Source organism: Nonomuraea sp. CA-143628 (assembly GCF_050942315.1).
Taxonomy (GTDB): Bacteria; Actinomycetota; Actinomycetes; order Streptosporangiales; family Streptosporangiaceae; genus Nonomuraea.
On the sequence record NZ_CP192072.1, the window covers coordinates 3,272,408 to 3,498,219 of the forward strand.

At 69.1% G+C, this 225,812-nt stretch carries 212 protein-coding genes, 2 tRNA genes and 2 pseudogenes (1 of these 216 cut by a window edge); 135 read left to right on the forward strand and 81 right to left on the reverse strand.

The features are described from left to right. The 5 genes in view from ACQP2T_RS15290 to ACQP2T_RS15310 are tightly spaced (each overlapping or abutting the next) and all read left to right on the forward strand, a layout consistent with a single transcriptional unit that may run on beyond the window. Positions 1–1,060 carry the 3' portion of an ABC transporter substrate-binding protein gene (locus ACQP2T_RS15290; protein ID WP_433516796.1) on the forward strand. Its footprint begins 551 nt before the window's first position, so 1,060 of the gene's 1,611 nt are visible here — the last part of the coding sequence; its start codon lies beyond the left edge, outside the window; the stop codon is at positions 1,058–1,060. After that, positions 1,057–2,037 (forward strand): ABC transporter permease, encoded by a 981-nt coding sequence (locus tag ACQP2T_RS15295; protein WP_358557284.1) that lies wholly within the window; start codon positions 1,057–1,059, stop codon positions 2,035–2,037. The genes ACQP2T_RS15290 and ACQP2T_RS15295 overlap by 4 nt, the downstream gene beginning before the upstream one ends. Continuing rightward, positions 2,034–2,861: an ABC transporter permease gene (locus tag ACQP2T_RS15300; RefSeq protein WP_433516797.1), complete on the forward strand. Its 828-nt coding sequence runs from the start codon at positions 2,034–2,036 to the stop codon at positions 2,859–2,861. Before ACQP2T_RS15295 ends, ACQP2T_RS15300 begins: the two co-directional genes overlap by 4 nt. Next, positions 2,858–3,844 carry an ABC transporter ATP-binding protein gene (locus ACQP2T_RS15305; protein WP_433516798.1) on the forward strand — a complete coding sequence of 329 codons (987 nt, stop codon included), beginning with the start codon at positions 2,858–2,860 and terminating at the stop codon, positions 3,842–3,844. The genes ACQP2T_RS15300 and ACQP2T_RS15305 overlap by 4 nt, the downstream gene beginning before the upstream one ends. Beyond that, on the forward strand, positions 3,841–4,842 hold the full coding sequence (locus ACQP2T_RS15310) for an ABC transporter ATP-binding protein (protein ID WP_433516799.1): 1,002 nt from the start codon (positions 3,841–3,843) through the stop codon (positions 4,840–4,842). Before ACQP2T_RS15305 ends, ACQP2T_RS15310 begins: the two co-directional genes overlap by 4 nt. Before the next feature lie 30 nt (positions 4,843–4,872). Here the strand turns inward: ACQP2T_RS15310 and ACQP2T_RS15315 are convergent, their stop codons facing one another. Beyond that, positions 4,873–5,847: a helix-turn-helix transcriptional regulator gene (locus tag ACQP2T_RS15315; protein WP_433516800.1), complete on the reverse strand. Its 975-nt coding sequence runs from the start codon at positions 5,845–5,847 to the stop codon at positions 4,873–4,875. A 46-nt stretch (positions 5,848–5,893) separates the two neighbouring features. Between ACQP2T_RS15315 and ACQP2T_RS15320 the strand changes: the two genes are divergently transcribed. Beyond that, positions 5,894–6,346 carry a hypothetical protein gene (locus ACQP2T_RS15320; RefSeq protein WP_433516801.1) on the forward strand — a complete coding sequence of 151 codons (453 nt, stop codon included), beginning with the start codon at positions 5,894–5,896 and terminating at the stop codon, positions 6,344–6,346. Here ACQP2T_RS15320 and ACQP2T_RS15325 read toward each other — a convergent pair. From ACQP2T_RS15325 to ACQP2T_RS15340, 4 genes are all read right to left on the reverse strand, one after another. Further along, a complete protein-coding gene (locus ACQP2T_RS15325) occupies positions 6,333–7,109 on the reverse strand; it encodes a hypothetical protein (RefSeq protein ID WP_433516802.1) in 777 nt (258 codons plus the stop codon). The two genes, ACQP2T_RS15320 and ACQP2T_RS15325, sit on opposite strands and share 14 nt — an antisense overlap. A gap of 71 nt (positions 7,110–7,180) precedes the next feature. Then, a complete protein-coding gene (locus ACQP2T_RS15330) occupies positions 7,181–7,681 on the reverse strand; it encodes a hypothetical protein (RefSeq protein WP_433516803.1) in 501 nt (166 codons plus the stop codon). 57 nt (positions 7,682–7,738) lie between these two features. Beyond that, positions 7,739–9,535, reverse strand: coding sequence for a Na+/H+ antiporter NhaA (gene nhaA / locus ACQP2T_RS15335; RefSeq protein WP_433516804.1), 1,797 nt, complete (start codon positions 9,533–9,535; stop codon positions 7,739–7,741). Positions 9,536–9,711: 176 nt separating this feature from the next. Beyond that, the gene (locus tag ACQP2T_RS15340) at positions 9,712–10,653 is read right to left on the reverse strand and encodes a hypothetical protein (protein ID WP_433516805.1); all 942 of its coding nucleotides are present in this window, start codon (positions 10,651–10,653) and stop codon (positions 9,712–9,714) included. Between the two features lie 196 nt (positions 10,654–10,849). Here ACQP2T_RS15340 and ACQP2T_RS15345 point away from each other — a divergent pair, with 196 nt between their 5' ends. Next, a complete protein-coding gene (locus ACQP2T_RS15345; protein WP_433516806.1) occupies positions 10,850–11,482 on the forward strand; it encodes a TetR/AcrR family transcriptional regulator C-terminal domain-containing protein in 633 nt (210 codons plus the stop codon). Positions 11,483–11,522: 40 nt separating this feature from the next. Here the strand turns inward: ACQP2T_RS15345 and ACQP2T_RS15350 are convergent, their stop codons facing one another. The 4 genes from ACQP2T_RS15350 to ACQP2T_RS15365 form a co-directional block, all read right to left on the reverse strand. Next, on the reverse strand, positions 11,523–13,025 hold the full coding sequence (locus ACQP2T_RS15350) for a M28 family metallopeptidase (RefSeq protein ID WP_433516807.1): 1,503 nt from the start codon (positions 13,023–13,025) through the stop codon (positions 11,523–11,525). 168 nt (positions 13,026–13,193) lie between these two features. Further along, entirely contained in the window at positions 13,194–14,192 is a 999-nt protein-coding gene (locus ACQP2T_RS15355) for a lytic polysaccharide monooxygenase auxiliary activity family 9 protein (protein WP_433519777.1), read from the reverse strand. A 41-nt stretch (positions 14,193–14,233) separates the two neighbouring features. Then, entirely contained in the window at positions 14,234–15,535 is a 1,302-nt protein-coding gene (locus ACQP2T_RS15360) for a sensor histidine kinase (RefSeq protein WP_433516808.1), read from the reverse strand. Further along, the gene (locus tag ACQP2T_RS15365; RefSeq protein ID WP_357939849.1) at positions 15,532–16,209 is read right to left on the reverse strand and encodes a response regulator transcription factor; all 678 of its coding nucleotides are present in this window, start codon (positions 16,207–16,209) and stop codon (positions 15,532–15,534) included. Before ACQP2T_RS15365 ends, ACQP2T_RS15360 begins: the two co-directional genes overlap by 4 nt. A gap of 27 nt (positions 16,210–16,236) precedes the next feature. Here ACQP2T_RS15365 and ACQP2T_RS15370 point away from each other — a divergent pair, with 27 nt between their 5' ends. Both ACQP2T_RS15370 and ACQP2T_RS15375 read left to right on the forward strand, forming a co-directional pair. Then, entirely contained in the window at positions 16,237–16,812 is a 576-nt protein-coding gene (locus ACQP2T_RS15370; protein WP_433516809.1) for a hypothetical protein, read from the forward strand. A gap of 84 nt (positions 16,813–16,896) precedes the next feature. After that, positions 16,897–17,277: a hypothetical protein gene (locus ACQP2T_RS15375; RefSeq protein WP_433516810.1), complete on the forward strand. Its 381-nt coding sequence runs from the start codon at positions 16,897–16,899 to the stop codon at positions 17,275–17,277. Positions 17,278–17,284: 7 nt separating this feature from the next. Here the strand turns inward: ACQP2T_RS15375 and ACQP2T_RS15380 are convergent, their stop codons facing one another. Together ACQP2T_RS15380 and ACQP2T_RS15385 are read right to left on the reverse strand one after the other, a co-directional pair. After that, positions 17,285–17,779, reverse strand: a complete 495-nt coding sequence (locus ACQP2T_RS15380; RefSeq protein ID WP_358555047.1) for a DUF523 domain-containing protein — start codon at positions 17,777–17,779, stop codon at positions 17,285–17,287. After that, positions 17,749–19,104: a DHA2 family efflux MFS transporter permease subunit gene (locus ACQP2T_RS15385; RefSeq protein WP_433516811.1), complete on the reverse strand. Its 1,356-nt coding sequence runs from the start codon at positions 19,102–19,104 to the stop codon at positions 17,749–17,751. Before ACQP2T_RS15385 ends, ACQP2T_RS15380 begins: the two co-directional genes overlap by 31 nt. A 54-nt stretch (positions 19,105–19,158) precedes the next feature. Between ACQP2T_RS15385 and ACQP2T_RS15390 the strand changes: the two genes are divergently transcribed. The 6 genes from ACQP2T_RS15390 to ACQP2T_RS15415 all read left to right on the forward strand — a co-directional run bounded on the left by ACQP2T_RS15390 (position 19,159) and on the right by ACQP2T_RS15415 (position 23,552). Beyond that, entirely contained in the window at positions 19,159–19,848 is a 690-nt protein-coding gene (locus ACQP2T_RS15390) for a TetR/AcrR family transcriptional regulator (protein WP_433516812.1), read from the forward strand. 10 nt (positions 19,849–19,858) lie between these two features. Then, positions 19,859–20,239, forward strand: coding sequence for a hypothetical protein (locus ACQP2T_RS15395; protein WP_433516813.1), 381 nt, complete (start codon positions 19,859–19,861; stop codon positions 20,237–20,239). Beyond that, positions 20,236–20,616, forward strand: coding sequence for a hypothetical protein (locus ACQP2T_RS15400; protein WP_357939863.1), 381 nt, complete (start codon positions 20,236–20,238; stop codon positions 20,614–20,616). The genes ACQP2T_RS15395 and ACQP2T_RS15400 overlap by 4 nt, the downstream gene beginning before the upstream one ends. A gap of 52 nt (positions 20,617–20,668) precedes the next feature. Further along, positions 20,669–21,355 (forward strand): SRPBCC family protein, encoded by a 687-nt coding sequence (locus ACQP2T_RS15405; RefSeq protein ID WP_433516814.1) that lies wholly within the window; start codon positions 20,669–20,671, stop codon positions 21,353–21,355. Positions 21,356–21,480: 125 nt separating this feature from the next. Continuing rightward, positions 21,481–22,728 (forward strand): CynX/NimT family MFS transporter, encoded by a 1,248-nt coding sequence (locus tag ACQP2T_RS15410; protein ID WP_433516815.1) that lies wholly within the window; start codon positions 21,481–21,483, stop codon positions 22,726–22,728. After that, on the forward strand, positions 22,725–23,552 hold the full coding sequence (locus tag ACQP2T_RS15415) for a metal-dependent hydrolase (RefSeq protein ID WP_433516816.1): 828 nt from the start codon (positions 22,725–22,727) through the stop codon (positions 23,550–23,552). The genes ACQP2T_RS15410 and ACQP2T_RS15415 overlap by 4 nt, the downstream gene beginning before the upstream one ends. Here the strand turns inward: ACQP2T_RS15415 and ACQP2T_RS15420 are convergent. Beyond that, positions 23,533–24,510, reverse strand: a complete 978-nt coding sequence (locus tag ACQP2T_RS15420; RefSeq protein ID WP_433516817.1) for a GlxA family transcriptional regulator — start codon at positions 24,508–24,510, stop codon at positions 23,533–23,535. The two genes, ACQP2T_RS15415 and ACQP2T_RS15420, sit on opposite strands and share 20 nt — an antisense overlap. A 70-nt stretch (positions 24,511–24,580) precedes the next feature. Here ACQP2T_RS15420 and ACQP2T_RS15425 point away from each other — a divergent pair, with 70 nt between their 5' ends. Next, positions 24,581–26,023 carry a pyridoxal phosphate-dependent decarboxylase family protein gene (locus tag ACQP2T_RS15425; RefSeq protein WP_433516818.1) on the forward strand — a complete coding sequence of 481 codons (1,443 nt, stop codon included), beginning with the start codon at positions 24,581–24,583 and terminating at the stop codon, positions 26,021–26,023. 52 nt (positions 26,024–26,075) lie between these two features. On the opposite strand, the gene ACQP2T_RS15430 is transcribed toward ACQP2T_RS15425, so the two are convergent. Further along, the gene (locus tag ACQP2T_RS15430; protein ID WP_433516819.1) at positions 26,076–26,816 is read right to left on the reverse strand and encodes a dienelactone hydrolase family protein; all 741 of its coding nucleotides are present in this window, start codon (positions 26,814–26,816) and stop codon (positions 26,076–26,078) included. A gap of 6 nt (positions 26,817–26,822) precedes the next feature. Here ACQP2T_RS15430 and ACQP2T_RS15435 point away from each other — a divergent pair, with 6 nt between their 5' ends. Then, a complete protein-coding gene (locus ACQP2T_RS15435; protein ID WP_433516820.1) occupies positions 26,823–26,951 on the forward strand; it encodes a hypothetical protein in 129 nt (42 codons plus the stop codon). A 5-nt stretch (positions 26,952–26,956) separates the two neighbouring features. On the opposite strand, the gene sigJ is transcribed toward ACQP2T_RS15435, so the two are convergent. Then, a complete protein-coding gene (gene sigJ, locus ACQP2T_RS15440; RefSeq protein WP_433516821.1) occupies positions 26,957–27,850 on the reverse strand; it encodes an RNA polymerase sigma factor SigJ in 894 nt (297 codons plus the stop codon). 76 nt (positions 27,851–27,926) lie between these two features. Here sigJ and ACQP2T_RS15445 point away from each other — a divergent pair. Both ACQP2T_RS15445 and ACQP2T_RS15450 read left to right on the forward strand, forming a co-directional pair. After that, positions 27,927–27,999, forward strand: a tRNA-Ala gene (locus ACQP2T_RS15445). Between the two features lie 318 nt (positions 28,000–28,317). Then, on the forward strand, positions 28,318–28,494 hold the full coding sequence (locus tag ACQP2T_RS15450) for a hypothetical protein (RefSeq protein WP_433516822.1): 177 nt from the start codon (positions 28,318–28,320) through the stop codon (positions 28,492–28,494). 49 nt (positions 28,495–28,543) lie between these two features. On the opposite strand, the gene ACQP2T_RS15455 is transcribed toward ACQP2T_RS15450, so the two are convergent. The 4 genes from ACQP2T_RS15455 to ACQP2T_RS15470 form a co-directional block, all read right to left on the reverse strand. Next, entirely contained in the window at positions 28,544–29,320 is a 777-nt protein-coding gene (locus tag ACQP2T_RS15455) for a trypsin-like serine protease (protein WP_433516823.1), read from the reverse strand. Positions 29,321–29,588: 268 nt separating this feature from the next. Beyond that, positions 29,589–32,912, reverse strand: a complete 3,324-nt coding sequence (locus ACQP2T_RS15460) for a NucA/NucB deoxyribonuclease domain-containing protein (protein ID WP_433516824.1) — start codon at positions 32,910–32,912, stop codon at positions 29,589–29,591. 12 nt (positions 32,913–32,924) lie between these two features. Further along, positions 32,925–35,252 carry a hypothetical protein gene (locus ACQP2T_RS15465; protein WP_433516825.1) on the reverse strand — a complete coding sequence of 776 codons (2,328 nt, stop codon included), beginning with the start codon at positions 35,250–35,252 and terminating at the stop codon, positions 32,925–32,927. Between the two features lie 203 nt (positions 35,253–35,455). Continuing rightward, entirely contained in the window at positions 35,456–36,307 is an 852-nt protein-coding gene (locus ACQP2T_RS15470; RefSeq protein WP_433516826.1) for a helix-turn-helix domain-containing protein, read from the reverse strand. 247 nt (positions 36,308–36,554) lie between these two features. Between ACQP2T_RS15470 and ACQP2T_RS15475 the strand changes: the two genes are divergently transcribed. Both ACQP2T_RS15475 and ACQP2T_RS15480 read left to right on the forward strand, forming a co-directional pair. Continuing rightward, a complete protein-coding gene (locus tag ACQP2T_RS15475) occupies positions 36,555–37,418 on the forward strand; it encodes a hypothetical protein (protein ID WP_433516827.1) in 864 nt (287 codons plus the stop codon). Next, positions 37,415–38,029, forward strand: coding sequence for a hypothetical protein (locus tag ACQP2T_RS15480; RefSeq protein WP_433516828.1), 615 nt, complete (start codon positions 37,415–37,417; stop codon positions 38,027–38,029). The genes ACQP2T_RS15475 and ACQP2T_RS15480 overlap by 4 nt, the downstream gene beginning before the upstream one ends. A 4-nt stretch (positions 38,030–38,033) precedes the next feature. Here ACQP2T_RS15480 and ACQP2T_RS15485 read toward each other — a convergent pair whose 3' ends face one another. Beyond that, positions 38,034–38,840, reverse strand: a complete 807-nt coding sequence (locus ACQP2T_RS15485) for an SAM-dependent methyltransferase (protein WP_433516829.1) — start codon at positions 38,838–38,840, stop codon at positions 38,034–38,036. A gap of 186 nt (positions 38,841–39,026) precedes the next feature. On the opposite strand from ACQP2T_RS15485, the gene ACQP2T_RS15490 reads away from it, so the two are divergent. Continuing rightward, positions 39,027–39,887: an intradiol ring-cleavage dioxygenase gene (locus tag ACQP2T_RS15490; RefSeq protein ID WP_433516830.1), complete on the forward strand. Its 861-nt coding sequence runs from the start codon at positions 39,027–39,029 to the stop codon at positions 39,885–39,887. 34 nt (positions 39,888–39,921) lie between these two features. On the opposite strand, the gene ACQP2T_RS15495 is transcribed toward ACQP2T_RS15490, so the two are convergent. After that, positions 39,922–40,452 (reverse strand): hypothetical protein, encoded by a 531-nt coding sequence (locus ACQP2T_RS15495; RefSeq protein ID WP_433516831.1) that lies wholly within the window; start codon positions 40,450–40,452, stop codon positions 39,922–39,924. 94 nt (positions 40,453–40,546) lie between these two features. On the opposite strand from ACQP2T_RS15495, the gene ACQP2T_RS15500 reads away from it, so the two are divergent. Then, on the forward strand, positions 40,547–41,266 hold the full coding sequence (locus tag ACQP2T_RS15500; RefSeq protein ID WP_433516832.1) for a phytanoyl-CoA dioxygenase family protein: 720 nt from the start codon (positions 40,547–40,549) through the stop codon (positions 41,264–41,266). A gap of 44 nt (positions 41,267–41,310) precedes the next feature. On the opposite strand, the gene ACQP2T_RS15505 is transcribed toward ACQP2T_RS15500, so the two are convergent. From ACQP2T_RS15505 to ACQP2T_RS15535, 7 genes are all read right to left on the reverse strand, one after another. Continuing rightward, positions 41,311–42,693 (reverse strand): amidase, encoded by a 1,383-nt coding sequence (locus tag ACQP2T_RS15505; protein ID WP_433516833.1) that lies wholly within the window; start codon positions 42,691–42,693, stop codon positions 41,311–41,313. A 166-nt stretch (positions 42,694–42,859) separates the two neighbouring features. Then, complete coding sequence (locus ACQP2T_RS15510) at positions 42,860–43,060, reverse strand: DUF4236 domain-containing protein (RefSeq protein WP_357939902.1); 201 nt, start codon at positions 43,058–43,060, stop codon at positions 42,860–42,862. A gap of 60 nt (positions 43,061–43,120) precedes the next feature. Continuing rightward, a complete protein-coding gene (locus tag ACQP2T_RS15515) occupies positions 43,121–47,122 on the reverse strand; it encodes a galactose-binding domain-containing protein (RefSeq protein ID WP_433516834.1) in 4,002 nt (1,333 codons plus the stop codon). A 20-nt stretch (positions 47,123–47,142) separates the two neighbouring features. After that, the gene (locus ACQP2T_RS15520) at positions 47,143–49,260 is read right to left on the reverse strand and encodes a glycoside hydrolase family 127 protein (protein WP_433516835.1); all 2,118 of its coding nucleotides are present in this window, start codon (positions 49,258–49,260) and stop codon (positions 47,143–47,145) included. Then, positions 49,253–50,017 (reverse strand): carbohydrate ABC transporter permease, encoded by a 765-nt coding sequence (locus ACQP2T_RS15525; protein WP_357648178.1) that lies wholly within the window; start codon positions 50,015–50,017, stop codon positions 49,253–49,255. The genes ACQP2T_RS15520 and ACQP2T_RS15525 overlap by 8 nt, the downstream gene beginning before the upstream one ends. Continuing rightward, a complete protein-coding gene (locus ACQP2T_RS15530; RefSeq protein WP_433516836.1) occupies positions 50,014–50,883 on the reverse strand; it encodes a carbohydrate ABC transporter permease in 870 nt (289 codons plus the stop codon). Before ACQP2T_RS15530 ends, ACQP2T_RS15525 begins: the two co-directional genes overlap by 4 nt. Before the next feature lie 98 nt (positions 50,884–50,981). Next, positions 50,982–52,256, reverse strand: a complete 1,275-nt coding sequence (locus tag ACQP2T_RS15535) for an ABC transporter substrate-binding protein (protein WP_433516837.1) — start codon at positions 52,254–52,256, stop codon at positions 50,982–50,984. A 125-nt stretch (positions 52,257–52,381) separates the two neighbouring features. Here ACQP2T_RS15535 and ACQP2T_RS15540 point away from each other — a divergent pair, with 125 nt between their 5' ends. From ACQP2T_RS15540 to araA, 9 genes are all read left to right on the forward strand, one after another. After that, complete coding sequence (locus tag ACQP2T_RS15540) at positions 52,382–53,389, forward strand: LacI family DNA-binding transcriptional regulator (protein WP_433516838.1); 1,008 nt, start codon at positions 52,382–52,384, stop codon at positions 53,387–53,389. Between the two features lie 225 nt (positions 53,390–53,614). Further along, the gene (locus tag ACQP2T_RS15545; protein WP_363995467.1) at positions 53,615–54,598 is read left to right on the forward strand and encodes a LacI family DNA-binding transcriptional regulator; all 984 of its coding nucleotides are present in this window, start codon (positions 53,615–53,617) and stop codon (positions 54,596–54,598) included. 73 nt (positions 54,599–54,671) lie between these two features. Then, complete coding sequence (locus tag ACQP2T_RS15550) at positions 54,672–55,637, forward strand: ABC transporter substrate-binding protein (protein ID WP_433516839.1); 966 nt, start codon at positions 54,672–54,674, stop codon at positions 55,635–55,637. A 72-nt stretch (positions 55,638–55,709) separates the two neighbouring features. Further along, positions 55,710–57,221, forward strand: coding sequence for a sugar ABC transporter ATP-binding protein (locus ACQP2T_RS15555; protein ID WP_433516840.1), 1,512 nt, complete (start codon positions 55,710–55,712; stop codon positions 57,219–57,221). Beyond that, positions 57,218–58,231, forward strand: a complete 1,014-nt coding sequence (locus ACQP2T_RS15560; RefSeq protein ID WP_363994777.1) for an ABC transporter permease — start codon at positions 57,218–57,220, stop codon at positions 58,229–58,231. Before ACQP2T_RS15555 ends, ACQP2T_RS15560 begins: the two co-directional genes overlap by 4 nt. Continuing rightward, the gene (gene yjfF / locus ACQP2T_RS15565; protein ID WP_393476462.1) at positions 58,228–59,211 is read left to right on the forward strand and encodes a galactofuranose ABC transporter, permease protein YjfF; all 984 of its coding nucleotides are present in this window, start codon (positions 58,228–58,230) and stop codon (positions 59,209–59,211) included. Before ACQP2T_RS15560 ends, yjfF begins: the two co-directional genes overlap by 4 nt. A 69-nt stretch (positions 59,212–59,280) precedes the next feature. Beyond that, a complete protein-coding gene (araB, locus tag ACQP2T_RS15570) occupies positions 59,281–60,906 on the forward strand; it encodes a ribulokinase (protein ID WP_433519778.1) in 1,626 nt (541 codons plus the stop codon). Beyond that, positions 60,903–61,565: an L-ribulose-5-phosphate 4-epimerase gene (locus ACQP2T_RS15575; protein WP_433516841.1), complete on the forward strand. Its 663-nt coding sequence runs from the start codon at positions 60,903–60,905 to the stop codon at positions 61,563–61,565. Before araB ends, ACQP2T_RS15575 begins: the two co-directional genes overlap by 4 nt. After that, positions 61,562–63,016 carry an L-arabinose isomerase gene (gene araA / locus ACQP2T_RS15580; protein WP_433516842.1) on the forward strand — a complete coding sequence of 485 codons (1,455 nt, stop codon included), beginning with the start codon at positions 61,562–61,564 and terminating at the stop codon, positions 63,014–63,016. Before ACQP2T_RS15575 ends, araA begins: the two co-directional genes overlap by 4 nt. Here araA and ACQP2T_RS15585 read toward each other — a convergent pair. Beyond that, positions 63,013–63,366, reverse strand: coding sequence for a PLD nuclease N-terminal domain-containing protein (locus ACQP2T_RS15585; protein WP_433516843.1), 354 nt, complete (start codon positions 63,364–63,366; stop codon positions 63,013–63,015). The two genes, araA and ACQP2T_RS15585, sit on opposite strands and share 4 nt — an antisense overlap. Before the next feature lie 151 nt (positions 63,367–63,517). Between ACQP2T_RS15585 and ACQP2T_RS15590 the strand changes: the two genes are divergently transcribed. Then, positions 63,518–64,681: an FAD-binding protein gene (locus tag ACQP2T_RS15590; protein WP_433516844.1), complete on the forward strand. Its 1,164-nt coding sequence runs from the start codon at positions 63,518–63,520 to the stop codon at positions 64,679–64,681. 36 nt (positions 64,682–64,717) lie between these two features. After that, on the forward strand, positions 64,718–65,110 hold the full coding sequence (locus ACQP2T_RS15595; protein WP_433516845.1) for a DUF3224 domain-containing protein: 393 nt from the start codon (positions 64,718–64,720) through the stop codon (positions 65,108–65,110). Here ACQP2T_RS15595 and ACQP2T_RS15600 read toward each other — a convergent pair. Continuing rightward, positions 65,098–66,075 (reverse strand): hypothetical protein, encoded by a 978-nt coding sequence (locus ACQP2T_RS15600; RefSeq protein ID WP_433516846.1) that lies wholly within the window; start codon positions 66,073–66,075, stop codon positions 65,098–65,100. The two genes, ACQP2T_RS15595 and ACQP2T_RS15600, sit on opposite strands and share 13 nt — an antisense overlap. Before the next feature lie 122 nt (positions 66,076–66,197). Here ACQP2T_RS15600 and ACQP2T_RS15605 point away from each other — a divergent pair, with 122 nt between their 5' ends. Then, positions 66,198–67,736, forward strand: coding sequence for an acyl-CoA carboxylase subunit beta (locus ACQP2T_RS15605; RefSeq protein WP_433516847.1), 1,539 nt, complete (start codon positions 66,198–66,200; stop codon positions 67,734–67,736). A gap of 33 nt (positions 67,737–67,769) precedes the next feature. On the opposite strand, the gene ACQP2T_RS15610 is transcribed toward ACQP2T_RS15605, so the two are convergent. Then, the gene (locus ACQP2T_RS15610; RefSeq protein WP_433516848.1) at positions 67,770–68,459 is read right to left on the reverse strand and encodes an SDR family NAD(P)-dependent oxidoreductase; all 690 of its coding nucleotides are present in this window, start codon (positions 68,457–68,459) and stop codon (positions 67,770–67,772) included. 80 nt (positions 68,460–68,539) lie between these two features. Between ACQP2T_RS15610 and ACQP2T_RS15615 the strand changes: the two genes are divergently transcribed. Further along, the gene (locus ACQP2T_RS15615; protein ID WP_433516849.1) at positions 68,540–69,073 is read left to right on the forward strand and encodes a TetR/AcrR family transcriptional regulator; all 534 of its coding nucleotides are present in this window, start codon (positions 68,540–68,542) and stop codon (positions 69,071–69,073) included. Here the strand turns inward: ACQP2T_RS15615 and ACQP2T_RS15620 are convergent. Then, positions 69,070–69,468, reverse strand: coding sequence for a hemerythrin domain-containing protein (locus ACQP2T_RS15620; protein WP_433516850.1), 399 nt, complete (start codon positions 69,466–69,468; stop codon positions 69,070–69,072). The genes ACQP2T_RS15615 and ACQP2T_RS15620 overlap by 4 nt on opposite strands. 50 nt (positions 69,469–69,518) lie before the next feature. On the opposite strand from ACQP2T_RS15620, the gene ACQP2T_RS15625 reads away from it, so the two are divergent. The 6 genes from ACQP2T_RS15625 (at position 69,519) to ACQP2T_RS15650 (ending at position 74,725) form a co-directional block, all read left to right on the forward strand. After that, positions 69,519–70,217, forward strand: a complete 699-nt coding sequence (locus tag ACQP2T_RS15625; RefSeq protein WP_433516851.1) for a TetR/AcrR family transcriptional regulator — start codon at positions 69,519–69,521, stop codon at positions 70,215–70,217. Beyond that, positions 70,201–71,286 (forward strand): methyltransferase, encoded by a 1,086-nt coding sequence (locus ACQP2T_RS15630; protein WP_433516852.1) that lies wholly within the window; start codon positions 70,201–70,203, stop codon positions 71,284–71,286. Before ACQP2T_RS15625 ends, ACQP2T_RS15630 begins: the two co-directional genes overlap by 17 nt. A 71-nt stretch (positions 71,287–71,357) precedes the next feature. After that, the gene (locus tag ACQP2T_RS15635; protein WP_433516853.1) at positions 71,358–72,377 is read left to right on the forward strand and encodes a type III polyketide synthase; all 1,020 of its coding nucleotides are present in this window, start codon (positions 71,358–71,360) and stop codon (positions 72,375–72,377) included. Beyond that, positions 72,374–72,937: an isoprenylcysteine carboxyl methyltransferase family protein gene (locus ACQP2T_RS15640; protein WP_433516854.1), complete on the forward strand. Its 564-nt coding sequence runs from the start codon at positions 72,374–72,376 to the stop codon at positions 72,935–72,937. Before ACQP2T_RS15635 ends, ACQP2T_RS15640 begins: the two co-directional genes overlap by 4 nt. Positions 72,938–73,031: 94 nt before the next feature. Then, positions 73,032–74,546 carry a YfbK domain-containing protein gene (locus ACQP2T_RS15645; protein WP_433516855.1) on the forward strand — a complete coding sequence of 505 codons (1,515 nt, stop codon included), beginning with the start codon at positions 73,032–73,034 and terminating at the stop codon, positions 74,544–74,546. A gap of 106 nt (positions 74,547–74,652) precedes the next feature. Continuing rightward, positions 74,653–74,725: transfer RNA gene (locus tag ACQP2T_RS15650), tRNA-Ala, on the forward strand. 111 nt (positions 74,726–74,836) lie between these two features. Here ACQP2T_RS15650 and ACQP2T_RS15655 read toward each other — a convergent pair. Next, positions 74,837–76,078: an IS110 family transposase gene (locus ACQP2T_RS15655; RefSeq protein WP_433512360.1), complete on the reverse strand. Its 1,242-nt coding sequence runs from the start codon at positions 76,076–76,078 to the stop codon at positions 74,837–74,839. A 991-nt stretch (positions 76,079–77,069) separates the two neighbouring features. Between ACQP2T_RS15655 and ACQP2T_RS15660 the strand changes: the two genes are divergently transcribed. Continuing rightward, positions 77,070–77,294, forward strand: a complete 225-nt coding sequence (locus ACQP2T_RS15660; RefSeq protein WP_433516856.1) for a hypothetical protein — start codon at positions 77,070–77,072, stop codon at positions 77,292–77,294. Further along, complete coding sequence (locus tag ACQP2T_RS15665; RefSeq protein ID WP_433516857.1) at positions 77,295–77,717, forward strand: 2'-5' RNA ligase family protein; 423 nt, start codon at positions 77,295–77,297, stop codon at positions 77,715–77,717. Positions 77,718–78,361: 644 nt separating this feature from the next. On the opposite strand, the gene ACQP2T_RS15670 is transcribed toward ACQP2T_RS15665, so the two are convergent. Beyond that, positions 78,362–78,973 carry a hypothetical protein gene (locus ACQP2T_RS15670; protein ID WP_433516858.1) on the reverse strand — a complete coding sequence of 204 codons (612 nt, stop codon included), beginning with the start codon at positions 78,971–78,973 and terminating at the stop codon, positions 78,362–78,364. Positions 78,974–79,809: 836 nt separating this feature from the next. On the opposite strand from ACQP2T_RS15670, the gene ACQP2T_RS15675 reads away from it, so the two are divergent. Then, positions 79,810–80,478, forward strand: a complete 669-nt coding sequence (locus tag ACQP2T_RS15675) for a DUF6879 family protein (protein ID WP_433516859.1) — start codon at positions 79,810–79,812, stop codon at positions 80,476–80,478. Between the two features lie 700 nt (positions 80,479–81,178). Here the strand turns inward: ACQP2T_RS15675 and ACQP2T_RS15680 are convergent. Genes ACQP2T_RS15680 through ACQP2T_RS15695 form a run of 4 tightly spaced genes read right to left on the reverse strand, consistent with a single transcriptional unit; the run spans position 81,179 to position 85,290 of the window. After that, a complete protein-coding gene (locus tag ACQP2T_RS15680) occupies positions 81,179–82,663 on the reverse strand; it encodes an MFS transporter (RefSeq protein ID WP_433516860.1) in 1,485 nt (494 codons plus the stop codon). A gap of 4 nt (positions 82,664–82,667) precedes the next feature. Beyond that, complete coding sequence (locus ACQP2T_RS15685; RefSeq protein WP_433516861.1) at positions 82,668–83,864, reverse strand: cytochrome P450; 1,197 nt, start codon at positions 83,862–83,864, stop codon at positions 82,668–82,670. Positions 83,865–83,902: 38 nt separating this feature from the next. Beyond that, positions 83,903–85,096, reverse strand: a complete 1,194-nt coding sequence (locus tag ACQP2T_RS15690) for an NAD(P)/FAD-dependent oxidoreductase (RefSeq protein WP_433516862.1) — start codon at positions 85,094–85,096, stop codon at positions 83,903–83,905. Next, entirely contained in the window at positions 85,093–85,290 is a 198-nt protein-coding gene (locus tag ACQP2T_RS15695; protein WP_433516863.1) for a ferredoxin, read from the reverse strand. The genes ACQP2T_RS15690 and ACQP2T_RS15695 overlap by 4 nt, the downstream gene beginning before the upstream one ends. Positions 85,291–85,397: 107 nt before the next feature. Here ACQP2T_RS15695 and ACQP2T_RS15700 point away from each other — a divergent pair, with 107 nt between their 5' ends. Further along, a complete protein-coding gene (locus ACQP2T_RS15700) occupies positions 85,398–86,027 on the forward strand; it encodes a TetR/AcrR family transcriptional regulator (protein ID WP_433516864.1) in 630 nt (209 codons plus the stop codon). 147 nt (positions 86,028–86,174) lie between these two features. Beyond that, positions 86,175–86,846 (forward strand): DedA family protein, encoded by a 672-nt coding sequence (locus ACQP2T_RS15705; RefSeq protein ID WP_433516865.1) that lies wholly within the window; start codon positions 86,175–86,177, stop codon positions 86,844–86,846. A gap of 4 nt (positions 86,847–86,850) precedes the next feature. Here ACQP2T_RS15705 and ACQP2T_RS15710 read toward each other — a convergent pair whose 3' ends face one another. Continuing rightward, entirely contained in the window at positions 86,851–87,234 is a 384-nt protein-coding gene (locus ACQP2T_RS15710) for a hypothetical protein (protein WP_433516866.1), read from the reverse strand. Between the two features lie 175 nt (positions 87,235–87,409). Between ACQP2T_RS15710 and ACQP2T_RS15715 the strand changes: the two genes are divergently transcribed. The 3 genes from ACQP2T_RS15715 (at position 87,410) to ACQP2T_RS15725 (ending at position 91,079) form a co-directional block, all read left to right on the forward strand. Next, positions 87,410–88,048 (forward strand): response regulator transcription factor, encoded by a 639-nt coding sequence (locus ACQP2T_RS15715; protein ID WP_433516867.1) that lies wholly within the window; start codon positions 87,410–87,412, stop codon positions 88,046–88,048. A gap of 67 nt (positions 88,049–88,115) precedes the next feature. Further along, positions 88,116–89,612, forward strand: coding sequence for a PAS domain-containing protein (locus tag ACQP2T_RS15720; RefSeq protein ID WP_433516868.1), 1,497 nt, complete (start codon positions 88,116–88,118; stop codon positions 89,610–89,612). Positions 89,613–89,867: 255 nt separating this feature from the next. Then, positions 89,868–91,079, forward strand: coding sequence for a cytochrome P450 (locus ACQP2T_RS15725; RefSeq protein WP_433516869.1), 1,212 nt, complete (start codon positions 89,868–89,870; stop codon positions 91,077–91,079). 174 nt (positions 91,080–91,253) lie between these two features. Here ACQP2T_RS15725 and ACQP2T_RS15730 read toward each other — a convergent pair whose 3' ends face one another. Both ACQP2T_RS15730 and ACQP2T_RS15735 read right to left on the reverse strand, forming a co-directional pair. Further along, positions 91,254–92,207, reverse strand: coding sequence for a sigma-70 family RNA polymerase sigma factor (locus tag ACQP2T_RS15730; protein WP_433516870.1), 954 nt, complete (start codon positions 92,205–92,207; stop codon positions 91,254–91,256). A gap of 18 nt (positions 92,208–92,225) precedes the next feature. Further along, positions 92,226–93,425, reverse strand: a complete 1,200-nt coding sequence (locus tag ACQP2T_RS15735; protein WP_433516871.1) for an NAD(P)/FAD-dependent oxidoreductase — start codon at positions 93,423–93,425, stop codon at positions 92,226–92,228. 220 nt (positions 93,426–93,645) lie between these two features. Here ACQP2T_RS15735 and ACQP2T_RS15740 point away from each other — a divergent pair, with 220 nt between their 5' ends. The 5 genes from ACQP2T_RS15740 (at position 93,646) to ACQP2T_RS15760 (ending at position 97,120) form a co-directional block, all read left to right on the forward strand. Further along, the gene (locus ACQP2T_RS15740) at positions 93,646–94,806 is read left to right on the forward strand and encodes an acyl-CoA dehydrogenase family protein (protein ID WP_433516872.1); all 1,161 of its coding nucleotides are present in this window, start codon (positions 93,646–93,648) and stop codon (positions 94,804–94,806) included. A gap of 9 nt (positions 94,807–94,815) precedes the next feature. Next, the gene (locus ACQP2T_RS15745) at positions 94,816–95,202 is read left to right on the forward strand and encodes a hypothetical protein (RefSeq protein ID WP_433516873.1); all 387 of its coding nucleotides are present in this window, start codon (positions 94,816–94,818) and stop codon (positions 95,200–95,202) included. Positions 95,203–95,254: 52 nt separating this feature from the next. Then, positions 95,255–96,001 (forward strand): SDR family NAD(P)-dependent oxidoreductase, encoded by a 747-nt coding sequence (locus tag ACQP2T_RS15750; protein WP_433516874.1) that lies wholly within the window; start codon positions 95,255–95,257, stop codon positions 95,999–96,001. Between the two features lie 82 nt (positions 96,002–96,083). Then, on the forward strand, positions 96,084–96,608 hold the full coding sequence (locus tag ACQP2T_RS15755; RefSeq protein WP_433516875.1) for a flavin reductase: 525 nt from the start codon (positions 96,084–96,086) through the stop codon (positions 96,606–96,608). A gap of 65 nt (positions 96,609–96,673) precedes the next feature. Continuing rightward, complete coding sequence (locus ACQP2T_RS15760; protein WP_433516876.1) at positions 96,674–97,120, forward strand: group II truncated hemoglobin; 447 nt, start codon at positions 96,674–96,676, stop codon at positions 97,118–97,120. 108 nt (positions 97,121–97,228) lie between these two features. On the opposite strand, the gene ACQP2T_RS15765 is transcribed toward ACQP2T_RS15760, so the two are convergent. Beyond that, entirely contained in the window at positions 97,229–97,936 is a 708-nt protein-coding gene (locus ACQP2T_RS15765; protein ID WP_357939997.1) for a hypothetical protein, read from the reverse strand. 510 nt (positions 97,937–98,446) lie between these two features. Here ACQP2T_RS15765 and ACQP2T_RS15770 point away from each other — a divergent pair. The 3 genes from ACQP2T_RS15770 to ACQP2T_RS15780 are packed head-to-tail and all read left to right on the forward strand — an operon-like array spanning position 98,447 to position 101,343. Beyond that, positions 98,447–99,070 (forward strand): TetR family transcriptional regulator, encoded by a 624-nt coding sequence (locus ACQP2T_RS15770; RefSeq protein ID WP_433516877.1) that lies wholly within the window; start codon positions 98,447–98,449, stop codon positions 99,068–99,070. Then, entirely contained in the window at positions 99,067–100,551 is a 1,485-nt protein-coding gene (locus ACQP2T_RS15775) for an FAD-dependent monooxygenase (protein ID WP_433516878.1), read from the forward strand. Before ACQP2T_RS15770 ends, ACQP2T_RS15775 begins: the two co-directional genes overlap by 4 nt. Positions 100,552–100,578: 27 nt before the next feature. Continuing rightward, positions 100,579–101,343, forward strand: a complete 765-nt coding sequence (locus tag ACQP2T_RS15780) for a class II aldolase/adducin family protein (protein WP_433516879.1) — start codon at positions 100,579–100,581, stop codon at positions 101,341–101,343. 469 nt (positions 101,344–101,812) lie between these two features. Here ACQP2T_RS15780 and ACQP2T_RS15785 read toward each other — a convergent pair whose 3' ends face one another. Then, the gene (locus tag ACQP2T_RS15785) at positions 101,813–102,760 is read right to left on the reverse strand and encodes a GlxA family transcriptional regulator (protein ID WP_433516880.1); all 948 of its coding nucleotides are present in this window, start codon (positions 102,758–102,760) and stop codon (positions 101,813–101,815) included. 71 nt (positions 102,761–102,831) lie between these two features. Between ACQP2T_RS15785 and ACQP2T_RS15790 the strand changes: the two genes are divergently transcribed. After that, positions 102,832–104,094, forward strand: coding sequence for an MFS transporter (locus ACQP2T_RS15790; RefSeq protein ID WP_433516881.1), 1,263 nt, complete (start codon positions 102,832–102,834; stop codon positions 104,092–104,094). Further along, positions 104,091–104,765, forward strand: a complete 675-nt coding sequence (locus tag ACQP2T_RS15795) for a peptidyl-tRNA hydrolase (protein ID WP_433516882.1) — start codon at positions 104,091–104,093, stop codon at positions 104,763–104,765. Before ACQP2T_RS15790 ends, ACQP2T_RS15795 begins: the two co-directional genes overlap by 4 nt. Before the next feature lie 38 nt (positions 104,766–104,803). Here the strand turns inward: ACQP2T_RS15795 and ACQP2T_RS15800 are convergent, their stop codons facing one another. Next, complete coding sequence (locus ACQP2T_RS15800; RefSeq protein ID WP_433516883.1) at positions 104,804–105,772, reverse strand: DUF3616 domain-containing protein; 969 nt, start codon at positions 105,770–105,772, stop codon at positions 104,804–104,806. Positions 105,773–105,943: 171 nt separating this feature from the next. Between ACQP2T_RS15800 and ACQP2T_RS15805 the strand changes: the two genes are divergently transcribed. The 8 genes from ACQP2T_RS15805 (at position 105,944) to ACQP2T_RS15840 (ending at position 112,545) form a co-directional block, all read left to right on the forward strand. After that, complete coding sequence (locus ACQP2T_RS15805) at positions 105,944–106,747, forward strand: hypothetical protein (RefSeq protein WP_433516884.1); 804 nt, start codon at positions 105,944–105,946, stop codon at positions 106,745–106,747. A gap of 34 nt (positions 106,748–106,781) precedes the next feature. Then, positions 106,782–108,743: an ATP-dependent zinc metalloprotease FtsH gene (gene ftsH, locus ACQP2T_RS15810; RefSeq protein ID WP_433516885.1), complete on the forward strand. Its 1,962-nt coding sequence runs from the start codon at positions 106,782–106,784 to the stop codon at positions 108,741–108,743. Between the two features lie 29 nt (positions 108,744–108,772). Next, complete coding sequence (locus ACQP2T_RS15815) at positions 108,773–109,315, forward strand: DUF937 domain-containing protein (RefSeq protein WP_433516886.1); 543 nt, start codon at positions 108,773–108,775, stop codon at positions 109,313–109,315. 16 nt (positions 109,316–109,331) lie between these two features. Beyond that, entirely contained in the window at positions 109,332–109,913 is a 582-nt protein-coding gene (locus tag ACQP2T_RS15820) for a Maf family protein (protein ID WP_433516887.1), read from the forward strand. A gap of 10 nt (positions 109,914–109,923) precedes the next feature. Continuing rightward, the gene (locus ACQP2T_RS15825; protein WP_433516888.1) at positions 109,924–110,664 is read left to right on the forward strand and encodes an EI24 domain-containing protein; all 741 of its coding nucleotides are present in this window, start codon (positions 109,924–109,926) and stop codon (positions 110,662–110,664) included. A gap of 70 nt (positions 110,665–110,734) precedes the next feature. Then, positions 110,735–111,805 (forward strand): DUF4192 domain-containing protein, encoded by a 1,071-nt coding sequence (locus tag ACQP2T_RS15830; RefSeq protein ID WP_433516889.1) that lies wholly within the window; start codon positions 110,735–110,737, stop codon positions 111,803–111,805. An 87-nt stretch (positions 111,806–111,892) separates the two neighbouring features. Continuing rightward, the gene (locus tag ACQP2T_RS15835) at positions 111,893–112,153 is read left to right on the forward strand and encodes a type II toxin-antitoxin system Phd/YefM family antitoxin (protein WP_433516890.1); all 261 of its coding nucleotides are present in this window, start codon (positions 111,893–111,895) and stop codon (positions 112,151–112,153) included. Then, the gene (locus tag ACQP2T_RS15840; RefSeq protein WP_433516891.1) at positions 112,138–112,545 is read left to right on the forward strand and encodes a PIN domain-containing protein; all 408 of its coding nucleotides are present in this window, start codon (positions 112,138–112,140) and stop codon (positions 112,543–112,545) included. Before ACQP2T_RS15835 ends, ACQP2T_RS15840 begins: the two co-directional genes overlap by 16 nt. Positions 112,546–112,725: 180 nt before the next feature. Here the strand turns inward: ACQP2T_RS15840 and ACQP2T_RS15845 are convergent, their stop codons facing one another. The 5 genes from ACQP2T_RS15845 to ACQP2T_RS15865 all read right to left on the reverse strand — a co-directional run bounded on the left by ACQP2T_RS15845 (position 112,726) and on the right by ACQP2T_RS15865 (position 115,945). Beyond that, on the reverse strand, positions 112,726–113,115 hold the full coding sequence (locus ACQP2T_RS15845; protein ID WP_433516892.1) for a hypothetical protein: 390 nt from the start codon (positions 113,113–113,115) through the stop codon (positions 112,726–112,728). Positions 113,116–113,288: 173 nt separating this feature from the next. After that, positions 113,289–114,194: a hypothetical protein gene (locus ACQP2T_RS15850; protein ID WP_433516893.1), complete on the reverse strand. Its 906-nt coding sequence runs from the start codon at positions 114,192–114,194 to the stop codon at positions 113,289–113,291. A 455-nt stretch (positions 114,195–114,649) separates the two neighbouring features. Next, positions 114,650–115,054, reverse strand: coding sequence for a hypothetical protein (locus ACQP2T_RS15855; RefSeq protein ID WP_433516894.1), 405 nt, complete (start codon positions 115,052–115,054; stop codon positions 114,650–114,652). Positions 115,055–115,070: 16 nt separating this feature from the next. Next, positions 115,071–115,724, reverse strand: a complete 654-nt coding sequence (locus tag ACQP2T_RS15860; RefSeq protein WP_433516895.1) for a trypsin-like serine protease — start codon at positions 115,722–115,724, stop codon at positions 115,071–115,073. 44 nt (positions 115,725–115,768) lie between these two features. Further along, complete coding sequence (locus tag ACQP2T_RS15865) at positions 115,769–115,945, reverse strand: hypothetical protein (protein WP_433516896.1); 177 nt, start codon at positions 115,943–115,945, stop codon at positions 115,769–115,771. Between the two features lie 311 nt (positions 115,946–116,256). On the opposite strand from ACQP2T_RS15865, the gene ACQP2T_RS15870 reads away from it, so the two are divergent. The 3 genes from ACQP2T_RS15870 (at position 116,257) to ACQP2T_RS15880 (ending at position 117,770) form a co-directional block, all read left to right on the forward strand. Further along, positions 116,257–116,559 carry a hypothetical protein gene (locus tag ACQP2T_RS15870; RefSeq protein WP_433516897.1) on the forward strand — a complete coding sequence of 101 codons (303 nt, stop codon included), beginning with the start codon at positions 116,257–116,259 and terminating at the stop codon, positions 116,557–116,559. A gap of 93 nt (positions 116,560–116,652) precedes the next feature. Next, positions 116,653–117,003 (forward strand): hypothetical protein, encoded by a 351-nt coding sequence (locus ACQP2T_RS15875; RefSeq protein WP_433516898.1) that lies wholly within the window; start codon positions 116,653–116,655, stop codon positions 117,001–117,003. A gap of 212 nt (positions 117,004–117,215) precedes the next feature. Beyond that, positions 117,216–117,770: a hypothetical protein gene (locus tag ACQP2T_RS15880; RefSeq protein WP_433516899.1), complete on the forward strand. Its 555-nt coding sequence runs from the start codon at positions 117,216–117,218 to the stop codon at positions 117,768–117,770. A gap of 63 nt (positions 117,771–117,833) precedes the next feature. Here the strand turns inward: ACQP2T_RS15880 and ACQP2T_RS15885 are convergent, their stop codons facing one another. Further along, positions 117,834–118,259 carry a DUF1801 domain-containing protein gene (locus ACQP2T_RS15885; RefSeq protein WP_433516900.1) on the reverse strand — a complete coding sequence of 142 codons (426 nt, stop codon included), beginning with the start codon at positions 118,257–118,259 and terminating at the stop codon, positions 117,834–117,836. Then, positions 118,250–118,633, reverse strand: a complete 384-nt coding sequence (locus ACQP2T_RS15890; protein ID WP_433519779.1) for a DUF1761 domain-containing protein — start codon at positions 118,631–118,633, stop codon at positions 118,250–118,252. The genes ACQP2T_RS15885 and ACQP2T_RS15890 overlap by 10 nt, the downstream gene beginning before the upstream one ends. Before the next feature lie 95 nt (positions 118,634–118,728). Here ACQP2T_RS15890 and ACQP2T_RS15895 point away from each other — a divergent pair, with 95 nt between their 5' ends. The 7 genes from ACQP2T_RS15895 (at position 118,729) to ACQP2T_RS15925 (ending at position 126,185) form a co-directional block, all read left to right on the forward strand. Next, a complete protein-coding gene (locus tag ACQP2T_RS15895) occupies positions 118,729–119,364 on the forward strand; it encodes a TetR/AcrR family transcriptional regulator (protein WP_433516901.1) in 636 nt (211 codons plus the stop codon). 656 nt (positions 119,365–120,020) lie between these two features. Continuing rightward, positions 120,021–121,046, forward strand: coding sequence for a LacI family DNA-binding transcriptional regulator (locus tag ACQP2T_RS15900; protein WP_433516902.1), 1,026 nt, complete (start codon positions 120,021–120,023; stop codon positions 121,044–121,046). A 131-nt stretch (positions 121,047–121,177) separates the two neighbouring features. Continuing rightward, entirely contained in the window at positions 121,178–122,437 is a 1,260-nt protein-coding gene (locus ACQP2T_RS15905; protein WP_433516903.1) for a sugar ABC transporter substrate-binding protein, read from the forward strand. 19 nt (positions 122,438–122,456) lie between these two features. Next, on the forward strand, positions 122,457–123,422 hold the full coding sequence (locus ACQP2T_RS15910; RefSeq protein WP_433516904.1) for a carbohydrate ABC transporter permease: 966 nt from the start codon (positions 122,457–122,459) through the stop codon (positions 123,420–123,422). A gap of 7 nt (positions 123,423–123,429) precedes the next feature. Next, on the forward strand, positions 123,430–124,254 hold the full coding sequence (locus ACQP2T_RS15915) for a carbohydrate ABC transporter permease (RefSeq protein WP_433516905.1): 825 nt from the start codon (positions 123,430–123,432) through the stop codon (positions 124,252–124,254). 24 nt (positions 124,255–124,278) lie between these two features. Further along, positions 124,279–125,058 (forward strand): ThuA domain-containing protein, encoded by a 780-nt coding sequence (locus tag ACQP2T_RS15920; protein ID WP_433516906.1) that lies wholly within the window; start codon positions 124,279–124,281, stop codon positions 125,056–125,058. After that, a complete protein-coding gene (locus tag ACQP2T_RS15925; RefSeq protein ID WP_433516907.1) occupies positions 125,055–126,185 on the forward strand; it encodes a Gfo/Idh/MocA family protein in 1,131 nt (376 codons plus the stop codon). The genes ACQP2T_RS15920 and ACQP2T_RS15925 overlap by 4 nt, the downstream gene beginning before the upstream one ends. 18 nt (positions 126,186–126,203) lie before the next feature. Here ACQP2T_RS15925 and ACQP2T_RS15930 read toward each other — a convergent pair whose 3' ends face one another. Next, positions 126,204–126,545 carry a hypothetical protein gene (locus ACQP2T_RS15930; protein WP_357940043.1) on the reverse strand — a complete coding sequence of 114 codons (342 nt, stop codon included), beginning with the start codon at positions 126,543–126,545 and terminating at the stop codon, positions 126,204–126,206. Positions 126,546–126,767: 222 nt separating this feature from the next. Between ACQP2T_RS15930 and ACQP2T_RS15935 the strand changes: the two genes are divergently transcribed. From ACQP2T_RS15935 to ACQP2T_RS15975, 9 genes are all read left to right on the forward strand, one after another. Further along, on the forward strand, positions 126,768–127,271 hold the full coding sequence (locus ACQP2T_RS15935; RefSeq protein ID WP_433516908.1) for a DUF1707 and DUF4870 domain-containing protein: 504 nt from the start codon (positions 126,768–126,770) through the stop codon (positions 127,269–127,271). A gap of 189 nt (positions 127,272–127,460) precedes the next feature. Then, a complete protein-coding gene (locus ACQP2T_RS15940; protein WP_433516909.1) occupies positions 127,461–127,793 on the forward strand; it encodes a putative quinol monooxygenase in 333 nt (110 codons plus the stop codon). Positions 127,794–127,870: 77 nt separating this feature from the next. Next, positions 127,871–128,356, forward strand: a complete 486-nt coding sequence (locus tag ACQP2T_RS15945) for a MarR family winged helix-turn-helix transcriptional regulator (RefSeq protein ID WP_433516910.1) — start codon at positions 127,871–127,873, stop codon at positions 128,354–128,356. 221 nt (positions 128,357–128,577) lie between these two features. Next, entirely contained in the window at positions 128,578–129,243 is a 666-nt protein-coding gene (locus ACQP2T_RS15950; RefSeq protein WP_433516911.1) for a nitroreductase, read from the forward strand. Between the two features lie 227 nt (positions 129,244–129,470). Continuing rightward, complete coding sequence (locus tag ACQP2T_RS15955) at positions 129,471–130,037, forward strand: NADPH-dependent FMN reductase (protein WP_433516912.1); 567 nt, start codon at positions 129,471–129,473, stop codon at positions 130,035–130,037. A 4-nt stretch (positions 130,038–130,041) separates the two neighbouring features. After that, positions 130,042–130,302: a hypothetical protein gene (locus tag ACQP2T_RS15960; RefSeq protein ID WP_433516913.1), complete on the forward strand. Its 261-nt coding sequence runs from the start codon at positions 130,042–130,044 to the stop codon at positions 130,300–130,302. Positions 130,303–130,367: 65 nt separating this feature from the next. Next, on the forward strand, positions 130,368–131,423 hold the full coding sequence (locus ACQP2T_RS15965; protein ID WP_433516914.1) for a sensor histidine kinase: 1,056 nt from the start codon (positions 130,368–130,370) through the stop codon (positions 131,421–131,423). A gap of 82 nt (positions 131,424–131,505) precedes the next feature. After that, a complete protein-coding gene (locus ACQP2T_RS15970) occupies positions 131,506–132,171 on the forward strand; it encodes a nitroreductase (RefSeq protein WP_433516915.1) in 666 nt (221 codons plus the stop codon). Between the two features lie 141 nt (positions 132,172–132,312). Next, entirely contained in the window at positions 132,313–133,527 is a 1,215-nt protein-coding gene (locus tag ACQP2T_RS15975) for a low temperature requirement protein A (protein ID WP_433516916.1), read from the forward strand. Positions 133,528–133,728: 201 nt separating this feature from the next. Here the strand turns inward: ACQP2T_RS15975 and ACQP2T_RS15980 are convergent. After that, positions 133,729–134,160: pseudogene (locus ACQP2T_RS15980) on the reverse strand (sigma factor); the annotation flags it as partial. 177 nt (positions 134,161–134,337) lie between these two features. Here ACQP2T_RS15980 and ACQP2T_RS15985 point away from each other — a divergent pair. From ACQP2T_RS15985 to ACQP2T_RS16010, 6 genes are all read left to right on the forward strand, one after another. After that, entirely contained in the window at positions 134,338–136,068 is a 1,731-nt protein-coding gene (locus ACQP2T_RS15985) for an L-aspartate oxidase (RefSeq protein WP_433516917.1), read from the forward strand. 124 nt (positions 136,069–136,192) lie between these two features. Next, entirely contained in the window at positions 136,193–136,945 is a 753-nt protein-coding gene (locus ACQP2T_RS15990) for an SDR family oxidoreductase (RefSeq protein ID WP_433516918.1), read from the forward strand. Positions 136,946–137,004: 59 nt separating this feature from the next. After that, positions 137,005–137,235, forward strand: coding sequence for a hypothetical protein (locus ACQP2T_RS15995; protein WP_433516919.1), 231 nt, complete (start codon positions 137,005–137,007; stop codon positions 137,233–137,235). Between the two features lie 30 nt (positions 137,236–137,265). After that, positions 137,266–138,171, forward strand: a complete 906-nt coding sequence (locus tag ACQP2T_RS16000) for an RNA polymerase sigma-70 factor (protein ID WP_433516920.1) — start codon at positions 137,266–137,268, stop codon at positions 138,169–138,171. 103 nt (positions 138,172–138,274) lie between these two features. Beyond that, complete coding sequence (locus ACQP2T_RS16005) at positions 138,275–139,021, forward strand: hypothetical protein (RefSeq protein WP_433516921.1); 747 nt, start codon at positions 138,275–138,277, stop codon at positions 139,019–139,021. Further along, entirely contained in the window at positions 139,018–139,536 is a 519-nt protein-coding gene (locus ACQP2T_RS16010; protein ID WP_433516922.1) for an Ohr family peroxiredoxin, read from the forward strand. Before ACQP2T_RS16005 ends, ACQP2T_RS16010 begins: the two co-directional genes overlap by 4 nt. A gap of 21 nt (positions 139,537–139,557) precedes the next feature. Here ACQP2T_RS16010 and ACQP2T_RS16015 read toward each other — a convergent pair whose 3' ends face one another. The 5 genes from ACQP2T_RS16015 to ACQP2T_RS16035 form a co-directional block, all read right to left on the reverse strand. Next, entirely contained in the window at positions 139,558–139,977 is a 420-nt protein-coding gene (locus ACQP2T_RS16015; RefSeq protein WP_433516923.1) for a cupin domain-containing protein, read from the reverse strand. A 210-nt stretch (positions 139,978–140,187) separates the two neighbouring features. Beyond that, the gene (locus ACQP2T_RS16020) at positions 140,188–141,468 is read right to left on the reverse strand and encodes an MFS transporter (protein ID WP_433516924.1); all 1,281 of its coding nucleotides are present in this window, start codon (positions 141,466–141,468) and stop codon (positions 140,188–140,190) included. A gap of 159 nt (positions 141,469–141,627) precedes the next feature. Then, complete coding sequence (locus tag ACQP2T_RS16025) at positions 141,628–142,329, reverse strand: septal ring lytic transglycosylase RlpA family protein (RefSeq protein ID WP_433516925.1); 702 nt, start codon at positions 142,327–142,329, stop codon at positions 141,628–141,630. 304 nt (positions 142,330–142,633) lie between these two features. Beyond that, a complete protein-coding gene (locus ACQP2T_RS16030) occupies positions 142,634–144,160 on the reverse strand; it encodes an ATP-dependent DNA ligase (RefSeq protein ID WP_433516926.1) in 1,527 nt (508 codons plus the stop codon). A gap of 111 nt (positions 144,161–144,271) precedes the next feature. Continuing rightward, the gene (locus ACQP2T_RS16035) at positions 144,272–144,646 is read right to left on the reverse strand and encodes an FKBP-type peptidyl-prolyl cis-trans isomerase (protein WP_357940076.1); all 375 of its coding nucleotides are present in this window, start codon (positions 144,644–144,646) and stop codon (positions 144,272–144,274) included. A 77-nt stretch (positions 144,647–144,723) separates the two neighbouring features. Between ACQP2T_RS16035 and ACQP2T_RS16040 the strand changes: the two genes are divergently transcribed. Beyond that, on the forward strand, positions 144,724–145,479 hold the full coding sequence (locus tag ACQP2T_RS16040; protein ID WP_433516927.1) for an SDR family NAD(P)-dependent oxidoreductase: 756 nt from the start codon (positions 144,724–144,726) through the stop codon (positions 145,477–145,479). 6 nt (positions 145,480–145,485) lie between these two features. On the opposite strand, the gene ACQP2T_RS16045 is transcribed toward ACQP2T_RS16040, so the two are convergent. Further along, on the reverse strand, positions 145,486–146,925 hold the full coding sequence (locus tag ACQP2T_RS16045) for a GuaB1 family IMP dehydrogenase-related protein (protein ID WP_433516928.1): 1,440 nt from the start codon (positions 146,923–146,925) through the stop codon (positions 145,486–145,488). A gap of 96 nt (positions 146,926–147,021) precedes the next feature. On the opposite strand from ACQP2T_RS16045, the gene ACQP2T_RS16050 reads away from it, so the two are divergent. The 7 genes from ACQP2T_RS16050 (at position 147,022) to ACQP2T_RS16080 (ending at position 152,939) form a co-directional block, all read left to right on the forward strand. Next, positions 147,022–147,477, forward strand: coding sequence for a GyrI-like domain-containing protein (locus tag ACQP2T_RS16050; protein ID WP_433516929.1), 456 nt, complete (start codon positions 147,022–147,024; stop codon positions 147,475–147,477). Positions 147,478–147,606: 129 nt separating this feature from the next. Continuing rightward, a complete protein-coding gene (locus ACQP2T_RS16055; protein WP_433516930.1) occupies positions 147,607–148,824 on the forward strand; it encodes an FAD-dependent monooxygenase in 1,218 nt (405 codons plus the stop codon). A 42-nt stretch (positions 148,825–148,866) separates the two neighbouring features. After that, positions 148,867–149,988, forward strand: a complete 1,122-nt coding sequence (locus ACQP2T_RS16060) for a glycosyltransferase (RefSeq protein ID WP_433516931.1) — start codon at positions 148,867–148,869, stop codon at positions 149,986–149,988. Positions 149,989–149,999: 11 nt separating this feature from the next. Continuing rightward, positions 150,000–150,710 carry a hypothetical protein gene (locus ACQP2T_RS16065; protein WP_363995004.1) on the forward strand — a complete coding sequence of 237 codons (711 nt, stop codon included), beginning with the start codon at positions 150,000–150,002 and terminating at the stop codon, positions 150,708–150,710. Further along, positions 150,707–151,051, forward strand: coding sequence for a hypothetical protein (locus ACQP2T_RS16070; protein WP_433516932.1), 345 nt, complete (start codon positions 150,707–150,709; stop codon positions 151,049–151,051). Before ACQP2T_RS16065 ends, ACQP2T_RS16070 begins: the two co-directional genes overlap by 4 nt. Continuing rightward, the gene (locus tag ACQP2T_RS16075; protein ID WP_433516933.1) at positions 151,051–152,184 is read left to right on the forward strand and encodes a glycosyltransferase family 4 protein; all 1,134 of its coding nucleotides are present in this window, start codon (positions 151,051–151,053) and stop codon (positions 152,182–152,184) included. Before ACQP2T_RS16070 ends, ACQP2T_RS16075 begins: the two co-directional genes overlap by 1 nt. Further along, positions 152,181–152,939: a hypothetical protein gene (locus ACQP2T_RS16080; protein ID WP_433516934.1), complete on the forward strand. Its 759-nt coding sequence runs from the start codon at positions 152,181–152,183 to the stop codon at positions 152,937–152,939. Before ACQP2T_RS16075 ends, ACQP2T_RS16080 begins: the two co-directional genes overlap by 4 nt. Here the strand turns inward: ACQP2T_RS16080 and ACQP2T_RS16085 are convergent. Together ACQP2T_RS16085 and ACQP2T_RS16090 are read right to left on the reverse strand one after the other, a co-directional pair. After that, positions 152,902–154,059 carry a cytochrome P450 gene (locus tag ACQP2T_RS16085; protein WP_433516935.1) on the reverse strand — a complete coding sequence of 386 codons (1,158 nt, stop codon included), beginning with the start codon at positions 154,057–154,059 and terminating at the stop codon, positions 152,902–152,904. The two genes, ACQP2T_RS16080 and ACQP2T_RS16085, sit on opposite strands and share 38 nt — an antisense overlap. Before the next feature lies 1 nt (position 154,060). After that, positions 154,061–155,182, reverse strand: coding sequence for a CaiB/BaiF CoA transferase family protein (locus ACQP2T_RS16090; protein WP_433516936.1), 1,122 nt, complete (start codon positions 155,180–155,182; stop codon positions 154,061–154,063). A gap of 140 nt (positions 155,183–155,322) precedes the next feature. Between ACQP2T_RS16090 and ACQP2T_RS16095 the strand changes: the two genes are divergently transcribed. The 4 genes from ACQP2T_RS16095 (at position 155,323) to ACQP2T_RS16110 (ending at position 160,652) form a co-directional block, all read left to right on the forward strand. Further along, a complete protein-coding gene (locus ACQP2T_RS16095) occupies positions 155,323–156,858 on the forward strand; it encodes a serine/threonine-protein kinase (protein WP_433516937.1) in 1,536 nt (511 codons plus the stop codon). Positions 156,859–156,924: 66 nt separating this feature from the next. Further along, a complete protein-coding gene (locus ACQP2T_RS16100; protein WP_433516938.1) occupies positions 156,925–157,908 on the forward strand; it encodes an NAD(P)-dependent oxidoreductase in 984 nt (327 codons plus the stop codon). 130 nt (positions 157,909–158,038) lie between these two features. Further along, the gene (locus ACQP2T_RS16105; RefSeq protein WP_433519780.1) at positions 158,039–159,388 is read left to right on the forward strand and encodes an FAD-binding oxidoreductase; all 1,350 of its coding nucleotides are present in this window, start codon (positions 158,039–158,041) and stop codon (positions 159,386–159,388) included. 4 nt (positions 159,389–159,392) lie between these two features. Further along, positions 159,393–160,652 carry a class I SAM-dependent methyltransferase gene (locus ACQP2T_RS16110; protein ID WP_433516939.1) on the forward strand — a complete coding sequence of 420 codons (1,260 nt, stop codon included), beginning with the start codon at positions 159,393–159,395 and terminating at the stop codon, positions 160,650–160,652. Between the two features lie 50 nt (positions 160,653–160,702). Here ACQP2T_RS16110 and ACQP2T_RS16115 read toward each other — a convergent pair whose 3' ends face one another. The 3 genes from ACQP2T_RS16115 to ACQP2T_RS16125 all read right to left on the reverse strand — a co-directional run bounded on the left by ACQP2T_RS16115 (position 160,703) and on the right by ACQP2T_RS16125 (position 165,488). Then, the gene (locus ACQP2T_RS16115) at positions 160,703–162,703 is read right to left on the reverse strand and encodes a S8 family serine peptidase (protein WP_433516940.1); all 2,001 of its coding nucleotides are present in this window, start codon (positions 162,701–162,703) and stop codon (positions 160,703–160,705) included. Positions 162,704–163,111: 408 nt separating this feature from the next. Further along, complete coding sequence (locus ACQP2T_RS16120) at positions 163,112–164,095, reverse strand: hydroxyacid dehydrogenase (RefSeq protein WP_433516941.1); 984 nt, start codon at positions 164,093–164,095, stop codon at positions 163,112–163,114. Between the two features lie 193 nt (positions 164,096–164,288). Next, positions 164,289–165,488, reverse strand: coding sequence for a LacI family DNA-binding transcriptional regulator (locus tag ACQP2T_RS16125; RefSeq protein WP_433516942.1), 1,200 nt, complete (start codon positions 165,486–165,488; stop codon positions 164,289–164,291). 23 nt (positions 165,489–165,511) lie between these two features. Here ACQP2T_RS16125 and ACQP2T_RS16130 point away from each other — a divergent pair, with 23 nt between their 5' ends. The 5 genes from ACQP2T_RS16130 (at position 165,512) to ACQP2T_RS16150 (ending at position 173,997) form a co-directional block, all read left to right on the forward strand. Then, positions 165,512–166,486: an ABC transporter permease gene (locus ACQP2T_RS16130; RefSeq protein WP_433516943.1), complete on the forward strand. Its 975-nt coding sequence runs from the start codon at positions 165,512–165,514 to the stop codon at positions 166,484–166,486. Continuing rightward, positions 166,483–167,367 (forward strand): carbohydrate ABC transporter permease, encoded by an 885-nt coding sequence (locus tag ACQP2T_RS16135; RefSeq protein ID WP_433516944.1) that lies wholly within the window; start codon positions 166,483–166,485, stop codon positions 167,365–167,367. Before ACQP2T_RS16130 ends, ACQP2T_RS16135 begins: the two co-directional genes overlap by 4 nt. Before the next feature lie 80 nt (positions 167,368–167,447). Continuing rightward, positions 167,448–169,091: an extracellular solute-binding protein gene (locus ACQP2T_RS16140; protein WP_433516945.1), complete on the forward strand. Its 1,644-nt coding sequence runs from the start codon at positions 167,448–167,450 to the stop codon at positions 169,089–169,091. Positions 169,092–169,154: 63 nt separating this feature from the next. Next, positions 169,155–172,598 (forward strand): CBM96 family carbohydrate-binding protein, encoded by a 3,444-nt coding sequence (locus ACQP2T_RS16145; RefSeq protein WP_433516946.1) that lies wholly within the window; start codon positions 169,155–169,157, stop codon positions 172,596–172,598. Positions 172,599–172,626: 28 nt separating this feature from the next. Next, positions 172,627–173,997 carry a GH1 family beta-glucosidase gene (locus ACQP2T_RS16150; protein ID WP_433516947.1) on the forward strand — a complete coding sequence of 457 codons (1,371 nt, stop codon included), beginning with the start codon at positions 172,627–172,629 and terminating at the stop codon, positions 173,995–173,997. Here ACQP2T_RS16150 and ACQP2T_RS16155 read toward each other — a convergent pair. Then, a complete protein-coding gene (locus ACQP2T_RS16155) occupies positions 173,986–175,707 on the reverse strand; it encodes a hypothetical protein (protein ID WP_433516948.1) in 1,722 nt (573 codons plus the stop codon). The two genes, ACQP2T_RS16150 and ACQP2T_RS16155, sit on opposite strands and share 12 nt — an antisense overlap. A gap of 42 nt (positions 175,708–175,749) precedes the next feature. Beyond that, positions 175,750–176,394: an HAD family hydrolase gene (locus ACQP2T_RS16160; protein ID WP_433516949.1), complete on the reverse strand. Its 645-nt coding sequence runs from the start codon at positions 176,392–176,394 to the stop codon at positions 175,750–175,752. Positions 176,395–176,511: 117 nt separating this feature from the next. On the opposite strand from ACQP2T_RS16160, the gene ACQP2T_RS16165 reads away from it, so the two are divergent. Both ACQP2T_RS16165 and ACQP2T_RS16170 read left to right on the forward strand, forming a co-directional pair. Then, the gene (locus tag ACQP2T_RS16165; RefSeq protein ID WP_433516950.1) at positions 176,512–177,603 is read left to right on the forward strand and encodes a glycerophosphodiester phosphodiesterase; all 1,092 of its coding nucleotides are present in this window, start codon (positions 176,512–176,514) and stop codon (positions 177,601–177,603) included. 97 nt (positions 177,604–177,700) lie between these two features. Beyond that, on the forward strand, positions 177,701–179,407 hold the full coding sequence (locus tag ACQP2T_RS16170; RefSeq protein WP_433516951.1) for a sensor histidine kinase: 1,707 nt from the start codon (positions 177,701–177,703) through the stop codon (positions 179,405–179,407). Positions 179,408–179,490: 83 nt separating this feature from the next. On the opposite strand, the gene ACQP2T_RS16175 is transcribed toward ACQP2T_RS16170, so the two are convergent. Next, complete coding sequence (locus ACQP2T_RS16175) at positions 179,491–180,135, reverse strand: response regulator transcription factor (RefSeq protein WP_433516952.1); 645 nt, start codon at positions 180,133–180,135, stop codon at positions 179,491–179,493. A 93-nt stretch (positions 180,136–180,228) separates the two neighbouring features. On the opposite strand from ACQP2T_RS16175, the gene ACQP2T_RS16180 reads away from it, so the two are divergent. After that, positions 180,229–180,969 carry an ABC transporter ATP-binding protein gene (locus ACQP2T_RS16180; RefSeq protein ID WP_433516953.1) on the forward strand — a complete coding sequence of 247 codons (741 nt, stop codon included), beginning with the start codon at positions 180,229–180,231 and terminating at the stop codon, positions 180,967–180,969. Positions 180,970–180,973: 4 nt separating this feature from the next. Beyond that, positions 180,974–183,679 carry an FtsX-like permease family protein gene (locus ACQP2T_RS16185; protein ID WP_433516954.1) on the forward strand — a complete coding sequence of 902 codons (2,706 nt, stop codon included), beginning with the start codon at positions 180,974–180,976 and terminating at the stop codon, positions 183,677–183,679. Positions 183,680–183,751: 72 nt separating this feature from the next. On the opposite strand, the gene ACQP2T_RS16190 is transcribed toward ACQP2T_RS16185, so the two are convergent. Beyond that, entirely contained in the window at positions 183,752–185,287 is a 1,536-nt protein-coding gene (locus ACQP2T_RS16190) for a long-chain-fatty-acid--CoA ligase (protein WP_433516955.1), read from the reverse strand. 178 nt (positions 185,288–185,465) lie between these two features. On the opposite strand from ACQP2T_RS16190, the gene ACQP2T_RS16195 reads away from it, so the two are divergent. Both ACQP2T_RS16195 and ACQP2T_RS16200 read left to right on the forward strand, forming a co-directional pair. After that, positions 185,466–187,016 carry a GMC family oxidoreductase gene (locus tag ACQP2T_RS16195; protein WP_433516956.1) on the forward strand — a complete coding sequence of 517 codons (1,551 nt, stop codon included), beginning with the start codon at positions 185,466–185,468 and terminating at the stop codon, positions 187,014–187,016. A 28-nt stretch (positions 187,017–187,044) separates the two neighbouring features. Beyond that, the gene (locus ACQP2T_RS16200; protein ID WP_433516957.1) at positions 187,045–188,298 is read left to right on the forward strand and encodes a cytochrome P450; all 1,254 of its coding nucleotides are present in this window, start codon (positions 187,045–187,047) and stop codon (positions 188,296–188,298) included. A gap of 104 nt (positions 188,299–188,402) precedes the next feature. Here ACQP2T_RS16200 and ACQP2T_RS16205 read toward each other — a convergent pair whose 3' ends face one another. Then, positions 188,403–189,419 (reverse strand): hypothetical protein, encoded by a 1,017-nt coding sequence (locus tag ACQP2T_RS16205; RefSeq protein WP_433520028.1) that lies wholly within the window; start codon positions 189,417–189,419, stop codon positions 188,403–188,405. Positions 189,420–189,566: 147 nt separating this feature from the next. Continuing rightward, a pseudogene (locus ACQP2T_RS16210) lies at positions 189,567–189,740 on the reverse strand (XRE family transcriptional regulator); the annotation flags it as partial. A gap of 158 nt (positions 189,741–189,898) precedes the next feature. Here ACQP2T_RS16210 and ACQP2T_RS16215 point away from each other — a divergent pair. The 3 genes from ACQP2T_RS16215 to ACQP2T_RS16225 all read left to right on the forward strand — a co-directional run bounded on the left by ACQP2T_RS16215 (position 189,899) and on the right by ACQP2T_RS16225 (position 191,666). Then, positions 189,899–190,270: a hypothetical protein gene (locus ACQP2T_RS16215; RefSeq protein ID WP_433516958.1), complete on the forward strand. Its 372-nt coding sequence runs from the start codon at positions 189,899–189,901 to the stop codon at positions 190,268–190,270. Between the two features lie 101 nt (positions 190,271–190,371). Then, positions 190,372–190,506, forward strand: a complete 135-nt coding sequence (locus tag ACQP2T_RS16220; protein ID WP_433516959.1) for a hypothetical protein — start codon at positions 190,372–190,374, stop codon at positions 190,504–190,506. Continuing rightward, positions 190,506–191,666, forward strand: a complete 1,161-nt coding sequence (locus tag ACQP2T_RS16225) for a protein-L-isoaspartate O-methyltransferase family protein (protein ID WP_433516960.1) — start codon at positions 190,506–190,508, stop codon at positions 191,664–191,666. The genes ACQP2T_RS16220 and ACQP2T_RS16225 overlap by 1 nt, the downstream gene beginning before the upstream one ends. A 143-nt stretch (positions 191,667–191,809) precedes the next feature. Here ACQP2T_RS16225 and ACQP2T_RS16230 read toward each other — a convergent pair whose 3' ends face one another. Next, positions 191,810–193,180: an FAD-dependent monooxygenase gene (locus ACQP2T_RS16230; protein ID WP_433516961.1), complete on the reverse strand. Its 1,371-nt coding sequence runs from the start codon at positions 193,178–193,180 to the stop codon at positions 191,810–191,812. A 35-nt stretch (positions 193,181–193,215) separates the two neighbouring features. Here ACQP2T_RS16230 and ACQP2T_RS16235 point away from each other — a divergent pair, with 35 nt between their 5' ends. Continuing rightward, positions 193,216–193,902 (forward strand): TetR/AcrR family transcriptional regulator, encoded by a 687-nt coding sequence (locus ACQP2T_RS16235; protein WP_433516962.1) that lies wholly within the window; start codon positions 193,216–193,218, stop codon positions 193,900–193,902. A gap of 113 nt (positions 193,903–194,015) precedes the next feature. Continuing rightward, the gene (locus ACQP2T_RS16240) at positions 194,016–194,849 is read left to right on the forward strand and encodes an alpha/beta fold hydrolase (RefSeq protein ID WP_433516963.1); all 834 of its coding nucleotides are present in this window, start codon (positions 194,016–194,018) and stop codon (positions 194,847–194,849) included. 38 nt (positions 194,850–194,887) lie between these two features. Here ACQP2T_RS16240 and ACQP2T_RS16245 read toward each other — a convergent pair whose 3' ends face one another. After that, on the reverse strand, positions 194,888–196,012 hold the full coding sequence (locus ACQP2T_RS16245; protein WP_433516964.1) for a methyltransferase domain-containing protein: 1,125 nt from the start codon (positions 196,010–196,012) through the stop codon (positions 194,888–194,890). A 242-nt stretch (positions 196,013–196,254) separates the two neighbouring features. On the opposite strand from ACQP2T_RS16245, the gene ACQP2T_RS16250 reads away from it, so the two are divergent. Further along, positions 196,255–197,496 carry a cytochrome P450 gene (locus ACQP2T_RS16250; protein ID WP_433516965.1) on the forward strand — a complete coding sequence of 414 codons (1,242 nt, stop codon included), beginning with the start codon at positions 196,255–196,257 and terminating at the stop codon, positions 197,494–197,496. Positions 197,497–197,541: 45 nt separating this feature from the next. Here the strand turns inward: ACQP2T_RS16250 and ACQP2T_RS16255 are convergent, their stop codons facing one another. Then, a complete protein-coding gene (locus tag ACQP2T_RS16255; RefSeq protein ID WP_433516966.1) occupies positions 197,542–198,654 on the reverse strand; it encodes a hypothetical protein in 1,113 nt (370 codons plus the stop codon). Between the two features lie 1,166 nt (positions 198,655–199,820). Between ACQP2T_RS16255 and leuS the strand changes: the two genes are divergently transcribed. Beyond that, positions 199,821–202,301 carry a leucine--tRNA ligase gene (gene leuS / locus ACQP2T_RS16260; protein WP_433516967.1) on the forward strand — a complete coding sequence of 827 codons (2,481 nt, stop codon included), beginning with the start codon at positions 199,821–199,823 and terminating at the stop codon, positions 202,299–202,301. 59 nt (positions 202,302–202,360) lie between these two features. Here the strand turns inward: leuS and ACQP2T_RS16265 are convergent, their stop codons facing one another. Beyond that, positions 202,361–203,326 (reverse strand): TIGR03557 family F420-dependent LLM class oxidoreductase, encoded by a 966-nt coding sequence (locus ACQP2T_RS16265; protein ID WP_433516968.1) that lies wholly within the window; start codon positions 203,324–203,326, stop codon positions 202,361–202,363. 50 nt (positions 203,327–203,376) lie between these two features. Continuing rightward, the gene (locus ACQP2T_RS16270) at positions 203,377–203,796 is read right to left on the reverse strand and encodes a hypothetical protein (RefSeq protein WP_433516969.1); all 420 of its coding nucleotides are present in this window, start codon (positions 203,794–203,796) and stop codon (positions 203,377–203,379) included. A 128-nt stretch (positions 203,797–203,924) separates the two neighbouring features. Here ACQP2T_RS16270 and ACQP2T_RS16275 point away from each other — a divergent pair, with 128 nt between their 5' ends. Then, complete coding sequence (locus ACQP2T_RS16275) at positions 203,925–207,101, forward strand: S41 family peptidase (protein WP_433516970.1); 3,177 nt, start codon at positions 203,925–203,927, stop codon at positions 207,099–207,101. A 134-nt stretch (positions 207,102–207,235) separates the two neighbouring features. Beyond that, positions 207,236–208,309 (forward strand): hypothetical protein, encoded by a 1,074-nt coding sequence (locus ACQP2T_RS16280; protein WP_433516971.1) that lies wholly within the window; start codon positions 207,236–207,238, stop codon positions 208,307–208,309. Here ACQP2T_RS16280 and ACQP2T_RS16285 read toward each other — a convergent pair. Then, positions 208,306–209,415 (reverse strand): MalY/PatB family protein, encoded by a 1,110-nt coding sequence (locus ACQP2T_RS16285; protein ID WP_433516972.1) that lies wholly within the window; start codon positions 209,413–209,415, stop codon positions 208,306–208,308. The two genes, ACQP2T_RS16280 and ACQP2T_RS16285, sit on opposite strands and share 4 nt — an antisense overlap. Before the next feature lie 105 nt (positions 209,416–209,520). Here ACQP2T_RS16285 and ACQP2T_RS16290 point away from each other — a divergent pair, with 105 nt between their 5' ends. Continuing rightward, positions 209,521–210,348, forward strand: a complete 828-nt coding sequence (locus tag ACQP2T_RS16290) for an alpha/beta hydrolase (protein ID WP_433516973.1) — start codon at positions 209,521–209,523, stop codon at positions 210,346–210,348. Here ACQP2T_RS16290 and ACQP2T_RS16295 read toward each other — a convergent pair. Next, positions 210,345–211,469, reverse strand: coding sequence for a helix-turn-helix domain-containing protein (locus ACQP2T_RS16295; RefSeq protein WP_433516974.1), 1,125 nt, complete (start codon positions 211,467–211,469; stop codon positions 210,345–210,347). The genes ACQP2T_RS16290 and ACQP2T_RS16295 overlap by 4 nt on opposite strands. Positions 211,470–211,777: 308 nt before the next feature. Here ACQP2T_RS16295 and ACQP2T_RS16300 point away from each other — a divergent pair, with 308 nt between their 5' ends. Together ACQP2T_RS16300 and ACQP2T_RS16305 are read left to right on the forward strand one after the other, a co-directional pair. After that, positions 211,778–212,734, forward strand: a complete 957-nt coding sequence (locus ACQP2T_RS16300) for a radical SAM protein (RefSeq protein ID WP_433516975.1) — start codon at positions 211,778–211,780, stop codon at positions 212,732–212,734. Beyond that, positions 212,731–213,906 (forward strand): methyltransferase domain-containing protein, encoded by a 1,176-nt coding sequence (locus ACQP2T_RS16305; RefSeq protein ID WP_433516976.1) that lies wholly within the window; start codon positions 212,731–212,733, stop codon positions 213,904–213,906. Before ACQP2T_RS16300 ends, ACQP2T_RS16305 begins: the two co-directional genes overlap by 4 nt. 92 nt (positions 213,907–213,998) lie before the next feature. Here the strand turns inward: ACQP2T_RS16305 and ACQP2T_RS16310 are convergent, their stop codons facing one another. Continuing rightward, positions 213,999–214,286: a DUF4287 domain-containing protein gene (locus tag ACQP2T_RS16310; RefSeq protein ID WP_433516977.1), complete on the reverse strand. Its 288-nt coding sequence runs from the start codon at positions 214,284–214,286 to the stop codon at positions 213,999–214,001. A gap of 96 nt (positions 214,287–214,382) precedes the next feature. Between ACQP2T_RS16310 and ACQP2T_RS16315 the strand changes: the two genes are divergently transcribed. Beyond that, positions 214,383–215,030 (forward strand): winged helix-turn-helix transcriptional regulator, encoded by a 648-nt coding sequence (locus ACQP2T_RS16315; RefSeq protein ID WP_433516978.1) that lies wholly within the window; start codon positions 214,383–214,385, stop codon positions 215,028–215,030. A gap of 552 nt (positions 215,031–215,582) precedes the next feature. On the opposite strand, the gene lexA is transcribed toward ACQP2T_RS16315, so the two are convergent. Beyond that, positions 215,583–216,293: a transcriptional repressor LexA gene (gene lexA, locus ACQP2T_RS16320; protein WP_433516979.1), complete on the reverse strand. Its 711-nt coding sequence runs from the start codon at positions 216,291–216,293 to the stop codon at positions 215,583–215,585. 28 nt (positions 216,294–216,321) lie between these two features. Beyond that, entirely contained in the window at positions 216,322–216,576 is a 255-nt protein-coding gene (locus ACQP2T_RS16325; protein WP_358544902.1) for a hypothetical protein, read from the reverse strand. Between the two features lie 1,348 nt (positions 216,577–217,924). On the opposite strand from ACQP2T_RS16325, the gene ACQP2T_RS16330 reads away from it, so the two are divergent. The 5 genes from ACQP2T_RS16330 to ACQP2T_RS16350 all read left to right on the forward strand — a co-directional run bounded on the left by ACQP2T_RS16330 (position 217,925) and on the right by ACQP2T_RS16350 (position 223,043). Beyond that, positions 217,925–218,194, forward strand: coding sequence for a LysM peptidoglycan-binding domain-containing protein (locus tag ACQP2T_RS16330; protein ID WP_433516980.1), 270 nt, complete (start codon positions 217,925–217,927; stop codon positions 218,192–218,194). Between the two features lie 521 nt (positions 218,195–218,715). After that, entirely contained in the window at positions 218,716–219,171 is a 456-nt protein-coding gene (nrdR, locus tag ACQP2T_RS16335; RefSeq protein WP_214636146.1) for a transcriptional regulator NrdR, read from the forward strand. After that, complete coding sequence (locus tag ACQP2T_RS16340; RefSeq protein WP_433516981.1) at positions 219,168–222,014, forward strand: vitamin B12-dependent ribonucleotide reductase; 2,847 nt, start codon at positions 219,168–219,170, stop codon at positions 222,012–222,014. Before nrdR ends, ACQP2T_RS16340 begins: the two co-directional genes overlap by 4 nt. Before the next feature lie 190 nt (positions 222,015–222,204). After that, complete coding sequence (locus ACQP2T_RS16345) at positions 222,205–222,621, forward strand: prevent-host-death protein (protein ID WP_433516982.1); 417 nt, start codon at positions 222,205–222,207, stop codon at positions 222,619–222,621. Then, positions 222,618–223,043, forward strand: a complete 426-nt coding sequence (locus ACQP2T_RS16350) for a cytotoxic translational repressor of toxin-antitoxin stability system (protein WP_433516983.1) — start codon at positions 222,618–222,620, stop codon at positions 223,041–223,043. Before ACQP2T_RS16345 ends, ACQP2T_RS16350 begins: the two co-directional genes overlap by 4 nt. A gap of 97 nt (positions 223,044–223,140) precedes the next feature. Here the strand turns inward: ACQP2T_RS16350 and ACQP2T_RS16355 are convergent, their stop codons facing one another. Further along, positions 223,141–223,629 (reverse strand): nuclear transport factor 2 family protein, encoded by a 489-nt coding sequence (locus tag ACQP2T_RS16355; RefSeq protein WP_433516984.1) that lies wholly within the window; start codon positions 223,627–223,629, stop codon positions 223,141–223,143. 96 nt (positions 223,630–223,725) lie between these two features. Here ACQP2T_RS16355 and ACQP2T_RS16360 point away from each other — a divergent pair, with 96 nt between their 5' ends. Beyond that, positions 223,726–224,322, forward strand: a complete 597-nt coding sequence (locus ACQP2T_RS16360; RefSeq protein WP_433516985.1) for a TetR/AcrR family transcriptional regulator — start codon at positions 223,726–223,728, stop codon at positions 224,320–224,322. A 65-nt stretch (positions 224,323–224,387) separates the two neighbouring features. On the opposite strand, the gene ACQP2T_RS16365 is transcribed toward ACQP2T_RS16360, so the two are convergent. Further along, positions 224,388–224,912, reverse strand: coding sequence for a helix-turn-helix transcriptional regulator (locus ACQP2T_RS16365; RefSeq protein WP_433516986.1), 525 nt, complete (start codon positions 224,910–224,912; stop codon positions 224,388–224,390). Positions 224,913–225,812: the final 900 nt, after the last annotated feature.

Here is a 225,812-nt window from a genome sequence, read left to right on the forward strand (position 1 = left end):
CACCAACCCCAAGCCGGTGGGGACCGGGCCGTACAAGCTGTCGAAGTTCAGCTCGCAGCTCTACGAGATGGAGAAGAACCCGGGCTACTGGCAGCCGGGCAAGCCGGAGGTGCCGACGGTGAAGTTCCCCGCCTACACCGCCAACGCGGTGCAGACGGCGCTGCAGCAGGGGGAGCTCGACTGGGCGGGCGCGTTCGTGCCCGACATCGACAAGATCTACGTCCAGGGCAAGCCGGAGATCAACAAGTTCTACTTCCCGCCCGAGGGCGTGGTGAACCTGCTGCCCAACCAGGCCAACCCGATCCTGGCCAAGCCCGAGGTCCGGCAGGCCATCAGCCTGGCCGTCGACCGGGACAAGATCGTCCGGGTGGCCGAGCGCGGCTACACCAAGCCGGCGCACCCGACCAGCGTGCCGATGCCGGGCGGCGAGGCGTACCTGCCCGCCGAGTACAAGGACGCGGCCTTCAAGGTGGACGTCGAGAAGGCCAAGGAACTGCTCAAGGGCGTCGACCCGGCCAAGCTGAGCTTCACCCTGCTGGTGCCCTCGCCGTTCACCGACTGGGTGAACGCCGCCCAGCTCATCAGGGAGGACCTGGCCAAGGTCGGCATCAAGGTGGACACGCGGGGCGTGGCGTTCGCGGACTGGGTGTCCAAGGTCGGCAAGGGTGACTACGACCTGTCGATGAGGGCCACACCCTCCGGGCCCACGCCGTACTTCCAGATGCGTTCGATGCTCTACGGCGGCCTGGCACAGCCGGTCGGCAAGCCGGGGACCGGCAACTACCAGCGGTGGAAGGACGCCGAGACCGACAAGCTGATCGACGAGTACGCGGCCACCGAGGACCAGGCCGCGCAGCAGAAGGCCGTCCAAGGGCTGGGCAAGATCATGGTGGAGAAGCTGCCGACGGTGCCGCTGTTCTACAGCCCGGCCTGGTCGCAGTACCGGACGAACAAGTATGTCGGCTGGCCTTCCGAGCAGGATCCGTACGCGATGCCCTCGCCGTACACCTCGCCGGACGCCGCCGTGGTCCTGCTGCACCTGAAGCCGGCGGCCAAGTGAGGTTTCTGGCCAGGCGGCTCGGGTTCTACCTGCTCACGGCCTGGGCCGCCGTCACGCTCAACTTCCTCATCCCCCGGCTCATGCCGGGGGACCCGGTCGAGCTGCTGGTCGCCCGGATGAGGGACAACGTGGACCCCGCCGCCATCGACGCGATGCGGCGGGCCTTCGGCATCAGCGACGCGAGCCTGTGGCAGCAGTATCTGGATTATCTGGGCAATCTCGCTCATGGGGAACTCGGCCGCTCGATCACCTTCTTTCCCACCGAAGTGTCCACCGTCATCGCCGACAGCCTGCCGTGGACGGTCGGGCTGGTCGGCGTGGCCACGCTGATCAGCTACTTCGTCGGCACCTCGCTGGGCGTGCTGATGGCGTGGAAGCGCGGCACCTGGCTCGACGGGGTGCTGCCCGCCGCCACGTTCATGCACGCGGTGCCGTACTTCTGGGTGGCGCTGGCGCTGGTGTTCGTCTTCGGGGTGACGCTCCAGTGGTTTCCGGTCTCCCGGGCGTACGGGCTGGAGGTCGCGCCCGGCTTCACCGGGGAGTTCGCCGCGAGCGTGCTCTACCACGCGACGCTGCCGGCCGTCACGATCGTGGTCGCCTCGATGGCCGACCGGATCCTCGGTATGCGCAACGTGATGGTGACCACGCTCGGCGAGGACTACGTGGTGATGGCCGAGGCCAAGGGGCTGACCAGCCGCCGGGTCATGTGGGCTTACGCGGCCCGCAACGCGATCCTGCCGAACATCACCAGCTTCGCGCTGTCGCTCGGCTTCGTGGTGGGCGGCTCGGTGCTGACCGAGATCGTCTTCTCCTATCCGGGAATCGGGTCGATGCTCCTCAAAGGCGTCGAGAACGAGGACTTTCCGCTCATGCAGGGCATCTTCCTCGTCATCTCGCTGGCCGTGCTCGTCGCCAACTTCCTGGCCGACCTCGCGTACGTGGTCCTCGACCCCCGCACCCGGCAGGAAGCTCAATGAAGATCAAGATCGGTGTCGGCATCCTCGTCTTCTTCGCGCTGATGGCGCTCGTCGGCCCGCTGCTCATCGGCGCCGACCCGGCCGCCACCAGCAACGACGGCCTGCAGGGCCCCTCGGCCGCGCACTGGCTCGGCACCACGCAGACCGGACAGGACATCCTCACCCAGATCGTGTACGGCGCCCGGATCTCGATGGGCGTCGGCCTGCTGTCGGCGGTGATCGCCACCGTACTGGCCGTGGCGGTGGGCCTGGTCGGCGGCTACTTCGGCGGCGCGATCGACGAGACCTTCTCGGTGCTGACCAATATCTTCCTGGTGCTGCCCTCGCTGCCGCTGATCATCGTGCTGGCGGGCTACCTGCCGCAGCGCGGCGTCGCCTCGGTCGCGGTGGTGATCGCCGTCACGGGCTGGGCCTGGGGTGCCCGCGTGCTGCGCGCCCAGACCCTGTCGGTACGGCGGCGCGACTTCGTGGCGGCGGCCCGGGCCAGCGGTGAAGGGCCCTTGCGGATCATCTTCTTCGAGATCCTGCCCGTGCTGCTGCCCGTCATCGCCACCAGCTTCCTGGCCACGGTCGTCGGCGCGATCCTGGCCGAGGCCGGGCTGTCCTTCCTCGGCCTGGCCGACCTGTCGACCGTGAGCTGGGGGAGCATGCTGTATTTCGCACAGAACGGGCAGGCGCTGCTCATCGGGGCATGGTGGTGGTTCATCCCGCCGGGGCTGTGCATCGCGCTGATCGGCACCGGGCTGGCGCTGGTCAACTTCGGCATCGACGAGATCGCCAACCCCCGTCTGCGGACGATCAAGGTCCGGAAGGCCCGCGCATGAACGTCCTGGAGATCCGCGACCTCAGCGTGGACTACCAGTCGAGCGGCGGCGCCGTGCACGCCGTCTCCGACGTCTCGCTCGACCTGCGCCGGGGCGAGATCCTCGGCCTGGCGGGCGAGAGCGGCAGCGGCAAGTCGACGCTGGCCAACGCCGTCGCCCGGCTGCTGCGCCCACCGGCGGCGATCACCTCGGGCTCGGTGGTCTACCACCGCAGGGACGGCGAGCCGGTCGACGTGCTCGGGCTCGGCCGCGGCGAGCTGCGCGCCTTCCGCTGGAAGGAGCTGGCGGTCGTCTTCCAAAGCGCCATGAACGCCCTCAACCCGGTCAGCACGATCGGCGACCAGATCGACGACGTACTCCGTGTCCACGCCCCGCGCATGCCGCGCAAGGAACGCGTCGAGCGGACGGTCGAGCTGCTGGGGCGCGTCGGCATCAGCGCCGACCGGCGGCGCGGCTACCCGCACGAGCTGTCGGGCGGCATGCGCCAGCGCGCCGCGATCGCCATCGCGCTGGCGCTCAACCCCGAGATCATCATCATGGACGAGCCGACCACCGCGCTCGACGTGGTCGTCCAGCGGGAGATCCTCCACGAGATCAGGACGCTGCGGGAGGAGTACGGCTTCGCGGTCGTGTTCATCACGCACGACCTGTCCCTGCTCATGGAGATCTCCGACCGGATCGCCATCATGTACGCGGGCCGGGTGGTGGAGACGGGCGCGGCCAAGGCGCTGCACAAGGCGCCCAGCCATCCGTACACGCTGGGTCTGCTGCGCTCGTTCCCCCGGCTGCACGGGCCGCGCGAGGAACTGCTCGGCATCCCGGGCACCCCACCGGACCTGCGCTCGCTGCCACCCGGCTGCGCCTTCCATCCGCGCTGCCGGTTCGCCATGGACACGTGCTCGGAACGGCGGCCCGAGCTGGTCACGGGCGCGGAAGGGCAGGTCGCGTGCCTGCTGAACGACGACAAGGGGGTGCGCCGGTGAGCGGCGAGATCGTCCTGGAAGGCCGGAACCTCACCAAGCACTTCACCGCGGCCCGCGGCCCGCGCGGCCGGTTCGGGAAGCGGCCCCCGGTGCGCGCGGTCGAGGACGTCTCCCTGGCGCTGCGCGCCGGAACGGTGACCGCGCTGGTCGGCGAGAGCGGCTGCGGCAAGAGCACGGTGGCGCGGCTGCTCGCCCAGGTGTACCCGGCGACCTCGGGTGAGGTGCTGCTGCGCGGCGAGCGGGTGAAGGCGCATCGCGGGGCGGCGTTCCGCGACTACCGGCGGCAGGTGCAGCTGATCTTCCAGGACCCGTTCGCGTCGCTGAACCCGTTCCACCGGGTCCGCTACCACCTGGCGCGACCGCTGCGCATCCACGGACATGTCCGTTCGGCCGCGCACGAACAGGAGCAGGTCGCCGAGCTGCTCGAACGGGTCAGCCTCACACCGGTCGATCAGTTCATGGACAAGATGCCGCACGAGCTGTCGGGCGGGCAACGGCAGCGGGTGGCGATCGCCCGCGCGCTGGCCGTGCGGCCCATCGCGCTCATCGCCGACGAGCCGGTGTCGATGCTCGACGTGTCGATCCGGCTCGGTGTGCTGCGGCTGCTGGAGAAACTGGCCGACGAGAGCGGGCTGGCGCTGCTGTACATCACGCACGACATCGCCAGCGCGCGTTACTTCGCCGAGGACATCACGGTGATGTACGCCGGGCGGCTCATCGAGAGCGGTGACGGCGAGACGCTCACCCAGTCGCCCGCCCATCCCTACACGAAGCTGCTGCTGGAGTCGGCGCCCGACCCCGACCGGGTGACGGCGCCGGAGACGACGCGTCACGGCGAGCCACCCAGCCTGATCGAGCCGCCGAGCGGGTGCCGCTTCCATCCGCGCTGCCCGGTGGCGCTGCCGGTCTGCTCGGCGCGGGTGCCCGGCCGTACCGAGGTGGGCGAGGGGCATTGGACGCACTGCTGGCAGGCCGAGGAGACGGCGCTCACGCGGTGAGCTCACGCGGGTCGGCTCACGCGGGGCGGCTCACCCGTGGTAGCGGCGGGTCAGCTCGGCGGCCGTGGTGGCGACGCGGTCGCGGAGCTCGGCGGGAGCGAGGACCTCGACGTCCGTGCCGAGCCGCAGGAACTCACCCGCCGCGTGCTCGATCGACTCGATCGGGACCGTCACCTGGGTCCAGCCCTCGCCGTCCGGCGGTCGCGCGCTCTCCTTCGCCGCCGCCGCGACTCCGGGCGTCATGAGGTTGGCCAGCAGCCGCATTCCCTGCGGCGACAGCCGGGCCACCGCCTCGCCCCACCGCAGCCGGGCCTCGAACTCGGCCAGGTACGCCTGCCAGTAGGCGCCCAGGTCGAAGTCGTCGGGCCGGGTGAACCGCTCGGGCAGCGCGTGCAGGCGGAGGATCTGTGACACCCGGTAGGTGCGTACCTGCTCACCGGACCGGGCCACCAGATACCAGCGCCCGGCCTTGACCACCAGCCCGTACGGCTCCAGCCGCCGCTCGACCTCCTGCGGCGCCTTCCAGCGGCGGTATCTGACCTCCAGGACGCGCTCGTTCCACACGGCGTCGGCCACGGCCGGCAGATGCGTCACCGGCTGCGCGTCGCGGTACCAGGTCGGGGCGTCCAGATGAAAGCGCTCCTGGATCCGCCCGGCCCGATCGCGCAGCTCGACGGGCAGCGCGGCCATCAGCTTGAGCTGCGCGGCCGTCACCACGGCGGCCAATCCCAGCTCCGCCGCCGGACCCGGCAGCCCGGCGAGGAACAGCGACTCCGCCTCGTCCGTGGTCAGCCCGGTGAGCCGGGTGCGGTAGCCGTCGAGAAGCTGGTAGCCGCCTCTTGGCCCGGCGTCGCCGTACAGCGGGATGCCCGCGGTGTGCAGCGACTCGACGTCGCGGTAGATCGTCCGCACGGAGACCTCGAGCCGCTCGGCCAGCTCCTGGGCCGTCATGCGTCCGCGCGTCTGCAGCAGCAGGAGGAGGGAGACCAGCCGGGAGGCGCGCATATTCACTGACACTACCTGTCAGTGACCCTGCTCTACGTTCGTCCGCATGAACGACTTCGACTTCTTCGCAGGCTCCTGGAACGTCATCCACCGCAGGCTCCTCAAGCCCCTGACGGGCAGTGACGAATGGGACGAGTTCCCCGGCACCAGTGTGGCCACCCGCCACTTCGACGGAGCGGCCAGCTTCGACGAGGTCAAGTGCCCGGCCAGGGGATTCACCGGGCTGACCATCCGGCTCTTCAACCCCGCGACAGAGCAGTGGTCCATCTACTGGGCCAGCACCTCCCGGGGAACGCTCGACCCGACGCCCATGGTCGGCGCCTTCGACGGTGACCGGGGCGTGTTCTACGGCGAGGAACAGCACGATGGCGCGCCGGTGCGCTGCCGGTTCATCTGGACCGTGCGCGGCCCGGACTCCTGCCGGTGGGAGCAGGCCTTCTCGGTGGACGGCGAGCAGACCTGGGAGACCAACTGGACCATGGACTTCACGAGGGCGTGACGCTGTCGAGCACCCCGTCAAGGGCCCGGCGGGCGGCGTCGCCGTCGGGCACCGTGCTGCCGTACACGTAGGACAGGCCGCCATCGGCGGTGTGCACCGCCACGATGCGGACATAAGCCGGATCCTTGGTGGCACTCTTGAACACCACCCGGAACGACGCCGTGGCCGCCGGCTGGCCGCCGACCTCCAGCGCCCGGGTGCGCAGGCCGTCCCGGCTGCCCAGGTCGGGCAGGAACCGCCGGGCCGTGTCCAGCGCCACGGCGTCGGCCGTGGCCTGCAACTGCTCGGACGTGGCGGCGCCGCTGATGCCGCCCTGCTGCTGTGGGAAGGCGACCACGACCGCGCCGCCCGCGGCGATGCCCGAGGTGTAGGACGGCCGGTCGGCCTTCTTCCAGCCCTCCGGGATCAGGTACGACACCTGGGCCTTGGTGTCGGTGACCCGCGCGGGGCCCGATTTGATGGACGACCGCGAGCCCGGTTTGACGGGTGGCTCGACGGTGCTCCGGGCCCACAGGAGGGCGACCACGGCCACCACGACCACCAAGACCGCGATCCCGCCGACCACGATCACCCACCACCAGCCCGACCTCGGCGGCTTGGCCTCGTACTGGGGGACGTCAGGGAGCATGTCGGGGGTGTACGGCAGGCGCTGCGTGTAAGGGCTCTGGCCGGGGTCCTGACGGGGTGGCTCGGGTTGCGGCCAGCGGTGCCGGATGGTCCGGTTGGGGTCGGGGCCGGGATGGTCCGGCTGCTCTGGAGTCATGATCCCCTCGGACGCGGCGCAGAGAGCTTTTATCCAGACACTGCCACATTCCTTGGCGTTCGGGCGGCTGGTTAGCCCTGCGGGTTCTGCCAGCCGGGCCGCTCGGGGTCCTGCCAGCCCGGCTGCGGGCTCGGGGACGGCTGCGGCGGGGACTGCGGCTGCCACTCGGGCGGCGCCTGGGACTGCCGCTGCCACTCGGGCTGCTGGGGCTGCTGCCAGCCGTGCTGCGGCTGACCTTGCTGCCAGCCCTGCGACTGGGCCGGGGTGCGGCGGGCGACCACGGCCCAGATCAGCAACCCCACACCGACGGCGGTGATGAGCATGCCGATCGCGTCTATCACGAACAGCACTATATTGACCGCGTCGACGCCGACCGCGCTGATCAGGCTGCTCAGCGTCCAGATGCGCACGATGCCGTAGAGCTGGTCGAACAGGAGCACGAAGCAGCCGAACATCCCCAAGGTGGCCGCCCGGCCGTGCTCCGCCTTCGCCTTGGCCGTCAGCACGACGCCCACGACCAGCAGGCCGCTCATCAGCAGCGCGAGGATGGTGTACAGGACTTGGGAAAGCATATGTCCCAATCTTTCGGCTCAGACGCGCAGTACGCGTTCTCTTGTCGAGAGGCGACCTTACGGGGATTGACGCGCGCTTTCCACCGCCCGGGTGATCGAACGGAGATCCAGATCGCCCTGGTAGCGGACACCGTTCAGGAACAGTGTGGGTGTTCCGCGCACGCCGCTCGCCCGGCCCGACTCCTCGTCCCGGTCGACCCGCGCGGCCTGCGTGGGCACGTCGGGCCACGGCTCGACGTCCAGCTCGGCGGCGTAGCGGGCCAGGTCGGTGTCGGTCAGGAAGCGCTGGTTGTCGAAGAGGGTGTCGTGCATCTCCCAGAACCGGCCCTCCATCGCCGCGGCCTCGGCGACCACCGCGGCGGGAAAGGCCCGAGGATGTATCGTCCGCAGCGGGAAATGCCGGAACACGAGGCGCACGTCGGCGGACTTCCGCAGCAGCTCGCTCAGGACCGGATGGAGGGCTCCGCAGTAGGGGCACTCGAAGTCGCCGTACTCCACGATCGTCACCCGCGCGTCCGCCGGCCCCCGTACGTGGTCGTCGGGTCCCACGGGCTCGGTCAGCAGCACGGGTAGTTCCTCCTCCGGCTCGGCGTCGGGAGGCGCGCACACCCCGCCCCGGTCCCAGGCCATCCGGAAGATCACCCCGCCCATCGAGGCCGCCAGCAGCGACCCGGCCAGGATGCCGATCTTCGCCTGGCTCTGCACCACCGGGTCGTCGAAGGCCAGGTCCACGATGAACAGCGCCACCGTGAACCCGATGCCGGACACCGCCGCGCCGCCCAGCAACTGCCCCCAGACCAGGTTGCCGGGCAGGATCCCCCAGCCGGACTTCAGCGGCAGCCAGGTGCCCAGCGAGATGCCGACGAACTTCCCCAGCAGCAGCCCGGCCGCCACCCCGATCGTGATGGGCGAGGTCAAGGCCGTGCGCAGCGTCTCGGCGTCGAGCCGGACACCCGCGTTGGCCAGCGCGAAGATCGGCACGATCACATAGCTGCTCCAGGGGTGGAGCAGGAGTTGCAGCCGTTCGTTCACGGACACGGCCCGCCGCAGCGTGCGCGCCGCCACCCTGGCCGCCTGCGGGCTCGGGGCGCTGGTGAACTCGTGCACGGCCTCGTCGGCGCGGAGCAACTTGCGGTCGCTCGGCGCGTACACGAACACCAGGATGCCCAGCGCGATGCCGATCAGCGTCGGATGCACGCCGCTCTCCAGCGTGGCCACCCACAGTGCGAACCCGAGCACGATGTACGCGGGCGCCCGCCAGATCCGCAGCCACCGCAGCGTCATGATCGCCGCCAGCAGCGCCGCCGCGACCACCAGCGCGATGACGTCCAGGCTCTCGGTGTAGAAGAGCGCGATGATGATGATCGCCAGCACGTCGTCGACGATCGCCAGCGTCAGCAGGAACACCCGCAACGGCTCCGGGCACCGCGCGCCCACGATGGCGAGCATGCCGAGCACGAACGCGGTGTCGGTGGCGATCGGCACCCCCCACCCACCGGCCGCGGGCCCGCCCGCGTTCAGCGCCAGGTAGACACCGGCGGGCACCATCATCCCGCCCAGCGCCGCGAGCGCCGGCACGGCGATCAGCCGCCGATCCCGCAACTGGCCGAGCCGCGCCTCGTAGGAGATCTCCAGGCCGATGACGAAGAAGAAGATGGTCATGAGGCCGTCGTTGACCCAGTGGCGCAGGTCGAGCTCGAACGTGGCGCTGCCGAACGACAGGCCCATGTTGGTGTGCCAGAAGGATTCGTACGTGCCGCCCCAGGGGGAGTTGGCCCACAGCAGGGCAAGCAGGGTGGCCGCCAGCAGCACGCTGGTGCTGCCGGTCTCGGTCTTGAAGAACGCCCGCAACATGTCAGACCCCCGGCGTCCGATGATAGGCGGCTCGCGGGTGAGACCGAAGATGGGCGGCGACGTTCGTCTCGCATCGGCCGCCCCACCGCGCTTCAGGGGTGGAGCGGCTGGTCGGAGCACTTCCGGGGGTTGGTGAGGGGGCTGCTCGGGACAGGAGCCGCGCCGCTACCGGATGCTCACGAGTTCGGGGTGGGCGTGGGGGTCGGGGTCGGGGTCTCGGAGATCGTCGGGGTCGGGTCGATGGTCGGGGTGTCTGTGGGGGTCTCGGGTGGGGTCACGGTCTCGGTGGGGGTGGGGCAGGCGGTCGGGGTCCGCCAGGTCGGCGGGTTCATCCACGACTGCTTCGACTGCCACCAGCCGTGGCCGCGCCAGAAGTTCTTGATGGGCCTGGACAGGTCGAAGACGTAAGCGGCTGTCGCCGTCGCCGTCGTTGTGGGGGCAGTCGTCTCGGTGGGCGCCAATGTCGCCGTGACTGTGGGCGTCGCGGTCGGCGTCTCGGCGGGCGTTTCAGTGGGCGTTTGGGTCGGTGTCTCTGTTGGTGTTTCGGTCGGGGTTTGGGTCGGTGTCTCTGTGGGTGTTTCTGGGGGCGGCGTTGTGCCCGTGTCGTCGTTGGCGGTGGCGGTCACCGATACCCAGTCGCCCTCCTTGACCTTGCTGATCCCACGGCGGCCCGCGATCGTGCGGGTGGACTCGCTGATCGCGTACACCTTCTCGAAGCCGTCCTGACTCTTCACGGTGATGGAGTCCTCGGCGACAGCGGTCGCCTGCCCGGTCTGGGCGAGCAGCGTGACGACGCCGCAACCGTCCTTGGTCGCAACCGCGAACTCGCCGTGCATCGCGCCGACGAAGCCCCAAGGGCTGATCGGCGGCAACTCGGTCGCGGTTGGGGTGTCTGTGGGTGTCTCGGTCGTGGTCTCGGTGGGTGTCTCGCTGATTGTCGGCGTGGGAGTCGGCGTCTCCGTCGGCGTTCCCGACGCCGCGGCGGCCACTCCGATCCCGCTCGTCGCCACCATGGCGATGGTCGCGGCAACGATCAGCGGCCGTGGGACGCGCCTGCGCGGCTCGTCCGGTCCGATCGACAGGTCCTCGTTTGGGTGGTCAGAACGCGTTGGCGTCACTATGTCCTCCAGCTGAGTTGCTCCGATTCAATCCCGGCGGGTCTAAACCGGGAGTAAGCCGGACGGGAGTCACATGTGCCCCGTAGGGCCATCGCGTACCACCGGAAACGGAGAACCGCAGGTGACGGCCCGTTTGGCGCAACTAAGCTAATAATTGATGAACAGGGCCACGCGGCCCCGATTGAGTCGCGAAACGATGATCGAGACGGCGCTACGGCTGCTCGACGAGGTCGGGCTGGAAGGGTTGACGGTGCGCCGGCTCGCCGCCGAGTTCGGTGTCCAGTCGCCCGCGCTTTACTGGCACATCCGCACCAAACAGCAGTTGCTCGACGGGATGGCCGACGCGATCATCCTGGCCTCCGGGATGGGACCGCTCCGCGACGAAGAGTCCTGGCAGGAGTGGCTCGCCCGCCGCGCCCGCGCCTATCGCGACTCGCTGCTCGCGCACCGCGACGGCGCCCGCATCGTTTGTGCCGCGGCTCAGCTCCGCCCGGCGACGGTCCGGATGTTCGACGAGGAGTTGAGCGCCATGGTCGACCACGGGTTCACGCCCGCGTTGGCGCTGCGGACGATCACCGGCATCACCCACTATGTCAACGGCTTCGTCCTGCAGAGGCAGGTGCGGGCGGAGCGCCAGGAGCCCGCCGCTCCGCCGGGCGAACGGCTCGCCGACCTGGCGGTCCGGCTCGATGGCGGTACCTCGGCCCCGCTGGTCGCGGCCCTGCTGGAGGGCGGTGATCCGCTCGGGGAGGAGGCCTTCGAACACGGGCTGCGCGCGTTCATCGACGGTACGGCCGCCGCGCTCCTCCGCGTTTCCGGACAGCAATGAGCCCAGGCCCCGCGCGGCCCGGGCTCATTGGGTCATTCGACTACCGGGTGATCTTGACGTCGTCCACGCCCGCCTCGACCAGGCTGGCTCCTGACGCGTCGGCGGCCTCGATCACGACGCGGACGCTCTGCCCGGCGAAGGCGGAGATGTCGGCGGTGGCCGTACTCCAGGCCGCGTCGCGGTTGCTCGCGGCTCCCAGCTGCTGGAACACCGTGCTGGACGTGGTCCCCACCACCCTGACGCGGAAGAAGTCGGCGCTGGAGGCGTTGCTGCCGTGCGCGAGATACCACGAGAGCGACAGTTTGAGCGTCCCGCCGGTCGGCAGGGTGATCGCCGGCGACTGGATCGAGGTGGTGCCGCCGTCCAGATCGTTCTCGCCCGCGCTGGCCCCGGCCAGTCTGCCGGTGACCAGGTCGTTCGTGCCGCTCACCGTGGTGCCGAGCTGCTTGGTGCCGCTGGAGGTCGTCGCCTCCGGGTCGCCGCGCTCCCACTGGCCGGTGGTCGCGGTGTCGGTGCCGCCGGCGTTGGTGACCCAGCCGTTGGCGGTCTCGAACGTGTCCGACCAGACGGTCACGGGCGGTGTGGCGGTGGCGATCGTCCAGACCGAGTAGGCGATGGCGTCGGCGTTGCGGTCGAGCGCGGTGTCGTTGATGTTGGCGGTCGTGTCGCAGGACCGGTGGTAGCAGGAGTCGAACGCCTGGCCCGCCGTACCGCCCCAGAGCTGCGCCTGCGCGCTCGACTTGATCCCCTCGGCGCCGGTGAACGTGCCGCCCGCCGCGATGCCGACGGCGATGAACGGGCCGTAGTCGGAGCGGCCGTCGAAGTCGGTGCCGCGGGTCGGGACGCCGATGGAGGAGAAGTACGTCGCCAGCGTCTGCTCCAGCTGCGCCGATCCGGCCGGGCCTGGCCCGGAGCCGGTGCCGTCGGAGTTGTCGCCGTCGTAGAGGAAGTAGCCGGGGTTGGGGGAGCCGACCATGTCGAAGTTCAGGTACGCCTTGACCTTGGTACGTTCGGCGGCCGGCAGGTTGTTCACGTAGAACTGCGAGCCGCGCAGTCCCAGCTCCTCGGCGCCCCACCAGGCGAAGCGCAGGTGCTTCGTGGGCTGCAGCGCCTGGCGCGAGACCTCCAGCGCGACCTCCAGGATCGACGCCGAGCCCGAGCCGTTGTCGTTGATACCCGGTCCGGCGGTGACGCTGTCGAGATGGCCGCCGACCATGAGGATGTCGTTGGGGTCGCCGCCCGGCCAGTCGGCGATCACGTTGTAGCCGGTGGCGCCGCTGGTGGTGAACGACTGCAGCGTCGTGGTGTATCCGGCGGCGTCGAGAAGGCCCTTCACGTAGTTGGCCGAGGCCAGGTATCCGGGCCGGCCGTGCGCTCGGGTGCCGCCGTTGTTGGTGGCGATCGTCTGCAGCTGTGTCAGGTGGGCTTTGACGTTGGTGAGGGAGATGTTCGGCGGTGCCGCCGCGACGGCCGCTGGTGTGGGCGCGCTGAGCGCCAGGGGTAAGGCCAGCGCGAGAGTGCCTAATGCCGCGAGGAGCTTCATCGGGGGTCCTCCGTGGGGGGTGGACAGAGGTCAGGTCGCTAGATCCCGTTCTGGGATGTTTGGCAGGCGCGGACAGCCCCGTAAACAGCCGCGCTGCCTGAACGTAACTAGCGGACTTGATCCTGAGAAGACCCATTTGCCACAGCAGTCCATATAAGAAAGGAGGGGTCAGCCCCGTATGGAAACGACGGTGCGGGCCTGGCCGCCGTTCCGGCAGTAGACGATCACCGGGTACGTACCTGCTCGGGCGGCCCTGAACGACGGCGTCCAGGCGGCGGTCGACGCCGGAGCGAGCGCCTGGCGCGGGCTGAAGGCGCCGGAGGCCACGCCGCGGACCGTGGACCCACCGCACACCGCCGTGACCGTCACCTGGCCGCCCACCCTGACCGAGGCGGGGCTGACCCCGGCACCCGCGTTGATCGCCGACAGGGCGATGCCGCCTGGCTGCTGCGCCGGCGGAGCGCTGGTCGGCTGCGTGGTGGGCTTGCTGGTCGGGGCAGAGGTGGGGGCGGTGGTCGGGGTGGTCGTGCCGCCGCCGAAGGTCACGTCCGAGCAGGAGTAGAACGCCTCGGGGCTGTCGCTGCGCTGCCAGATGGAGTAGATCAGGTGGCGGCCCTGCTTGGCGGGCAGCTTGCCCTGGAGGTTGTAGGCGCCGTCCGTCAGCGTGGGGTCCCGCTGGGTGAGGAACGGCTTCGACTCCAGGTCCGACCACTTCAGCGGCTTCGACGGGTCATAGCCGTCCTTGGTGACGTACAGCTCGAAGGAGCCCTTGTGCGGAGCGGTCGACCGGTAGCGGAAGGTGAACGAGGCGCCGCTCGACATGCTGGTGGCGGGCCAGTCGGCGCGTGCCTGGTCGAAGCCGCGGTACTTGTCGCGGCCCGCGCTGCACAGCTTGCCGTCCGGGATGAGCTCGCGGTGCCTGCCCGCGGCGTTCGCCAGGTTGACCTCGTTCCAGTCGTAGAGCGGCTGGGTGCCGCCGAGTTCCACGGCCTTCTTGCAGGCGGCGGACTTGGGGCTCTCCGGGTTCTCGTTGTAGCAGACCAGGGTCCGGCTGGGCGGGTTGTTCATGGTGCCGTGGGCGTTGGCGACACCGGGCGCGACGGTCAGGACGAGCAGCGTGGGAACGGTGAGGGTGGCGGCGGCGAGCGCCTTGCGCTTGATCTGCATGTAGATCACGTTGAAGCATGAAAAGGGGCGAAAAATGCTCTTTAAACCGCTCTTAAGGTTGACTTAGGTGCCTTTTCAGTGCGGCGGATCCAGACCTGGACCTGCGCCCCGCCCAGCGACGAGCGGTCCAGCCGGAGTGACCCGCCGGACGACTCCGCCAGGCGGCGGGCGATGTCCAGGCCGAGCCCGGTCGAGCCGGCGCCGCTGGTGCCCCGCTCCAGCGCCGCCTCCGGATCCGCGATGCCGGGACCGGCGTCGGAGATCAGGATGCCGACCGTGTCCTTGCCCTCGTGCAAGGACACACTGAACGCGGTGCCCTCGGCCGTGTGCCGGAACACGTTGCCCAGCAGCGCGTCGACCGCCGCCGTCAGCTCGGTCGCGGGCACCGGCACGCGTACCGGCAGTGTCGCGCCGATGAGCTGCCACGGCCGCTGCTGGTCCTCCGCCAGCGCCGACCAGAACGTCAGCCGGTCGCGCAGCACCTCCGCCGCGTCGCAGACCCGGTCGGCGCGTGACGGCCGTCTGGCCGCGGAGATGATCGTGTCCACCTCGCCCTCCAGCCGGGCCAGCGCCTGCCTGCTCGGCTCGGCCTGCGTGCCGAGCTGGTCGAGGCTGAGCCGGAGCGCGGTGAGCGGCGTACGCAGGCGGTGTGACAGGTCGGCGGCCAGTTCGCGTTCGGCGGCGAGCAGGTGGGTGACCCGGTTGGCCATCGCGTTGAACGCCGTGGCCGCCGCGACCAGTTCCGGCGGCCCCTCGGGATAGATGCGCTCGCTCAGATCGCCCGCGCCCAGCGCGGTGGCCGCGGAACCGAGCCGGCGGGCCGAGCGGACCACGCGCGCGCCCAGCCGGTCGCCGACGAGCACCGAGCCGAGCACGAGCACCACGGCCACACCCGTCAGCACCGCCCACGACGTGCTGACTCCCCGGTTCAGGTCGTCGGCGGGCACGAAGACCTCGATCACCGCGCCCCGGTCACCGTCCAGCGCGACCGGCCGGAGCAGCACCTGGCCGGCCGGCAGTTCGACGGTGTCGGCCCTGGTCTGCGCCGCCGCCCGCGCCACGTCGGCGGCCGGGGCGCGGGACGTGCCCGTGGTCGGGCCGCCGTTGACGTGAATGGCCAGCAGGCCGCGCCGGCCCGCCTCGGTACGCGCCATCGCGTGGGCGAGGTCGTCTGTCTTGGTGGTCAGGGCCAGCACCGGGACCAGCGCCGACGCCTGGCGTTCGGCGCCGGAGACCGCCCGGCTCTGCGCCGTCTCCTTGACGATCAGGGCGAGCGGCACCAGGAAGGCCAGCGCCACCATCGAGGTGACGGCGACCATCAGCACGGCCAGCGCGCGTCTCATCGGGGCGCTGACAGCATGAAGCCGACACCTCGGACGGTATGCAGGTAGCGGGGGTTCGAGGCGCTTTCGCCGAGCTTGCGGCGTAACCAGGACAGGTGCACGTCGATGGTCTGGTCGTCCCCGTACGCCTGGTGCCAGACCTCGGTCAGCAACTCCTTGCGAGTGACGACCCGGTCGGCCCGCGTGGCGAGGTAAGCGAGCAGGTCGAACTCGCGCCTGGTCAGCGTGAGCGGCCCGCCGTCCAGCGCCGCCGTCCGCCGGTTGACGTCGACCACCAGCCCGCCGACGCGCAGCACCTGTGGGGGAGGCGCGGACCTGGCCCGGCGCAGTACGGCGTCCAGCCGGGCCCCCAGGTGGTCACCGGAGAACGGCTTGACCAGGTAGTCGTCGGCTCCCGCTTCCAGCAGCCTGACGATCTCGGCCTCGTCGTCGCGGGCCGTGGCCACGATGACCGGTACGTCGGAGATGCCGCGCACCATCTTCAGCGCCTCCGAGCCGTCGAGGTCGGGCAGGCCGAGGTCGAGGATGACGGCGTCCGGCGGGTTCTGCGAGATCTCCCGGAGCGCGTCCAGGGCGCAGCCCGCGCTGCGCACCGCGTGCTGCCGGCCGGCCAGCTCACGGATGATCGCCGATCGGACGAATTCATCGTCTTCGACTACAAGAACCGTCGCCATGCGCACCAACCGTCCATAATTCGTCCCATGCGTCGAGCCCTCGGATACATCGTGGTCTGGTGTGGAGCCACCGTGATCGCGGTCTCAGTGTCGTGGTTCGGCGTGCGCGGTGTCTTGCGTACCGAGTTCGTGGACGATGTCCAGGTTGAGCCGTTCCTGGCACAGGCGGTCGCGGACGGCGACCGTACGCCCAGCCAGGCGCCCGCTCCCGCCAAGACGGTCACCCCCACGAAGACGGCCACTCCCGCCAAGACGGCCACTCCCACGAAGGCGGCTACCCCCACGAAGACGGCCACCCCCACCAGGACGGCGGCTCCCACCAGGACGGCGGCTCCCACCAAGCCCGCAGCGCGGAAGACGCAGGCGTCCACACCCACCAGCACCCCGAAGAACCTGCGGGTGGTGTCGGTGAAGGGCGGCGAGGTGGCGTTCACGCTGGGCCCCGACGGCTGCCGCCTGGTGTCGGCCACTCCCAGGAGCGGCTACTCCACCAAGGTCGCCAGGAACACCGGCTGGATCAGGGTGGACCTGGTCAAGGGCGAGCACGGCTCGGGGGTGTGGTGCATCAGCGGCGAGCAGCGCACCGACACCTGGGAGTACTGATGACGCTCACTACTACGGACGGAGTAGCCCGGCCATAGCCGTACAGCCGATGCCCAGCGCCGCCCCAGGTGCGAGCGTGACGGCATGGACGCACTGCGGAAAGCGCTGGGAGCCCTCTCGGCGGCCTACGCGCTGATCTTCTTCTGCGCGGCGCTGCTGCACACCGGGCTCCCGCTCGGCCCGCTGCGCGAGCCCGTGATCGTGCCGGCGACGATCGTGGAGACGCTCTGCGGTCTGACCATGCTCGCCGGCGCCTACGGTGCGCTGAGCCGCCGGCCGTGGGCGTGGGACGGTTTGTTCCACACCCACGCGGGCGCGCTGGCCGGGGTGCTGATGGGGATACTCGCGATGGCGTTCGGCGCGGGCGAGACGACCACGCTGAACACCTGGTATCACCGCGTGATGGCGACCCTGCTGATCGCGGGCCTGGCCGGCGCCGGTTACGTGTCGAGGGTGCGCAGGTAGGTGCCGGTTACGTGTCGAGGGTGCGCAGGTAGGCGTCGGCTTCGGCGATGTGGTCCTCGGTGAAGACGCGGATCCCGTTGAGCTCCAGCAGCGCCGTGGTGACGCCCTGGCCGGGTGTCCGGCGGCCCCGGAACGTGCCGTCGTAGACGGTCAGCGAGCCGCACGAGGGGCTGCCCTCTTTCAGCACCGCCACCCGGACGCCGAAGGAGCGGGCGACGGCGAGCGCCGACTGCGCGCCCGCCAGGAACTCGGCCGTGACGTCGGACCCGTCGGCGGTGAGCACGCGGGCGGCTCCCGAGAGCACGGCCGCGCCGCTCACCCCGCCCTCGATCTCGGCGGCCGGGCGGGGGGTCGGCAGTCCGCCCTCCACCTCGGGGCAGAACGGCACCAGACGGCCCTCCTCGCGCCAGGCGGCGAGCCGGGCGTCGGCGCTGGTCTTGGCGCCGCCGTCGTAGCGCACCCGGCGGCCCATCAGGCAGGCGCTGACGAGGACTCTCTCCATACCGACGATTTTAGGAGCGCGATCGGCACCAGCGAGACGGCGGCCAGCGCGATCGCGCAACCGAACGCGTAGGTGAACGGCTCGGCGACGCCTGCCCTGGTGAAGACCTGCAGGAGTACGGCCAGCAGGGCCACGCCGAACGACGACGCCAGCCGTACCGAGATGTTGCTCAGCGTGGAGGCGGCGGGCATGGCGGCCCGGTCGAGCGTCTTGAACGCGGCGGCGGCCACGGACGGCGCGACCAGCCCGTGCCCGAGGCCCAGCACGAGCATCGGGACGAGCCCGCCGAACAGCACGAACCCCAGCATGCCGAGCGTCGCCAGCACCACGCCCGCCGCGCCGACCCCGCGCGGCCCGCTCCGGTCGGTGAGCTTGCCGGCGATCGGCATGGTCAGCGCCGCGCCGAGGCCCATCGGCGCCAGCAGCAGCCCCGCGTCCAGCGCGTCGCCGCCCTTGGCGAGCTGGCTGTAGAGGGGGACGAGCACGGTCACGCCGAACAGCGCCGCCGAGTAGCAGATCAGCGCGATTACGGCGGCCGCGAACGTACGGTCGCCGAACAACCGCAGGTCGAGCAGCCCGCCCGGCCTCCGCACCGCCCGCACCGCGAACACCGCCACCAGCGCGAGCCCGCCCCACAGCGCCGGATGGGCGAGCGACGCGCCGTTGCCCACCTCCGACAGGCCGAACACCAGAGCGGCCAGGCCGGGGGAGAGCAGCGCCAGGCCGAGCACGTCGAGGCGGCTCCCGCCGGTCGGCCGCCCGCCGGGCAGCAGCGTGATCGCGGCCACCAGGGCGATGACGCAGATGGGCAGGTTGATCAGGAAGAGCCAGCGCCAGTCGAGGTCGCGCACGATCACGCCGCCGAGCACGGGCCCGAGCACCGGGGCCAGCATCGCGGGCACCGAGATCATGGCCATCGCCCGGCCCATCCGGTCCTGGCCCGCGACCTGGGCGATCATCGCCTGGCCTACCGGCATGAGCAGGCCGCCGCCCAGCCCCTGGACCGCGCGGAAGGCGATCAGGGCGCCCACCGACCAGGCCGTGGCGCTCAGGGCGGAGCCGCCGGCGAACAGCACCAGCGAGGTCAGCCAGACCGCCTTCGCGCCGAACCGGCCGACGGCCCAGCCGGTGATCGGGATGGTCATGGACAGGGCCAGCAGGTAGCCGGTGATCACCCACTGCATGGTGGCGAGCGTCGTGTGGAAGTCGCGGGCCAGGACGTTGACGGCCACATTCATGATCGTCGTGTCGAGAATCGTCATGATCACGCCCAGCAGGACCACCAGGCCGGTCATCTTGAGGGGATCTCGTACGCTGTATCGCATGCCGTACACCGTAACACTTCTCGTACGCTGTATCGCCCCGCTTAGACTGGGCTCGTGAGTTCCGTCTGGTCGCGGCCCGCGCCGCAGCGACGCCCCGCGCTGACCCGGGAGGCGATCGTGGCCGCCGCGATCACGATCGCCGACGCCGAAGGGCTGGGCGCCGTCTCGATCCGGCGCGTGGCCACCGAGCTGGGCGCCCGCGCGATGACCCTTTACTCCTACATCGAGCGCAAGGAAGACCTGCTCGACCTGATGGCCGACGAGATCGCCGCGGAGGTGCTGGTCGACGAGCCACTGCCGGAGGACTGGCGCGAGGCGATCCTGACCATCGCCCGGCGCGAGCGGGAGATGGTGCTCCGGCACCCGTGGCGGGTCGACCTGATCTCCCAGCGTGTCTCCGTCGGCCCCAACGGCCTGCGTCACGTCGAGCAGTCGCTGGCCGCGCTCGACGGGCTGGCGGTCGACCAGCCGGCCAAGTGGCGGATCCTGGCCGCGATCGACGACTACTCACTGGGCTTCATCGTCCGCGAGTCGCTGGAACGTGCCGCACCCCGCCGGATGGGGGTCAGCGACGCCGAGCGGACCGCCCTCGCCGAGCCCTACATGCGGGAGCTGGTCGCCAGCGGCGCGTTCCCCCGGCTCGCGCCGCTGATCGAGGGCGGAGTGGCGGGCGCCGACGACACCTACGAGCGAGGTCTCAACTGGCTGCTGGACGGAATCGAGGGCGACCTACCCGGGCGATAGCCTTTTCTCGATGAACACCACCACCGCCGCCTTCCCGATGAACCCCACGATCGTGATCGTCGGCTCGCTGCTGCTCGCCCTGGCGAGCCTGATCACCGCGATCCGCAACCGGTCCATGGGCATGATCCTGCTGGTCGGGTTCGCCGTGCTGGAGGTGGCGGTGCTGGTCCAGGCGGGCATCGTGATCGCCGCGGTGGTCGGCGGCCAGGGCCCCGCCGAGAAGGGCACGCTCTACGGTTACCTCGCCGGGCTGGCGGTCATCCCGCCGGCGGGGGTCTTCCTCGCGCTGGCCGAGCGGAGCCGGTGGGGGCCGGCGATCCTGGTCGTGGCCGGGTTCGCGGTCGCGGTGATGACGGGCCGGCTGCTGCAGATCTGGCAGGGCATGCCGTGAGCGGGCCGGCGATCGGCAGCGGGCCGGGCCGGGCGCTCGTGGCCGTCTATGGGCTCTTCGCACTCGCCGCGGGCGCGCGGGCCACGGTGCAGATCCTCACCAAGTTCGGCGAGGCGCCGCTGGCCTACACACTGTCGGCGCTCGCCGCGCTGGTCTACATCCTGCTCACCGTCGCGCTGGCCCGTGGCGCGCGCACCCTCGCGCTGGCGGCGCTCGGCGTGGAGCTGGCGGGGGTGCTGCTCATCGGCACGGCCAGCGTCCTCGATCCGGCCGCTTTCCCGGAGGCCACCGTCTGGTCGGTCTATGGGAAGGGTTACCTGTTCATCCCGCTGGTACTGCCGTTCGTCGGCCTCTACTGGCTGCTGCGCAGGCGCTGACGAGCCGGTGCGCAGGCGTTAACGGGCCGGGGGCTCGGGCAGGGGGCCCTCCATGAGCACGATCGAGCACTCCGTAGATGTCCAGGTCCCCGTCAGGGTGGCATACAACCAATGGACGCAGTTCGAGAGCTTCCCCGAGTTCATGGAGGGTGTCGAATCAGTCAAACAGCTCAGCGACACACGTACGGCCTGGGTCACCGAGATCGCGGGAGTCAAGCGCGAGTTCGAGGCCGAGATCACCGAGCAGCACCCGGACGAGCGGATCGCCTGGCGGTCGGTCGACCGGCCGCACCAGGCGGGCGTGGTGACCTTCCACCACCTCGACCCGAACACGACCAAGGTCACGCTCCAGATGGAGTACGACCCTGAGGGCTTCGTCGAGACGGTCGGCGACTGGCTGCAGATCGTCCGCCTGCGCATCAGGAACGACATGGAACGCTTCAAGTCGTTCATCGAGTCGCGCGGCGGCGAGACCGGCGGCTGGCGCGGCGACGTGCCCGGGCCGCACCAGAGCGGCTCCGGCTACGACCAGGGCGACCAGCCGGTGCCGCCCGTGACCGGGGACCGGCCGACGACGCCCGGCGGTGGTGATCGCCCGATGCCGCCCGGCACCATCGGCGGGGGCGGCGAGTTCCCCGGCGGCGCCACGCTTCCGCCGCCCGGCCCCGTGCCCAGCCCCCCGCCCGGCCCGGTGCCTCCGCGTGACGAGCCGCCGCAGGATCCCCGCCCCATCCTGTGATGGCTTTACCGCAAACCCCCCGGGTGTTCTCGGGGGGTTTGCCATGTTTAGGAATAAATGCGGGTTTCGGGCCTGTTAACATGACGATTCATCCCATGACTTGATGAGTGGAGGACCGTCCCCGCATGAGCGTGCTCGTCCAAGAGACCGACCAAGAGTCCAAAGGCAGATCCCTTGTCTGGCTCCTCGTGCTGGGAATCGTCCTCGCGGCGCTCAACCTGCGTACCGCCGTCACCAGCGTGGGCCCGCTGCTCGACCAGCTCGCCGGCGCGCTCGGCATGTCGAGTGTCGGCACCGGCCTGCTCACCACGCTACCCGTGCTGGCCTTCGCGACGGTCGGCGCCGTCACGCCCACACTGGCCCGGCGCGTCGGCGAGCACCGGCTGCTGCTGCTCGCGCTCGTCACGCTCGGGGTGGGCCTGCTCGTGCGCTCGTTGGTCGGCTCCGCGCCGGTGTTCCTGCTGAGCAGCGCGGTCGCGCTGTCGGGCGGGGCCGTCGGCAACGTGCTCATCCCGACGCTGATCAAGCGTCACTTCCCGGGTCGTACCGGGATCATGACCACCGTCTACACCGTGGCGCTGGCCGTCGGCACCATGCTCGCCGCCGCGGCCACCGTGCCGATCGAGCGCGCGTCAGGTGACTGGCACATCGCGCTCGGCGTGTGGGCGGCCCTGGCCGCCGTCGCCGTCATTCCGTGGCTTGCGCTCCTGCGCAGTGAGCCGGAGCGGCGTATCGGCCAGGAGGACGCGGGCATCCGCCGGCTCGTCAGGAGCAAGCTGGCCTGGATGGTCGCGATCTACTTCGGCACCCAGTCCATGATCGCCTACATCATGTTCGGCTGGCTCGCCACCATCCTCACCGACGGCGGCTTCACCACCGGCCAGGCCGGGCTCCTGCTCGGCGTGTTCACCGCGTTGAGCATCCCGGTCTCGATCCTGGTGCCCGTCCTCGCCTCCCGCTTCCGCGACCAGCGGCCGGTGGTGGTCGGGCTCGTCGCCTGCTACGCCATCGGGTTCGCCGGGCTGTGGCTCGCGCCGATCTCGACGGCGCCGGTCTGGGTGACGTTCGTGGCGATCGGCATGGGGTCGTTCCCGCTGGCGCTGATGATGCTCGCCCTGCGTACGCGTACGCCGGAGACCACCGCCGCGCTGTCGGCGTTCGGGCAGAGCGCCGGCTACCTGATCGCGGGTGCGGGGCCGCTGCTCGTGGGGGTGCTGCACCAGATGACCGGCGGGTGGACGCTGCCGTACGCGCTGATGTTCGCGGTGCTGGTCGTGCAACTGCTCACCGGCCTGTACGCGGGACGTAACCGGTATCTCGAGGACGAGTCCCTGCCGGTGAACAAGCCTGTCCCTGCCAGAATGGGCGGATGAACTCGACAGTTGTCACCTTCCCCGACGGTCATGTCAGTGGCCGCTCGGAAATCGTCGGGGCCGTGCCGGCGGGGGGCCGGCACGGTCTCGTCGTCGCCGAAACACCGTTCCACCCGCTCGATCACACCTGGCCGGACCAGCCCGCCGACCGGGGCACGATCGGCGGGCTGCCGGTGGCCGACTGCGTCACGGGGGCCCAGTCGGGCACCGGCGAGATCTTCCTCGGACCCGACATCCCGGTACGCCGGGGCACCGAGGGCTGGGCCTGGCTGGTCGTCCACGTGACCGACACCCCGCTGCCCGTGGGGACCGAGGTCGCGCTGGAGGTGGACCCCGGCCATCGGGCGGCCCTGTCTGCCGGTCACACCGCCTGCCACCTGGCCGCGCTCGCCCTGAACGCCGCCCTCGCCGGGCACTGGCGCAAGCCCGCGGCGCTGGACGGGCTCGGCCACCCGGACTTCGACCAGAGCGCGATCACCTCGTCGCTGATCTCCCCCTTCGGCAGCGAGGACGTCTACCGGCTCGGCAAGTCCCTGAGGAAGAAGGGCTTCTCCGCCGAGGGGCTGGATCTCTCGCAGGTCGCCTCGGAGGTGAACGACCGGCTCAAGGCGTGGGTCGCGGCCGACGCGGCGGTCTGGCTCGACGTGCCGGGGCCCGGGCTGACGGCTCGCCGTACGTGGCACTGCGCGCTGCCTGAAGGGGAGACCTCGATCCCGTGCGGGGGCACGCATGTCCGGGGTACGGCGGAGCTCGGGGTCGTCACGGTCGAGCTGGCTCTGGAGGATGCCGCGCTGACCATGCGTACTACCTGTTCTTGTCGCTGAGCCTGGCTCCCTGATAGGCGCGCCGGTAGGCCGAGGGGGTGGTGCCGAGCGCGTGGGTGAAGTGCTGGCGCAGGCCGTTGCCGGTGCTGAAGCCCGAACGCTCGGCCACAGTGTCCACAGGCCAGCACGTGGTCTCCAGCAGTTCCCGCGCCCTGGCCAGCCGCTGCTGCTTGAGCCAGCGCCCAGGAGACAGCCCGATCTCGTGACGGAAGCGGCGGGCGAAGGTCCTGGTGCTCATTGAGGCCCGCCCGGCGAGGCCGGGAATGGTGAGAGGCTCATCCAGCCGCTCCAGCGCCCACTCCAGCACGGGCGCGAGACTGTGGTTCGGGGCGGCCATGGGGGCGGCGGGAGAGGCGTACTGCGCCTGGCCGCCCTCCCGCTGGGGCGCGATCACCATCCGGCGGCCGACTTCGGCGGCGACGGCGGCGCCGAAGTCGTTGCGGACGATGTGCAGGCACAGGTCGATGCCGGCCGCGGTGCCCGCGCTGGTCAGGATGTCGCCGTCGTCGACGTACAGGGCTCGCTCATCGACGGTGACCTGGGGGTGGAGCCGCCGTAGTTCGTCCGCGTGCATCCAGTGGGTGGCGGCCACCCGGCCGTCGAGCAGGCCCGCCGCGGCCAGGACGAAGGCGCCCGAGCACAGGGCGGCGATCCGGGCTCCCCTCTCGTGCGCCTCGACCAGTCCGCGTATCAGCGCCCGCGGTGGCCGGTAGGAACCGTCCCCGCATGCGGGCACCACGACCAGATCGGCGGTGCGCAGCGCTTCCAGCCCGTTCGGGGCGCGCAGCCACAGGCCGTTCAGTGACTCCTGCGCACCGTCCGCGCTCTGGCAGACGCTCAGTTCGTACCAGTCGGGGGTCAGGTCGCGCCGGTCCCGGCCGAAGACCTCGCAGGGCACCGCCAGCTCGAACAGCGGGCTCGCGTCCAGCACCGGCACGACCACCTTGATCCGTCCCATGGCAGAAATCTAGTGGAACTCGTCATTTCTGCCACTAGTGCGGAACCGGTGCCGCCGCGAGAGTGAAGCCATGGAGGAGACGGGACCGCTGGACGCGGGAGAGAAAGAGGGCGCGCGGCTGCTGGCGGCTGTCGCGGAGCTGGTCGTGCGGCACGCCGGGAGCGTGGCGGACGGCCCTGTCGCCCCCGCCGAGCCGGGCACCGCGCAGATACGCGACTGGCTGTCCGGTTACGACTTCGAGCGGGCGGCGCCGGCTGAGGACACCGTCGCGGACGTGACGGGGATGCTGCGCCGATGGGGCGTGCACACCACGCACCCACGCTATTTCGGCCTGTTCAACCCCACACCCACGTGGTGGGGAGTGGCCGGCGAACTGCTGGCCGCCGGGGTCAATCCGCAGCTCGCCGCCTACAGTCACGCCCCGGCCGCGGTGGAGATGGAGCGCCACGTGCTGCGGTTCATGGCGGGCCGGCTCGGCCTGCCCGACGCCACGGAGGGCAGTTTCACCGTCGGCGGCGCCGAGGCGAACCTGACCGCCGTCGTCATCGCCCTGACCCGGGCGTTCGACGGTTATCCGCGCTCGGGACTGCTCGGGCTGCCGGGGCAGCCGGTGATGTACGCCTCGGCCGAGAGCCATCTGGCCTGGCTCAAGATCGCCCACATGACAGGGCTCGGACGCGACGCCGTCCGGCTCGTACCCGTTGACGCGGGGCACCGGCTGGACCTCATAAGTCTGCGCGAGATGTACGCGGCCGACATCGCGGCGGGATTCGCCCCCTTCCTCGTGGTCGGCACCGCCGGCACCACGGCCGGTGGCGCGATCGACCCGCTGCCCGAGCTGGCCTTACTCGCCTCGATCTGGGGCGTGCACTTCCACGTCGATGCCGCCTGGGCGGGCGCGATCGCGCTGTCGGACCGGCTGCGCCCGCTGCTGGCCGGTGTGGAGCTCGCCGACAGTGTCACAGTGGACGCGCACAAGTGGCTGTCTGCGCCCATGGGGGCGGGCATGTTCCTGACCCGGCATCCGGACGCGCTCGCGAGCAGCTTCCGGGCGAGCACGTCGTACATGCCCGACGAGAGCGAGGGCGCGTCCGACCCCTATGCCACCAGCGTGCAGTGGTCACGCCGGTTCGCCGGGTTGAAGGTGTTCCTCGGGCTGGCCGCCGCCGGGCGTCCCGCCCACGCCGCACAGCTGGAGCGCGACGTCCGGCTCGGAGAGCTGCTCGGGCGCCGGCTGCGGGAGGAGGGATGGCGGCGGATCAACGACACCCCGCTGCCGGTGATCTGCGTCGCCGACCCCGATGCCGAACGGGACGGACGCGAGCACAGCGCCGCCTGGCACGCGGCCGTGGCCGATCGCGTGGTCGCCGGCGGCGAGGCCTGGGTCAGCACCGTCCAGCTGGCCGGGCGCCCGGGCATCCGCCTGTGCCTGACCAGTTACCGCACCACCGCCGCGGACATCGAGGCCGTCGTGGCCGCGCTCGGCCGGGCACGCGAGGCGCAGCCGGTGTAAGGCCGCTCGGCTTGAAGCTGGTGTCGCGGGGAAGCTCGGACGCCTGGCCGCGCTACCCCTTGTCTTTGAGGAAGGTGAGCACCCGCTGCCAGGCGTCGGCGCAGGCATCCTCGTGCCCGGCGGCGGTGGCGTCGAAGAAGCCGTGCGGGGCGCCCGGGTAGGTGATCAGCTCGTGCGCCACCCCCGCCTCCGTCAGCGCCGCGCCGAACTCGCTCACCTGCTCACCGGTGATCTTTTCGTCGGCGCCCCCGAACAGGCCCAGGATCGGCGCGCCCAGCTCGGCCGCGTGCTGCGTCGGCCCCGGACCGTACGGCCCCACGATGCCCGGCGCGCCGTAGAAGCCGATCACGCCCGCCAGCCCGAAGCGCGGCGCCGACGCCAAGAACGCGTTGCGCCCGCCCGCGCAGAACCCGAGCGCCACCGCCGGCCTGCCCAGCCGGTCGGCCGCGGCCATGATGTCGTCCTGGATGGTCTCCCTGCTGATCTTGGAGACGTGCTCCATGAAGGGGAAGTCCTCGCCCCGCTCGTCGTCGGTGGCGGTCGTGCCGTAGTAGTCGATGGCGATGGCCGGATGACCCTGCTCCGCCAGTCGTACGGCCAGCTGCTTGTAGAAGTCGTGCAGCCCGCGTAGGTCGGGCAGGATGACCACGCCCGGCCCGCGGACGTCGTCGGGACGGGCCTCACAGGCGGCGAACACGGTGCCGTCGGCCGAGGTCAGCCTGATGTCGGAGGTGCTTGTTCCGGTGATGGGGGCCGCGTGGACGGGCGGTTTCGCATCGTTGTCGTAGCACATGATGGGGTGAAACTACCTCACACCTCGGCCCAGCCGGCGAACCTGGAGAAGGTGACCGCGCAGGCGTTCGGCACGGTGCTGGGCGGGTCTGGCGCCGCTCTGCCCGTGCTGGTCGTTCTGGCGGAGCGCCTTTGAGGGCGTCAGGACGGGACGTCGATGTGGGTGATCTTGTCCGGGTTGGCGATGAGGTAGATGGTGTCGATCTTGCCGTTCGTGACCAGCAGGGAGATGACGGTGACGACGCGGTCCCCGGCTGAGACGACCACGGCGGGTGCGTCGTTCACGTTCGCCAGGCCGTACGACAAGGTGACCAAGTCGCTTGTGCCGATCGAGGCCATGAACTTGGCGATGCCTTCGGGGGTGGCGATGGACGTCAGGAAGCGCGTCACGTTCGCGGCGCCGGTCAGGGCGCGCAGCGGGGACCGGGCCTTGCCGCCGCCGTCGCTCACCAACATCACGTCGGTGGACAGCAACTCGATCAACCCGTCCAGGTCACCGCTGGTGGAGGCGCGGATGAAGCGTTCGGTGATGCGCCGCCGCTCGCCGCGGTCCACGTCGAAACGGGGCCGCTTCTCCTGTACGTGATCGCGGGCGCGCCTGGCCAGCTGCCGCGTGGCGGGCTCGGCCCGGCCGATCACCTCGGCGATCTCGGAGAACGGCAGATCGAACGCCTCCCGCAGCACGAACACCGCCCGCTCCAGCGGCGAGAGCGTTTCGAGCACCACGAGCAGCGCGAACTCGACGGAATCGGCCAGCTCCGCGTGCTCCGCCACGTCGGGCGCGGTGCTGATGGGCTCGGGCAGCCACGGGCCGACGTACGACTCGCGTCGCGACTTCGCCCACCGCAGCCGGTCGATGGCCAGCCGCGACGCGATCCTCACCAGGTACGCCTTGGGATCGGCGACGGTCGTCTCATCCACGCCGGACCAGCGCAGCCACGCCTCCTGCACCACGTCCTCGGCATCGGCCACGCTGCCCAGGATCCGGTAGGCGACGCCGGTCAGCAGGCCGCGGTGGTCTTCGAAGGTCGACATGAGACTTAAGACGTATCACGGGGGATCGTGTGTGACACAGCCACGCCCGGATTCCTATACACTGAGATCGCATCAAGGGGCTATAGCGCAGCTGGTAGCGCACCTCCATGGCATGGAGGGGGTCTGGGGTTCGAATCCCCATAGCTCCACTCGTTGGCGGGGTTGGTATGGTCGCTCGCCCCCTACGGGGGCTCGCTCCCCGCGGCCTCCTCGTTGTTTACCCCGGGGGATAACCCCCGGACCCCCAGCGTCGGGCCAATCGGCTTCGCCTCTTTTGGCGCTTCGCGCTTGGGGGCTTCAGGCGGTTTCTTCCAGTCGGGCCTGGTCCCGACCCCTGTAGGGCCTTCGCTTCGCTCGGGCGTTCTTATTTGGGGCTTCGCCTGCGTGTTCTTGTTGCAGCTTTCATCCCGCTGGGGCGTCGATCATTGTCGGGACATGACGCCGTGGCACGGCCGATATCATCAGCCATGGATGCTCCGGAGCCTCGTCCGACCGAGGTGAGTGTGCGCCAGTTCGTCCCCACAGCTGAGGCACAGGCTGTCTTCGCCAGCGCCCCGGCCGTTGACTGGGGCGAGGTGCGGGCTGATCTGGACATGATGATCGATGACGACCTACGCGATCCGTTCGACGGGACCGGCCTGTGACCCGGCATGATCGTGCCGGGAAGGCCTGCCCCGGACACGTCCAGCGGAACTACCGGAGGTCGGCGGCTTCGGGAAGGGTGACGTACTTGCCGAGGAACTGCCGGGCCGTCGGCTTGTCCAGGCGATAGTCGTAGTTGGTTCCCTTGCAGGCGTCGTCGGCCCCGCTGATCGACGTGGCCACGAGGAGATGCGAGTCGGGGCCGCCCAGGAAGTTCGGGCCGCCCGAGTCGCCGAAGCAGGTGCTGCCGTCCCCATTGGAGGCCAGGGACAGGTCCAGCCATTTGCCGGACAGGTTCTCGAAGGAGATGGACGCTTGGCGGCGCGTGTCGGTGTAATGCCACTGCTCGCCCTGACCTCCCTTGGCCTGGGAGCCGTGACCTTCCTTGGTCGGGGACAGGGCGCCGTACCCGACGGGGGTGAAATGTGCGGACTTCAGCTTGCCGTCGGCCTTCAGGCGGTCGAGCATGCCCGCCTCCGGCAACTGGGCCGGGCGGATGCCCGTGACGGGCTTGTCGAAGACGACGACCGCCATGTCGTGCAGATCCGAGTTCATCGTGAACCGCGGGTCGGGGATGTACCGGCCGGAGTAGAGCTGGTCGCCGCGTGTGTAGTGATGGGAGAAGGAGACCTGGGCCGTCTTCTGATTCCGCTCCCCGCAGTGCGCGGCGGTGAGGAAGACCGTCGGCGAGACGAGGGTGCCGGTGCAGTACGCCCAGGTACCGTCGGAGTGTGGCTTCTCAGCGACGAGGGCCCCTACTTCCGGGTGGGCGTCACCGTCGTCCGAGCCGTTGGTGATGGCTGCCGCGGGCGTGGCTGAATACGCCATCGTGGCAGCAAAAACTAGGACAAAAGGGACGTAACGCATCTGAGGAGTGTAGGCGGAACATAGCCGCAGCGTGACATACCGCACAAAAAATTTACCTTGGCCAGGGCTGATGTGACGCTTGTGAGTGCGGGGACGCGGGATTCGGCGATGCCGCGCACAGACGACTCCATCTATGCGTCGTGACTCTCCTCCGCTCGGGGCGCCATCACGTGACCTCCAGATGATCACGTGATGGCCGTTCACCTGCGATTCCAGGTCCGAGCGCCGATCAGCCGGTGTTGTCCGGCCACGACGACGGCACGTTGTTCAGGAACAGGGACTTGCCGCTCATGGGCTCGCACCACACGCCACGATTGCCCGTGCAGAAGTCGTCCCGCTCGTACCCGGCCCAGTTCGCGATCGGGCCGGCGCCGTCCGGCCCCGTGAGGTGCTTCCAGGTAGGCAGGGTGCCGTCGATGAGCGTGCTGCCGAAGGAGTACATCTTTGTGCGGTCGGGGTAGTAGGTGATCGATGCGTTATTGCTGGAATCGAGCTGCTTTTTCATGATGTTGTTGAAGAAGATGTTGTTGTAGCCGGATGATCCGGACCACTTCACCGCCTTCTTTCCCGCGGCCCACCAGATCGGGAACCACTGTGAGTCGTCCGGTGGGCTGCCGCCCTCGTCACCGCAGTTGCTGTAGCAGCTCCCCGGCCGGTGCCCGTACGGCGTGTTGACGCGGTTGAGCTCGAAGATGTTGTCCCGCTCCCAGCCGCCGTGCAGGTTGAGGTCGGAGTCGAAGTCGTTGCCGATGGCCACGTTGCCGGAGGCCGACCACTGGAAGGTGAAGTGCCGCAGATTGCGGGTGGCGTTGCCGGCGTACACCGAGTCCCAGACACGGGAGCCGCGGAAGTAGCCGTTGCCGCCCTTGCCCTTGTTCCATGAGCCTTCCAGGTAGTTGTTGATCACCGAAAGGTTCTTGGCCTCCTCGGTCACGATGGCGTGGGAACCGGTCATGTACGACCGGACCCCCTTGACCCAGCCGTTGATCGCCCACTTCAGCACGATGCCGTGCATCTCCCCGGCCGGATCCATGTTGCCGTAGTTGTGGCTGGCCGAGGCGGCCTCTTCGGAGGGCATGTCCTGGGTGAAGTACAGGTTCTCGATCCCCACCCCCAAGACCGGATCGACGATCGGCGACGCCTTGGAGTCGAAGGGCTTGTCGAGCCCGGGAATGGGGTCCGAACCGTCGGAGGTGGAGTTGACCGGTACGTCGTACTCCAGCGGCTTGTCCAGCGTGATGGTCTTGCCGTTGACCGCCGTGATCTTGAAGATCTGCTGCCGCATGTGCAGGTTCTGGAGTTCGTGCTCGGTCGGCACGGCCTCCATCTGCTGGTAGAACTTCATCGTGTTGGCGGCGCGGATGTTCACGTACGCGCCGGCCTTGAAGTTCGCCATGATCTTGCTGTTGGTGCTGTCGGCCAGGGTGATCGTCATGTCGCCCGTCCGCGCGGCGAGTCCCTCACCCCACTTCGCGCTCTCCTTGAGCTTCGCGCCGACCTTCCAGTGCACGTTCACCGTGCCCTCGAAGATGTCCTTGCGGTTCTGCGGCGCCGCCTTCCAGCCGTTCTCGTAGTCGGGATGGCGCTCTCTGGCCTGCACCCGGAACAGGCCGCGCCCCGGCCAGATCCATCCGCCGGGAGCGGGTTCGGCATTGCCGTCCCCGCGGTCGACGGTCATCGCGTCCTCGTCCCAGTCCGCTCCGTCGGCGGTGAGTTTGTCGTATCGGGTGTTGGCATCGGGGGTGTAGACGATTCGGGTGCCGGTGCCGGGATCGGAGCCCTCGCCGCGGAGCACCGTGTAGTCGGCGTCCACGTAGATCTGGTGGGTCACGTTGAGCGTCCCCGCCGGAAGGGTGATCTGGCTGAGAAAGTGATACCCGGCGCTCGGTGAGCACGCTGTCTTGATGTGGTCGATGGCGTTCTGGATGCCGCCGGTGTCGTCCTGCCCGTCGTTGGGCCGCACTCCGTACTGGCTCTGCATGGCGGCGGAGGTGATGGCGCACGCGCCGTTCGGGTTGAAGTCCCCGGCGCCGGGGAGGTCGCCGCCATCCAGATATCCGGCCTTGGACCAGTCACGCAGGCCGATCTGGAGCCCACGGCGGTTGCCCGCGGAGAGGTCCAGGTCCGTCAGCGGGGCGGGCGGGGGAATGTACAGGTCGGGGTAGCCGCACGTGTGATCGGCGTTGGGTGCCCAGGCGCGTGGGGATACCGCGTTGTACTTGCCGGTGATCTGAACGTAGAACGCGTCGCCCTTCTCCGTGGGATCGGCGGGATTGTCGATCTTCAGGACGTGGTGGTTCTGATAGAAGAGATTGAGGTTGGTACCGCCCTTGCTGTTCTGTGCTTTGTCGATCATCCGGCATGAGACTCCCTTCTTCGCGCCCGCGCCCTCTCCCGTGGAGTTGAAGGGATATTCGTCGCAACTGTCGAGACCACCCGGTGGACGCGGCAGGCTGTCCGGGCAGGCGAGCTTCCGATTGGCGTCGTCTTTGTCGCCCCGCGTGAGCGGGACGCCGCCCGGCTCGCCGGGGGCAGGGCCGCCGTCATTCATGCCGGGCACGCCGCGCCGTCGCTGAGCGTCGCGGATGTGCAGCGCGTGCTCCTGTACCTCTCTGTTATCAAGGGCGAAGGTCATCACGTCAGGTTGCTGCGGGAACACGCAACCGGCGTCCTTGATGGTGGAGTCGATCCCGTCGCAGCGGATGTCCGGCTCGGTGGCCAGCACCGACATCGCGGGCTGATCCGGGTGGTCCGGGAAGACGATCTCCACCCGGCCGAGCACCGTCGCCCAGGACACCTCACCGCTCCGGGCCGACACGACGGTGTCGGTGGTCCAGGTGCCGCGCACCGGAGTGTCGTACACCAGCGGGTGCGTGGGCAGGCCATCACCGCGCGGGAACTCCTTGTAGTCGCTCCCGTCGTCGAGCACCCTCGGGCAGGACGGCTTGACGCCGAGCTTCTCGCAGTAGAACGCCTTGGCCGCGACGCCGGCGCCGTCCACCTCGCCCCAGCTGCCCAGGGGGATCGCGACGACCTCGGCCTCGTAGCTCCAGGTGTTCATGGCCCGGCCATCGGCGTTGACCTCGGCGTGCCAGTACTGCGTCACGAAGTAGTTGAGCTGGCCCACCTGCTCGGTGCGGTCCCGGTTGTAGACCTTGGCCGCCTGCAGCGGGGTTCGCGCGCACACCTCCACCCGGCTGATGAAATGCCAGGCCCCCTCCGGAGAGGCCGCGCACCCGGCGGGCAGCGACGTGGCGGCCGCGCGGGTGGCCGTGCGTGCCTTTCGTGTGGTGAGGCCGACGGCCTTCGGCTTCGTGCAGCCGTCTTTCCGTCCCCCGAAGAGCTTCACGGCCCCGGCGGAGCAGCCGTCATGCACCTTGAGCCGGGAACCGGTCAGTGGAGTGTCCCAGTCCGCGTCGGCGGCGGGGACGCTGCCGGCGGGGGTGGTGGGCGGCGGGGCAGGCTCGGCCGCCGCCGAGATTCCGGTCAGAAGGGAGAGGATGACGATGAGTCCAGAGAGAACCGCTAATAGCCGCGATAAGCGTTGTAACACCGTGAGAGCTCCTTAAGGGATGACGGTGAGGAAGAGGGACGACTGTGTGTCGGTTCCGGTGGCGTCCACGCCGTGGCCGCCGGTGTAGTCGCGGCGTTCGTTGCCGGCCCAGTCGGTGATCGGGACGCCGCCGACGTCGAGGTGCTGCCAGCCGGTCCCGTTCCAGCCGAAGCGGTAGATCGTCGTGGGGCTCGGGTAGTAGTCCTCGTACGGTGCGGCCGGCCCGTCGGCCTGCTTCTTCAGCACGTTGTTGAACAGCACGTTGTTCGGCCCCGACGCGCCGGACCACTTGACGGCCTTGGGACCGGCCGACCAGTAGACGGGGAACCACGTGCCGTCGTCCGTGCCGCCGCCCTCGCCCCCGCAGCGCGCGGTGCAACTGCCGGACCTGTGGTCGTACGGCACCGTGCTCCGGTTGAGCTCGAAGAGGTTGTTGCGTTCCCAGCCGCCGTGCAGGTTGATGTCGGAGTCGAACTTGTTGCCGATCGCCACGTTGCCGGAGGCCGACCACTGGAAGGTGAAGTGCCGCAGGCCGGTGGTGGTGTTCCCGGCGTAGACCGAGTCCCACACGCGCGAGCCGCGCAGGTAGCCGTTGCCGCCCTTGCCCTTGTTCCAGGCGCCGTCGAGCGTGTTGTCGACCACCGACAGGTTCTTGGCCTCCTCGGTGACGATGGGGTGCGACCCGGTCATGTGCGTGCGGATGCCCTTGATCCAGGTGTCGGCCGCGTGCTTGACGACGATGCCGTGCATCTCGGCGGCCGGCGCCATGTTGCCGTAGTTGTGCACGGCGGCCTGTTCGTCCAGGCCGGGCATGTCCTGGGTGAGGAAGAAATTCTCGAACCCGACGCCCACCACCGGGTCGATCAGCGGCGCGACCTTGGAGGCGTACACGGTGTCGTCGATGGCCGCGGAGCCGTCCGAGGTCGAGTCGACCGGCACGTCGAATTCGAGGGGCTTGTCGAGCTGTACGGTCTTCGCGGTGGTGTCGACTGCCTTGACCTTGAAGAGCTGCTGCCGCATGTGCAGGTTCTCCATCTCGCCGCTGCCGGCGGGCACGGTCATCTGCGCGTAGAAGTTGCGCGTGTTGGCCGCGCGTACGTTGACGTAGCCGCCCACCTTGATGCCCGCCATCAGCGCCGCCGAGGTGCTCGTGCTCAGGTAGACCGTGTCCTGGCCGGTCTTGCCGGCGAATCCCGGCGTGCCGGGCATGGCGCGCAGCTTGACGCCCGACACCCAGTGCGCGTTGACCGTGCCCTCGAACATGTCCTTGCGGTTGGCCGGGGCGTCGTCGTAGGTCTCGTCGTCCTCGTCGGCGGTTCCGGCGCCGGGGCAGCCGGCCTGCGCGCCGACCCGGTACTGGGCCGCCACGCACCGTGACTCGACCCGGAACAGCCCGCGGCCGGGCCACAGCCAGCCGCCGTTGGCTTTGCCCCACTCCATCGCGGACTGGTCCCAGTCGGAGCCGTCGGAGGTCAGGGTGTCGTACATGGTGGCGGAGCCCGGCCGGTACACGATCTTGGTTCCGGTGGCCGGGTCGGCGCCGGCGCCGGTGATCACCAGGTAGTCGGCGTCCACCTTGATCTCGCCGGTCACCAGCAGTTCGCCCTGGGGAAGCTGGATGGAGCTGAGCTTGTTCGGGGACGCGGTGGGCGAGCACTGTGTCCGTACGAAGTCGATCGCCGCCTGCAGGCCCGCGGTGTCGTCGCCGCCGTCGCCGGGGAGCACGTTGTACGTGGCGGCCAGCGTCGCGGGGGTCAGGCGGCAGGCGGTGTCGGTGGTGTAGTCGGATGCGCCGGGGAGGGGCGCGCCCTCCCGGTAGCCCGCCTTGGACCAGTCGTAGAGCCCTGCCACGGGGGTACGGCGGTTGCCGGCCGTCAGATCGAGGCCGGTGCGCGCCTCACCGTCGGCGGGCGGCGTGGGCGTGACGGTGGGTGTCGGTGTGGGCGTGACAGTCGGCGTGGGGGTTGTGGTGGGAGTCGGGGTCGGGGTCGGAGTGGGTGGCTGTGTGGTCACGGTGAACGTGGCCTCGGCGGAGACCGTGGTCCCGGCCGCGCTCCATCTCGCCTTCAGCTCGTGGCCACCGGTCGAAGCGTTGACCGTCCACTGGTACGGCGCGGTCGTGTCCTTGCCGAGGTAGGCGTTGTCCAGCAGGAACTTCACGCCGTCGGTCACCACGCCCGGATCGACGAGGTCCGCGGTGAAGGGCGCGGTCACGCTGCCCCCGGCCAGCGGGACCCCGTTCACCGCGAGGTACGGGCCATCGGCCCAGGCGACCGGAACCATGCCTAAGCCGAAGACGGCCACCAAGGCGGCCACCGGCCGCCGGCGAAACCTGAACACGTGGGAGTCCTTCCTGTCGGGAAGCGCCGCCGATTCACGGGCGGGTGAATCGTCGCCGCCCTGGCGAGGGAAGTACATGGATCACCCAGTACGCGGGAAACCGTGGGACGGCCCGCCTCCGACCTGCGGGGACGCCCGGAAGACCGGGAAATCCCGGGACACCCGACCCCGGCTCAGCGCACTTCCGGGCGCCGCTGGTGAGCTCAGCGCCGCGCGGCCACACACTTCCGGGCGCCGCTGGTGAGTTCGGCGCAGGCGTAGCCCACCTCCGGCCCGGCCGCGGCGACCATGGGCGTGGCGGCGGCGGAGCCGGCGCGGTCCTTGCCCTTGGCTTCCGCGCCGGCGTCACCGGTGACGTTGACCCGGTCGTAGCGGCGCGCGCCGGTCAGCACGGCCCACGCGGCCCGGCACACCGCGCTGTAGCGCAGTTCGAGCCGTGCGTAGTCCACCTGGACGTACGCGGTGACGACGGCGTCGCGGGCGCAGCCCAAGGGCTCCGCCGTCCGACCGGTGCAGTCGCTCGCCTGGCAGCTGCCCGCCGGGGTGGGCGTACGCGGCCCGGTCGGCGAGGCCACCGGGCGGGAGATCGCACCGGTCAGCACCGCGACCACCAGCCCGATGGCCACCACCACGACCCCGATGGCGAGGATCGCGAGCCACCGCCGAGTCGGTGAGGAGTCCCTGACCACCCTGAAGGGCATGGTCGACTCCGCGTCATCCTCCCCCTCGTCATCCTCCTCGTCCACTCCGGGGCCGTCGCCGGTCGCCGTGTACGCCCCTTCGCCGGCGCGGCCGCCCGACTCGGCGGCCAGCTCCCACAGCGCGTGCAGCCGGGCCTGGTCGGCATCGGCCAACTCGCCCAGCGCGGCCACCACCGCGTACGGGGCGAGCGCCTGGCCGTTGAGGTAGCGGCTCCAGGCCGACTTGCTGCACGCGGTCTTCTTCGCCAGCTGCCCCAGGCTCAGCGAGGTGCGGTCCTTCATGACGCGCAGTTCGCGGGTGAGGTGCCGCATCTCCGGGCTCAGCGAATCGGCCAACGGTCGCCAGGCGCTCACGCATCCCCCGTCCCCCGCGCGCACGCGGCCGAACTCATGGGCGTCATGGACTGATCTCGAGCCGATGATATTCGGAGAAATCACTCGGTATCTGGAGCGACCAGGCATTCGACCACGAGGAGCAGGTAGCCGGCCGGCTCGGCGGTCGAAACTCAGCGAGCCGATCTGCCCTCCGTAACCCAATGGTTGCTTTACGTGTGCTTAGGTAGTCCTTTGACAAGTTTGTGGGCCGGAGTGGGGTTGAAGGGTGTCAAAGTACGGCTGGCGTCACTCGGCGTTCGCGCCTGTGGTGGGCCTGATGGTCTCCGCGCTGCTGTTCGTGGCCGGAGCGGTGGAAACGCTGCTGGTGTCCGTGGGTGCGACCACGGCTCCGCCGGCCGCGGAGGTCGTGGTCACGCTGATCATCGCGGTGTTCCTGACCACCGTTCTCCGGCTCGTCAGGGCCGTACCGGATATCCAGCGGGAGAGTGCCGCGACGGCGCGGGCCGTGGCGAACGTGCAGGCGGTGAAGCCGAACGAGGACACGCTGGTGGGGCGGCGGCTCAAGCTGTTCAAGGAGGCGGCCGAGGCCGGGAACGACTGTGAGGCGGTGCTCGGCGCCCGGTCCGCGCTGGACGACAGTGAGATGGCCAACAAGCACCACCTCGACCACGCGCTCATCTGGGCGCTGCCGGTGTTCGGGTTCATCGGCACCGCGCTGACGATGGCCGCGATGGTCAGCTCCTTCTCGAACGCCCTGGACAACCAGGGGGACCCCAGCGTGCTGATCACCGCGCTCAAGCAGCACGTGCTGCCCGAGCTGGCGTCGGCGTTCGGTGTCACCCTGGTCGCGCTGTTCCTGAGCGTGCTCGCCTTCGGTGGGATGGCGCTGATCGAGCGGGCGGAGCGGGCCAGCGTGGTGGCCGCCGACGAGGTGTTCCTCATCTACATCGCGCGCCTGCCGGTCAAGCAGGTGGCGCCCGCCATGACGGGGCTCACCCAGGAGCTGTCCCAGTCCAGGGGCAGGACCGAGGAGCTGGTCAAGGGCCTGGACGCGCTGCGTACCGCGGTGGAGCGGTTGAGCGCCGCCGAGAGCCGGCCGCAGAAGTACACGCTGGTGAGGGAGCAGTGAGGAAGCGGGCCGTCAGATCGTTCGCGCCGCCGCTCGACCTGCGCTTCATCGACCTGTTCATGTCCATCGTCCTGGCGCTGTCCTTCGTGGCGATCATGCTGACCGTCGTGGCGCGGATGCTGCCGACTGACGTCCCCACGCCGCCGCGTCAGGAGACGCGCCAGAGCGTGGCCCAGCTGCAGAAGCAGCTCGACGCCGCCATGGTGGCCAAGCGGAAGGCCGAGACCGAGCTGCGCACCACGCAGGCGCAGATCGCCGAGCAGACCGCCTTCGCGCTGCCGTGGTGGCTGATCGGGTTCTGCGCGCTGCTCGGCGTGCTCACCGTGTTCATGAGCTGGCGGATCCGGCTGTGGAACAAGGGGAATCTACCCCGACTGCGGAGCTGGCTGATGGTCACCGTGGTAGTGGCGGCGGTGACGGTGGTGATCAGGTCGCTGAGCGACAGTGACGGCTATCTGCTGCTCGCCGAGATTCCCTGGTGGGGGGCCGACGCTCTCTGTCTCGGGCTGTTGCTGGTCGCGTACGTGCTGATCTCCGACATCCGGGCCAGCCACGCCGCGCTCGGCCAGATCAGGGTGCGGGCGGCGAGCGGCTCGGTCCCGGAGCGGTAGCGGACTACGGTTTGCGGGCGACTCCGGCCAGGACCCAGGCTCGCTTCGTCTCCTGGTCGGAGACCGGGGTGCTGGAGCGCCACTTGCGGACGTAGATGAAGCCGGGTTCGACGAGCTCCAGCCCGTCGAAGAAGCGCACCGCCTGGTCGCGGTTGCGCGGGCCGCCCTTAGGCCGGTTGAGCGCCTCCCGGAAGACGTCGGCGATCTGCTCGGCTATCTCGGGGCGGCCGTCGAAGACGGCGTGGGTGAGGCAGAGGAAGCTCCCGGGCGCCAGCCGCTCGCACAGCCGGGCCACGTGCTCGAACGGGCCGTCCTCGTCGGGGATGTACTGGAGCGCGCCAAAGATCAGGACGCCGACAGGCCGGTCGAAGTCGATCAGTCGGCTCAGGGTGGGATGGTCCAGCATGGCGTCGGGGTGGAGGATGTCCCCTTCGATCACTCCCGTGCGCTCGTTGGTGGCCAGCAGCGCCCGCGCGTGGTTGAGCGCGACCGGGTCGTCGGCGACGTAGACGACGTTGGCGTCCGGGTCGAGCGACTGGGCCACATCGTGGACGTTCCGCTTGGTCGGCAGCCCGGAGCTGACATGGACGAACTGTGTGACACCCTGCTCGACCAGGTAGCGCACGACCCGTTCGCGGAACTCCTGGACGTACTCGCCCATCAGCTTGGCGTCGGGGATCAGCGCCAGGACCCGCGCGGCGGCTTCGCGGTCGGCGGCGAAGTTGTCCTTGCCGCCGAGGAAGTAGTCGTTCATGCGGGCGACGCTGGGAGCGTTGGCCGACACCCCTGGCCGTCGGGGCGTGTCATTCATGTGTCATCTCCCTCGCTCCCACCCGGCTAAGAGGACAGTAGCAAGCCAAGGCCCGTCCGGGAGGTCTTGTCCTGGTTTGTCCTGGCAGAGACTCATGAAAAGTTCATCCGCCGCAAATGGCGTCCCAAGGGGTGTTTCTTAACTTTGCTGGCGTAAGGGAAGTTCGACTCTTCGGAAGGCGACCACGTGGGACACGATCATGAGGGCCAGCGCGTCAGCCGGCGGCGGCTGATCACCGGGGTCAGCTCGCTCGGACTGGGCAGCCTGCTCGCCGCCTGCGGCCAGGACGCGCCGGCGGTGACCACCTCGACAGGGGCGAGCGTGTCTCCTACGGCGACCACGTCCAAGGATCTCACCGCCCTGTTCGCCGACGCCAACACCTGCACGCTGACCGCCACCACCACGCAGGGCCCCTACTACTTCGACGCGGACAAGATCCGCAGCGACATCCGGGAAGACCGGAAGGGGACGCGGCTGCGCCTGGCGGTCAAGGTCCAGGACAGCGAGACCTGCAAGCCGCTGGGGAACGCCGTGGTGGAGATCTGGCACTGCGACGCGGCCGGGCTCTACTCGGGAGCGGAGTCGCAGTCGACCGGTGGCGGCGGCCGGCCCGGCGGTACCCCGCCGACCGGTGCCCCGCCGAACGGCGGCCCGCCCACGGGTGCCCCGACCGGTGAGACCAGCGCGAACGACCTGACCCCGACGGACGACAAGCGCTACCTGCGCGGGGCCCAGGTCACCAACAGCAAGGGGGTCGTGGAGTTCACCACCATCTGGCCGGGTTGGTACCGGGGACGGACGGTGCACATCCACGCGATGGTGCATTTCAGCAACGCGCGGGTGCTCACCACCCAGGTGATGTTCGACGAGGCGCTCAACACCAAGGTCTTCACGCGGTCGCCGTACGCGGCGCACACCGGCCGGGACACCTTCAACGACGGCGACACCATCTACAAGGACAGCATGCTGCTGAAGGTCACCGAGGAGGACGACGGCTATCTGGGGGCGATCGTCTTCTCCGCCGACTCCGACAAGGACGGCAAGTGATCAGGCCCCGGCCTCGGGCGGGCGCGGGCAGCGATCAGGCTCCTTCCTCGGGCGGGCGCAGGCGCCGCAGGGCCTCGTTGACGCTCTCGCCCAGGCCGGTGGCGATCGGGTTGCCGTCGGAGTCGCGGGCGACGGCGGAGTAGGCCGGTCCCGGCAGCTCGGTCAACAGGATGGTGTTGCCGTCGCGCAGCAGGTCCTCCGGTGCGAGGCGGTGTTCGCGCTGGTCGGCCAGGTCGCGGGCGGCGACCAGGGCGGCCACGGGGGCGCGGTGGCGGGTCAGGAGTATGGGGCCGCTGTCGTGCGGCTGGGCGGCCTGTCGTACGAGGTCGCCGAGCTTGCGGCGGACCGCTGACAGCGGCAGGGTGGGCAGGCCGGTCAGCGGCCCGGACACCCCGGAGAGCGGGACCAGCGCGGCCCATTCCCAGCGTTCGCGGGTGATCAGCGTCGTCTCGCCGTCCTGGGCGGCGCGCACCAACCGGCCCCAGTGGACGCGCGCCTCCTCTACGCCGAGCGGGGGGCCGAGCCGGGCGACGAGCTCTTCATAGACGGTCGGGGTGTCGTACATTCGAAAAATGTAAGCCGCCTTACCGATAAAATGCAAGTCGCCTTACAAAAGTCAGGCTCGAAAAGCGGTTGCGGCCATGAATAGCGTGGGCGGCATGGAGGCACTGGTGGAATCGTTCGTGCGGGACGGCTTTGTGAAGCTGACGATCGGAACGCGCGAGCAGGGTGAGGCCACGCAGGCGCTGCTGTGGCAGCAGATCGGCCTGTCGCCGGACGAGCCCGAGGGATGGCGCGAGCCGGTGGTGTGGGCCGCGGACATGACCGGGTATGGGCCGTTCGGCGAGTTGGTCAGGTCGCCCGAGCTGGCGGCGGGCTTGGACGCGGTGTGCGGGAAGGGCGGCTGGCAGCCGCGTGGCGCGGTGGGCAACATCCCGATCCGTTTCCCGCGGCGACCGCCGGCCGACGACCGAGGCTGGCACCTGGACGCCAACGTGTCGCGGCCTGACGGCAGCTGGGGGGTGACCGTCCGCTCGAATACCCTCCTGGTGCTGATGCTGTTCTCGGAGGTGGGCGAGTCGGACGCGCCGACCCGGGTCAGGGCGGGGTCGCAGCGGGACAGCTTCGGGGCGCTGGACGAGCAGCAGGTGTACGACCACATCACCGCGGGCGGGCTGGTGGACGCGGCCAGCAAGGACCGGCCGGTGGCGCTGGCGACCGGCTCGCCGGGCGACGCCTACCTGGTGCATCCGCTGACCGTGCACGCCGCCCAGGAGCATCTGGGGGAGAGGCCCAGGTTCATGGCGCAGATGCCGTTCATGCTGACCGAGCCGTTGGACCCGGCGGCGGACACGCCTCTGGCCAGAGCGCTCCGCTGAGACCTGTCACCGACCGCGCGGCCGCCACTGGCTCGACTTGACGGTCATCGGGGGTCGATCGGTGTCAGGGGCGGGGTTCCGGCCTCGATGGCGGCGGCCGCGTCCAGGCACAGGTCCTCGCGGAAGCGCGGTCCGATGATCTGTACGGCCTGCGGCAGCCCGTCCGCCAGACCGGTCGGGACGGCGACCGACGGCAGCCCCAGCAGGTTGGCCACCACGCTCATGCGGAGCGCAGCCGGCCACCCGGCCAGCCACTCGGGATCGAGGTCGGCACCCACCGGGAACGCCGGGATCGTGCAGATCGGCGCGAGGACCAGCGGGGTCGAGGCCGTCCAGTCGGCCCAGGCCCGCGCGATGGCGGCGCGTTCCATCATCGGGTCGAAGGCGGCCCGCCCGCCCGCTCGCGTCCAGACCTCCTCGTAGGCGGCCCAGAACTGGACGAACCCCTTGGAAGCGACCGTCTCGACGGGTGGCTGCTCCTCGTGGACGCGGCTGTAGGAGGACATGATCTGGGCGTAGATCTCGGAGGCCCGGTCCAGGGCGGGCGGCAGGCTCTCCGTCACCCGGTACCCGGCGTCGGTGAGCAGCTTGGCCGCCTGCCGTACGGCGGCGGTGACCTGGGGGTCCGCGTCGAGGCCGGTGACCGCCGCCACGCCGATCGGCGCCGCCGGGGCGGGGCCCCGCAGGGGCACCGGGGCGTACCAAGGATCGCCGGGCGCGTGGCCGCACATGTGGTCGAAGGCCAGCCGCAGGTCGGCCACCCGCCGTGCGATCGGACCGTGCACGGCCAGCAGTTGGAAGGCGAACGGCGACGCCTGCCCGCGCTGGGCGATCCGGCCCAGCGACGGCTTCAGCGCGGCGACGCCGCAGCACTGGGCGGGCCAGCGCAGCGAGCCCGCGCCGTCGTTGCCGATGCCGAGCGGGGTCAGGCCGGTCGCCACCGCGGCCGCGTCGCCGCCGCTGGAGCCGCCCGGCGTGTGGCCGGCCGACCAGGGGTTGCGGGTCGCGCCGCGCAGGTCGTTGTCGGTGTGCCAGCGGATGCCGAACTCCGGCATGTTCGTCCGGCCGATCGGGATCGCGCCGGCCGCGCGCAACTGGGCGATGTGCTGGGCGTCGCGCGAGGCGACGGCGTCACGCAGGGGGACGATGCCGAGTGTCGTCGCCGAGCCGGCCACGTCGACGTTCTCCTTGACCGTCATGGGGACACCGCAGAGCGGGCCGGGCGCCGTGCCGTCGCGCAGGGCCCGGTCGGCCGCGTCCGCCGCGTCGAGGGCCTGCTCCTCCAGCACCACCGTGATGGCGTTGACCTGCGGATTCACCTCGGCGATCCGCGCCAGATGGGCCTGGACCACCTCACGGCCGGACACCTCGCGGGCGCCGATCAGCCGCGCCAGATCTCCGGCGGCCAGTTCCCATAGCTCAGCCACAACATCCTCCTCAGGGGGTTGGCGGTGCCGAGGAATCTAGGGCGAGAATTCGGGAAGAGGCAGTCTTGTCTTTCCCGGCCGCTTCAGCCGGTCGGAGAACGCGCAGGTGGGAGCGGCAGGAAAAAAGGGCCGGAGGCGATCGCCTCCGGCCCTTCGGAATATCCGGCTAGTTATGCCGGGTGGTCTTGCGCCAGGTGAAACCACCCGGCAGGTTGACGGATATCGTGCGGCGGCCGTCCGCCGTGCGGGTGACGCGGAACAACCGGTTGCCCCAGCTGTGCCCGACGCCGCCGCGTGACAGATTGAGCCTGAACGGCCCGAGCTTGATCGACTTTCGGTAGCTCCAGCCCATCGAGGTTCCCTCCATGAGATCGCGAGGGCTCCCAGCTACCCGAAAATTTGCGAAATATCGGGTTTAGTGTGGTGGTCACTCCACTGTCACCGTCGCGCTCGCCGGGACCGTGGTGCCCGCCACCTGGCCGGTCACCGAGAAGGTGCCGGGGGAGGCGTACGAACCGGGATCGATCGCCGCCCACGTGACAGCGACCGAGCTGTCCTTGGACCCGTCGTTGTACGTGGCCACCACGGTCGCCGGCAGCGACGGCGCGGTGCCCGCCCGGGTCCGCACCGCCTCCTCGGCGATCGAGGTGATGGTCACCGCCGGACTCGTCCTGACGTACACCGTGGCCTCCACGGGCGAGCGCAGACCCTCGGCGAGCCCGGCGACCTTGAAGCTGGTGCCACCGGTCTTGACCTGGTCGGCGGTCACCTGCTGCCACGTCACCGCGGCCTGACCCCGGCCGCCGTCCGCGTACAGCGTCTCCACCTTGGCCGGGAGCCGGGGCAGCGTGCCGGCCACCGTCGGGACGTACACGGGCCGCACCGAGTCCGGCGGCACCGCGTACGCCTTCCACTCCAGCACGCCGACGGACGCCGGCCCGGAGACCAGTTCGGCGCGCAGCTTCGTCGTCGTCACCGTGTCGAACGAGACCGTGTTGTAGGCGTCGGCCGCGGTCGGGTAGGAGGCGGCGCCGGTCACGTCCTCGAAGGAGTCGCCGTCCCATGCCTGGATCTTCCACGACGCCGGGACGCGGACGCCGCCGCCGTCGTCGAAGAAGTACAGGTCCGCCTTGTTCACCCGTACCGGCGAGGGCCAGTCGAGCTGCACCCACTGCGTGCCCTCCTGCGGCCAGGTGCCCCAGCGCGGGTTGGCGCCGTCGTTGGAGCGCGGCGGCTCGATGCCGTCATTGATCGCCGTCACCTTCTCCCACGGCGAGGTGTAGGAGGCGGTCGGCGTCGCGTACGGCGCCACGTTCACCTGCGTGCCCAGCGCGCCCACCGTGACGGCGACCGTGCCGGACGCCGACTTGGCGCCGTCGGAGGCGGTCAGCTTCAGGTGGTACGTGCCCGCCTCGGTGAACGACGCGACCGTGGCCGGGCTCGCCGGATCGGTGAAGAACGCCTGGCCCGGCCCGTCGACGACGCTCCACGTCATGCTGAGCGTCCCCGACGGCAGCCCGTCGTCCTTGACGACCGCGTCCAGCCTGGCCTGCCCGGGGCGGTTGAAGGTCGCGTCCTGTACGGCCAGCACGTACGGAGCCCGGTTGCTTGTGGACGGCGGGGCCGAGCCGGTCGCGTACGCCTGCACCTCCTTCAACCCCGTCGAGTAGCCCGGCCGATGGCTGACCAGCACGCGCAGCTTCTGGGCGGTGAGGGACCTGAAGCGGACCTCGTTGAGGTTGGCCCGGGGATAGACCGGGTCCTTGGCCTGGCCGGGCACGTCCTTCCAGGTGGAGCCGTCGAGGTACTGCACCGAGTACAGGGCGGGCTCGCTGTAGGTCTTGCGGTCGTTGTAGAAGTACAGCCGCAGCCGGTCGACGGGCCGGGCCGAGCCCAGGTCCACCTCCAGCCAGTCCTGCGCCTTGCCGGAGCCCTTGCTGCCCCAGTACGGCTCGTTGATCGTGAACCCGTCCACCGCGCCCGCCGGGTCCCCGTAGGAGGCCGTGGCGGACTTGACCAGGTTCGGCCGGGTGGAGCCGAGATCGACCCCGGCCTTCTGGAACAGGTCCTCGACCCGGTCACCTGACAGTTTCACCTCGGCCGGGGCCTTCATCGACCGCGCCGCCTCGGCGTGCACGACCGTCCCGCCCTCGACCTTGCCCGTCGCCGGGTCCCAGACCGCGTGCGCGAGCCCGGACAGCGTGACCTTGCGCTTGCCGTCGATGAGGATCGAGTAACCCTCGGGCACGCCCGCATAGTGCGTTTTGCCGTCGCCGGGCTTGTCCCAGACGATGCTCAGGTCGCTGCCGCGATAGTTGATGCCGTTGACGGTGAAATGGTCCCAGCCGATGTCGACCGGCCAGAGCTCGACCTTGCCGTCGGAGCGCGGGCGCAGGCCCATCACGTCCTCGATGACCGTCCAGTTGCTACTACCGAGGATCGTATGGTGAATCCACGACCGGTAGTCGATGGTCTTGGTGGCGGGATTCCAGTTCGACCAGAACTCGTTGGCGTCCGGGTAACGGGTGTCGCCGCCGACGAACTGCGACCAGGCGTTCCAGTACAGCAACTGCTTGTATTTGTCGGCCGTGATGTACGGCGAGGTGTATTCGCGCAGCGCCCTGGAGAACAGCGAGAAGTTCCGGGTCGAGTTGATCTGCGAGAAGTTGTTCGACCCCGGATGCCCCTGCGCGGCCGCCTCCGCCTTGTCCTTTTGATTAGCGGTATAGGCCGGGAAAATCGGATATTCAGCTGGGTCGGCCCATAGGCGGAGCGCCTCCCGATATTTCGGGTCGTCCGTCGGGACGAGGCCGGTGGCGAACGGGATGTAGTTGTTCGATTCCTTCCACGGGATCAGGTTGCCCGTCTGCAGGTCGCGGTGCTTGAACAGCTTGTTCTGGTCGTCCCAGAGCAGGGTGAGGATGCCGTTCTTCACCTTGTCGGCCACGCCCCGCAGCTCGGCGGCCTTGGCGGTGTCGCCGATCAGCGTGTACGCCTGTGCCGCCGCCATCGCGTTGGCGTAGACATAGGCGCCCTCAAGCCGCTCGTTCGCCCGGTTGTAGTAGTGGAAGGACACCGCGTCGGCGTCGTTGCCGGTCATCGCCTCCCAGTCGTACTCGATGACCCCGTTCTTGTTGGAGTCGTAGGCGTTGAGCTGCCCGTAGACGTCCTTCTCCGCGTAGCGGGCGAGGTTGCGCAGGATCGCGGGCTGGCCGCCGTGGAGTTGGTAGCTCTCCAGCGCGGAGGCCGAGATGTACTGGGTGTAGCTGTTCGACCAGTTCTCCGGATCACCCGGGTTATCCGTATATTTCGAGTTACGCGATACTTCGCCGGCCGACACCCACGGGCCGTACGAGTAGATCGGGTCCCGCAGATACTTCAGATCCTGCAGGAACATCGGCACGGTCAGCACGATCGCGTTGTTGTAACCGAGCGCCCCCTCCACCGACGTCGGGAACTGGAAGTCGTTGCCCGGGATGTCGGCGTCGAGGAAGTTGAACCGCATCAACCACCAGCGGTAGTAGACGAACTTCTTGATGTTGGGGTCCGGCACGTCGATGTAGGGCAGGTTCTCCGCCCACCAGGCGTTGTAGTCCTGCAGCTGCCGTCGCAGCGCCTTCTCCGGCGAGCGGCCCTTGTAGCCGTCATACTCGCCGCGCGACCCGGCCAGCTCCTCGGTGACGAACCCCATCTGTACCTTGGTCCACACGGTCTTGCCCGGCTTGACCGAGAGCGTCCCCTTCAACGCGCCGTCCGCGACCTTCATGCCGTCGCCGCTGAGCCGGGGGAAGATCGTGGTCAGCCGGTTCTTCGCGGCCACCACGCCGGTCAGCTCACGGTCGCCGTCCGCGGTCTTCGTGTACGGAGAGGTCACCGTGACCGGCACCTCCAGTTTCGCGGTGCCCCTGTTCGTGACCGCGAGCGTGGTGACCGCCACGTTCTCGTGCGTGATGAACTTCTTGACGGTCACGGCCAGATCGCCGCCCGCGTACTGGCCGATCCAGTGGCTGGGCATCTGCAACCGCTTGCTTACGTCCTCCTTGAGGTCCGTGCCGAGCGAGACGCTGTAGGCGTCGCGGTTGTCGATGCTCTCCCAGTACGCCACGCTGCCGCCGAAGCCGATGACCGACGGGTCGTGCTCCTTCATGAACAGCGCCCGGCCCCGCGACATCAGCCACGTGCCCGCCGGGTCGTCGCCGGGGCGGGCCAGCATGCGGTCGATCCAGTACGAGTCGCCGCCCTTCTCCTTCTTGTAGATCTCCTCCATCATCTTGCGCGGCTGGTAGCGGACGGGCTCGGCCGGGACGGGGTCGGCGCCGGTGAACACCGGCATGCCGAGATCATCCTGGACGGCCGTGGCCGGGTTCGCGGCGGCCAGCAGGCTGCCCGCGACGGCTAAGGCGGCCAGGCCGGAGAGGGTCTTGCGCACAGGGTTCTCCATGGGGGATGTCAGTCGGCGACGGGCAGCCAGACGCGCATGGTGGCGGGGCCGCGATTGCCCCAACGGTGGTACGGCACCAGCCGCAGCACCGTGTCCGCGCCCTCCGGCGCGTCGGGCACCGGCCCGTACGGCCAGTCGTCGGTGGCCGGAGCCCCGAGCACGACGGCGACCTCGATCTCCACAACGGGATCGACAGTGGGACCGGTGGGGGGATCGGCGGATGCGCCCGCGCCGGGACCGGTAGCGGGGTCGGCGGCGGGCGCGCCCGCGACGGGATCGGGCGCGCCCGCCTCGGAACCGGCCGCCCTCGGTACGGGGGCGGCTGCGGACGCCCCTTCCGGAGAGTCGGCCTGGTGGTCGGCCGGGTGGTCAGCTGATTGATCGGCCTGGTGATCAGCTAGTTGATCGGCTGGGCGGTCGGCCTGGTGGTCGGCTGGGCGGTCGATGGGTGCGGACGAGATGCGGGCGGCCACGTCGGCGAGTGGCGGCTCGTCGGCGACGGACTCCGCGCAGTAGACGAGCGGCCCGCGCTCCACCGCGACACTCCCGCGCAGCGCGTCCACCCGCCGGTCGGGGAAGGTCCATCGGGGAGCCATGGGCAGGTCGAGCCGGATCTCGTCACCGGGCCGCCAGTCGCCCGCGACGACCGCGTACCCGGGCTCGACCTCCCGACTACCCGACATATGCGAAATGTCAGACCCGCCAGCATCCGACCCACCGGCGTCCGATCCAGCGCCACCGTCCGGCCCGGCCGGACCGTACGCGAGCGTGGCGCCCTTCGCCCAGGCAGGCACGCGCAGCGAGATCTGCCCGCTGCCACCCGACAGAACCCGCACCCGCACCCCGCCCGACCACGGATACCCGGTCTCCACCCGCAACGCGAGCGGCCCATGGGTGATCTCGCCGGGCGTGAAGTGGTGGATCTGCACCCCGCCCGCGTCACTGGTCGCCACGTAGGCAGGCAGCGAGGCGAGCGTGCGGGCGATGTTGTTCGGGCAGCACGACACGTCGAACCACGGCGAGCGCAGCCCGCCCTCGGCGGCGTGGTTGACCCCGTTCAGCGGCACCGCCGGCACCCGCACGCGCAGCGGGTTGGCGTAGAAGAACGACCGGCCGTCCAGGGCCACCGCGGTGGCCAGCACGTTGTACAGCGTCCGCTCGGCCACGTCGGCGTACCGGGCGTCACCGGTGGCCAGCAGCAGCCGGTGCGCCAGCATGATCGAGGCGATGCCCGCGCAGGTCTCGGAGTAGGCACGGTCCGGCGGCAACTCGTAGTCCTCACCGAAGGACTCGTCGGTGTGCCGCGAGCCCATGCCGCCCGTCAGGTGGGTGCGCCTGGCGACCGCGCGCTCCCACTGCGCTTCGACGGCCTTCAGCAGCTCCTCGTCGCCCGTCTCCACGGCGACGTCGACGACGCCGCTGGCCAGGTAGAGCGCTCGTACGGCATGCCCGCGCAGCGACTGCGCGCGCCGTACAGGGAGATCATCCTGGAAGTAGGCGCGGCCGAACGGGATGTCGGCCAGCGCGGGCAGGCCGCGGCGTTCGACGAAGCGGCGGGCCATCTCCAGGTAGCGCTCGGTGCCGGTGGCCCGGTACAGCTCGACCAGCGCCATCTCCACCACCGGGTGGCCGCAGGTCTCCGAGGTGTCCATGAAGCGGCGGCAGATGTGGTCCGCCGCCCGCCTGACCACCTCGGTCAGCCGGTCCTCGCCGTGCATGCGCAGCCGGGCGACCCCGGCCTGGATGAGGTGGCCGTAGCAGTAGAGCTCATGGCCCCACTCGAAGTCGGTGTAGCGGTTGCCGGACCATCGGGTGTTGAGGTAGCCGTCGCCCTCCTGGGCCCTGGCCACGGTCTCGGCCAGTTCGGGCAGCGCGGGGTGATCGGCCCACGCCATCGCCTCCAGCAGCTTGTAGATCTCCGAGTCGCTGAACTCCCTGCCTTTACGGGGGAGGCGCCCGCGGAAGTTGCCGATCCAGCCTTCGCGTTCCTCCCATTCCTGGCAGTGGGCGATGGTGACGTCCCGGTTGAGGGCGATGCGGTCGCCCCAGAAGCCGGGCGCCGGACGTACCGCGTCCAGGCCGAGGGGGGACAACACGCCCGATGAGGGCAGGACAGGATTAGCCACGCAGAGCTCCCGACATGAATCCGCGCACGTAGTGGCGCTGCAGAATGACGAACAGGATGAGACAGGGGAGTGCCATGACCATGACGCCGGCCTGGAGCATGCCGTAGTCGATGGCGCCGAACGTGCCCTGCGTCATGCTGACCACGGCCACCGGCAGGGTGAACGACGCGCCGTCGTTGAGCAGGATGAGCGGTGCGAAGAAGTCGTTCCACGAGGCGAGGAAGGCGAACAGGCCGACGGTGACGAGCGCGGGCCGTACGGCGTGCAGCAGGATCCGGGAGAAGGCCCGGAAGGTGCCGCAGCCGTCGACCAGCGCCGCCTCCTCCAGCTCGCGCGGGATCGCCTCGAAGGCGTTGCGCATCATGAACAGCGCGAACGGCAGCTGGAACATCACGAACACCAGCGACAGCCCCAGCAGCGAGTTCTGCAGGCCGAGGTAGCCGAGCAGCACGTAGAGCGGGATGAGGATCGTCGCGTACGGCACCATGAGGATCGCCAGCGTGGCCAGGAACAGCAGGTTCTTGCCGGGGAAGTCGAACCGGGCGAAGGCGTAGCCGCCGAGCGCGGAGACGATCAGCGTGCCGGCGACGGTCATCGACGACACCAGCACGCTGTTGGTGGCGTAGGTGCCGACGCCCTCGCCGAACTGCGCCATCTTCAGGTAGTTGGACGGCTCCTCAAGCGATGCCCAGCCGCTCCACAGCAGCGGGAACAGGAACAGGATGGCCAGCGCCGTGACAGTGGGGTAGTACCTCACTTGAGCCTCCGCATCAGCAGAGTGTTGAACCCGACCAGGGCGACCAGCAGCACGACGGACAATGCCGCCGCCCCGCCGAGGTCGAAGCGGAAGAACGCGTCGCGGTAGACGACCATGACCATGGAGACCGTGCTGTTGTCCGGGCCGCCGTTGGTGAAGATGAAGAACTGGTCGAAGGCCAGCAGCGAGCCCGTGATGCTGAGGATCAGCATCAGCGCCAGCGTCGGGCGCAGCAGCGGCATCGTGATCTTGGTGAAGATCTGCCAGCGGTTCGCGCCGTCGCTCTTGGCCGCCTCGTACACCTCGACGGGGATCGACTGCAGGCCGGTCAGCAGGATGAGCATGTTGAACCCGGCGAAGCGCCACAGCACGAGCGCGATCGTGGAGAACAACGCCATGTTGGGGGTGCCGATCCACTTCACCGGCTCGTGCGTGATCCCCAGCGTCTGGAGCAGCGGGTCGATCGGGCCGAAGTCGTTGTTCAGCAGGCCGTAGAACAGCAGCGCGGCGGCGGCGAAGCCGACGGCTCCGGGCAGGAAGAACGCGGTACGGAAGAACGCCACCCCCGGCCGGCGCTCCTGCACGAGCAGGGCCAGGCCGAGCGCGACGGCCGACAGCAGGACGGTGGTGATGGCGGTGTACTTCAGCGTGAAGAGCACCGCGTCGAAGAACAGCGGGTTCTTCGGGATCTTCGTGTAGTTGTCGGGGGCGTTGAAGACGGCCTGGCCCAGCAACGGCCAGCGGTTCAGCGACATCCAGACGACCAGCACCAGCGGTGCTAGGAACAGGACGCCCACGATGACAGCGGTCGGCGCGGCGTACAGCCAGCCCTGGACCTGTCTCCTCCGCCATCGGGCGGACGGCACCGTGTGGGCCGCCCGCCTGGAGGGAGGTCGCGCTCCCGACGAAGTCGGGAGCTTTTTAAGCGACCGACTCGCCGAACGGAGTGAGGCCATAAGCAGAGTCATTGCTGTAGAGACTTAGTAATTTCGGCGTTCAACTGGGGCACCTTCGCGGCGTCGCCGAACACCGCCTCGCGGGCCAGTCGCAGCCACGGTCCCTGCGGGTCGTTGAACGTCTGGCCGAAGCGCAACGCGTAAGGCGTCTGCCCCTTGGCCACCAGCGAGTTGATCAGCACCACACGCGGGTCCTCGGCCGAGTACTTGTTGTTGGCCAGGTCCGTACGCGCGAGCACGTCCTTGTTCTTGGCCATGACCTCGACCTGCGCGTCATCGGAGACGGTCCAGGACAGGAAGTCCCAGGCCGCGTCGGCGTTCTTGGAGGTCGAGGAGATGCCGATCGAGTCGCCGCCCACGAACGTCGACTCGCCGCCGTCGGGACCGGCGATGGGGGTGACGCCGATCTTCATGTCGGCGGGCATGGTGCCGAGCGTGGTCGACGGCATGGGCATGACGCCGATCTCGCCCTTGGGGAAGAAGCCGGTCCAGGTCGGGCCCTGCTCCTCCTTGGCCGTCGGGCCGGTGACCTTCTTCTCGTACAGGTCGCGGTAGGTCTTGAACACCTCGGTCATCGCGGGCTGGTCGTTGAGCGAGGTGGTGCCTTCGGCGTTCATGACCTGGGCGCCGGCCGCCCAGACCGAGGGCCAGAAGGTGAAGACGTAACAGCCGCCGCAGTTGCCGCCGAAGAACGTACCGTGCACCTTGCCGTCCTTGCCCAGCTTCTGCTGGATCGTGGTGGCCTGCTGGGCGAACTCCTTCAGCGTCTTGGGCCCCTTCTCCGGGTCGAGCCCGGCCTTGGCGTAGAGGTCCTTGTTCCAGAACCAGACCGACAGGTCCAGCGTGTGCGGCAGGGTGTAAAGCTTGCCGTCCAGCGTGCCCAGCTTCATGTGGGAGGGCGCGAGACCGGCCTTGAACGGCAGGGCGTTGACCCGGTCGGTGATGTCCATGAACAGGCCCTGCGAGGTGTAGTTCGGGACGAAGATCACGTCGGCCGCGAACACGTCCGGCAGCTGCTTCGCCCCGGCCGCCGCCGCGATGCGCGGCTGGTAGTTGTCCGTCGGGATGACGGTCAGTTTCACCTGGTTCTTGTGACTGCTGTTGTAGGCCTTCACCAGCCGTTCGCTCTGGGCCTGCGTCGCCGCGCGGGTCCACATGGTGATCGTGACCGGGCCTGCCGCTTGGGGTTGCTTCTCGCTCCCACTGCTGCCACCGCTGCCGCAAGCGGCGGCTGTGAGCGCTAACAAACCGAGGAAGGCGATCCCAGCCAGCCGTCGTCTCATGGTTGTCTCCTTCGGGACCCCCGTGAACTGAAAGGTTTTCGGAAACGTAGAAGAAACATTGGGGCCTGTCAATGGGTATTATGGTTTGTCCTAGATACCGGGTTACTGAAAAGGGTTTCGAAAATATGGCGGGTAGGCGCGCGACCATCAACGACGTGGCCTCCCTGGCCGGGGTGTCGATCGCCACGGCCTCCAAGGCGCTCAACGGGCGGCAGGACGTGCGGGCCTCGACCCGTCAGCGCGTGCTCGCCGCGGCGGAGGAGCTCTCCTTCCAGCCGAACGCGCTGGCCAGGGGGCTGCTGTCCGGGCAGACGCGGACGGTCGGGCTGCTCACCTCCGACAGCGCGGGCCGGTTCGGCATCCCGGTGCTGCTCGGGGCGGAGGACGCGTTCGGCGCCGGGGAGATGGCGGTGCTGCTCTGCGACGCCCGCGGCGACGCCATCAGGGAGCAGCACCACCTGCGCGCGCTGCTGTCGCGCCGCGTCGACGGGCTGATCGTGGTGGGCGAGAGCACCAACCCGCGGCCGTCCGTCAGTCGCGACCTCGGAGTGCCGGTGGTCTACGCTTACGGGCCGTCGGACGACCCGGAGGACGTGTCGTTCGTGCCGGATGACGTGGGCGGCGCGGTGATGGCCGTCAACCATCTGATCGCGCTGGGCCGGCGCCGGATCGCGCACGTCACCGGGCCCGAGCACTACAAGGCGGCCCGTGATCGCGTGGCGGGCGTGGAGCTCGCGCTGTCGGAGGCGGGGCTGGAGCAGGCGGGCGAGACGCTCTGGGGCGCGTGGTCGCAGCGGTGGGGGCGGCACGCGGCGGAGATGCTGCTGATGGCCCAGCCGGAGATCGACGCGGTGTTCTGCGGCAGCGACCAGGTCGCGGCCGGGTTCGTGGAGGCGGTCCGCGAGCGGGGGCGGCGGGTGCCCGACGACATCGCGGTGATCGGCTACGACAACTGGGAGGTGCTGTCGACCGAGACGCGCCCGGCCCTGACGACCGTGGACATGAACCTCGAACTCCTCGGCAGGACGGCCGCCCAGCACCTGTTCGCGGCCATCGACGGACGGGCCACGCCGGGCGTCCATCGCATGCCCTGCCAGCTGGTGATCCGCGACTCCACGGCGTCGTCGGCGTAACCGCGCGCGGAGGGCCTGGCCCTCCTGGTATGTTAGCGTTAACATTCTGAGTGGACTTCCTCTCCAGGCTGGGCGCCAAAGATGAGGAGCGCTCAAGGCAGAGCTCGTGTGACGCGACCGTAATCGGACGACCTCTTGACGAGACCTGTTGTTAACGTTCACAGTCATGCCAAGCCAGGAAGGGAGCACGGAGTGGGAGCGACCCAGGGGCGTCGACCGCCGGTCATGGCCGATGTGGCCAAAGAGGCCGGGGTATCGCACCAGACGGTCTCACGCGTGCTCAACGAGCATCCCAACGTGCGCAGCGAGACCCGCGCGCGGGTGATGGAGGCGATCGACAAGCTCGGCTACCGCCGCAACCTCGTCGCCCGCGCCCTGGTCACCAAGCACTCCAGGACGCTCGGCGTCGTCAGCTTCGACACCACGCTGTACGGCCCGGCCAGCACGGTCTACGGCATCGAGCAGGCGGCCCGGGGGGCCGGCTACTTCGTCAGCATCGTGAGTCTCAAGTCCATCGACAAGATCGGCGTCAGTGACGCCCTCGACTACCTGGCCGACCAGGGCGTCGACGGCATCGTGGTGGTCGCGCCGCAACGGTCGGCCGCCCAGGCGCTGGGCGAGCTCCCCTTCGGGGTGCCCACGGTCGCCGTCGAGGGCGGCGAGGCCGGTGATGTCTCGGTCGTCTGCGTCGATCAGGTCCGCGGCGGCAGGATGGCCACCGAGCACCTGCTCTCGCTGGGACACGAGACGGTCTGGCACATCCGCGGCCCCTCCGACTGGCTGGAGGCCGAGGGCCGCGTGGCCGGGTGGCGGGCCGCGCTGGAGCAGGCGGGCCGTCCGGCCCCTGAGCCGCTCGCCGGAGACTGGAGCCCGCGCTCGGGATACGAGGCGGGGCGCAGTCTGGCGAGCATGAAGGACGTCACGGCGGTGTTCGTCGCCAACGATCAGATGGCGCTGGGCGTGCTGCGGGCGTTCACCGAGCAGGGGGTGAGAGTGCCCGACCAGGTGAGCGTCGTCGGTTTCGACGACATCCCCGAATCGGAGTTCTTCTCGCCGCCGCTCACCACCATCAGGCAGGACTTCGGCGCGGTGGGCAGGCACAGCATCGAGGTGCTCCTTCGGCAGATCGAGGGCCAAGGCTCCCACGAGCGCGAACGCCTCGTGGTCCCGCCCTCGCTCGTCTCCCGGGCCAGTACGGCCCGGCGGTAGGCCGTACACGATAGGAAGCGCGCACGCACTCACGCGTTTGGTGTTAGCGCTCACATCAGAAGGGACTCCCCACGTGTTGAAGAGGATCTCGGTGTTGATGCTCGCCGGGTTCACCGCCATGGCGGTGGCCGGATGCGGCAGTGGCGGCGGCGGTGGCGGTGGCGCGATCACCATGGGCTTCTCACAGGTCGGCGCGGAGAGCGGCTGGCGCACCGCGAACACGAAGTCGGTGCAGGACTCGGCCAAGTCTGCCGGGATCACCCTGAAGTTCTCGGACGCCCAGCAGAAGCAGGAGAACCAGATCAAGGCGATCCGCTCCTACATCCAGCAGAAGGTGGACGTCATCGCCTTCTCGCCGGTGGTGGAGTCGGGCTGGGACACCGTGCTCAAGGAGGCCAAGGACGCGAAGATCCCGGTGATCCTCACCGACCGGGCCGTGGACTCCAAGGACACCTCGCTCTACAAGACCTTCCTCGGCTCGGACTTCATCGAGGAGGGCCGCAAGGCCGGCAAGTGGCTGGTGGACGAGTACAAGAGCAGCACCGACCCGGTCAAGATCGTCGAGCTGCAGGGCACCACGGGCTCGGCTCCGGCCAACGACCGCAAGGCGGGCTTCCAGGAGATCATCAAGGCCGAGCCCAAGTTCCAGATCGTCGCCTCGCAGACCGGCGACTTCACCCGGGCCAAGGGCAAGGAGGTCATGGAGGCCTTCCTGAAGTCCACTCCGGACATCGACGTGCTTTACGCGCACAATGACGACATGGGGCTGGGTGCGATCGAGGCCATCGAGGGCGCGGGCAAGGTGCCCGGCAAGGACATCAAGATCATCACGGTCGACGCCGTCAAGGACGGCATGCAGGCGCTCTCCGACGGAAAGATCAACTACATCGTCGAATGCTCCCCGCTGCTCGGCCCGCAGCTGATGGACCTGGCCAAGAAGGTCGTCAAGAACGAGACCGTGCCGACCCGCGTGATCACGCAGGAGACGGCGTTCAACCAGGAGCAGGCCAAGGCCGCTCTCCCTAACCGCCAGTACTGACAGCCGACCGGGCCGGCCCACGGGGGCCGGCCCACCTACCTGATCAAGAGCAAGAGGAGGAGAGGGACGCCGATGGCCGTACCCGCGCCGATCCTGCTGATGAGCGGAATCGGCAAACAGTTCCCCGGCGTGAAGGCTCTCGACGGCGTGAACCTGCGACTGCTGCCGGGCGAGGTGCACGCGCTCATGGGCGAGAACGGCGCGGGCAAGTCCACCCTGATCAAGGTGCTGACCGGCGTCCACTCCATCGACGCCGGCAGTATCGAGCTGCTCGGCGAGCCCGTCGCGTTCGGCAGCCCGCTGGAGGCTCAAGGGGCCGGCATCAGCACGGTCTACCAGGAGGTCAACCTCTGCGCGAACCTCTCGGTCGCCGAGAACATCTTCGTCGGCCGCGAGCCCCGGCGCTGGGGCCGGATCGACTGGCCGCGGATGCGGGCCAGGGCCGCGGAGCTGCTGGCCCGGCTGGAGCTCGACCTCGACGTCTCGGCGCCCCTGTCGACCTACTCGCCGGCCATCCAGCAGATGGTGGCCATCGCGCGGGCCATCGACATCGAGGCCCGGGTGCTGATCCTCGACGAGCCGACCTCCAGCCTCGACGCGAGCGAGGTCGAGCAGCTCTTCCGCGTGATGCGCACCCTCAAGGAGGAGGGCATCGCGATCCTGTTCGTCTCGCACTTCCTCGACCAGGTCTACGAGATCTCCGACCGGATGACGATCCTGCGCAACGGGCGGCTGGTGGGCGAATACCTCACCGCGGAGCTCAGCCAGGTCGAGCTGGTCGCCAAGATGATCGGCCAGGAGCTGGCCGCCCTGGAGAAGCTGCACGGTGAGGCCAAGGTGTTCGACCGGCCACTGCTGGAGGCGCGCGGGCTGGGCCGGGCCGGGGCCATCGAGCCGTTCACGCTGACCGTCCACGAGGGCGAGGTCGTGGGGCTGGCCGGGCTGCTGGGCTCGGGCCGTACGGAGGTCGCGCGGCTGCTGTTCGGCGCCGACCACGCGAGCGCCGGCGAGGTGACCATCGAGGGCGCGCCCGTCTCGTTGCGCGCGCCGCGCGTCGCGATGAACCACCGGATCGCCTTCTGCTCGGAGAACCGCAAGTCGGACGGGCTGATCCCCGACCTCACGCTCCGGGAGAACATCATCCTGGCCCTCCAGGCCACCAGGGGCTGGACCAGGCCGGTCCCGCGTGAGCAGCAGGACGAGCTGGTCGGCAAGTACATCTCCGCGCTGAAGATCAGCCCGGCCAACCCCGAGCACCTCGTACGCGACCTCAGCGGCGGCAACCAGCAGAAGGTGCTGCTGGCCAGATGGCTGATCCTGGAGCCCAGGCTGCTCATTCTCGACGAGCCCACCCGCGGCATCGACATCGGCGCGAAGACCGAGATCCAGCGCCTGGTCGCCCAGCTCTCCGACGGCGGCATGGCGGTGCTGTTCATCTCCGCCGAGCTGGAGGAGGTGCTGCGGCTCAGCCACAAGGTCGGAGTCCTTCGCGACCGCAGGCTGGTCGCCGAGCTGCCCAACGACGACGACCTCACCACGGACGTGCTCATGGAGACCATCGCAAGTGGGGGGCGAGCCGAATGAGGCGCCTGCTCTGGCCGGTAGTCATTCTTGCCCTGCTGCTCCTCGTCAACGTGTTCTTCACCGCGAACTTCTTCTCGATCCAGATGCGCGACGGCCACCTCTACGGCAGCCTGATCGACATCCTGCGGTTCGGCGCCCCGCTCATCCTGGTCTCGCTCGGGATGACGCTGGTCATCGCGACCGGCGGCATCGACCTGTCGGTCGGTTCGGTGGTGGCGATCGCGGGGGCGCTGGCCTGTCTGCAGATCAGCGACGACGCCGGCGTGTTCACCGCCGTGGCGCTGGCGCTCGGCCTGTCGGTGCTGCTCGGGGCGTGGAACGGCCTGCTCGTCGCGGTCGTCGGCATTCAGCCGATCATCGCCACGCTGATCCTCATGGTGGCCGGGCGCGGCCTGGCCCAGCTGATTACCGGCGGGCAGATCATCACCGTCAACAGCCCCTCGTACAAGGTGATCGGCGGCGGCTACTGGCTGACCGTGCCCTTCGGCATCCTGCTGGTCGTGGTGGTCCTGGCGATCACCGTCTTTCTCACCCGCAGGCTGGCGCTGGGCATGCTGATCGAGTCGGTCGGCGGCAACGCCGAGGCCAGCAGGCTCGCCGGGATCCGCGCGCGCGGCATCATCATCATGGTCTACGCCTTCGCCGCGCTCTGCGCCGGCGTCGCCGGGCTGATGATCAGCTCGAACGTGTCCAGCGCCGACGGCAACAACGCCGGCCTCTGGGTCGAGCTCGACGCCATCCTGGCCGTGGTCATCGGCGGCACCTCGCTGTCGGGCGGGCGCTTCTCGCTCGGCGGCACCGTGCTCGGCGCGCTGATCATCCAGACGCTGACCACCACCATCTACTCCATCGGGGTGCCGCCGGAGACCACGCTGCTGTTCAAGGCGCTCGTGGTGACCGCGGTCTGCCTCATCCAGTCGAAGTCGTTCCGCGAGAAGGTGTTCGGCCGTCGCCGCCGAGCCGTGCCGCCCAGCCCGGCGGCCGAGGAGAAGGTCAGGGTGACGGCATGACGACCGTGACGCTCAACGGCCTCAGGACGATCCCGGCAAAGTATGTGCCCGTCCTGGTGACCGCCGGCCTGTTCGTGGCGATGTTCGTCGCGGGCGGCATCCGCTACGAGGGGTTCGCCAGCGGGCAGGTGATACTCAACGTCTTCATCGACAACGCCTTCCTGCTGGTCGTGGCCGTCGGCATGACGTTCGTGATCCTGACCGGGGGGATCGACCTGTCGGTCGGTTCGGTGGTCGCGCTGTCCACGATGATCTCGGCGAGCCTGATGAAGGGGCCCGGGTGGCCGCCCTATCTGGTGATCCCGCTGGTGCTGCTCATCGGCGCCGCGCTGGGGCTGGTGATGGGGTACATCATCCACGCCTTCGACATCCAGCCGTTCATCGTCACGCTGGCCGGGATGTTCCTGGCCAGGGGGCTGTGCTACACGATCGGCACCGACTCGATCCCCATCGAGGACCCGACGTTCACGGCGTTCGCGCAGACCAGGATCGACCTGTTCGCCGGTCTGTGGATCTCGCCGAGCGTGATCATCGCTGCCGTTGTGGTGCTCGTGGCGGCGTACGTGCTGCACTACACGCGCCTGGGCCGCTCCGTCTACGCCACTGGGGGCAGCGAGCAGTCCGCGCTGCTGATGGGCCTGCCCGTGGCCCGGACGAAGATCACGGTCTACACGGTCAGCGGGTTCTGCTCGGCGCTCGGCGGGGTGCTGCTGTCGTTCTACATGCTCTCGGGGTACGGGCTGCACGCCGTCGGTATGGAGCTCGACGCGATCGCGGCGGTCGTCATCGGTGGCACGCTGCTGACCGGCGGCTCGGGGTTCCTGCTCGGCACCGTGCTGGGCGTGCTCGTGCTGGGCCTGATCCAGACGGTCATCAGCTTCGAGGGCACGCTCAGCTCATGGTGGACCAAGATATTCATCGGACTTCTGCTCTTCGTCTTCATTCTGCTCCAGCGTCTATTCTCGGCGCGCCGGACCTGACCTCCGGCACGGCCTCCGCCGTACCGGATCAAGGGAGATTGTGTGAACGCTAACAACAACAACACATACGTGATCGGTGTCGACTTCGGCACGCTGTCCGGCCGCGCCGTGGTGGTGCGGGTCGGCGACGGCGCCGAGGTCGGCACCGCCGTGCACGAGTACGCCCACCGCGTCATCGAGGACCGGCTGCCCGGCTCGGAGGTCCGGCTGGGACCCGACTGGGCGCTGCAGTCCCCGCAGGACTGGCTGGACGTGCTGCGTACCGCCGTGCCCGAGGCCGTGGCCGCGGCCGGGATCGACCCGGCCCAGGTCGTCGGGCTCGGCACCGACTTCACCGCGTGCACGGTGCTGCCGACCACCGGCGACGGCACGCCGCTCTGCTTCCAGACGCCCGAGCGGCCGCACGCCTGGCCCAAGCTGTGGAAGCACCACGCGGCGCAGGCGCACGCCGACCGGATCAACGAGCTGGCCGCGCGGCGCGGGGAGAGCTGGCTGCCGCGCTACGGCGGCAAGATCTCCTCGGAGTGGGAGTTCGCCAAGGGCCTGCAGGTGCTCGAAGAGGACCCGGAGACCTACGGGCGGGCCGAACGGTGGATCGAAGCGGCCGACTGGATCATCTGGCAGCTCACCGGGGTCGAGACCCGCAACGTCTGCACCGCCGGATACAAAGGGATTTTTCAGGACGGTGGCTATCCGTCCGAGGACTTCCTAGCCGCCCTCAACCCCGGCTTCTCCGGGTTTGTCGGCAAGCTGGGGCATGAGCTGTCTCCGCTGGGCGGGCTGGCCGGGCGGCTGACCGCGCAGGCCGCCGAGTGGACCAAGCTGCCCGAGGGCATCGCCATCGCCGTCGGCAACGTCGACGCGCATGTCACCTCCGCCGCGGCCGACGCCGTTCGGCCCGGCCAGATGGTCGCCATCATGGGCACCTCCACCTGCCACGTGATGCCCTCCGACCAGCTGGCCGAGGTGCCCGGCATGTGCGGGGTGGTCCGCGACGGGATCGTGCCGGGGCTGTGGGGATACGAGGCGGGACAGTCGGGCGTGGGCGACATCTTCGCCTGGTTCGTCGACAACGCCGTGCCCGCCTCGTACGCGCGGCTCGCGGCCGACCAGGGGCAGTCGGTGCACGACCACCTGACCGAGCTGGCCGCCGGTCAGCGGGTCGGGCAGCACGGCCTGGTGGCGCTCGACTGGCACAACGGCAACCGCTCGGTGCTGGTCGACCACGACCTGTCCGGCGTGGTCGTCGGCCAGACCCTGGCCACCAAGCCCGAGGACGTCTACCGCGCGCTCATCGAGGCGACCGCGTTCGGCGCCCGGGTGATCGTCGAGACGTTCGAGGCGTCGGGCGTGCCGGTGGCGGAGTTCGTGGTGGCCGGCGGCCTGCTGAAGAACCGCTTCCTCATGCAGGTCTACGCCGACGTGCTGCGCCGCCCGCTGTCGATCATCGACTCCGAGCAGGGCCCCGCGCTCGGCTCGGCGATCCACGCGGCCGTCGCCGCGGGCGCGTACGACGACATCCAGCAGGCCGCGGCCGTGATGGGCGCGCGGCAGGAGAACGCCTACGTGCCCGACGCGGACCGGGCCGACGCCTACGACCGGCTCTACGCCGAATACCGCACACTGCACGACTACTTCGGGGATGGACGAATGCTGCACACGCTACGCGCGATCAGGAACGAGGCCCGCTCATGACCGAGGCCATGCGGAAGACGGTCTGTGACCTGCACGCCGAGCTGGTGCGCAACAACCTCGTCGTCTGGACCGCCGGAAACGTCTCCGGCCGGGTCCCCGGCGAGGACCTGTTCGTCATCAAGCCGTCCGGCGTCACCTACGACGAGCTGACGCCGGCGAACATGGTCGTCTGCGACCTCGACGGCAACCTGGTGGCCGGCGAACACGCGCCGAGCAGCGACACCGCCGCGCACGCCTACGTCTATCGCAACATGCCCGAGGTGAACGGGGTGGTGCACACCCACTCCACCTACGCCTCCGCCTGGGCGGCGCGCGGCGAGGCCATCCCGTGCGTGCTGACCGCCATGGCCGACGAGTTCGGCGGCGAGATCCCGGTCGGGCCGTTCGCGCTGATCGGCGACGACTCCATCGGCCAGGGCATCGTGAAGACGCTCAAGGGGCACCGCTCACGGGCCGTGCTGATGCAGAACCACGGCGTCTTCAGCATCGGCCCGAGCCCCAAGGCCGCGGTCAAGGCCGCCGTGATGTGCGAGGACGTCGCCCGTACCGTGCACGTGGCCAAGCAGCTCGGCGAGCCGCTGGCCATCGCCCAGGACGACATCGACCGCCTGTACGACCGCTATCAGAACGTCTACGGACAACAGAGGAGCCCGCGTTGAACATCTGGTTTCTGACCGGCAGCCAGGGACTGTACGGCGAGGACACACTGCGCCAGGTCGCCGAGCAGTCGCAGCGAATCGCCGCGGCGCTCCCGGTGCCCGTCGAGTGGAAGCCCGTGCTCACTGACGCGGCCGCGATCAGGCGGGTGATGCTGGAGGCCAACGCCGACGACTCGTGCGCCGGCGTGATCGCCTGGATGCACACCTTCTCCCCGGCCAAGATGTGGATCGCCGGGCTGGACACGCTGCGCAAGCCGCTGCTCCACCTGCACACGCAGGCCAACGTGGAGCTGCCGTGGAGCTCCATCGACATGGACTTCATGAACCTCAACCAGGCCGCCCACGGCGACCGCGAGTTCGGCCACATCCAGACCCGGCTCGGCGTGCCGCGCAAGACCGTGGCCGGGCACGTCAGCGACCCGTTCGTGGCCGACCGGGTGCTCGCCTGGACGCGGGCGGCGGCGGGCCTGGCGGAGGTGCGTACGCTCAAGCTCGCCAGGTTCGGCGACAACATGCGCGACGTCGCCGTCACCGAGGGCGACAAGGTCGAGGCGCAGCTCCGCTTCGGCGTCTCGGTCAACACCTACGGCGTCAACGAGCTGGTCGAGGCCGTGGACGCCGCCTCCGAGGCGGACGTGACGGCGCTGGTCAAGGAGTACGCGGAGCTCTACCGGGTGGCGCCGGAGCTGCTGGGCGAGCGGAACGAGTCGCTGCGCTACGCCGCCAGGATCGAGCTGGGCCTGCGCGGCTTCCTGGAGGCGGGCGGGTTCCGCGCGTTCACCACGAACTTCGAGGACCTCGGCGGGCTGCGCCAGCTCCCCGGTCTGGCCGTGCAGCGGCTGATGGCCGACGGGTACGGTTTCGGCGGCGAGGGCGACTGGAAGACCTCGGTGCTGCTGCGCACGCTCAAGGCCATGGCGCCGGGCGGCACCTCGTTCATGGAGGACTACACCTACGACATGACGCCGGGCCAGGAGCTCATCCTCGGCGCGCACATGCTGGAGGTCTGCCCGTCGATCGCCACGGGCACCCCGTCGTGCGAGATCCACCCGCTGGGCATCGGCGGCCGGGAGGACCCGGTGCGGCTGGTGTTCGACGCCGAGCCGGGTCCCGGCGTGGTCATCGGGCTCGCCGACATGGGGGACCGGTTCCGGCTGGTGGCCAACGAGATCGACATCGTCGCGCCGCCGCACCCGCTGCCCAAGCTGCCGGTGGCGCGCGCGGTCTGGCGGCCCCGGCCGAACCTGCGTACCTCCGCCGAGGCGTGGCTGACCGCCGGAGCGCCGCACCACACCGTGCTCTCGACGGCGGTGGGCACCGAGGAGCTGACCGACCTGGCCGACATGCTCGGGGTCGAGCTGCTGGTCATCGACGCGGACACGACGGCTCGGGGGTTCGCCAAGGAGCTGCGCTGGAACCAGGCGTACTACCGGCTGGCGCAGGGCTTCTAGTCGCCCTTGGGGGTGTCGTCAGGTGGCTTCGGGGCGTTCCTGCGTTGTTCCTCCGCTCGCTCGCGGAGGCGGCGCAGGAACTCCTCGTCGTCGTCGGGGTTGCTCGCGGTCGCGCGTCCCGGCCGGTCGTACTCGGGGAACCCGGTCGGCCGCGCCGGGGGGAGCGTCTGCGGCCGTCCGGCCACCAGCCAGACGATGGAGCCGACCAGCGGGAACAGCAGGACGATGAGCACCCAGAGGATCTTCGGCAGGTTGCGGCACGCCTCTTCCGGCGTGGTGATCGTGTCGAAGAGGCAGTACAGCCAGAGCACGAGCGTGGCCAGACCGAGGGCCTCGGACAGGTAGAGCACGGAATTCTCCTCGGCGGCGCCCTGAGCGCCTATGTCGTCGGCGCTTTCGTCGGCGGCACCCGAAACTAGCGCCCCCTCGCGGCGCTGACAAGAGCTATGGAACTGTAGGGCCGTGACGTTGAAGAATTGGGCGGGAAACATCGCCTTTCAGATGAAAAACGTGCATCATCCCTCCTCCCTCGACGAACTCCAGAGCCTTGTCGCCGGCACCGCCTCCATCCGGGCGTTAGGCAGTGGCCACTCCTTCAACGACGTCGCCGACTCGACGGGTGACCTGGTCGCTCTGGACCGCCTGCCGTACGAGATCGAGATCGACAGGGCCGCGGCGCGGGTGCGGGTCGGCGGGCGGGTGACGTACGCGGAGCTCGCGCCCGTGCTGCACGCGAGCGGGTTCGCGCTCGGCAACCTGGCCTCGCTGCCGCACATCTCGGTGGCGGGCTCGGTCGCGACCGGCACGCACGGCTCCGGCGGCGGTAACCAGAGCCTGTCGGCGGCCGTTTCGGCGCTGGACCTCGTCACCGCCGACGGCTCCCTGATCACCCTCGCGCGGGGCGACGCCGACTTCCCCGGCGCGGTCGTGGCGCTCGGCGCGCTCGGCGTCGTCACCTCGGTCACGCTCGACCTCGTGCCCGCCTTCGAGCTGCGCCAGTACGTCCGGGAGGGCCTGCCCGACGACTTCGACTTCGAGGCCGTCATGTCGGCCGGCTACAGCGTGAGCCTGTTCACCAACTGGCTGGCGACCACCGTGTGGCTCAAGCGCCGCACCGAGCTGCCCTCGGGCGAGTGGCACGGCACCCGCGCGGCCGACGGGCCCCGCCACCCGGTGCCGGGCATGCCGGCCGGCAGCTGCACCGAACAACTCGGCGTGCCGGGGGCGTGGCACGAGAGGCTGCCGCACTTCCGGGCCGACTCGCCGCCGAGCAGCGCGGGCGACGAGCTGCAGTCGGAGTTCCTGCTGCCCAGAGGGCGCGCGACCGAAGCGCTGCGCGAGCTGCGGGCCATCGGCGACCACCTCCGGCCGGTGCTGCAGATCTCCGAGGTGCGGACGATCGCCGCCGACGACCTGTGGCTCAGCCCTTACAACGGGCGCGACACCGTGGGCGTGCACTTCACCTGGGTCAAGGACACCGAAGCGGTGCTCCCGGTGATCGAGCTGGTGGAGGAGCGGCTCGCCCCGTTCGATCCCCGGCCGCACTGGGGCAAACTGTTCACCCGCTGGCCGTCGTGCCCGGAGCGCTTCCGGGACCTGGTGGGGCGCTACGACCCGGGGGGCAAGTTCCGCAACGACTTCGTAGGGACGCTGCTGGATACCTGACCGGATCTGACAGGTATGACCCGCACCATGGGATGCATGACAGCCAAGGGAACCTTCGACACCGCCGACTGGACGCCCCAGCCTCCGTACGAGGACGGCGACGGCGTGTCGCTCGCCCACGTCACACTGGGCAAGACCTTCCACGGCGACCTGAACGGCACCAGCACGGTCAGCATGATCATGGCGTTGACGCCGGTGGAGGACTCCCGCGCGTACGTGGCGATGGAGCGGGTCGTGGGCACGCTGGCAGGGCGGTCGGGCAGCTTCGTCCTGCAGCACTTCGCGGTGGGCGACCGGGGCGAGCAGTCACTGCGCGTCTCGGTCGTCCCGGACTCCGGCACCGGCGGGCTGAGCGGCCTCAGGGGGGAGATGGACATCCTCATCGCCCCTGACGGCTCGCACTCGTACGTCTTCGACTACCGGCTCTGAGGCGTGGGCGCGCTTGTGGCGACGCGGCGGGCGGCGAACGCGAGCAGGACCAGCGCGCCGAGGCCGAACACGATGTGGCTGACCAGGTTGATCAGGGGCGTCGACGGCACGACCGGGCCGGAGAAGAAGGCCTGCCACACGTAGGTCAGCAGGGCGCCGCCCGCCAGCGCCATCCGATGCCTGCCGTCCCATCCGCGCCGGGCCGACCAGAACAGGACCAGGGCCGTCATCCCCACCTCGACCCCGGCCAGCAGGGCGATCCCCAGGCCGACCTGGTCGCCGAGCAGGAGGTTCGGCGCCTCGAACAGCGCGCCCGCCACCAGCGTCACCACGAGGACCAGCCAGGGGGCGGGCGCCTGGGCCATTGGGACGACGCCGGTCCGGCGCGGCAGGCGGAAGGCCAGCACGACGAGCGCCGCCACGATCACCACGATCGACACCAGCTGCGGGACGGACGCCAGGAAGTGCTGCCCGATCATGTAGCTGAACACCGTCATCACCGCCGCGCCCAGCACGGCCAGCACGGCGGTGACGGTCAGCCCGACCTTGCCGAGCCACGGCGTGGTGCGCCGCGCACCGGTCAGCTCCTCGGCCAGCGCGATGGGCACGCTCATGCTCCACACGGTGTGCAGCGCGAGCACGAACAGCGTCCATGGCACCCCGATCCCCAAGGCCGGCACGAACCCGGGATCGAGCAGCCGCTGACCGGCGTAGTTGGGATTGAACAGCGACATCGTCATGATCCCCTCCTCGAACACGCCGTAGGCGAGGGACAGGAGCACGATGCCCGGCCAGCCGATCCCCGCCCTGCGCGCCACCTCGCGGATCAGCAGCGCGGCGCCGCCGTACGTGGGGGCGAGCAGGACCAGGAAGTGCAGCGAGGTGAGCGGGAAGTCGCCGAGCAGGAACTCGGCCACGAGCGGGGACAGGAGCGCGAGCCCGAAGGCCGGCAGGATTCGTCGCATGTCACCGATGCTCCCGAGAACCGGGCGCGACAGGAGGTGCCATCCATCCTGACCTCGCTATGACAATCGTCCTATTGGTTACATGAGATCGTTACCGATCAGCCGGTGAAGGGACGAACGCCGTGTGGGACCCCGAACTCGCCGAACTGGAGCGCCGCAAGCGGCTGGCCGAGCGCATGGGAGGAGAGGAGCGGGTCGCCCGCCAGCACGCGACCGGGCGGCTGACGATCCGCGAGCGCCTCGCCGCCCTCACCGACAGCTGGCACGAGGTCGGCGCGCTCACCGGCCAGGCCGTGTATGGGGAGGACGGGCTGGAGAGCGTCACCCCGTCGAACGTGATCATCGGCAGGGCGGTGGTCGCCGGGCGGCGGGTGGTCGTGGCGGGCGACGACTTCACCGTGCGCGGCGGGGCCGCCGACGCCGCCATCCATGAGAAGCAGGTGCTGGCCGAGCGCATGGCGGGGGAGATGCGGGTCCCGCTGCTCAGGCTGATCGACGGGACCGGTGGTGGGGGCAGCGTCAAGCAGCTGGAGGATCTCGGGCGCACGTACGTACCGCACAACCCCGGCTGGGACCAGGTGGTGGCGAACCTGGGCCGGGTGCCGGTGGTCGCGCTGGCCCTGGGTCCGGTCGCCGGGCTGGGCGCCGCCCGCCTGGTGACCTCACACGTATCGATCATGGTCAAGGAGCTCTCCCAGGTGTTCGTCGCCGGGCCGGCCGTGGTGGAGGCCGGGATGGGAGAGCGGGTCGGCAAGGAGGAGCTGGGCGGGTGGCGGACCATTTCGGCGGCGGGGACCGTGGACCTGGTCGCCGAGTCGGAGGAGGAGGCGTTCGAGCTGGCCAGGCGGGTGCTGGGGTACCTGCCGCAGAGCGCGTGGCGGCTGCCGCCCGTGTCGAAATCTGATGATATTTCCGGCATGGAGTCGCCGGAGCTGCGGGACATCGTGCCCAGGGACCGGCGCCGGCCGTACGACATGCGGCGGATCATGGACCTCGTCTTCGACACCGGGAGCGTGCTGGAACTCGGCAGGAGGTTCGCGCCATCCACGATCACCGCGCTCGCCCGCCTCGACGGGCACCCGGTGGCGGTGCTGGCCGCCGACCCGCGCGTCTACGGCGGCGGTATGACGGCGCAGGGCGCGGACAAGACGGCCAGGTTCGTGGACCTGGCCGAGACGTTCCACCTGCCGGTCGTCCACCTCGTGGACCAGCCCGGCTTCGTGATCGGCAGCGCCGCCGAGCGGGCCGGCACCATCAGGCACGGCGCCCGCGCGCTGGCCGCCGTCTACCAGTCGACCATCCCGTGGGCGTCCGTGCTGGTCCGCCGCGTCTTCGGCGTGGCGGGCGCCGCGCACCGGCCACACAACAGGTACGGCCTGCGGGTCGCCTGGCCGTCGGGTGACTGGGGCTCGCTTCCGATCGAGGGCGGGCTGGAGGTGGCCTTCAAACGCCTGCTCGCCGAGGCGGGACCGGAGGCGGAGACGCTGAAGGCGGAGATCGCCGAGCGGCTGGAGGCGGTCAGGTCACCGTTCAGGACGGCGGAGGCGTTCCTGGTCGAGGACATCATCGATCCGGCACGGACGCGGCCGGTGCTCACGGAGTGGGTCCACGACGCCTACGCCGTCCTCGACCCGGGCCCCCGGCACACGACCCGTCCGTAACCGGGCCGGCGGGTCTCGGGCCGTGCGGGGTGGTCAGGGCGCCGGGGCGGTGGTCAGTTGGTTGATCGCGGCCTGGACCGTGGCCAGGTCGCCCAGGATCACCTCGTTGTGGTCGCGGTCGGTGTGCAGGCGCCAGTGGGTCTCGGCCACCGCCTCGGGGGAGGCCGGAGAGCCCGGGGCGATGGCGGCGCCGATGGGGACATGGCCCACATGGACGCCACGGTGTGACACCGCCTGCGCCAGGGCGAGGACGTAGTTGCGCAGCCCCGCCACGGCGATGCCGATGTTGCCCAGGAAGTCGATCGGGTGGACGGCCGAGATGCCCGAGGTGAACAACAGCGTGCCGGTACCGCGTTCGAGCATCCCGGGCAGCACCGCGCGGACCGCCGTGACCGCGCCCAGCACCGCTCCGTCGAAGGCGTCCTGCGCGCTCTCCCGCGTCACGTCCAGCGCCGAGGTGAGGGAGGAGGCGGTGCCGCCGCCGTTGTAGACGAGGACATCGACCGGGCCCATGCCGTCGAGGGCCGTCGTCAGCGAAGCGGGATCGGTCAGGTCGCCGGGATGCGCGGACGCCATGACGCCTTCGTGCGCGAGCGTGCCGGTCAGCGCGGTGAGGCGTCCGGCGTCGCGGGCGGTCAGCGCCACGTCGAACCCTTCCCGGCCGAACCTGCGGGCCACGGCCAGGCCGATGCCGGGCCCCGCGCCGATGATCGCGATCTTCATGTCCGACTCCTTAAGTCGAGGGTTGCCCTCAGGTTAGCAGGAAAATGAGGGCATGCCTCGACTTCGGTAGGATGGCCGGTGTGATTCGCCGTGACGCTCAGCGCAACCGTGAGGCCCTGGTCGCGGCGGCCCGTGAGGTGCTGGCCGAGCGAGGGGTGGACGCGCCGCTGGAGGCCGTGGCCAGGCGGGCGGGCGTCGCGATCGGCACCCTCTACCGGCACTTTCCCGAGCGCGGCGATCTGGTCGACGCGATCCTCGACGAGAAGATGGCGGCCTGGAGCGACCTGGCCCGCGAGTCGCTCGCCGCCGACGACCCGTGGCTCGGGCTGGCGGGTTTCCTGGAGCGCACCTGCGAGCTGCAGGCCGCCGACCAAGCCTTCACCGAGCTGGCCTGCGTGTCCCACCAGGACGACCAGGCCGAGATCAATCAGCTGATCTCCCGGCTGGTGGAGCGGGCGCAGGCGGCCGGGGCGCTGCGGCTCGACGTCGGCCCGCTTGATCTGGCGTTCTTCATCATGGCCAACTCGCGTGTGGCGCAGGCCGACGCGAGCCGGTGGCGGCGCCACTTCACGCTCATGCTCGACGCCTTGAGACCCCCGCCGCCGGCTGGTTAGAGCCCTTCGGGGAAGTCGGTCATCGCGTTGAGCAGCGGTACCAACTGCTCCTCCTCGTAGTCGAGGTGCGCCTCCAGCTCGCGGGACAGCTGATCGAGCTCGCCCTCGCTGGGGAGCTCGCGGATCCGGGCGAGCAGCCGCGCCACCACCTCGTGCTCGGCGCGCAGCCGGGCCAGCACCTCCACCAGCTCGGGATGCGCGCCCGCCAGGTGCGGGAACAGGACGCCGTCCTCGCCGGTGTGATGGGCGTGCAGCGCGTCGCAGAACGTCAGGCAGTGCTCCCGCAGCTCGGGCCGCGAGCCGGGCGTCCGCCGCAGCTCCGCGAGCTCCCGCCGGAAGCCGTCGTGCAGCTTCACCAGCTCGTCGCCCATGGCGATGAGTCGTTCTTCGCTCATGTCACAACCTTCCTGAGTTTTTATACGCGTATAGAAAGTAGCATGACAGGATGCCCGCACGTACTGGACGGCCGCCCAAGATCTCCAGGGCGGACATCGTGTCCGCCGCCCACCGGCTCATCGAGGCCGAAGGGACGGAGAGCCTGACGATGCGCAGGCTGGCCCGTGAGGTCGGCACCACGCCCATGGCCCTCTACCACCACGTGCGCGACAAGGAGGAGCTCCTCCTGCTCCTGCTCGACGACTACGCGGCGGCGATGCCCCGGCCCGAGCTCCCGGACGAGCCGGGCGAGCGGATGGCGGGGGCGGCCATCGCCATGCACGAGGCACTGGTGGGTGTCCCGTGGATCGTGGACGTCCTCAGGGCGGACGATCTGCTCTCGGTCAACGCCTTGTGGTATCCGGAGATGATCATCGATGCGGCCGTACGCGCCGGGCTGCCGCTGGAGCGGGCCGTGGCCGCGTACCGGATCATCTGGCACTACACGGCGGGGGAGATCACCGCGCGGGCGGCGGCGCTGCGCAGGCGGGAGGAGGGCGGGCCGACGTACCGGCGGCAGGTGTTCGCCGCGCTCGACGCCGAGGCGTTGCCGCGCCTCGCGGAGGTGGGCGAGCGGTGGGAGGAGCTCACCGCGCGCGACACCTACGGCGAGGGGCTGCGCGCTCTCGTGGCCGGGCTGCTGCTAAAAGGGTTGGCCACGGGCAGGCCGTCCGTGAAACGGTCTGAGCCTGATGATCACATGGACTGAGACGGGCGAGGAATGTTCGGCGACGTGGCGCTCCGCGCTGGAGGCGCCGCCACCGGCTCGGGTGGTGATCGCCGACGACCGGATGAAGGCCGACACCGCCTATCGCCTGGCACGCGAGGGCACCGGCCTGCTGTGGCGCGGCGACTTCCAGAACGCCCGGCAGCTGCTCCAGGCGATGGGCCGCCGGTGCGAGCCGGCCGAGCCCGGCGCCACGTTCGACCGCTACCGCCAGGCCCAGGGCCGGCGGGCGCGGACGCTCGGCCTGCTGCTGATCCCGTACGACGAAGGCCACGTCATCCCGCTCACCCGCGCTCCCGACGTACGGCAGGCGTGCGAGGAGGTCTACGGGCCGGCGGAGGGTCCGTACGTGGGGTCGTTGCGCGAGCTGCTCGGGCTGATCGGCGCGCACGAATGGCGCAAGAAGGGCGTCGAGGTCCCGGCGCTGGGTGCCCGGATTTATCCGCACTATGGAGTGTTCTCCCCTATTCGTGGTGAATACATTGATCTGGTGGCCCAGGCGCCGCTGCCCGGCAAACGGCTGGCCTTCGACATCGGCACGGGCACGGGAGTTCTGGCCGCGGTACTGGCCAGGCGGGGCGTCGAACGGGTCGTGGCCACCGATCTCGACCGGCGCGCGGTGGTCTGCGCCCGCGACAACATGGCCCGGCTGGGCCTGGCCGATCGGGTCGAGGTGGTGGCGGTCGACCTGTTCCCGCCGGGGCGCGCGTCGCTCGTCGTGTGCAACCCGCCCTGGCTGCCCGCCGAGCCGTCGTCGCCGCTCGACCGGGCGGTGTACGACCCCGGAGGGTGCATGCTCCAGGGCTTCCTCGACGGCCTGGCCGAGCATCTGGAGCCGGGCGGCGAAGGGTGGCTGGTGCTGTCGGACCTGGCCGAGCACCTTGGCATGCGGTCCCGTGCCGACCTGATGGCGGCGTTCGACGGCGCGGGGGTGCGGGTCATGGACCGGCTCGACACCCGGCCGCGTCATCGGCGCGCGTCCGACGGCACCGACCCGCTGAGGGCCGCGCGGGCCGCCGAGGTGACGTCTCTGTGGCGGCTCGCCTGCTGAAGAAGCCTGGCGAGTACGGGCATGAGCGCGGCCGCAGGTTAGCCAGCCCCTCTCCGCGGCAGAAGAGATGCATGCACATTTCGGGGGTACAGACTGTTTTGCCCGATTACCGCTACGCGCAGGCGGAGATCACCGAGGCATTCTCCCGGCTGACCGAGGCCGACCTCGACCAGCTCGAACGCTTCCACGGAGCCACCGGCGTCCAGAGCCGGAACCTGGCACTCCCACTGGACGACTACGCCAAGCTGGACTCGTTCGGCCGCGCCAACGACATCTACCTTGAGATCGCGCTCGACCTGAGCGAACGGGCACTCCGTGGTGCACTGGACAAGGCGGGCGTATCACCGCGTCGGGTCGATCACCTGGTGTTCTGCTCGACCACCGGCCTCGCCACGCCGTCCCTGGACGCGCGGCTGATCCAGCGCGTGGGCCTGCGACCTGATGTCAAACGGCTGCCGGTGTTCGGGCTGGGCTGTGCGGCGGGGGCGTCGGGCCTGTCGCGGCTGAACGACTACCTGCGCGGCTGGCCCGAACAGGTGGCGGCGCTGGTCTGCGTGGAGATGTGCTCGCTGACCACTCAGCGCGACGACACCTCGATCGCGAACCTGGTCGCCAGCGGCCTGTTCGGCGACGGCGCGGCGGCCGTGGTCGCGGTGGGACGCGGACACGGGCCGGAGGTGGTGGCCACGCGCAGCAGGCTGTACTCGGGCACGGAGCACCTCATGGGCTGGCAGGTGAGCGAGCGGGGCTTTCGCCTCGTGCTGGACGCCGAACTCACCGCCTTCGTGGAGAAGGTGCTCGCGGGCGACATCAAGGGCTTCCTCGCCGACAACGGACTCACCCCCGAACAGGTCGGCACCTGGATCTGCCACCCGGGCGGCCCGAAGGTGATCGACAAGATCGTGGAGCGGCTGGGCCTGGATCCGGCGGCTCTGGAGGTCACGTGGCGGTCACTGCGCGACCACGGGAACATGTCGTCGGTCTCGGTACTGCACGTCCTGCAGGAGACGCGTGGCCGCCCGGGTCAACCGGCTGTGCTTCTCGCCCTCGGGCCGGGCTTCTCGGCCGAGTTGCTCCTGCTGCACTGGTGACTCTTTTGAGTCCGTACGTGCTGCTGATCGGGTTGGTGGGTGCGTACGCGAGCCTGATGAGTCCGTACACGCTGCTGATCGGGCTGGTCGTCGTCGAGCGGCTGGCCGAGCTGTGCGTGGCCCGCCGCAACCTGGCCTGGGCCAGGTCGAAGGGCGGCATCGAGTATGGCCGGCGGCACTATCCCTGGATCGTCCTGGCCCATACCGGACTCCTGCTGGCCTGCCCTGCCGAGGTGTGGCTGCTCGACCGGCCCTTCATCCCGGCGCTCGGCTGGCCGATGCTCGCGATCGTCCTGCTGGCCCAGGGGTTGCGCTGGTCGTGCGTCGCCACCCTGGGCAGGCAGTGGAACACCCGCGTCGTCGTGGTGCCAGGGATGCCGCTGGTCGGCGCCGGGCCGTACAGGTGGCTGCGTCATCCGAACTACGTGGCCGTGGTCGCGGAGGGGGTGGCGCTGCCGCTCGTTCACACCGCCTGGCTCACCGCGCTGGCGTTCACGCTGGTGAACGGGGTGTTGCTGACGATTCGCATCCGGGTGGAGGAGGCGGCGCTGGTCGGCTGACCGGATCACGTGTTGATCGCGGTTTGCGCTCGCTTGCGTCACCGGCCCGGCCAGGCCATTTCCGGGAGCCGTCATACGGCCGGAGGTGGTTGCGATGAAATTTCGTCCTTTGGCGATCAGCGTCGGAATTGCTGGACTCCTGGCACTGGCCGCTTGCAGCGGTCCCGGGGGAACCCAGGGAGACTCCGCTCTACGGGCGCCCGCTTCGTCCAGGGCCGCACCGTCGGCTTCGTCCAGGCCCGAACTCCCCGCGGATGCCAAGCCCGAGGCTCGGGCGAGCGCGAGCGCGGCTCCCGAGGAACAGAAGGACACGCCGGCGGAGCAGATCTCGACGTTCGCCTTGGACGTGGACACCGCTTCGTACACCTATGCCCGCCGTACCCTCCAGGAAGGACGCTGGCCCGAACCGGGGCAGATCCGGCCGGAAGAGTTCGTCAACGCGTTCCGGCAGGACTACGCGCAGCCGCGGGACGACGGGTTCACCGTGCACGTCGACGGCGCCATGATGCCCTCACGCAACCAGGCCGTCCTGCGCGTCGGCCTGCAGACGCGCGCCTCCGACGCGGCGGCGCGGCGCCCCGCCAACCTCACCTTCGTGATCGACGTGTCGGGGTCGATGGCCGAGCCCGGCCGGCTCGACCTGGTGAAGCAGTCCCTGCACACGCTGATCGACCAGCTCGCGCCGGGCGACCAGGTGTCGATCGTCTCCTTCAGCGACGAGGCCACGGTGCTGGCCTCGATGACGCCGCTGGCCGCCCGTACCGAGCTGCACGCGGCGGTAGACCAGCTGACCGTGGCCGGCAGCACCAATCTGGAGGCCGGGCTGGTCACCGGCTATGAGCAGGCGGCCAAGGCGTTCCGCCCCGCGGCCACCAACCGGGTCATCCTGCTCTCCGACGGCCTGGCCAACCAGGGCAGTACCGAGTGGCAGTCCATTCTGGACCGGGTCAAGGAGTACGCGGGCCGGCAGGTCACCCTGCTGACCGTCGGCGTCGGCCGCGACTATGGCGACCAGCTGATGGAACAGCTGGCCGACAACGGCGACGGCGCCGCCGTCTACGTCAGCACGCAGGAGGACGCGGACAAGGTCTTCGCCTCGCAGCTCCCGGCCACGATCGAGCTGCGGGCGCGCGACGCCAAGGCACAGGTGGTCTTCAACCCCTCGGTGGTGGAGGGCTACCAGCTCATCGGGTACGAGAACCGCGCGCTGTCCACCGAGGAGTTCCGCGACGACAACCGGGACGGCGGAGAGATCGGCCCAGGGCACTCGGTCACGGCCCTCTACGCGGTACGCCTCAAGTCAGGCGCGACGGGGCAACTGGCCCAGGCGACCGTACGCTGGCAGAACCCCGACACCAGAAACCCCGCCGAGACGAGCAAGTCGGTGGATGTGGGGGCGCTGACGGAGTCGGTATGGGAGAAGGCGCCGGTGCGGCTGCAGGTGGACGTGGTGGCGGCGGCTTTCGCGGTGTACATGCGGGACCGAGAGGCGTTCGGGCTGACCCTGCCGAAGCTGGGGGAGCAGGCCAAGCGGCTGGCGGAGGCGGCGGAGGACCCGATGGTGACCGAGCTGGCGGGACTCATCGACAAGGCCCGCTCGGTGGGCTAGCCGTTGACCAGGCATTTTCCGGCTGGGCCGCTTCTTCGGGAGGCGGCCCAGTTGCTTGCGGCGGCTGGCTGAGGCTGGGAGTCGGATACACTTGGGGACGGTTCAAGGGGCTATGGCGCAGTTGGTAGCGCGCCTCCATGGCATGGAGGAGGTCTGGGGTTCGAATCCCCATAGCTCCACTCTTCCCCCACAAAGGGCTTCGTTGGGGCGCTTCGCGCTTACGGGCCTCAGGCGTCGCTTCCAGTCGCGCCGGAGCCGCGCCCCCTGAAGACATCCCAGGAGCTTAGGTGTCAAGCCGCGGGGTTTTGGGTGTGGTGTGACCAGGCGGTGGTTTCGTTGTAGGGGGTTCGGGTTTTGAGGCAGCCGTGCAGGATGCCGACGAGTCGGTTGGCGAGTTGGCGGAGTGCGGCTTGGTGGCTGAGGTCGCGGGCGCGTTGTTTGTCGTAGTAGGCGCGGGCGCCGGGTGAGGTGTTGAGCGCGGTGAAGGCTTGGCTGCTCAGGGCGTCGCGGAGCCGGTCGTTGTGGACGTAGCGGGCGAGCACGGTTTTCTTCTTGCCGGAGGCGCGGGTGATGGGGCTGGTGCCGGCGTAGTTCTTGCGTGCTTTGGCGTTGGTGTAGCGGGTGGGGTCGTCGCCGAATTCGGCCAGCACCCGGGCGCCGAGGATCGTTCCCAGGCCGGGCTGGGAGGTGATGATCTCAGCGTCCGGGTGCTCGCCAAAATGTGTCTCCACCTCGCCTTGGAGATTCTTGATCTGCTCGTTCAGGGTGGCAAGGACGGCGGCGATGGCCTGCACGCCGGCGGCGTAGGCGGCGCTGACCGGCTCGCTTTGGCCCAGCTGTCGGTTGCGCAGGGCGGCCTGGATGGCGGCGGCCTTGGCCGGGATGTCGTGTCGGTGGGCGTGTTTGAGCGCTGTGCTGATCTGCGTGATCGTCAGCCGCGCGGCAGAGGCCGGGTCGGGCGCGCGCATCAGCAACGTCAGGCTGTCGGCGGCATCCAGGTCGTCAAAGGCGTCCAGCGCGGCGGGGAAGTACTCCCGCAGCGCGTGTCGCAGCCGCTGGGTGTGCCGGGTGCGTTCCCAGATCAGCGTCTTGTGCACGCGGGCCACCACCTTGACGGCGGCGGCCTGGTCGCTGTCTCCGGCCACGGTGCGCAGCTGGTGGGCGTCGGTGCGGACCATGTCGGCCAGCACGTGCGCGTCACCGGCGTCGCTCTTGGCGCCCGACACGCTGTGCCGCTTGCGATACTCCGAGGCTTGCAGCGGGTTGACCGCGTACACGGTGTACCCGGAGGCGATCAGCGCCTGCACCCACGGCCCCCGATCGGTCTCGATACCGATCAGCACCTGCGCGGCCGCCTCATCCTCATCCTGCTCTGGCGCCGGCTCGCCCAGTTGCTCGCCGATCATCGCGTGCAGCCGGGCCATCCCGGCTACCCCTTCCGGTAGCCGCGCCTTGGCCAGCCGCTTGCCGCTCTGGTCCATCACCTCCACATCGTGGTGGTCCTCAGCCCAGTCATCCCCGACGAACAGCACCCGCTTCTCCCTCGGTCTCGAGCCTCGATTCTGCGGCAGCCGGTCAGGAGAGAACCATCAGCGACCTAATGAACACAGTGCTCACGCCACACGGGCGGGCACGACATCCCAGCAGCGATCACTCTCCCGGCTACTAGCAGGGGCACGGTCTTCAGGCAGGACTCAAGGTCCAGGGCCTCGAAGTGCTCACCTGCCAGCGGCTACCAACCCGAACTCTGCCCCATTGAACCGGACAGATCCGTTAGCTCTCATTAGGGCCTCCGCTTCGCTCCGGACGTTCTTTTCCAAGCCCGCCCGTTACCCGATTCGGTGGTTGGCCATCTGCTGCCCGCCCTATCCACAACGGTCTTCGCTTTTGGGGCGCTTCGCGCTTGAGGGCTCAGGCGTTGCTTCCAGTCGGGCCAGGTCCCGACCCCTGTAGGGCCTCCGCTTCGCTCCGGACGCTTGATTTGGGCGTGGGCTTCGCCCACGCGTTTCCTGTTGACCGATCGGGCCGTCTGAAGGTCTTGCCGGCCAGACATCGATCATTTCCGGCATTCGCCGAAGGGTAACGGTGGTTAGCTGTTGAGGGTGAGTGCGATTCGTCCAACCGGGTCAGGCCAGCTGGGGCGCCGGAGACGATCACGGGGAGTCTGTTGTGCCTCATCCGGCCCGCTGCAACCAGCCAACCGTGCCATCAATCCGCTCGGATAGGGCGGCAGGCAGATCATGGAGCAGACGCACCTTCTCCAGGCGGTCTGCAAGTGATCGCGCGGAAAGGGAACACCACCCCGCCCGAGACCAGTGGATCGCCCGCAGCGCCACCTCGAGAAGGCCGCCACGCTCGGCCTGCCGGAGGGCAGCCAGGTCATGCACGGGTGCCGAGGACAAGACCGTCCTGGAGGTGTCGGAACCCATCTGGCCGGCCGACCGCGTCACGATCGTCGACGAGTACGACCTCGAGCAGGACGAGCAAGCTCCCGACGTTCCCTCACAGATCTGAGGCGGTTCAATGAGCATGCATGACACCGACGAGGTGCGCTCGCACTGGTGGCCTCGGGAAGGGTGGCGACCGGGGCGCCTGGTCTACACCTGGCACCTGACCTTCGAGCACGCGCCACAACTGCATCAGCTCGCCGAGCGCTACCAGGCGGCCCTCGCAAGGATCGAGGAGCACAACCCAGTACCCGCGCGATGGCTACATCTCACCGTGCAAGCGGTCGGGTTCGTCGACTAGGTGTCCGAGGAGCAGCTTGATCAGATTGCCGAGGCCGTACGGGTCCGTCTGGGCGAGCTGGCCCGCGTTGAGCTGACCTTCCACCGGCCGGCCTTGCTCGGTGAGGGAGTTGTGCTGACTCCGACTCCCGCAGAGCCGCTGCATCAGATGTGGGGAGAGGTCAGGAGCGGCATCGCCGAGGTGCTGGGGAATGCGCCCACGGCAGCAGAGCAAGCCAAGGGCTTTCGCCCGCACGTCAGCCTGACCTACATCAACACACCAGGACTGGCCCGGACGTACATCGACGCCTTGGGCGCGGTCGAAGCCGCGCCGGTCAGTGTGGACGTTGAGCAGGTTGCGCTGATCGTGCAGAACCGGGTTCTTGATCCCGAGTGGCTCTATCGCTGGACCACCCGCACGACGGTGCCTCTCGGGGCTCGATAGAGAGAATAGTTGGTCAGTTTGATTCTTAGTGCTTGAAATGGCGTCAGAAATGCGTAGATGCTATTCGTGGGCATGCTAAAGACGCCGCGATGAGCATGCCCGGAGCTACTGAAGCCTACGCGTTCTTAAGCCCTAGGGCTTTGCACGGCTTAGATGGGAAAACCGCGAAACGGGCGGTATCCATTGTGCAGACAAAAAGCTTGGGGACTTTCGCTTCGGTGGTTCGCGCGGACGGGTAGGTCTTTGCTGAGCCTTTTACAAGCCGCCCTTCGCGAAAGAGAGTGGCGCATGACTCCTTGGCTCGCTTGGCTGTAGTCCGCTGCGGTGTTTCACCTCGTTTGGTGGCATACATGATTTCGGAAAAGTGGCCTTCAGGGTCGGCGGTACTATAACAACGTACTTCAGAGTATCGCTTGTTGGCCGCGACTGATGTCGTTTGCTTTATTGGAGTAGGTCCTGCGTCAGCTGCCGCGGCATGAATCGTTGACCCTCCGCAGGCGGCTACGGATGACGTAATGAAGGCGCTCAGAAGGAATAGCTTCACTGTAGCGCCCGGACGAGTGGTGTGTAATTTATTCTGCATTGATGTTCCTTGTGGAGGGCCTGTGCCGATGTCGCCTAGGCACAGGCCCAGAGTGTGTTTTTTAGTAGAACTCGACGGACGTGGTTTTGTTGTCGAAGGCACCCAACGTTGGTGCGTTGCCTACAACATGCTCGTAACTTCCTGAGTATACGAACTGCCAGAGGAGTCCATAGCAACTGTAGTACGATTGTGCAGATGAGGTGCGATTGTCCCACCACGTACCGGTGAAGTCGGTGTCGTAATATACGTCGCCGTCCGGACATGTGCTTGGACCCGATATGTAGAGCGACTCTCCTTCGTACCACTCTAGCTGGAAGACGGAACCGATAATGTAATCGGCGCTAGCGCCCGTGGCACGAATACGCGGTACTGAATCGTTGTGCGCTTTGATCTTTGCAACGAACTCTGGCGAACCAATCCCCTTGCCGTCGGCGGGGGCGTCCGTGATTGCGCCGCCGCTCGCGTCTTTGAGTGCTTCGGTAGCGGTATCGTAGCAGACTGGCTTCGTGGGCGGCTTCACGCGGCTTTTACTCTTTTCGACCAGATGAAGCACGCAGAATCCACCGTCCGGATTCTTGAACGGCGCCTGTTCCACGCCTTCGGTTACTGGATCTGCGCTGACGGGGAGGGCGGTTGCGAGCCCCAGGGCTGCGGTAGCGATCAGCATGCCCATGCCTTTTAATGCATTGCGAAACGGACGATTAGACACATTGCCTCCCGAACCGACTCGATCTCAACAAAGAGTACAACTCATCCATGATCGTCCCGTCAATGCTAACTTTGCGTACGGCGCAGCTCGCTGTGCGGGCCCGTGCTTATTTGATCCGCGTAAAGGCATGACATGCGGCCTTATATGATGTAGTGACGATATCACGCGGATCGGCTAAATGTGATGCAGATCACATTTGCCCGCTATGGAGATACGCTTCCGGGACTGCTCGTATCCGTGCATGTTGGGGGTGCGATGATGCGAGATCTTGTATATCGTCCAGAATTGAGACTCTATGGACGCTCGTTATGGGGTGTCCGTAAATGTTCATTGCACAGATTGAATTCGTAGAGCTATAGAGTCGTGACCGCCTGATTTCTCTGGTGTATGCAGGGGAGATGAGGTACGGGCAGAGGAGCGGATACGCCCTGCCAAGCAGAAGCGACGTGAATGGTTGCGGCTGAGACGGCCGAGCGGTTCGAGGGCGAGGAGTCGCTGGACTTACGGGTCAGTGAGCGGTCCGTCCTGGCGCGCCGCATGGCAGCAGGGCGGCATCCAGGCGCTGAGATCACGGAGGCCTGTCTCGCGGAAGAAGCTGACTACCGCACAGCGGGCGCGGCTGGAAGCCGGACTGCCCCGGGGCCATTGGCGCATGGGTTTGCCGACGACCAGCTCTGTACGTCCTACCGGGGTTCGCCTCGGAGGGTGCTTCGTTCTGGTAGCGCTTGACGGCAACGATGAGTACGTTCATGCTCACGGAGTGCAGGCGAGCACTGCCATCTCAGCCGAGGGAGCATGACGTGGCACTGGACTTTGTCGGCATGGATCCCGACTCCCCGAAGAACGAGTGCCCGGCTGTGTTCGTCGATCCGGAGACCGGTGACATGTACTTCCAGGGCCGGACTGTCACTGATCCGGCCGTCCTGGAGCGCATCGCCCGGGATTCGCCGATCGCTGCTGACGAGTCGGTGGTCTGGCATCCGCAGCGGATGGCTCCCATCGTGATGGAAGCCGTCAGCGGCACCTACGAGCGGAACAAGCAGGGCCCCGGCCTGCCGAGCTTCGAGCGGATGCTGGAGAATGCCGAGCGTTCCGCCGTGCATCTGGAGATGCGCGACACCTACGACGCGACCGACCCGGCCTTCCTGAAGTGGCAGCAAGACGGCAGCACAGGCGGGCTGAAGCTGAGCTACGACGCGCCGAGAGCGGGGGACTGGGCCTATGGGGTGTTGCGCCTTCGGCAGAACTCCAAGCGGTCGGGACGGCCGGACTTCAATACGGTGAACACGCGGAGGCAGTGGCGCTGCATGGCCAAGCGGCTGTGCCAGGTGTGCACGCGCTCAGCGGTGGACCCGGACACGGGATGGATCTCATGGCTCCTGTCGTCCGAAGGCGGCGGCCACGAGCGCGACGGCTTCACCAACGCGCCGCCGACATGCAAGGCATGCATCCCCGAGGCGATCGCCTAATGCCCGCATCTCCGACGCCACGCCATAGTCGCAACCGTTGGCGAAAGCATCCCGTACGGAGTGCGCGCTGATCTGTTCTTGCCCTGTCTACCGCCCCTGGTGCCATACGAAAGAAACGCGATTGTCCTGCTGAGTGACCCCGACCGCGAGTTCGCACTTGCCCGCGAGCTACTCGTCCGGCTGAGGGATGTGCGGCTCGCCCGGATGGAGCGATGATGGGTGACGTTCTGGGTGACGACGGGGGCGCACGAGATTACTGGCAAAAAGCCAGGATATTCTGGCTCTTTGCCAGATTACCTGTTCGAGGGCCGCACAGACCTCCTGTGTCCGGCGTCATAGCCTCTCTGCACAACCTGGCCATCGGCGCATTACGCCTGGCTGGACGCGCCGACATCACCGAAGCCGCCGGCTGAGCCTGCCGGAACATGCGAAGGCCCTTCGCGATTCTCGGCCATACATCATGATCTTGAAATAGCCGCGCCTGCTATGCTGAAAGCACATACCACCCGGCTCCTTGCGGGCCGGGTTTTCTCATGTCCGCAGGCGCAGTTCCCCGTTGACCTGCCGACCTGGGACATGGCCCGGGCTGAAGAACACGCCAGCGTCGAGCGGAGTGATCACGATGGCCCCCACTCGCCGGTAGCCCGCACCGTCCTGTTCATCGGCGCGCCGACCAAACGGCCAGAACCGCACCACCTGATCATTCGCCGGCGGGCTGACCGGCCCGGTGGCGTCGTCCGGTGGGGAGCAGGAGGGCGGCCAGGACGGCGACGACGAGCACGCCGGCACAGATCCAAAAGCTGGCGATGAACCCGGCCTCCGTGGGCAAGCGCTGGGCGGTGGTGGTCGCTGAGAGGATCGCGGCGAGTACGGCGGTGCCGATGCTGCCGCCGATCGTGCGGGCGAGGGTGTTGAGGCTGGTCGCAACACTGGTCTGAGACGGCGGGACGGTGGCGAGGATGGCGTTGGTCATGGCGGCGGAGGCCAGGCCGAGTCCGATGCCCATCAGAGTCACCGCGCTCAGGATGTGCCAGGTCGCGTGATGTGCGGTGGCGAGTAGGGCGAAGGAGGCCGCGGCCATGACGATGCCCAGGATCAGCGGGAGTTTGGCGCCGAAGTGGCGGTCCAGCGCGCCGGACAGGGGCGCGAAGACGACCATCGCCACGGTCGCGGGTAGCAGGTACAGGCCGGCTTCGCTGACGGACTTGCCGAGGCCGTAGCCGGTCGTGGCGGGGAGTTGGAGCAGGAGGGGCACGAGCAGGAACGAGCCGAACGTGGCGATTCCGAAGGCGATGCCGGTGATGAGGGTGGTCCAGACGCCCCGGCTGGTGATCATGCGCATGTCGACCAGCGGCGCGCGGGCGCGAAACTCGACCACCACCCAGGCGGAGAGTGTGACGGCCGCCCCGGCGAACAGGCCGAGTGTGGTGGTGCTGGTCCAGCCCCAGTTGCCGCCCTTGGTGAGTGCGAGGAGCAGGCAGACCAGGCCGGCCGAGAGCAGGAGCGCGCCGGTTACGTCCACCCGGCCGGGTGCGCGTACCGGAGATTCCGGTACGCCGAACGCGATGCCCGCGGCGGCGAGGGCGATCATGATCAAGGGGATCCAGAACAGCCAGTGCCAGGACAGGGTCGACACGATCGGTCCTGCCAGTACCGCGCCGAGGCCGCCGCCCGCTCCGAGCAGTGCGGACAGCAGGCCGACCGCGACCCCGACCCGCTCGCGCGGCAGCTCGTCACGGACGATGCCGAACGCCAGCGGCAGGATCGCACCCCCGGCCCCTTGCAGGACGCGGCCGATCACCACGAAGGCGAGGTTGTCGGCCAGAGCGGCGACCAGGGCCCCGGTGGCGAGCACGCCGAGGACGACGAGCAGCACCCGGCGGCGGCCGAACATGTCGCCGAGGCGGCCCGCGATCGGGGTCGCGATGGCGGCGGCGAGCAGGTAGGCGGTCACGAGCCAGCTGATGTCCGCGGTCGAGGCCCTCAGGTCGGCGGCGATGGTCGGCAGGGCCGGGGCGACGAGCGACTGCAGCATCGCGAACACCACCCCGGCCAGCGCCAGGAAGCCGAAGACGAGCGCGGGCTTCGCGTTCCGGGCGTTCCGGGCGTTCCGGGCGTTCCGGGCGTGCCGGGCAGCCCGGGAGAGCGACACATCCGGCTTGTGGAATGTTGAGTCGCCACGCATCACGTCACCAGGTGACGGGCAGTTCGTGGACGCCGTAGATGCTCATGTCGTTCCTGAACCGGATGTCCTCGATCGGCTTCGCGAGCCGCAGCCCTGGAAGCCGGCGCAGCAGTGTGGGCAGCGCGATCTGGAGTTCGGCGCGGGCGAGGGACTGGCCGATGCACTGGTGTACGCCGTACCCGAACGCCAGGTGCCCGCGTGCGGGCCGGTCGAGGTCCAGCGTCTCGGGCTCGGCGGTGAAGGCGGGGTCCCAGTTCCCGGCGGACAGGTTCATGATCAGCCCTTCGCCGGCCCTGACGAGCGTGCCGCCGATCTCGGCGTCTTCCTTGGCGATGCGGACGATCAGGTTGTGCACGATCGTGAGGTAGCGCAGGAGTTCCTCGACGGCGTTGGCGAGCACGGCCGGGTCGTCGGTGTCGCGGATCCTGGCGGCGGCCTCGGGGTTCTCCAGCAGGGCCACGGTGCCGAGGGCGATCATGTTGGCGGTGGTCTCGTGGCCGGCGTTGAGCAGGATGACCCCGTTCATCGCCGCGGTCTCCCGCCGTAGTTCGCCGGTCTGGACATGTTCGCGGATGACCCGGCTCATCAGGTCGTCGCCGGGGTCTTTCTCCTTGCGGGCGACCAGTTCCATCATGTACCCGAAGAACTCCCTGGAGGCGTTGGCCTTCACCTCCGGTGGGGTGTTCATGTTCATCAGCTTGCCGGTGATCGTTTGGAAGAAGCCGTGGTCGGCGTACGGAACCCCGAGCAGCAGGGAGATCACCAGAGAGGGGATCGGCAGCGCGTAGTCCTGGACCAGGTCGCCGGGCTGCCCGTTCGCGACCATCTTGTCGATGAACTCGTTCGCCATCGCCTCGATGTCCGGGCGCATCGCGTTGACCCGCTTGACGGTGAAGTCCTTGGTGAGCATGCGACGCAGCCGGGCGTGCTCCGGGTCGTCCATGCGGGGGAAGGTCTCCGGCGCGTTCGGGCCGTCCTGTTTTCCGTGGCCCTGCAGCACGCCGAGGACTTCGGCGCTGATGGCCGGGTGGGACATGGCGGTCTTGATGTCCTCGTACCGGCTCACGGCCCACACCGTGTGGCCGTTCCAGTTCACCTGACGCAGGCCCTCCTCCCGCCATCGCGCGTACTCGGCGGGCGGGTTGAACGGGCAGCGGGCCTCGCGTTCGCCGGGGAAGATCGGCAGGTCGGTGGTGGTCATGGAAATCCCTTCCGTCGGGCGGGGGTGGTGAGGGTCTGTCAGGCGGCGGTGGTGAGGGCGGTGGTCCACGGGGCGCGGGCCGCGATGAGGGCGCGCCAGGCGCGCAGGACCTTGGGGGACATGCTGGCGGCGAGGACGCCGACGAGGCGATCGGCCTTGCGATAGGCGACGAGGAGATGGTCGCTGTCGAGTACGAGCGCCTCGTCGTGGTCGCGGAGGTGGCCGTAGGCCTGGAACTTGGTGCCGTACTGGTCGGACCAGAAGTACGGCACCGGGGCGAACGGCCGGGGTTCGCCGAGCAGGTTGCGGGCGACGGCCATGCCCTGCTCGGCGGCGTTGGTGCGGTGCTCGACGCGCATGTGCGTACCGAACAGCGGGTTGTGCCAGCGGGCCACGTCACCGACCCCGTACACGCCGTCGGCGGCGGAACTGTACTCGTCACACACGAGTCCGTTGTGGACGGACAGGCCGCTGCCGGCCAGCCACTCGGTGTTCGGCACGGAACCGATGGCCACCAGTACGTCATCAGCCGCCACCACCGTGCCATCAGCCAACCGCACCTCCACCCTTGGTCCGCCACCGGTGCCGATCACGCCGGTCACCGAGACTTGGGTGCGGACCGTCACGCCGTGCTCGACGTGAAGGCGCGTCATGAGCCGGCCGGCTTCCTGGCCGACGGCCAACGCCAGCGGCACAGGACCCGACTCCAGCAACGTCACCCGTACCCCGAGACCGCGCGCGGTGGCGGCGACCTCGGCGCCCACGAACCCCGCGCCGACGATCACCAGATGCCGCCCGGGCCGCAGCCGTTCCTTCAGCGCCAACGCGTCCGGCAGGGTACGCAGCGTGTGCACCCCGGCGAGACCGTCGGTGCCGGGCAGGCGGCGGGCACGGACGCCGGTCGCCACGATCAGCGCGTCGTAGGACAGGCGGGCGCCATCGGCGAGGGTCACCACCCGTCGACCGGTGTCCACCGCGGTCGCCGCGACACCCAGCCGTAGCTCCAGGCCCAGCGCGTCGATGTCGGTCTCCGCGCGCAGGGCGAGCCGGTCCGGCGCCCACTGCCCGGCCAGCAACTGCTTGGACAACGGCGGCCGATCATAAGGAGGCCGCGGCTCGTCACCGACCAGCGTGATCACGCCCCCGAATCCGGCCCCGCGCAACGCCTCCGTCGCCGCCAGCCCACCGGCCGCCGCCCCGACGATCACGACCCGATTCGGGGCGGCGTTCATGACTCCGCCAGGTGGATCGCCGTGGCCGGGCACACCATGGCCGACTGCCGGACCGCGTCGTGCAGCACTGCTCCGGGGCTCTCGTCCAGCAACACCACGATGCCGTCCTCTTCCCGCTGGTCGAACACCTTCGGCGCGAGCAGTACGCACTGACCAGCGGCAACGCACTTGTCGGCGTCAACGCTCACCTTCATCGGATCTCCTCCTCACCCGTTGCTAACCGGCAGCTGCCTGCCATTTCATCTTCAGGGCGAAGCTAGCACACAAATGGCAGCATGGTGCCAGTTGATAGGCTCTGGTGGTGGTCACCGAAGCTGAGCGGCCCTTGAGGGCCGATGCCGTACGCAATCTCGAACGCATCGTGCGTGCCGCGCACGCGGCCTTCGCCGACGACGGCCCGGACGTGTCGCTCGAGGAGATCGCGCGCCGCGCGGGGGTGGGCATCAGGACGCTGTACCGGCACTTTCCACACAAGGGTGACCTGGTCAGGGCGGTTCTCGATCAGAGCGTGGCCGAGCACCTGACGCCGGCCATCGAACGCGCGCTCGACGATGAGAACCCGCGGCACGGTCTGACCACGTTGATCGAAACCGCCCTCGACATGGTGGCTCGTGAGATGAGCACCCTGTCCGCCGCGAAGAACGCAGGCTCTCTCACTCCCGACCTGTCCGCGACGTTCTTCGAGGCGCTCACCCTGCTCGTACGACGGGCCCAGCAGGCCCGGCTCCTGCGCGCCGACCTCGTCCCGGAGGACCTGCCCAGGATCATGGCCATGCTCACCAGCGTGCTCTGGACCATGGACCCCAAGACCGAGGGCTGGCGCCGTTACCTCGGCTTCCTTCTGGACGGGTTGTCGCCGGCCACGGCAAGCGTCCAGCCTGCGGCCGCGCCTGTGGTCAAGACGCCACGAACGGGCAACTGGGTGCTCTGACGCCCCGGCCACCACTTCCTGTCAAAGCGCCGACGACCGATAGTCAACATCAGGGTTGATCTCAAGGTGAACCCTGATGCGCCCCACTGTAACTGACAGCATGCTGCCAGTTAAGTTACCGCGCTATCCGTCTGAGAGGTGCCGCACGTGGCGTTGTCCAATGTGTTGGATTGGTGGCAGTCGTTGCCGGAGCCCGCACTCATCGCGGGCGCGGGAGTGATCGCTCTCGGTGAGTCCGTCATCGGCATCGGGTTCTTCCTCCCGGGTCAGGCGGCGCTGATGATCGCCTCGGCCACCGTCGACTCAGTACCTGAGTTCCTGATGCTGTGGGCAGTGGTCACGGCCGGCGCGGTCGCGGGCAACGTGATCGGGTTCGAGCTCGGCCGCCGGGTGGGTCCGGCACTGCGCGAGACCAGACTCGTCAAGAAGCGCGGCGCCAAGGGCTGGGACAAGGCCACGGCCCTGCTCCGCAAGCACGGCCCCTGGGCCGTGTTCGTCGGCCGGCTCATACCGATCGGACTCGTGCAAAGCATGGTGCCCGCCGTCGCCGGCGCGGCGCGCATGCCCTACCGCACACTCCTGCCCCCGATGGTGGCAGGCGCGGCCTGCTCAGCGGCAATGCCTCTGCTGATCGGCATCGGAGTCGCCGCAGGGCTGAAGGACGCCAGCGGCCTGGTTCTCATCATCGTCGGTGTGCTGCTCGCACTCGTCGCGGTCTTCGTGATCCGTAAGCGCCGCAGGGCGAACACGATTACAACGGACACGTCGCCCCACGGCCCGGATCCAGATCGCGAGCCGGCGCACGGGGCTCGACCATGAAGAGCTAATCGCCGGCCCGCAGCCAACTGACGACGGTCTCGATGACCGACGTCTGCCAGATTCGGCTCTGGGGGTTTAGGTACTGAGGGTCGTCGTGGACGGCGAAGCCGTGCTGCGAGCCCTCGATTTCCACCAAGGCGCAGGTGGCGGTGACCAGCCCGGCCGCCAACCGGGTGAAGAACCCGCCCTCCTCACGGGTCACTCCGCCTCCGTGGACCAGGACGACCGCGGATTCGGCTGATTCGCCTGGCGTTACCAGCGTCGCGGCGAGACGCAGGCCGTCGAGGGTGCGGATGGCGACGGACGTACTGCGGACCGGCATGGCGCTCCTGGCGGTGGCGGGAGGGCGGTGGCGGGAGAAGGCCATGGTCGCATCCAGGGGCAGCATGGTGCGAGGTTTTTCGAGCGCAACCCCATGCTCGACCTGCCCGCAGCCCTCGCCTGATGCCGTCAGGTTCCACTGAGCGGGACGGTCCGGTGGCTCAAGGCGCATGGCTCGTTACGCTGCTGGTGGCTGGCGAGTAGTGGACCGCCCCGGCGATGTGGGAGCCGATGACGTGAGCGTGAGCACGCGACGGAACGAGCCCGGCGAAGTGGTCTACATCCTGGATGACGACGAGCAGTTGTGCTCCTCGCTGGCCTGGTTGCTGGGGTCGGTGCACATCAATGCCGAGTGCTTCACCGAGGCCGCGTCCTTCCTGTCGGCGATCGATCCGGAACGGCCCGCCTGCCTCGTCCTGGACGTCCGTATGCCACATACGGGCGGTTTCCAGGTGCAGGAGATCCTCAACCGGATGGGTTCGTTGCTTCCGGTTGTGTTCGTGTCGGCTCATGGTGATGTTCGTATGTCCGTACGGGCCATGCAGCAGGGTGCCGTTGACTTCCTGGAGAAGCCGTACGATCCCCAGCACATGCTGGAGGTGGTACAAAACGCCCTGCACAAGGCGCGGGAGTTGCACGCCGAGCGCGCCGGGCAGCGCGTGCTGGAGGCTCGGCTCGCCGTGCTCACCCCGCGCGAGCTGGAGATTCTGCGGCTGGTCGTGGAGGGGGTGCCCAGCAAGAACATCGCCGGGCGCCTGGGCATCAGCGTGAAGACGGTGGACGTGCATCGGGCGCACATCCGCGAGAAGACCGAGGCGCAGACCCTGGGCGCCCTGGTCGCGGACGTGCTGCGATACGGCCTGCGCCTGTCTGCGAGCTGAGCCGGAGAAATACGATCTGCGCCGGAGAAAAGCCGGAGAAAATGCGAGCTGAGCCGGAGGGAACCGTATGGCCGACCTCACGCTGGCCGACCTGGGCCGGCTCTTTCAGGCGCTGCGCTACTGCGTCCTCGTACATGACGCGGCGACCAAGGAGATCATCTGGGCCAACCCGGCCGCCTGCGACGTCCTCGGCTTCACTCTCGACGAGCTGAAGCCCTTGAAGGCGCCCGACATGAGCTCCAACGCCCGCCAGTACGCCCGCGAGATCGGCGTCGCGTGGTTGCAGCGCGCCGCCGACCATGGCACCGCCACCATCGAGTGGAGCTATCGGTCCAAGGCGGGCGAGGACATTCTCACTGAGGCCGTCGCCATCCGCGTGGACCTCGAGTCCGGCCCTGTGGTGATGGTGCAGTTCCGTGACATCGCGGAGGAGAAGGCCACGCGCCTGGATCTGTCCCGTACGGAGGGGCGGTTGCAGACGTTCCTCCGCAATCTGGACGAGGGCATCGTGGTGCTCGACGACGACGCGCGGGTGCTGTTCGCCAGCGAATCGGCGGGTTCCCTGCTGCGGGTCGACGCCGGGCGGCTCGCCGGGGACGATTTCACCCGGTTCTGCGACCGTGAGTCGGTCACGAGACTGCGCGAGGTGCTGGCCACGACACCGCGGGGCGGGGCGCCGAGGGACGGCCGTTACCGGTTGCGCGCGACGAACGGCGAGGAGCGCTGGCTCTCGGCCCGGTGCCAGTACATCGACATCGAGGGCGACCTACGCGGGTGCCTGCTGCTCTTCCACGACATCACCGACCAGGTCCGCGCGGAGGAGGAACACCGCCGGGACGCGCAACATCTCAACCACCTCGCCCGCTTCAACGCCATGGGCGACATGGCGATGGCCATCGCCCACGAGGTCAGCCAGCCGATCGCCGCCGCGCACAACTTCGTGGCGGGCGTGCGCGGCCGACTCGCCGGAGACGGCGTCGACGCCGCGTCGCTGGACTGGGGGCTGGACAACGCGACCGCGCAGATCGACCGGGCGGCGCAGATCATGGCCAGCCTGCGCCGGTACGTCGTCGGCCTCGAACATTCGGAACAACTCGCCGACCTGAACGAGATCGTCGCCGACTGCGCTCATCTCATCGACGTACGGGCCCAGCAGAGCGCGGTCGCGCTGGAATGGGAGGCGGCGGTGGAACCGCTTGTTGTGCGCTGCGAGAAAGTCCTTATCGGGCAGGTCGTGATGAACCTCGCCTTCAATGCGATCGACGAAATGGCGCGCTGGCCCGCGGAGCGGCGCGTGGTGACGATCGCGACCCGCCGTGACGACGCGTTCGGCGAGATCGAGGTACGCGACCGGGGACAGGGGTTGGCGGCCTTCCCCCACGGCCGGATCTTCGACGGCGCGTTCACCTCGAAGCGGGACGGCAACGGCATCGGTCTCGCCCTCAGCCGCCGCATCGTCACACGTCACGGCGGCACCGTCCACGCGATGGAGAACACGCCCCAGGGCGCGGTGTTCGCCCTTCGGCTGCCGCTGCTCGACGAAGTGCCGCCGCTGCGACGATGACGTCCGGTCGGCCGAAGTGCTTCTTGGCCCGCTTCACGCTCTCGAAGGCGGCGGCCTCGTCGGTCACGTCAAGCGGAAGTCCCGCGGTCATGTGACCAACGCCACCGACCAATGGGTGTCACACAGCGGTGAGGGCCGGCGTCTTGTGCCTGGAGCGCAGGAAGCGCCGCAAGGAGGCGCATGTCGGCCTCTGGCTCCCCGAGCTGGACATGGCCGAGGAGCGCAGAACACATCACGGCCTGTGGGAGGTCTTTCATGACGAAGAGCGTTGCCGGCCTGGAGTTGCCGGTCGAGCGTGGCTGCCCGTTCGCCCCGCCCGTCGCCTACGAGCAACTGCGCGAGCGGGCGCCGGTCAGCAAGATCCGCATGACCAGCGGCGGCGAGGCGTGGTGGGTGTCCGAGCATGAGGAGGCCCGTGCCATCCTCGCCGACCCCCGCTTCTCCTCCGACAAGCGCAAGGATGGCTGGCCGCTCTTCACCCTCGACGCGGCGACCCTGCGGCAGCTCCGCAGCCAGCCGCCGTTGATGCTCGGCATGGACGGCGCGGAGCACTCCGCGGCCCGCCGCTCGGTGATCGGCGAGTTCACTTTGAAGCGCCTGGCCGCGCTACGTCCGCGGATCCAGGAGATCGTCGACCACTTCATCGACGGCATGCTCGCCGCCGACCAGCACCCGGTCGACCTGGTGCAGGCGCTGTCCCTGCCGGTGCCCTCGCTGGTGATCTGCGAACTGCTCGGCGTCCCCTACACCGACCACGACTTCTTCCAAAGCCGCACCACCGCGTTGGTGCGCCGGGGATCGGTGGAAGAACGCCGGCGAGCCTTCGCCGAACTGCGCGCCTACATCGACGACCTGGTCACCCGCAAGGAGTCCGAACCCGGCGACGATCTGTTCGGCCGACAGATCACCCGGCAGCGCCAGGAGGGCACCGGCGACCACGCGGGCCTGGTGAGCCTGGCCTTCCTGCTGCTGACCGCCGGACACGAGACCACGGCGAACATGATCTCGCTCGGCGTGGTCGGGCTGCTCACCCATCCGGAGCAACTGGCTCTGATCACGAACGACCCGGACAAGACGCCCATGGCCGTGGAGGAACTGCTGCGCTACTTCACCATCGCCGACGCGGTCACCTCCCGGCTGGCCACCGAAGACGTGGAGATCGGCGGGGTGAGCATCAAGGCCGGCGAGGGCGTCATCGTCTCGGGCCTGTCGGCCAACTGGGATCCGGCGGCGTTCGAGAATCCGGCCGAACTGGATGTCGAGCGCGGGGCCCGTCACCACATAGCCTTCGGGTTCGGCCCACACCAGTGCCTTGGCCAGAACCTGGCCCGGATGGAACTGCAGATCGTCTTCGACACGCTGTTCCGCCGCATCCCCACCCTGCGGTTCGCCGCAGGGGTCGCGGACCTGCCGTTCAAGAGGGACGCCGTGATCTACGGCGTCCACGAGCTCCCGGTCACCTGGTAACGAGATCTTCGCGCGACAACGCCACCAGCCCGAGCGCTGGCGGCGTTGTCTGTGGCCACCAGTGCCCGAGCCGGCGAATTGCGGCATGGCCCTCGACCGCAGGGGGCCGCTGTCCTGCGACGCCTCCCACCACCGGTGGGAGGCCTACCGCGCCGACGCCTGGTCGGCGTCGGGTCACCACTGGGTGACGAGCGGCGTTTCCGGTTCGTGCCGCCGCCAGGCTTCGGCGAGGCGGGCGAGGCGGCTGGGGGCGGCGATGCCGCGCACGGTCGCGATCTTGCCGTTGGCGATGTCGAACGCCACGGCGCCGACGACCTGGTCGCCGACCACGAAGAGGATGGCGGGGGCGCCGTTGACGAGCGCGTAGTGGATGGCGGGCGTGCCGCCGGCGAGCCGCCGTTTCGCGGGCGTGGGTTTGAATCCGGCCCGTACGACGGCGGCGATGCGTTGCGGAGTGTCGTACCGCAGCAGCGTCTCGGTCAGGCCGGCGCCGTCGGAGATCGCGGTCGCGTCGTCGGTGAGCAGCGCCACCAGCCGTTCGGTGCGGCCCAAGGAGGCGGCGGCGAGGAACTCCTCGACGATCCTGCGGGCGGATGCCGGGTCGACTTCACCGCCGCGGCGGCGCGCGGCGGTGACGCGGCGCCGGCCCCGGTGGAGATGCTGCTGGCTCGCGGACTCGGTGATGTCGAGGATCTCGGCGAGCTCGGCGTGGCTGTAGGAGAACGCTTCGCGCAGGAGGTAGACGGCCCGCTCGAGGGGTGTCAGGCGCTCCATGAGCGTCAGCACGGCCAGGGAGACCGATTCGCGCTGCTCGAAAGTGTCGGCCGGGCCGAGCATCGGGTCGCCGTCGAGGAGCGGTTCGGGCAGCCAGGCGCCGACGGCGCGTTCGCGGCGGGCTTGGGCCGAGCGGAGCCGGTCCAGGCACAGGTTGGTGACGACCTTGGTCAGCCATGCTTCCGGCACCTTGATCCGCTGCCGGTCGGCGGCCTGCCAGTGCAGGAACGCGTCCTGCACGGCGTCTTCGGCGTCGGCGGCGGAGCCCAGCAGCCGGTACGCCAGTGAGGCCAGCCGGTTCCGGTTGGCCTCGAACCGACCGGTGTCGAAGCGGTCAGTGGCGGCGCTGTCCACGCGGACCACCCTAGGCGGCTACGCGAACGCCTTCTCGGCGGACGCGTCCGGTGCGGCGGCCAAGCGGCGCTTGCGCTTGGGCAGGCCGAAGGTCGGGTGCGAGTTGGCCCACAACGAGACCTTGAGGATGCCCGCCTTGATCCGCGCGGCCTTCCGGCCGCCCACATACTTCGGCCTCGCCACCCCTTCGTCGTCGACGGCCTGCAGAATCCCGTCCCGCCGCCCAAGGCTGATGTGGTTGCCCAGGTAGACCAGATTGGTGTGGGGGACCTCGCGGCCGGTCAGTTGCGCAAGGATCGTGGCGATCGCTTGCATGCTGGTGAAGCCGGCCGAAGCGCAGGACATCGGCAGCGGCCGGCCGTTGTCGCCGATGGCGTACGCGCTGTCGCCGGCGGCGTAGACGTTCGGGTGCGAGACCGACCGCATGTTGCGATCGACGATGATCTGACCGTTCTCGGTGACCTCCAGCCCACTGGCGGCGGCGATGGGGCCGACCGCGAACCCGGCCGTCCACACGGTCGCGTCGGAGGCCAGGGCGGTGTCGTCGGCACACAGCACCCGAGTCGCTTCGACGGCTTCGACGCTGGTGTGCTCCACGACGGTGATGCCCAGCCGATCGCAGGCACGGCGCAGATGGCCGCGGGCTCCGGCGGAGAGCCGGGCGCCCAGCTCGCCGCGGGCGACCAGCGCCACCGACAGGCCGGGCCGGGATTCGGCGATCTCGGTGGCGGTCTCGATGCCGGTCAACCCGTCGCCGACGACCAGCACACTCCCACGTTCGCCCCGCCTGCCCAGGTCGTCCAGGCGCTCGCGCAGGCGCAGCGCCGAGGGTCGGCCGGCGACGTCGAAGGCGTGCTCGGCCATGCCGGGAACGCCGCTGTCGGCGACGTGGCTGCCGAGAGCGTAGACAAGCGTGTCGTAGCCGAGCTCGCCGCCGCCGTCGGCGTCGGCCACGGTGACGACCTGACGTTCGGGGTCGACGGCGGTGACACGGGCCACGCGCAGCCGTATCCCCGTCCCCGCGAAGACATCGGCGAGCTTCCGAGCCTCGATCTCCTGGCCGGCCGCCAACTGGTGCAGCCGCAGCCGCTCGACGAAGTCCGGTGCGGCGTTGAGCACGGTGATCTCGATGTCCGCCGGGGACAACCGGCGGGCCAGGTTCCCGGCCACGTAGACGCCGGCATAGCCGGCGCCGAGGATGACGATGCGGTGCTTCATGTGCTGCTCCTGTCGGTTCGCTTGTGCCCCTTGAGCGAGACGACGCCGCGATTCCTGACAGGACTTGATGGTGATGTGGGTCACTCTCGCACCCCGCGCGTGGACTAAGGAAATCCCCTAGGGCGTCCAACCAATTCCCAATTGTCGGCCGATCTCGGCGCGCATAGCGTGAGATCACTGCGGAAGACCTGCCGGCCGACAATGCGAGGGAGAAATCATCATGGCGCGGACGTCGGATTCCCCGGCCTCTGCCGGTCCACCTTCGGCGAAAGAACTCGCCTTTGCAGAGGTCCTGGTCAAAGTGGCCGAACGGCGGGCGGAATTCGATGAGAAACGCCACGTTCCTGGCGACATCATCGCCGAGTTCAAGCGCGCGGGAATTTATCGGGCGAGCACCCCCAGGCGCTTCGGCGGCGACGCGCTGCCCCCGGCCGATTTCCTCACCCGTATCGAGCGGATCTCGATGATCGACGGCTCGGCGGGGTGGGTCGCCAGCTTCGGGTCCGCGCTGGTCTACCTGGCCGCGCTGCCCCTGGAGACGCAGGCCGAGCTGTACGCCGACGGGCCGGACGTCGTCTTCGCGGGCGGTCTGTTCCCGGTGCAGCCCGCCCCCATCGTCGAGGGCGGATATCAGGTCTCAGGCCGCTGGAAGTTCGCCAGCGGGTGCATGGGCGCCGACGTCCTCGGCGTGGGCATCACCGCGGGCGAGCAGCAGGCCGGTCGTCCCCTGACGGCCCTGCTGCGCCCCGGACAAGTGGAGATCGTCGACAATTGGGACGTCATCGGACTGCGCGGCACCGGCAGCCACGACCTCAAGGTGGACGGCGTGGTCGTCCCTCCTGAGTGGACGTTCGTGCGCGGGGGCCAACCGACCGTGGACGAGCCGTTGTACCGCTACCCGACCGTCCCGTACGCCTCCCAGGTGCTCGCGGTCGTCGGCCTCGGCGTCGCCCGCGCCGCCCTCGACCACGTCATCCGCAACGGCGGCCGCGGCGGCTACACGGGCGCCCCGAAACCGGCCGATCGCGCCACCTACCGCATCTCGGTCGGCAGGGCGGAGGCCGACCTGCGATCCGCGCGCGCCTTCTTCTACGAGATCACCCACGAGGTGTACGAAACTGTGCTGGCCGGCGACCCGGCGACCGCGAACCAGGCCAGCCTGCTACGCCTGGCCTCCGCCCACCTGGCCAGGACCTCCTTCGAGGTCGTGCGTACGGCCTATCAACTGAGCGGCATCCCGGCCATCGCCGACGGCAGCCCGATGCAGCGCTACCTGCGCGACGCCTCGGTGGTCCCGCAGCACGCCTTCCTCCAGGAAGGCATGTACGACGGCGCCGGCGCGGTCCTCATGGGCGTACCGCCCTTTCCCGGCTATCTCTAAGGAATCCTCATGGCCCAGCCCACCACCCCGGAAAGCCTGCGGGTGCTCTTCTGCATCGGCGTCAACCAGAATTTCTTCGACCTGCCGACCGGACAGGCCGGTCCGGTCTGGGATGGCTTTGTCAGCATGTTGGGGCAATTGTCGGAGTTGCCTGGTGTGACCGTTCTCGGCACTTTCGACGACGATCGGCACATGGTCGGTCCGTCCGCCTCCTGGCCCTGGACCTCGTACATTCTGGCCGACGTGCCCGAGCAGGCGACGGTCGTCGCGGCCTGCAACCTGTTCCGCACCGTGCAGGTCGGCGAGCACGGCCTCTGGCGGTACATGAAGATCGAGGCGCGTATCGGCCGCCCGCTTCCGGAACCCGCCGCCGCTGTCGAGGGGGACGCGCGATGACCGAGAAGAACGTCGGCAGCCAGGAAGGCGTGACGGCGGCGGGACGGCTGCTGTGAGCTCTCCTCGTGTGGCGCTGGTGACGGGAGCGGCGCGCGGTTTGGGCGCGTGCATCGCGGCCCGTCTGCACGGCGACGGATATCGCGTGGCGGTGACCGACCTCGACCAGCGCGCGGCGGCCAAGATCGCGGCCACGCTCGCCTCGGAGCAAGGGTCCGCGATCGGGCTTGGACTGGACGTGCGCGACAAGAGTGCCTTCGTACGGGCGCGCGACACTCTCGTCGAGCGATGGGGCGCGATCCACGTCCTGGTCAACAACGCCGGATTCTCCAAGGTAGAGCCGCTCATGGACATCGAGCCGGACGGCTTCTCCTCGGTGGTCGCCACCAACCTCGACGGGACGTTTCTCGGCTGCCAGGTACTCGGCGCCTACTTCGCCGAGCGTGGCCACGGACGCATCGTCAACATCGCCTCACTCGCCGGGCAGAACGGCGGCACCGCGACCGGCGCGCACTACGCCGCGGCCAAGGGCGGTGTGGCCACGCTCACCAAGGTGTTCGCCCGCGAGCTGGCCCCGCGCGGCGTGACGGTGAACGCCGTCTCGCCGGGCATCCTCGACCTGCCCGTGGTCCGCGAGAGCGTCGCCCCGGACAAGCTCGCGGAGATCGAGGCGATGATCCCGGTCGGCCGGCTGGGGCGCCCCGAGTTCATCGCCGACATGGTGGCGCTGCTCGCCTCCGAGCGGGCGGACACGGTCACCGGCGCGTGCTGGGACGCCAATGGCGGCCTGTACATGCGCTGACTCATCCGAATGGGATGCCAACAGCGGACCTGTACACGCGCTGAGCCACGCCAAGACGAAGCGGAGAGGAGAGGAGCAAGCCGTGACCGCCAGAGAACCTGATCAGACCCCCTCGCAGGCCGACTTCCGGGAGGCGATGGCGCACCTGCCCGCGGCCGTCAACATCATGACGACCGACGGTCCGCACGGCCGCTGCGGCATCACGGTCAGCGCGGTCTGCTCGGTGACCGACGACCCGCCGACCATCCTGGTCTGCCTCAACCGCAGCAGCGCCATGCACGACGTGTTCTGGGCCAATGGCCGGGTCTGCGTCAACGTTCTGGGTGGTGACCAGCAGGACCTGGCGATGCACTTCGCCGGGGCGACGGAGGTCTCCATGGCCGAACGGTTCACCTGGAACGTCTGGGATCGCGGCCAGCGCGTGCCGGTGCTCAAGGACGCGTTGGTGGCCGTCGTCGGTGTGGTGAAGGACTGCAAGCCGATGGGGTCGCACAGTGTGCTGTTCGTGGAGATCGAGCAGGTGCGTACCCGGAAGGGCGGCCCGAGCCTCGTCTACTTCAACCGGAGCTTCCATCGCCTGGACTCCGGCTCGCCGATGGCCTGCTGAGAGATCGCGCCGCGGCTCCGGGAGCTACCTAGCGCTTGGGCGATTGATGGTGTAATGATGTAATCATGGAAACTCTCTTTGAGCACGCGGGTGGCCAAGAAGGGCTCCACAGGTTCATCGACATCTTCTATGGAAGTCTCTTGTCCGACCCGCTGCTCCAGCCATTGTTCGGCGAAGGACTTCCGCATCACGTGACACATCTGACGGCTTTCACGGCCGAGACCTTCGGCGGCCCCGACACATTCTCCAGGGAAATGGGTGGATTTTCCAGACTGATCGACGCGCATCGTGGGCTGAAGATTGCCGAGGAGCAGCGGCAGCGGTTCGTCGAGCTGTACATGGCGGCCGCCGATCAGGCTGGACTCCCGGAAGACGCGCCTTTCCGGGAGGCGTTGCGGTCGCATGTCGAGTTCGGGTCGAAGGTGGCGATGCAGAACTCCCATGCCGAGACCGACGACCAACTCCACCCGCTCCGAGAGGTGCCGCAGTGGGGATGGTCCGAGCCGAGCTAGTTTCCACCGCCACGTCAACAAGCCGGGCTGGTATCCACCGCCACGTCAATTGGAGCTCCCGGCACTTCCCGCCCAGGGCCCTCGCCCGGGCGGGAAGTGCCGGGAGTCCTACTTGTGCTGCAACAGCAGGGTGAACAGCACGTTCGTGGTCGTACTGAGCGCGAACATGGTCACCGCGACGATCAGGTCATCGCGCTTCCGTGACAGCAGCCCGCCCTGCGAGCCCTCCGGAACGTTGACGATGACCGCCTGAGTCAGGCCGGCGCCGAGCCGTTTCCACAGGTATTTGAAGCCCAGGCCGAGGACCAGCGGCACCATCGTGACCGGGAGCAGGCTCCACCACACCGGGCCCGAGAACGAGCCGAGGAAGCGGCCGGCGATGGCCGCGCCGACGATGGCCGCGAGGGTGCCGACGGCCAGGCCAGGGATATGGGCGAACTGTGCCCAGGTCCGCTTCTTCTCGTTGCAGATCTCCCTGATCCGGGCCGCGTCGTTCGCCGTCTCGTCCACTCGGTAGCGGAGGAGCAGGGCCGTACCCGAGGAGAGTGTCAATTCCATGATCTTGTCGCTGTTCACGGGGTCGCGCCGGACCATCCGCACCATCTTCAGCGTCGGGGTCATCTTCGAGCCGAGGTCGGCGATGTCCGCCGACGAGTCGGACTCGTACACGACGTAGTTGCTGTCGGTCCAGATGCTGAAATAGACGCCGGTCTGCTCGAATATCTTGGCGAGCTGCGTCAGCTGCTCGCGGTGGAGCTTTGTCGGCCCGAGATTCTCTTTCCTTGGTGTCCCAAGGCATCGGGGGGTGATGGCCACTAGGCTGCCTTTCGATCTTCGTAGTGGTACTGACTGGCTGTTCGGGCCCCCAGGCGCCAACTCCGAAGCGGCCGAGCTGGTTAGCGCGCCTGTCTCATTCTTCTGTCGATCGCCTGCACATGCGAACAAAATGGACATCAAGGCAATGTGTGCATAGTTCGCCCATGTGCTTATAAAGCGTAACTCGGGGCGGTTTAATGAACCGCCACCTGATCCTAGCTGAAGATCGCAAGAGTATTGCGTGTTCTCTTCGCGTTTGCCAAAGGACGAGGTGGGTGGGTGGTTATGTCCATGGGAATGCCGGGAGCGCCGAGTGCGACATGGACGGTGGCGGTGAGATTTATTCACGTTGGTGTTCGGGAAGGCCCTTTCCCGAATCCTTTGTGGCGGAAGATGACGCTTTTGAACTCGGGGGCTTGTGACGGGTGCTCTCCGCTGTGCCGGAGGGGTGACGGAAAGTTGCTGGATGCGAAAATTTGCCGAGTACGCAAAGTTCTGTAGCCTGGAGGCATGACCGGGCTACGCGAACGAAAGAAGCAGGCGACCCGTGACGCCCTGATGGCCGCCGCGCTCCAGCTCGCCATGGAGCGCGGGCTGGACAACGTGCGGGTCGAGGACATCGCCGAGGCGGCGGGGGTGTCGCCGCGGACGTTCAACAACTACTTCTCCAGCAAGTGGGAGGCGCTCGCCGCCCGCCACGTCGACCGGACCAGGCACTCGGCGCAGGTGCTGCGCGACAGGCCGCCGGGCGAGCCGCTGTGGGAGGCGGTGACGCGGGCCATGCTGGCGCCGTGGGAGAACGCGGAGCGGACCACGCGGGCGCCCAGCCCTGAGACGCGGGCCGCCCTGCGGCTGCTGACCAGCGCGCCCGCCATGGAGGGGGAGTCGCTGCGGGTGCTCTTCTCCGCCGACGCCGAGCTGGCCGCGGCCGTCGCCGAGCGCACCGGCACCGACCACGAACGCGACCTCTACCCGCAGCTGGTCGCCACCGCGGTGATCACGGCCACGCAGACCGCGGTCCGCCACTGGCTGCTCGTCGAGCCCGCGGTGCCGCTCCTCCCTCTGATCGAAGAAGCGATGCGCCAACTCGCCACCGGCCTACCCGACCCAACCGTACAAGGAGAGCCCCAATGACCGCGGACGTCGTCATCGCCGGTGCCGGCCCCAACGGGCTGATGCTGGCCAGTGAGCTGGCCCTGGCCGGAGTACGGCCGATCGTGCTGGAGCGCCTGCCGGAGCGGAGCCAGGCGCCCAAGGCCAACGGCATCATCGGGCAGGTCGTTCGGCTGCTCGACCAGCGCGGCCTCTACCGGCGCTTCCTGGGCGTCACCGAGCCGCCGCGGCCGATCCCCATGTTCCTGTTCGGCGCGCTGCCGCTCGACCTGGCCGAGATCGAGGGCAACACGATGTACGGCATGGGCATCAAGCAGGCCCGCCTGGAGGAGCTGTTCGAGGATCGGGCCCGCGAGCTGGGCGTGGAGATCAGGCGGGGGCGGGAGCTGACCTCGTTCACCCAGGACGAGGCGGGCGTGACGCTCGAACTGGACGGCGGCGAGCAACTGCGCACCCGCTACCTGGTCGGCTGCGACGGCGCCCACAGCACGGTCAGGAAGCAGGCCGGCATCGGCTTCCCCGGTGTGAACGCCTTCTCCGTCATCTCGCGGGCCGCCCACGTCGTCCTGCCTGAGGCGACGATCCGGATGGACCGGGCCGAGCTGGAGCTGCCCGGTCTGGGCACGACCGCCCTCTACGCCTGGCACCGCACCGAGCGCGGCGCGTACGGCCTGCTGCCCGTGAGCCCCGAAGTCCTGACGATCAGCTGCATGGAGTGGGACGGCGACGATCCCGGCGAGGACGTCGAGATGACGCTCGGCGAGCTGCGCGAGAGCCTGTCCAGAGTGCTGGGCGTCGACATCGCGCTGGCCACCCCGCCCGGTCCGGGGCCGCACCTGCTGCGCCGCCTCAGCGGGCGCAACACCCGGATGGCCGACCGCTTCCGGGCAGGCAGGATGCTGCTGGCCGGGGACGCCGCCCACGTGCACTCCGCGGTCGGGGCGCCGGGGCTGAACCTGGGTCTCCAGGACGCGGCCAACCTCGGCTGGAAGCTGGCGGCCACCGTACTCGGCACGGCGCCGCCCGGCCTGCTCGACAGCTACGAGCGGGAGCGCCGGCTGGCCGCCGAGCGGGTCACCATGCACAGCAAGGCCCAGCTCGCGCTCATGTCGCCGGGGCCGGAGGTGACGGCGCTGCGCGAGGTGTTCGGCGAGCTGCTTAAGGACAAGAGCGCACGTGGCCGGATATCTGCTCTTATGTCGGGCGCGGATGTCACGTATCCCATGGCCGCCCCGGCGCACCCGCTGACCGGCCACTTCGTACCCGACCTGGAGCTGGAGCCGGTGCCCCTCGCCACGCTCATGCGGGAGGGGCGTCCGCTGCTGCTCGACCTCGCGGGAAGCGGTCTGAAGGACGTGTGGGACGGCCGGATCGACGTGGTCACGGCCACGTGCGCGGCGCCACCCGCCGACGCGCTGCTGATCCGCCCGGACGGGTACGTGGCCTGGGCGGGCACCCCGGACGACTCGCTGGACGAGGCTGTCAGAACCTGGTTCGGTTAACCTGATCCCGGACTCTGAGGAGGGCTCATGCCGGAGAACCTGATCTTTCGCCTGCCGCCGACGTTCGAGACGGTCGAGGAGGAACGGCGCCATCGCAAGGAGCGGCTCGCCGCCGCGCTGCGCGTCTTCGGCAAACTGGGCTTCGAGGAGGGCGTCGCGGGACACATCACCGCCCGCGACCCCGAGCTGACCGACCACTTCTGGGTCAACCCGTTCGGCATGTCGTTCAAGCACGTGCGCGTGAGCGACCTGATCCTCGTCAACCACGAGGGCAAGGTGGTCGAGGGCCGCTACCCCGTCAACGAGGCGGCCTTCGCGATCCACTCGCAGGTGCACCAGGCGCGGCCCGGTGTGGTGGCGGCCGCGCACAGCCACTCGGTCTACGGGCGCGCGCTGTCGGCGCTCGGACAGGTCATCGAGCCGATCACGCAGGACGCCTGCGCCTTCTACGAGGACGTCTCGCTCTTCGACGACTACACGGGCGTGGTGACGGACCTGGAGGAGGGCAAGCGCATCGCCGCCGCGCTGGGTGGCAACAAGGCTGTCGTCCTGCGTAACCACGGGCTGCTGACGGTGGGCGACACCGTGGACGCGGCGGCGTGGTGGTTCATCACGATGGAACGCTCGGCGCAGGTGCAGCTCGTCGCGCAGGCGGCCGGGCAGGTGGTGCCCATCGAGCCGGACAACGCGGCCCTGACCCACCAGCAGATCGGCAACGACCTGGTCGGCTGGATCAACTACCAGCCCCTCCACGACCAGATCACCCGCGAGCAACCGGATCTGTTCGAGTGACGTATCCCGCCGCACGTGGCTGAGGGCCTCCAGGAAAACGCCCGCTGAGCCCGGCGGGTGGTCTCTCTGACAAACCCCTTCCATCCGTTACGGCAAGCCGCACCCACCGCCACCCACCGCACATGGCTGAGGGCCTCCAGGAAAACGCCCGCTGAACCCGGCGGGTGGTCTCTCCGACAAACCCCTTCCATCCGTTACGGCAAGCCACACCCACCGCCACCCACCGCACATGGCTGAGGGCCTCCAGGAAAACGCCCGCTGAACCCGCACAGGGCCGGGCGCCGATACGTGCGTTTTGTTGACCGTGGCTTCCGTTGCGGGCAGCCGTCTCGGTCCCTGTGACGATCCGTGGTGGCTGGGGTCCTTCGGGAGATACCCCCTCCGGGGGAGGGAAAGAACGCGGTCCGTGGTGGCTGTGGTTCTTGGGAGGGATTCCCCCTCCGGGGGGAGCGGGAGAACGGACGTCGCCCTAGCGGCGGAAAGTGTGGCGATAGGTCAGTGGGGCGACGCCGACCGCTGCGTGGAGGTGTTGGCGGAGGGAGACCGTGGTGGTGAAGCCCGCCCGGCGGGCTACCTCCTCCACTCCCGCGTCCGTCGTCTCCAAGAGGTGCCTCGCGTGGTCGACTCGTTGTTTGGTCAGCCAGCGTGACGGGCTCAGGCCGGTTTCCTCGCGGAAGCGTCTGGTGAAGGTGCGGACGCTCATCTTCGCGTGCCCGGCCAGGGCGTCCAGGTCCAGTGGCTTGTCCAGGTGGGAGAGCATCCATGTGCGGGTCGGGGCCGTACTGGTGCCTGTCGGGTCGGGGAAGGGGCGGTCTATGTACTGGGCCTGGCCGCCGTCCCGCCAGGGAGGCATGACGCAGCGGCGGGCCGCCCGGTTGGCCACCTCCGTGCCGTAGTCGCGCCTGATCACGTGGAGGCAGAGGTCCAGTCCGGCCGCCACGCCCGCCGAGGTGAGTACGTCGCCGTCGTCGATGAACAGAACCGAGGGATCCAGGTCGACCTCGGGGAACAGCTCGGCGAAGCGGGGGGCGTTACGCCAGTGCGTGGTGGCGGGGCGGCCGTCCAGCAGACCCGCGGCGGCCAGGACGAACGCGCCCGTGCAGATCGACATGATCCGCTTGTGGCCGTGCAGGGCGTCGCGCAGGTAGGGCGGGATCGTGCCGTCCTTCATCGCCCGGCCCGCGTGGATGCCGGGGAGCAGGACCGTGTCGGCCGTGGCCAGGACGTCCAGGTCGTGGTCGGGCAGGACGCTGTATCCGGCCGAGCAGCGCACTGGCCGGCGGCCGGGGGAGCAGGTGACGACCTCGTAGAGCTTCTCGCCGGCCGCTGACTCCGCAGACCAGAAGACCTGGCCGGGAACGCCCAGGTCGAGAGGGGCGAAGTGGTCGAGGACGAGGACCGCGACGCGATGGGTCATGGCCGAATTCTTTCACATATTGGCTATCCGGCCACTCGCGGTGCTAGCTGCGGATATATCAGGATTAGCGGATGACCATAAGCACCACCACCCGTACCAGGCGGCTGCATCGGGCCTGGTTCGTCGCGGCCGTCGCGTTCGTGGCCATTCTCGGCGCGGCCGGGTTCCGTGCCACTCCCGGCGTGCTGATCACTCCGCTGCAGGAGGAGTTCGGCTGGACCAAGGGCACGATCTCGCTCGCGGTGTCGGTCAACCTGGTGCTCTACGGCCTGACGGCGCCCTTCGCGGCCGCCCTGATGGACCGGTTCGGGATGCGCCGGGTGGTGTCGCTCGCGCTGTTGCTGGTGGCCATCGGCAGCGGGCTCACGGTGCTGATGACGGCGAGCTGGCAACTGCTGCTGTTCTGGGGCGTGTTCGTCGGGCTGGGCACGGGGTCCATGGCGCTGGTGTTCGTGGCGACGGTGACCGACCGATGGTTCGTCAAGCACCGTGGCCTCGTCACCGGCCTGCTCACCGCGGCCGGCGCCACCGGTCAGTTGATCTTCCTGCCGGTGCTCGCCCAGCTGGCCGAGGGACCGGGGTGGCGGGTGGCCTCGCTGACCGTGGCGGGGGCCGCGCTGGCGGTGGTGCCGTTCGTGTGGTGGCTGCTGCGTGACCATCCGGAGGACGTGGGCACCACGGCCCTGGGGGCGGAGCCCGGCACGGTCCGTACCCTGCCCGTCCATCAGAACGCCGCCGTGCGGGCGCTCACGGTGCTCAGGTCGGCGGCGCGGACCCGGGCGTTCTGGTTCCTGGCGGGCGGCTTCGCCATCTGCGGAGCCAGCACGAACGGCCTGGTCGGCACCCACTTCATCCCCGCCGCGCACGACCACGGCATGGCCGAGCCGGTCGCGGCGGGACTGCTCGCGGTCATCGGGATCTTCGACATCGTGGGCACGGTCGCCTCCGGCTGGCTCAGCGACAAGGTGAATCCGAAGATCCTGCTCGGCGTCTACTACGGGCTGCGCGGGCTGTCGCTGATGGTGCTGCCGGGGCTGTTCGCGGCCACGACCCAGCCCAGCATGCTGATCTTCATCGTGTTCTACGGGCTCGACTGGGTGGCGACCGTGCCGCCGACCGTGGCGCTGTGCCGGCGGATCTACGGGGCGGACGGCGCGGTCGTGTTCGGCTGGGTGTTCGGTTCGCACCAGATCGGCGCCGCGTTCGCCGCCGTGGGCGCCGGGCTCACCCGCGACCACCTGGGCGCTTACGACCTGGCCTGGTACGTCTCCGGCGCCCTCTGCCTCCTGGCGGCCGGCATGTCCCTGGCCATCGGGCATGCTAAAGGGCGATGAGTGACCCAAAGATGAGTGACGCGGAGTTGATGGTCCTGCCGCTGGTGGTCAGGATCGAGAGAGCGACGCCGCCGGAGCGTACCGACGCTTTGGAGGCGGCCGCGATGGCCGTGCTGAGCCTGCTCGACGACCCCGGCGAGTGGGGTGCGGAGCTGCACGCCTGGCAGTCCACCGGCAAGATCCGCAAGGTCGTGCGCCGGGCCAGGGGCGCCGAGTGGCGCCGGGCGCTGGCGCTGCCCGGCCGCACTGTCGAGCACCGTACGGCCGAGGTGCGCGTGCACCCGCCCGTGCCGCTCGACGACTGGCCCAGGGACCTCGCCCGGTTGCAGGTGTCGGGCACCGAGCTGACCGACACCGGCGACCTCGCGCCCGCCGAGCCGCCGATCCTGTGGGCCAACCCCGGGCTCGCCATGTCGGCGGGCAAGGCCATGGCCCAGGCCGGGCACGCCGCCCAGCTCGCCTGGTGGGCCAGCGACGAGGCCGAGCGCGCCGCGTGGCGGGCGGCCGGGCTGGCCGTGACGGTGCGCACCGCGGCGGCGGGCGACTTCCAGGAGAAGGTGGCCGCGGGGCTGCCCGTGGTGCGGGACGCCGGGTTCACTGAGATCGAGCCGGGTTCGTGTACGTTCGTCGCCGACGCGCCTTGGCTGTATGGGCGAGTCGCCCGGTCGTGACGGACGCCAGATCTCGATCGTGGTGGTCGTGATGGGCGCTAGATCTCGATCACGTCGGCCAGGACGCCGCCCGCCGGGGTGATCCGGGCGGGCGACGGGCTGTCGTAGACGATCATCAGCCTGCCGTCCGCCAGCACGGCCATCCCCTCGGGATGGTCGCAGCCGATGCCGTACGGCAGCTCGGCGACCGTCTCCAGCTCGTCCGCCGTGACCACCTCGCCCGCTCGGTGGACCCGCCAGCGCAGCACGCGTACCGGCCCGTCGAGGCTCATGCTCGGCCCGGCCAGCAGCAGCACGTCACGGCCGTACGGGCACAGGTCCCGCACGCCCAGCCCGCCCAGGTCCAGGAAGTGCTTGCGGTACGGCTCGCGCAGCCGCAGCCTGCCCGGCTGGCTCTCGACGGGCCTGATCTCCAGGACCACCGCCCAGCCGCGCAGCACCGGGCCACGCAGCCCCAGGTAGACCCGCTCGTCCAGCACCGCGATGCCCTCGATGTCGAGGCCGTTGTCCTTGCCGGGCAGCGCGAGGAACGGCGCGAGGTGCGGGTCGTCCTCCAGGTGGGCGGCGATGTTGTCCTGGCCCGAGAGGATCGCGCCCGGCAGCGGGGCGTTGGTGGCGGGGTCGAGCGGCAGGCGTACCAGGATGAAGCGGTTCTCCTCGCGGACCACGGTCGCCAGCCGTTTGACGGCCTTGGCCGGGTCCTTGGCCGACTTGATCCGGCGGCGCTTGAGACTGTGCGAGCCGACGGCCCACAGATGGCCGTCGGCCCTGGCCAGGCCCTCGATGTCCGCCTCGTCCTCGGTGCCCGCGGGCAGCCGTACGTAGTCGGCCACACGGAAGGTGCGCTGGCCCGCGTAGTTCACGCCGGTCCAGGCCAGATGCTCGATGGTGGCGGTCTCGTCCCCGGCCAGCCACAGGCCGCTGCCGTCGTGCCGTAACGCGGAGAGGTTCGTGTGCGTTTGGGAGGCTTGCGAGGCCGGGTCGAATCGGAGCTCCACCTGTTCCACGAAGCCATGATGACACTTCGGCCGCTTCATAAGCGGAATGGCGGGATTTGTCGTACGCTCCCGATCGTGCTCGATGGGGATGATGGGACCGAAGGTTCCCGTGTGAGAACTGCAGCCAGGCCGGGAACCCCTGTTTCTTCACCCAGGCGATCCCGCATCGGCGATCTTCGCATGCGGGATGTATACCGGGGGCTCGCAGTCGTGACCGTGCTGGCGGTCGCCACTGTCACGCTGGTCATGCTGCTCCCGTCGCGGCCGGACGAGGTCGCCGCACGGCCGGTTGCCGCGCCATCGACCGTGCCGACCTCGTCCGCGCCGCCCTCCGCCACCCCCTCTGCCTCTTTCTCCGCGGAGCCTTCGGTATCTCCCTCACCGGTGGACTCCGCGGCGGCGGCCGTTCCCCGCGCCACGCCGACTCCCGGCTCGTCGCTGGCGCCCGGCTACACCGCCATGGAGGCCCTGTACGCCGACGCCCGGGTCCCCAAGCTGCCGAAGAAGGTCGCGCGGCTGAAGATGACCAAGCCCGGCAGGGCAGTGATCAAGGACGCGCGGACCGGCCTGGTCGTGCCCAGGCTCGGCAAGCCGTGGAAGGCGCACCGCGCGGCGCCGTTCACCAGCAAGCAGGTGCTCCCGCTCAAGCGCGGCTCGAACCAGCGGGGCATGCTCGTCACCTGCCCGCTCCCGATCGAGGAGCAGAAGTCGGCGCGCGACACCGCGCTGCTCGCCGCCCGCTGGACGCTCAACCACCACCCCAAGGGCGCCCGGATCCGCTGGCTGGTCTCCCAGCCGATCAAGCGCGGCTGGCTGCTCGCCTACCAGGTCAGGTACGGCAAACACGTCTCGCGGGCGGCCGTGGTCGTGCTCGACGGGGGAATGGCCAAGCCGGGGCTGGCGTTCGTGACAGTGCCGGAGTCGCAGCGGACCAGGTGGCGTGACATCACGCGCGTGGTTTCCGGGGTGCGTGTTCTAGGCTAGAAGATCATGTACGGCGATATGGGGGAGTGACGCCGTGGAACGCCCAGGTCAGCCGAAGGCGCCTGACAATCGCTCGGGACAGCCGCAGGCGCCTGACAGAGACAAGCCCAAGCCGCCCTGGCGGGCGGAAGGGCTGCCCGGCTCGTCCGGCGGTGGTCGCCCGAAGATCAACTGGTGGCGCTTCGTCGTCACGTTGCTCGTGGTGTACGCGGCGTTCTTCCTGGTCTCGTCCTTCTTCGACAGCGGCTCGGTCGAGACGGTGTCCTACACCGAGTTCACCAAGCAGGTGACCTCCAAGAACGTCAAGGACATCTACGCCACGGGCCTGTCGGTCGAGGGCGATCTGCGGACCGCGGCCAAGGATCCCGACAGCGGCAACAAGTCGTACACGAAGTTCAAGACGGAGATCCCCGCCTTCGCCAACAACGACCAGCTCTACCAGCAGCTGGAGAGCAACGGGGTCGACATCAAGGCCGACCCGATCAACAGCGGGCGCGGCTTCTTCGTCAACCTGCTGCTCTCCCTGCTCCCCGTCCTGCTGCTGGCCGGGCTCTGGATCTGGGTCATGCGGCGCGGCGCCAGCATGATGGGCGGCGGCGGGCTGAGCGGCCTGGGCCGGTCCAAGGCGGCCAAGCCGGTCGAAGCGGGCCAGGTACGGGCCACGTTCGCGGACGTGGCGGGCATCGACGAGGTCGAGAACGAGCTCGTCGAGGTCGTCGACTACCTGAAGGACCCCGACAAATACCGCAGGCTCGGCGCCAAGCTGCCCAAGGGCGTGCTGCTCGCCGGTCCTCCCGGCACCGGCAAGACGCTGCTGGCCCGAGCCGTGGCCGGTGAGGCGAACGTGCCGTTCTTCTCCGCCAGCGCGTCGGAGTTCATCGAGATGATCGTCGGCGTGGGTGCGTCACGCGTACGCGACCTGTTCGAGGAGGCGCGCAAGGTCGCCCCCTCGATCGTGTTCATCGACGAGATCGACGCCATCGGCCGGGCCAGGGGCGGCGCCGGCGGCATCGGCGGACACGACGAGCGCGAGCAGACGCTCAACCAGATCCTCACCGAGATGGACGGCTTCTCCGGCGTCGAAGGCGTCATCGTCATCGGGGCCACGAACCGGCCGGAGATCCTCGACCCGGCCCTGCTGCGGCCGGGCCGGTTCGACCGTACGGTGCAGGTGGGGCTGCCCGACGCCGCCGGCCGTACCGCGATCCTGGCCGTGCACAGCAGGAGCGTGCCGCTCGACGGCGAGGTCAGCCTCGACCAGATCGCCAAGACCACGCCCGGCATGACCGGCGCCGACCTGGCGAACCTCGTCAACGAGGGCGCGCTCCTCGCCGCCAAGCGCGGCAAGGAGAAGGTCGGCATCGCCGACTTCGCCGACGCGCTGGAGAAGCTGCAGCTCGGCGCGGCGCGCAGCATCGTGATGCCGGAGGAGGAGCGCACCAGGACGGCCTTCCACGAGGCCGGCCACGCGCTGCTCGGCATGCTGCAGCCCGGCGCCGACCCGGTCAGGAAGATCTCGATCATCCCGCGCGGGCGGGCGCTCGGCGTCACGCTGTCCACGCCCGACACCGATCGGTACGCCTACGACGAGCAGTATCTCCGTGGGCGCATCACCGGCGCGCTCGGCGGGATGGCGGCCGAGCAGGTGGTGTTCGGCGTGATCACCACCGGCGCCGAGAACGACCTGGAGCAGGTCACCATGATCGCTCGCGGCATGGTCGGGCGCTGGGGCATGTCGGAGAAGGTCGGGCCGCTGACCATCCTGCCCAGCGACGGCCAGCCGCCGCAGGCCTCGCCCGCCATGCTCGCCACCGTCGACGAGGAGGCGCGGCGGATCGTGGACGAGTGCTACGAGCGCGCGCTGCGCGTCCTCAGCGAGAACCGCGACAAGCTCGACGCCATCGTCGCGGCCCTGCTGGAGCACGAGACGCTGGACGAGGCGAGCGCCTACGCCGCCGCCGGGCTTTCCGGGGACTTGGGCAAGCCCGTAACGTAAATTGAGGCCGCGCCGGGCAGGTCTCCGATGTGACACTGAACGACGAGCTTCTCGCAGAGCTCGGCGATGCCGGGCTGGAGGAGGTCGCCGGGCTGCTCGGCACGGACACCGCAACGGCCCGCATCGTGCTCACGACGGTGTCCGGCACCATCATCGGCGGCCTGGCGCGCAACGCCGCGCACCCCGAAGGTGCGGAGGCGCTGCGCGCTGCCCTCGACGACCATGTGGACGCCGACCCGTTCAACGGCGACGTGGCGTCGCTGTCGCGTGACGGGCAGAGCATCCTGGGGCACGTACTCGGCGGGCAGGGCACCGAGCAGGCGGCCGACGGATTGTCCCGGCTGGTGGGGGTCGACGGCCGCACGATCATGAGGTTGCTGCCGCTGATCGCGCCCATGATCATGTCGTTGCTGGCCGGGCGGGCGACTCGCGGGCGGATGGAGGCCGGGGCCGTCGCCGACGCCCTGAACCAGGAGAGCGCCACCCTCCCCACCGAGCTGGCCGAGCTGCTGGGCGCGATCTTCGACGGGGACTCCATGGACGTACCCGGCCAGCCGAACTTCGACCGCTGAACGGTAAGCTGGTGCGGTGATCATCCTGGCTTCAGCGTCCCCTGCCCGGCTGGCTCTGCTCCGCAGCGCCGGACTCGACCCCAAGGTGATCGTCAGCGGCGTCGACGAGGAGGCATACACCGCCTACTCGCCCGCCGCGCTCGCCCTTGAGCTGGCCAAGGCCAAGGCGTCGGCGGTCGCGAGCGGGCTCGACGAGGGCCTGGTCATCGGCTGCGACTCGATCCTGGAGCTCGACGGCAGGCCCTACGGCAAGCCGGCCACGGCCGAGGAGGTCGTCGAGCGGTGGCGGATCATGCGCGGCCGGACCGGACGCCTGGTGACCGGCCACTGCGTCATCGACGTATCCGCCGACCGGCAGGTGGCCGAGGTGGCCAGCACCGCGATCCGCTTCGGCATGCCGTCCGACGAGGAGATAGCCGCCTACGCCGACACCGGTGAGCCGCTGGGCCTGGCCGGGGCGTTCAGCATCGAGGGGCGGGGCGGCTGGTTCGTCGAGGGCATCGAGGGCGACCACGGCAACGTGCTCGGCATCTCGCTGCCGCTGATCCGCAACCTTTTCGGCGAACTGGGCTACGCGGTGACGTCGTTCTGGCGCTAGCGTGCCGGGCATGCGATCAGTACGCGACTTCTTGGCGGGCGTCGGCTTCTTCCTTCAGGGTGTGGGCTGGGTCGCCAAGAACGGCCGGTGGTGGCTGTTCGGGTTGATCCCGGCGCTGCTGGCCTTCGTCGTGTACGTGGTGGCGTTGATCTTCCTCGGCACGAACGCGTCGGATATGGCGGAATTTCTTACGCCGTTCGCCGACACGTGGGGGTGGCGGGACCTCTTCCGTGCCCTGATCGGGATCGCGCTGGTCCTCGGCGGGCTGGCGCTGGCGGTGCTGACCTTCACGGCGCTCACGCTGGCGATCGGGGAGCCGTTCTACGAGAAGCTGTCCGCCACGGTGGATCCGTTGCCGGGGGTGGAGGAGCAGCCGTGGTGGCGGACCCTGCCCCGGTCTCTCAGGGACAGCCTGGTGACGTTGGGCTATGTGCTGCTGTTCACCGTGCCGTTGTTCTTCCTGGGATTCGTGCCGGTGGTCGGGCAGACGGTGGTGCCGGTGCTGGGGGCCATGGTGTCCGGGTTCTTCCTGACGGTGGAGCTGACGACGCTGGCGCTGGAACGGCGGGGGATGGGGCGTAAGGAGCGGTTCGCGTTGCTGCGGGGGAACAAGGCGGGGGCATTGGGGTTCGGGGTGGTGGTGTTCTTGCTGTTCCTGGTGCCGTTCGTGGCGGTCATCGCGATGCCGGCGGCGGTGGCGGGGGCGGCCCTGTTCGTCCGCAACCGCCTGGCCGCAACCCCCGCTCCCTGACGTTCTCTTTATCCCCAGAACGCGGTTCGGCGCCTTGGACACCCCCTCCGTTCAGGCACCCTCATGCCTCATGACGACCAACGCCTCCGAGCCCTGCCTGACCCTGACCAGCCCCACCGACGTCCTCGCCGCGGTGCCCTACCTCGTGGGGTTCCACCCGGTCGACAGCCTCATCGTGCTCGGCCTCGCCCGAGGCCAGGCCAAGCTGGCGACCCGCTGGCCACTACCGTTTCCGCCGGGCACGCTGGAGCCTTTGTCGGCGCTGTTCGATCGGGAGGCCATCACCCACATCATCCTGATCGGCTACGGCCCTGGAGAGCGGGTCACCCCGGCCGTGGACGAGGCCCGCCGACTGGCCGCCCGCGCAGGCATCGGCGTGGACGAGGCCCTGCGAGCCGAGGGCGGCCGCTACTGGTCGTACGTGTGCGACGTGCCCCGGTGCTGCCCTCCCGAAGGCACGCCGTACGACACCTCGACCAGCCAGATCGCCGCCGAGGCCACCGTGCACGGCCTGGTGGCCCTGCCCGACCGCCAGAGCCTGGAACGCACCATCGCCCCGCTCACCGGTCCCGTCCGGGTGTCGATGCGCCGCGCCACGGCGGAGGCCGTCGCCGAGTTCCGCACCCGGCTGATGGAGGCGACGGATGTGAACGCGTTCGCCCAGCAGTTCGTCACCCGGGGCCTGGTCCGAGTTCGCGCCGCCCTGGCCACCCACGCCGCCGGTGGCCGCCTGGACGACGCCGAAGCGGCCAGACTCGGCCTCGACCTGACGGTGATCAGAATCCGCGACGAAGCCTGGACCCTCGCCGGCGACTCCCACGCCACCCTCTGGAAAGACCTCACCCGCCGCCTGGAACCACGCTTCACCCCACCGGCCGCGTCCCTGCTGGCCATGGCCTCCTGGCGCACGGGCGACAGCGTTCTGGCCACCATCGCCCTCGAACGCGCCCTGACCACCGACCCGACCTACTCGATGGCCAACCTGCTCATGCACGCCCTGCAACAACTCCTGTCCCCGACCACCCTGCTCGACCGCCTCCCCACCCCGTCCGAACTGGACACCGCGATGGGTCCCGTCCACGCGGGCTGGCTGATCCCCCTGATCAACATCCTCGACGAAGACCACGAAACGGCGGCTTGATCTGCATACCTCAACCCCACACCGAGCCCAACCGCCCGGACTCCTCAAGGTAGCCTTTGGAAGCACGAGATCAGATAATCTGATTTTATGAAGGTGATGACTGCCACCGAGGCGTCTCGGAGCTTCGCGACGGTTCTCGACGAAGCAGAACGAGGTGAAACAATCATGGTGACTCGCGGTGGAAAGCGGATTGCGGTGATCGGTCCCGCGCCCACCGCGCCAGGACGGATGGTCAAGGCCTTCTTGGCCAGAAGCGCGGGGACGCTGGACGCCGACTTCGAGGGCGATGTGGCGGCCGCTCGCGAGACGGTCGACGACGAGATGAGGAACACGTGGCCCGACGTCTGATCCTCGACACGGGTGTGCTCATCGCCGCGGAGCGAGGCAAGGCGTCTGTGGACACGGTGATCGGAGACGCCGACGATGTGGCGATCGCCGCCATCACCGTGGCTGAGTTGCTGGTCGGTGTGGAGCTGGCCGATGCGGCACGTCGCCCCAATCGGCAGGCTTTTGTGGATGAGGTTCTTGCGCTGATTCCGGTCGAGGAATACACGACGGACGTTGCCAGGGTTCATGCTCGTCTGATGGCGCATGTTCGGCGAGAGGGAAAGAAGCGGGGAGCGTACGATCTGCTGATCGCTGCGACGGCCGCGACCACCGCGAGAACGGTGATCACGATGGACTCGTCCGCCGCGTTCGACGACCTCCCCGGCGTCAGGGCGCAAGTCGTTCCTCATTAGGCCGTAACCGCTTGGCCTGCTAATTCTCCTTGCGATGCCGTCGTTCGTTGTATGCGCGCATCCGAGGCGGGTGGCCCAAGATCTGGACGTCATACATGGGTTTGGGACCGCAAAGCGTACAACGGTGCGTCTGGATCTCGCCGACCGTCAGGACCGTCAGGACCGTCCGGCGAGACTCCGTCACTTCTGGCGTTTGACTCTCAGGCGGTGGCCCTTCGTGTTTTGGACGGTCCTCTTTCCGAGCGCGGACTTGAGCGGGATATCTACCGGGTGGCTCCAGCCGGCACCCACTATGGGGGTGCCCGCAGAGCCGCCGGGGCAGTGCGTCAGATCAACTCGAACGGTAACGGTGGTTGGTGTCTCCACCGCTTCGGCTCGACTGACTTTCGTGCAGGGAGCGCCCCCGGGAATCCCGGCCACACCCATGACCTCCGCAGTCAGAACGGTGCCTTCCCGGGAAAGGCTCACCTGGTCAACGGGCGTGTCCACGGTGTACTCGCGCGGTTCACCCTGACCACTGCAAGAGCAGAGGGTGATGAGCGCCAGGAACACGCCCGTTGGCTTCCTCATAGTTGCCTCAATTACTGGTCCTGCCGCTGCTAAGAGGGGCGACAGCGCAGATCGAATGCGTCCCTGTCACGTTCGCGGCACCGACGCCGACGTGGGCGCTGCGATCACGCAGATGCTGGGGTTCGCCGGTATCAGCGGTGAAAAGGCGTGCGTTGCAGGCTCAAGGCGGCTGCCTACGCGCCCGGAGAGAAGGTCAGGTCGAGCAGGGCGCTGGGACGGGGTAGCGCCCCCGTCAGCGACGATGCCGGCGCCACCTGTGCGGGACGCGGTGCCGAGACGCGCATGGCCAGCGTTCTCGGGTGATCCCGGCCGGGGTACTGGGAGAAGACCCCCGCCCGGCGGCCGCCGGAGACGGGCCAGCTGGTGCTCAGGGTGAGGGCCTGGCCTTGGTCGTCGTCGACGTGCAGCCTCCAGCTGATCTTCGTTGCCGCGACCCTCGCCAGGGGTCGGGTGCCGATCAGGGCGCGGAAGGTGGGAGAGACCGCGTGCAGCTGACGGAAGGTGATCGTGCCCCGGTACATGGTGGCCTTCAGATCGGATCCGTACGTTTGGGGGCGCTTGCTCGAAGCCGTGGCCAGCAGCGTCTTCAACGTGGCAGGCTCAAAGACGTTGATCAACTGATCGCCATACGCCGCCGCGGTGGCGCTCCTGCGGCCCGCCGCCGCCCACGTCCTGCCCTCGGGCAGCACAGGCGCGTACAGCGGGCCGGACCGAAAGAGCTGTCCGTTCACCGCGATCGAGCGGTTGGGCTTGGACTCCGTCCCCACCTTCGCCGCGTCCCAGGCGCCCGCCTTCATCTGGTCGCGCATCCGGAAACCGGGGCGGAGGGTACGGGTCATGTCGGCCGCGCCCACACCCGTCCCGCCGAGCATCAGGACACCGCGGTTTTCCACCTGAAAGATGTCTTGGTCGCGGCCGAGGTACAGGCCTCCCAACTCCACCACCCGCACCGCCTGACCCTTGGCGATCTGCTTCTTCAGCGAGGAGACCGGGTCGACGGCGGCCCGGGCGGGCGCCGGCGGAGTGACCAGCGCGGCGGAGACCAGGGTCGCGGCCATCAGGGCGATCCAGCGTTTCATGGGCGCTCTCATCATGATCGGGAACGGACCAGCACATTCTGCCGGTCCGGCTGCGGTGGTGCCACGCGCCGGGATGCGGTCTTTTGGGGTTAAGTGACGGCGGTGGCGCGCAGCATCTTCGGGTACAGGCCTCGGCCCACTGCACTTCTTCCGTCACCGACCCGCTGAGTCGCATGCTGGAGCTCAGCCCCGCCACCTCCAGGAAGGTTGGGGACTGCCCACCTTGAGATCGTCGACAGCGCCTGAAGCTCCTGGTTGCGACGGTGGTGCGTTGTGGTGATCAACCCGTCTACCAGGAGCTTCGTGACATCATCGGTCGAACATCGGCGTCGCGATCATGCTGTGATCAGGGCACTCGCCGGGGAGCCTGAAAAGGCTTCAGTGATGACCTCGAAGCCCAGCTCAGAAACTCACTGAGGATGAGCTAAATCCGATTCGGATCCGTTGATTCAGGTTCAGTCATTGGTCACCGGGAGCTTCAAATCGTTGGACTTGTCGCGGACCGTCCGTTGGGCGAGCGGCTGCGTGAGGTGCAGCTGCACGGGGTAGGCGTACCCGATGTCTTTAGCGGGTCTCTCCTCCCAGGGGAAGAGAGACCCACAGGGGTTTTCCACCCGGACGCCGATGACCACATGGGAAGCGGACTCAGTGACCTTCGTGTCCACGACCTTCTCACAAAAGGTGCCGTCCTCGCGCTTGTCGCCGAATAGGAGTTCGGCCACGATGGTTTGCTGGTCGGCGGATACCTTGATCGAGGAAATCGGGTACCACCTCTCCTGGCCACCGCATCCGGTTAGCGCCAGTAGCGCCAGCGATGCGAAGATCAGCAGGATTCTTGCGGAGGAGATCTTGTGAGACACGTTGGGAGGTATTCCTCTAGAAAAGAGTGGGGAACTTGCGCTTTTTGATGTCGCTGCCGATGTTCAGCTTGATGTCGTTGATTTCGGTGAACCATTCATTGCAGGGATTCAGGAAACTTCCTGTGGCTTTATTCTTTGTGCCGCCGAAGTGGATTCCTCGGGCGTATGCATAACCCTTCCATTTTCCGTTGACCTTGAGGTTACGGATTGTGTAAACGGGCCCGCCGGAATCTCCCCCTTGGGTGCAATTGCCGGTCTTCGAGCCCTTGATGGCAAGCCTAATTACTTCGACCTGACCCTTTTCGTTCGTTGTCCTGAAGTCGTCCGGGTCATACGCGGCGTCCACGACCCAGCCGCAGATTTCGCCGGTCGTAATGCCACCAGTACAGTACTGGTCTCCCGGCACCGGTCCACGGGAATGACGTCCCAGCACCGGGCGCACGGAGCTCGAGTTCTTGTCCCCGCCGAAGATCGACGCGGTGTGCAGGCGCGGGGACGCTGCCTTGATCACCGATATGTCGCCTAATGCCCAGGTGTATCCAGGGGGTCGCACACTTCCGACGCCGGTCCTGAAGGTGCTGCTCACGACCTGTCCGATATTCGGGACGACCTTGTGGGGACTGTCCTCTGGATTGCAGTGCCCTGCGCAAAGCACGAGGTTTTCGCTCACGGTACCCCACGCGAATCCGGTAGTGCACGTACCGTTCTCGATGCCTATGTACTGCTGCCGGCATTGATCCAGGTGCCGCTGTCGTCCTGGCGGTTGTTCGCCTGCTTGTCCGGAAGGCTGGCATTCGGGCGGAGCCAGATCGCGACCGAGCTCACGCCATAACGCTGGGCAAGAGCCAGGCGCAGCGCGGGAGACACGGCCGTCGCCTGCAACAGCACCATGTTGCGTTGCGGCCATCGGCGCGCAGAGAAGATCTTGTCGCTGTCGGGAAGTTGCGAGACGTTCCGTTCAGGCCAACCGCTACACCTACACCTACGCCGACGCCTCACCACTCACCGGTATCGACCCCACCGGCCATGCCACCGTCATTACCGACGGCGTTGGTGGAGTCGGGCTTACGCCCACGTATGCCGGGTCGGCAGTGGGAGGAGTCTGGGGTACCCCCTACGGACCCGTTCGGGACGACTACGAGATCGGCGACTGCACCGGCTGTTTCGGCGCTGGAGTTATTGTTGATCCAAGCTGGGCCCGCATGATCGAACTCGAGAAGGAAAAGAAGTTCTGGCTCGGCAAGGACGAACTCAAGCGACTAGGCTGGAAGGTCATGCCCAACGGAAGGGCGGTCGACCAGCCCAACTTCTGGTTCGCCAGCGAAAAAGTACAGAACGAATACATGTCCAACTGGTCACCCACAATGACTGATGAGCAGCTCGCCTTCAGCTGGGTGTCGGCCGGTGGCCTGGAGAGTTTCAAAGCGATGGAGAGGGCGGCTAAGGAAAACCCACACGACTCAAGACTTGGTGAATGGCGGAATATGCAGAAGGTTGCGGCGTAGCTCAATGCCGGACAGGGGGGTAGTCGCGCGGTAGCCGCTCCGAATGGCAGCTCCGCATCCCGGTACAAGTACTACGGTGCGTATGAACAAGTCGTGAGATATTGGCGAGATATTGAGTCCGCCGCCGCTAATCACCATATCAATAAAAACGTCCTCGCAGCTGTCATCATATGGGAAAGCGCACACGCCAGGGAGGGAACCGGTCGAAGCGGTGCGGAGGCGGCTAAGACAAAAGACGATTTGATTGACGGCTACAAAGGCTGGGGTGCGTCTGTCAGTATCACTCAGCTTGAAATCTACAAAGCTCGAATGATGCTCATAAAGTACAGGGGCTGGGGGAGGGGGACGCTCGGACAGGTTACTGATCAGCTCCTGCATGCACCTCGGGGCCATACAATTGGCTGCGGCATGGATGGAATATCTGAAGCAGAATTTCTGGTATGAAAATAAGGATGGCAGCGGGCATAATCTAACAGACAGGGAAGCCGCCGAAGCCTATTGTGGTTGCTCCGGGGTAACGGTCGACAATCCGCTAGGCGGTTATCCGTTACTGTCATTCAAGACATATAAGGATTGGAAGGAGACGGGATACCTCGACCGCAAAGACTCAACTAGCGTTGTCAATCGCCAGAGGGACCTGGAAAATCTATGGAGCAATGGATCTGTCGAAGAATTCTGGAGGTGTGGTCGCGCTGCATGCTGGACAAGCAGATGATTTTGAATGTAGGTCTACCAAGGGTCTGAAGGGAGACCTCGTGCGGCAACGCCGACGTGGGAGGTTAGCCTTAGCTATGCTCGGGGCCATTATCTTAGCTGCAGGATGCGGATCACCGCGAACGTTTCAGGTGGCCCAGGCTGTTCTCGACAATGTACGTGGAATCGGCTCTGTAGTGGAGGAGACAAGCAGCCAGGCTGCCGTAGGCGGTGGAATTGAAATTACGCGCACGCTGGTAGTAGATGTTGAGGCTGCGGATGCAAAGGACGCACTCAATACGGCAGTCGAACGTCTCCGAAAGCGCGAATGGGAAATTCTGGCCGAGAATCGGCCAGTGAAGATATTGATGAAATCAAACAAGTGGGACAAGGCTCACTTGAGCATCGCCACCCTCGATCCGGAGAAGTCCGAGACCGCTCCAGGTCCTAAGATTTCAGAAAAGATATCAACCAAGAAAAAGCCCCTTATCGTTATAGATGTATATGAGTACAATTGAGCGTTATATGCGATGACCCTAAGTTCGTTGAGCGTAGCCATAAGGGCTCGGCCTTCACGCCGTCTATCTCGGCTGATCCTTGAGTTTGCGCCAGCCCCCGGCGCGATTGTTGGCGATGATCTGGCGGAACATCGCCACAAGGGCGCGTTCGTTGATGGTTTCGCCCTGGCGGAAGGACACGGTCCGGGCGGTCTTGTTGTCGTGCCCGGCCGTGATGATGCCTTCCGGGTCGGGCACGATGGCGCCGTCGTACAGGAACACGTTGACGTGGTCCTTGGCGGCCAGCAGTGCGCAGACGTTGCCCTTGAGGACGAAGTAGGGCTGAACTGTCCGTTTGATGGTCTCGACGACCTCGGGGTCGGCGGCGTGGATCAGGTCGCGGACCTGGCCGCAGATGTCCTGCTGCCACTCCGGCAGCTTCGTGATGTAGTCGTCGACGCGCGGGTCGGTCTCGTAGGGTCCCTGAGGTCGTACGTCGTTCACAGCCACACTCCCACGATCGCCGAGATGGCAATGATCTTGATCAGCCAGTCGCCGGCGTGCAGCGCGGCGGTGACAGCCGGGGTCTTCTCCCACATCATGGACCCCGTGAGCAGCACGGCCGGGAACCCGACCCACAACACCAGGCCGAGGACCAGCGCCTGTCCCACGCCGGTGAGGTCCGCGTACCGGGCCACTCCGGCGATCACCGAGGCGAGCACGAGGCTGCGCGCCAGTTCCAGCAGGATCTGCACGGGCGACGGCCGGCTGCCCCGGTCCGGCGCGCGGTCGCCCAGCGCGCGTTTCTCGTACGGCGTCAGCACGGCGTAGTAGATCGAACTCACCACGAACGCGACGATCGCGGCCACCACCACAGAGATCACGGTGCTCAACGTTCTCCCTCCTGGAAACTAAACGGTACCGTTTACTTAGCAAGAAAACTAAACCGGGTAGTGTTCTGTGTCAAGGAGGTTTCTCGATGACCGTAACGACCCGGGCCGAAGCCCGCTCGGCGCGCAAGCGCCAGGAGATCCTGACCGCCGCGCGCGCCGTCTTCACCGCCCACGGGTACGTGGGGACCAGCATGGACGCGGTCGCCGCGGCGGCCGGGGCGTCGAAGCGGACGGTGTACCAGTACTTCGCCGACAAGGAGGAACTGTTCGCCGGGGTCGTCCTGGACACCGTCGATCGCGGCTACGAGTACTTCAAGCCCGCGATCCTCGCGCTCGCCGAGACCGACGACCTGGCCACCACCTTGCGCGACCACGCCCGGACGACGCTGCGCGGCCTGACCGACCCCCAATTGCTCCAGATGCGCCGCCTGGTCATCGCCGAGGCGGAGCGGTTCCCCGAGATCGGCCGCGAGTACTTCGAGCGAAGCTGGGTCCGCACCCTGAAACTCCTCGCCGAGACCTTCGCCAAGCTCACCGAACGGGGCCTGCTGAACACCCCCGACCCCGACCGCGCCGCCTACCTGTTCACCTGGCTGATCGCCTCCATCCCTGCGAACCGCGCCGCCTTCCTGGGCGACGCGGCCGCCGGCACCCCCGAGGAACTGAACGCCCTGGCCGACGAGGGCACCCGCGTCTTTCTCGCCGCGTATGCCCCTGGATAGGGCGCGGTTCGGCACCGGCCGCACGGGGCGTCCGCGTACCGGGAATGAGTAGGCACTTGAGAGGCTCGCGAGAGCGGTAGAGGTCGGAATCGGCGGTGGGGCTGGCTGGTCAGCGGCTGCGTCGGCGTTTGTGGGGTTATGCTCGGCGGTGATGCGGGCGGAGGTCTCCTCGCTCCTGGCGCCCCGTTGCGTCCGCAGTCGCCGCCGATGGTGATCACCAGGTCGTCGATGGCGTCCAATGCCTTTCGTGTCAGCCGCTGGTTCTCCACGAGCGCGTCGAACGCGCGGTTCTCGGCCACCTTGCCCCCGCCGGTCTCAAGCACCGGCACGGTCACCACCGCGTCGGCCGGAGCGAGCCCGGCGGCGTGGCGGGCACCGGCCATCAGCCGCGGCGCCTTGGTGGATGCCGAACCTTGCCATTGTGTACGCACAGGACAGTCGTCCTGCGGCGACCATATAAGGCATCAGGATCAAAGGTTCAGATCGTCTGCCCTTCGTCGATCCAGGGCGCATGCCCTCCCGCCGCGACGATCCCGCGACGAGGCGGCAGGATGGCGGAATTGTTTCCGGGAGATGTCTTGTGGCTCGGACGATCGCCGTCGTAGCCTGTCGGCACTTGCCATTGATACGCATCGACGATTCCCCAGGGAGGTGTCATGGCGGCGTTCACCAGCAAGGACGTCGCGCGTATCGCCGGTGTTTCGCAGAGCACCGTGTCCTATGTGATGACCGGCAAGCGACCCATTTCCGAGCGCACGCGGCAACGGGTCCTGGACGCGATGGCACAGCTCACCTACGAGCCGCACTCCGGCGCCCGGGCTCTCGCGGAGCGCCGCACCCGGGTGGTCGGTCTGGTGGTGCGCTTCGGGGTCGGGGGCGATGCCTTCGGGTTGCTGCCGTTCATCGAGACCATCGCCAGCTCGGCCCGCGCCCACGATCACGAGGTTCTGCTCGTGACCGCGGACGAGGGCTCCGCGGGTCTGCGGCGCCTCGCCGGACGGGCCCTGTGTGACGCGATCATCATGATGGACATCGAGGAGCAGGACGAGCGGGTCCCGGTGGCCGCCGCGCTGTCCGTTCCGGTGGTGCTCATCGGTGTGCCGGCCGACCCGGCCGGGCTGCACTGCGTCGACCTCGACTTCGAGGCGGCGGCCCGGATGGCCGTCGAGGAGCTGGCCGACACCGGCCACGACGAGATCGTCATAGTGGGCTACCCGGCCGCGGCGATGGAGCGTGGCCTGAACTACGTCGGCCGCTTTCTGCGATCGGTGCGGCGGCAGGCGCGGGTGCGCGGCCTTCCGTTGACGGTGATCGAACCGGTCGACCATGGGCAGGAGGCGGCCGCGGCCGATCAGCTCCTCGCCCGGCGGACCGGCGGGCGTCTCGGAGTGGTGGTGCCGCACAGCGACGCGATCATGCCGCTGCTGAACGCGCTGCGGAAGAAGGACGTCGTGCCGGGCCGTGACATCTCCCTCATCGGACTCAGTTCCGACCGTTGGGCCGAACAGTCCGATCCGCCGTACACGAATATCTCCGTGGAGCCGCGGGACGTCTCCCGGCGCGCGATGGAGACGCTGTTCTGGTTACTCGATCCGAGCCCCGGGGTGGAACGTCCCGCAATCGACCTGGTCGCGCCACGACTCACCCGTCGTACGACCGTGATGCCTACTCCCTCCAACTGATCACCGACGGCCTCGGCCAGGGGTCCCGATAAGCATCGTCGATGCATACCGACGGACACGCTTGCAACCGTGGTCGATACGTATCGACGAATCGATTCACCCGGAAATTTCCGTATCCGAAAGGACACGACATGATCCGCTCCCCCCGCACCCCCCGTTCCTCCCGATCCCGCCGAGCTCAGGTCGCGCTCGCCTCGATGCTCACCCTGCCCCTCGCCCTCACCGCCTGCGGTGGCGGCTCGAACGGCGGTGGCTCGAACAGCGGCGGCGACTCCTCGACCCTGCGGGTTCTCGACTACTACAACAACGAGCCGAGCAAGACGGTCTGGCAGAAGGCCATCGACGCCTGTGGCAAGCAGGCCGGCGTCACCATCCAGCGCGAGGCGGTGCCCGGCGCGACCCTGATCCAGAAGGTGCTCCAGCAGGCGTCCTCACGGACCCTCCCGGATGTGCTGATGCTGGACAACCCCGATCTGCAGCAGATCGCCCAGACCGGCGCCCTCACCCCGCTGAACGACCTCGGGCTCAAGGCCGACGGGTATGTGGAGGGCGTGGTCAGCGCCTCGACGTACAAGGACAAGCTCTACGGCCTGCAGCCGATCACCAACACCATCGGGCTGTTCTACAACAAGGACCTGCTCGCCAAGGCGGGCGTGAAGCCACCGACGACCTGGGCGGAGCTGAAGACGACGGCCAAGAAGCTGACCTCCGGCGGCACGTACGGGCTGGCGTTCTCGGCACCGGCGAACTATGAGGGCACCTGGCAGTTCCTGCCGTTCATGTGGTCCAACGGTGGCGACGAGAAGAACATCGCGACGCCGCAGACCGCGCAGGCCGTGCAGTTGTGGGTCGACCTGATGAACGACGGCTCGGTGTCGAAGTCCGCTCTCAACTGGACCCAGGCGGACGTCAACGACCAGTTCCGGGCGGGCAAGGCCGCGATGGCGATCAACGGGCCGTGGCAGTTCCCCGCGTTGGCCGAGGGCAAGAGCGTCGAGTACGCGGTGGCGCCGATCCCGGCACCGGTCGCCGGCAAACCGATCGTCGCGCCGCTCGGCGGTGAGACGTGGGCCGTGCCGCAGACCGGGAACAAGGACAAGCAGGCCAAGGCCGCCAAGGTCGTCGCCTGTCTCAACTCCGACGACAACCAGCTCAGCCTCGCCAAGGACACCCAGACCATCCCCACCAAGAAGGCGCTGCTGGAGAAGTTCAGCTCCAGCAACCCGAACATGGCCGGATTCGTCGACCAGATCCCGACGGCGCGGGCCCGCACCGGTGAACTCGGCGCGGACTGGCCGAAGGCGGCCACGAAGATCTACACCGCGTTCCAGTCCGCGCTGACCGGCCAGGCCACACCGGCCAAGGCCCTGGAAACGGCCCAGAATGGTTGAGCACCCACAACAGTCCACAATGGAGCGTCAGACAGATCCACCACCGCCGGCCATCGGGGCGGACGACGGAATCGATGCCCGACCCCCCTTCTGGCACTCGCTCCGCTTCCAGAACCGCGCCGCACAGGTGCTGTTCCTGGCCCCGGCCGTGATCTACATGGTGGCGTTCTTCGGCTACCCGATCGTCAAGAACTTCTTGATGGCCTTCCAGGAGTACTCGACGAGCACCTTCTACACCGGCGAGGCGCCGTGGGTCGGGTTCGCCAACTACGCCGCGGTGGTGTCCTCCCCGGTGTTCGGCAAGGCCATGCTGAACACCGTCCTGTTCACCGCCGGCTCGATAGCCGCGCAGTTCGTCATCGGTCTGGCCCTGGCGATGTTCTTCCGGCGCCGCTTCCCCCTCAACGGTGTGCTCCGGTCGTTGATCCTGCTGCCGTGGCTGATCCCCCTGATCGCCTCCGGTGCGGTCTGGCGGTGGATCCTCGACAAGGACAACGGCGCGCTCAACCGGTTCCTGGCCGCCATCGGAGTGGCGAGCGACCACCCCGGCTGGCTGACCAGCACCTCACTGGCCCTGGTGGCGGTGATGCTGGTGAACATCTGGATCGGCATCCCGTTCAACCTGACCATCCTCTACGGCGGGCTCCAGGACATCCCAGAGGACCTGTACGAGGCGGCCGCGCTGGACGGGGCGGGCGGCTGGCAGCGGTTCTGGTATGTGACCTGGCCGTTGCTGCGCCCGGTGGTGAGCGTCGTGCTGGTGCTCGGCGTGGTCTACACGATCAAGGTGCTGGACGTGATCCTGGCGCTGACCGGCGGCGGTCCGGCCAATGCCAGCCAGACCATCGCGACGCAGTCGTACCACCTGTCGTTCCAGCAGTTCGACTTCGGTCAGGGTGCCGCGCTCGGCAACATCCTGATCGCGATCTCCCTGGTGTTCGCCATCTTCTACCTGCGCGCCAACCGGCGTGCCGTGGACGAGTGAGGCCGTCATGACCACCACCACAAGGCGCACCCGGGCCGGCTGGGGCAGCACCGTCGCCGGGATCGTCATCCTCGCCGTTCTGCTGTTCCCGATCTATTGGATGGTCAACGTCTCGCTGCAGCCGGGCGGCTCGGCGGTCGGCACTCCGTGGCTGCCGCTCGACTTCAGCTTCGACGGCTACGCCACCGCGCTCGGCCAGCAGGGCCGCAACCTGGTCACGAGCCTGGTCGTCGCACTCGGCTCGGTCGTGTTCAGCCTGCTGATCGCGATGCCGGCGGCCTACGCCCTGGCGCAGTTCAAGATCCGCTTCGTGGGCGCGTTCCTCTTCGGGATCCTGATCTCGCAGATGATCCCGGGGATCGTCATCGCGAACGCGCTCTACACCGCCTACAACGACCTGGGGCTGCTCAACTCGATCCCGGGCCTGATCCTCGCCGACTCGACCGCGGGCATCCCGTTCGCGATCCTGATCGTCCGCGCGTTCATGATCAACATTCCGCGTGCGGTCCTGGAGGCCGGCCGGGTCGACGGGGCCGGTCACGTCCGGACGTTCGTCTCCATCGTGCTGCCGATGAGCCGCAACGCGCTCATCACCGCGGCCCTGTTCACCTTCCTCTTCTCCTGGGCGGACTTCCTGTTCGCCCTCACCCTCACCACGACCGAGGACGTGCGCCCGGTGACGCTCGGGCTCTACACCTACATCGGGACATACGTAAACGACTGGAGCTCGGTCATGGCCACCGCCGTGCTCGCCTCCATCCCGGCCATCGTCCTGCTCGTCGTCGCCCAGCGCTACGTCGCCGCGGGCACGACGGCAGGCGCGGTCAAGTAAATCCCCCAGCAGAAAAGGTTCGACATGACAAACGGAACTGCCGGCCCGCTGCGTGTGACGGTGTGGGGCGAGAACCGTCACGAGCAGATCGAGGAGCACGTGGCGAAGATCTATCCGAAGGGCATGCACACGACGATCGCGGAGGGCATCGAGGAGAACCTCGCCGACGGGTGCGTCGTCCGTACCGTCACCCTGGACGACCCGGAGCACGGGCTGACCGAGGAGGTGCTGGCCGGCACGGACGTGCTCACCTGGTGGGGGCACGCGGCGCACGACGAGGTGGCTGACGAGGTCGTCGAGCGGGTCCACCGGCATGTGCTGTCCGGGATGGGGCTCGTCGTGCTGCACTCCGGGCACTGGTCGAAGATCTTCACCAAGCTCATGGGTACGAGTTGCACCCTGCGCTGGCGCGACGAGCACGACCGTGAGCTCATCTGGACGGTCGACCCCACGCACCCCATCGCCAAGGGCGTGCCGCACCCGCTGATCATCGAAGAGGACGAGATGTACGGGGAGTTCTTCGACATCCCGGCACCGGACGAGCTCGTGTTCGTCAGCTCGTTCAGCGGCGGGGAGGTGTTCCGCAGCGGCTGCACCTTCCGCCGCGGCCACGGCAAGATCTTCTACTTCCGGCCGGGGGACCAGGCCTACCCCACCTACCATCACAAGGACGTGCGCCGGGTCATCGCGAACGGCGTGGCCTGGGCCCGCACCGACCGGCCCGAACGGAGCCATCCTGTGCTCCTGCGGTACGCGACCGAGGAGTTCTTCCAGGGCCAGGGCTACACGGGGCCGCTCCAGTGAGCTTCCGGACGATCCCCTCCAGCCCGGCGGATCCGCTCCGCGTGGTCATCGTCGGCGCCGGCGGCATGGGCCGGGCCTGGCTGTCCACCGTCACCGGCTCGCCAGAGGTGCTGCTCATGGGCATCGCCGACCTGAACGTGGCGCTGGCCCGGGAGGTCGCCGACTCGGCCGGCCTGCCGGACCTCCCGGTCGGCGCCGACGCCGTCGCCCTCGCCCGGCAGACCGGTGCCCAGGCGCTGATCAACGTGACCATTCCCGAGGCGCACCACCCCGTGACCACCGAGGCGTTGTTCGCCGGCCTGCCGGTGCTCGGTGAGAAACCGGTCGCGGAGAACGTGAGCCGGGCGCTGTCCATGGCCGCCGCGGCCGAGGCCACCGGCGAACTGTTCATGGTCAGCCAATCCCGCCGCTGGAACCCGCAGCTCGCCGCGCTGCGGGGGATGACCGCGCGGCTCGGCGCGATCGGGACGGTGAGCACGGCGTTCTTCCGGTCCGAGCGGTTCGGCGGGTTTCGCGATCTGATGGCGTACCCGCTGCTCATCGACATGGCGATCCACGCCTTCGACTCGGCGCGCTTCCTGCTGCGGGCCGAGCCGGTGACGGCGTACTGCCAGTCGTACAACCCGCCGTGGAGCTGGTTCGAGGGGGACGCCAACGCGACCGTGGTGTTCGAGATGGACGGCGGGACCCGCTACGTCTACAACGGCAGCTGGTGCAGTCCCGGCGACATCACCTCGTGGAACGGGAGCTGGCGGGTCAGCGGTGAGAAGGGCACCGCGCAATGGGACGGCGACCACGAGCCGGTCCTCGACGCCGAGGTGGACGCCGGTGAACCGGCCGGCCCGCCGTACTCCGGGATCGCCGGCGCCTTGCAGGTGTTCACGCGGGCGCTCCGGACCGGGGAGCCGCCGTCCGGCGAGGTGCACGAGAACGTGATGAGCCTGGCGATGGTGGAGGCGGCGGTGCGGTCGGCGACGAGCGGCCGGATCGAGCGCCTGGACGACGTGCTCGAGCGGGCCCACGCGCAGGCGCTGCGGGAGGAGACCCGGACGGACGTACGGGAGGCTCTCGCCGGATGGTCCTCGGTGCGTGACGTGCTGGCCGGCGCCGAGCGGGTGGAGACGTGATGACGGGGGCGGTGACGGTTACTGGTTCTCCTCGCGGCGCCGCCGTTCGTTGTACGCGCGCATCCGGGGTGGGTAGCCCATGATCTGAACGTCGTACACCGGCAGGGCCAGGTCGCGGGCGACCTTGTGGATCACGGCGGGGGAGCCGACCCGGCGGCGGGTCCACTCGCCGTCGTCGGCCACGGCGACGGCCGTGGTGTCGGTCGCGAAGGTTTCGGGTTCGACGAAGAACTCGACGCCTCGCCGCGATTTGGCGAAGGCGATGAGGGCCTCGATATCGGCGTCAGTGGCTTCCCGGTCGAACTTCGCGATTTTGGAACCGCGCAGCCGCCGAATGCCGTAGCGGTCTCGCCATCTCATGAGTCCTTTTTATACCGCCAAACGGTCACGCGCGTCGGGGTGATCTAGGGGACACATCGGGGATTCTCCTGATGGCCATGATGACGTGCGGCGGTCAGTATGGATGGTGACTGCCCGATTCTAAGGAGAGGCATGGCTGTTATGGCTGGGGTACCCACACACCGGGGCCCGGGACAGGTGCCGCCGGCTCACCTGCGCGTCACCAACCAGGACCGTGAGCACGTGGTCGAGCACGTTCAGGCGGCTTACGCGGAGGGGCGCTTCGACAAGCTCGAGTTCGACGACCGGCTGGAGCGCGCGATGACCGCGCGCACGCACGGTGATCTGATGCCCATCATGGCGGAGCTGTACGGCACGAGTGCCATCCCCAGGATTCGCCCGATGCCCGCGCCGGTCCGGCCCGAGGCGGCGCCGGAGAGCAACGAACGGCTCGGGGCTTCGGCGGCTCATCTGCTGACGCTGGTGGGGTTCCCGGTCATCGGGCCGTTGATCCTGCTGCTGACGGGCGGCAAGACCTCGCCCTACATTCGGCGGCACGCGTTGGAGGCCCTGAACTTCCAGCTCACGGTGGTGGGGGCGACGTTCCTGCTGCCGTTCACCATCATCGGGATCGTGCTTCTTCCCTTCATGTGGGTGGCGGCGGTCGTGCTGTCCATTGCCGGTGGCATTTCGGCGCTCTCGGAGAACCCGTTCCGCTATCCGATGACGGTTCGCCTGGTGAAGTAGGTCAGGCTCCTGAGCGGGTCGTCGCTTTGGGCTCGTACCGCCGGCTGACGTCAATGCGTGCGTTGACGTCAGCCGACTGTACGAGCCTTCGCGCATTTGCCTGACGGAGACCGCTGGTGGGTACGTCGATTCGGCGAGGGCTGACGCTAATCTCGACCTGTACGCAGCTCACCGAAGGAAATGGACCCCATGATCTTCATCACCGCGAAGTTCCGCGTCCTGCCTGAGCACGCCGACCGGTTCATCGAGATCGTCGGCGACTTCACCCAGGCGACCCGCGACGAGCCTGGGTGCCTGTGGTTCGACTGGTCGCGCAGTGTGGCGGAGCCGACGGAGTATGTGCTGGTCGAGGCGTTTCGTGATGACGAGGCCGGGGCGGCGCACGTCCAGTCCGAGCATTTCAAGCAGGCGCGGCGGACCCTGCCGCCGTATCTCGCCGAGACGCCGCGCATCGTGAACGCGACCGTTCCTCAGGACGACTGGTCCCTGCTCGGTGAGATGGCCGTACCCGGACAGGGCTGAGCGCCCACACCGTCGGCAGGTGATTAATTTCATTTGCTACGGTATCGAATGAAAAGATGGCCGGTAATATGGCGCTCATGAGCGCCGATGTTCCTCGTAGGACCGCCGCCTCGCGTGCGACCGACCGTCCGGGGGATGCCTCGCCCTTCGCTCTCGGCTTGCTGCTGCGTCAGGCGCACTGGCGCGCGGCCACGGTCATGTCAGAGGCGCTCCGTCCGCTCGGCATCGAGTTGCGGCACTTCGCCGTGCTGATCGTGCTGGTCGACCGCGGGCCCACAGTGCAGCGGGACCTGGCGGCCGCGACGGGGACGGACAAGGCGGGGATCATGCGGGTCGTGGACGACCTGGAGCGTAAGGGGCTGGCCGTACGCAAGAGCGTTCCGGGGGACCGGCGGGTGCGGGCGGTGGAGATCACTCCTCAGGGCGTCGAGCTTTTCGACGCGGCCCATGTGGCGGCGGAGCCGCTGGCCGACCGGCTGGTCGCCGACCTGGGGTCTGACGAGTCCGAGCAGTTGAGGGATCTGCTGACCCGGTTCGCCTATCCCGCGGGCGGCGAGGCATAGGCGCGCCCGCGCAGCGCCTCCCCAAGTAGACGTCGGCATCGGCCGGCTCCATCTCCCACCGAACCAGGGTCCGGCCCACGATGTTGTCGCGGGCGGCCGCCGCTTGTGCGGGCGCGGGCCCCCGGACGTGACTCCAGCTTTGACACATGTCGGACGAGTTTGTCATCGAATAGTATTGAATGATACTGTCGTGATCGTGACAAAGATGGGAGGTGGGGATCTTGGACGTCTATGAGGCGGTCACGAGTCGACGGGCGGTGCGGGGGTTCCTCGACCGGCCCGTTCCTCGGGAGACGCTGGAGCGGGTGCTGACGGCTGCGGCCTGGGCCCCGTCCGCGTCGAATCTTCAGCCGTGGCGGGCCTACGTGGTGACGGGCCAGCCCTTGGCCGAGCTGAAGAAGCGTGCGGGCGAGCGGGTGGCGACGGGTGACCCCTGGGATGAGCGCGAGTACGAGACGTATCCGCCTGAGCTGAAGTCTCCCTACCGTGAGCGCCGATCCGCCTTCGGGGCGGAGCGTTACGGCGCTCTTGGTATCGCGCGCGATGACTGGGAGGCGCGCCAGAGGACCGCTGCCGACAACTGGCAGTGCTTCGGTGCTCCCGCGGCCCTGTTCTGCTACATCGACCGTGACATGGGCCGGCCTCAGTGGGCCGATCTCGGCATGTACTTGCAGACGGTCATGCTGCTGCTGCGCGCCGAGGGCCTGAGCAGTTGCCCGCAGATGGCGTGGTCGATGTATCGCAAGACCGTCGCCGAGGCCGTGTCACCCGAGGAGGGGCTCATTCTCTTCTGTGGCATGTCCATCGGGTACGAGGACGTCACCGTGGATTACGTCCGTACGGGGCGGGCGTCGCTCGACGAGACGGTCAGGTTCGTCGACGGTTAGTCCACCAAGAAGGATCGCGAAGGCCGAACGAGCTGTCGGCGACGCAGTGCGACGTGCCAGTGCGGGGCAGCGCCCCCTGGCGTGGCCACAAGCCGAAGACGGCGTGGCCACAAGCCCGAAGACCTCGTCGGCCCGGTCTTCTTCATCACCTTTTCCGGAGCCGACTTCATCACCGGCCAGACCGTCGATGTCGACGGCGGCACATCAATAGATCGAGAGGAAACGCCATGACCTACACCGTGGGCTACATCGTCGGAAGCCTGTCCCAGAAGTCGATCAACAGGAAGCTCGCTGTGGCCTTGAGCCGGCTCGCGCCGCCGGAGCTCCGCCTCACGGAGATCTCCATCGGCGAGTTGCCCCTGTACAGCTACGACCAAGACGCGAGCTACCCCGCTGTTGCCCTGGAGTTCAAGGACACGATCAAAGCTTCCGACGCCCTGCTGTTCGTCACCCCCGAGTACAACCGGTCCATTCCGGGCGCGCTGAAGAACGCCATCGACTGGGCGACCCGGCCCTATGGATCCAACGTGCTGAGCGGCAAGCCGTCCGCGATTATCGGAACCTCACCCGGCCCGATCTCCACCGCGGTCGCGCAGCAACACCTCAAGACCATCCTGTCCTTCACCAACTCCCCGGTGCTGGGGCAGCCCGAGGCCTACATCCACTTCAACCAGGGATTGATCGACGACAAGGGCGACATCCAGGTGCCGGCCACCGCCGAATTCCTGACCGGATACATGCGGGCCTTCGCGGCGCACATCCGACGCCACCACCACGACATCCCGGACCTGTAAGACCATGTCCTTGATCGTCAGCGAGATCCTGTTCTGCACGGCCATCGCCGCGGCGCTGGCCGTGGTGTTCCTGCACCGGTGGACTCCGGCCCTGTGCCCGGCCTGCTCGCCGCAGGAACGGCAGTTGCTCGTCTTGCTCATCCGCGATGAGATCGACGAGGAGGAATATCGCCGCCGGCGGGCCTTGACCGGTCGAGCGCCCGGCGGGTCCGCGCATACGTGCGGCGTGCCGGGCGGCTTGCGGAGCGGCAAGGTCACGCCATGAGTCCGGGCTCATCGCCGTGGCGGCCGTATCGGTGCTCGACCCGGGCCCGCTTCAGCATCGTGGCCATGGCCACGGCGACCGCCGTGCTGGTGCCGATGGGCCTGGTCGGGGCATCGGCCGCCGAGCGGGCCTCGGCCGGCCCCGTCCGACTGCTCTGGATCGCCCAGATCGCGCTGCTGATCCTCCTGGCCACGGCGGCGACGTGGAAGATGACCAGCTGTACGCTGGGCCCGGTCCTGCTCCTGCGCGCGCAACTGGCCGCGATCAATGTCAGCGATCTGAGCACCCGCGTTCCGCAACCGCCCGGCCGCGGCGAGATCGCCCAGTTGACGCGCACCGTCAACCACACGCTCGGACGTCTGGAGCGGGCCAAAGCCTCGACCGAACAAGCGCTCCAGCGGCAACGCCAGTTCGCCTCCGACGCCTCCCACGAGCTGCGCACCCCGCTGGCGGGGCTGCGCGTACGCCTGGAGGAGGCCCAGATGCATCCCCGCGACATCGACCTGTCCGACCTGGTGGGGCACGCGCTGGCGGATCTGGATCGGGTTCAGGGCATCATGACCGACCTGCTGCTGCTCGCCCGGCTGGGCGCCACCGCCCCCCATGCGACTCAGCGCGTCGATCTGACCAACCTGATCCGTACGGAGATCAGCCGGCGTGCCGATCGTCACCCGGTGGCCCTGAACCTGGCCGGCCGCGTCTTCGTCGACGCCGTGCCGGGGCAGATCGCGAGGGTGCTGACCAACCTGCTGGACAACGCGCAGCGGCACGCCGCCGGCCAGGTACGGGTGCGGCTTCGCCGCTCGGCGACGCAGGCCGAGCTGGTGGTGAGCGACGACGGCGACGGCGTGCCCCTGGCCGACCGAGAACGGATCTTCCAGCGGTTCGTCCGCCTCGACGCCTCCCGCAGCCGTGACAGCGGAGGCACCGGCCTGGGCTTGGCCATCGCCCGGGACATCGCCACCGCCCACCACGGCACCCTGCACGTCCGCCAGGCCGCGATCGGCGGAGCGAGCTTCATCCTGCGTCTGCCGCTGAGCGCCCGCGTCGAGCAGCTCGGCCCACAGCCGCCGACCGCGCTGGGGATCGAGCTTGGAGGCGATCACCGCCGCAGGGCGTGATGCCTGACCGCTGCTCGTCACATTTTCCGCTCCTTTACTGTCAATTGTGTAGACATGTTGGGCAGGAGTGGAGGTGGGGATCTTGGACGTCTATGAGGCGGTCACGAGTCGGCGGGCGGTGCGGGGGTTCACTGATCGGCCTGTTTCCCGGGAGGTGCTGGAGCGGGTGCTGTCGGCGGCGGCTTGGGCGCCGTCCGGGTCGAATCTGCAGCCGTGGCGGGCCTATGTGGTGACGGGCGGGCCGTTGGCCGAGCTGAAGAAGCGTGCGGGCGAGCGGGTGGCGGCGCGTGATGCCTGGGACGAGCGCGAGTACGAGATGTACCCGCCGACGCTGAAGTCTCCGTACCAGGAGCGCCGCTCGGCTTTTGGGGAAGAACGGTACGGCGCGCTCGGTATCCCACGGGAGGATTGGGAGGCGCGGCAGAGGGCCGCTTCCGGCAACTGGCAGGCGTTCGGTGCTCCCGCGGCCTTGTTCTGCTACATCGACCGTGACATGGGCCGGCCTCAGTGGGCCGATCTCGGCATGTTTCTGCAGACGGTCATGCTGCTGTTGCGTGCCGAGGGCCTGAACAGCTGTCCGCAGATGGCGTGGTCGGTGTTCCGCAAGACCGTCGCCGAGGTCGTGTCGCCTCCGGAGGGGCTCATTCTCTTCTGCGGCATGTCGATTGGGTTCGAGGACATCACGGTGGATTACATCCGTACGGGCCGCGCGCCGCTCGACGAGACGGTCACGTTCGTCGACGGGTAGTACGGCGGGGCGTGGACGCTTCAGAGCCGGTTGTCACAGATCGCCCTGCTGTCCTGTCTTTTCCGACGTACCAGGACGTCGCGCAGCCACAGGAGCGAGACCTTGCCATCACCCGGCAGCATCATCCGAGTCCGAGTCCGGATGAGCGCTCGTCCCATCGACGAGCCGCACCGCACTTCGAGCCAGCTCGAGCTGCTGTTCGACCTCACCTTCGTGGTCGCGGTCGCCAGCGTCACCGCCCAGCTCGCGCACAGCATCGCCGAAGGTCACGGCCTCGCTGTGCTGGTCCCGTTCCTCCAGGTGTTCTTCGCGATCTGGTGGGCGTGGATGAACTTCACGTGGTTCGCCTCGTCCTACGACACCGACGATGTCGCCTACCGGCTGCTGACCATGGTGCAGATGGCCGGCGTGCTGATCCTCGCCGCTGGCGTGCCCGCCGCGATCGGTCACTCCGACTACGGGATCGTCACCCTCGGCTACGTCATCATGCGGATCGGGCTCGTCGGCCAATGGCTGCGGGCCGGTCTCGAAGACCGGGAGAGACGCCGCACCGGGCTGCGCTACGCCGCCGCCATCAGTCTGGTGACACTGGGCTGGGTGCTTCGCTTCCTGATCGCGGAGACGGGAGCCTTCCCCTGGTTCTCCGGGCTGCTGTCCTTCGTCGTCCTGGACGTTCTTGAACTCGCGGTACCGCTGTGGGCCGAACGGGCCAGGGCCACCAACTGGCACCCGCACCACATCGCCGAGCGCTACGGCCTGTTCACGATCATCCTGCTCGGTGAGAGCGTCCTGGCCGCGAGCCGGGGAGTCGAAGCGGCGCTCGAAACGGGCGCGGTCAGGGCGCCCCTGGTGGTCATCGCCGGCTGCGGCCTCGCCCTGCTGTTCGCTCTTTGGTGGCTCTACTTCCTCGTGGAAGCCGGGGAAGGGCTCAGTGACCGCCGTCATCGGTCGTACCTGTGGGGATACGGCCACTACGGCATCTTCGCCGCCCTGGCGGCACTCGGCGCCGGGCTCGAAGTGGCGGTGGAGCAGAGCGGTCGCGGCGTCGCGGCGTCACCGCTGGCACTCGGTTACGCGGTCGCCATCCCCGCCGTTGTGTATCTCGCCGCGCTGTGGGCGGTCCACGCGCTTGTCGCCACCGAGCCCGTCATCCCTCCCGCGGCCGTTCTGGGGTGCGTCGCCCTCATCTTGTCGCTGCCGGTCGCGACGCCGCGGATCGGCGTGGCCGCTGTGGTCGCGGCCATCGCGGCCTGTTGCGTGGTGCTGGTCGCCGTCACGATCATGGCTGCGGCCGTCGGGGCCCGCGCCGGAGCGCGCCGACAGGGCCCGCTGCCTTCCAGCTCCGGCGACGCGTGAAGCAGACCCCCCGTTCGAGCTCGACCAGGCCGCGGTGAGGAGCGCTTCCAGCGCGGTCAGATCGCCGGAGCGGGCGGCGGCGACGAAGGCGGTCAGCAGTCTGCGTTGTTCGGCCCTGGCCACGGGGATGCGGCGTTCGACGAGCAGGTGTTTGCGGGCCCTGCTGACCAGTTGGCGTACGGCCGACTCGCTGAGCCGGACGATGTCGGCGATCTGCCGGTAGGGGTAGTCGAAGGCCTCGCGCAGCACGTACGCCGCCCGCTCGGTAGGCGTGAGCCGCTCCAGGAGCAGCAGCACCGCGAACTCCAGGACCTCACCGCGCTCGGCGCCGAGGTACGGGTCCGCGCCGGTGTCGGCGGGTTCGGGCAGCCATGGGCCGGCGCAGGTCTCGCGGCGCATGCGTACGGACTGGGCGGCGTTGATCGCCAGCCGCAGCGTCACCGTCGCCAGGAACCCGCCCGGACTGCCCACCGTGGCGCGATCGTAGGCCTGCCAGCGCAGCCAGACGTCCTGCACCAGGTCCTCGGCTTCGGTCGCGCCCAGCATCCGGTACGCGATCCCGAACAGGCGCGGCCGCACACTGACGAACACCGCCGCCGCCTGTTCGAGGTCTCCAGGATCAGCCACTGCCATCGCCCCCGCTCCGGCATCCCTTTTATCGGCTAATGCGAACTTTGGGATATTTCTGGCATATTACCCGCCGCCTGTCTCTTGGGCAGTGGGGGGACAGGCTCGATGGATGTCACAAATCACGCCGCTACCCGGTCTTGCTGCCGTAACGGCTTTCATCCATGCGGCCAAAGGAGCACCATGCACGTGCCGGAGAAGCGGATCGCCACGTCCGTCCTGGTCATCGGGACAGGAGGAGCCGGCCTGCGGGCCGCCATCGAACTCGCCGAGCGTGGCGTCGGCGTCCTCGCGGTGGGCAAGCGGCCGAAGGCGGACGCGCACACCTCGCTCGCGGCGGGCGGCATCAACGCGGCGCTCGCCACGATGGACCCCGAGGACACCTGGCAGCAGCATGCGGCGGACACCCTCAAGGAGAGCTATCTCCTGGCCAATCCGGAGACGGTGAAGATCTTCACCGAGGGGGCGGCACGCGGCATCGAAGATCTTCAGCATTACGGCATGCCGTTCGCCCGCGAACAGGACGGGCGGATCTCGCAGCGCTTCTTCGGCGCCCACACCTACCGGCGCACCGCCTACGCCGGCGACTACACCGGACTCGAGATCCAGCGCACCCTGATCAACCGCGCGGCGCAGCTCGATGTCCCCATCCTCGACACCGTGTACATCACCCGCCTTCTCGTCCGCGACAACGCGGTCTTCGGCGCGTACGGGTTCGACCTGACCGATGGCAGCCGCTACGTCATCCATGCCGACGCGGTGATCCTGGCCGCCGGCGGCCACACCCGGATCTGGCGGCGCACCTCCTCCCGGAGGGACGAGAACACCGGCGACTCCTTCCGCCTCGCCGTCCTGGCCGGCTGCCGCATCCGCGACCCCGAACTGGTGCAGTTCCACCCATCCGGTCTCATCGCCCCCGAGAACGCGGCCGGCACCCTCGTCTCCGAAGCGGCCCGGGGTGAGGGCGGAATCCTGCGCAACCAGCTCGGCGAGCGGTTCATGGCCAAGTACGACCCGGAGCGGATGGAGTTGTCCACGCGCGACCGCGTCGCACTGGCCGCGTACACAGAGATCAAAGAAGGCCGCGGGACCCCGAACGGCGGTGTTTGGCTGGATGTGTCGCATCTGCCGCGCGAGACGATCATGACGCGGTTGCCGCGCGTCTACCAGACGCTTCTGGAACTGCAGATGCTCGACATCACCAAGCAGCCGATCGAGATCGCGCCGACCGCGCACTACTCGATGGGCGGGGTCTGGGTGCGACCCGAAGACCACGGAACAGGCGTCGACGGCCTGTACGCGATCGGGGAGGCCGCCAGCGGCCTGCACGGCGCCAACCGCCTCGGCGGCAACTCCCTCATCGAGCTCCTCGTCTTCGGCCGCATCGTCGGCCAGGCGGCGGCCGAGTATTCAGCGGGCCTCGACGCCCAGCGCCGCTCGGCCGAGGCGCTCGAAGCGGCACGGGCGGAGGTGGACGACCTCCTCGCCGCGGACGGCCCCGAGAACGTACGCGCGCTGCAGCGAGCCCTCCGCGACATCATGACGGAGCATGCCGGTGTGGTGCGTGACGAGGGCGGCCTGCGCAAAGGTCTCGCCGAACTCGCCGCGGTGGAGGCGCGCATCGCCGACGTCGGCGTACATCCGGACATCGCCGGCTTCCAGGACCTGGCCCACGCCTTCGACCTGAAGTCCGCCGCGCTCGCCGCCCGCGCGACGGTCGAGACCGCGCTTGAGCGCCGGGAGACCCGCGGCTGCCACAACCGCTCCGACTATCCAGAACTGGACCCTTCGCTGCAGGTCAACCTGGTGTGGTCCGGTCCCGGATCGGTGGAGCGGGAGGCCATCCCGCCGATTCCCGCCGAGATAGCGGCGCTCATGCGCGAGGTCTCCAGCGTCGGAAAACTCGTGGAGTAGCAAATCTACGGACGGCCTGAGAAAAGAAATTTCGCGGTGGCTGTCACAAGGCCGGAGGCTGCCCTGTCTTAGCTGGCGGACCGGTTGGCACATGGGTGCCCCGGCGGACGGAAAGGGCTGTGCCATGAAGGTCGTCGTCATCGGCGGTACTGGCCTCATCGGATCGAACGTGGTGGCGAAGCTGGGTGAGCACGGTCACGAGGCGGTGGCGGCGGCGCCGAGCACCGGCGTCAACACGCTCACCGGTGAAGGGCTCGCGGAGGTGCTGGCGGGCGCGCAGGTGGTGGTCGACGTGTCGAACTCGCCGTCGTTCGAGCGGGCCGCGGTGATGGAGTTCTTCGAGACCTCCACCCGCAACCTGCTCGCCGCAGAGGCGGCGGCCGGGGTCGGGCATCATGTCGCGCTGTCGGTGGTGGGGACGGAGCGGATGCCGGAGAACGACTACTTCGCGGCGAAGATCGCTCAGGAGCAGCTGATCGAGAAGTCGGGGATCCCGTTCTCGCTCGTGCACGCGACCCAGTTCTTCCAGTTCATCCGGAGCATCGCGGACCAGTCCACGGACGGCGACCAGGTGCGGATCGCGCCCGTGCTCTTCCAGCCCATCGCGGGTGAAGAGGTCGCGCAGGCGGTCGGCCGGGTCGCGGTGGGGCAGCCGGTGAACGGCCGGGTCGAGGTGGCCGGGCCCGAGCAGTCACGGATGGATGAGTTCTTCCGCGATGCCCTGGCCGCGTGGGGCGACCCGCGCACGGTGGTCGCCGACCCGCAGGCGCGCTACTACGGCAGCGTGCCGGGCGAGCGGACGCTGGTGCCTGGTGAGGGCGCGACCCTGGGCAAGATTCGCTACCGCGACTGGCTCGAGCAGAGCGCCGCCCAGTAGCCGCGCGTCTTCACTTCCGGTCGTCTTGACCGCACACCCAAGCCACGTATGGAGGAATCATGAGCGCTTCGAGCGGCGACGACGGCTTCCTGTACGAACTCCAGGTCGAGGTCGAGGAAGAGGTGATCCTGGTCGAGGGGAGCCGTCCGGAGGATGCCGCCGAACTGCCGGTCACCGAATGGCTCTTCGATCCGACGGACGCCGAGCGCGAGGAGATCGGCCTGCGGGGTCTGCTCGACGCGGTCGAGGCGCTGGAGGACGACTCCCCGCGCGGCGATCAGGGTGAGTGAGCCGCAGATGCCGCGGAAACGGGGGTAGGAATGCCTGCGGAATCCCTGGAACAGGCGAGCGCACTCGATCAGGCCGTATCCGACTTCATCGAGCTGCGCCCGCGCCTGTTCGGCATCGCCTACCGGATGCTCGGCAGCGCGGTGGAAGCCGAGGACATCCTTCAGGAGGTCTGGCTGCGCTGGCAGAACACCGACCGCGCGACCATCGAGAACCCCTCGGCCTTCCTGGCGTTGATCACCACCCGTCTGGCCATCAACGTCGCTCGCTCCGCTCATTCGCGGCGCGAAACCTATATAGGGCCCTGGCTCCCCGAACCGGTCGACACCAGCCTCGACCCCACCTTGGGCGCCGAACGCGGCGAAGCTCTCGAACTCGCCTTCCTGCTGCTGCTCGAGAGGCTCGCCCCCACCGAGCGGGCCGCCTATGTGCTGCGCGAGGCCTTCGTCTACCCGTACACACAGATCGCGGAGATCCTTCAGCTCACCCCGGTCAACGCGCGTCAGCTCGTGAGCCGCGCCCGCAAACGCCTGACCGCCGCCCGACGCGAGCCCATCGACAAGAGGGAGCATCGGCGTCTCCTGGCCGTCTTCCTCGACGCCGCCCAGACGGGGAACGTCGCCGCTCTCGAAGACCTCTTCGCCGCGGATGTCGTCAGCTCCTCGGACGGCGGCGGCATGAGAGGGGCGGCGCGATTCCCGCTGCTGGGCAGCACTCGCGTGGCGAAGTTCCTGGCCGCGTACGCGCCACGATTCTGGCCGGGCGCCGAGATGACGTGGGTCGAGGCGAACGGGCGCGCCGGCGTGCTCGTTCCTCGCAACCACACCGACGTCGTCCTGCTCACCATCGAGGCCTCGCCGCAGGGCATCCACCACGTCATGTGGATCGTCAACCCGGCCAAACTCGGCGCTTTCGAACGGTCACCTCACCTGATCTGACAGACCGTCCGCCGCCGCCCAGTACGTTCGCCTCTCGTGGTGTCACAACAAGAGCGGCTGCCTGGTCTTAACTGCCGACACCGGAAGAACAGGGCGGCAGGACATGACCGAAGTGAGCGCCGGGACGCTGTCGGAGATGCTCGACGAACGGCAGCACCTCCTCGAGATCGCCTTGTGGATGTTCGGCTCGGAGATGACGGCCGACTGGATCGTCCTTGAGACCTATCGCCGCTGGTACGGCCTCGACGACGAAGAACGCGCGGCCATCGCCGTGCCGCGCGCCTGGCTGACGCGGGTCGCCGGAGGTCTCTGCCTGGAGCTGCTCGCCACCGCCGCCCCGAGCCACGCCCCCGCCGCCGCTCGGGCGCGGCGGCCGGAGCCCGCCGCTGATCCGGTTCACCGGCCCGTGCCCGCTGCCGGTCTGCCACGCTGGCCCGAGCCCGGCGCCGGACCGGTGCTCCAGCCGCCCAGGCCGGACCGAGCGATGCTCGCCAGACACGATCGTGTCGCCCGCCGGTTCGCCGCGGCCTGCGACACGGGGGACGCGGCGGCCCTGCGGGCGGTCCTGGCCGCCGACGCCATGGTCGTGAGCGACGGGGGCGGCAAACTGCGCGCCGCCGTACGCCCCACCTACGGCGTGGACGCGGTAGCCAGGTTCGTCACGGCCCTGCTGACCGGCCAGCCCGGCACCGAGGTGGCCGTCGAGTCCGTGAACGGCCGGACGGGCCTGGTCCTGCGCCAGGCGGGCCGAGCCGTGGCGGTGGCCGACGTGAGCGTCGCCGAAGCCCAGGTCACCGCAGTGTGGATCGTGCTGAACCCCGACAAGTTGCGGCGTTGGCACCGCCCATGACCAGCCTCCCCCAGCTGAAAGGCGTACCGGTGAACGACCCGACATTGTCCACGGAGCACGACTACCGCGGCTCCACGTTCAAACCGCTCTACGTCACGCGCGTCGCCGTGAGCGGCGGCAGCTCCGCCCATGGCCGGGCAACCGGCCGGGCCCGCTCCTCCGACGGCGTGCTCGACCTGGAGCTGCGGATGCCCGGGGAACTGGGCGGCGACGCCACCGGCCCGAACCCTGAGCAGCTTTTCGCCGCCGGGTACGCCGCCTGCTTCCACGGCGCCCTCAGCCTGCTGGCCCGCCGGCACTCCCTAGACCCTGGACCGATCATCGTGGAGGTGACCGTCGCGTTCGGTCGCGACCCCGCCGACGGCGGCTACGAGCTACGCGCCGACCTCGTCGTGACCTGGCCCGGAGTCGAACGTGACACCGCCACCCCGCTGCTCGCCCAGGCGACCGCGCTGTCCCCGTACGCCAAGATGACCCGCCAGGGCATCCCGGGCACCATCAACCTCGCCCCCTGAGAGTCGTATCGAACAGGGGGATCAGCCGCCGGCGGGACGTGGGGCGCGCAGGTGGGCCCGCTGTGCCAGCTCCTCTTCTTCGACGTACGTGAGCATCGGCTGACCCGGCTCACACAGCATGAACACGACGAACTTGGTCGGCGCGTCCGGCAAGGCGTTGCCGTCCTGGTAGTGGATCACGTCGCCGCCCGGCTCCCAGAACGTCTCTCCGGCCTTGATCACGCGCTCCGGCTCGCCCTCGAGCTCGAACAGGACCGCGCCCTCGATCACGTAGCCGAAGGCCGGCCCCGAGTGGCGGTGCGGAGCGGCGCCGGGGTGGCCGGGGGGCCAGTCGACGAGGACGGTCATCGCCGAGGCGCCGTCGGGAATGAAGGGCGGCTGGATGTCCGCCAGCATCTTGGGTCCGGGCCCCGCAGGGCTCCCCAGCACGTCGTTGGACACGGGTACTACACCTCCGTATGTCTGTCCGAACAGGCGATCTCGCGTCGGCCACGCCTTTCCGGGCCGATGGACGGCGCGTCCGCTGTGGAGCGTGGCCTTGCGGCCAATGCCTGTTTACCCGCATACGCGCAGGTCAGGCTTGGTTTGAGGGCATAGGGCCGATGCTTTGCGGACGCATGTCCTTACGCCCACCATCCGCCCTGTCGCCGATCAGTGAGCCTCTGGTTCAGGCAGCCGGAGCGCGTAAAAGAGCCAGACCAGGGCGAAGCCGACCGCGAGTACGCCGAGTGCGCGCGTGGCCCCCGCCATGCCCAGCGCGACGGTCAGGGGGGCCACCGCCAGCGACGACACCCCCTGCAGCCCCGACGACAATCCGAAGGCGGTGACCATCACGCGGCCGCGGATGTGGTCGGGGCTGGCCAGTTGCAGCCCGTTGATGGCCAGGACGGCGCACGCGCCCACCCCGAGATGGCCGGCCACGGCGGCGGGCACGCCCGACCACAGCCCACCGGCCTGGGCCAGGGCGAGGTAGCCGAGCCCGAACACCGCCAGAGCGCCACCCGACACGATCAACCGCCGCCGCGCCGGCGTCCCGATCAGCCGCCCCTTCCCAAACGGTCGCCACTTCCCGATCAGCCACCGGCCCACGAACGGCCCGAGCACGGCGCCCACCCCCTGTGCCATGTAGAGGACGCCGACTCCGGCGTCGTTGGTGCCGAACCGTTCGAGCGCGTAGACGGGCAGGAGGCCGACCACGCCGTAGCACAGCCGCAGGCCCGCCGTCAGCAGGAGCAGGGCCGTCACGGTGGGGGTGGCGCGGATGAAGCGCCACAGTTCGGTGGTGTCGGTACGTACGCGCGTCCGGCGGGCCTCCGTCGCCAGGGAGAAGGGGCGGCGGATGCGGGCGATGAGGACGGCGGACGCGGCGAAGGAGGCGGCGTCGACCAGCAGCGTGGCCGTGCTGCCCCAGGCGGCCGTGGTCAGGCCGCCGAGTCCGGCGCCGAGCAGCAGACCGGAGGAGTAGAGGCTGCCGAGCGCGGCCTGCGCGGTGGGCAGCCGGTCGGGGGTGACGAGGTTGGGGAGTACGACCTCGGGGATCGGGCTCGACACCGCGGCCGACACCGACAGCACGGCCAGCGAGACCAGCGCCATGGGGACCGACTCCAGGTGGAAGGCGGCGAGCAGGCCCCCGAGAGGGACGATGGCGGCCAGGTCGCAGGCGATGCGCAGGCGGCGGCGGTCCAGGCGGTCGGTCAGCGAGCCGATGAGCGGCATCAGCAGGATGCCGGGCAGCGACTCGACGGCGAACAGCAGGGCCGTCAGCCCGGCCGAGCCGGTGCGGTGGTACACGAAGGCGTTCAGGGCGACGAAGGCGAACCAGTCGCCGGACAGGCTGAGGGCGGAGGCGAGGAAGAGCCGGCGGAAGTCGGGGTTGCCGCGCAGCAGCGCGAGCGGCGAGTTTCCGGGCAGGCGGGGAGGAACGGATGACACCTGGTGACTCCAAGCAGCCGAGCCGTCCGGCCGGTCATGGGCCGGACGGGCGAAGGGGGATCGCTTCGCGGGGTGCCCGGCCGGTCATGGGCCGGGCGGCTGCTGATCAGTCACAGAGGTGTGGCATGGGTGGAGATTAACGCACCGGGGGGCTCGGCGTCAGGAGCGGGCGAGGACCTCGTACTTGACCCTCATGACCCCGGACCCCGTGTCGCCGATGGCGGAGAAGGCGGCCGCCGAGAGGTCGAGGCAGCGTCCGCCCACATACGGACCGCGGTCGTTGATGCGGACCGTGACCGAGTCGCCGTTCGCCGGGTTGGTGACGCGGACCTTGCTGCCGAGCGGGAGCGTCTTGTGGGCGGCGGTCATGGCCGACGGGTCGAAGCGTTCGCCGCTGGCGGTCATCTGCCCTTCGTCGTAGTAGGACGCGCCGCAGGTGCCCGAGCTGAGTACGCGGGTCTTCAGCTTGGCGGCCTCCGTCTTCGCCTTGCGTACCGGCTCGGTCTTCGGCTTGTCGGCCGGCTTGGTCGGCGGCTGGGCTGCTTCGGCCTTCGGGAGGGAGGTGGCCTTGGGGCTGGATGAGGGCTTGGGGGCGGCCGACTTGGTGCTGGGCTTGTTCGGTTCGGGGGTCTTGGGGGCGGGGGAAGGGGTGTCGGTCCTCGTGTATGTGGGGGATGGCGACACGTCCAGCGCGGCGGTGGGCTTGGGGGCGTCGTCGTTGGCGACGGCCGCCCAGGCGGTGGTCGAGGCGGCGGCTACGACGGCCGCACCGGCCGCGACGGTGACCCAACGGCGCTTGCCTGGAGCCTTCTTCTGGCTCTCCGGGTTCGGACGGCTCGGGTTGTAGGAGTGCTGGCCCAAGGTAAACCACAGTCCTAGCTAGGGGACAGGACAGGGAAAGGCCAGGTCGGGGCAGGTATGGGGGCGCGCGTCGGCCGATCCCTCGCTCGGGGCGGGTGCCCCGCGAACGTGGTCGAACATATGCGACAAACAGCGAGTAAAGACAACTTAATGGGACATTCAGTGAAATATCTCACTTTGGTCACGAGTCGACCAGGACGCTGAGCGTACGCCGAGGATCTTCGGGCAGCCGGAAAACGCCGACTCTGTCACCTTGGGGATAGATGAGGGCATCCCAACGGGAGCAAGAGCCGTACCAAAAGGGTCAGAGCATCAGCGAGCGGACGGTCTCCACCGTGTCGGCGTCCGCGGCCCGCTTGTCGGGCCGGTATCTCAGCACCCGCGCGAACCGCAGCGCCATCCCCCCGGGATAGCGCGGCGACCGCTGTACCCCGTCGAAGGCGATCTCCACGACCAGCTCGGGCCGCAGGCTGACGGTCCACTCGTCGGTGGGCCCCTCGGCCAGCTCCAGGAAGCGTTCGGTCTGCCAGGCGAGCAGCTCGTCGGTCAGCCCCTTGAACGTCTTGCCCAGCATCACGAACCCGCCGCTCTCCGGGTCGCGGGCGCCGAGGTGGAGGTTGGACAGCTTGCCTTCGCGGCGGCCGTGACCCCATTCGGCCGCGAGGACGACCAGGTCGAGCGTGTGCCGCGGCTTGACCTTGATCCACCCGGCGCCCCGGCGGCCGGCCGCGTAGGGGGAGGCCAGCGACTTGACGACCAGGCCCTCGTGGCCGGCCTTGATCACGTCGATGAAGTACTTCTCCGCCTCCGGCACCTCGCCCGTGATGAGCCGCGGCGTGAGCAGACCGGGCGTGACGGTCCGGCCGAGGACCTCCTGGCGCTGGGCGTACGGGAGATCGAGCAGATCGGCCCCGTCCACCCGCAGCGCGTCGAAGAAGAACACGCTCAGCGGCGTGTCCTCCCGCAGCCGCGGGACGCCGGTCTTGGTGGTCACCCTGCTGGCCGTCACCTGGAACGGGTGCGGCCGCCCGTCGGGCCGCAGCGCGATCACCTCGCCGTCGAGCACGAGATCGTCGCAGGCCAGGCCGAGCACGGCTTCCACGAGTTCGGGCACCTGCGCGGTGATGTCGTCGAGCGTGCGGGTGAACACGCGGACCTGGTCGCCGGACCGGTGCGCCTGCACGCGTACGCCGTCGAGCTTCCACTCCAGCGCCGCCGGGGCGCCCGCCTTCTCCAGCGCGGCGGCGACGTTCGGGGCGCTGCCGGCGAGCATGGGCGAGACCGCCCGGCCCACCTCCAGCTTGAAGGCGTGCAGCGCTGCCACGCCACCGGTCAGGGCCGCCGCGCCCACGGCGGGCAGCCAGCCGCGCAGCGTGAGCGCCCGCCGCACGTCGGCGGACGGCGCGCCCGACGCCTTGGCGATCGCCTCGATCATCACGCCGTCGAGGGCGCCCTGGCGCAGCTCGCCGCCGAGCAGCCGGAGCATGAACGCCTGCTCCTGGCTGGTCAGCCCGGCGAACAACTCGGTGACCAGAGCCTTGCGGGCCGCCTGCGAGCCCTGGCCGGAGACGGACTTGATCTTCGACAGCAGGGCGTCGACGTGGGTCAGGGTGGCGGTGGCGGCGAGCTTGGCGGGCGGCGGATCCTGGAGGGTCCGCCAGCCCACGCCCACTTGACGCTGCGGGAGCTCACCCGACAGGTAGGAGATGGCGATCTCCGCCTCGTCGGCACCGACCCTGCCGAGCAGTTCGGCCAGATGGCCGACCTTGCCGAGCCGGGCGGACGTGCGCGTCACAGCCTCCGAAACCCGTACCACGTCGATCAACAGCACATGCCCTATGTTGCCGTACTTCGCCGACAAATCCGTCGCGCCAAGACCAGCATTTTGCGCGGCGATGGGCCCCCTGTGGGGTGGGGCGGGTGTGCGGCCCGCCCCAGGGTGTTAGCGGACGCCCAGGAGGTCGACCACGAAGATGAGCGTCTCGCCCGGCTTGATGCGGGCGCCGGCGCCGCGGTTGCCATAGCCGAGGTGCGCGGGGATCACCAGCTTGCGGCGACCGCCCACCTTCATCCCGGCCACGCCCTGGTCCCAGCCGGCGATGACACGCCCGCCGCCGAGCGGGAACTCGAACGCCTCGCCGCGGTTCCACGACGCGTCGAACTCCTCGCCGGTCGAGAACGCGACGCCCACGTAGTGGACGCTGACGTTCTGGCCGGGCTTGGCCTCGGGGCCGTCCCCTTCGACGATGTCGACGATCTCCAGGTCGGTGGGCGGGTTGCCCTCCGGGAAGTCGATTTCCGGCTTCTCGAGTGCCACGAATTGCTCCTGTTACGAGTATTGGCGATCAGGAATGGACCCGACGACTCTATGCGGTCGGGATATGGTCATCGTTCATGGCCGCCCTTTCCGCCGATGCGATCCTGCTCACCGGGCGCGTCGCCGTGATCACCGGAGCGACGCGGGGGATCGGGCGGGCGATCGCGGAGACGTTCGCGGCATTCGGGGCTCATGTCGCGACCTGTGACCGCGACAAGCCGCAGCAGAGCAGCGAGCTCGCGATGACCCTGGACGTACGGGATCCGGTGGCCGTGGAGGTGTTCGCGCAGGCCGTGCACGAGCGGTGGGGGCGCGTGGACATCCTGGTCAACAACGCGGGCGGGACCTTCCACGCCGCGTTCGCCGACACGACGGCCCGCGGCGAGCGGACCCTGATCGAGGAGAACTTCACGCAGGTCACCGGCATGATCCGCCGGATGCTGCCGATGATGGGCGCCGGGGCGTCGATCATCAACGTGACCTCCAGCGAGGCGCATCAGGCGGCGCCGGGGTTCGCGGTCTACGCGGCGATGAAGGCGGGGCTGGAGAGCCTGACGAAGTCGCTCGCGCTGGAGTTCGCGCCCCTGGGCATCAGGGTGAACGCCATCGCGCCCGACGGGCTGCCCACCGAGGGCGAGACGCAGGTGCGGGAGCGGATGGCGGACGGACCCTTCGAGCCGGTACGCCTGCCGCCGCTCGGGCACCTCGGAGAGCCGGTCGACGCGGCGGGCGCGGCGGTGTTCCTGGCCAGTGAGCTGGCCAGGTTCGTGACCGGCACGACGCTGCACGTCGACGGCGGGATCCACGCGGCAGGCGGCTGGCGCCGAACCTGAGCCGCTTTACCAGCTCTGATGCAGTGGCATGCCCTCGGTGTAGCCGGAGGCGCTCTGGATGCCGACCACCGCGCGCTCGTGCAGCTCCTCCAGGTTGGTCGCCCCCGCGTACGTGCACGAGGACCTCAGCCCGGCCACGATCGCGTCGATCTGGTCCTCCACGCTCGGCCGCCGCGGATCCAGGTACATGCGCGAGGTCGAGATCCCCTCCTCGAACAGCGCCTTCCTGGCCCGATCGAACGGGCTGTCCTCCGCTGTGCGCAGCCGCACGGCCCGCGCGGACGCCATGCCGAAGTTCTCTTTGTACCTGCGCCCGTCGGCGTCGGTGCGCGCGTCGCCGGGAGACTCGTACGTCCCGGCGAACCACGAGCCGATCATCACGTTGGCCGCGCCCGCGGCCAGGGCGAGCGCCACGTCACGCGGGTGCCGGACGCCACCGTCGGCCCACACGTGCCGCCCGAGCCGCCGCGCCTCCGCCGAGCATTCGAGCACGGCCGAGAACTGCGGCCGCCCCACCCCGGTCATCATCCGCGTCGTGCACATGGCGCCGGGGCCGACCCCCACCTTGAGGATGTCCGCGCCCGCGTCCACCAGGTCGCGCACGCCCTCGGCGGTCACCACGTTGCCCGCCGCGACCGGCACGCCCGGGTCCAGGGCCCGGACCGCGCGCAGAGCGGAGACCATCTTCTCCTGGTGCCCGTGCGCGGTGTCGACCACCAGGCAGTCGATCCCGGCATCGAGCAGCTCCTTGGCCTTGGCCGCGACATCGCCGTTCACGCCGACGGCGGCTGCGACGCGCAGCCGGCCGGCGGCGTCGAGCGCGGGCTGGTAGAGCGTGGCGCGCAGGGCGCCCGTGCGGGTCAGGATGCCGACCAGGCGGCCCTCGGCGTCCACGATGGGCGCCAGGCGGTGACGGCCCCCGTGCAGCCGGTCGAACGCCGCGCGCGGCTCAAGACCGGCCGGCAGCGTCAGCAGTTCGCTCGACATCACCTGCGACAGCTGCGTGTACATGTCGACGCCCTGGCAGTCGGCCTCGGTCACCACGCCGGTCGGCCGGTTGTCCCAGTCGACGACGATGACCGCGCCGTGGGCGCGTTTGGGCAGCAGCTGCATGGCCTCGCCGACCGTGTCGTGCGGCGTCAGCGTGAGCGGAGTGTCGTGGATCAGGTCGCGCTTCTTGACCCAGTCGACGACATCCGTCACGACATCGATGGGAATGTCCTGGGGGATCACGGTGATGCCGCCCCGGCGGGCGATCGTCTCGGCCATGCGCCGGCCGGCGACCGCGGTCATGTTCGCCACGACGATCGGAATGGTGGTGCCCGTGCCGTCGTTCGTCGAAAGATCGACCGCGAGCCGGGAACCGACCGAGGAACGCGACGGAACCATGAACACGTCGCTGTACGTCAGGTCGTATTGCGGCTCGAGGCCGTTAAGGAACTTCACGTTCGTCCATCCTATGCGCTGGGTGACTTATGAGGGCTTTTCCCGTTTGTTATGGCCATAGGATCGCCCGAGATACTTAGGGGGGATGGAGGGCCTGTGGAGGTCACTGAGAGAAACGAGCTGACAGTCGTCGGTATCGCCGTACGCACGTCGAACTCCGACGAGATCGACCCCGCCAGGGCGAAGCTGCCCGTGCTGTGGCAGCGGGCGGGCGCCCCCGGGGCGTTCGCGCACATCCCGGGACGCGTCGACGAGAACCTTTACGCGGTGCTGACCGACTACGAGGGCGATCACAACGGCGCCTACACGCAGATCGTCGGCATCGGCGTGCGGACGGTCCCCAGGCTGCCCGAGGGCATGGTCGCCGTACGAGTGCCCGCGGGCCCGGCCCTGCGGGTCGAGGCGCGCGGCCAGATGCCGCAGGCGATCGTCGACGCCTGGCAGCAGGTGTGGAAGCACACCGAGTCGGGCGGCACGCCCGCGCGGGCGTTCAGGACGGACCTTGAGGTGCACCACCCCGGTGGCGCGGACCTCTACATCGCCGTCTACTGATCGCTGAGCCCGAGCCCGTTCGGGCTCGGGTCGTGGCCTCATGGGCCGCCCCCCTTACCTATCGTTAAGTAACCTCTTGCGGATGTCATTTCGGGTCGCTTACCATCCGTTAGGTAAGGGGGTTTTGTCATGCAGATCCTGATCTCCGGCGCGAGTGTCGCCGGACCCGCGCTGGCGTACTGGCTCAACAGGTACGGCTTCGACGTCACCGTCGTGGAGCGCGCCCCGTCGCTCCGCAAGACGGGCGGTCACGCGATCGACCTGTTCAGGCCCGCGATGGACATCGTCGAGAAGATGGGCCTGATCGACCCGATCGCCGCCAAGAAGACCGGCACGAACTGGCTCACCATGTATCGCGAAGGCCAGGAGGGGTCCGTGGAGCTGGATCTCCGGCGCGTCTTCACGGCCGTGTCGGACCGGCACGTCGAGATCATGCGCGACGACCTCAGCGAGATCTTCTACGACGCCACCCGCGCCGACGTCGAGTACGTCTTCGACGACTCCATCACCGCCATCGCCGAGGACGGCACGGTGACCTTCGAGCGCGGGCCGAACAGGCGGTTCGACCTGGTCGTCGGCGCCGACGGGCTGCACTCGAACGTGCGCGGCCTGGTCTTCGGTCCCGAGTCGCGCTTCTCCACCTGGATCGGCGCCTATCTGGCCGTCTTCTCCGTGCCCAACTACCTCGACCTCGACGGCCGCATGGAGGGGCTGTCCGGCATCGGGCGGATGGCCGGGATGTACGGCGCGGCGCACATGTCCGACGCGCGGGCGGTGTTCCTGTTCAGGACGCCGGAGCAGCTCCAGTATCACCATCGCGACGTCGCCCGGCAGAAGGAACTGCTGCGCGAGCGGTTCGCGGGGATGGGCTGGCAGGTTCCCCGGCTGCTGGCCGAGCTCGACCGCACCCCGGCCTTCTACTTCGACTCGATCACCCAGCTGCGCCTCGACACCTGGTCGCGTGGCCGCGTGACGCTGGTCGGCGACGCGGGCTACTGCCCCGGACCGGCCGTGGGCGGCAGCACGAGCCTGGCCGTCGTCGGGGCGTACATCCTCGCCGGCGAGCTGGCCGCCGCACGCGGCGACCACGAGCGCGCCTTTCCGGCCTACGAGGCCGAGATCGGCGAGTACGTACGGCGGAGCCGCACGTTCGCGGTCGGGGCGGCCAAGCGGATCGTGCCCGGCAACCGGTTCGACCTGTGGACGCTCACCCAGGCCGCGCGGCTGATCGGGCACCTGCCGGTCGCGGTGACCAAGGCCGCTACCAAGCTGGGTAGCAAGGGCATGCGGCTGCACGACTCGATCGCGTTGAAGGACTACTCGGCGTACGAGGGCGTGCGGCAGTAGAAACGGCGCGGCTGCGGAAACGGCGCGAATAGACTGCCCGCCGTGCGTGCCGCCTATTTCGCCTTTGACCGGTTCCCTTCGAGCAAGGGGTCGGCGGTGCACATCGGGCAGATGGCCGCCGAACTGTTCGACCGGTTCGGGGGCGGGCTGCTGGGGGTGCTGGGCGGGGGTGGGCTGCCGCGCTACCAGCGCGAGGGCGATGTCCAGATCGCCAGGTTCGACGAGCAGATCCCCAACCTGATCGACCGGGCCGAGGCGTACTCGCACTGGGTCGCCCGCCACCTCGCGCCGCACCTGGAGACGCTGGAACTGGTCCACGTGCGCGATCCTTGGAGCGCGCTGCCGGTGCTCGGCCACCGGCACAAGGTGGTGTACGAGGTGAACGGGCTGCCGTCCATCGAGCTGCCGCACACCTGGCCACAGGCGGCCCCCGCCACGGTGGCCAAGTTGCGGCGGCTGGAGGAGCACTGCCTGGAACAGGCGGACGCGGTTGTCGTGCCATCGAGCGTCATCGGGGACGCCATCCGCAAAATGGGGATAAATCCGGAAAAGGTGTTCCTCGTTCCGAACGCCGCCAACCCCGTCACCCCGGCACCGACCGCACCGACCGGCGCGCCCGAGCGCTACCTGATCTACGTAGGCGCCCTCCAGCGCTGGCAGGGCGTGGACGTGCTGCTCCGCGCCCTCGCCAGGCTGGCCGACCTGACCGAGCTGCGCCTGGTCGTCTGCTCCTCCGTCCCGGAACGCCGCGCCAAACCCCTCCAGCGCCTCGCCGACCGCCTGGGGGTGGCCGAGCGGATCGTGTGGCGGTTCACGCTGCCCCACGACGAGGTGGCCGGCTGGCTGGCCGGCGCTGCCGTGTCCGCCGCCCCGCTCACCGCCTGCCCGCGCAATCTCGACCAGGGCTGCGCCCCGCTCAAGATCCTGGAGTCGATGGCGGCCGGCACGCCGGTGGTGGCCTCGGACCTGCCGGCCGTACGGGAGATCCTGGGGGAGGACGGGCGGCTGGTCGCGCCCGATCGGCCCGCCGAGCTGGCCCGCGCGATCCGGATCCTCCTGGAGTATCCCGACCGGGGGCGGGCGATGGCGGAGCGGGCCAGGGGCAGGGTGCCCAGCTGGGCGGATTCCCGGGCGAGGCTCGCCGAGGTTTATCGCCGTGTGTAGTGTTTCGAGCCATGTTCTGGCGGAAGACACGGGCGGCCATCGCCGGGTTCCACCCGCTGCACCAGACCCTCATCTGGGAGCACACGCTCTCGGCCACGCTGCCCAAGGCCGAATGGGCGGCGCTGCTGGCCAGCCTCTCCCGGCATCGCGGGCTCGTCCGCCGGCCCAAGTGGCGGCTTCCCGCGCGTACGGAGAGCCTGCTCGTGCCGCTGATCAGGGTGCTCTGTGAAGACGTCGGCGGCGGCGTGGTCGGCATCACCGCCGATCTGCGCGGCCACGGCGTCCCCGGCAAGGAGAGCCCGCGCCGGTCCCTGCCGGTCGTACGGCCGGTGCGCCGGGCCGAGGAGTGGTGGGTGCGCGATCCGTGGCTCAGCGTCCGCTCGGAGTTACGTGACGGCAGCGTGCTCACGCTCGCCGTCACCGACCTGGTCAGGCGCCGCCGCGTCGTCAAGGTCAACCCGCGGGGCAAGCACAAGACCAAGACCAAGACGAAGGCCGTACAGCACATTCGGACCAGCCGCTCGCTGGCCAAGGGCCAGGTGCCGGCGCGGCCGGGCAGCCCGCCGCCATGGTGGATCCAGGTGAAGGTCCGTCCGGGCGTGAAGACCGTGATCAGGGCCGCCGCCAAGGTGCCGCTGCCCGCCGAGCGCGACCAGCTCGGGGCGATCATGACGGTGGCGACCGAACCGTTCAGATGGACGCAAAGGAGGCGGGCCGCGTGATCCCGTGCATGGTGAGCACCGGATTCTTCGTGCTCGGCCGCTGCGGCCGCGCGCCGGTCGCCGCCTGCGCAGGGTGCGGCAGGCCGATCTGTGACCGGCACGTCGGGCCCGGCGGCGTCTGTCCCGAGTGCGCGACCGCCCAGGGCTACGGCTCGGCCTACGACCCGTTCTGGACCAGCGGCTTCCGCCGCGACCACTACCAGAGCACCTCGTCCACCTACCAGGACCCCGGCTGGTACGGCACGTTCGACGACTACGACAGAGGCGCCTTCGACCCCGAGGACCAGGGCGACTTCGGTGACTTCGGCGACGGCTACGAGCGCGATTTCGTGGACAGCTGATGCGGCTGCTGTGGCTCACCGAGCACTACCCGCCGAGCAGGGGCGGCATGGCCGAGTCCTGCGACAGGATCGTCAGGGGCCTGCGTGAGGCGGGCGTGGAGATCGACGTCGCGCACCTGACCAGGCGGGATCGGCCCTGGCAGACCGGCGGCGAGCGGGGCGGGCGGCTGCTCACCGTGCCGCTGGAGGACAATCCCGAGCACGCGCTGCGCCGGCTGTGGACCGTGCTGCGCGGTGAGTCGTACACGCACGTGGTGGCGTTCGGCGGCACGTACGCCATGCTCGGTGCCCCGATCCTGGCCGCGTGGCTCGGCGCCCCGCTGGTGACGCTGCTGCGCGGCAACGACTTCGACACCGGCGTCTTCTCGCTGCGCCGCAGGGGCGCCCTGCTCGACGCGTTACGGGCCTCGGCCACGGTGTGCGTGGTGGCCTCGGGGCACGCGCCGCTGGTGTCCGCGCTGGTTCCGGAGGCGCGGGTGCGGTGGGTGGCCAACGGCATCGACACCGCCGGCTGGCAGATCCTGCCCTCCGAACGCGCGGCGGGCCTGGCCAGGCGGGCCGCCGCCGGCCGGCGGACGATCGGGCTCATCGGGCAGCTCAAGAACAAGAAGGGCGTCGGCTTCCTGCTCGACGCGCTGGCCGCCTCCGGGCACGCCGACCTGTTCCACCTGCTGCTCGTCGGGGAGCTGGAGGCTGACCTGGTCGTGCCCGCCGGGCACACGCGGCTGCCCTTCCTCGACCGGTACGAGCTGCCCGCGCTCTACGCCGCCTGCGACCTGGTCGCGCTGCCCTCGTTCTACGACGGGCTGCCGAACGTGGCCCTGGAGGCCGCGGCCCTCGGCGTCCCGCTGCTCGCCTCCGACGCGGGCGGGCTGGCCGACCTGGTCGACGACGAGATCGGCTTCCGCTTCGCCGCCGGGGATCCGCACGAGTGCCGGGCGGCGGTGGACCGGGCCGCGCGGGCGACGGACGAGCAGCTGGCCAAGCTCGGTATGGCGGCGGCCGAGCGGATACGCAGGGACTTCACGGTGACCGCCGAGACAGAGGGCTACCTGAAGGTCTTCCGCGAGAGCGCCCGATCCGCCGCTCCGCCCGACGGCACCGGATCGTCCGCTCCGCCGAACCGCACATGATCGTCTGCTACGCCAGAGGCGGCGGGCTCGGCCATCTCACCCGCGTCCGGGCCTACCTGCACACGGTCCATCCGGGCGCCCCGGCCACGATCCGCACCGAGTGGCCGCGCGATCCGGCCGTGCTCGCGCGGGCCGACGAGATCGTGGTGGACGCCTTTCCCGCCGGGCTCGACGGCGAGATCGAGGCGGCGGTGCCGCGGGGGCCGCGCGTGGTGCATCTGGCCAGGTTGCTGCGCTGGGACGCCTACCGGCCGCTGATCCCGGCCCGGCCGCCGCGCTTCCACCGGACGTGGCTGGCCGAGCCGGTGAGCGATCCCCACCTGGCCTACCTGGAGTCGGTGTCGGACGAGGTGGTCCCGCTGGCGCTGGCCGATCCACCGGCCCCGCCCGCTGCGGCGCCGGAGGACCGGCTGACGGCTTCGGGGGACTGGCTGATCGTGCATTCCGGGCCGCCGGGCGAGATCCTGGAGCTGGTGGCGTACGCCCGCGAGAGCGCCGTCCTCGAAGGTCTCAGCCCGCGCCTCGTGCTCGTCTCGCCCGCCGCGCCGCCCGGCCTGCCCGCCGGGGTGGCCCACCTCGCCGTCCGCCCGGCCTGGCCGCTGTTCGCCTCGGCCGGCCGCATCGTCTCCGCCGCCGGGTTCAACGTGGTACGGCAGGCCGCGCCGTACCGGCACAAGCATCGGATGGTGCCCTTCCCCCGCCGCTTCGACGACCAGTTCACCCGCGCGGCGAGAGCGCGACGGGAAAGGACGTGACGCCGCGCACGAACGCGTTGGGCAGGATGCGCGGACCCGCGTCGTCGGCCCAGGCGGCCGAGCCCACCCGGTCGATCCACTCCTCGAAGAAGATCCGTAACTCCAGCCGGGCCAGGGACGCGCCCAGGCAGAAGTGGGTCCCCAGGCCGAACGCGATGTGCCCGCCCGGCTTGCGCGTGACGTCGAACACCTCCGGGCGCTCGAACACCGACTCGTCCCGGTTCGCCGAGCCGTACATGAGCAGCACCTGCTGGCCTTGGCCGATGCGCTGCCCGTGGAGCTCGGTGTCGCGGGTGGCCGAGCGGCACATGTTGAGGATCGGGGTGGTCCAGCGGATGAACTCCTCCACGGCGTTCTCGATCAGGCCGCGGTCCTCGCGCAGCAGCCGCCACTGGTCCGGGTGCCGGATCAGCGCGTCGATCGCGGTCGCGATGACCGTACGGGTGGTCTCCGCGCCGCCGTCGAGCAGCAGCAACGCCTCGTTCGCCAGGTGGTCGTCGTCGTAGGCGGCCCGGCCGGACCACAGGGTCACCAGGTCGTCGGCCGGGCACGCCCGGCGTTCGGCGGCCAGAGCCAGTACTGCCTCGCCGAACTCGCCCGCGGCGACCGCGGCCTCGTGCGTGACGTAGCGCAGGCCGCCGCCCGCCACGATCGTGGTCTCCGACCAGTGCTTGAGCCGCGGCCAGTCGGCGTCGGGGAAGCCGAGCAGCCAGCCGATCATGCGGGCGGGCAGCGGCGCGGCCAGGGCGGGCACCGCGTCGACGGTGCCGGTCTCCAGGGCCTGGTCGATCAGCTCGACGACGACCTCGCGGACGCGGGCGGCGTAGCGCTCATGGACATAGCGCGGTGTGAAGCGGCGGTAGACGAGGCGGCGGTGCTCGGCGTGCTCCGGGTCGTCCATGCCGATCATCGACGGATCGGAGGGCAGCTGGGGGCGGTAGCCGCCGGTGCTGGTCCACAGGCCGGGATCGCGCTCGATGGCCGTGATGTCGGCGTGGCGGGAGATGCCCCACAGCCCGTTGGCGGCGTCGTGGTGGACAGGGGAGTGCTCGCGCAGCCAGGCGTAGACGGGTGCCGGGTCGCCCGCGTACAGGGCGCCGTCGAGCAGGTCGGGGTCCATGTCAGGCCAGCACCCCCTGGGAGCGCAGCTTCTCCGCGGCCTCGGCGCTCAGGCCCCAGGCGGACAGGTCGGTGAGCCGGGTGGCGGGCGAGAGGTCCTGGTCCGGTACGCCGAGCAGGCGCGGCGCGGGGACCGGCTGGCTGAGCCCGCCGACGTCGGCGAAGGCGCCCCTGGCCACGTTGTGCGGATGCTGTACGGCCTCCTTCATGGACAGGACCGGCGACACGCACGCGTCGGAGCCCTCGAACACCGCCTCCCACTCCGCCCGCGTCCGCGACCTGAACTCCTCGGCCAGGCGCGCCTTGAGCGCCGGCCACTGCTTCCTGTCGCCGCGGTCCGGCAGGTCCGTCAGCCCCATCCGCGTCACCATCGCGTCCCAGAACTGCGGCTCCAGCGAGCCGACCGCCATGAACTCCCCGTCGGCCGTCTCATAGGTGTCGTAGTGGGGCGCGCCGGTGTCCAGCAGGTTCGTGCCGCGCGGGCCCCAGAAGCCGCTCTGCACGCCGTGGTAGAACATCGCGAACAGGATCGCGGCACCGTCCACCATGGCCGCGTCGATCACCCGGCCCTTGCCGGTGCGTTCCCGCTCGAACAGGGCGAGCAGCACGCCGTACGCGAGCATGAGGCCGCCGCCGGCGAAGTCGCCCAGGATGTTGATCGGCGGCGTCGGCTTGTCCTCCGCGCGGCCGAGCATCGACAGGATGCCGGAGATCGCGATGTAGTCGATGTCGTGGCCGGCGGTGGTGGCGAGCGGCCCGTCCTGTCCCCAGCCGGTCATCCGGCCGTAGATCAGCCGCTCGTTCACCGCGTGGAGGTCGGCGGGGCCGATGCCGAGCCGTTCGGCCACTCCGGGCCGGAAGACCTCGATCACGACGTCGGCGTTCCTCGCCAGCTCCTTGAGCGCGGCGACGCCCTCGGGCGACTTCAGGTCCAGGCCGATGGTGTGCTTGCCGCGGTCCATGACGTCCGTGCGCGGCTCGTCGGAGACGGCGGCCACGCGGTCGACGCGCAGCACGTCGGCGCCGTGGTCGGCGAGCATCATCCCGGCGAACGGGCCCGGCGCGAGCCCCGCGAGCTCCAGCACCCGGATCCCGGCGAGCGGGCCCTGACGGCCTTCAGACATCGGCATCTCCTACGACTCGGCTGGCCTCAGTAGAACAACATTCGGTGACCTCTGGCAAGACGCCTTCCCGACCTCCAGGCAGACATTCGCGAGGTATGGGAAACTTGCCCACTGTTCGGGTGGGTCTACAAGGGTTGGACATGGTTTCGGATAGCAACCAGCTGGTGGCCAAGCGCTATCAGTTACTGCGCGAACTGGGGCGCGGCGGTATGGGCGTGGTCTGGGAAGGCCGCGACACACTGCTCAACCGGCAGATCGCCGTCAAGGAAGTGCTCCTGCCCGCGGGACTGCCCCGGGCCGACCAGGAACGGCAGCTGCTCCGTACCGCCCGCGAGGCGCGTATGGCGGCACGGCTGAACCACCCGTCCGTCGTCGCGATCTACGACGTGGTCGAGGAGGACGGCCGGCCGTGGATCATCATGGAGCTGGTGCGCCACCCCTCGGTGGAGGAGGTCGTCGCCACCTCCGGCGCCCTTCCGGTACGGCAGGCGGCCGACGTGGGCCGGCAGGTGCTGTCGGCGTTGCGGGCCGCGCACGAGGTCGGGATCCTGCACCGCGACGTCAAGCCGAGCAACATCCTGCTCACCGACGACGGCCGGGCCGTGCTCACCGACTTCGGCATCGCCACCGCCGAGGGCGACGCGTCGCTCACCCAGACCGGAATGGTGACGGGCTCGCCGAGCTTCCTGGCTCCCGAACGGGTGCGCGCGGCCGAGTCCGGGCCCGCCTCCGACCTTTGGTCGCTCGGAGCCACGCTCTACGCCACGCTGGTCGGCCGGTCGCCGTTCGAGCGCGGCGATCCCATGGCCACGCTGAACGCGCTGCTGAGCGACGAGCCGGACTACCGCCGGATCCCGCCGATCATGCACCCGATCCTGCAAGGGCTGCTGCGCAAGGAGCCGCACGAACGGGTCAACGCCGAGCAGGCCGACGCGCTGCTGGCCGCCATCGTCGCGGCCAAGCAGCCGAACGACGACCGGGTCGTGGTGGAGCCGAAGCCGTCCCGCGGCGGCCGTACCCTCCTCGCGGCGGCAGCGGCGGCGGTGCTGGTGGTCGCGGGCGGCGGGTTCGCCTTCTTCAAGTTCAGCGGGTCGGCGGAAGGCGCGCCGCGCGTCACGCAGAGCGCCGTGGCCAGTGCGCCGCCGACCTCGCCGCCGCCCAGCGCCGAGACCAGCGCGACGCCCACCCCCACCCCGACGCCCACCCCGACCAGGGTGGTGGCGACGGTACGGGCCTGGAAGTCCCCCGACGGCTGGTCCATCATGCGGCCCATCGGCTGGAGGGGCGCCCGCAAGGAGGCCTACACCGAGTGGACGCGCCGGGACCGGAGCGGGCACTTCGGCGTCCAGGCCATCTACGTCAACCCCGACCCGAACCAGATCATCCGCGACTCGCAGGAGACCGCCGGGCAGAACGACCAGGACATTCGGACCCTGCGCCGCAGGTCCGTCACCCACCAGGGGACCAAGGCCGTGGAATGGGAGTTCACCTACACGGCGGGGCCGACCGCTGACGCGCCGTGGAGCACGCAGGGCGTGAAGTATCACGAGGTGCAGCGGGCGGTGGCGATCGGGGACACCGCCTACGTCCTGTCGTGGACGGCCACTGAGGCGCGCTGGAAACAAGACCAGGGGTTGATGCGGCAGGTGATCGCCAGCTTTACGGTAGCGGCATGAGTAACCCCTCCACGGTCGTGCCGGTGATGGCATGACGCCCCGGAATCCGAGTGCCGGTGGTGTGGCATGACGCCTTGGAATCTGCTCGCGCTGGCGCCGCTCCCCGAGGAGGTGCTGCGGCAGCTGCTCGCGCCGCTCGGCGATCGGGTGGCCGTGCGGGTGCCGCCGGCCCGCGACCGCGCCGCGCTTCTGGCCTCGCTGGCCGAGGCGGAGATCGTGCTCGGCGACTGGACGGCGCTGCTGGCGCTCGACGCCGAGGCGGTGGCCGCCGCGCCCCGGCTGGCCTTCGTCCAGCAGCCCTCGGTCGGCGTCGACGGCCACGATCTGGCCGCGCTGGCCGCCGCGGGCGTGCCGCTGGCCAACACGGCGGGCGTCAGCGCCGTCGCTGTGTCCGAGTGGTGCCTGGCCGCCGCCCTGTCGCTGTCGCGCAAGCTCGCCGAGGCCGACGCCGCCGTCCGCGCGGGCCACTGGCCGCAGCAGGGCCTCCAGCCCCGCGAGCTGCACGGCCGGCAGGTCGGCATCGTCGGCTACGGTCCGATCGGCGCGGCCTGCGCCCGGCTGTTCCGGGCGTTCGGCTGCCAGGTGTCCTACTGGACCCGCACGCCTCGCGCGGAGCCCGGCTACCAGGAGCTGGCGCCGCTGCTGTCCGACTCCGACGTGGTCGTCGTGGTGATCGCGCTGTCCGACGAGACTCGTGGCCTGATCGACCCCAGGCGGCTGAAGCAGGGCGCGTTACTGGTCAACGCGGCCAGGGGCGGGGTCGTCGACCAGGCGGCGCTGGCCGGCGCGCTCACCGACGGGCACCTCGGCGGCGCCGCGCTCGACGTGTTCGACATCGAGCCCCTGCCCGACGGCGACCCGCTGCGCGAGATCGACGGCGTGCTGCTGTCGCCGCACGTCGCCGGAGTGACGCCGGAGTCCACCGGGCGTCTGCTCACGGCCACGATGGCCAACCTCACGGCCGCGCTGGACGGGGACGAAGTGGCCAATGTGATCAACGGTGTGTCGCCGATCATCCGCCGGAAGTTTCCGGATTCGCCCACCGCGTAGGCATTCGACCGGGCACGATAAACAGTTTTCGTGTCTTTAACGACCCCGGTCTGGTCGATGTCAGTCCAGGGAGATACCTTCTTACGGACGATCTCTACCGGCTCAAGGGGGTGCTTCCGTGACGACAACGATGTCGACACACCGACGGGCAGTAGAGCACATCAGGCAGTCGTACGCGGAGATCCCGGGGGACGCTTCGCCCCGGCTGTCCAAGGCCACGTCCAACCTCTTCAGATTCCGCGACTCGGGCAAGACCGCCAAGCTCTCCGCCAGGGAGCTCGACGAGGTCATCAGTGTCGACCCGGTGACGATGACGGCCGAGGTCCAGGGCATGACGACCTACGAGCACCTGGTCGACGCCACGCTGCCGCACGGGCTCATGCCCTATGTGGTGCCCCAGCTCAAGACGATCACGCTGGGCGGCGCGGTGACGGGGCTCGGGATCGAGTCGACCAGCTTCAGAGACGGGCTGCCGCACGAGTCGGTCGAGGAGCTCGAGATCCTGACCGGCGACGGCCGCATCGTCGTCGCCCGCGACGACAACGAGCACCGCGACCTGTTTCGGGCCTTCCCCAACTCCTACGGCACGCTCGGCTACGCCCTGCGCATCAGGATCAAGCTCAGGAAGGTCCAGCCCTACGTCAAGCTGACGCACGTCAAGTTCACCGACGCCGACAAGTGCATGCTGGCCATGCAGGAGATCTGCGACAGCATGGAGCATGACGGGGAGCCCGTCGACTTCGTCGACGGCGTCTTCTTCGAGCCGGGGGAGATGTATCTCACGGTCGGCCGCTTCGCCGAGCGTGCGCCCTACACCTCCGACTACACCGGCATGCGCATCTACTACCAGTCCATCAGGCAGCGCAACCGCGACTGGCTGAGCATCCGCGACTACCTGTGGCGCTGGGACACCGACTGGTTCTGGTGCTCGCGTGCCTTCGGCGTGCAGCAGCCGATGGTCCGCTCACTGATGCCGCGCCGCTGGATGCGCTCCGACGTCTACCGGCGGCTGGTCGCGCTCGACCGGAAATACGGGGTGGTCGCGCGCATCGACAGATGGCGCGACCAGCCCGTCCAGGAATCAGTCATCCAGGACGTCGAGACCCCGGTCGAGCGGGGCGCGGAGTTCCTGGAGTTCTTCCACGACAAGGTCGGCATGACGCCGGTGTGGATGTGCCCGCTGCGGGCCTCCTCCCGCTGGCCGCTCTACCCCCTGGAGCCCGGCAAGCTGTACGTGAACTTCGGCTTCTGGGGAATGGTGCCACTGCCACGGGGGCAGTTCGACGGTTATTACAACCGTCTCATCGAGAACTCTGTGCACGAGCTCGACGGGCACAAGTCGCTTTACTCGACTTCTTTCTACGCCCGTGAGCAGTTCTGGCAGCTGTACAACGGCGATGCTTATTGGCCGGTCAAGCAGGAATACGACCCGAACGGCCGAATGCTTGACCTGTACGACAAGTGTGTACGGGGAAGGTGAGCAGATGGCTCTCGCATCCATCTTTGAGAAGATCGTCGGCCCGCAGGCCAACATCGCGTTCATGGCCTACGACGGCAGCAAGGCGGGGCCGGACGGCGCGGACCTCGCCCTGGAGGTGAAGTCCCCGATAGCGGTCGCCTACCTCGCGCAGGCACCCGGAGAGCTCGGCCTGGCCAGGGCCTACATCTCCGGCCACATCGACGTCCACGGCGACATGTACACCCTGCTCGACCGCATGTGGAACATCACCACCAACGACCTGACGACCGCCGAGAAGGTGGCGGCCGTCCGATCGCTGGGCCTGAAGCCGCTGATGATGCGCGTCCCGGCGCCGCCGCAGGAGATCCGCCAGAGCACGCTGGCCAAGCTCGGCTCCCGGCACGCCAAGCAGCGTGACGCCGAGGCGATCCACCACCACTACGACGTCTCCAACCGCTTCTACGAGTGGGTCCTGGGCCCGTCCATGGCCTACACCTGCGCCGTCTTCCCCACCAAGGAGTCGACGCTGGAGGAGGCGCAATACGCCAAGTTCGACCTGGTGGCCCGCAAGCTCGGCCTCAAGCCCGGCATGCGGCTGCTCGACGTCGGCTGCGGCTGGGGCGGCATGGTCATGCACGCCGCCAAGCACTACGGCGTCAAGGCCCTGGGCGTCACCCTCAGCAAGCAGCAGGCCGAGTGGGCCCAGAAGGCCATCGTCGAGGCCGGGCTGGAGGACCTGGCCGAGGTCCGCTTCATGGACTACCGCGATGTCGTGGAGTCGGACTTCGACGCGGTCAGCTCCATCGGTCTCACCGAGCACATCGGCAAGCGCAACCTCCCGTCCTACTTCGCCTTCCTCTACAGCAAGCTCAAGCCGGGCGGCCGCCTGCTCAACCACTGCATCACCCGGCCGACCGGCACCGAGAAGACCTTCAACAAGGGCGGCTTCATCAACCGCTACGTCTTCCCCGACGGTGAGCTGGAGTCGGTCGGCTACCTGGTCAGGCAGATGGAGGACCTCGGGTTCGAGATCCGCCACGAGGAAAACCTGCGCGAGCACTACGCCGAGACCCTCCGGCACTGGTGCGCCAACCTCGACGCCAACTGGGCCGACGCCGTGCAGGAGGTGGGCATGGGCACCGCCCGCGTCTGGGCCCTGTACATGGCGGGCTGCATCGTGGGCTTCGAACGCAACAAGGTGCAGCTGCACCAGGTGCTGGGGGTCAAGCTCGACTCGGAGGGACACTCCGGCGTCCCACTGCGTCCGTCGATCGACTGGCCTTAAAGCCTGAGGTGTGAGGGGCCCGGCGGCCCCTCACACCTGGTTTCGACGGTTCAGAACCTCAGCATCCACCCGTTGATATAGCCGGTGTCGCCGGTCGTGACGTCTTCGACGCGTAACGTCCACGTCCCGTTGGCCGGTGAGGATCTTCCATCCACCGGATAGGTCTCCTCGATCTGGTCGGCGTCGTCTTTGGAGTTCGGCGCGCGAAGCGGATAAACGATGCCGGTCGGGCCGATCAGATCGATCTTCAGGTCGCCTCTCCAGGGGTGGCTGATGTCCACGGAGACCGTCATCTTCTGGGGCGCGTTACCGGGGAGCCAGCCCGTGACCGTGATGGGCGATTTGACGAGGCTGCCCTTGTCGGGGATGGCGTATTCGGTCCAGTTCTCGAAGTAGGGGAAGTCCATCGACCAGGCGTCGATGATGCCGGCATGGGGTGACCAGCCGTCCGCGGCACGCAGCTTCCAGGTCCCGTTCTGCTTCGTCACGGCACTGATGTCCACGTCGTACGTCTCGTCGATGAAATCGGCGCCGTCCGAGGACGGCGACCTCAGCACGAATGCCTTTCCGTCCGGGCTGATCAGGGAGAGCTTCAGATCGCCCACCCAGGCGTGCTGGATGGAGACGTAGACGTGCACCTGGGACGGGGTCTTGCCGAGGAGGTCGCTCACGGCGATCGGCGAGTCCACACTGCCCGGGTCGGGGATGGCGTAGTCGTTGAGGTTGGCGAAGTACATCGGCCAGAGGGCGCCCTCGGTGGGCTGCGTCGGCGGGAGGGCCGCGCTGTCCAGCCGGAGGCGGGGAGTGGTGGCGCTCGTATAGGCGATGGGCTTGCCCGTGCTCTCCATGGCCGCTTCCAGCTGCCCGATGCTCGCCTGGGGGAAGGCCTGGCGGAGCACGGCCAGCGCGCCGGCCACGTGCGGAGCGGCCATCGACGTACCGCTCAGTGACCCAAAGGTGTTGCCGGGCACCGAGGAGATGATTGAGGTGCCGGGGGCGAACAGGTCCAGCAGCGGACCGCGGTTGCTGAAGGCGGACACCTCGTCGGTGTCGGTGGTGCTGCCGACCGTGATGGCCGAGGGCACACAGGCGGGCGCGCTGACCGCGTCGCCGAAGCCGTCATTCCCGGCCGCGACCACCGTGGCGACCCCGGCCGCCAGGAGCGCGTCGATGGCCGGCTTGCGCGGATCGGTGTCACACGCGGAGGTGTACTGGCCGCCGCCCAGGCTCAGATTGGCGGCCACCAGAGCCGTACCGGCCTCCTTCAGCTGCAGGACCTTCTCCAGCCCGGCCACCTGGGCGCTGGTGAAGCTCAGCACGCACGGCGCGGCGCCCACCCCGCAGAAGGCGTCGGTGGTGAATTTGCTGAACACCTGGATGGCGACGAGCTTGGCCCCCGGGGCGACCCCGGCCGGCGGGGCGCCGGCCATGTTCGTGCCGTCGCCGATCGCGATCCCGGCCACGTGCGTGCCATGATCACAGTCGAGGGCCGCGTCGGCGCACGGCCCGCTCTCGGAGTCGGCCGAACCGGCTCCCGTCTGCGTGGCGGTGCCGTTCGGGCACAGGCTGGTGGCGCCGTAGTCGGCGTCGATGGGGGAGAAGCACGCCTGTTCGATCACCCGTCCGCCCAGGAAGGGGTGCTTTACGGCGACGCCGGTGTCCAGCACGGCCACCACGCTGCCCGCGCCGGTCAACCCGGCCGCCCGCGTCTTGTCCGCGCCGATCAGCGGGATGCTCTCGGCGAGCACCGGTGGTACGGGCCGGTCCTCCGACACGCTCACCACGTTCGGCAGCTTGGCCAGCCGGTCCACCGCCGCCGCGTCGACGCGCAAGGTGACCATGGGGAACCGGGACATGGTCTGCAGCACCTGACCGGCACTCGACGCCTCCGGCAGATCCGTCCGGCTCTTGGTGATCACATTCACCCTGATCTTGGCACCGGCGGCCAGCCGCGCGCTCAACCCGGGCTCTATCGTCGGGGCCTGCGTATTCAGGCCCGCCGACGTGGCATGGGCCGGCACGCTCACGCCTGTCGTGGCCGCTAACGCCATGATGATGCAGGATAAAACCCACTTTTTCATGAGATTTCCGCCTAGCGCGAAGAAAACCATGGCCGATGGAGAAGGGTCGGTCGGGGGAAGTGGCGGCGACGTCGTACGCCAATCACCGCGAACAGCCTCGAAGGCGAATGAATTGATCACCTGGACAGTAAATGATCGAAACCCACTCAACAAGGGCCTGGGTCGGGGTAGATGTACAAATCGCTGCTCAATACGCCGACAGCTCGCATCTGCGCAGGTGGATGTCCTCGTATGGCGGAATTATGGCGAACATATGGCGTCTCGATGGACAATGCACTTGCGCGCCATAAATCACGCGAAAAGCAGCACTGCTTGGCCATTTAAATCGAGGGCAGGGGGCCGTCGTCTTTAGGTGGCGGGTGAATGTCGACCGGGTTTCTAGGCGATGCGGGCGAGGTCGCGCATATGGATCGGGTACGCCGGAGGCAACCCCTTCGCGTACCGCTCGAGTTCGTCGAGGGCGGCCTCGGCGAGGCGATGGACCTCCGTGCCCATGGCGCCGGCGATGTGCGGCGTGAGCTGCACGTTGGGCAGGCCGAACAGCGGTGAGTCGACCGGCAGCGGTTCGGGGTTGGTGACGTCGAGGATCGCGCTGAGCCGCCCGCTCACGCATTCGGCCGTGAGCGCGTCGGTGTCGATCAGGCTTCCTCGGGCGGTGTTGATGACCGTGGCGTGGTCGGGCAGCAGGGCGAGGCTGTCGGCGTTCAGCAGGTCGCGGGTCTCAGGCAGTGACGGCGCGTGCAGGGTCACGATGTCGCTGCGGCGCAGCAGGTCGGGCAGTGGCACGAGGGTCGTGCCGACTTCCTCGGCGTCCGCCTCGGTGGCGTAGGGGTCGCTCGCGAGCACGGTGAAGTCGAAGGCCCGCAGCAGGCGCGCCACACGCCGGCCGGTGTGCGACAGGCCGACGATGCCGACGACGCGACCGTAGTTCGACCCGGCGGTCACGCGTTCCCGCCACGCGGAGTCGGCGCCCCGCCGCCGGTACGCCTCGGCGAAGGCGCTCAGGCGTTTGCCGCTGTGCAGGATCGCGGCGAGGGTGTATTCCGCGACAGGCACCGCGTTGGCGTTGGCCGCGGAGGTGACGAGGATCCCGCGTTCCCAGCAGGAGGCGTCGGTCAGATGCGTCTTCACGGTGCCGGCCGCGTGCAGCACGGCGCGCAGCCGGGGAGCGGCGTCGAGGACCTCGCCGGTCAGGAGCGGACACCCCCAGCCGGTGATCATGACTTCGATCTCGCGGAGCCGGGCGCGGCTTGACGGAGAGTCGAGCTCGGTCAGCGCTTCGGGGCGGTCGAGCCGGGCGAGGGCGTGCAGTCGCTCGAGTCGTGGGGCGTCGAAAAGCTGGCGGATGGTGGGTTCGGACATGACCAGTGCTGTCACGGGCCGGCGGGTCATCATGCTCCTCTTCGGTGGCAGCTGCTAGCGCGACCATTCGGTGGTAGCTGCTAACGCGGCCATGCGGTGGTCGCCGCGAGCGCGGCCATTCGGTGGTCGCCGCGAGCGCGACCATTCGGTGGTTGCCGCGAGCGCGACCATTTGGCGGTTGCCGCGAGCGCGACTATTCGGCGGTGGCCGCGATCGCGACGCTGTCCCGCACGACGACGTGAGTGCCGAGCACGACCCGCTGCTCGACGGTGTCCGGCTCCATCGCCATCGTGGCGGCGAGCCGGCCCAGCTCCCGGGCGGGAATGTGCACAGTGGTCAGCCCGAGATCGGCGGCGAAGGCGGCGTCGTCGAACCCCACGACCGAGATGTCCTCGGGCGTGCGCAGCCCGGCCTCTCGCAGGGCTTGCAGGACGCCGCTCGCGACGTGGTCGGTGTGGGCGAACACGGCGGTGAAGTCCGGCGGCCCGGCCCGCAAGATGTCACGCATGCGGGAGTAGCCGGTCTCGCGGCTCCACGCGGGGCCCGCCTCCAGCCGGGGGTCGAGATCGCCGCCGAGGTCGGCCAGGGCGCGGCGATATCCGTCCCGCCGCCGCACAGTGGTGCTGTGGTCCTGCTGGCCGCTCAGGAGCAGGATGCGGCGGTGGCCGCGCGAGAGCAGGTGACTGGTCGCGGCGTACGCGCCGCCCTCGTTGTCGTACTCGACCACGCCGGCGGGTGCGTCCGGGCCAAGCGGGGGGCGGGCGCACAGCACCAGACGCGAGCCCGTCTGCGCGAGGGAGGCGGCGAAGGCGTCGGTCTGGCGCACGTATTCGGGGGTTTCGGAGACGGCGCCGATGAGGATGATGGCCTGCGCGTGCTGGGCGCTCATCTGCCGTAACACCTGCAGCTCGCGATCGGGGTCGCCGCCGGTGGTGCCGATCAGGCACAACCGCCCGGCGTCGGCGAGGGTGTTGGCGATGCTCTGGACCAGGCTCATGAGGAAGCCGTCGTCGAGCATCCGGACCACGATGGCGATCGTGCCGGTCTCCGGGCGGGTCAGTGCGCGGGCGTGCGGATTGGCGACGTAGTCGAGGTCGCGGACCGCGCGCATGACCTTGTCGCGAGTCTCTGGCGCCGGCGGATAACTGCCGTTGAGGATGCGTGACACGGTGGACACCGAGACGCCCGCTCGGGCCGCCACGTCGCGGATGCTCGCCCGCCCGTTCTCCATGCCGCTCTCTACCTCCGACGCTTTGTTAAAAGGGTTTAACACGAAGCCTAGCCTGTGCTGGCGCAGCTGGTCCAGCGGATCGGCCCTACCGGCCCGTTTGTGAAGGTTGGGGTCTTGACGTGAGAGTGAAACCCTTTTAACGTGCCGATAACCAAGCGACATTACGTAGCGTTCCAGGAGGTACCGTGGCCGTCACCCTCGCTGACCGGCGGACGGACGATCCGCCCGCCGGCGCGGCCGAGTCCGCGCGCCGGCGCGGCGGCCGGCGGCAGCGGTTACGTCGCAGCCGCCTGTTGCTGCTCATGATGGCGCCGGGATTGCTGTACTTCCTGGTGTTCCACTACGTCGCTCTGCTGGGCAACGTCATCGTCTTCCAGGACTACCTGCCGTTCGCGGGCATCATGAACAGCCCCTGGGTCGGCCTGGACAACTTCCGGACCCTGTTCGCCGACCCCGACTTCTGGCAGGCGGCGGCCAACACGATCAGCCTCGCCACGCTGCAGCTGATCTTCTACTTCCCGGTGCCGGTGGCCCTGGCGCTGCTGCTGCACAGCCTGACCCGAGGGTGGGTGCGCAAGGCGGTCCAAAGCATCGTCTACCTGCCCCATTTCATCTCGTGGGTGATCGTCGTCGCGCTGTTCCAGCAACTGCTTGGTGCGGCGGGCGTCCTCAACGGGCTGTTCGCCGACAACGGCTACCACCTGGTGAGCGTCTTCAGCGAGCCGTCGTTGTTCAAGCCACTGATGATCGCCGAGCTGATCTGGAAGGACTGCGGCTGGGGCACGATCATCGTGCTGGCCGCCCTGCACAACGTGGACGACCAGCTCTACGAGGCATCCGCGATCGACGGCGCGGGGTGGGGCCGGCGGCTGTGGCACGTGACCCTGCCGTCCCTGCGGCCCGTCCTCGTCCTGCTGCTGATCCTGCGGCTGGGCGACATCCTGAGCGTCGGCTTCGACCAGGTCCTGCTGCAGCGCGACGGGTTCTCGCCCGGGGTCGCGGAGGTCCTGGACACCTACACCTACTACCACGGGGTGGTCAACGGCAGCTGGGGACCGGCCGCCCTGGCCGGCATCTTCAAGGGCCTCGTCGGCCTGGTCCTGATCGTCGTGGCCAACAAGGTCGCGCACCGGCTGGGCGAGCAAGGAGTCTACCGATGACACGTCCGGTCTGGATGGAGCCGCCCCGGCCGAGCACCAAGGCGGCGAAGGCCGTCGCGGTGATGCTCACGGTGGCGCTGGTGATCATCCCGTTCTGGGTGGTCGTCGCCACCAGCTTGTCGCCCGACACGCAGGTGATCCGCAACGGCGGCTGGTCGATCTGGCCCGAGCAGGTGACGCTGGAGGCGTACCGGCGACTGTTCGGTTCCGGGGTGATCTCGCACGCGGTGCTCGTCTCCACCGTGGTCACGCTCGTGGGCACCGCGGTGAGCCTCACCGCCACCGTGCTGATGGCGTACGCGCTGGCTCGGCCGAACGTCTTCGGCGGCAAGCCGATCATGCTGGGCGTCCTGCTCACCTTCCTGTTCCCGCCGGCGATCATTCCTAGCTTTCTGGTCGTCAGCAACCTTGACCTGCGCAACCACTACGCGGCGCTGATCGCCCCGGTGCTGATCAGCACGTTCAACCTGGTCATCATGCGGGGCTACTTCCAGGGCCTGCCCACCGAACTGTCGGAGAGCGCCCGCATCGACGGCGCCGGCGACGGCCGCGTGCTGTGGCACGTCGTCCTTCCGCTGTCCAAAGCGATCATCGCGGTGGTCGGCTTCTACTACGCGGTCGGCTACTGGAACAGCTTCTTCAACGCCATGCTCTACCTCGACGACCAGTCCACCTGGCCGCTGCAGCCGATGCTGCGGCAGATCGTCATGCTCGGGGCCAACCCCGACACGTCGATCGCGGCCGGAGCCGGGGCCAACATCGCCCCCCAGACCACGACCATGGCCACCGTCGTGGTCGCGGTGCTGCCGATTCTCGCGGTCTATCCGCTCGTGCAGCGCTTCTTCACCAAAGGCGTGCTCACCGGCGCGATCAAGGGCTGACCCGACTGGACGGCCCACCCCATGCACACCTTCCGCGCCTCGCGGACCGCATACTCCACCCGGAAGGGAAAGCGCTTGCCATGGACATCTCCCGGAGATCGCTGCTCAGACTGACCGGCGGCGTCGCGCTCGCCTCCGCCATACCCGGCCTCGCCGCCTGCGGCGACGGCTCGGCCACATCGGTGGGCAACGCGGGCAAGGGTCTCGCCCCGTTCCCCACCTACACCCCGATCAACCTGGTGAAGCCGGACCTGCCCGGCACCGCCCAAGGCGTCCAAGACGCCTTCCTGACCTATCCCCAGAAGCTCGCCCAGACCGTCGACGGCAAGCCGGGCGACGGCTCCATAGTCACCTGCATGGTCATCACCTACGGCACGGCGCCGTCCCCGGCCGCGAGCAACAAGCTGTGGACCGCGATCAACGAGGCACTCGGGGTGGACCTGCGTCTCACCCTCGTCCCGGCGGCCGATCTCAACGCCAAGTACGCCACCATGATGGCCGGCGGCGACCTGCCCGACATCATCGCCACCATCGACCTGGCGATGTCCAACGCGCTGCAGTTCACCCAGGCCAAGTGCGCCGATCTGACCGAGTACATCTCCGGCGACGCGATCAAGGACTACCCTAACCTGGCCAACCTGCCGACGATCTCTTGGCAGAATGTCGGTCGAATCGGCGGCCGCCTGTACGGCGTCCCGGTGCCCCGGCCCCAGCTCGCCGGCGTGATGTTCGGCAACAGGGAGAAGCTCGAGGCGGCCGGCATCAAGATGGGGCTCGGCGTGTCCACGGCACAGTTCGCCGAGGGCTTGGCCAAGCTCGCCACGAGCAAGCAGTTCCCGTTGGGCGGCAACAACTTCAGCGAGAACATCCACCTCGGCGCGGCCGGTGTCCCCAGCAACTGGGTGCGCGCCGGCGGCGGCGCGTTCACCAGCCGTTACGAGAACCCGGTCTACCCAGAGGTGCTGCAGCGGCTGCGCGACTGGTACGCCAAAGGCTGCTTCTACCCGGACCTGCTGAGCACCCAGGCGACCCAGGCGAACACGTTCTTCATGAACGGCACGACGCTGACCCTGGGCGGCGGCATCGGCGGCTACCCGGGAATGGTCTCCGGGGTCGGCGACGCGTTCACGGTCGACTTCGTCCGCCCGTACGGCGACAACCCGACTCCGTGGCTGGGCAACGGGGTGTTCTCCAACAGCGGCCGTGGCGGTTTCACCGCCCTGAAGAAGGCGTCGCCGGAGCGCGTCAAGATGCTGCTGCGCGTGCTGAACTTCCTGGCCGCGCCGTTCGGCAGCAAGGAGTACGAGCTGATCAACTACGGTGTCGCCGGGGCGCATTTCACCACCGGTCCCGGCGGCGACCCGTTGCCCACCGCGCTGGCCACCACCGGCGGCGAGAACAAGACCAACCTGCCCCTGCAGTACATCGCGTCCGCTCCGTACGTGCTCTACCTGCCCGGCAACCCCGACGCCACCCGCCGCAGCTACCAGGCCCAGCAGGAGATCGTCCCCATCGGCGTCTCCGACCCGTCTTACGGCCTGGTCTCGCCGACCCAGGCCGCGAAGGGCACGAAGCTCAACCAGCAGATCATCGACGCCACCAACGCGATCATCGCCGGCAAGCGCCCGGTGTCGGACTGGACCGGGGTCGTCTCGCAGTGGAAGTCCCAGGGCGGCGACGCGATCGCCAAGGAACTCGCCGAGCAGTACGCGGCCAACCACTGACCCACCGCATCGCCTGCCACCCGGTCGAAGGGGGCAACTTCGTTGAAGAGAAAGGGCTGTGCCATGCCGTCCTTAAGCACAACCGCCGCTCGGCTCCGTGCGGTCGCCGCCGCCCTCGTCCTCACCGCCGCCACGTTGACGACCCTGGCGGCGGTGGGCACACCCGCGCACGCCGATCCGGTCCAGCCTCCGGCCAGCGTCGTCGCGCTGCTGACCCCGCAGCATCCCCGGCTCCTGGCGACCGCGCAGACGTTCTCCGTCGCCGCCCAGCGCATCGGCGCCGACACCCGGCTCCAGGATTGGTATGCCCAGGTCAAGGCCGGCGCGGACGGTGTACTCGCCACCTCGCCGCCGACCGCCCTGTCGACCGCCGCCATCGACGAGGCGAAACGCCGCGTCTACGCCCTCGCCCTCGTCTACCGGATCAACGGCGACACCCGGTACGCCGAACGCGCGGCGCGCGAACTCGTCGCCCTCTCCTCCGTCCCGGCCTGGGACCGGGGCCAGTTCCTGGACGTCGGAGAGCTGTCCAACAGTGTCGCGATCGGCTACGACTGGCTCTACGACTATCTGTCGGCGAGTGACAAGGCCACGATCCGCTCCGCCATCGTCACCAAGGCCCTGCGGCCGGCCCTCGTCCGCTACGGGTACACCACCAGCTTCTACACCCAGAACCACAACTGGAACCTCATCTGCAACGCGGTCGCGCTCGGGGCGCTGGCCATCGGCGACGACCCGGACCTGACCGCCGACGAGCGCGGCGTCGTCGACCAGGTGCTCAAGGCCAGTATCACGTCGATCCAGAACGGGATCAGCGGCTACGGCCCGGACGGCGCCAGCGGCGAGAGCCCGCAGTACTGGCAGTACGCCACCGAATACCTCGTCGCCTACCTCGCCGCCATGAAGACCGCGACCGGCACCGACTTCGGCCTGTCCGACCTGCCCGGCCTGGCCACCACCGGTGACTACGGCATCCACGTGACCGGCGCGACCGGCCTGACCTTCAACTACGGCGACGGCGGAACCGACCTGCTCGGCGCGGTCACCCCGACCTGGCAGCCGTCGTTCATGATGTGGCTGGCCACCCGCTACGGCAAGCCGTACTACACGGCCTGGGAGGCGCGGCTCGCCGACCGCTCGGCCAGTCCGCTGGACATCCTCTGGTACGACCCGGCGAACGCCGGCGGCACCGGCCATCCGGCGGCGACCGACGCCTTCTTCGACGGCACCGAGATCGCCACCGCCCGCAGCGCCTGGGACGACCCCTACGCGGTCTCTGTCGCCACGAAGGGCATGCGCGCGGGGTACGACCAGATCGCCGCCCACGAGAACCTCGACGCCGGAGACTTCGTCCTCGACGCCGCGGGCGTGCGCTGGTTCGACGACCTCGGCCTCGACAGCTACAGCCTCCCGGGCTACTTCGACTGGAACAAGGACACCGGTGGCCGATGGGACTACTACACGGCCCGTCCTGAGGGCCAGAACACGATGCGGCTCGGCACCGGGCCCACCCCGTCCACCGCGCTGACCTCCGGCGCGCCGATCACCACCGTCAGCTCGACGCCCCAGAAGTGGTACGAGATCACTGACCTCACCGGCCTCTACGGTGGCCGGGTGCAACGTGCCCAGCGCGGCCTGCAGCTGTTCGACGACCGGCGGCAGGTGCTGCTCCAGGACGAGGTGCGGACGAGCGACCCGATCGGCTACTGGTCGTTCCTGCACACCCGCGCCGACGTCGTGGTGGCCGCCGACGGACGGTCGGCCACCCTCTACCGTGGCGGACAGCGGCTCTGGGTCCAACTGCTCACCACCGATGGGCGGCTGCTCGTCGGGGACTCCCGGCCCTTGCCGGACAGCCCCGACCCCACCGGCCAGAGCCGCCAGCCCGGCTCACGAACCCTCGCGATCCAGCTGACCGCGGCCGGGACCACCACGGTGGCGATGCGGATCGTCCCCCTCGCCGCGGGGCAGCAGCCGCCCACCGACACCCCGGCGGTGACCCCGCTGGCCTCCTGGACGCCGGGCACGACCGCCCCGATGGCCCTGACCGACATCATGGTCGGCGCCGACCGTCTGGCCGGATTCGATCCGCGGCGCTACCGCTACGACATCACCCTGCCCGCCGACACCGCCACCGCGCCCAAGGTCGTCCCCCTGACGCCGAGCGGCACCTACGCGGTCGTCACCAAGGCGGCCGCGATCCCGGGCACGGCCACCATGACGACCTTCCAGCTCGACGCCGGCCACCGGAAGGTCTACGGCCCCACCTACCAGGTGCACTTCCGGAAGGCGGGAAAGACCGCCACCGCACTGCCCGTCGCGTCGGTCACCGCCAGCGCGGACGACGGCAGCCCCGCGGCGGGCGCCGTCGACGGCAACATGGGCAGCCGCTGGTCCGCGGCGGGCGACGGGCAGACACTCACACTCGACCTCGGCGCCAAGCGCACCGTCGGCGCCGTCGCCGTCGCGTTCCTCAACGGGTACGCGCGAACGTCCACCTTCGACGTCCGCACCTCCACCGACGGCACCACCTGGAACGCGGCGCTCACGGGAGCCGTCTCCGCCGGCACGTCCGACGATGCCGAAGTCTTCTCCTTCACGGCCAGGTCGGCCCGCTACGTGCGGCTGATCGGCCATGGGAACTCCGTCAGCAGCTACAACAGCATCACTGAAGTGCGGATCTACGCCAAGGGGTCCGACGCCCAGGCGGACGCGGCACCCCGGACGGTCGTTCTCGGTACCGTGACCGCGTCCCCGGCCGACCCGCCGCCCCTGTCGATCGGCGACACCCTGCGGCTCAAGCTGACCGGCAAGCAGACCGACGGCGGCCCGGCCGACCTGTCCACGGCGAGCGTCACCTGGACCAGCAGCCATCCGGCCGTGGCCACGGTGGACGACTCCGGCCTGGTCACCGCCACCGGTGGTGGCAGCGCGAAAATCGGCGCGCTGGTCATTCGCCCACCCGTACTGAAGGTCGTCCGGGTGCCGGTGTCGGTGGTCGACCCGTCGCACATCGAAGCCGTAGCCGACGGGTTCGTCCGCGACGGCACCTACGCCGACACCACCTACGGCACGAACTCCGTCCTCGAAGTACGCAACAATCCCAGCCTCGGCAGCGGATTCGACCGGGTCTCGTACCTGACCTTCCCGCTGACCGCGGTGCACGGAACGATCGCCTCGGCCACCCTGCACGTCTACGGCTCGACCGGCGACACCGCGGGCGCGACCGACGCCGTCCACGCGGTCACCGACGCGACCTGGAGCGAAGCCACGCTGACCTGGAACACCCGGCCACCGCTGGGCGCCGGTCTCGGCACGTTCACGCTCGACACCACCGCGTCCTGGCACACCGTCGACGTGACCGCGTTCGTCCAGGGCCGGCTCGCCGCCGGGCAGGACGTCAGCCTCGCGATCGCGTCCACCGCCACGGCGTACGGGCCGTTCACCTCCTTCTCCAGCAAGGAAGCGACCGACAACCACCCCTACCTGGAACTAAAGCTGTCCTGACGGCGCCGTTCTCATCCGAGAGGTCCCTGTGTCCACAATCACCTTCCCCCAAGGTTTCCTATGGGGTGCCGCGACGGCGGCGTACCAGGTCGAAGGCGCCGTCGCCGAGGACGGCCGCACCGCCTCGATCTGGGACACCTTCAGCCACACCCCGGGCCGCGTGCTCGACGGGGACACCGGCGACGTCGCCTGCGACCACTACCACCGGTACGCCGACGACGTCGCCCTCATGGCCCGGCTGGGCCTGGGCGCCTACCGGTTCTCCGTCTCCTGGCCCCGGGTGCAGCCCGGCGGCCGGGGCCGGGCCAATCAGCGCGGGCTCGACTTCTACCGGCGGCTCACCGACGAGCTGCTGGAGCGGGGGATCGAACCGTGGGTCACGCTCTACCACTGGGACCTGCCGCAGGAACTCGAAGACGCCGGAGGATGGCCCGCCCGGGACACCGCCGCTCGCTTCGCCGAATACGCCGCACTCGTCCACGAAGCGCTGGGCGACCGCGTCCGCCACTGGATCACGCTCAACGAACCATGGTGCGCCGCCTTCCTCGGCTATGCCCACGGCCGGCACGCGCCTGGCGGCAGCGACGCTGCCGCCGCGCTGGCCGCATGCCATCACATGCTGCTCGGTCACGGTCTGGCCACCCGGGCGATCCGGAGCGCCGACTCAGCCGCCGTCATCGGCACCACGCTCAACGTGCAGTCGTTGATCGCGCACTCGGACAGCCCGGCCGACAGGGAGGCGCTGCGCCGCGTCGACGGCATCGGCAACCGGATCTTCCTCGATCCGCTGCTGCGTGCCGAATACCCGGCCGACGTCGCCACCGACATCGCCCACCTGACCGACTTGTCCTTCATCCACCCCGGCGACCTGGCGACCATCGCCGCGCCGATCGACTTCCTCGGCCTCAACTACTACAACCCCCTCGTGGTCGCCGCGTCCGTAGACGGTCAGCCCAGCGCCGGCCCGGCCTGGCCGGGCTGTGCGGACGTCAGCTTCATCCGCCGCGGCTTCCCGGTCACCCACATGGGCTGGGAGATCGACCCGGCCGGACTGACCGCGCTGCTGCGCCGCGTCACCGAGGATTACGGCCCGATTCCGCTCTACATCACGGAGAACGGCGCGGCCTACGCCGACACGGTCGACGCAGATGGCGGCGTACACGACCAGGACCGTATCGACTACTTCGCGCGGCACCTGCACGCCTGCCTGGAAGCGATCCGCGCCGGCGTGCCGCTACAGGGCTACTTCGCGTGGTCCCTCATGGACAACTTCGAATGGGGTTGGGGATACTCCCGTCGCTTCGGCCTTCTCCACGTCGACTACGCCACACAGCGGCGCACGATCAAGGACAGCGGTCATTGGTACGCCGAAGTGATCCGCCGCTCCTCACTTCAGTAGTGCGGTCCGCTCGGACTTCCCCGGATAGACGATGACGAGGAACTCCTGCCGGGCATCCTCATCCCTCTTCAGCGCGGCCTTCGCGCCGCGCATGTGCACCCGAATCCGGTAGCGGCCTGGGCCGTTGACCGCCAGGTTCTTCAGGTCGCCCCCGCTGTCATCGGTGAGGGTGAGGTCGCCGTTGCCACTGTGGTACCCCACCTCCACCACCTTCTCCCAGCCCTTCAGCTCGACGGGCGGCCGCCTGCGATATGCCTCTCCGGTGACGCACACGTGCATGGCCTCGTCGGCGGTCAGGATGGTGAGCTGCCCGGGCGCGCTTCCCACCAGCCTGTTGGTGAAGGCGTTGTCGAGTGCGGGGAAGTCGTCGCCCGGGTCATCCTCGTACGCGCTGAGGGCGCCGAAATCCGCCCACATCGTGGCCCGGTCGGTCCGGGAGGCGCGGATCAACGGCCGGTGTACCGGCACCTTGGCGCAGCGCGCGCGGGCCTTCTCGATAAAGGCCGTGTTGGCGTCCTTTTCCTGCTCGGCCTGCTGGTCCTGGCGCTGCTCGACCTCCGGGCACAAGTACGCGAGAGCCATGACGGTCTCGTAGTTTCGCAGGTACGTCCCCAGCGGCCCCTCCTCGGCCCGCCGGTCCGGTGCGCCGTCGCGCAGGACCGCCTCGCACAGCCGCCGGCCGATCGCGACCACTCGATCATCGGGCACACCGGTGAACTGCCCCGGCAGCTCGCCGTCCTGCCTGACGAGGCAGACGAAGGCGAGCTCGCGCTGCCCAGCGGCCGGTTTCACCGGGACGTAGCGGGCGGTTTGCCACGGTTCGCAGGCCGAGGAGCTCGCCGCCGTGACCTTCCCGAGCGGGGCGTCCATGCGCGGCACGGCGACCAGCAGCAGGACGACGGCGAGTGCGGCGACGAAGCGGACATCCGGGCTCCGGTACGGCCGTCGCACGCGGCGCACGCGTACCGCCACGATGATCAGAACGGCGGTGACGACATCGTAGAGCTGCCAGGCCCACGAGCCGGGCTCGTACATCTGACCCCAGGTTCGCGCGCATCCCTCACCGGCGACCGCGTCGAGCCCGGCCAGCACGAAGGCCAGCGCTCCGAACAACCCCAAGGGGACCACCGAGGCCCAGCCGACCGCGCGGCCCCACCGCCGGTAGCCCTTGCGCACCAGCAGCGCCCACACTCCGAAGCCCACCGCCACCACCGCGGCTTGCGGCACGAGACGCAAGGGGGACAGCAGGAAGTCGGCCGATATGTACACCTCGAAGCCGGGACAGCCGCCCCACATCGCGATCAAGTCGTACTCGGTCGTGGTCGAAGAGAACAGGGAGCTCGCGTACGGGATGCTCACCAGCGCGAGCGCGATGCTCCACAGCGTCAGCGACATCCGCCACCGCACGGGGATGACTTCGCGCGGGCCGATCCCCTGACGGCGACCGACCAGCCCCCCGACCACGAGGAGCAGCACCGCGCCAGCGGCGAGGGCGGCGCCGGTCAGCAGCAGCGTGGCGTCGTTGAAGGGCAGGAGGGCGGCGATGCCGCTGCGGTGGCCGGCGGCGACGGCGGGAGCTTCGCCCATGATGATCCGGTCTCGCACCTCCGCCTCGCTCGGCCGGCCGAGCCCGGTGAGCGGCGGCGTGACGGCGGCAGCGGCGAGCAGGATCAGGAGTGCCGCGCTCAGGCGGAGGACCCATCGCCGCATACCTATCGCTCCCGTTGTGCGGGGTCCCGGCGTGAAGAGCCGCTAACAGGGGACATCGAGCAGGGCGATCGCTTCCAGTACATCGGTCACCTCGTGGTCCGCCCCCGGGGATAACCCCGGTGACAGGCCGCGGTCGATCCAGATCGTGTGCAGGCCCGCGCCGCGCCCACCCGCCACGTCCTTCTCCACGTCGTCCCCGATCATCCAGTCCCCGTCCGCCAGGGTGGTGTCGCACCGGCGGGCGGCGATCTCGAACAGCTCGCGGTCCGGCTTGCTGAAGCCCTCGGCGTCGGAGATGGCCCAGCCGTCCACCCGGTCCACCAGGCCGCTGTGGTGGATCTTGCCGGACTGGTTGTCGGCCATGCCGTTGGTCACGATGCCGACCCGCCAGCCGGACATGCGCAGGCGATCGAGGGACTCGAGTACGGCGGGGCGGCAGGTGACGAGGTGCGGCAGACGGTCACGGTAGCCCTGCCACAGCGACTCGGCCGACTCGGCGAGCCCGAACCGCTCGCGGACGTGGGTGAAGAACGTGCTCATCGGGATGGAGCCGTCAGCGTCCAGTTCGATCATCCACGCCACATCCTGCGCGCCCAGTCCCCTGTCGGCGGCGAACTCGGCGGCCCAGCGCTTGAAGGCGTCGAGGCGGTCGATCAGGGTGTTGTCGAGGTCGAAGAGTGCCAGCACGCCTCAGGACCATACAGGTGTTCGATGACGCGCGGCGGCCTTCCACGCAACAGGTGATCAACGGTTGTGCGCCCGGTCGTCACTCACCGGCCACTTTGCCGGTCTAACGTACGCGGCATGCTGACGCGCAGATTATTCGCGAGCGCTCTGGCCGTCCTGACCGGTGGTACGGTCGCGGTCGTGCTGCTCCAGCCCCACACCGCCACGGCCGAGCGCCGCGCCCAGGCCCCCGTCGTCATCGGGCACCGGGGCGCCAGCGCCCACCGGCCCGAGCACACGCTGCTGTCGTACGAGGCGGCCATCGCGATGGGCGCCGACTACATCGAGCCCGACCTGGTCTCCACCAAGGACCACATCCTGGTGGCCAGGCACGAGAACGACATCACCGGCACCACCGACGTGGCCGCGCACCCGGAGTTCGCCGACCGGCGCGCCACCAAGACGGTCGACGGGCGGCCGATCACCGGGTGGTTCACCGAGGACTTCACGCTGGCCGAGCTGAAGACGCTGCGCGCCAAGGAACGCGTGCCCGACCTGCGGCCCGACAACACGGCCTTCGACGGGGTGGCGGAGATCCCGACGTTCGAGGAGGTCGTGCGGCTGGCGCAGCGCCACGGCGTGGGCGTCTATCCCGAGACCAAGCATCCGACGTACTTCGACTCCATCGGCCTGTCGCTGGAAGAGCCGCTGCTGGAGACGCTCAACAGCAACCACATGCGCAAGGTGTACATCCAGTCGTTCGAGACGGCGAACCTGCGGGAACTGCGCAAGAAGACCAGGCTGCCGCTGATCCAGCTGATCACGTTCGGCGGGGCGCCGTACGACTGGATCGCCGCCGGCGATCAGCGCACTTATGACGACATGGTAAAGCCGGACGGGCTGCGCGAGGTGGCCTCGTACGCGAACGGGATCGGCGTGGACACCCGCCGCGTCGTGCCCGTGGGAGCGGACGGCAAGCTGACGGAGCCCACCACGCTCGTCCAGGACGCCCACCGCAGGCGGCTGGACGTGCACGTCTGGACCGTCCGCAACGAGAATTCCCAGCTCCCCCTCGACTACCGGCTGGGCAACCCGGCCAGCCCCGCCTTCCCGCGCGCCACCGGCGACGTGATGGGCTGGCTGACCAGGCTGCTCGACCTGGGCGTGGACGGCGCGTTCTGTGACGATCCGGCCATGGGCCGGGCCGTGGTGGCACAGCGGACAACTTAGCCCGGGGTTGCCCGGAACGACCGATCGACGTGGGCGGGCCGCTGTGACGCTGGTCGGCGGGCTCGCTCGTTAGAGTGGGCGGATCTTCAGAATCGCCGTGCTCGCCGTCGCCCTCGTGGCGACGGCGGGCGACCTCGTCTGGGGGCTCAGCCACGCCGCGACGCCGCCCCTCATCCAGTTGCCCCTGCTCGCCGTGGGCCTCGCGGGCGGCTGGTCGTTCGTCGTCTCGGGGCTGGTCGTCAGGGCCAGGCGGCCCGTGGGCGGCACGGGCGGGCTGATGGCCGGGGTGGGGCTCTGCCTGCTGCTGTCGGGCGTGAACTACCTTCAGGAACGCTGGGCCCTGCTGACCGGGAACGTGATCGGTTGGCTGGCCCTGACGCTGCTCGCGCACGTCGTGCTGGTCATGCCCGAGGGCAGGGCTGTCGGGCGCAGGCAGCGGGCCACCGTTCTCGTCCTGTATCTCGGCATGGCGCAGGCGCTGGCGATCTGGCTGCGGTTCGGCCGGTTCGGCGACGGCAGCTGCACCTGCCTGCCGCTGCTGCCCGGCGGCGAGGGCGTCTCGCGGCCGCTGATCGCGGCCGTGGCCGTCTTCCTGTGGCTCTTCGGGCTGGGGATGACGGCGATGCTCGGCTGGCGCTGGCTGGTCCGGCTGCCCGCGCCGCGCCGCCACACGTTCGCTCCGGTCGCGCTGGCGGGCGGGCTGATGCTGCTCGCCACCTGGACCCGGCAGGCCGTCTACATCTGGCCGGACGCCACCAACTCCCCTCTCCAGGCGGTCCTGCACGGGGTGCAACTGCTCACGCTGGCGACGTGGCCGCTGGGGGTGCTCGCGGGACTCATGCGCGCCCGGCCCGACCAGGCGGCGGTGGCCCGGCTCGCGACCGGGCACGACCTGTCGCCCGGCGCGCTGGAGAAGACGCTCGCGAACGTCCTGCGCGACCCGACGCTACGCCTCGGCTACTGGACGGGTGATGGGTACGTCGGCGCGGCGGGTGATCCGCTGACGGTCGCGGGAACGCGGTCCGCCGCGTACCTGGAGGTCGGTGGGGAACCGGCCGCCGTGCTCCTGTACGACCCGGCGCTGGACCTCGACCCGGAGCCGGTGCGGTCGGTGGCGGCCATCACCCGGCTGATCGTGGAGAACGAACGCATGCGGGCCGCGCTGGCCGCCCAGCTCGCGGAGGTGCGGGCGTCCAGGGCCCGCATCGTGGCCGCCGGCGACGCCGAACGCAGCCGCATCGAACGCAACCTGCACGACGGAGCCCAGCAGCGGCTCGCGGGCTTGGCGGTGCTGCTCGGGCACGCCCGGCTGCGCAACGCCGATGCCGGGGTGGCGGACCTGCTCGACGAGGCGGTGACGGGGGTACGGGCGGCGCTGGCCGAGCTGCGCGAGCTGGCGGGCGGCATCCATCCGGCCATCCTGAGCCAGTCGGGGCTGGCCGCCGCGCTGCACTCGCTCGCGGAGCGCTCGCCCGTCCCCGCCGTGGTGGAGGAGGCGCCGGATGGGCGGCTGCCGCCCGACGCCGAACAGGCGGCCTACTTCGTCGCTGCCGAGGCGCTCGCCAACGTGGCCAAGCACGCGGACGCGTCCAAGGCGTCGATCAGGGCCGTCGTGCGTGATGACGTCCTGCTGCTGGAGGTGACGGACGACGGGACGGGCGGCGCGCGAGCAGAGGCGGGTACGGGCCTGCGCGGCCTCGCCGACCGGGTGGCCGCACTGGACGGCCTGCTGCACGTGCACAGCCCACCAGACCACGGCACCCGCGTGACGGCCGAGATCCCGCTCGCCGGTCAGGAGCCTTAAGTGTTAGGAGCGTTAGGTGTTAGGAGCGTTGAGTGTCAGGAGCGTTGAGTGTCAGGAGCTTTGAGTGTCAGGAGCGTTGAGTGTCAGGAGCGCAGATAGGTCAGGACGGCCAGGACGCGGCGGTGGTCGTCCTCCGCCGCGGTCAGGCCCAGCCGGACGAAGATGTTGTGCACGTGCGTCTCCACTGTCTTGGGGCTCAGGTGCAGGCGGCGGCTGATCGCCTGGTTGGAACGGCCTTCGGCCATCAGCCCGAGCACCTCCCGCTCCCGGCCGCTGAGCCGGGCGACCGGGCCGTTGCCGCGTCGCCTGCCGACGAGCCGCTGGACGACGTCCGGATCGATCACCGTGGCCCCGTCGCGTACCCGCTTGAGCGCGTCGGTCAGCTCGGTGACGTCGGCGACCCGGTCCTTGAGCAGGTAGCCCACTCCCCGGGCGTCCTCGCCCAGCAGGCCGACCACGTGCCGCGTCTCGATGTGGTTCGACAGCACCAGGACGCCCACCCCCGGCTGCTCTTTGCGGATGAGGTACGCCGCCTCCAGCCCCTCGGCGTTGAACCCGGGCGGCATCCGTACGTCCACGATGACCACGTCGGGCGGGTCGGCCCGGACCGAGGTCAGCAGGCTCGCGGCGTCGCCGACCTCCGCGGTGACCGTGACACCGCAGTCTCCGAGCAGCCTGGCCAGCCCTTGCCTGAACAACACGCTGTCCTCAGCCAGCACGACGCGCATAGTGAGGGACAGCCTAGCTTTCAGGGTTAACCCTGAGCGGATTGGGGGACTGCCCGGTGGGCAGCCCGGCCCGGTGTTGCCAGCCTTTCCAGAGTGAAAGACTTCGACTCCACGGCGGCCATCAGGCTGATAGAGGTGACCCGGCGTTTCGGCCGGGGCAAGAGCGCCGTGGCCGCACTGCGCGGCGTTTCCGTCGGCCTGAGGGCCGGCTCCTTCACCGCGATCATGGGACCGTCGGGATCGGGCAAGAGCACCCTGCTGCAGTGCGCGGCGGGCCTGGACCGGCCGACCTCCGGCCGCGTGCTGCTGGGCGAGACCGATCTGGCCACGATGAACGAGTCACAGCTGACCCGGCTGCGCCGGGACCGGATCGGCTTCGTGTTCCAGTCCTTCAACCTCATCCCAGCGCTGACGGCCCAGCAGAACATCACGCTGCCGCTGCGCCTGGCAGGTCGTCGCGCCGACCAGGAGTGGCTGGCCGACCTGGTCAAGCGCACCGGGCTGAGCCAGCGGATCGGCCATCGTCCCACGGAGATGTCGGGCGGGCAGCAGCAGCGGGTGGCCATCGCCCGCGCGCTGATCACCCGGCCGGCCGTGGTCTTCGGGGACGAGCCGACGGGCGCGCTCGACATCGCCACGGGCCGGGAGGTCCTCACGCTGCTCAGGGAGGTGGTCGACGCGCTCGGCCAGACCCTGGTCATGGTGACCCACGACCCCGTCGCCGCCTCGTACGCCGACCAGGTGCTCTTCCTGGCCGACGGCTCGATCGTCGACAGCATGGACCGGCCCACCGCCGACCAGGTCGCCTCGCGGCTGACGCGCCTGGGCGGGTGACGGCATGCTGCGCCTCACGTTGAGCACCATTCGTACCCGCAAGATCGGGTTTGCCGGGTCCGTCGCCTCCGTGCTGGTCGCGGTGGCGTTGATCTCGGCCTGTTTCATGATGATCCAGTCGGGGCTGAGCGCGACGCCCGAGGTGGACCGGTTCGGGGACACGGCCGCCGTCGTACGCGCCGATACGGACCTGCACGTCGGCTCGGGCGACGACGAGGAGACCGTGCCGCTGGAACAGCCGCCCCGCCTTTCGGCGGCGCGGCTCGCGGAGCTGCGCGCCGTGCCCGGCGTCGCGGCCGTGGTCGCCGACACGCCGTTCTACGCGCAGGCGGTGGACCGGCACGGTGCCTCCCTGGCCGGGCCGGGGGACGGGCCGTCGTGGGGGCACGGCTGGCCGGTAGCGCGGCTCACCCCGTTCGTGCTGTCCGCCGGGCGGGGTCCGGAGGCGGACGACGAGGTCGTGCTCGACGCCGACCTGGCGCGGCGCGCCTCCGTCCGCCCAGGGGACGAGGTACGGGTCGTCACCGTGGCGGGCACCCAGCGCTTCCGGGTCAGCGGCGTGGCGCGGCTGGCCACGGGCCGTACCGGACTGCCGACGCAGTCCGCGCTCTTCTTCACCGAGCGGGCCGCCGCCCGGCTGTCCGGCGCGGACGGTACGGACCGCGCGGCTGGCTCGGACGGCTCGGACGGCTCGGACGGCGCGGACGGCTCGGACGGCGCGGACGGCTCGAACGGCGCGGGTGGCGTGGATGGCGCGGCGGAATTCGCCGGAGTGCTCGCCCGCCCCGGGACCTCGGGCGCCGAGCTGGCGGACCGCCTGCGTCAGACCCTCCGGGATCCCGGTCTGCGGGTGCTGACCGGGGACGAGCGGGCTCGGGCGGGGACGCCGGAGACGGCGGAGAAGCTGGAGTACTCGACGGAGCTGTTCGGGCCGATGGCCGGGATCGGCGGTTTCCTCGCCGTCTTCGTCATCGGCGGCACTTTCGGCCTGTCGATCCTGCAACGCCGCCGCGAGATCGCGCTGCTGCGGGCCATCGGCACCACTCCGGGACAGATCAGGCGCATGATCGCCGGAGAGGCGGTCGTGGTGGCACTGGTGGCCGCCCTGCCGGGCTACGCGCTGAGCGTCCCGCTGGCGCATCTGCTGCGCGCCGTGCTGGTCGGGCAGGGTCTCGCGCCGCCGGAGTTCGTCGTGGTGACGGGCCCGCTGCCGCTGGTCATCGGTGGCGGCGCCGGGCTGCTGCTGACGCTGCTGTCGGCCCTCACCGCGGTACGCCAGGCGGCCCGGGTCCGCCCGGCCGAGGCGCTGCAGGAGGCCGCCGGGCCGAGGCGGGTGATGACCTTGCCGCGCCTGCTGTTCGCGCTGGTCATGCTGGGCGGTGGGGCGGTCATCCTGGCGCTCAGCCAGCATCTCGGCGGTGAGGTCGGCGTCGCCTTCCTGGCCTTGGTGGTCATCTTGTTCATCGGCGCGGCCGGGCTGCTGTCCCCGGTCCTGACGCGGGTGCTGGAGCGGCCGGCCGGCGCGGCCGTCCGGGCCGTCACGCGGACGACCGGCTGGCTGGCGCATGCCAACTCCGCCGCCGCTGTCCGCCGGGTGTCGTCGGCCGCGGCGGCGATCATGATCAGCGTGGCCATGGCCGGATACGCGCTGCTGGTGACCGCCGTGCTGAACGACACCACGGCGGCCCAGGGCCGGGAGCGGGTCGTCGCGGACCGCGTCCTGGTGTCGCGCAACGGCCTGGGGCTGCCTCCCGGCGTCGCCGACGCGACCCGGCGGTTGCCCGGCGCCGAGACGGTCTCCGCCGTGCGCGCGACCTCGTTCGTGTCGTACGTCCTCGGCACGCCCGACGTGCTGCCCGCGCAGCTGGTAGACCCTGACACCATCGGCAAGGTGCTCGACCTGCGCGTCCTGGAAGGCTCGCTCGCCGCCGTCAAGGAGGCGGGGACCGTCGCGGTCAGCCGTACCCACGCCGGTGAGCACGACTGGCACGTCGGATCCCGCTTCCACGGGTGGCTGGCCGACGGCAGCCCCGTCGACCTGCGTGTGGGTGCCGTCTTCGACCGAGGACTCGGCTTCGCCGACATCGTCCTCGCACGCACCGAGGCACGGGCCGAAGCACAGGCCGGGGTACGGACCGAGGCACGGGCTGGGATACGGGCCGGGCTCGACAGCGCCGTCCTGATCCGCGCCCGGCCGGGGCATGCCGAAGAGCTGGACCGGGCGCTGGCCGCCTTCGAGCGGGAGCAGCCCGGCGTACGGGCGCTGGACCGGGAGGAGTACGGCGGGGCCGCCGAGACGTCGATCGAGCGGAACATCACCGGGACCTACCTGGTGCTCGCCGTGCTGGTGTCGTTCACGGCGGTGTCGCTGGTGAACACGCTGGTCATGGGGACCGCGGCCAGGACCAGGGAGTTCGCGCTGCTGCGGGCGGTCGGGGCGAGCCGCAGGCAGATCGTCCGCATGATCGGCTGGGAGACGGGGATCGTGCTGGCGATCGGGGTGGTCGTCGGGACGGTGATCGCCTGCGTCGCGCTGGCCGGGGCCAACGGGGCGCTGTCGGGCAGCATGATGCTGACCGGGTTGCCGATGCCGCTCTACCCATTGGTGCTGGCGGGCGTCGCCGTCATGGGGCTGGCGAGCGGCCTGCTGGCGGCGGGAATGGCGCTGCTGTCCCGCCCGATGGACGCCCTGGGCGGCGCCCGCGAGTGACAGCGCGGCGCACACGCGGCACCTCGGCTGTGACGGCGCCACGCCGTCACAGCCGGTCGGGTTCCAAGGCGGCTACCGGAGCTCGCGCTTGAGGATCTTGCCCGTGGCGGTCATCGGCAGCGCGTCGCGGAACTCCACGACGCGCGGGTACTTGTAGGCCGCCATGTTCGCCTTGGCCCAGGCGATCAGGTCGTCCTCGGTCGCGGTCGAGCCGGGCGTACGGATGATGTACGCCTTGATCTCCTCGCCGAGCGACTCGTGCGAAACGCCCACGACGGCGGCCAGCGAGACGGCCTCGTGGGTCATCAGGACCTCTTCGAGCTCGCGCGGGTAGACGTTGAACCCGCCACGGATGATCATGTCCTTGGACCGGTCGACGATCGCGTAGTAACCGTCGGCGTCACGGGTGGCGATGTCGCCGCTGCGGAACCAGCCGTCGCGCATCACCTCGGCCGTGGCCTCCGAACGGCCGTAGTAGCCCTTCATGATGTTGTGGCCGCGGATCGCGATCTCGCCCGGCCCCTCGCCCTCGACCGTCTTCCAGTCGCTGTCGATGAGCTTCATCTCCACGCCCCAGATCGGGGTGCCGACCGTGCCCGGCTTGGCGGGGTGGTCCGGCTGGTTGAAGCTGGCCACCGGTGAGGTCTCCGACAGGCCGTACCCCTCGAGGATGGCGACGCCGAACGTCTTCTCGAAGTCCTTCAGCACCTCGAGCGGAGAGGCGGAGCCGCCCGCGACGGCGGTGCGTAGGCTCGCGGGCGGTGTAACGCCGTCCGCGTGGACCTTCGACAGCATCGCCCAGTACATGGTCGGCACGCCGGCGAAGAACGTGACGCCCTCCTTGGCCATGAGCGCGAGCGCGTCGCCCGGCTCGAAGCGCGGCATCAGCACGATCGAGGCCCGCCGCAGGAACCCCTGGTTCAGCACGACCGTCTGCCCGAACGAGTGGAACATCGGCAGCACCGCCATCATGACGTCGCCGCCCTCGGCGCTCGGGAACATCCGGTCGCAGACGATGGCGTTCATCAGCATGTTCTGGTGGCTGAGCTCGGCGCCCTTGGGCTGGCCCGTGGTGCCGGAGGTGTAGAGGATCACCGCCGTGTCCTCGGCCGCCGTCTGCACGGTCTCGAACACGCCGGACATGCCGTCGAGCGCCGCCCAGATCGACTCGCCGTACACGGACTCGGTCGCCAGCGGCGTGGCGGGCAGCACGAAGAAGTGCTCACACCCCTCGGCCGCCTCGAAGCCGGCCTTGCCGCGCTCGCCCAGCGGCAGCTCGGGCGTGCCCTCGAAGCAGAACAGCGCCTTGGCGTCGCTGTCGTCAAGGTGGTAGGCGATCTCCCGCGACTGCAGCAGCACGTTGAGGGGCACCACCGTCGCCCCGGCCTTGAGGATGCCGTAGTAGACGAACGGGAAGTACGGCAGGTTGGGGCAGGCCAGCGCGACCTTGTCACCCTTGCCGATGCCGCGCGAGACCAGCAGGTTGGCCACCTGCGCGGCCACGGTGTCGATCATTGAGTACGGCAGGCGCATGTCCCCGAAGACGATGGCCGTGCCGTCCGGCGTGGCCCTGGCACTGTCCTCCAGGACGATCGACAGGTTGAGCATGAGCGCCTTCCTCCCTGTGTACACGGCTTGCGCGCCATCATGGCAGGAAGGCATACCGGCCGGTAGGGGTAAAACCCGCACCCTACGGTCACCTCAGAGGGCGGTTAAGGATGCGTATGGACGCGGTACATCGCCTGGGAGTAAGCAAGTACCAGATTACTTATGCCTGGGAGGGGCCATGGAGTACGACTACGTGATCGTCGGGGCCGGGTCGGCGGGGTGTGTCCTGGCCAACAGGCTGTCGGCCGATCCCGGGGTGTCCGTGGCCCTGATCGAGGCGGGCGGCAAGGACGACAAGCTGGAGATCCGCATGCCCGCGGGCTTCGCCAAGCTGTTCAAGACCGACTACGACTGGAACTACACCACCGCCAAACAGGGCGAGATGTCCGGCCGCGAGCTCTACTGGCCCAGGGGCAGGGTGCTCGGCGGCTCGTCCTCACTCAACGCGCAGATGTGGGTACGCGGCTGCGAGCGCGACTACGACCAGTGGGGGATCCCGGGCTGGACCTACGACGACGTCCTGCCGTACTTCATCAAGGCCGAGCACCGCGTCGGCAGCAACAACGGCGGCGTCTACGGCTCGTCCGGTCCGCTGTTCATCTCCGAGCTGCGCAGCCCCAACATCACCACCGCGGCCTTCCTCAAAGCCTGCGACGAGCTCGGATTACAGCGGCTGGCCGAGCTCAACGGCCGCTCCAACGAGGGCTACAGCGCCACGCCCGTCACCCAGAACCGGGGCAGGAGGTGGAGCTCCGCCGACGCCTACCTGCGCCCGGCGCTGAAGCGGCCCAACCTGACGGTGATCACCGGCGCGACCGTGGACCGGGTGGTGTTCGACGGTACGCGGGCCGTCGGCGTCGAGCACGACGGCGGCGCGCAGGTCAAGGCCAGGCGGGAGGTCATCCTGTCGGCGGGGGCGATCGGCTCCCCGTACCTGCTCATGCGCTCGGGGGTCGGCGCGGCCGACGAGCTGCGCGACGAGGGCGTCACGATCGTGCGGGACCTGCCCGAGGTCGGCAAGAATCTTCAGGACCACCTGTCGACCGGCGTGTACGTGCAGTCCAAGCAGCCGGTCACGCTGACCAAGGCGGAGTCGATCGGCAACCTCCTGCGCTACATCGTGCTGCGCTCCGGCATGCTCACCACGAACGTGGGCGAGGCGGTGGCGTTCATCAGGACCTCGCCGGAGGAGCCCGCCCCCGACATCGAGCTGATCTTCGCGCCCGGCCCGTTCATCGACCACGGCCTCACGCCGCCGACCGGCCACGGGCTGACCGTCGGCGTGGTGCTGCTGCAGCCGGAGAGCCGCGGCCGGGTCGGGCTGAGCGGCCGCGAGGTGGTGATCGACCCCGGCTACCTGACCCGGGAGGCCGACGTCAAGCGGCTGGTCGCCGGGCTGAAGACGGCCAAGCAGGTCTTCGCCACCACCGCGATGAAGGAGTACGCGGGCGGCCCGATGGCCCCCTACCAGGGGCCGGAGAGCGACGCCGAGCTCACCCAGTGGGTACGCGAGCGCGGCGAGACCCTCTACCACCCGGTCGGCACCTGCCGCATGGGCACCGACGCCGAGTCGGTCGTCGACCCGGAGCTCAAGGTACGCGGCCTCGACGGGCTCAGGGTCGTCGACGTGTCGATCATGCCGACCCTGAACCGTGGACACACGCACGCCCCGGCCATCATGATCGGCGAGAAGGGGGCCGAGCTCGTCGCCAAGCGCCCCTTGACGTAAGTGACTACTTGCAGAAGGCTTGGTGTTCATGACGCTCTCCAGTGACCTGGACATCTCGCAACTGGTGTTCTGGGGGCTGCCCCAGGCTGAGCGCATGGCCGCCTTCCGCCGGTTGCGCCAGCTGGACGAGCCGGTGTTCCTGACGGAGCAGGCCGTGCCGTTCATCAAGGGCGGCCCCGGCTACTACGCCCTGGTGCGCCACGCGGACGTGACCGAGGCCAGCAGGAACGCGGCCGTCTTCAGCAGTGAGCCGTGTTCCAACAGCGTGCCCGACATGCCGCGCTGGCTGGCCGTGTACTTCGGTTCGATGATCAACATGGACGACCCGCGGCACGCCCGGCTGCGCCGGATCGTGTCCAGGGCGTTCACGCCGCGCATCCTGTCCAAGATGGAGGAGGACCTGGCCACGGCCGCCGCCGAGATCGTGGACCGGGCGATCGAGGAGGGACCGGGCGACTTCGTGGCGCAGATCGCCGCCCGGCTGCCGGTCCGCGTCATCTGCGACATGATGGGCATTCCGGCGACATTTCATGACATGGTGCTTCGGCGGACCAACGTGATCCTCGGCAACGCCGACCCCGAGTACACCGGCATCGACCCCGAGTTCAGCCGCGTCAACGTGGCCCGCGGCCTGGCCAAGCTGCTGCACGCCGGCTTCTCCCTGAACCGGCTCGCCGCCCGCCTGGGCGACGAGCGGCGCAAGAATCCCACGGGCGACCTGGTCAGCCTGCTGGTCAACGGCGAGGAGCGGCTCACCTCGCAGGAGCTGGGCTCGTTCTTCATCCTGCTCGTGGTGGCCGGCAGCGAGACCACCCGCAACGCCATCGCGTACGGGCTCAAGCTCTTCACCGACCACCCCGAGCAGCGGCAACTGCTCCTGGACGACTTCGACGGCCGCGTCACCAAGGCGTGCGACGAGATCGTGCGCTATGCCACGCCGGTGATCCAGTTCCGCCGCACGCTCACGCGGGACCATGAGATGAACGGCATGCGCTACAAGAAGGGGGACAAGGTCCTGCTCTTCTACAACTCGGCCAACCGTGACGAGACGGTGTTCAAGGACCCCGACACGTTCGACATCACCCGCGACCCGAACCCGCACGTCGGCTTCGGCGGTCCCGGCCCGCACTTCTGCCTGGGCGCCCACCTGGCGCGCAGGGAGATGACCGTGATGTTCCGCGAGCTGTTCACCCGTCTGCCGGGCATCAGGTCAGAGGGGGAGCCCGACTTCCTGCTGTCCAACTTCATCAATGGGATCAAGCACTTGAAGTACACCTTCTGACGCCTGTGCCGACCTGCGGTTTTATGGCCTGCCTATCGTTGAACTCGCAGGTCCTTGAACTGCGTGCGGTAAGCGCAGGAGGTGCGCGGCAGGCTCAGCCGCCGCTAGGCGTCGGCCGACGGCCCGGCCGTCAGGCTGCGCAGCTCGCGAGCCGACTCCAGTTCGCGGCCCTTCTCCGGCAGGCCATCGAGCATCTGCCCGATGATGCGACTCCGGATCGTGCTGACCGGCCACGTCTGCGCCGTTGCTATGGCCTGCCGCAGACCCTGGTCGACATCGCGGTCCCGGGCCTGCGTGAGGGCGTGCACGAGAGACAGGTTCGCGACGTTCCCCTGGAAAGCGGGCGGGCACAGCGTGCGAGCCTGCTCGGTCGCTTCCAGGGCGTCCCGAGTCTTCCCGATCAGCGCGTACGGGTAGGCCAGCGCCCACGCCTGCGCCCACTCCCGGAACGACCAGAGCGGCGACGTCTGGTCGCTGTTCACCGAGTCCGGGAGCGCATCGAACGTGCGCCGTAGGTCGGTCAGCGCCGCGTGCGTGTTCTCCGTGTCGCCCTGCGACGCCAGCAGGAATGCCCGGACCATGTGCGCCTCGGCGAGACTCCTGCTCGGCACACCATCGGCGATCTCGACTGCCTCGTTCGCGAGTTTCGCCATTACCGGCGCCGGCCGTCCGGCCCAGAACCCGTACTCGGCTTCCCATCCTCTAACCCAGACGCGCAGTTCGCGGTCGCCGGTGGCGTCTGCCGCGCGGCGGGCCAGTCGCCATGACCGCAGAGAGGAACCTTGATCTCCGATGTCGGACATCTCCATGCCCATGAGGACGGCAAGCTGGGCGCTGACCCTGAGCAGGCCGGAGCGGGCGGTGGCCGAGCTGGTGCGCTTCAAGATGGTGGAGACCTCGGCGAAATCGGACGCGATCGTCTGGAACACCGTGCCGGGCGGGTTGGTGTAGTAGGCGAAATCGTGCTCCCACACGATCTCGGCCCAGTCGTCCACACCGATGCCGCCGCGCCCCGCGATCGTGCGTTCAACGCCGGAGAACAGAGCGTCCCAAGTGGCCAGTGGGATCGCGGCCCCCGCCCCGAGAGCGGCGAGAATCTGCATCACAGCACGCCGTTCCATATCGCCATCCTCGTCGCGCGATGAGGGATCTGTGCTTTCACTCCTACCCATCCGGTAGCGGTCCAACTCGGTTATAGCGGAATGTAGCGCCACAAGTTGCCCGTTTGTCCCGTATAGGTCGTCCAAGCGTTCCAGCACGTCCGACGGCATTCGGGTAAGACCCCGTTCCCACTTGGACAGGTCGCCATAGTCGCACAGAGCCCGCCCTGCCGCCTCACGCAGATTGAGGTTGCACACGCCGTCACGCCAATGTCGCAGTTCAGCCCCCATCAAGTGCCAGGGCGATGCCGCGGGATCGACGACGTCAGGGCTGCGAGGCATTCAGGCCGATCTCCTCATTGTTGGGGTTGTTGGAATTCGCGAATCCAACATCCACCCCCTTGGATGTCCACCCCGAACTCTCCCACTATGACACTGCGCTTTCCGTTGGAAACGCGAAACCCCTGCACAGTGTATAAGCCCTGATCAGAAAGGCCGCCATGATGAATCCCGGCATTGATCTCAATTCGACCGACGCAATTGAGCTTGCCGGGCGGGAGGTCGAAATGGACCTGACCTATCCAGACGTAGAGTCCGCCCATCGAGTCGCCGCGATCAGGACGTGGCTCGAACTGGATCTGCGAGACCGTCAGCTCGCCGTGCTGCGCCTCAACTTCCCCCAGTGGGTGATCTCCTACCAGTTCGCGCAGCCTGGTTCGACCTGGCGAGCCGTACCGACCTGGCAGCTCACGGTGGAGCAGGTTGCCGCCGGCGTGCTGCGCCAGTTGGAGCGCGGAAACCCCATCGCCCTCATGGCGGACCTGAGCACTCAGATGTGGATCATCCGCGACATGCCCAGAACCCGCCCCTGATGCCCCCGGCTCCCGCTAGTCCCACGCCCGCTAGGGCCAGGGAAGGCGGGGTCACCGAAAGACCGTCACCCCAACTGCCACATCACGAGAGGAAGACAGCAATGGGCGGAAAGCATGAAGACCCCAACAGCGGCAAGGACAAGGAAGTCACCGGCAAAGAGGGCGGCACCGGCAGCACCAACGACCAGCATCAGGAGCCCCAAGGCGACCACGCCAAGGACAAGGGGAAGAAGTAGTGAGCCTCACCCCCGAGCGCCTCGACCGGCTTCTCGCCGCCCTCGACCCGGAGGGGTCGGGCGACATCGGCGAGCCCATCAAGGGCGCGGTCCGGAAGGTCCCCCGGCACCTGTTCATCCCCCCGGTCGGACTGGTCGTCGAGGACGGCCCGCCGTACCTGATCAACCGCGACGTGGACCCCGGCACCTGGTGGGACAGCGTCTACTCGCGCAGCATCATCGTCACCCAACTCGACGACGGTGCCACCGAGCTCACCGCGCTCAAGGGCGACTCCACGTCCTCGGCGTCCGCGCCGAGCACCGTCGCCGACCTGCTCCAGCGCCTCCAGACCAAGCCCGGCATGAAGGTGCTGGAGGTTGGGACGGGCACCGGGTGGACTGCCGGGCTGCTGTCCCATCTCGTCGCCGATCACGGGGAGGTGACCTCGATTGAGGTGGACGCGGCGGTCGCGGACCAGGCGGGCAAGAACCTCGCCGCCGCCGCCGTGCATCCGCACCTGGTCATCGGCGATGGGGCGTTTGGCTGCCCCGAACACGCGCCGTACGACCGGGTACACGTCACCTGCGGCATTCGCGACATCCCGTACGCGTGGGTCGAGCAGTGCAGGGTGGGTGCGGTCATCGTGCTGCCGTGGCATCCCGGCTACGGCACGAGCCACTGTCTGCGCCTGGAGGTGCAGGAGGACGGCACCGCCCTCGGCCGGGTGGTGGGGTTCGCCGGCTACATGATGATGCGGTCGCAGCGGCCCCACCTCAATGAGGACCAGCTCCCAGGGCAGGAGCGGCGGCACTACCGGACGGCGCTCGATCCGAGGGCGCTCGACCAGCTCTCCGCAGGCGCGGATCTGGCCATCGCGGCGCTGACCGGTGTCCGATCGCACACCAGCACCGGAACCGACGATGAGGGCGAGTACGTTCGGATGTGGGTCTCTGACCCGGCCGACTCGCACTCGTGGGCCGTGGCCACGTGGCGGCCCGACAGTGTGGACTACGGCGTTCAGCAGGTAGGCGACCGCCCGATGTGGGATGAAGTCGTCCAGGCGTACGCGCGGTGGGTGAGCTGGGGTGAGCCGCGCTGGGAGCGCTTCGGCGTGACCGTCACGCCCGAGGGCCAGCGGGTCTGGCTGGATACTCCGGAGGTTGTACTGAACAGCGCCTGAGCACGCAAAAGGCCCGACCCTCCTCTGAGGGCCGGGCCATCACATCGTCCTTGAGGATCATAGGCGGCGTCTCCGTGCGCGGCCGCGACGGCAGCAGCAAAGACAGGCCCGAGCACCCGCTGGATCTCGGTGTCTCCCGTGCGCTAGTACGAACGGCTCACGAAACCGTCAGGGCGGACCAGCACCGTCCCGTACGGCCAGCCGTCCACGACGTGCACCGGAACGTCGGCCGCCACGCCGGGATCGGCCGTGAGCACGCACCACCGCGATCCGACGAGATCCAGCGTGGACACCCCGTCGGCCACCCACATGTGCGGCAGGCGGGATCCCGGCGACCCGTCGAGGTCGAGGGCGACGTCCTCGGTGGAGGGGAGCTCCGCGCCGCCGTACCGGTAGCCGATGTGCACCACCGGCGCGTTGATCGCCCCCGCCGCCTTGCGCGCCTCCGCCATGTCCTGCCCCCAGTGCAGGGACGGATCGTTGAACCGCAGGAGTGCCTGCTCCATCGTCATGAGAGCCACCGGATGGCGCTCCGCGTGATAGGTCTCCAGCAGCTCGGGCCCGGCCTCACCGCGCAGCGCGTACGCGAGCTTCCACGCCAGATTGTGCGCGTCGGCGACGCCGGTGTTCAGCCCGAACGCGCCCAGCGGGGGGATGGCGTGCGCCGCGTCGCCCACCAGGAAGACCCGTCCGACGGAGAGGCGATCGGCCACCTGGCCGCGCCCCCGGAACGTCAGCACGCTGCGGATCTCCACCTCGATCGACGGGTCGCCGAGCGCGGTGCGGATGTGCTCCGGGGTCGGCTCAGCGCCGAGGCGGGTGAGGAAGACCCACTCGCGTTCGCCGTCGACGGTCACCAGCAGGCCGGTCGCGTCCGGATGGTCGATGTTGCACATGGCGAACGGCTTGCGCGGGCGCAGATCGGCGCGGAACAGGACGCTCGTCGTCTCCTCGCCGATCACGCCGGGACCGGTGAGGCCGATGCCGAGGATCTGCCGAACCCGGCTGCGCACACCGTCGGCCGCCACCAGATAGCGCGCCCGCACGACGCGCCCGTCGGACAGGGTCGCCGTGACACCGTCGGCGTCCTGCTCGAACGAGTCGAGCGCCACGCCGAACTCCACGTCGCCCGCCTTGGTGATCAGCACGCGGTCGAGCCGGTTCTGCGCGCAGGTGCCGCGGATCCGGGCCGGCGTGTAGGTGGTCTCGGCCGCGCCTCTCGTCTTCCAGGCCACGCCTTCGGTGAAGTCGGCCTCGGCGAGCGTGCGCCCCCTGATCTTCCCCGCCCGCAGGTCGACCGCGGCCTCGTTGACCGCTTGAGCCAGGCCGACCTCGCGCAGGATCTCCACCGACCGCGGCCCGATGCCGGTGGCCCTGGGGTGGTGCGACAGCTCCGGTTTCTCCTCGACGACGAGGGACTTGACGCCGTGGTGGCGCAACAGCACCGCGAGCATCAGCCCGACGGATCCGCCGCCGGCGATCAGAACATCTGTGGAAACAGTGTGCCCATTCATGGGAACACCGTACCCACATCTGTAGACTTCTGTCCATGCCGCTTATCTGGGAGCGCGAGCCGTACCAGCCGAAAAGGCAGGCCCTGAGCGTGGAGCGCATCGTGGACGCGTCCGTCGCCATCGCCGACGCCGAGGGGCTCGACGCGCTGTCGATGCGCCGCGTCGCCGCCGAGCTGTCCACCGGCACGACCTCGCTCTACCGCTACGTGGACAGCCGCGACGACCTGCTCGACCTCATGGCCGACGCGGTGCAGGACCACCACGTGCCGCTGACGGGAGACTGGCGCGCCGACCTCGAGGCGTACGCCCACCACGAGCGCGAGCTGTGGCTGCGGCACCCCTGGCTCGCCCCGCTGCTGGCGACCCGGCCGTCGCTCGGCCCCAACTGGCTGCGTGGCCTGGAGCACGCCCTCACCGCGGCCGCCCCGCTGACCTCCGACAGCGCCGACGCGGGCTCGGCCGTCGGACTGATCAGGGACTATGTGCGCGGCGCGGTCATGCGCGAGCTCGCCGAGAAGGAGACCCAGCGGCGCACCGGTCAGACCGAGGACGAGTGGCGCGCCGACGTCGCCCCCTACATGCGCAAGGTCATCGAGAGCGGTGCCTATCCCCGGGTCTCGCGCATGACCCAGTCCGCCGACCTGAGCCCGGCCGAACAGTTCTCGTACGGCCTGCGGCGCATCCTCACCGGGATCGCGGCCTCTCAGCAGACGGCAAAGTGATCACGACCCGATCAGTTCGAGTTCGGGCCGCGCTGCCTGCTGCGGGGGTCGAGGAGGGCGGCTGATTCCGGAGTGCTACTCCAGCGGAGAGCCGACTGCTAGGTTTCGCAGTCATGGAGATCAGAACAGTCCACGCCAACGGGGTGGAGTTCGCGTATCTGGCCGTAGGGGAGGGGCCGCTGGCCCTGTGCCTGCACGGCTTCCCTGACACGGCCCACACCTGGCGTCACCTGCTCCCGGCGCTTGCCGAGCGCGGCTACCGCGCGGTCGCGCCGTTCCTGCGCGGCTACGCGCCGACCGAGATCCCCGCCGACGGCGCCTACGAGGCCGGCGCGCTCGTCGCCGACGTACGGGCGCTGCACGAGGAGCTCGGCGGCGACTCCGCCGCGGTGCTCATCGGTCACGACTGGGGCGCGTTCCCCGTCTACGCGACCGCCGACCGCTTCCGCAGATCCGTGGCCATGGCCGTGCCACCGGCGGCCGCCCTGGCGACCGGGTTCCTGGACTACGAGCAGCTCAAGCGCTCGTTCTACGTCTTCCTCTTCCAGACCGCCCTGGCCGAGACGGCCGCCGCCGCACCCGGCTTCCTCGAGGGGATCTGGCGCGACTGGTCGCCCGGCTACGACGCCGAGCAGGACCTGGAGTTCGTCCGGCAGAGCATCGGCGCGCCGGCGAACCTGGCGGCGGCCATCGGCTACTACCGGGCGATGCTCGGCACCACCCCGCCCACCGGCCGCTACCCGGCACCGGAGCCCGCCACTACTGGGCCGATCCTCTACCTGCACGGGACCCAGGACGGCTGCCTCTCGGCCGACCTGGTCAAGGACGCGCTGAGCCACCTGCCGGCCGGATCGCGGACCGAGCAGGTGGCCGGCGCGGGTCACTTCCTCCACCTCGAAAAGCCGGCGGAGGTCAACCGGCTCGTCCTCGACTGGCTGGCCTCCTGAGGGTGGGGGTCAACCGGCTGGCCTTCTGAGGGCGGGGGTCAATCGGCTCGTCCTCGACCGGCTGACCTCCTGAGGACCGTCACGACCGGATGGCGGCCTGACAGGGTGAGATGAATCACCCTGTCCACCCCGAATCCGGGCGGCCGCCACGCCTCCGGAACGAGCGCCACCACGGTGCCGCCCACGGCCAGGACACGGTGGATCTCCCGCCACAGACGGCCGGGGTCCCGGCGGAGCCGGCCGCTCGGGGCGACCTGACGGTCCCAGGGCGGGTTCACGAGGACTCGGTCCACGCTGCCGTCCGGCAGGGGAATCCGCCCCGCATCGGCCACCCCCCAGGCGATGGCGTCGGCTGTGACGCGGGCGCCGTTGCCGTTGGCGTTGGCGTTGGCGTCGGCTGCGGCGCGGTTGGCGTTGGCGGTGGAGACGTGGACGTTGTGCGGGTCATGGTCGAAGCCGATCAGGCGCGCGTGCGGAGCGAGCGCGCGGGCCTCGATGAGCGTGGTGCCGGCGCCGCAACAGGGGTCGAGCACCGTGCGGGCGCGGTCGAGCCGCGCCAGCCCGGCCATGGCGGCGGCCACCGGCGGGTGCAGAGTGCCCGGGATCGACTGCGTCTTGTACGGCCTGCGGTGCAGCGGCCTGGCGGGCACCCGCAGGGCGATGACCGCCTGCTCGTCCTCCACCGTGACCCGCCACGCCGTCGAGCCCTCGGGCGGCACCCGGCCGTCGCGGCGCGAGTGGTACGGCAGGCCCAGTGGCCGGGCGAGCTCGGCACCGACGGCGTCCTCGATGTCGAACCGGCTGTAGTTCCGCCGCCCGACGAACGACGCCGACACCTCCACCCCACCGCCCCGCACCCCATGCGGGCGGTCGGTGATCTGGTGGGCGAGTTTCGTCAGGCTTTCGGCGTCGAGCTCGCGAGCCGCCCCCGACAGGCGCCCCAGCGCCTCCCTGTCGCGCCCGATCCCCTCCACGACGGCCGCCACCAGCAGCACGTCGTCGGCCGTCCGCAACCCCAGCAGCTCCGGCCCGGGATCGGCCGTCTCGAACCACACCTCACGATGGCGCACCCCGCGCACCACCCCGAGCCCGGCACGTCGGATCTCCGCGGCCACCAGGGGCTCGATGCCACGCACCGCCCTGGCCACGGCAAGCGTATGCACGTGTCCTTCTCCCACGTCGCGACCCGGGACGGCGGCCGGCCGTCCCGCATCACCGGCGGTGGGTCATCCACGGCCCGCCGGCGGGTCGCTAGCGCAGGAAGAAGAAGAACTGCATAAGCCCACGCTATAGATCATCCGCTTCCAGAGGCCACCGGTTTTCCGCGCGCGCCCGGCCACGGAGACGTACGGTGTACTTCGATCGCGTTGACGTGAATAGGCCGCTATCCGAATGATGGTGTTTCATGGACGTGCTTGACTTCGACCTGTCGGACCGTGACTTCTGGGCCAAGCCGATGGCGGAGCGGAGGGCCGCCTTCGACCGGCTGCGGGAGCGAGATACGCCGGCCTTCTTCGCCGAGCCCGTGGTCGACTTCGCCCCGCAGGGGCCCGGCTACTACGCGCTGGTCAAGCATGCCGACATCCTGGAGGCCAGCCGCACTCCCGAGGTCTTCTCCTCGGGCGACGGCGGGGCCACGAACATCCTCGACATGCCCGCCGAGTTCGCCGAGTACTTCGGCTCGATGATCAACATGGACGACCCCCGGCACGCGCGCCTGCGCCGGATCGTCTCCCGGGCCTTCACCCCCAAGATGATCAAGCAGTTCGAGGCGGACGTGGACATCGCGGCCGCCAAGATCGTGGACGACCTGCTGGTCACGGGCTCCGGCTGCGACTTCGTCACCGAGGTCGCAGCCCGCCTGCCCTTGAAGATCATCTGCGACATGATGGGCATCCCCGAGCGCGACTACCAGTTCGTCTTCGAACGCTCGAACGTCATCCTGGGCGGCTTCGACCCCGAATACACCGGCGACGACGTCACCCAGGTGGTCCCGCTCCTGCTCAACGCCGGGATGGAGCTGCAGCAGCTCGTCCAGGACCTGGCCGCCTACCGCGTCGACCAGCCCACGAACGACCTGACGTCCTCCCTCGTCAACGCCAACATCGACGGCGAGCGGCTGACGTCGCAGGAGCTCGGGTCGTTCTTCATCCTGCTGGTGGTGGCGGGCAACGAGACCACCCGCAACGCCATCTCGTACGGCCTGCGCCTGCTCACCAACAACCCCGACCAGCGAGCGCTGTGGCTGGAGGACGTTCAGGGCCGGGCGGCCGGAGCCGTGGAGGAGATCGTCCGGCTGGCCTCACCGGTGAACTTCATGCGCCGCAAGGTGACCAGGGACTACGAGATGAACGGCCACCTGTACAGGAAGGGCGACAAGGCGGTCCTGTACTACTGGGCGGCCAACCGAGACGAGGCCGTCTTCGAGGAGCCCGAGCGGTTCGACATCACCCGCTCACCCAACCCGCACGTGGGGTTCGGCGGACCGGGGCCGCACTTCTGCCTGGGAGCGCACCTGGCCCGGCGGGAGATCACAGTGATGTACCGGGAGTTGCTCCGCCGGGTGCCCGGCATCCAGGCGGGCAAGCCCGACCGCCTGCACTCCAGCTTCATCAACGGCATCAAGCACCTGGAGTGCACCTTCTAGAACAACCTGCCCGACCCCCGGGATGCCGGGGGCCGGGAGACGGGGTCACGAGGTGGGGGTGACCTTGATCTGCTTGATGACCGTGTTGACGTCCGGCAGAAGCTGCTTGCTGGTCGACGGGATCGACATGTAGACGATCGCCGGTACGTCCTTGCCGGTGTTGATGGCGGCCGTGACGATCGTGGCCTTCTCGGTGCTCGAGGTCAGGGCGTAGGCGATGACCCGGCCCGAGGACTGCCCGACCTTGATCGGCTGCTGGGCGATCTTCTTGACCGTGTTGCCCTCGGGGAAGAAGCGCTTGCGGGCGTTCAGCACCACCTGCTTGATCACCGGCTCCAGGTCGTCCTCGCTGGTGAACGAGGACGCCAGCTTGGCCGGGAGCGGGCCGGTGAGGATCTGGGCGGAGCTGTTGGTGCCCGTGATCACGTACTGGCGGGTGTCGAAGCCGTACGTGGTCTTGATCGTGGCGCGCTGGTCCTGCTGCCAGGTGCCGCCGAGGCGGGGGATCGTGATGCCGGCCGAGGGGTTGGCGACTATGCCCGTCACGGGGGCGGCCTTGCCGGACCACCGCGGCAGACGCGGGATCGAGCTGGCCGCCTTGGTGGGGGCGGTGCTGGCCGACGTGCTCGCCTTGGGGGCCGCGGTGTTAGTGGCGGCCGGCGTGTTGCTGGCCAGCGGTCCGGCCAGGAACGCCCAGAGGACGGCGCCGACCAGGGCGATGGCCACCGAGCCCGCCAGGGCGTAGATCCAGAGGGGTTTGCCGGGGTTGTCCAGCGACTCCGGCTCACCCATCGCCTGGTAGTTGTCGCCGAAGACGTTGTCCCAGAGCTCCTGCTGGCGCTCGGGCGGCGGGGTGCGGGAGCCGCTGATCTGACCGGCCGTCACGAACCTGTGGTCCGGGTCGGACGGGTCACGGCTCAGGTTGGCACCCGGCCTGCCCTGCTCGCTCTGCTGGTCCTCCCCGATCGGTGGCTGCCCGCCCGGGGGCTGGCCGCCCGGCCCGTGGCCACCTGGTCCTTGCCCACCCGGACCTTGCCCACCCGGACCGTGGCCACCTGGCCCGTGGCCGATGGGCGGCTGGCCGGGCGGTGCTTGGCCGACCGGCGCCTGGCCGTACGCGACCAGACGGTCGTCGGGGGAGGGCGCGGAACGCGGCACCGCACGATCGTCGAGGGGAGTGCCACGGCGCCGGCTGTCCAGCGGAGTGACGTTTCGCGGGCCGTCCAGCGGAGAGCCGCCCTGCGGACCGTCCAGCGGGGAGCCGGAGCGGGGGCCGTCCAGCGGCGAGCCGGACCGCGGCGTGCCTCGGTCGTCCGCGGGCGGGTACGCCAGCTCGCCGAGCGGATTCGGGAACTGGTGGTACGCCGTGGGCTGGTTGTCCGGAGAGCCCTGACCATAGGAGGCCGGGTCACCCGGACGCGACTGAGGCCGACCGTCAGGCTGGCCGAGGTTCGACCACGCGTCCGAGGAGGGCGGGGCGTCCGACCAGGCGGGCCCGGAGTCCGGCCAGGACTGCTGCGACCCCTGCGGGGGCGCGGAGCCCTGCCGAGACGGATCGGGCCACGAAGGCGAGGACTGTGATGGGTCCGGCCAGGACGGCGAGGATTGCGCCGGGTCCGGCCAAGATGGCGAGGACTGCGCGGGGTCCGGCCACGAAGGCGAGGACTGCGCGGGATCGGGCCAGGACGGCGAAGACTGCGCCGGGTCCGGCCAGGAGGGTGAGGATTGCGAGGGGTCGGGCCACGACGGCGAGGACTGCGACGAGTCCGGCCATGACGACTGGGCGGCACCGCCCCGTGAAGAGTCGGGCCATGCCGCGTCCTGCCGGGGCGCCTCGGGCCAGGATGTCGGCACCTCCGGCTTAGGCGCCTCGGGCCAGGACGGTGGCAGATGGGGTGCTCCGGAATTCTCCGTTGCCATTGCTGCCGTACCTCCCGAGGTTATGTCCGGATTTGACGCATCCGGCATGATCTCACGCGAGACCAGGGGTTCCGCAGTAAAACGCGAGAAGCCATGCGGATCCGTCGGTGGGTCCTGCATGGGCAGGCCACCATCTGGACGTTCTGCTTCTCCTGGGTACACCACGGCGACGAGAGTATTCTAATGGGACATTAGAGGTCACAACGGATACATCACCATCAGATCTCACCAGACCTGAAGAGTCCATTGTGCCCACTGACCCGGCTCGACGACCCGCATTCAGCCGAAGACGTGCGCTAGGCTTGACCTATGCGTTCCGCGACCCTGCTTCTTAGCGGGCCGCGACGGCTCTGATCAGCTCGCCGTCGCGGCTGCCCCTCGTCATGCGCACGAGGGGTTTTCTTATGGGTCCGAGTCAATCCAAAAGGACAACCGCCGTGAGTGAGTACAACCCGCAGGCGCTGCAGGCCAAGTGGCAGCAGCGATGGGAGGAGCAGGACCCGTTCCGGGCCAGCGATGACGCCACCGACACGCGTGAGCGGCGCTACATGCTGGACATGTTCCCCTATCCTTCCGGTGACCTCCACATGGGCCATGCCGAGGTGTTCGCGATCGGCGACGTGGTCGCGCGCTACTGGTTCCAGAAGGGCTACAACGTCCTCCACCCGATCGGGTGGGACTCCTTCGGCCTGCCGGCCGAGAACGCCGCCATCAAGCGGAACGCACACCCCGCCGAGTGGACCTACGCCAACATCGAGACGCAGGCCAATTCGTTCAAGCGCTACGGCATCTCCTTCGACTGGTCGCGCCGCCTGCACACCAGCGACCCCGACTACTACCGCTGGAACCAGTGGCTGTTCATCCGCTTCTTCGAGCGCGGCCTTGCCTACCGCAAGGGCGGCCTGGTCAACTGGTGCCCCCAGGACCAGACCGTGCTGGCCAACGAGCAGGTCGTGGCGGGCAAGTGCGAGCGCTGCGGCAGCGACGTGATCCGCCGGGAGCTGACGCAGTGGTACTTCAAGATCACTGACTACGCGCAGCGGCTGCTGGACGACATGGAGCAGCTGGACGGCTGGCCGGAGCGCCTGCTGACCATGCAGCGCAACTGGATCGGCCGCTCCGAGGGCGCCGACGTGCTGTTCGAGATCGAGGGCCGCGAGGAGCCGGTCCACGTCTACACCACGCGGCCCGACACGCTGTTCGGCGCCACGTTCTTCGTGGTGGCCGTGGACGCGCCGCTGGCCGACGAGATCGTCACGGACGAGCAGCGGGCGGCGTTCGAGGCATATCGGGCCGAGTCGGCCAAGCTGAGCGACATCGAGCGGCTGTCCACCGACAAGGACAAGACCGGCGTCTTCCTGGGCCGCTACGCGATCAACCCGGTCAACGGCGAGCGCATCCAGGTCTGGGCGGCCGACTACGTGCTGTCCGACTACGGCCACGGCGCCATCATGGCCGTGCCCGCCCACGACCAGCGCGACCTGGACTTCGCGGTGAAGTTCGGGCTGCCGGTGAAGGTCGTCGTGCACACCGGCCTGGCCGACCCGGGCGAGACCGGCGAGGCCACGCCGGGAGAGGGCAAGCTGGTCAACTCCGGCCCGCTGGACGGGCTGTCCAAGACCGAGGCCATCTCCAAGATCATCGAAGTGCTGGAGACCCAGGGCAAGGGCACGGGCGCGATCAACTTCCGGCTGCGCGACTGGCTGCTGTCCCGCCAGCGCTACTGGGGCACGCCGATCCCGATCATCCACTGCGTCGACTGCGGCGAGGTGCCCGTCCCCGACGACCAGCTGCCGATCACGCTGCCCGACCTGCGCGGCGAGGCCCTGGCGCCGAAGGGCGTGTCCCCGCTGGCCAGCGCCACCGACTGGGTCAACGTCGAGTGCCCCAAGTGCGGCGGTCCCGCCCAGCGCGACACCGACACCATGGACACCTTCGTCGACTCGTCCTGGTATTTCCTGCGCTACACCTCGCCCGGCTACACCGACGGCCCGTTCGACGTCGAGGCGGTCCGCAAGTGGGGCCCGATCGACCAGTACGTCGGCGGCATCGAGCACGCGGTGCTGCACCTGCTCTACTCGCGCTTCTTCACCAAGGTCCTGCACGACATGGGGATGCTGGACTTCACCGAGCCGTTCCTGCGCATGCTCAACCAGGGCCAGGTGATCAACGGCGGCAAGGCCATGTCCAAGTCCCTGGGCAACGGCGTGGACCTGGGCCAGCAGATCGACGACTTCGGAGTCGACGCGGTCCGCCTGACCATGGTGTTCGCCGGGCCGCCCGAGGAGGACATCGACTGGGCCGACATGTCGCCGGCCGCGTCGCAGAAGTTCCTGGCCCGTGCCTTCCGCGTGATGGACGAGGTCGCGGCCGAGCCCGGCGTGTCGTTCGAGGGCGGCGACGTCGAGCTGCGCAAGGCCACGCACCACGCGATCGACGAGGTCACCCGGCTGGTCGAGTCCCAGCGCTTCAACGTCGCGATCGCGCGCATGATGGAGCTGACCTCGGCGGCCCGCAAGGCCATCGACTCCGGGCCCGGCGCCGCCGACCCCGCGGTCCGCGAGGCGGCCGAGACGCTGGCCGTCATGCTGTCGCTGGTGGCGCCCTACACCGCCGAGGAGGGCTGGGAGCGCCTGGGCCACGAGGGCGGCGTCGGCCGGGCCGGCTGGCCCACCGCAGACCCGGCGCTGCTGGTGCAGGAGTCGGTGACCTGCGTCGTCCAGGTGGCCGGCAAGGTGCGCGAGCGCCTGGAGGTGTCGCCCGACATCTCGGAGGCCGACCTGAAGGCGCTGGCCCTGGGCTCGGAGAAGGTCCAGTCCTACCTGACGGGCGAGCCGCGCAAGGTGATCGTGCGGGCGCCGAAGCTGGTCAACATCGTCCCTTGACGAGTGACCCGCCTGGCTCAGCGGCGGCGCGGGTCGGACTTCAGGGACGGCGCCGCGACTCAGAGGCGGCGTAGCGCGGGCAGCAGTTCCTTCTCGGCCCAGCCGAAGAAGGGCTGCTGCTGGTCGTGGCCGATCTGGACGAGCGCGACGTGCGTGAACCCGGCGTCGGTGTACTTCCGGACGGCCTCGACCACCGCGTCCACGTCGTCGCCGCACGGCACGCTGGCCGCGACGTCCTCGGGCCGTACGTAGTCGGCGTAGGCGCCGAAGTTGACCGGCCCCGGCAGCTCGGCCATCACCTTCCACCCGGCCGCCGACCAGCGCCACAGCTCGTGGGCCCGCTCCTTGGCCGCCTCGGCGTCGGTGTCGTACGAGATGGCCAGCTGGCCGTACACCGGCTTGCCCGACCCGCCGAGCGCGTTGAACTGGTCCACCACCTCCGGCATCGGCTCGTTGACGATCAGCAGGTCGCCGAACTCGGCGGCCAGGTCCGCCGACTGCCCACCGGAGGCGGCGCCCCCGATCGGGATCCGGCGCTCGGGCAGGTCATAGAGCTTGGCCGAGTCCACGTCATAGAACTCGCCCTGGTAGGTGACGTACTCGCCGGAGAACAGCTTCTTGATGATCTGGACGGCCTCGCGCAGCATCCGGTGCCGGGTGTTGACCGGTGGCCAGCCCTCGCCGATCACGTGCTCGTTCAGGTTCTCGCCGGAGCCCAGCCCCAGCGCGAACCGCCCCTGGCTGAGCACGCCCATCGTGGCGGCCTTCTGCGCGACCACGGCCGGGTGGTAGCGCATCAGGGGGCACGTCACGTACGTCATGAGGGGCAGTCGCTCGGTGGCGTTCGCCGCCGCGCCCAGGACCGACCAGGCGTAGGGAGAGTGACCCTGCTCCTCAAGCCATGGGAAGTAGTGGTCGGAGATGACCGCGTAGTCGAATCCGGTCCGTTCGGCGGTGGCCGCGTCGTCCACCAGCTGCCGGGCCGGGGTCTGCTCGCACATCAAGGTGTAGCCGATTTCTGCCATGGTGTGCCGACTACCCGGGCTCGCACACGTTAGTTACCAGGCGCCGGAGATCAACGTTGGGTCAGTTCCTCCACCACCAGGCCCAGCCCGATGCCCATCAGCCAGACGTCCTTGGCGACGGAGACCCCCTCTTGGGAGGGGCGCAGGGTGCCGTCCTGGCGCAGCCCGGGGGTCTTGACGTAGAAGGCGAGCAGCCCGCCGGCGAACGCGGTGAGCGCCGCCCCCGCGAGCAGCGACGGCACCACCGGGAGCAGCAGCGCCGATCCGACCGCGATCTGCGATTTCGACAGCAGCCGCACGAACGTCTCGGGATCCTGCCGACGAAGGAAGGGGAAGGCCGTGGCCGCCATGCCGTGCACGCCGGTGGCGGCCTCGCGGTCGGCCTTGGCCAGGGTCAACCCGGAGTCCAGGATGTACGCGCCCGCCGCGATGCGGGGCGGCCATTGGTGGGGACGGGCGAGAATCCTCACGTTTCCTCCAGAAATGACGTCACGTACGGCTTCTGCCCCATCGCCATCTGTGACACGCTGCCCGGCGACGGCCTTGACCAAGACTTCAAGGGCGGACTTCGCGGCCGGACGCGCACTAGTGTGCAGCTGTGACAACTGGCGCATACCTGAGATTTCCACACCTGCACGGTGACCTGGTCACCTTCGTCGCCGACGACGATGTCTGGCTGGCTCCCGTGGCGGGCGGACGGGCCTGGCGGTTCACCGCCGACCGTACACCCGTGTCCTACCCCAGGTTCTCGCCCGACGGCGCCCGCATCGCGTGGACCGGCCATCGGGAGGGACCGCCCGAAGTGTTCGCCGCCGAGCTCGACGGGGCCGAGGGCGAGCGGCTGACCCACTGGGGCAACGCGACGACCGGCGCGCGCGGGTGGACCGCCGACGGGGACGTGCTCGCGGTCAGCGCGACGGGAGAGGGCTCGCGGTCCAGGACGTGGGCGTACGCGGTGCCGCTGGACGGCGGCCCGGCAGTGCGCCTGCCGTACGGGTGGGTGAGCGAGGCCGCCGTCAGCGGCGACCGTGTCGCGACCGTGTCGCCGGTCTACCGCGAGCCGTCACATTGGAAGCGCTACCGGGGAGGTACGGCCGGCAAGCTCTGGGTCGACGCCGAGGGGAACGGCGAGTTCGCCCGGCTGTTCGCCGACAGCCACGCGCAGTACTGGTCGGTCATGTGGGTGGGTGACCGCATCGCGTTCCTGGCCGACATCGACGGCACCGGCAACGTGTACTCGGCCCTGCCTGACGGCTCCGACCTGCGCAAGCACACCGGGCACGACGAGTTCTACGCCCGCCACGCCTCGACCGACGGGGAGCGGGTGGTCTACAGCCACGCAGGCGACCTGTGGCTGCTGGAGAGCCTGGACGCGGAGCCGTACAAGCTGGAGGTCAAGCTCGGCGGGCCGCGTCCGGCTCGCGCGCGGCGACCGGCGCCGGCCCGCGTCGGCGGGTTCTCGCCGGACGAGACCGGGCGGGCGAGCGCGGTCGAGATCCGCGGCACCGCCCACTGGGTGACCCACCGAGACGGGCCCGCGGGCGCGTTGCGGGTGGAGCCGGGCGTCCGGGTACGGCTACCGCGGGCGCTCGACGCCGACGGCCGGGCGATCTGGGTCTCCGACGCCACTGGTGAGGACGGCCTGGAGATCGGCACGCCCGGCGGTGAGATCCGTACGCTGGCCGCGGGCGAGCTCGGCCGGGTGCTCCAGCTGGCCGCCGCGCCCAACGGCAAGCACGCGGCCGCGGCCACGCATGACGGGCGGCTGCTGGTCATCGACCTCGAATCCGGAAATGTCCGGGAGCTGGATCGCACGACGCAAGGGGACATCGGCGGGCTGACGTTCTCGCCCGACTCGTCCTGGCTGGCATGGGTACATCCGCATGACGAGCGTCTGTCGCAGATCAGGATGGGCCGCCTCGACGGGACCTCCGTCATCGACGTGACGCCGCTGCGGTTCGCCGACTTCGACCCGGTCTTCACCAGGGACGGAAAGCATCTGGCGTTCCTGTCGGTACGGACCTTCGACCCGATCTACGACGCGCACGTGTTCGACCTGTCGTTCCCGGCGGGCTGCCGGCCGTACCTGGTGCCGTTGCAGGCGACGACGCCCTCGCCGTTCGACCCGAGCCTGCAGGGGCGCGGCTTCAACGGCGAGGACGACAAGCCCGCCTCGTCCCCTGCTTCGGATGAGAAGAAGACCTCGGACAAGAAGGACGCCGAGCCGCCGCGTACCGAGGTGGACGTCGAGGGGCTGGCCTCGCGGGTGGTGCCGGTGCCCGTGCCCGCCGCGCACTACCGCAACCTGCGCACCGCCAAGGACGCCCTGCTCTGGCTGCGCCACCCGACGGCCGGGCTGCTCGGCGACGGCACCGAGCCGACCGGCGAGACCGTCCTCGAACGCTACGACCTCAAGAAGCGCGCCAAGGCCGAGCTCGGCAGGGAGACGCGCGCCTTCGAGGTGAGCGGCGACGGCAGCAGGCTCGTCCTCAACGGCAAGAACGGCCTGCAGACCCGCACCAGCGGCGAGGGCGACGAGGTCGTCACCATCGATCTCGACCGGATCACGGTCCAGATCGACCCGGTCGCCGAGTGGCGGCAGGGCTACGCCGAGGCCGGCCGGTTGATGCGCGACCACTTCTGGCGCGCGGACATGAACGGCGTCGACTGGCAGGGCGCGCTCGACCGCTACGCGCCGCTGGTCGACCGGATCGGTGCCTACTCCGAGCTCATCGACCTGCTCTGGGAGGTACAGGGCGAGCTGGGCACCTCGCACGCCTACGCCCGGCCCGTCGGCGGGGGCTACGACTCGCGGCGGCGCCAGGGCCTGCTCGGCGCCGACATCACCCGCGACGCGGAAGGCGTCTGGCGGGTCGAACGGATCCTGCCCGGTGAGTCGTCCGACCACGACGCGCGCTCGCCGCTGCTCGCGCCGGGCGTCGCCGTGCGCGCGGGCGACGCGATCGTGGCGGTGGGCGGACGGCCCGTCGATCCCGTACGCGGCCCGCTCGCCTCCCTGTCCGGCACGGCCGGCCAGCCCATCGAGCTGACCGTACGACCGGCGTCGGGCGGCGAGACGCGCCGGGTGGTGGTCACCCCGATCTCGGACGAGACGCAGCTGCGCTACCACGACTGGGTGGAGGGCCGCCGGGCCTACGTCCGGCAGGCGTCGGACGGGCGGCTCGGTTACCTGCACGTGCCCGACATGGTGGCCTCGGGATGGGCGCAGTTCCATCGCGACCTGCGTACGGAGATGGCCCGCGAGGGGCTGGTCGTGGACGTACGCGAGAACGGCGGCGGGCACACCTCCGAGCTCGTGCTGGAGAAGCTGTCGCGCCGGGTCACCGGCTGGAACCACGCCCGCGGCTACGAGCCGATGCGCTACCCCGAGGACTCGCCGCGCGGCCCGATCGTGGCCGTCACCGACGAGTTCGCGGGCTCGGACGGCGACATCGTCAGCGCGGGCATCAAGAACCGGAAGATCGGTCCGCTGGTGGGCACCCGGACGTGGGGCGGGGTGATCGGCATCGACTCGCGCTACTCGCTGGTGGACGGGACGGTGGTGACCCAGCCCCGCTACTCGTTCTGGCTGGCCGGACCGGGCTGGGGCGTGGAGAACTACGGCGTCGACCCCGACATCGAGGTGGTCATCACGCCGCAGGACCGGGTGGCGGGACGCGATCCGCAGCTGGAGAAGGCGGTCGAACTCGCGCTCGCCGCGCTGGCCGAGCACCCGGCGGCCACACCTCCGGACCTGCCGCCTCTCGCGACATAACCCCGCGACATCACGGAGTCATCACGGGATCCGCTCCGATGACGATCGGAGCGGATCCTGTAGGCAGGCTTGACCCATGAAGTCCCTTGCGTATCGCCAGAGTGACGTCGACTCTCTCCTTCAGGGGTAAGGCGGTGGAACCTCTCGCCTACCGTCAGAGCGGTATCCGGGAAACCGGACTGAACGCCCAGGACGTCCGGAAGGCCCTGGAAAAGCTCGCTGTTCCAGGGCTCCCCTTGGGGACGTTCGGCATCGCCGGTGGTGCGGCGAGGGAACGCCACAACCAGGCCAGTGACGAGTTCAACGGCCGGGCGCGGCGCGGCGTGGAATCGGCCGAGGGCATCTCGCGCAACATGAAGCTCACCGCCGACGGGTACGTACGGGCCTCCAACGACGTCATGCGCGCGGTCCTCGCCGTCGGCCGCGACCGGCAGCCTCTCGTACGCGGGAAGGCGCCTTCGCCGGAGCCGGAAGTCCGGAACGGCGTGGGATATGGCCTCACGTCGCTCGGCACCACGGGTATGACCCTCGTCCGGCTGGCGGAGGCGTCCTCTTACCTCCAGCAGGGTTCGGCCGCCGGGGTCGCGAACCTGTCGGCCGAGGCGGCGAAGATGGCGAACCTGAGCCAGCGCACGCTGTCCATGCTCAAGGTCGCCGCCACGATGTCGGTCACGGCCGGGACCGGGCTCATACTCTGGCTGGCCACCGTGACCTGGAACGACGACAAGGTCGACGAGGCCATCGCGGCCTGGCGCCATGCCGCCAACTCCCTGGGCGAGACCTTCGGGGCCGGGGACCCGATGAAGCTGGAGGCACTGGCGGCGGCATGGCACGGCGGCGCCAAGGACGTGGCCGACCAGAAGTTACGCGACTTCGTCACCGCGGGTGTCCAACTCGCCGACTACGCCGCCGGCCGGGCCGTCGGGTTGCAGGACGCGGTGCGGCAGCTGAACCGGCTGCACTCGTACGCGTTCTGGACGACGATGGGCGAGCTGGGGGTGATCGCGGCGCTGCGCTTGGTCGCGGCCGTCAACCCGACTGCCTGGCTGGCGACCATCAAGGTGGGGTGGCGGTTGTCCGTCGCTCTTGTGCTGATTCAGGGGGCTATTACTGCGCGGCTGGAGTACCTGGCGGGAGAGTCCTTGAAGAAGGACTCGGTGGGCGCCGGGCCGGCGGGGGTCGAGGAGACGGACTTCCCTCGCTTCTAGCCTGTTCGTGTGATGCGGTCCAGGATCTCAGCCAAGATCGGCTCGGTGGTGGCGAAGTTCAGCCGTACGCAGTGCGCGCCGCCGGGCCCGAACGTGGCGCCATCGCTCAGCATGACCTTCGCGTCACGTTCGAGCGTTTCCTGTACGCCTGGGCGGCCGTAGTCGAGCCAGGCCAGGTAGGTGGCCTCCGGGACGCGGTAGCCGACCCCCTCGGGCAGGCGGTCGGCGATCGTCCGGCGATTCCTGTCCAACAGGGCACGGGTCTCCTCAAGCCAGGCGTCGCCGTGCCGCCAGGCCGCCACCGTCGCCTCCACACCGAACAGATTGGCCGAGCCGAACACGAAGGGCGGCTGCGCGTCGAGAGCCTTACGCAGCTCCGGCGAGCCGATGTGGGCGACCGAGCACCGGATGCCGCCGAGATTGAACGCCTTGGTGGCAGAGGTGAGCGTGACGGTCCGCTCAGGCAGGATGGTGGCGAACGGGATGTGCTGGTTGGGGGCGTAGGCGAGGTCGGCGTGGATCTCGTCGGAGATGACGAGCAGGTCATGACGCTCGGCGTGCTCCGCCAGCTCGGTCAGCTCCTCGCGGGTGAAGACCCGGCCCGTGGGATTGTGCGGGTTGACCAGCAGCAGCACCTTGCACCGGGACAGATCAGGCACCTCGAACCGCCACGAGTCCCCGTCGGCGATCAGCTGGAGGGGATGCAGCGGCCGGTTCATGGTCTCCAGCGTGCCGAGGAACGGGGGATAGGCGGGGGTATGCACGGCCACGCCGTCGCCTGGGCGGGTCCATACGTGGAGGAGCACCTGGAGCGCCTGGTTGATGTCGGAGTAACTCCGCACATACTCAATCTCCGGCTCCCAGCCGTACCGACCGGCCATCCGCTCAACGAACGCCTCGGCCAGGGGACCACAGCGGGGACTGTCCAGCCAGGTGGGGTAGCCGAGGTCACCGTGGGCCCGCCGTTGGATAGCGTTGACGACCTCTGGGGCGGTGGGGAGGTCCATGTCGGCGATCCAGGCGGGGATGACGCCGGGGGCGGCTTTGGCCCACTTGAATCCGTCGTGTGTTGCCTTGAGGTCTTCTGCCCGCTTTGTGTCGGTCACGCGGTCATTCTAGGAACCACCGTTGTTCTGGCCGGCCCGTGTCACTCCGGCTCGCCGCCACACGGACGCTCTCAGACGATCAATGCCGTCCGTATGCTGCTGTAGGTGACTTCAGCGGAGCAAGAAATCACCTTCCGCACCCTCGACGGCCTCCACCTTGCCGGAACACTCGTCACACCAGCCGAAGCACCTGATCACGCCGTCGTCCTGGTGCATGGTGGCGGGGTTACGCGCGAGGAGGGTGGGTTCTTCACCCGGCTGGCCCTCGGGCTGAGCGATTTCGGCTTGGCGTCCCTGCGCTTTGATCTGCGTGGCCACGGAGAGAGCGAAGGCCGACAAGAAGAACTAACGCTCTCAGCCATCCTCAACGACATCCGCGTAGCGCTGCGGTGTGCCGATGACGCGACCGGCGCGGCAACCCTCAGCCTGCTCGGTACGAGCTTCACCGGCGGCATCACGGCCTACTACGCCGCCAAGTGCCCGGCCGAGATCTCCCGCCTGGTCCTGTTCAACCCCAGGTTGAACTACAAAGAGCGCACTATCGACAGCCGTCGTTTCTGGCAGAACGACTATCTAACAGACGAGGCAGCAGCGCAGCTCCATACTCAGGGCTACCTCTTCCACTCACCAACCCTCAAGCACGGACGGGCCATCTACAACGAGGTGTTCTGGCTGCGTACCCACGAAGTGCTTGGAGAGGTGGCTGCGCCGACGCTCATCGTGCACGGCTCCAAAGACACCTTCGTGCCCGTGGAAGCGTCCAGGGCAGCAGTACCGCAGTTCCGGGCGCCGTGCCAACTGGTCGAGATCGAGGGTGCCCAGCACGGCTTCGCCGTACACGACGACCCGCATTATCTACACCCGCAAAGCCAAGAGTGGCAAGCCTTTGTCGTCCGGACGGTGGCCGAGTGGCTGACACAGGAGAACCGCTAAGCACGTAGCGCCTCGCCCAGTTCCCTCGGTCCGGGCCGTGCGGCCCACGGCCTGAGGGCACGAACGAGGCGCCCCAACTCACGCTTAGTACGCAGGGAACTGGTGGCGTTGGCAAGGCGCACCGACACCACGCCAACGGTAGCGGCTTCATCGGGCTGACCAGCTAGAGCCAGAGAGAAGGCTCGGCGAGCCAAAAAGTATCCCTGGTCCCGCCGGGATAGCGACTTCCCCTGCAACACCTCCTGGTACAGGCCGGCCGCTCGCGCCGGTTGCCCTGCCTCGATGTAGCAACTGGCGGTTCGCAGGGTCAGGTCAGCACGGCTGTACTTACTGCTTGGTTGCGTCTCGCTGTTGTCGCGACCGTTCTCGAACTCGTCGAGCCATTGAAGGGCCTGGTCGAGTGCCCGATCCACCCTGTTCATTGGTTCGCCGACCATGGCATAGCCGCGGGCTTGCTGCTGCGCGACTTCGACTCTGACCTGCGCTGGCAACTGCCAGCGTTCAAGACCGGCGGCTTCGGCCAAGGTAAGCACCTTCAGCGCATCGCGCCGGTCATAGGCGAGTTGGGATTTACGCAGCAATACGTAGCCCTGCATCGGGCCGTCGTCTGCTTCTTGCGCCCATTCGATTGCCCGGTCGTACCAGTACGTTGCCGTGGACAGATCCCCAAGATCGCGGTACAGCCAGCCGACGAACTCCGCAGCCTCCGCTCCCACTGCCAGCAGTCGCCGCCGGACCTGAGGTTGTACTTCGCGGACGGAGTGCTGCACGGCCGCGAGCAGGGCGTGCACCCTGGGCAGAGCCGCAGACGGGCCGAGAGCACCATCATCTGCCTTGCTCGCTTCGAGCTGAACGCGCAGTTCCTTCACCGCATCCCCATCGATGAAACGACGAGGATCAGCCAGGATCGCCTTGACAGGTGGCAGCGCGTCCAGACTCGCTGCCGGCCACACAACAGCACGTTGTCCGCGGTCGGCCAGAGCGACGAGTTCGCCGTTCGCCCCGAGCGCCTTATCGACAGCCATCGCGACGGGCATGCTCGGGAAGCGTCGCCCGGTTTCGAGATCGGCGATATGGCTCTTGCTGCAGTGGGCCAGGCTGGCCAGCTCCCGGAGGGACATATCTGCTCGTAGGCGTCGGAGCGCCTCGCCGAACGTTTCTATCCCCATACGGCGCTCCCGTCGTGTCCGCACGGTGGCGTCCGCGTGGTGTCCGCAATTCTGCGGACACCCCTGCGGACAGGCCGCCCCTAGCCCATCACTGACAGTGCTGACGACGCTACTACTGCGGGCTGCATCTACCAGGGCCCTTACCGCAAAAGGCGGCCCCGGCCACAGTGCGCGAACACCGGGAGATCTGGGACCTAGATCAGGAACCGAGGTCCTGACCCCAAGACCTGAGAAGATCCACCTCACGAAAGAGCATCACCATGACAGCTGAACCAGCCATCACGACCCGCACCATCGCCGTACCTGACCTCGAGCCCGTGTGGTTCCTGGAGCTGGAGCTCACCCTCACCTGTCAACTCAGGTGCGGGCACTGCTACAACAAGTCGAGCCCCGCAGAGTCGCACGGCAGCATGACCCGCTACGACTGGGAGCAGGTGAGCGGTGCCGCCCCGGCCGCCGGCATCCGGCGCGTCCAGCTCATCGGCGGCGAGCCCACCATGCACCCCGACTTCCTGCCGCTGGCCGAGTACGCTCTGCGCGCCGGCCTGGAGCTGCAGGTGTTCTCCAACCTGTACCACGTCACGCCCGCGATGTGGGAGCTGTACGCCAAGCCTCGCGTCACGCTGGCGACCAGCTACTACAGCGACGTGGCGGAGCTGCACGACAGGGTCACCCGCCAACCCAGGTCCCACATGCGGACCCGGGCGGCGATCGTCAAGGCGTTGGAATGTGGCATCCCGCTCAAGGTAGCGATCGTCGAGACGTTTGAGGGCCAGCGCGCCTACGAGGCCCACGCTGAGATGAAGGCCCTCGGCGTCCCGAACCTCGCTCCGGTCGATCGGATGCGCGGCATCGGCAGGGCCACTGAGGGGACGGGCATCGAGGCGACTTGTGCCGAACTGTGCGGCCAGTGCGGCAACGGCCGCGCCGCCGTCAATCCGGACGGGGACGTCACCATGTGCGTCATGTCGCGGTTCCTGCCCCCAGCCGGGAACGTGCGCAAGACACCGATCGGCGAGATCCTCAACGGCCCGGCCTGGAACGCTCTGCTGCCGCTGGTGCCCCGACTCGGTGACGAACCGCCTTGCGCGCCGATATCGGAGTGCCCGCCGGCGAGCGACGGCAACGACTGCCCGCCCGCCTCCACAGAGTGCGAGGGAAACGCGCTGCTCCTGCCCATCCCCGCCGTCAACCTCCGCAAGGCGGGAAACCAGTGAACGACCCGAACCCGGCGAGTGAATACTTGCTCATGGACTCCTGGAAGGACCACGCTCGCCAGCTCGCCGTCGCGGTGGCCCCGCCCGGGTCGCGATGGCGCGCTCTGGTCGCCAACACCCAACGTCACCCGTTCGTGCCCCGTTGGTGGGCGAAGACGTCCAAGGGCTGGCAACCGCGCATCGGCGACGGTGACCACGATCGGTGGCTGGCCGCCGCGTACCGCGACTGGACCCTCGTCACCCGAGTGGGCGACGTCCACGCCGACCACGCCAAGCCCGACGCTCTCCTGCAAGGGTCCCCGACGTCGTCGAGCACGCTGCCTGGCTTGCTCGTACAGATGTTCCGGCACGCCTCGATCGACAGCCGGTCTACCGTCCTGGACGTGGGCACCGGCACCGGCTACGGCACGGCTCTCCTGTGCGCTCGGCTCGGCCACCCGAGGGTCACGGCGATCGACGTGGACCCGTATCTCACAGCGGCCGCCGAGAAGCGGCTGGACGAGATCGGCTACCGGCCGCAGCTCCTCACCGCGGACGCCACGGCGGGCCCGCTGCCCGGAGAATGGGACCGGATCATCGCCACCGTGGCCGTCAAACCGATCCCGCGCTGCTGGCTGGCCGCGTTGAAGCCGGGCGGCCGGCTGGTGACCACGATCATCGGTACGAGCCTGATCATCACCGCCGACAAGCAGCAGGACGGAGGGGCGGCCGGCAGGGTCGAGTGGGACCGCGCCGGGTTCATGCGCACCCGGCACGGCAGCGACTATCCGGCGCGTAACTGGGACGCCCTCGAGCACGCCCGCACCGAGGAGGGTGAGCAGGTCGAATCCAGCCCTTTCCCGGTGATGGACGTGGTCAACGCGTGGGACGTCAGCACGATGCTGGAACTTGTCGCGCCCGGCATCGAGCACCGCTTCATCACCTACGACGACAAGCCCGACCGGGTTGCGCTCATGGGCCATGAGGATGGGTCGTGGGCCCGCGCCGAGGAGCGAGATGGCAAGGTGACCGTCCACCAGGGCGGGAAGCGCCGCCTTTACGGCTTCCTGGACCAGGTGCGCGATCACTGGCTGACGTTCGGGGAACTGCCGATCCGTGGCGCGCAGGCGGCCATCAATCCCGAGGGAGTGATCACGCTCAAGCGTGGCCGGTGGACCGCCACCATCCGATAGACCATTCCCTGCTGCGGGCCAGTCCTTGTGATGGCCCGCAGCCACCCGGTGGCCTGATTCTGTGGGTGAGTAGCAGTTGCCGGGTCAACTCGTCAGGGTCGGTTGTTCTTGCCGTCCAGCCATAGCGTGTCGGACTCATCGCGATGGGAACTCGAGCTGCCGACGTGTTTGGCGTCGATCTTCGGCCCCTTTTTGATCACGTGCACCAACGCCATCGCGTGTCCACGTCCGAGGTCATAGTCCTGCTTCAGCCAGTCAGTGATCACTCCGGCTTTCACGGACGGCTCGTCGAAGCCGCGCTCCTTCGCCAGAGCGATGAACTCACGTGGAGTCAGTCCGGTCTTGGCCTCGATGTTGTCGAGGTATGCCTGGAACGACATGCGTTCTCTCCATTCCGTGGGGGAAGCCCTGCGAGCTGCAAGCTTGTATTTTGCAAGTACGATCTGTCAACTGAATCATGGGATAAGATCTGCATCATGGCGTCTCGGGAGTACGGACAGTTCTGCGGCCTGGCCCGCGCGATGGAGATGGTCGGCGAACGGTGGAGCATGCTGATCATCCGTAACCTGCTCACCGGGGCCCAGCGCTTCACGGACCTGCGCAGGGGCTTGCCCGCGATCCCGACCAACATCCTTTCGGCCCGCCTCAAACAACTCGAAGAGATGGGACTGGCCACCCGTCGCGCCCTTCGGCATCCCGAACGTGCGGTCGTCTACGAGCTCACCGACTACGGACGCGACCTCGAGCCGGCGCTGATCGCGCTGGGCCGCTGGGGCGCGCGGACGCTCGCCGAGCCTCGCCCAGGCGAGCTCGTCACCGCCGAATCAGTCGCCATGTCCTTCCGTACCACGTACCGGCCGGAAGCCGCCCTAGGAGCCACCGTCGGCTACGAGGTCCGCATGGGCGATCACACGCTCCGCCTGCAGATCATCGATGGAATACTCACAGTCGGCATCGGCCCGCACCCCGCCCCCGACCTCGTCATCGAACGGCTGACCGGCCACCCCATCCGCGAACTGATGAGTGGCAGCAAGGCCCCCAACGAAGTGCTCCACGACGGCAGCGTGCGCGTAGAAGGCGATCCCGTGCTACTCAGTCGATTCGCCGAGATGTTCCGCTTCTGATCAACAGGCCGGCCATGCCGTTCACCCCGGCCTGATCCCTTCCTCGAAGCCTCAGGATCTCGCGGGTCTGTCCAGGAAGTGATTCAACGAGATTTCTGCTGGCGGGATGGCCGCGCGGATGCTGCAGGCGGAAGCGGATCTCCGCCAGGCGCTTGCGGGATCTGGGCGGCTCGCTCGTCCCGCAGGAGCCGTGCGGCGTCGGCCCGTGGTTCCGGGGTGTCGGCAACGCCATCGGACCTTAATAGCTATCAGGAGTCCAGCGGACACGTTGATGACGTCGGCAAGATCTCTCTTTGGTGCGCCGATTTCCGCCAGCAGTCGGTCGCGGGGTCCGGCCGCCTACGATCCAGTCCTTGACCCCGAGGCCGACGGCCTGCCATCCGTTTCCTGTCCTGAGACCGGCGTTCTGGCCGCATGGCTGATGGCCGTACTTCTGGGGGTGCGCGGACGGGGGCATGGCAGGCGTGTTGCCTGCCATGCCCCCGTCGCATGTGTACGGCGCCGATGCCGTACGCCGTACGGCGGGCGCATCACCCTGTCATGCGTGTGGTGCTAGAGGCGGCGGAGGACTGCCACGACCTTGCCCAGGACGCTGGCCTCGTCGCCCGGGATCGGGTCGTAGTTGGCGTTGTGGGGCACCAGCCAGACGTGGCCGTCCTTGCGCTTGAACGTCTTCACCGTGGCCTCGCCCTCGATCATGGCCGCCACGATGTCGCCGCTCTCCGCGACCGGCTGCTGGCGGACGACGACCCAGTCGCCGTCGGCGATGGCGGCGTCGATCATCGAATCACCGGCGACCTGCAGGAGGAAGAGGGTGCCTTCACCGACCAGTTGCTTGGGCAGGGCGAAGACGTCTTCGACGCTCTCCTCGGCGAGGATAGGCCCACCGGCGGCGATCCGGCCGACCAGCGGCACGTATGCGGCCGTGGGCCTGCTCACCGGAGAGTCGGACTCGTTGGCGGCGTCGGGATCGACCCAGAGCACGGGCTCGCCGGGCAGACGCACCTCGAGCGCGCGCGGCCGGTGGGGGTCGCGTCTCAGGTAGCCCTTGCGCTGCAACGCCGTCAGCTGGTGCGACACGCTGGACGTGCTGGTCAGTTGCACGGCCTCGCCGATCTCGCGCATGGACGGCGGGTAGCCCCGCTGTTGGACCGAGTCGCGAATCACCTCGAGGATCTTGCGTTGCCTGGGTGTCAGGCCCAGGGAGTCACGCCGACGCACCGCGAGGTCACTGACCCCGTTGGCGTCATCCCGATCGCTCATGATCTGCCTCCTCGCCCGGCGGCCCGCCTCACCGGCGAATCTCCCGGTCCGTGGTCTTCGTGTCGCACACAGCGACCGTATCGCTGTTGAAGATCATCTTCAAACAATTGTTCGAGTCTTCCTCGAAATTGTTGGCAGCGTGGTGTACAACATCGTACGGGAGTTCGATCGACACCGTGTTCGATTTGCCGATCTTTATTGGGTCTTTTTTTCGGGCCGGGACGGCTGGGAGGTCACACATGCGAGCGACCACCATCACAGATGCGACCAGCGACGACGTCAAGCGACTCACCCTCCTGGCAGACGCCACCCGGCGGCCGGTGGCAGAGGGCGGAAACACGGGTGACGACCGAGGGGACGGTTGTCGGGGCGGCGATTCCGCCAACCGGCCAGATGCCGACGGGCCGGATGCCGACGGGCCGGATGCCAACGGGCCAGGTCGCGAACGCCCGCATACTCGTGACAGCTCCGACAGCCGGGCTCCGGGGTCCGTCGGTTCAGGGCCGGTTGGATCGGCGTCTGTTGGTCCGAGGTCTGCTGGTCCAGGGTCTGCTGGTTCGGCGTCTGGCGATTCGGGGTCGGCCGGTCCGAGGCCTGGCGGTCCGGCGTCGGCCGGTTCGGGATCCGGTGGTTCGGGGTTCGCCGGTCCGGGGTCCGCTGTTTCGGGACCAGAAGGCCGTCTCGGGATAGCGGGAGGGGCCCGTTCCGGAGTCGGGGGTGCGGGTCGTCTGCGGAGTGGGGGCGCGGGCATTCGCGAGGGTGGAGACGGAGGCCGTATCGGCAGGGAAGGCGGAGCACGGCCTGCGCGCGGGGGCGGGGGTCGTCCCGAATACGGCAGTGGGGGCCGTCCGGGGGGAGGCGGCGTACGTACCGGGGGAGGATCGGCTGGCAGAGGGCCTCTCAGCCGTCGGGCTGCGGCGCAGGGGAGACCGCTCCTGTGGTTGGTGCCGGCGCCACGCCCTGACGCCGACGACACACTGCCGCCTGGTGGAAGTGTGCGACCCACGGACGCGACCGGGCGCCCAGAGGAGCCCGCAAGTTCAGCGGAAGCCGGGCGATCGGTGGAGTCCGGGAGCTCCTCGCTTCGGGCGGGCGACGGCCGCGCGGAGGGCCCTCTGCGCGATGCGGGCGTTCGGCCCAGTGAGGCAGAAAGCCGACCCGGGGGCCGGTCCCGTGGGGCGAGTGGCCGGTCCGAGGGTCGATCCCGTGAAGCGGATGGCCAGTCTGAGAGCCGGTCCCGGGAGGCAGGGCGCCGGTCCGAGAGCCGGCGCCGTGGGGCGGGTGGCCGGTCCGAAGGCCGGTCTCAGGAATCGGGTGGCCGGTCCGAGCTTCGGTCTGGGGAGGCTGTGGTCCCCTCAGAGGGGCGGGCGCGCCGGGTGGGTGGTCGACACCCTGCGCGGTCAAAGCGTGTGGGAGGGCGTGCCGGGGGCCGGGCTCGGGAAGTGGCAGGTCGTTCCGGTGGCCGGGTCCGTGAGGTGCCGGGCTCGCACACGCGCCGTCCCCGGCGTAAGGGTGGCCTGCCCGCCGATCGGACCCGTCTGTCCAGGAGGCAGGCCGGCGTCACTCGACGGGGGCGGCGTAATCCTCCCGTACGGCTCACGCGACGGGGGCGGGCCGTACTGGTGATGGCCATGGCTCTGCTGTCCCTGGGCGGCTTCTGGCTCGGCACCCGCGCGGTCAGCCAGGCGTCCGCGGCGCCCGCCGTACCGAGTCATGCGGGTCTGCCGTGGGTGACCGTCCACGAGGGGGACACTCTCTGGACGATCGCCGACGCGATGGCTCCCGACGAGGGCGATCCTGGAGCGGTCGTGAGCGAGATCAAGCGGCTGAACGGCCTGCCCAGCTCGCTCATCCGCCCCGGCAGCCGCCTGTACGTCCCGAGCGCCCACGCCCTGCCGTAAGCCTCGAACAGTCCTGATCGGTGCCGTGCGGAGGCCGTGCCGCCCGGTGTCAGTGCCGTAACCGTGTGTTGCTGTGTGATGTCGTTCGGCCCCGACGCGGTCCCGTTCTCAACCGGTGGGCGATACGGTCCGTCCCCAACCCAAAGCGCGGAGACGAGCGCGTACGGATGTGCCGTACGAGATGCCTGTGAGCCGTGTTCACCCACGTGAGACCGGCCAACCAACGTGACCAGCGAGGCGAGGAACACACCCCCACCGGCCGGTGTTGACGACGACACGCCCGAGCCGGACCAAGGTGGCTGCGCTGATCAGCGACTTCGGCGGCAAGGCCCCGTCCAACTTGCGTTCATGGTCGCTCGCTTCTACGGTTGGACCACAACATCTAGTAGTTACACCGATGTAGTTCACCACAAATTGTGTTTCTCTGACCGCACCATGGCGAGCCGTGGGGCGTGCGCGAGCGTACGCAGAAGAGTGCTTTACGCCTGTGGTGACCACACGGTCGAGGAGGGCGAGCAAACGTGCACTGTCCGTTCTGTCGTCATCCCGACACGAGGGTCATCGACAGCCGCTCGACAGAGGACGGCGCGGCCATTCGGCGCCGCCGTACCTGTCCGGAATGCGGGCGCCGGTTCACCACGCAGGAGACCGTACTGCTGATGGTGAGCAAGCGCAGCGGAGTAACGGAGCCGTTTTCGCGTGACAAGGTCGTCGCGGGCGTGCGACGGGCCTGCCAGGGCAGGCCGGTGAGCGAGGATTCGCTGGCGCAATTGGGCCAGCGCGTCGAGGAGGCCATCCGGGCCAAGGGTGCCGCCGAGCTCCCCTCCAACGAGGTGGGGCTGGCGATCCTGGGTCCGTTGCGGGAGTTGGACGAGGTGGCCTACTTGCGATTCGCATCGGTATATCGCGGTTTCGAGAGCCTGGCGGACTTCGAGGCCGAGATCGAACAGTTGAAGGCGGAGAAGGGGGAGTCATGACGGAGACGGCCAGCGGTTCAGTCGCGCGCGGAGGTAAGCGTCCGCGTAAAGGGCTCAAGATGAAGCGCATCTTCACCAAGCCCGGTGTGCACCCATATGACGACATCAAGTGGGAGCGCCGCGACGTCGTCATGACCAATTGGCGCGACGGCTCGATCAATTTCGAGCAGCGGGGCGTCGAGTTTCCCGAATTCTGGTCGGTCAACGCGGCCAACATCGTCACCACCAAATACTTCCGCGGCGCCGTGGGCACCCCGCAGCGCGAGTGGAGCCTGAAGCAGCTGGTCGACCGGGTCGTCGGCGTCTACACCAAGACCGCGGTGGAGCACGGCTACTTCGCCACCGACGAGGACGCCGAGATCTTCGACCACGAGTTGAAGCACGCGCTGACGCACCAGGTGTTCGCGTTCAACTCGCCGGTGTGGTTCAACGTGGGCACCGCGAGCCCGCAGCAGGTGAGCGCCTGCTTCATCTTGGCCGTGGACGACACGATGGAGTCGATCCTCGACTGGTACAAGGAAGAGGGCGTGATCTTCAAGGGCGGCTCGGGCTCGGGGGTCAACCTGTCCCGCATCCGCTCCTCGAAGGAGCTCCTCTCCAGCGGCGGCACGGCCAGCGGGCCGGTCTCGTTCATGCGCGGCGCCGACGCGAGCGCGGGCACCATCAAGTCCGGCGGCGCCACCCGCCGGGCGGCCAAGATGGTCGTTCTGGACGTCGACCACCCCGACATCGTGGAGTTCGTCGAGACCAAGGCCCGCGAGGAGGACAAGGTCCGCGCGCTGCGCGACGCCGGGTTCGACATGGACCTGGGCGGCAAGGACATCGTCTCGGTCCAATACCAGAACGCCAACAACTCGGTGCGCGTCTCCGAGGAGTTCATGCACGCGGTCGAGAAGGGTGACGACTTCGCCCTGCGCGGCCGTCTGACCGGCGACGTGATCGAGAAGGTCGACGCGCGCGAGCTGTTCCGCAAGATGGCCAAGGCCGCCTGGGAGTGCGCCGACCCCGGCGTCCAGTACGACGACACGATCAACGACTGGCACACCACCCCGGAGACCGGGCGCATCACCGCCAGCAACCCCTGCAGCGAGTACGTCCACCTCGACAACTCCTCCTGCAACCTGGCCAGCATCAACCTGCTGAAGTTCCTGAAGGACGACGACACCTTCGACGTCGCGAACTTCGTCAAGCTGACCGAGTTGATCATCACGGCCATGGACGTGTCGATCACGTTCGCCGACTTCCCGACCGAGAAGATCGGCGAGACCACCCGCGCCTACCGCCAGCTCGGCATCGGCTACGCGAACCTGGGCGCGCTGCTCATGGCCACCGGCCACGCGTACGACTCCGACGGCGGCCGCGCGGTCGCCGGAGCGATCACATCGCTGATGACCGGTGTGTCCTACCGGCGCAGCGCCGAGCTGGCCGGGGTCGTCGGCCCGTACGACGGCTATGCCCGCAACGCCGAGCCGCACAAGCGGATCATGCGCAAGCACGCCGCCGCCAACGACGACCTGCGCACGGTCGGCTCGATGGACGCCAAGATCCACGCTGAGGCGTCCCGTCAATGGTCGGAGTGCCTCAAGGTCGGCGAGAAGAACGGCTACCGCAACGCGCAGGCCAGCCTGCTCGCGCCCACGGGCACCATCGGCCTGATGATGGACTGCGACACCACCGGCATCGAGCCCGACCTGGCGCTGGTCAAGTTCAAGAAGCTCGTCGGCGGCGGCTCCATGCAGATCGTCAACCAGACGATCCCGCGCGCGCTCAAGCAGCTCAACTACCAGCAGGAGCAGATCGAGGCCATCGTCGAGTACATCGCCGAGCACGGCCACGTCGTCGACGCCCCCGGCCTGCGCAGGGAGCACTACGAGGTGTTCGACTGCGCGATGGGCGAGCGGGCCATCGCCCCGATGGGTCACGTCCGCATGATGGCCGCCGCGCAGCCGTTCCTGTCCGGCGCGATCTCCAAGACGGTCAACCTGCCGGAGTCGGCCACGATCGACGACATCGAGCAGGTCTACATGGAGGGCTGGAAGCTCGGCCTCAAGGCGCTGGCGGTCTACCGCGACAACTGCAAGGTCGGCCAGCCGCTGTCGGCCGGCGGCAGCAAGAAGGAAGCCGAGAAGGGCGACAAGGCGGCCGAGGCCGCCGAGGCCGCCGAGCCTGAGGTCCGGGTCATCGAGGTCAACCGGCCCACCAGGCGGCGGATGCCCAACCAGCGGCCGAGCATGACCACCCGCTTCACGGTCGGCGGCGCCAAGGGCTACATGACCGCCTCGTCCTACCCCGACGACGGGCTCGGCGAGGTCTTCCTGAAGATGTCCAAGCAGGGCTCGACGCTGGCGGGCGTCATGGACGCCTTCTCGGTGGCGATCTCGATAGGGCTCCAGTACGGCGTGCCGCTCGAGACGTACATGAGCAAGTTCGTCAACATGCGCTTCGAGCCCGCCGGGATGACGGACGACCCCGACATCCGGATGGCCACCTCGGTGATGGACTACATCTTCCGCCGCCTGGCCCTCGACCACCTGCCCTACGACGAGCGTGCGGCGCTGGGCATCTTCTCGGCGGCCGAGCGCGCCGCGCAGCAGCGCGGCGAGGACCCGGCCGCGCTCCAGGAGGCGGTCGACCGTGAGGCGCTCGCCCAGTCGGCACCCATCGAGGCGAAGCAGGATGCCGAGCAGGAGTCGAAGCCGGAGCCGGTGCAGGAGTTCACGCTGGAGAACCACCAGCGCATCACCGCCGACGCCCCGCTCTGCATGACCTGCGGCACCAAGATGCGGCCGGCGGGCAGCTGCTATGTCTGCGAGGGCTGCGGTTCGACCAGCGGCTGCAGCTAGTTTCGCGCGGAGAGAAACGCCTGGTCAGGGCAGGGTGTCTGCATCTCTTAGGCTCCCTGCCCTGTGCTTTGGCTGACAGTTGGCGCAACGCGCACACCGTTGCGAGCGGCTCAGCCCCTAAGTACGTCAAGTACTTGACGTACTTAGGTAGAGATAGCACTCTGAAGCGACTCTCGCTGGAGGTACCGCCATGGCCGCCATTCACTTCGACAGCTATACCGAAGCTCGTACGCATCTCAAGGCGCTGCTGGACGCGGCGGAACGGGGTCGCGTGGCCACCGTGCGGCGCGAGTCGGCTGTGACAGCCCTCGTGGATGTTGAAAGGCTGCGTCACCACCTCGCGATGGTCGTTCCTTCTCATGCGCAGGTGGTTCCCGAGGCGGGCGGTTGGTCGATTTTCATCCCGGGTCTACCGGTCGCCGCGGACGGCGCGACCTTCGATCAGGCCGTTGCGGAGATGGTCGAAGGGCTGCGTGAGTACGCCGAGGACTGGCAGAATCACCTGCTCGACGTTCCCAATCACCGTGATAACTGGGGGGTCGTACAGTTGATCAGCCTCAGTAACGACGATCAGTTGCGTGAATGGCTGGTGGGGGCTGTCCGATGAGCTGGCCACAGCCCACTCGTGACCATCATGATTCCTTCTGTCGCATCGAAGGCTGGCGTCAGGTACGGAACGCTCGGGGCGGGACGGGCACCCACAACGTCACGTATGAGCTGGATCTTCCTGACGGCAGGATACTGAGGACCCGGATCTCTCATCCGGTCGATCGCAGTACCTACGGCCCAGGTATCTGGAGTCATATTCTCCGCGATCAGCTTCAGGTGGATGAGGCGACGTTCTGGGCATGTGTTCAGAATGACGTGAAGCCCGATCGCGGAGTGCCCGAACCACCGTCGGAGGCGTTGCCCGCCGATCTCGTCTTCATGCTGATCTCAAGGGTGGGTCTCGACGAGATGGCGGTCGCAGCGATGAGCAAGGACGAGGCCATCGTCAGACTGCAGAAGTACTGGATCGACGGCATCTGATCCGAGGGAATACAGCACCCTCCGAACAAGTGCTCTGCCCCAGTATTACCGGCAAAGTCGCATCTGACGCAACATAGCTAAGTACGATAAGCGCTGGTCAAGAGAGGTGGGGCCCTGAGCCTTGGCTGCGTCGTTTCCAGTTCGCTCTGGCGGTTCTGACGACTGTGGGCAGTATCCCGCGCACGCCGAGTGCCTGGACACCCGCCAAAGGGCTCCAGTAGTCACGCCAGGTGATGATTTCCCCGTCCTTGGCGCGGAGTAGCTGGATATAAGGCATCGCGTACGGCTTTCCGGTGCTGACCACTTTCCCCAGCCCTTCGTACTCGGCGATGATCACCGCGGGATCGGTCGTCTCATAGACGCAGAGCCCGCGGAAGCCAACCATCTCCAGCGGGGTCGAGGTGATCGACGTCAGATAGTCCCTGATCCGCTCTCGCCCCTGTAGGTGTTTCGGTACCCCCGGTGGGGCGAACGGCAGTTCGTGCGTGCCGTCGGCGGCGAACATGTCGGCGAAGCCGTTGAGGTCCTTGGCCAGGAAGAGTGCCTGTGCGCGGTTGAGCAGTGCGCGCGGATCCTGCGCTTCCATGGAGTCATTGCCTCTCTATGGTTCAGTCTACGTGCGTTGACTGAATGACCGTAGCAGCCGCCGGTAATTTGAGTCAACCGCTGTAGACTGAAGCCCATGGCACCCGACCAGCCCCGCCCAACCCGCGCCGAGCAGCGCCGCCAGACCGAGGCCCGCATCCTGAACGCCGCCCGCGACCTGTTCGCCCGCTCCGGCTACGACCGCACCACCATTCGCGCCGTCGCCGCCGCCGCCGACACCGATCCCGGCCTCGTCATGCGCTATTTCGGATCGAAGGAGGAGCTCTTCAGCCGCGTCGCCGAGATCTCCGCCGACGAGCCGATGTCCGGCGGCACTCCAGGGGAGATCGCCGAACTCTTGCTGGCCTCCCTGGGTCACAAGCTGCAGGGAGACCTGTCGGGGACGCTGGCCATGCTCCGCTCGATGCTCACTCATCCCGAGGCGGGTAAGGAGGTACATGTCGCGATCACTGACCAGCAACGGCAGGTGGCCGCCGCCATCCCCACGGAGGACGCCGTCCTCCGTGCCGGCCTGATCGGCGCGATCACGCTCGGCATCGTCATCGGCCGCGACCTCCTCCACCTCGAAGGAGTACGCGATGCCAAGGCAGAGGACATCCTCGCCGTACTCCGTCCGGCCGTACACGGCATCACCCAAGGCGCCACCGAGCCCGCGCCCCGCAGCGTGACCTGAACCGCAGGCTGGATGCGCGCCTCCAACGTGGTGATCGCGGCTAGTCGGGCCGCATGCGGCAGGCATCACCCCGGGGAAGCTCCTGAGGGTGGGGCTCCTCGCCGTCCGACTGGCCCAGCACCTGCGCCGAGCGCGTCGCGTCCGGACACCCCGAGCTTGGCGTACACGCGGCCCAAATGGTTGTTGACGGTTCGGAGCGAGAGGCCGAGGCGGTCGGCCACGGCGCGACCGGGCAATCCCGCCGCGGTCAGTTTGGCCACCTGCAGCTCTCGAGGAGTCAACGACACATCGAGAGTCCCCGTCAGGTCCGTCAGCGGTGTGCGGGCGCCGTCGCACTCGGTGAGCAGTTCACGGGCGAACACGAGCGCGGCCTGGGCCGCCGTACGCCGCCGCGCCCCGGCGTGCAGCCGGTGGGCTGTGGCGGCCGCTTCCGCGGCGGGCAGCAGGTGGCCGAGGCGATGGAGGCGCTCGGCCGCCTCCGCGAGCAGGTGAGCGTCGTCCGTGGCCAGCGCGGTGGCCATCGTGGCGAAGGCCGCCGTTTCAAGTAGCGCGCCAGGAAATACCTGGCGGTGATACCCGGGGAGCCTCATGTCCCGCACTGCCCATCACATCGCTCGTCCGCTTCTCCACGGAGGCGGCCTGAGGGGAGTCCCCTGGCGATCGGTCACGATAGCCAATCTCCGTTACAGTGCCGCATGCCTGCGACAGGCACGGCATGCGGGCCGCCGGCCACGTCCGATGTCCCTCCGCCACAAGGCCGACATTTACTCCTGGGCCAGGGCCGATCCCCGAGACCGGTGGGTATCAGAGTGGGCCGACATCGAGGAGCGCCGGGCACGCCAACGCCTGCGTCTCAGGCTCGAAGCCGTTCGTCAGAGGATCAACGCCACAACCGGTGGACCTCTTGCCATCGAGGGTATCGATGATCTCGAAGTCCACCCGGCGCGACACCGTCGCAACGCCATCTGGCTGTACTGATCGCGGAATACCGCACTCTCCGAATAAGTGATCTCCCGCAGTATGCGGTGCGTAACGCCTAGTCAGGTGTATCTCTTCGGCTTCCTGTCTATGGTCCGGCCGACGGTTGTCGCATCGCGCATCGCGCTGCGAGCAGCTGCCTAAGTGCGTCAAGTACTTGGCGTACTTAGGCAGAGTTGGCTGGTGCGTGACGGCGCACTGCAGACGATGGCCGGAGCCACCGCGCAGCTGGCATATTCGCTGGTCGACCATTTCACGAACGACATGCGATCGTCTGGGCCCGCCCCGACTAGCCGAACGGGCCGTGGCGCTCGGTGCGAGGGGGATCCCGGGCGCCCGGGAGTCGTGCTGGAACGGACCGGGCAGATGCTCCGATTCGCGCACCACGTGCGGTCGAGCAGGATCAAGATCTAGACAATCCAGATCATGTCAGGTCGGAGCGGCACTCTTGCCGTATGTGACTCTAGGTGACGATTGCCTGCGTGCTGGGGAATTCATGAGGCTTGTCGATC

What these genes read in the sequence shown, in the direction of transcription:
- ACQP2T_RS15870 (WP_433516897.1), top strand. Translation starts at nt 116,257, where the DNA reads ATGATCGAACTCGAGAAGGAAAAGAAGTTCTGGCTCGGCAAGGACGAA.
- ACQP2T_RS15555 (WP_433516840.1), top strand. Translation starts at nt 55,710, where the DNA reads ATGGCCGTACCCGCGCCGATCCTGCTGATGAGCGGAATCGGCAAACAG.
- ACQP2T_RS16350 (WP_433516983.1), top strand. Translation starts at nt 222,618, where the DNA reads ATGAGCTGGCCACAGCCCACTCGTGACCATCATGATTCCTTCTGTCGC.
- ACQP2T_RS16095 (WP_433516937.1), top strand. Translation starts at nt 155,323, where the DNA reads ATGGTTTCGGATAGCAACCAGCTGGTGGCCAAGCGCTATCAGTTACTG.
- ACQP2T_RS15895 (WP_433516901.1), top strand. Translation starts at nt 118,729, where the DNA reads ATGACCGTAACGACCCGGGCCGAAGCCCGCTCGGCGCGCAAGCGCCAG.
- ACQP2T_RS15325 (WP_433516802.1), bottom strand. Translation starts at nt 7,109, where the DNA reads ATGACTCCAGAGCAGCCGGACCATCCCGGCCCCGACCCCAACCGGACC.
- ACQP2T_RS15630 (WP_433516852.1), top strand. Translation starts at nt 70,201, where the DNA reads ATGATCACATGGACTGAGACGGGCGAGGAATGTTCGGCGACGTGGCGC.
- ACQP2T_RS15415 (WP_433516816.1), top strand. Translation starts at nt 22,725, where the DNA reads ATGAACTCGACAGTTGTCACCTTCCCCGACGGTCATGTCAGTGGCCGC.
- ACQP2T_RS15740 (WP_433516872.1), top strand. Translation starts at nt 93,646, where the DNA reads ATGGCGCGGACGTCGGATTCCCCGGCCTCTGCCGGTCCACCTTCGGCG.
- ACQP2T_RS15345 (WP_433516806.1), top strand. Translation starts at nt 10,850, where the DNA reads ATGATCGAGACGGCGCTACGGCTGCTCGACGAGGTCGGGCTGGAAGGG.
- ACQP2T_RS16145 (WP_433516946.1), top strand. Translation starts at nt 169,155, where the DNA reads ATGCCGTCCTTAAGCACAACCGCCGCTCGGCTCCGTGCGGTCGCCGCC.
- ACQP2T_RS15770 (WP_433516877.1), top strand. Translation starts at nt 98,447, where the DNA reads ATGACCGGGCTACGCGAACGAAAGAAGCAGGCGACCCGTGACGCCCTG.
- ACQP2T_RS16215 (WP_433516958.1), top strand. Translation starts at nt 189,899, where the DNA reads ATGATGAATCCCGGCATTGATCTCAATTCGACCGACGCAATTGAGCTT.
- ACQP2T_RS15830 (WP_433516889.1), top strand. Translation starts at nt 110,735, where the DNA reads ATGACGACCAACGCCTCCGAGCCCTGCCTGACCCTGACCAGCCCCACC.
- ACQP2T_RS15380 (WP_358555047.1), bottom strand. Translation starts at nt 17,779, where the DNA reads ATGGAGAGAGTCCTCGTCAGCGCCTGCCTGATGGGCCGCCGGGTGCGC.
- ACQP2T_RS16310 (WP_433516977.1), bottom strand. Translation starts at nt 214,286, where the DNA reads ATGTCGTTCCAGGCATACCTCGACAACATCGAGGCCAAGACCGGACTG.
- leuS (WP_433516967.1), top strand. Translation starts at nt 199,821, where the DNA reads ATGGGTCCGAGTCAATCCAAAAGGACAACCGCCGTGAGTGAGTACAAC.
- ACQP2T_RS16040 (WP_433516927.1), top strand. Translation starts at nt 144,724, where the DNA reads ATGGCCGCCCTTTCCGCCGATGCGATCCTGCTCACCGGGCGCGTCGCC.
- ACQP2T_RS15960 (WP_433516913.1), top strand. Translation starts at nt 130,042, where the DNA reads ATGTCCTTGATCGTCAGCGAGATCCTGTTCTGCACGGCCATCGCCGCG.
- ACQP2T_RS16190 (WP_433516955.1), bottom strand. Translation starts at nt 185,287, where the DNA reads ATGCTCAACCTGTCGATCGTCCTGGAGGACAGTGCCAGGGCCACGCCG.
- ACQP2T_RS15315 (WP_433516800.1), bottom strand. Translation starts at nt 5,847, where the DNA reads ATGCGCGCCTCCCGGCTGGTCTCCCTCCTCCTGCTGCTGCAGACGCGC.
- ACQP2T_RS15410 (WP_433516815.1), top strand. Translation starts at nt 21,481, where the DNA reads ATGAGCGTGCTCGTCCAAGAGACCGACCAAGAGTCCAAAGGCAGATCC.
- ACQP2T_RS15495 (WP_433516831.1), bottom strand. Translation starts at nt 40,452, where the DNA reads ATGTACGACACCCCGACCGTCTATGAAGAGCTCGTCGCCCGGCTCGGC.
- ACQP2T_RS16195 (WP_433516956.1), top strand. Translation starts at nt 185,466, where the DNA reads ATGGAGTACGACTACGTGATCGTCGGGGCCGGGTCGGCGGGGTGTGTC.
- ACQP2T_RS15625 (WP_433516851.1), top strand. Translation starts at nt 69,519, where the DNA reads ATGCCCGCACGTACTGGACGGCCGCCCAAGATCTCCAGGGCGGACATC.
- ACQP2T_RS16360 (WP_433516985.1), top strand. Translation starts at nt 223,726, where the DNA reads ATGGCACCCGACCAGCCCCGCCCAACCCGCGCCGAGCAGCGCCGCCAG.
- ACQP2T_RS15685 (WP_433516861.1), bottom strand. Translation starts at nt 83,864, where the DNA reads ATGACCACCACCGACCTGCCGATCTTCCCCGGCGAACGCGAGGCCCGC.
- ACQP2T_RS15350 (WP_433516807.1), bottom strand. Translation starts at nt 13,025, where the DNA reads ATGAAGCTCCTCGCGGCATTAGGCACTCTCGCGCTGGCCTTACCCCTG.
- ACQP2T_RS15305 (WP_433516798.1), top strand. Translation starts at nt 2,858, where the DNA reads ATGAACGTCCTGGAGATCCGCGACCTCAGCGTGGACTACCAGTCGAGC.
- ACQP2T_RS15420 (WP_433516817.1), bottom strand. Translation starts at nt 24,510, where the DNA reads ATGGGACGGATCAAGGTGGTCGTGCCGGTGCTGGACGCGAGCCCGCTG.
- ACQP2T_RS15910 (WP_433516904.1), top strand. Translation starts at nt 122,457, where the DNA reads ATGGAGCGTCAGACAGATCCACCACCGCCGGCCATCGGGGCGGACGAC.
- ACQP2T_RS15405 (WP_433516814.1), top strand. Translation starts at nt 20,669, where the DNA reads ATGAGCACGATCGAGCACTCCGTAGATGTCCAGGTCCCCGTCAGGGTG.
- ACQP2T_RS16265 (WP_433516968.1), bottom strand. Translation starts at nt 203,326, where the DNA reads ATGGCAGAAATCGGCTACACCTTGATGTGCGAGCAGACCCCGGCCCGG.
- ACQP2T_RS15510 (WP_357939902.1), bottom strand. Translation starts at nt 43,060, where the DNA reads ATGGAGGGAACCTCGATGGGCTGGAGCTACCGAAAGTCGATCAAGCTC.
- ACQP2T_RS15680 (WP_433516860.1), bottom strand. Translation starts at nt 82,663, where the DNA reads ATGCGTGGCGACTCAACATTCCACAAGCCGGATGTGTCGCTCTCCCGG.
- ACQP2T_RS15805 (WP_433516884.1), top strand. Translation starts at nt 105,944, where the DNA reads ATGCGGGATGTATACCGGGGGCTCGCAGTCGTGACCGTGCTGGCGGTC.
- yjfF (WP_393476462.1), top strand. Translation starts at nt 58,228, where the DNA reads ATGACGACCGTGACGCTCAACGGCCTCAGGACGATCCCGGCAAAGTAT.
- ACQP2T_RS16000 (WP_433516920.1), top strand. Translation starts at nt 137,266, where the DNA reads ATGCCTGCGGAATCCCTGGAACAGGCGAGCGCACTCGATCAGGCCGTA.
- ACQP2T_RS15455 (WP_433516823.1), bottom strand. Translation starts at nt 29,320, where the DNA reads ATGGCGTATTCAGCCACGCCCGCGGCAGCCATCACCAACGGCTCGGAC.
- ACQP2T_RS15790 (WP_433516881.1), top strand. Translation starts at nt 102,832, where the DNA reads ATGACCATAAGCACCACCACCCGTACCAGGCGGCTGCATCGGGCCTGG.
- ACQP2T_RS15945 (WP_433516910.1), top strand. Translation starts at nt 127,871, where the DNA reads ATGAGCGCCGATGTTCCTCGTAGGACCGCCGCCTCGCGTGCGACCGAC.
- ACQP2T_RS16080 (WP_433516934.1), top strand. Translation starts at nt 152,181, where the DNA reads ATGATCGTCTGCTACGCCAGAGGCGGCGGGCTCGGCCATCTCACCCGC.
- ACQP2T_RS15535 (WP_433516837.1), bottom strand. Translation starts at nt 52,256, where the DNA reads ATGAGACGACGGCTGGCTGGGATCGCCTTCCTCGGTTTGTTAGCGCTC.
- ACQP2T_RS16055 (WP_433516930.1), top strand. Translation starts at nt 147,607, where the DNA reads ATGCAGATCCTGATCTCCGGCGCGAGTGTCGCCGGACCCGCGCTGGCG.
- ACQP2T_RS15795 (WP_433516882.1), top strand. Translation starts at nt 104,091, where the DNA reads ATGAGTGACCCAAAGATGAGTGACGCGGAGTTGATGGTCCTGCCGCTG.
- ACQP2T_RS15720 (WP_433516868.1), top strand. Translation starts at nt 88,116, where the DNA reads ATGGCCGACCTCACGCTGGCCGACCTGGGCCGGCTCTTTCAGGCGCTG.
- ACQP2T_RS15780 (WP_433516879.1), top strand. Translation starts at nt 100,579, where the DNA reads ATGCCGGAGAACCTGATCTTTCGCCTGCCGCCGACGTTCGAGACGGTC.
- ACQP2T_RS16240 (WP_433516963.1), top strand. Translation starts at nt 194,016, where the DNA reads ATGGAGATCAGAACAGTCCACGCCAACGGGGTGGAGTTCGCGTATCTG.
- ACQP2T_RS15500 (WP_433516832.1), top strand. Translation starts at nt 40,547, where the DNA reads ATGGAGGCACTGGTGGAATCGTTCGTGCGGGACGGCTTTGTGAAGCTG.
- ACQP2T_RS15395 (WP_433516813.1), top strand. Translation starts at nt 19,859, where the DNA reads ATGAACACCACCACCGCCGCCTTCCCGATGAACCCCACGATCGTGATC.
- ACQP2T_RS16005 (WP_433516921.1), top strand. Translation starts at nt 138,275, where the DNA reads ATGACCGAAGTGAGCGCCGGGACGCTGTCGGAGATGCTCGACGAACGG.
- ACQP2T_RS16155 (WP_433516948.1), bottom strand. Translation starts at nt 175,707, where the DNA reads ATGCGGCGATGGGTCCTCCGCCTGAGCGCGGCACTCCTGATCCTGCTC.
- ACQP2T_RS15775 (WP_433516878.1), top strand. Translation starts at nt 99,067, where the DNA reads ATGACCGCGGACGTCGTCATCGCCGGTGCCGGCCCCAACGGGCTGATG.
- ACQP2T_RS15985 (WP_433516917.1), top strand. Translation starts at nt 134,338, where the DNA reads ATGCACGTGCCGGAGAAGCGGATCGCCACGTCCGTCCTGGTCATCGGG.
- ACQP2T_RS15600 (WP_433516846.1), bottom strand. Translation starts at nt 66,075, where the DNA reads ATGCGACGAATCCTGCCGGCCTTCGGGCTCGCGCTCCTGTCCCCGCTC.
- ACQP2T_RS15450 (WP_433516822.1), top strand. Translation starts at nt 28,318, where the DNA reads ATGGATGCTCCGGAGCCTCGTCCGACCGAGGTGAGTGTGCGCCAGTTC.
- ACQP2T_RS15620 (WP_433516850.1), bottom strand. Translation starts at nt 69,468, where the DNA reads ATGAGCGAAGAACGACTCATCGCCATGGGCGACGAGCTGGTGAAGCTG.
- ACQP2T_RS16185 (WP_433516954.1), top strand. Translation starts at nt 180,974, where the DNA reads ATGCTGCGCCTCACGTTGAGCACCATTCGTACCCGCAAGATCGGGTTT.
- ACQP2T_RS15360 (WP_433516808.1), bottom strand. Translation starts at nt 15,535, where the DNA reads ATGAGACGCGCGCTGGCCGTGCTGATGGTCGCCGTCACCTCGATGGTG.
- nhaA (WP_433516804.1), bottom strand. Translation starts at nt 9,535, where the DNA reads ATGTTGCGGGCGTTCTTCAAGACCGAGACCGGCAGCACCAGCGTGCTG.
- ACQP2T_RS16230 (WP_433516961.1), bottom strand. Translation starts at nt 193,180, where the DNA reads ATGAATGGGCACACTGTTTCCACAGATGTTCTGATCGCCGGCGGCGGA.
- ACQP2T_RS15545 (WP_363995467.1), top strand. Translation starts at nt 53,615, where the DNA reads ATGGCCGATGTGGCCAAAGAGGCCGGGGTATCGCACCAGACGGTCTCA.
- ACQP2T_RS16340 (WP_433516981.1), top strand. Translation starts at nt 219,168, where the DNA reads ATGACGGAGACGGCCAGCGGTTCAGTCGCGCGCGGAGGTAAGCGTCCG.
- ACQP2T_RS16090 (WP_433516936.1), bottom strand. Translation starts at nt 155,182, where the DNA reads ATGTCTGAAGGCCGTCAGGGCCCGCTCGCCGGGATCCGGGTGCTGGAG.
- ACQP2T_RS15710 (WP_433516866.1), bottom strand. Translation starts at nt 87,234, where the DNA reads ATGCTGCCCCTGGATGCGACCATGGCCTTCTCCCGCCACCGCCCTCCC.
- ACQP2T_RS16345 (WP_433516982.1), top strand. Translation starts at nt 222,205, where the DNA reads ATGGCCGCCATTCACTTCGACAGCTATACCGAAGCTCGTACGCATCTC.
- ACQP2T_RS16300 (WP_433516975.1), top strand. Translation starts at nt 211,778, where the DNA reads ATGACAGCTGAACCAGCCATCACGACCCGCACCATCGCCGTACCTGAC.
- ACQP2T_RS16115 (WP_433516940.1), bottom strand. Translation starts at nt 162,703, where the DNA reads ATGGCGTTAGCGGCCACGACAGGCGTGAGCGTGCCGGCCCATGCCACG.
- ACQP2T_RS16355 (WP_433516984.1), bottom strand. Translation starts at nt 223,629, where the DNA reads ATGGAAGCGCAGGATCCGCGCGCACTGCTCAACCGCGCACAGGCACTC.
- ACQP2T_RS16105 (WP_433519780.1), top strand. Translation starts at nt 158,039, where the DNA reads ATGTCGACACACCGACGGGCAGTAGAGCACATCAGGCAGTCGTACGCG.
- ACQP2T_RS16250 (WP_433516965.1), top strand. Translation starts at nt 196,255, where the DNA reads ATGGACGTGCTTGACTTCGACCTGTCGGACCGTGACTTCTGGGCCAAG.
- ACQP2T_RS15850 (WP_433516893.1), bottom strand. Translation starts at nt 114,194, where the DNA reads ATGAAACGCTGGATCGCCCTGATGGCCGCGACCCTGGTCTCCGCCGCG.
- ACQP2T_RS16235 (WP_433516962.1), top strand. Translation starts at nt 193,216, where the DNA reads ATGCCGCTTATCTGGGAGCGCGAGCCGTACCAGCCGAAAAGGCAGGCC.
- ACQP2T_RS15560 (WP_363994777.1), top strand. Translation starts at nt 57,218, where the DNA reads ATGAGGCGCCTGCTCTGGCCGGTAGTCATTCTTGCCCTGCTGCTCCTC.
- ACQP2T_RS15670 (WP_433516858.1), bottom strand. Translation starts at nt 78,973, where the DNA reads ATGGGCATGCTGATCGCTACCGCAGCCCTGGGGCTCGCAACCGCCCTC.
- ACQP2T_RS15690 (WP_433516862.1), bottom strand. Translation starts at nt 85,096, where the DNA reads ATGAACGCCGCCCCGAATCGGGTCGTGATCGTCGGGGCGGCGGCCGGT.
- ACQP2T_RS16205 (WP_433520028.1), bottom strand. Translation starts at nt 189,419, where the DNA reads ATGGAACGGCGTGCTGTGATGCAGATTCTCGCCGCTCTCGGGGCGGGG.
- ACQP2T_RS15920 (WP_433516906.1), top strand. Translation starts at nt 124,279, where the DNA reads ATGACAAACGGAACTGCCGGCCCGCTGCGTGTGACGGTGTGGGGCGAG.
- ACQP2T_RS15430 (WP_433516819.1), bottom strand. Translation starts at nt 26,816, where the DNA reads ATGTGCTACGACAACGATGCGAAACCGCCCGTCCACGCGGCCCCCATC.
- ACQP2T_RS15425 (WP_433516818.1), top strand. Translation starts at nt 24,581, where the DNA reads ATGGAGGAGACGGGACCGCTGGACGCGGGAGAGAAAGAGGGCGCGCGG.
- sigJ (WP_433516821.1), bottom strand. Translation starts at nt 27,850, where the DNA reads ATGTCGACCTTCGAAGACCACCGCGGCCTGCTGACCGGCGTCGCCTAC.
- ACQP2T_RS15365 (WP_357939849.1), bottom strand. Translation starts at nt 16,209, where the DNA reads ATGGCGACGGTTCTTGTAGTCGAAGACGATGAATTCGTCCGATCGGCG.
- ACQP2T_RS16315 (WP_433516978.1), top strand. Translation starts at nt 214,383, where the DNA reads ATGGCGTCTCGGGAGTACGGACAGTTCTGCGGCCTGGCCCGCGCGATG.
- ACQP2T_RS15965 (WP_433516914.1), top strand. Translation starts at nt 130,368, where the DNA reads ATGGCCACGGCGACCGCCGTGCTGGTGCCGATGGGCCTGGTCGGGGCA.
- ACQP2T_RS15660 (WP_433516856.1), top strand. Translation starts at nt 77,070, where the DNA reads ATGAGCATGCATGACACCGACGAGGTGCGCTCGCACTGGTGGCCTCGG.
- ACQP2T_RS16135 (WP_433516944.1), top strand. Translation starts at nt 166,483, where the DNA reads ATGACACGTCCGGTCTGGATGGAGCCGCCCCGGCCGAGCACCAAGGCG.
- ACQP2T_RS15760 (WP_433516876.1), top strand. Translation starts at nt 96,674, where the DNA reads ATGGAAACTCTCTTTGAGCACGCGGGTGGCCAAGAAGGGCTCCACAGG.
- ACQP2T_RS15320 (WP_433516801.1), top strand. Translation starts at nt 5,894, where the DNA reads ATGAACGACTTCGACTTCTTCGCAGGCTCCTGGAACGTCATCCACCGC.
- ACQP2T_RS15575 (WP_433516841.1), top strand. Translation starts at nt 60,903, where the DNA reads ATGACCGAGGCCATGCGGAAGACGGTCTGTGACCTGCACGCCGAGCTG.
- ACQP2T_RS15595 (WP_433516845.1), top strand. Translation starts at nt 64,718, where the DNA reads ATGACAGCCAAGGGAACCTTCGACACCGCCGACTGGACGCCCCAGCCT.
- ACQP2T_RS16140 (WP_433516945.1), top strand. Translation starts at nt 167,448, where the DNA reads ATGGACATCTCCCGGAGATCGCTGCTCAGACTGACCGGCGGCGTCGCG.
- ACQP2T_RS15385 (WP_433516811.1), bottom strand. Translation starts at nt 19,104, where the DNA reads ATGCGATACAGCGTACGAGATCCCCTCAAGATGACCGGCCTGGTGGTC.
- ACQP2T_RS16365 (WP_433516986.1), bottom strand. Translation starts at nt 224,912, where the DNA reads ATGAGGCTCCCCGGGTATCACCGCCAGGTATTTCCTGGCGCGCTACTT.
- ACQP2T_RS15695 (WP_433516863.1), bottom strand. Translation starts at nt 85,290, where the DNA reads ATGAAGGTGAGCGTTGACGCCGACAAGTGCGTTGCCGCTGGTCAGTGC.
- ACQP2T_RS15905 (WP_433516903.1), top strand. Translation starts at nt 121,178, where the DNA reads ATGATCCGCTCCCCCCGCACCCCCCGTTCCTCCCGATCCCGCCGAGCT.
- ACQP2T_RS15900 (WP_433516902.1), top strand. Translation starts at nt 120,021, where the DNA reads ATGGCGGCGTTCACCAGCAAGGACGTCGCGCGTATCGCCGGTGTTTCG.
- ACQP2T_RS15645 (WP_433516855.1), top strand. Translation starts at nt 73,032, where the DNA reads ATGAAATTTCGTCCTTTGGCGATCAGCGTCGGAATTGCTGGACTCCTG.
- ACQP2T_RS15995 (WP_433516919.1), top strand. Translation starts at nt 137,005, where the DNA reads ATGAGCGCTTCGAGCGGCGACGACGGCTTCCTGTACGAACTCCAGGTC.
- ACQP2T_RS15955 (WP_433516912.1), top strand. Translation starts at nt 129,471, where the DNA reads ATGACCTACACCGTGGGCTACATCGTCGGAAGCCTGTCCCAGAAGTCG.
- lexA (WP_433516979.1), bottom strand. Translation starts at nt 216,293, where the DNA reads ATGAGCGATCGGGATGACGCCAACGGGGTCAGTGACCTCGCGGTGCGT.
- ACQP2T_RS15880 (WP_433516899.1), top strand. Translation starts at nt 117,216, where the DNA reads ATGGATCTGTCGAAGAATTCTGGAGGTGTGGTCGCGCTGCATGCTGGA.
- ACQP2T_RS16295 (WP_433516974.1), bottom strand. Translation starts at nt 211,469, where the DNA reads ATGTCCCTCCGGGAGCTGGCCAGCCTGGCCCACTGCAGCAAGAGCCAT.
- ACQP2T_RS15725 (WP_433516869.1), top strand. Translation starts at nt 89,868, where the DNA reads ATGACGAAGAGCGTTGCCGGCCTGGAGTTGCCGGTCGAGCGTGGCTGC.
- ACQP2T_RS16065 (WP_363995004.1), top strand. Translation starts at nt 150,000, where the DNA reads ATGTTCTGGCGGAAGACACGGGCGGCCATCGCCGGGTTCCACCCGCTG.
- ACQP2T_RS15355 (WP_433519777.1), bottom strand. Translation starts at nt 14,192, where the DNA reads ATGCAGATCAAGCGCAAGGCGCTCGCCGCCGCCACCCTCACCGTTCCC.
- ACQP2T_RS16075 (WP_433516933.1), top strand. Translation starts at nt 151,051, where the DNA reads ATGCGGCTGCTGTGGCTCACCGAGCACTACCCGCCGAGCAGGGGCGGC.
- ACQP2T_RS15485 (WP_433516829.1), bottom strand. Translation starts at nt 38,840, where the DNA reads ATGAATGACACGCCCCGACGGCCAGGGGTGTCGGCCAACGCTCCCAGC.
- ACQP2T_RS15635 (WP_433516853.1), top strand. Translation starts at nt 71,358, where the DNA reads ATGCACATTTCGGGGGTACAGACTGTTTTGCCCGATTACCGCTACGCG.
- ACQP2T_RS15540 (WP_433516838.1), top strand. Translation starts at nt 52,382, where the DNA reads ATGGCGGGTAGGCGCGCGACCATCAACGACGTGGCCTCCCTGGCCGGG.
- ACQP2T_RS15845 (WP_433516892.1), bottom strand. Translation starts at nt 113,115, where the DNA reads ATGAGGAAGCCAACGGGCGTGTTCCTGGCGCTCATCACCCTCTGCTCT.
- ACQP2T_RS15785 (WP_433516880.1), bottom strand. Translation starts at nt 102,760, where the DNA reads ATGACCCATCGCGTCGCGGTCCTCGTCCTCGACCACTTCGCCCCTCTC.
- ACQP2T_RS15745 (WP_433516873.1), top strand. Translation starts at nt 94,816, where the DNA reads ATGGCCCAGCCCACCACCCCGGAAAGCCTGCGGGTGCTCTTCTGCATC.
- ACQP2T_RS15990 (WP_433516918.1), top strand. Translation starts at nt 136,193, where the DNA reads ATGAAGGTCGTCGTCATCGGCGGTACTGGCCTCATCGGATCGAACGTG.
- ACQP2T_RS16165 (WP_433516950.1), top strand. Translation starts at nt 176,512, where the DNA reads ATGCTGACGCGCAGATTATTCGCGAGCGCTCTGGCCGTCCTGACCGGT.
- ACQP2T_RS15735 (WP_433516871.1), bottom strand. Translation starts at nt 93,425, where the DNA reads ATGAAGCACCGCATCGTCATCCTCGGCGCCGGCTATGCCGGCGTCTAC.
- ACQP2T_RS15375 (WP_433516810.1), top strand. Translation starts at nt 16,897, where the DNA reads ATGGACGCACTGCGGAAAGCGCTGGGAGCCCTCTCGGCGGCCTACGCG.
- ACQP2T_RS15590 (WP_433516844.1), top strand. Translation starts at nt 63,518, where the DNA reads ATGAAAAACGTGCATCATCCCTCCTCCCTCGACGAACTCCAGAGCCTT.
- ACQP2T_RS15865 (WP_433516896.1), bottom strand. Translation starts at nt 115,945, where the DNA reads ATGGTGCTGTTGCAGGCGACGGCCGTGTCTCCCGCGCTGCGCCTGGCT.
- ACQP2T_RS16200 (WP_433516957.1), top strand. Translation starts at nt 187,045, where the DNA reads ATGACGCTCTCCAGTGACCTGGACATCTCGCAACTGGTGTTCTGGGGG.
- ACQP2T_RS15825 (WP_433516888.1), top strand. Translation starts at nt 109,924, where the DNA reads ATGCGATCAGTACGCGACTTCTTGGCGGGCGTCGGCTTCTTCCTTCAG.
- ACQP2T_RS16175 (WP_433516952.1), bottom strand. Translation starts at nt 180,135, where the DNA reads ATGCGCGTCGTGCTGGCTGAGGACAGCGTGTTGTTCAGGCAAGGGCTG.
- ACQP2T_RS16010 (WP_433516922.1), top strand. Translation starts at nt 139,018, where the DNA reads ATGACCAGCCTCCCCCAGCTGAAAGGCGTACCGGTGAACGACCCGACA.
- ACQP2T_RS15940 (WP_433516909.1), top strand. Translation starts at nt 127,461, where the DNA reads ATGATCTTCATCACCGCGAAGTTCCGCGTCCTGCCTGAGCACGCCGAC.
- ACQP2T_RS15330 (WP_433516803.1), bottom strand. Translation starts at nt 7,681, where the DNA reads ATGCTTTCCCAAGTCCTGTACACCATCCTCGCGCTGCTGATGAGCGGC.
- ACQP2T_RS15835 (WP_433516890.1), top strand. Translation starts at nt 111,893, where the DNA reads ATGAAGGTGATGACTGCCACCGAGGCGTCTCGGAGCTTCGCGACGGTT.
- ACQP2T_RS15370 (WP_433516809.1), top strand. Translation starts at nt 16,237, where the DNA reads ATGCGTCGAGCCCTCGGATACATCGTGGTCTGGTGTGGAGCCACCGTG.
- ACQP2T_RS16125 (WP_433516942.1), bottom strand. Translation starts at nt 165,488, where the DNA reads ATGTCGCTTGGTTATCGGCACGTTAAAAGGGTTTCACTCTCACGTCAA.
- ACQP2T_RS15975 (WP_433516916.1), top strand. Translation starts at nt 132,313, where the DNA reads ATGAGCGCTCGTCCCATCGACGAGCCGCACCGCACTTCGAGCCAGCTC.
- ACQP2T_RS16220 (WP_433516959.1), top strand. Translation starts at nt 190,372, where the DNA reads ATGGGCGGAAAGCATGAAGACCCCAACAGCGGCAAGGACAAGGAAGTC.
- ACQP2T_RS16110 (WP_433516939.1), top strand. Translation starts at nt 159,393, where the DNA reads ATGGCTCTCGCATCCATCTTTGAGAAGATCGTCGGCCCGCAGGCCAAC.
- ACQP2T_RS15300 (WP_433516797.1), top strand. Translation starts at nt 2,034, where the DNA reads ATGAAGATCAAGATCGGTGTCGGCATCCTCGTCTTCTTCGCGCTGATG.
- ACQP2T_RS15915 (WP_433516905.1), top strand. Translation starts at nt 123,430, where the DNA reads ATGACCACCACCACAAGGCGCACCCGGGCCGGCTGGGGCAGCACCGTC.
- ACQP2T_RS16330 (WP_433516980.1), top strand. Translation starts at nt 217,925, where the DNA reads ATGGCTCTGCTGTCCCTGGGCGGCTTCTGGCTCGGCACCCGCGCGGTC.
- ACQP2T_RS16120 (WP_433516941.1), bottom strand. Translation starts at nt 164,095, where the DNA reads ATGTCCGAACCCACCATCCGCCAGCTTTTCGACGCCCCACGACTCGAG.
- ACQP2T_RS16100 (WP_433516938.1), top strand. Translation starts at nt 156,925, where the DNA reads ATGACGCCTTGGAATCTGCTCGCGCTGGCGCCGCTCCCCGAGGAGGTG.
- ACQP2T_RS15930 (WP_357940043.1), bottom strand. Translation starts at nt 126,545, where the DNA reads ATGAGATGGCGAGACCGCTACGGCATTCGGCGGCTGCGCGGTTCCAAA.
- ACQP2T_RS16085 (WP_433516935.1), bottom strand. Translation starts at nt 154,059, where the DNA reads ATGGACCCCGACCTGCTCGACGGCGCCCTGTACGCGGGCGACCCGGCA.
- ACQP2T_RS15610 (WP_433516848.1), bottom strand. Translation starts at nt 68,459, where the DNA reads ATGAAGATCGCGATCATCGGCGCGGGGCCCGGCATCGGCCTGGCCGTG.